The sequence below is a fragment of the Mycobacterium hippophais genome (assembly GCF_027529605.1).
GTDB lineage: Bacteria > Actinomycetota > Actinomycetes > Mycobacteriales > Mycobacteriaceae > Mycobacterium > Mycobacterium arseniciresistens.
This window is the reverse complement of sequence record NZ_JAPZPY010000002.1, coordinates 1-230,686: the sequence shown is the minus strand read 5'-3', so window position 1 is coordinate 230,686 and position 230,686 is coordinate 1. Positions and strand designations below refer to the sequence as shown.

Below are 230,686 nucleotides of genomic sequence, written 5' to 3'. Positions count from 1 at the left end.
GGGCTGCCGACGATGTTCGCGGCGATGACCCGGCATCACTTCATGGCCGGCGGCGGCGTCGAGGTCGCCCGGCGTGGGCAGGACATCGGGGCAGCCGCGCTGTGGGACCCACCGGGACGCTGGCAGCACTCGCGGCGCGAGGAGTTCCGGATGATGCCCTGGTTCCTCTGGGCGGCGCGCGGCCGCGTCGCGCGCGGGCAGCAGCTCACCGAGTTGATGAAGGAGCACCATCCCGAGGAACCGCACTGGTACCTGGGCGTCATCGGCAGCGATCCGACGGTGCGCGGCGGCGGTTTCGGGCAGGCGCTGATGCGGTCCCGGCTCGACCGGGTGGACGCCGAGCACGCGCCGGCCTACCTGGAGTCGAGCAACCCGGACAACGTCGCGTACTACCAGCGTTTCGGTTTCGACGTCACCGGCGAGATCAAGCTCCCGGACGGCGGCCCCAGCATGATCCCGATGTGGCGGGCGCCGCGCTAGTCAGCTCCAGGAGTACTCGGCGCGCAACCGGGTGGCGATGATCTCGAATCGGTCCCGGTCCAGCACCGCACCCTCGCGCCGGATGCCCTCCTCGGGCACGTCGAGCACCCGGTCGAGGCGCACCCAGCTGGGCCGGCCGTCGTCGTCCCAGCCGCCGCTGCCGATACCGATCCAGTCCGGGTCGTCGTGGTGGTGGTCCCGGCTGCTCAGCATGAGGCCGAGCAGCGTGCGCCGGTCACGGCCCACCACCAGCACCGGGCGGTCCTTGCCGCGCGTCGGGTCGTCCTCGTAGACCACCCAGGTCCAGACGATCTCGCCCGGGTCGGCGCGGCCGTCGAGATCGGGGGCGTAGACCAGCTTGCGGGCCCGGTGCGCGGTCGGGACGCTGTTGTCGGTGACCGGCCTGCCGCTGGTGATCGCCGCGGTCGGCTGACCCGCCGCGGCGCCGGCCAGGGCGGACAGGCCCGCCTCCAGGCCGACCTTGAGGCCCTGCTGGAGTCCCTGCTGCACGGTGCGCGGCTTGTTCTCGGACTGCTGGAGCTGGCGGATGAACTTCGGCGCCTCGTTGAACACGAAGTTCTTTGCGGCGGTCCCCGCGAACCGCTGGAACGACTTCCACTGCGGAGGCATGGAATCGAGCATAAGTGACCGGCGGGAGCTGCGATTGTGTCGCGACCGCCGGTGGTCGATACCCTTTAGGGGCGCACCACGCGCGTCCCACCCAGCCTCACCAGGAGATTCCCATCAGCAGCTTCGCCGACAAGACGTTCACTGCGCCGGCGCAGATTCGGAACTTCTGCATCATCGCCCACATCGATCACGGCAAGTCGACGCTGGCCGACCGGATGCTCGGGATCACCGGCGTCGTCGCCGACAGGGACATGCGCGCGCAGTACCTGGACCGGATGGACATCGAGCGCGAGCGCGGCATCACCATCAAGGCGCAGAACGTGCGGCTGCCGTGGTCGGTCACCAGCGAGGACGGATCAGACGAACAGTACGTATTGCACCTGATCGACACCCCGGGCCACGTCGACTTCACCTACGAGGTGTCCCGGGCGCTGGAGGCCTGCGAGGGCGCGGTGCTGCTGGTGGACGCCGCCCAGGGCATCGAGGCGCAGACCCTGGCGAACCTGTACCTGGCGCTCGACCGCGACCTGACGATCATCCCCGTGCTGAACAAGATCGACCTGCCCGCCGCGGACCCGGACCGCTATGCCGGGGAGATCGCCCACATCATCGGCTGCGAACCCGAGGACGTGCTGCGGGTGTCGGGCAAGACCGGCGTCGGTGTCCGCGAACTGCTCGACGCGGTGGTCCGGCTGATCCCGGCGCCGGTCGGCGATGCCGAGGCGCCCGCAAGGGCGATGATCTTCGACTCGGTCTACGACATCTACCGCGGCGTCGTCACCTACGTGCGCGTGGTGGACGGCAAGCTCAACCCCCGCGAGAAGATCAAGATGATGTCCACCGGCACCACCCACGAGCTGCTCGAGGTGGGCATCGTCTCGCCGGAGCCGAAGGCCACCGAGGGCCTCGGGGTCGGCGAGGTCGGCTACCTCATCACCGGTGTGAAGGACGTCCGCCAGTCGAAGGTCGGCGACACGGTGACCACCGCGCGCCACGGCGCCACCGACGCGCTCACCGGCTACCGCGAACCCAGGCCGATGGTGTACTCGGGGCTCTACCCGGTCGACGGCTCGGACTACCCGAACCTGCGCGACGCGCTGGAACGGTTGCAGCTCAACGACGCGGCTCTGGTGTGGGAGCCGGAGACGTCGGTGGCGCTGGGCTTCGGTTTCCGGTGCGGCTTCCTCGGCCTCCTGCACATGGAGATCACCCGGGAGCGGCTGGAACGCGAATTCGACCTGGACCTGATCTCCACCTCGCCCAACGTCGTGTACCGCGTCGTCAAGGACGACGGCACCGAACTCGTGGTGACGAATCCCTCCGACTGGCCGGACGGCAAGGTCGGCTCTGTCTACGAACCCGTCGTGAAAACGACGATCATCGCCCCCAGCGAGTTCATCGGGACCATCATGGAGCTGTGCCAGTCGCGGCGCGGCGAGCTCGGCGGAATGGATTACCTGTCGCCCGAGCGTGTCGAGCTGCGTTACACCATGCCGCTGGGGGAGATCATCTTCGACTTCTTCGACTCCTTGAAGTCGCGCACCCGTGGCTACGCCAGCCTGGACTACGAGGAGGCGGGCGAGCAGGAATCCGACCTGGTGAAGGTCGACATCCTGCTGCAGGGTGAGGCGGTGGACGCGTTCAGCGCGATCGTGCACAAGGACTCGGCGCCGGCATACGGCAACAAGATGACCACCAAGCTCAAGGAACTGATACCCCGCCAGCAGTTCGAGGTGCCGATCCAGGCGGCGATCGGCTCGAGGATCATCGCCCGCGAGAACATCCGGGCGATCCGCAAGGACGTGCTGAGCAAGTGCTACGGCGGCGACATCACCCGCAAGCGCAAGCTGCTGGAGAAGCAGAAGGAGGGCAAGAAGCGGATGAAGACCATCGGACGGGTCGAAGTTCCGCAGGAGGCCTTCGTGGCCGCCCTGTCCGCCGACGCGGCCAGCGACAAGCCGAAGAAGTAGCCGATGCGGGCGGCGGCGGTGCTGGCGGCGGTGACGCTGCTCGCCGGCTGCGCGTCGCCCCCGCAGCCGCCGGTGCCCCGATCCGCTGCGCCGCCACCACCCACCGCGGCGCGTCCGCTCGGCACGCTGTTGCCCACCCAGGACGAACTGGCTGCGGCACTGGGCATTCCGCCCGCGGGATTCATGGGTCAGCTGGTCGAGGGCGGCGCCGACACGTTGTTGCGGGGCGTCGACCGGACCGAGGCGACGCCGGTCGACTGCGTCAGCCCGACGTACCGCCTCCAGCAGATGGTCTACGCGGAGAGCCCGGTGCGGTCGGTGGCCACCCGGTCATGGGCCGGCGGAAGCGTGGCCGGGCCGTCCATTTCGGCGTATCTCGGTGTGGTGCAATTCGACACGGCCGACGAGGCACAGCGGTTCTTCGCCGCCTCGGCGCAGAAATGGCGGCACTGCGACGGCCAGACACTGCTACTGCAGCAGCCCGACCGCGGCACCCGCGAACAGAGCATGATCACCGACGTGGCGGTCGGGGACCGCGTGGTGTCCGCGGTGGTGCTGCACGACGCCGGCGACTCCGACTCGCTGACCCTGCAGCGCGCACTCGGGGTCGCGGGGGACTGCGTCGTCGACGTGGAGATCACCGATCTCGAGGACGCCAAGGCGGCAGGCGCCGACGGGGCGGTCGACGTCGCCGATCTGATGTTGGACAAGATCGCGCGCTGATCGGTCCGTCAGCCGCCGCGCGGCCGTCGGGTCGGCCACAATGTGTCGGTGACGAACGCCGGTGGGCTGCGGATGGTTGTTGTGGTCGCCGTCGTCGGCGCCGTGATGCTCCTCACCGGGTGTCAGGCCACCGTCGCCGGCACGGCCGTTCGGCCGGAGGGCGCCGCCGAACTGGAGGAGGCCGACCTCGACGCCGTGCTGCTGCCGATAGGCACCCTCAACGCGACGGTCGGCGCCACGGACATGGAGGTCACCAGCGACTCCGAGGAGATGGGTGACCACAGCGACGAGGTGTCCGATCCGGACTGCGTCGGTGCCATCTTCTCCGCCGAGGAATCCGTCTACGCCGGCTCCGAGTGGACCGCCATGCGCGACCAGGTGGCGGCCGAACCGGGTGACGACAACGAGCACTGGGTGCAGCAGACCGCCGTGCTGTTTCCCGGCGAGATGCAGGCACAGGATTTCGTCGACGAGTCGCGGTCGATGTGGGACAGCTGCGCAGGAGACGTCATCGCCATCGGCGCCGGCGCCACCACCTATCTGTGGGAACTACAGGACATCCGCGATGCGCAGGGAATCCTCGCGCAGACCTCCAGTCAGGAGGACTCCGGCGGCTGGTCGTGCCAGCATGCGATCTCGGCGGTGAGCAACGTCGTCGTCGAGGCGTGGGCCTGCGGGTACACGATCTCCGATCAGGCCGTCGACGTGGCCACCGCGCTGATCGTCAACGTCGAGAGCTGACCTCAGGCCGTCGACAGCGGCGTCAGCCGCGCGTTCGCGACGAGCTGGCCCCAGGCGTTGAACGCCTCGAGATGCGCTGAGGACTGGCCGGATTCCCCGACGGACAGGTCGACCAGTGCGCCGGCGATGCTGCCGATGCCGATCCCGGTGCGGTTCACCACGCTCACCAGTTCGTCGAACGCCGCGCGATCCCGGCAGCCTCGCAACCCGACCAGGACGCCGACCGCGACGTCGATGACCCGTCGCGATGAATCGGTGCGGATGTCGTATCCCATGTTCGCCTCCTGGTGTGTGGGCACCATGCTGTCCTGCGGTTGCGGTGCCGACAACCAATGGATACACGGTGATCCTGAACATCCGGTGTCAGTTGCACCCGGTCACGCCGCGCGTGTCGTGTCAGCCGCGTTCACCGGCTGTTCGACCGTGCCGGGTGGGGGGTTCTGACAGACTCGGCGACTTGCGCCGGTCGCACGTCGCCGTCGGGGAAGATCGGCCACATGAAGTACGTGCTCCTCATCTGTGACGACGAGACGGACGCGCCCACCAACGAGGAACTGGCCGCCGACCCCGTCTACCAAGCCTGGGAAGCGGACCTCGAGCGACGCGGCGCAGAGCTCGCTGGCGAGCGGCTGCGGCCGGTGGCCGACGCCACCACGGTCCGCGTCCGCGACGGCGAAACGCTGGTGTCGGACGGGCCGTTCGCCGAGACCAAGGACTTCGTGGGCGGCATCTCCATCATCGATTGCGCGGATCTCGACGAGGCGATCGAGATCGCCGCGGGCCACCCCTACGCGCGCCGCGGATGTGTCGAGATCCGCCCGGTCTGGGTCTGGGAGTGAGCGGACCCGACCACATCCGAACCGCCGTAGCCGATGCCTACCGCGACGAGTGGGGACAGGTGGTCGCCACGCTGATCGGATTCACCGGCGACTGGGACCTGGCGGAGGATTGCGCGCAGGACGCGTTCGCCGCCGCGATGACGACGTGGCCGCGCGACGGCGTGCCACACCGCCCGGGCGCCTGGCTCACCACGACCGCCCGTAATCGGGCGATCGATCGACTGCGCCGGGACGCGGCAGGCGCCGCCAAGCTCCGCACCCTCGCACTGACCGAGGAGCGGGACGAGCCGGCGGTCGACGAGATCCCCGACGAACGCCTGCGGCTCATCTTCACCTGTTGTCATCCGGCACTGCCGTTCCCGGCGCGGGTTGCGCTCACCCTGCGTACGTTGGCCGGCCTGAGCACCGCCGAGATAGCCCGCGCATTCCTGACCGCCGAGCCGGCCATGGCGAAACGACTGGTCCGTGCGAAGCGCAAGATCAGGGAGGCCGGCATCCCGTACCGGGTCCCACCCGCCGAGCTCCTGCCGCAGCGACTCGCCGCGGTGCTGGCGGTGCTGTACCTGATCTTCAACGAGGGCTACAGCGCCGTCGACGAGGGCGACGACCGAGACCGCCGGACGCTGACGGCCGAGGCCATCCGGTTGACCCGCGTCCTGGTCCGGCTGATGCCCCAGGAGCCCGAGCCGGTCGGGCTGCTCGCGCTGATGCTGCTGCACGAGGCCCGGCGTGCGACGCGGACGGACGACGGCGTCCTCGTCACGCTGGAATTCCAGGACCGTTCCCGGTGGGACCGGGCGCTGATCTCAGAGGGGGTGGCGACGCTCGATCAGGCACTGGCGAAGCAGCGGCCCGGGCCGTATCAGGTGCAGGCCGCGATCGCCGCCTGCCACGCGACCGCGGCCGACGCGGCGAGCACGGACTGGCCGCAGATCGCCGCGCTGTACTCCGAGCTCGCCCGGCTGGCGCCCTCACCGGTCGTCGACCTGAACCGGGCCGTCGCGGTCGCGATGGCCGACGGGATTCCCGCAGGTCTGGCCCTCGTCGACGAGCTCGCGGCATCCGGGCTGCTCGACGGCTACCACCTCCTGCACGCCACCCGGGCCGACCTGCTCCGCCGGGCCGGCCGTACCGCCGAGGCGCGGGCGGCCTACGAGGATTCCGTCGGTCTCGCGCCGTCGGACGCCGAACGCCGGTACCTGGCCGAGCGCCTCCGCGGCCTCTGACGGCAGCTCGTCGAAACTTCCGCCCGGCCGGTGTCCATCCCGGGCGGCTCCCTTCGTCGGTGAGGTAAAGCACCGAACAGAAGGGAAGATCCCGTGAACACCTCTCGACAGGCCAACCGCGTCCTGGCCCTGCTCTTTCTCGGCGCATTCGTCATGGGCAGTTCCGAACTGCTCATCGTGGGAGTGCTCAACCTCGTCGCAGGAGACCTCAGCATCTCCGTCTCCGCGGCCGGCACGTTGGTGACCGGCTACGCGCTGGGCCTGGCGCTCGGTGGTCCGATCTTGACCGCGTTGACGATCAAACTCGACAGGCGCACGGTCATGTGCGGGACGCTTCTGCTGGCCGTCGCCTGCAACCTCGTCGTGGCACTGAGCACGAGCTACGACCTCACCCTCGTGGCGCGAACCCTCACCGGCGCGTTCGCGGGACTGTTCGACGCCACAGCCTTCGCGGTGGGCATCGCGGTGGTTCCGCCGCACCGGGCAGGCCGGGCGCTCGCCGTCGTCATCTCCGGTGTGGCGGTGTCCGCCGCGGTCGGCGTGCCGCTGGGCACCGTCGGCGGTCAGGCGCTCGGCTGGCGCGGGTCCTACCTCGCGATCGTCGCGCTCATCGTGCTCACACTCATCGCCACGGTGGCGATGATCCCTTCGGTGCCGAGCACCGGCGCCGGGGTGGGCGGCCAGGCCAGGTACGCCTTCGCCCCGCGGGTGCTGGCCGTGCTCGTCCTGTGCGCCCTGGTGTTCGGGTCGACGTTCGCCGCACTGACCTACATCGTGCCGTTCCTGCAGGACGTCACCGGGGTGCCGGAAGCGCTGGTCGGCGTGTTCCTGCTGGCCTACGGCGTGGCCGCCGCGCTGGGCTCGTTCGGCGGCGGGCGGTTCGCCGACCGCAACGCCGCGGGCACGCTGATCGTGGGCGCCGCGGTCGCCGCGGCGGCACTGGCCGGGCTGCACCTCTTCGGCACGAACCCGTACCTGGTCGGCGTCCTGCTGCTGGCACTCGGCGCCTGCGCGATGGGCATGGGCCCGTCGCTGCAGTACCGCGTCGTCACGCTGGCCGGTCCCGGCGGCGAACTGGCGCAGTCGCTGCCCGCCTCGGCGATCAACCTCGGCATCGCGTTCGGCTCCTTCGCCGGTGGCGTCGCGCTCGGCATGTTCGGCGGCTCCGCGGCGATCCTCACCGGACTGGCGATCGCCGTCATCGCCGTACCGGTCGCCTGGGCCACCAGCCGTCTGCAGCCCCCGCCGGCGACGTCGCACAGCGAGAAGGTGTGCGCCGACCACGGGTGACGGCGGCGGGGGAGGTGCGACTACATCGGGGCGTTGGCCGGCACGAACACCCCGGAGCTGTCCGCCTCCTCCTCGGCGCGGATGACGTGCACCACCGCGTTGATCAGCGCCAGGTGGGTGAACGCCTGCGGGAAGTTGCCCAGGTGGCGGCCGGTCCGCGGCTCGATCTCCTCGGCGTACAGATGCAGCGGACTGGCGAAGGACAGCAGCCGCTCGCACAGGTGCTTGGCCCGGCTCACCTCGCCGATCTCGACCAGCGCGGACACCAGCCAGAACGAGCAGATGGTGAAGGTGCCCTCCTCGCCGGTGAGGCCGTCGTCGGTCTCCTCCACCCGGTACCGCAGCACCAGGCCCTCCTCGGTCAGCTCGTCGGCGATGGCGAGCACCGTCGCACGCACCCGCGGATCGTCCGGCGGAAGGAACCGCACCAGCGGCGCCAGCAAAAGCGACGCGTCCAGCGCGTTGTCGCCGTAGCGCTGGGTGAGCACGCCACGGTCGTCGACGCCGTGCTTGAGGATGTCGGCCTTGATCTCCTCGGCGATCGTCCGCCACTGCTGGGCGTAGCTCTTCTCGCCCTGCAGTTCGGCGAGTTTCGACCCGCGGTCGAGCGCCACCCAGCACATGATCTTGCTGGAGGTGAAGTGCTGCGGCTCGCCGCGCACCTCCCAGATGCCGCGGTCGGGTTCGCGCCAGTGCTTGATGGCCTCCTCGACCTGATTCTTCAGCACCGGCCACAACGTCGGCGGGATCTGCTCGCGCGACTTGGCGTGCAGGTACACCGAATCGAGCATCGTGCCCCAGATGTCGTGCTGCATCTGGTTGTACGCGCCGTTGCCGATGCGCACCGGCCGCGCGTTGTCATAGCCCGAGAGGTGGTTGAGCTCCTCCTCGACGAGGCTGCGCTCGCCGCCGACGGCGTACATCACCTGCAGCGGATGGCGCTCACCGTTGTTGGCCCCCGACACGTCGGCGATGAACGCGAAGAAGTCGTCGGCCTCGCGGTCCAGCCCCAGCGTGTAGAGCCCCCACAGGGCGAACGTCGAGTCGCGCACCCAGGCGTAGCGGTAATCCCAATTGCGTTCGCCCTGAGGCGTTTCCGGCAGCGACGTGGTGCTGGCCGCCAGCAGTGCGCCGGTCGGCGAATACGTCAGCCCCTTCAGGGTCAGCGCGCTGCGCTGCAGGTAGGCCCGCCACGGATGGTCGGGGAAGTCACCGATGTTGATCCACTGCCGCCAGGCCTCACTGGTCTGCCACATCTTGTCGGCGGCTTCCTCGTAGGTCTGCGGCGAGGGATGCTTCGACCAGCTCAGCGCCACGAAGACGTTGTCGCCCTCCTTCAGTCGCGTCCGTGCGCGGGCCTCGCGGCCCTCGAGGCCGATGCGCAGATTGGTGGTCAGCCGCAGCGTCGGGTGCGAGTCGGGGTTCTTGGTGGCGCGGGCGATCGCCTCGCCGTAGGCCTGCGCCGAGTACTCCCAGCTGGCGTTGTTGCGGTGGTAGTCGAACGACGGCTCGCAGTTCATCACCAACTCGACGGTGCCGCTGACGCACTTCACGGTGCGGAGCAGGATGTGCTCGGCGTCCCAGTCCATCGGCGTGCGGCGGTGGGTGCGTGACCGCGCATCGATGTCATGCCACGGGCCCATCACCAGCGTGTCGCGCACGATGACCCAGCCGGTGTGCGTCTGCCAGGTGGTCTCCAGGATCAGGCTGCCCGGCAGGTAGCGGCGCGCGGCGGGCACCGAGACGCCGTAGGGGCCGAGCCGGAAGTGGCCGGCGCCGCGGTCCAGGATCGAACCGAAGACACTGGGGGAGTCGGGACGGGGGACGCAGAGCCACTCCACCGAGCCCGCCGAGGAGATCAGGCAGGTGTTCTCGCAGTCCGACAGGAACGCGTAGTCGGCGATCGGCGGGAACGGGTTCCGCAGCGATCCGCCACCCGCATACGGCACCGGCGCCGTCACCGTCAGCGGCGACTGGGTGTCGTTTCGCGGCGGCGCCGGGGGCGCGTCGTCAGCCGGCGGGGTGTGCTGCAGAACCATTCGGACATCATCGACCGCCGGGGTGCCCCCCGTCTACTCGTGCCGATTGTTCGCCGGATTTGCTGTCACCGGCGTGCCCAGGTCGGTGCGTGTTCGGGCAGCGGGCCGATCGCCACCCCGTAGGCGACGGCCCGGCGCAGCGCCGGAAGTCGGTTGGCCACCTTGACCGCCCGCGGTGCGGGGCGGGTCGCGGCTCCCGCGGTGAACGCCGCCGCGATGGCACGGTCCTGCACCAGCCGCTGCACCCGCTGGATCAGCGCGGCGGGCAGCCAGCGGCGGGCCTGGACGGCGGCCAGGTGGCGGCGGCGCACGGTGCCGTCGCGGAGCGGGCCGGCCAGGATGCGGGCTGCGGCCACCGCGTCGGCGACCGCCAGGTTGATGCCGACCCCACCGATCGGCGACATCGCGTGCGCCGCGTCGCCGATCATCAGCAGCCCGTCGGTGTACCAGCGCCGCAACCGGTTCAGTTGTACGTCAAGCAGTTTCACGTCATCGAAGGACTCCACCGAGGTGAGCCGGTCGCCGAGCCAGGGCAGCAGGCCGGTCACCTCGCGACGGAACGCCTCGATGCCCTCGGCGCGCATCGGCTGATCGGCGCCCTTGGGGATGAGATAGGCGATCTGGAAGTAGTCGCCGCGGTCGATCAGCGCGCAGCCGTGGCCGGACCGGAAGATCCCGGTCAGGCCATGCGGGTCGGAGTCGTGGCGCGGCAGCCGGAACCACCACACGTCCATGGGTGCGCCGAAGCTGCGCCTTGGCAGTCCCGACGCGTCGCGCAGCGTCGACCCGCGGCCGTCGCAGGCGACGGTGAGCTCGGCCCGCAGCTCGCGCACCTCGCCGTCAGCACCGCGATAACGCACTCCGGTGACCCGGCCGCTGCCGTCCCGCAGCGGTCCCAGCACCTCGCTGCGGCGCAACAGCCGGAACGTCGGTTCGGCGTCCGCCGCCCGGGCCAGCAGCTCGAGGAAGTCCCACTGCGGGACGAGCGCGATGTGCTGGTGCGCCCCTGGCAGGCGGTCGAGGCCGACCTTCAGCGCCGTGTCCTGGATGGTGACGTTGACCTCGTCGATCAGGCGGTGCGGCACGCGGGCGAACTCGCCGGACAGACCGAGCTCGTCGAGCAACCGCAGCGTGCTGGCGTGCACCGTGTCGCCGCGGAAGTCGCGCAGGAAGTCGGCGTGCTTCTCCAGCACGGTCACCGCGACGCCGCCGCGGGCCAGCAGCAGGCCCAGCATCATGCCTGCGGGTCCGCCACCGGCGACGACGCACGTGGTGGACTCGACCGGGCCGGACATCGCCACATTGTCCGTCACCGACGGCCGGCCGCCTAGCGTCCGTCGCCTAGTGTTGTGTCCGTGGGCGCATTCCTGAGCTGGTGGGACGGCGTCGAGCTGTGGCTTTCCGGTCTGGGGTTCGTGTTCCAGACGGTGGTGGTGATGCCAGTGGTGCTGGTGCTGGCCTACGGCGCCGCCGTGGTGCTCGACGGCGGCCTGAACCACGGCACCCGGCTGCTTCGCCGGATCCGGCACGACGAAACGGACCACATGTGAGCGGATTGCCGCGGTCGCGGGTGACGTTGGTGCTGGTGGTCCTGGTGCTGCTGGTCGTCGTCACCTGGTTGTTGACCCGCTGACCGGGCGCACTCCCCGAGTGGCGGGTGCGCCCCACTCTGTTATTCTTCGCGCCATGCAAGCAGTGTCCGGCACCACCGAGGGTCACATCGTGGCCCTCATTGCCGTGGGTTGCGCTGTTGCAGATGTTTTCTGTTGTTGTCGCTGACTTCATTCCGTCCTGCGGTCTGGTGTCGGTAGTCGGCTGACGCCGTCTGGTGACAAGACAACGCCTTTCCGCTGTGGCGGGTACATCCCGTATCCCACCTGCGAAAGGCCATTCATCGTGAACACAGGCTCCCTCGTCAGACGCTGGCGGCAAGCGGCCGTCATCGGCGCCGCCGCGACGCTGCTGGCGGCCTGCGGTGGCGGCTCCAGCGACGTCGCCGGCGAGGGTGGCAGTGACGCCGACACGACGCTCACCCTGGTCGCCTTCGCCGTGCCGGAGCCGGGCTGGTCGAAGGTGGCGCCCGCCTTCGCCGCGACCGAACAGGGCAAGGGCGTCGCGGTCACCGGTTCCTACGGCGCGTCGGGTGACCAGTCCCGCGGCGTCGAGTCCGGCAAGCCCGCCGACGTGGTGAACTTCTCCGTCGAGCCGGACATCACCCGCCTGGTCAAGGCCGGCAAGGTGGCCGAGGACTGGAACAGCAATGCGCTGAAGGGGATTCCGTTCGGCTCCGTGGTGAGCCTCGCCGTTCGCGAGGGCAACCCGAAGAACATCCGCGACTGGAACGACCTGCTCAAGCCGGGCGTCGAGGTGATCACGCCCAGCCCGTTGAGCTCCGGTTCGGCGAAGTGGAACCTGTTGGCGCCGTATGCGTTCGCCAGCAACGGCGGGCAGAACCCGCAGGCAGGCATCGACTTCGTCGACAAACTGGTCACCGAGCACGTCAAGCTGCGCCCGGCGTCCGGTCGCGAGGCCACCGACGTGTTCAAGCAGGGCAGCGGTGACGTCCTGCTGGCCTACGAGAACGAGGCGATCAACTTCGGCCTCGAGTACGTCAACCCGTCCCAGACGTTCAAGATCGAGAACCCGGTCGCCGTGGTGAACACCAGCCAGCACCTCGACAAGGCACGGGACTTCGTGAACTTCCAGTTCACCCCCGAGGCGCAGAAGATCTGGGCCGAAGCCGGCTTCCGGCCCGCCGATCCGAAGGTGCTGGCCGAGTTCACCGACAAGTACCCCGCCCCGGCGAAGCTGTGGACGATCGACAACCTCGGCGGCTGGAAGAAGGTCGACGCCGAACTGTTCAACAAGGACAACGGCACCATCACGAAGATCTACCAGAAGGCCACTGGATGACCACCGGGCTCGATCGCAACCCTGAGGCGATCCGGCCCGAACTCTCCGGCGACGGGGACCCGGGCCCTCGCCGTCGCCCCCTGATCGGCGGCTACGGCAGCACCGGCCTGCGGGTGGGCGCCGCGACGCTGTGGTTGTCCCTGATCGTGCTGCTGCCGCTCGGCGCGATCCTGTGGCAGTCGGTGGGCGGCGGCTGGGAGGCGTTCTGGTCGGCGGTCACCTCGCCCGCCGCCATCGCGTCCTTCCGGGTGACGCTGACGATCTCGATCGGCGTCACCGTGGTCAACGCGGTGTTCGGGCTCCTGGTGGCCTGGGTGCTCACCCGTGACCAGTTCCCCGGCAAGCGGTTGGTCGATGCGCTGATCGACCTGCCGTTCGCGCTGCCGACCATCGTCGCGAGTCTGGTGATGCTGGCGCTCTACGGCCCGGCCAGCCCGGTGGACCTGCAGTTGCAGCACACCAAGTGGGGCGTCGGCATCGCGCTGCTGTTCGTCACGCTGCCATTCGTGGTCCGCTCCGTTCAGCCGGTGCTCCTCGAACTCGACCGCGAGGTCGAGGAGGCGGCGGCGTCGCTGGGCGCCAACAACTACACGATCCTGACCAAGATCATCCTGCCCGCGCTGCTGCCGTCGCTGCTCTCGGGTGCCGGGCTGGCGTTCTCCCGCGCCATCGGGGAGTTCGGGTCGGTGGTGCTGATCGGCGGGGCGGTTCCGGGTGAGACGGAAGTGTCGTCGCAGTGGATCCGGACGCTGATCGAGAACGACGACCGCGTCGGTGCGGCGGCCATCTCGATCGTGTTGCTCGCCATCTCGTTCGTGGTGCTGTTCGTCCTGCGGGCGATCGGGTCGCGCGCGGCCAAGCGGGAGGCGCTCGCACGATGACCCTGTCCCCGTTCGTGACCCGCCTGCTGCGCTTCGTCGCGCTGGGCTACCTCGCGGTGCTCGTCGTCGTTCCGGTCGGGCTGATCCTCTGGCGCACACTCGAACCGGGCATCGGCGAGTTCTTCAGCTCGATCAGCACACCCGCCGCGATCTCGGCGCTGCAGCTGTCGCTGCTGGTGGTGGCCATCGTGGTGCCGCTCAACGTGCTGTTCGGCGTGCCCACGGCACTGGTGCTGGCACGCAACAGGTTCCGCGGCAAGAGCATTCTGCAGGCGATCATCGACCTGCCGTTCGCCGTGTCGCCGGTCGTCGTCGGCGTGGCGCTGATCCTGCTGTGGGGATCGTCCGGGCTGTTCGGATTCGTGGAGAACGACTTCGGCCTGAAGATCATCTTCAGCTTCCCCGGCATCGTGCTGGCGAGCATCTTCGTCACCGTGCCGTTCGTGATCCGTGAGGTGGAACCGGTACTGCACGAGATCGGCACCGACCAGGAGGAGGCGTCGGCCACCCTCGGCGCCCAGTGGTGGCAGACGTTCTGGCGGATCACGCTGCCGTCGATCCGGTGGGGGCTCACCTACGGCATCGTGCTGACCATCGCGAGGACACTCGGCGAATACGGCGCGGTGATCATGGTGTCGTCCAACCTGCCCGGGCAGTCGCAGACCATGACCCTGCTCGTGTCCGACCGGTACTTCCGAAACAACGAGTACGGCGCCTACGCCATCTCGACCCTGTTGATGGGCGTGGCGGTGCTGGTGCTCGTCGCCCAGGTGATCCTCGACGCCCGGCGCGCGCGGGCCGCAAAATAGGTTCCAAGGAGAGCAGACACATGACCGATGCGATCACCATCAGCGGTGCGAACAAGCACTACGGAGATTTCGCCGCCCTGGACAACGTCGACTTCGTGGTGCCCGAGGGATCCCTGACCGCGCTGCTCGGGCCGTCGGGTTCGGGAAAGTCGACCCTACTGCGCGCGATCGCGGGCCTGGACCAGCCAGACACCGGGACCATCACCATCAAGGGCCGCGACGTGACCAACGTGCCGCCGCAGCGGCGCGGAATCGGCTTCGTGTTCCAGCACTACGCGGCGTTCAAGCACCTCACGGTGCGGGACAACGTGGCGTTCGGCCTTCGCATCCGCAAGCGCCCGAAGGCCGAGATCAAGGACAAGGTCGACAACCTGCTCGAGGTCGTCGGGCTCGCGGGCTTCCAGACCCGCTACCCGAGTCAGCTCTCCGGCGGCCAGCGCCAGCGCATGGCCCTGGCCCGCGCGCTGGCCGTCGACCCCGAGGTGCTGTTGCTCGACGAACCGTTCGGCGCCCTGGACGCCAAGGTCCGCGAAGACCTGCGGGCGTGGCTGCGCCGGCTGCACGACGAGGTGCACGTCACCACGGTGCTCGTGACGCACGACCAGGCCGAGGCGCTCGACGTCGCCGACCGCATCGCGGTGCTCAACAAGGGCCGCATCGAGCAGGTCGGGTCGCCGACCGAGGTCTACGACACCCCGGCCAACGCGTTCGTGATGTCGTTCCTGGGGGCGGTCTCCTCGCTCAACGGCACCCTGGTGCGGCCACACGACATCCGGGTGGGGCGCAACCCCGAGTTGCCGATCGCCGAGAGCGAGACGGTGAAGTCGACCGGGGTGGTGAAGGCCATCATCGACCGCGTCGTCGTCCTCGGCTTCGAGGTCCGCCTCGAGCTGACCAACGCCGCCACCAAGGCCCCGTTCACCGCGCAGATCACCCGCGGCGACGCCGAGGCACTCGGCCTGCGCGAGGGGGACACGGTGTACGTCCGCGCGACCCGCGTGCCGGAGATCCCGGGCGGCGCGGAACTACCCCAGACCGAAGAGGCGGAGCTCGGCGCGACGACGAGCGCCTAGGAGTCGCAGGTCGGTCCGGCTAGGCGGCCACCGCCGACGAGGTCACCTCGTCGAAGCGGTCCAGCACCGTGGCCGCCACCAGGTTGTGCGAGCCCAGCGGCTCGGCCATCGCCATCGATTCGCGCGCGGCGAAACCGGCCACCCGATCGGTGATCCTGCCGGGAGCCAGGAACCACGGCACGATCACCACGTGGTCGGCTCCGCGGTGACGCAGCGCCGCGGCGGCCTGCGCCGGCGTGTTGTGCGGCACGGTGGCGAACGCCACATCGGCTCCCGCCCAACGGGTTCCGATCGACAAGGCGTGCGCCACGGTGGCCGTGCGGGCATTGGCCGCGGCACTCGACGATCCCACCGCGGCCACCATCACCCCGAGCCGTTCATCGTCGGGTGACACGCCGGCCTCCGACAGGCGTTGTCGTGCCACGGCCAGCAGCGCGGGATCCTCGCCGAGGACGGCAGCCTGCCCGGCCCGGCAACCGGACTCGGCGATCAGCGCCGGGATGTCGGTCCTAGCGTGGAACGCGTCGGCGAGCAGGAACGGCACGACGACGCCGTCCGGTGTCTGCCGCAGCACCTCGCCCAGCCGCGGACCGGTGTGGTCGAGGAACGCCGCGCGCACGTCCAGCCACGGCCGCAGGCGCCGGATCCGGCCCGCCACGGCGTGGGTGACCTCCGCCGACCGCGGGTCGGCGGAGCCGTGGGCGGTCAGGATGAGGGTCGGCTCGGGCCGTGGGGGCTTGGGCCGCGTCACGACGCGTGCAGCCCGCATTCCGTCTTGGCCAGGCCCTGCCAGCGGCCGCTGCGCGGGTCGGCGCCCTCGATCGGTTTGGCCGTGCACGGCGCGCATCCGATCGACGGGTAGCCCTCGTAGACCAGCGGGTTGACCAGCACACCGTTGGTGTCGATGTACGCCTGCATGTCGTCGTCGCTCCAGGCGGCCAGCGGGTTGATCTTGACCAGTCCGAAGGCCTTGTCCCAGCTGATCAGCGGGGCGTTGGCGCGGGTCGGGGCCTCCACCCGGCGGATGCCGGTCACCCACGCCGAGTAGCCGCGCAGCGCCTTGCTCAGTGGTTCGACCTTGCGCATCCGGCAGCACTCGTTGGCCTCCCGCTCGAACAGGTTCCTGCCGAACAGCTCGTCCTGCCTGGCCACCGAGTTCTCGGGCGTGACGTTGACGACGTTGATGTCGTAGACCGCCTCGACCGCGTCGCGTGTCCCGATCGTCTCGACGAAGTGGTAGCCGGTGTCGAGGAACAGCACGTCGACGCCGGGGCGCACCTTGGCGGCCAGATCCACCAGCACCGCGTCCTGCATGTTCGACGCGACGATGTAGTTGCCGCCGAAGTTCTCGTCGGTCCAGCGCAGCAGGTCGCCGGCCCCCGCATCGGGTCCGAGTTCGGCCGCCCCGCGTTCGGCCAGCGCCTGCAGGTCGGTCTCCGTCATGAGATCGCTCATCGATTTCCTCCGCTCGTCACGCGGGCGCTCACCGCAGATCTGCGTCGTCGGCCCGCAACGCCCACGTAGCGAAACGCTCGCCGTCCTCGCGTTGTTTCACGAAATTGCGCACAACCCGCTCGATGTAGTCGCCGAGTTCGGTCGCGAGCACCTTGTGCTGACGCAACTTGCGGCCGAAGCCGCTGTCCAGGCCGAGGCTTCCGCCGAGATGCACCTGGAATCCCTCCTCGGGTCCGTTGCCGTCGTCGATCATCTGGCCCTTGAACCCGATGTCGGCGACCTGGATGCGGGCACACGAATTCGGGCAGCCGTTCAGGTTGATCGTCACCGGCACGTCGAGCTGGGCGTTGATGTCCTCCAGCCGCTTCTCCAGTTCGGGCACCAGCACCTGGGAGCGGCTGCGGGTCTCGGCGAAGCTCAGCTTGCAGTACTCGATGCCGGTGCAGGCCATCAGGTTGCGCCGCCAGTGCGACGGTGTGGACGGCAGACCGAGCGCGTCGAGGCCGGCGCGCAGCTCGTCGAGCTTGTCGTCGGGCACGTCGAGCACGATCAGCTTCTGGTAGGGCGTGAAGCGGATCCGGTCGCTGCCGACGGCCTCGGCCAGGTCGGCGACTTTGGTCAGGATGGTGCCGGACACGCGACCGGCGATCGGGGCGACGCCGACGGCGTTCAGCCCGTTCTTGAGTTTCTGCACGCCGACGTGGTCGATGGGGCGGGTCACCGGGTCCGGCGCCGGGCCGTCGATCAGCTTGCGGCCGAGGTACTCGTCCTCGAGCACCTGGCGGAATTTCTCGACGCCCCAGTCCTTGATCAGGAACTTGAGCCGCGCCTTCGCCCGCAGCCGGCGGTAGCCGTAGTCGCGGAAGACGCTGACCACTCCCTCCCACACGTCGGGCACCTCGTCGAGCGGCACCCACGCGCCGACCCGCTGGCCCAGCATCGGGTTGGTCGAGAGGCCGCCGCCCACCCAGAGGTCGAATCCGGGACCGTGCTCGGGGTGGTTCACGCCGATGAACGCGACGTCGTTGACCTCGTGCACCACGTCCTGGAGGCCGGAGATCGCGGTCTTGAACTTGCGCGGCAGATTCGAGTACTCCGGCTTGCCGATGTAGCGCTTGACGATCTCGTTGACCGCAGGCGTGCCGTCGATCACCTCGTCGAGGGACTCACCGGCCAGCGGGGAGCCCAGCACGACGCGGGGGCAGTCGCCGCACGCCTCGGTGGTCTGCAGGCCGACTGCGTCGAGTCGCTGCCAGATCTCCGGCATGTTCTTGACGTCGATCCAGTGGTACTGGATGTTCTGCCGGTCGGAGATGTCGGCGGTGTCGCGGGCGAATTCCGTCGAGATCGTCCCGAGGGTGCGCAGTGCCGCGGCGCTCAGCGCGCCGCCGTCGCTGCGGACCCGCAGCATGAAGTACTCGTCTTCGAGCATGTCGGTGTTCTCGTCACCGGTCCAGGTGCCGTCGTAGCCGGGCTTGCGCTGGGTGTAGAGGCCCCACCAGCGGAAGCGGCCGCGCAGGTCACCCTTGTCGATGCTGTCGAAGCCGCCCTGGGCGTAGATGTTCTCGATCCGCGCCCGCACGTTGAGCGGGTTGTCGTCCTTCTTGGCCTGCTCGTTGGCGTTGAGCGGTTCGCGGTAGCCCAGCTTCCACTGGCCCTCGCCGCGCGGACGCTTGGGGGCCCGGGCCTTGGGCGGGGTGGGGGTTTCGGTCACGGGGTGTGGCTCCTTCGGAGGAGCCGGCGTACGGAACGCGCTGTTCACCGGTGGCTGTCCGGCGGCGCAGATCCGGGGCCAGCTGGAAGTTCAGGTGGGCAGGTCTACGGCACTAGGGCAGACAACACGAGGTACATACGCGCTTGAAATCGACATGCCGACGCACCACCAGCGAGACGCGGGGGAACTGGGCGGCAGTCACGCACCTGATTGTGCCACGAATTGCGCCGACCTCCCTAACCGGGCCAGATTTGCGCTCACGGTGAGCGAAAGGGTGCACTGGCGGGATCAGGGAAAATGGCACCATGACCGTCAACGGCGCGCCGGCAGGCCGGCCGGTGCTGGCCGCGACACCGGGCCGCCCCTTCGGCATCTACATCCATGTGCCGTTCTGCGCGACCCGCTGCGGGTACTGCGACTTCAACACCTACACACCGTCCGAGCTGGGCGGCGCCAACCCGGACGGCTGGTTGGCGGCGCTGCGCGTCGAGCTCGACCTGGCGGCCGCGCAGCTGGGTGCGCCGCCCGCGGTGCAGACCGTGTTCGTCGGCGGCGGCACGCCCTCGCTGCTGGGCGGCGACGGCCTTGCGGCGGTGCTCGACGCGGTGCGCGACCGGTTCGAGCTCGCGCCCGGGGCCGAAGTCACCACCGAGGCCAACCCGGAGTCGACCTCGCCGCGCTTCTTCGACCGGCTGCGCGCCGCCGGCTTCACCCGGGTGTCGCTGGGCATGCAGTCCGCGGCCGGGCACGTGCTCGCGGTGCTGGACCGGGTGCATTCGGCCGGCCGGGCGCCCGCCGCGGCGGCCGAGGCGCGCGCGGCGGGCTTCGAGCACGTCAGCATCGACCTCATCTACGGCACGCCGGGGGAGCGCGACGACGATCTGCGCCGGTCGGTAGACACCGCACTGGAGGCGGGCATCGACCACCTGTCGGCCTACGCGCTGGTGGTTGAGGACGGCACCGCCCTGGCCCGGCGGGTGCGGCGCGGCGAGGTCGCCGCGCCCGACGACGACGTGCTGGCCGACCGCTACACGCTGCTGGACGCGAGGCTGTCGGCGTCGGGACTCACCTGGTACGAGGTGTCGAACTGGAGCAGGCCGGGCGCCGAGTGCAGGCACAACCTCGGCTACTGGAACGGCGGTGAGTGGTGGGGCGCCGGACCCGGCGCGCACGGCTACCTTGGCGCCACCCGATGGTGGAATGTCAAGCATCCGAACGCCTATGCCTCCACGCTCGCCGAGCGCACCCTGCCGGTCGCGGACTTCGAACTGCTCGACGACGTCGACCGGCACGTCGAGGACGTGATGCTGCGGCTGCGGCTGCGCACCGGCCTGCCGCTGGCCGTTCTCAGCGTGGTCGAACGGGAGCGGCTGGGCGGCGCGGAGGCCGACGGCCTCGTCGTGCGCGCGGCCGACCGGGTGGTGTTGACCGACCGCGGCAGGCTGCTGGCCGACGCGGTGGTGCGCCAGCTGCTCGACTGAGAGCGCGAACTGACGGCATCGGCGATGCGCCAGAACCGTCCCGAAGAAGGTTGTCGCTGCGGTACTTTCGGCCCGGTGTCCGACCTGACGAACCGCCAGATCCTGCTGCGCCGCCGTCCCACCGGCCTGATCGGGCCTGCCGACACCGAACTGGTCAGTACACCCGCGCCCGAACCGGCCGACGGTGAGGCCCTGCTGCGCAACACCTACATCGGCATCGACGCCGCCGCCAGGACGTGGCTCAACGACCAGCCTGGCTACCTGCCGCCGGTCGGCATCGGCGAGGTGATCCGTGCGGCCGGGATCGGCGAGGTGGTGGCGTCGCGGTGCCCGGCGTACGCGGTCGGCGACGTGGTCACCACGCTGTCGGGGTTCCAGGAGTACGTCATCATCCGCGACGACCTCTTCAGCACGCCGATGCCCGGAGAGAACGACCAGTTGGCGATCATGTCGATCTACGGCCCGACGGGAGCGACGGCGTATTTCGGCATGACCGACATCGGCCGCCCGCAACCCGGCGAGACGGTGGTGGTGTCGGCGGCGGCGGGCGCCACCGGCTCGGTCGCCGGACAGATCGCCAAGATCGCGGGCGCCCGCGTGGTCGGCATCGCCGGCGGGCCGCACAAGTGCCGGGCGGTGGTCGAGGAGTTCGGCTTCGACGCCTGCATCGACTACAAGAACGGCAACCTACCCGCCGCACTCAAGGAGCACTGCCCCCGCGGCGTCGACGTGTACTTCGACAACGTCGGCGGGCCGATCCTGGACGCCGTGCTCGGCCGGCTGGCGTCCAGGGCGCGCGTCGTGCTGTGCGGGGTCATCTCCAGTTACCTCAGTGGCGAACACCCCGGCCCGGCGAACTACGTCAGCCTGCTGTCGAAGACCGCGCTGATGCAGGGGTTCAACGCGCTCGACCAGTGGGGCCGCTTCGACGAGGCCTTCGCCGCACTGCGGCAGTGGGAGCGCGACGGGCTGCTGGTGCACCGGCAGACGATCTTCGACGGCGTCGAGTCGTGCGTCGACGCGCTCAACGGCCTCTTCACCGGCGCCAACATCGGCAAGACGCTGGTGAAGGTCAGTGAGCCGGCGGCGCCGTGACCTGACGTTGCGCGCGCGGCATCCGGCGCCGCGCCGGGGCGGCGACGTGATGTGCGCAACACCTGCCGCCCGGTGCGGCGCCGAAACGCCGGAGGGGCTGGTCAACGGCGGATGGGAGGCGTTCCGCCGGCCCTCAGGTAGGTGACTGCCGGAAATTTTCGTGTGCCAATATTGTGCGCATGTCAGTCGAGCACTTAGGCAAGGCTAAGCAGACCTCGTCCGTGTCGAGTGCTGAGTCGGGCCGGTACTGACGTGTCGACTGACGAACCGGTCGCCGTCATCGGTCTGGGCTGCCGCGTGGCTGGCGACGTCGGCACGCCCGCCGACTTCTGGAACTTCCTGCTCGAAGGCCGCAGCGACGTGCGCGAGGTGCCCGAGCAGCGCTGGGAGCCGTACCTGCGGCGGGATCCGCGCAACGCCGCGGTGCTGCGCGAGACCACCCGCTGGGGCACGTTCCTCGACGACCTCGCCGGATTCGACGCCGACTTCTTCGGCGTCTCGCCGCGGGAGGCCGAGTTGATGGACCCCCAGCAGCGCCTCGCCCTCGAGGTCAGCTGGGAGGCGCTGGAGCACGCCGGGGTGTCGCCGCGGTCACTCGCCGGCGGCGACACCGCCGTCCTGATGGGCGTCAACTCCGACGACTACGGCAAGCTGCTCATGGAGGACCTGCCGGGCATCGAGGCGTGGACCGGCATCGGCACGTCGCTGTGCGGGATCGCCAACCGGGTGTCGCACCTGCTCGACCTGCGCGGACCCAGCGTCGCACTGGACGCGGCGTGTGCGGCCTCGCTGGTCGCGGTGCACCAGGCGTGCCAGATGGTGCGTGCGGGCGAGACCTCGCTCGCCCTCGCCGGCGGCGTCAGCGCCCTGATCGGCCCTGGCCTCACCCGGGTGCTCGACGAGGCCGGCGCCACCGCACCCGACGGGCGCTGCAAGACCTTCGACGCCGCTGCCGACGGCTACGGCCGCGGTGAGGGCGCCGGCGTGGTGGTGCTCAAACGCCTCGCCGACGCCCAACGCGACGGTGACCGCGTGCTGGCGGTGATCCGCGGCGGTGCGGTCGCCCAGGACGGCCGCACGGTCGGCATCATGTCGCCCAACGGCGAGGCGCAGGCCGACATGTTCGCCCGCGCCTGCCGGACGTCGGGCATCGCGCCGTCCAGCGTCGGCTACGTCGAGGCACACGGAACAGGAACGCCGACAGGCGATCCCACCGAGGTCGGGGCACTGGCCGCGGTGTACGGCGCCGGCCGTCCCGCCGACGACCCCTGCCGCATCGGGTCGGTCAAACCCAACATCGGCCACCTCGAGGGCGGCGCGGGCGTGCTCGGGCTGATCAAGACGGTGCTCGCGCTGCATCACGAGGCGATCCCGCCGACCGCCGGGTTGCGCCGGCTCACCCCGGCGGTGGACTGGGCAACCAGCGGGCTGCGGGTGCCCACCGAGACCGAGCCGTGGCCGCGCGGCGAGACGCCGCGCCGGGCCGCGGTATGCAGCTACGGCTACGGCGGCACCATCGCCCACATCCTGCTCGAGGAGTCGCCGGTGGCGACGCGGGCGGACCGCGGCCGCGCCCACGCCGGACCGGTCGTCGTCCCGCTGTCGGCCCGCTCCGGTGTCCGGCTGGAGCGCCAGGCCGAGGCGCTGGCAGACCACCTCAGAAGTGTCGACCGACCGCTGCCCGAGGTGGCCGCCACGCTGTGGGCCCGCCGGGCCCACGAACCGGTCAGGGCCGCCGTGATCGCCGAGCAGCACCACGAACTGGTCGCCGGACTCGATGCGCTGGCCCGCGACGACGTCAGCCCGAACCTCGTCACCGGCGTCGTCCCGGCCGGCGAGCCAAGGGACGCGGTGTGGGTGTTCTCCGGTCACGGGTCGCACTGGGCGGGCATGGGCCGCGAGCTGATCGCGGCCGAGCCGGTGTTCGCCCGCGTCATCGACGAGGTCGACGAGGTGTTCGGCGCCGAGCTGGCCTTCTCGGCACGCGAGGCGCTCAGCACCGGCGAACTCGGCGGCACCGACCGCGTCCAGGCGCTGACGTTCGCCATACAGGTCGGCCTCGCCGCGGTGCTGCGTGAGCGCGGAGTCACGCCGGCGGCGGTGATCGGCCACTCGGTCGGTGAGGTCGCCGCGTGCGTCGTGGCCGGCGTGTTCGACCTTCGGCAGGGTGCCGCCGTCGCGTGCTACCGCGCCCGGGGCTTCCGATCGGTGATGGGACAGGGCGCGATGGCCCTGGTCCGGCTGCCGTTCGACGACGCCGCGCGGCGGCTCGCCGGGCGCACCGACGTGGTGGCCGCCATCAGCGCCTCCGCGGAGTCCACGGTCATCTCCGGTGTCGCCGACGCGGTGGACGCCGTGAGCCGGGCGTGGGACGACGACGGTGTCGTCGTGCGCCGCGTGAACACCGATGTGGCGTTCCACAGTCCGGCGATGGACGGGCTGACCGGGGAGCTCGCCCGGCTCGTGGCGACCCTGCCGCCCGCACGGCACGCGACGGTGCCGCTGTACACCACGGCGCTCGCCGACCCCCGGTCGACGGCCCCGCGCGACCCGGACTACTGGGTGGCCAATCTGCGCGGACGGGTCCGGTTCGCCGAGGCCGTTACGGTCGCGGCGCAGGACGGGCACCGGCTGTTCCTCGAGGTGTCCGCCCACCCGGTGGTGGCGCACTCGATCGTCGAGACGCTGCTGCACCTCGGCATCGACGAGCACGCCGTCGTCCCGGTACTGCGCAGGCAGACCGCCGAGGTGCGCGCCGTCGCCACCGCGGTGGCCGCCCTGCACTGCCACGGCGCGCGGGTGTCGCACGGCATCGGCGCCGACACCCCCTGGGCGGGCGACCTGCCCGGCACGCAGTGGCGGCACCGGCACTTCTGGCGGGTGCCCACCCCGCCGCCCGGCGGGCACGGCGTCCACGACCCCGCGACCCACACCCTGCTTGGCGGCCGGACCGACGTCGCCGGCGCCGTCGCGACGACGATGTGGCAGACCCGGCTCGACGTCGACAGCCGGCCCTACCCCGGAGACCATCCGGTGCAGGGCACCGAGATCGTCCCGGCCGCAGTGCTGCTCAACACGTTCCTGGCGGCGGCGAGCAACGGCGGGCGCGCCGGTGCGGGCGTGGCCGACGTGCGGTTGCGCACCCCCGTCGCGCCGGGGCGGGCCCGCGATCTGCAGGTGGTGCTGCAGGACCGGGCGCTGACCCTGTCCACCAGGCTGGTGGACGGCGACGGGGGTCGCGACGACACGCGGGACGGCGGCTGGCTCACCCACACCAGCGCGGTGCTGGCCGCGGACGAGATGCGTTCTCCGCAAACGGAACTGGACCTGGACGCCGCCCGGAACCGCTGCGCGGAGCTCCTGCCGCCGCGCCATGTCATCGACACCCTCGCGACGCTGGGCGTCGCCGCGATGGGCTTCGGCTGGGACGTCGAGGACCTGCGTCGTGGCGACGGCGAGCTGGTGGCGGTGGTGGCCGCCGAGGCCGACGGTTCGGCGCCCGCGTCATGGGCGTCGCTCCTGGACGCCGCGACCTCGGCCGCCTCGACGATCTTCGACGGGCTGCCGCGCCTGCGGATGCCCGCCCGCATCGAAGGGGTGCGGGTGTACGGCGACCCGCCGCCGGTCGCCGCGATGCTGGTGCGGCGGCGGCCCGGCACCACCGTCACCGACGTCTCGATCGCCGATCCCTCGGGGGCGGTGTTGCTGTCGATCACCGGGATGGGATTCGAGGAACTCGAGACCTCCGCGCGCGGCTGGTCTGGCGACGACGCAGGCCGGATGCTGCACCGAGTGGCATGGCACGAGATCGCCTGGCACGACGACGATCTACCCAGCGGCGTGGTTCTCGTCGGGGGAGACGTCGACGGCCTGGACGCCGCGGTGCGTGACCTCACCGCCGCAGGCGTGGCCTACCGCGCCTTCGAGGATCCGGCGGAGCTCGCCGCGCTGTCGGCGAGCGCCGAGATGCCGGAACTGTGGCGGGATCTGGGCCGCACCGCGGTGGTGCTGGTGCTGCCGCGGTCCGACGATGCGCCCGAGGCGTCGATCGACCTGGTGACCCGGACGCTGACCACCCTGCTGCACACCGGTGCGACGGCGCGGCTGTGGGTGCTGACCACCGGAGTGCACGAGGGCGGTGACCTCGCCCACGCACCGCTGTGGGGGCTGACCCGGGTGGCCGCGGCCGAACACCCGCAGCTGTGGGGCGGCGTGCTCGACGTCGTGGACGGCCCGCTGCCGCTCGGCGCGCTCTCGCTGCCCGGGCACGGTGTGGTGGTGGTGCGCGACGGCGCCGCCCTGGCCGCCCGGCTGGCGCCGGCAGGCGCGAGAATGGCTGCGCCGATGGAGTGTTCACCGGCGGGCAGCTACCTGATCACCGGCGGAACCGGCGCGCTGGGGTTGCGGATGGCGCAGCGGTTGGCCGACCTGGGCGCCCGGCGGTTGGTGCTGCTCTCCCGGTCGGGACTGCCCGAGCGGTCGGCATGGGGCGAGCACGCCGATTCGGAGGCGGTGCGCGGGGTGCGGGCGCTGGAGGACCGGGGTCTCGCGGTCACCGTCGCCGCGCTCGACATCGGCGCACCCGGTGCGGCCGACGATCTGCGCGCCGTGCTGTGCGACCTGCCCCCGGTGCGCGGGGTGGTTCATGCGGCCGGCGTGGAAGCCGGTGCGCTGCTGGCCAACACCACCGCCGAGGACTTCGCGGCGGCCATGCACCCGAAGGTGCACGGCACCCTCGCCCTGCACGAGTTGTTCCCGCCCGGAACGCTGGACTGGATGGTGCTGTTCTCGTCGTGCGGCTACCTGGCCGGCTTCCCGGGGCAGGGCGCGTATGCGTGCGCGAACTCGTTCCTCGACGTGATGGCGCGGCATCGCCGCGGTCTGGGCGACCGCACCACGAGCGTGGCGTGGACGGCATGGCGCGGCCTCGGCATGGGCTCGTCGTCGGAGTTCGTCGCGGCGCAGCTCGACGCGCTGGGCATGGGCACCGTCGGCGCCGACGATGCGATGCGGGCGCTCGATCTGGCGATGCGTGACGACGATCCGAACGTCGTTGTGCTGCCGCTGCTCCCGAGTGCCTCCGCGGTGCCGATGCTGGCCGACGTGGCGCCGTCGGACGACGCGGTCGACGACGGTCCTCCAGCGGAGGAGATGACCTCGGGCGAGACGGATCCCGCGGTGTTGGGGCAACGGGTGCTGGCCGCGGTCGCCGCGCAGCTTGGCCTCACCGAGGCCGACGTGAACCCAGACCTGCCGCTGGTCGAGCTCGGCGTCGATTCGATCATGACCGTGCGGCTGCGGCGCCAGCTGGAGAAGCAGACCGGGCTGGTGCTGCCGCCGACGCTGTTGTGGGAGCACCCGACGGCCGCGGCCGTCACGGCCAGGCTCGTCGAGATGCTCACTCCCGGCGAGAAGGTCGACGTCTAGCGATTTCGGCGCGGAAACGTTCGCTCAGCGATCGTGAGCGCGCCGAAATCACCCGGTGATGGCGGCGATAACCTTCTTCTTGTCCACCTTGCCGACCGGTGTGGCGGGTAGCGACGGCATCGCGACGAGCGTGTCGGGCCTGGCGTGCGCCGAGGCGCCGCGCTCGTCGAGGAAGGCGTTGAGTTCGGCCAGTGTCACCGGGGCGCCGCTGAAGACGACTGCGGCGCAGATCGTTTCGCCGAGATACTCGTCGGGCAGGGCGACGGCCGCCGCCGCGTAGATCGCCGGGTGGGCGAGCAGGTGGTCCTCGAGGTCGGTGGCCGACACCGTCTCGCCGCCGCGGTGGATGACGTCCTTGATGCGGCCGGTCACCTCGATGTTGCCCGCGAGCGGACCGTCGGCGAACAGGCGCACCCGGTCGCCGCTGCGGTAGAAGCCGTCCGGGCTGAAGGAGCGCGCGTTCGCCTCCTCGGCGCGGTAGTAGCCGTTGATCGTGTACGGCCCGCGCACCAGCAGTTCGCCCTCTTCGCCCGGCGCGACCTCGACGCCGTTGTCGTCGACCACCCGCAGCTCGTCGTGCGGTGACATCGGCCTGCCCTGGGTGTGCGTCACCACGTCGACGGGATCACCGGGCCGGGTGAACTGCAGCATGCCCTCGGCCATCCCGAAGATCTGCTGCAGGCCGTCGGTCAGGCCGTCGTAGATGAAGCGGGCCTCCTCCGGCGACAATCGCGACCCGCCGACCTGCACGAGGCGCAGTGACGTCGGCAGCACCGGTTCCCACTCGCAGGCCTGGGCCCACAGCCTGGCCAGCGCATTGACCAGACCGGTGACGGTGACCTGATAGCGGTCGATCAGGGCGAACGCCGATTCCGGGCTCGGGTCGGCGGTGAACACCGTGGTCGCGCCGACCGTCATCGCGCCGAGCAGTCCCGGGCAGCCGAGCGGGAAGTTGTGGCCGGCGGGCAACGCCACGAGATAGACGTCCTCGGAGGTCATCTGGCACTCGCGGGCCATGCCCACCGCGTTGTAGACGTAGTCGTCGTGGGTCCGGGCGATCAGCTTGGGCAGCCCGGTGGTGCCGCCCGAGACCAGCAGCAGCGCGGGTGCGTCCGGATCGAACGGCGCCGAAGATGCTGCGGCGCCGTCGAATCCGGTCAGTGTCGACCAGGGCGTGAACGGTCCCGCATCCCCGTCGACCACGATGTGGCGCAGCGCCGGGTGCTGGTCCTGCAGTCCGGCCGCGAGTTCGCGATAATCGAAACCCTTGACCTGATCGGCGATGACGAGCCCGACGGCGCCGCTGACCGAGGCGAAGTGTCCCATCTCGGCCGCCCGGTGCCCCGGCAGGCACAACACCGGCACGGCGCCGGCACGCAGCGCTCCGAACAGCGCGACGGCGAACTGGCAGGAGTTAGGGAGTTGCACGAGGATCCGGTCGCCGGGGGCGATGCCCAGCGCGCTCAGCCCTGCGGCCACCCGGTCGGCGACCCCGTCGAGTTCGGCGAAGGTGTAGGCGCGGTCGGCGTCGACGACGCCGAGCTTGTCCGGCCAGGCGGTGGCCGCGTTCCGGAGGATGGAGTCGAGCGGGCGCCCCGTCCACAGCCCGGCCTGCCGGTAGAGCTGCGCGCGTTCGGCCGGGAACGGTACGAAACCCTGCCGGGGGTCGTCGGCCGGGGCGTCGTCGCCGGTGCGGGTGTCACGCGAAAAACCCGTGCTCATAGGTGGAATCCGCCCCTCGGGGTTGGTGTGTTCGGTGCACCGAATATAAGGTAGCCTGCTGCGAGTTAGGGCAGCCTGTACTAAATCTCATAGCCACCTGGGAGGCATCACGTGGGTGACGCCGCGACGAGTTCCGCGACCGTTCGCGACGAAGTCGCCGAGCTCCTCGGCATCAGCCCGGACAGCCTCGACCCGCAGGCCGACCTGATCGCCTCCGGTCTGGACTCGATCCGGATGATGTCGCTGTCGGGCCGCTGGCGCAAACAGGGCATCGATGTCGGATTCGCCGCGCTGGCAGCCGATCCCACGGTTCAGGCCTGGTCGGAGCTGGTGGCCCGCTTCCGCCCGCAGGATCGGGCACCGCAGCCGACGCCGGCGGTCCAGCCCAGCGATCCCGACGAGCCGTTCCCGCTCGCCCCGATTCAGCACGCGATGTGGGTGGGCCGAAACGACGATCAGGTGCTCGGTGGTGTCGCCGGCCACCTCTACGTCGAGTTCGACGGGGCCGGAGTGGATCCCGGACGTCTGCAGGACGCGGCGAGCAGGCTGGCCCGGCGTCATCCCATGCTGCGCGTCGAGATCCTGCCCGACGGAACCCAGCGCATCAGCGACCGCGACCTCCCGGTCACCGTCCATGACCTGCGCGAGCTCGCCGTCGAGGCGGCCGAGGACAGGCTGGAGGAGATCCGCGACGCGAAATCCCACCAGCTGCTGTTCGGCGAGGTGCTCGAGATCGGCCTGTCGCTGCTGCCCGGCGGGCGCACCCGACTGCACGTCGACATGGACATGCAGGCCGCCGACGCGGTGAGCTACCGCAACTTCATGGCCGACCTCGCCTCGTTCTACCTGGGCCGCGACCTGCCCGAACTGCAGTACACCTACCGCGAGTACCGGGCCGCGCTGACGGCGGCGGCGCCCGGACCGACCGACGAGGACCGCGACTGGTGGGCCGAGCGCATCCCCGATCTGCCAGAACCGCCGACGCTGCCGCTGGTGCCGCGCGCCGAGCAGCGCAACCCGCGGCGCAGCATCCGCAAGTGGCGCACCCTCGACGTCGAGACCCGCGACGCGCTGTTCGCCGCCGCCCACCGGCGCGGCGTCACGCCGGCGATGGCGGTCGGCGCCTCCTACGCCGGGGCACTGGCGCGGTGGTCGGTCAACCAGCGGTTCCTGCTCAACCTGCCGATGTTCGGCCGCGAACCGTTCCACCCCGACGTCGACAAGCTGGTCGGCGACTTCACCTCGTCGCTGATGCTCGACCTCGACCTGTCCGACGCAGGCACCCCCGCCGCGCGCGCCCGGGTGGTGCAGGAGGCGCTGCACCGCGCCGCCGCGCACTCCAGCTACTCGGGGCTGTCGGTGATCCGCGACCTGACCCGCCACCGCGGCACCCAGACGCTGGTGCCGTTCGTCTACACCAGCGCGCTGGGCCTGGGCGACCTGTTCGCCGGCGACGTCACCGACCAGTTCGGCAGCCCGGTGTGGACCATCTCCCAGGGCCCGCAGGTCTACATCGACGCGCAGGCCACGCCGGTGGCCGAGGGTCTGATGATCAACTGGGATGTCCGGGCCGACGCGTTCCGGCCCGGCGTCGTCGACGCGATGTTCGACTACCACCTCGACGAACTGTGCCGGCTCGCCACCGACGACGCCGCCTGGGAGGCCGCCGACCCGCCGGCGGTCACCGCAGAGCAGCGTGCCGTGCGCGCCGCGGCCAACGCCGTCACGGCGCCGGTGAGCGGAGACGCCCTGCACGACGGCTTCTTCCGCACCGCCGCGACCACCCCGGATGCGCCCGCGGTGTTCAGCGGCGATGCCGACCTCACCTACGCGCAGCTGCGCGAGCAGGTGCTGGCGGTCACCGCGACCCTGCGCGAGCACGGCGTGGGCGCAGGCGACGTGGTGGCCGTGACGGGTCCCAAGACCTACGAGCAGATCCCGGCGCTGCTGGGCATCCACGCGGCGGGCGCGGCGTACCTGCCGGTCGGCGCCGACCAGCCCGCCGACCGGGCGGCCCGCATCCTCGGCACCGCAGGGGTGGCACTGGCGCTGGTCTGCGGCGCCGGGGCCCCGGAGCTGCCGGTGCCCGCCCTGACCGTCTCCGAGGCGGTGCGCAGGGGCTCGGCACGCGCCGCCGACACCGAACCGGCGCCGTCGGATCCCTCGGCGCTGGCCTACGTGCTGTTCACCTCGGGGTCCACCGGGGAGCCCAAGGGCGTCGAGGTGACCCACGACGCCTCGATGAACACCGTCGAATTCGTCACGCGGCACTTCGGGATCGGCCCGGCGGATCGCTGCCTGGCGCTGTCGACATTGGAGTGCGACATCTCGGTGCTCGACGTCTTCGCCACCCTGCGGACCGGTGGCGCCGTCGTGGTGGTCGACGAGCGGCACCGGCGCGACCCCGACACCTGGGTGCGGCTGATCGACGAACACGGCGTGACCGTGCTGCACTTCATGCCCGGGTGGCTGGAGATGCTGGTGGAGGTGGTCGCCGGACAGGGCGCGCGGCTGCCCACCGTGCGGGTGGTACCCACCGGCGGCGACTGGGTGCGCACCGAGATGGTGCGGGCGCTGCGTGCCGCCGCGCCGGGGGTGCGCGTCGCCGGTCTCGGCGGCGCCACGGAGACCGCCACCCACAACACCATCTGCGAGGTGACCGGCGAGGTGCCCGAGCACTGGTCGGCGGTGCCGTTCGGGACTCCGCTGCCCAACAACGCCGCCCGGGTGGTCGACGCGCGGGGCCGGGACTGCCCGGACTGGGTGCCCGGAGAATTCTGGGTCTCCGGTCGCGGTGTCGCCCGCGGCTACCGCGGCCGGGCCGACCTGACCGCCGAGAAATTCGTCGAACACGACGGCAGGATCTGGTACCGGACCGGGGACCTGGTGCGGTACCAGTCCGACGGCACGCTGGAGTTCGTCGGCCGCGCCGATCACCGGATCAAGATCAGCGGCTACCGGGTCGAGCTGGGCGAGGTGGAGGCGGCGCTGCGGCGGGTGCCGGGTGTGGACGTCGCCGTGGTCACTCCGGTCCCCGCGCCGGGCGGTCGCGACGTGCTTGCGGCGCTGGTGCGGGCCGATCGCACGGGGTTGACCGCCGAGGCCGTCACCGACGCGATGGCGGCGCTCGTCCCCGCCCACATGGTGCCGCAGGCGATCGTGATCGCCGACCGCATCCCGTTCACCGGCAACGGCAAGCTCGACCGGGCGGCGATCACCCGCATTCTCGAGAACGTCGACCTGTCGGCGGGGCGGGGGTACCGCGCGCCGGCCACCGTCGTGGAATCGGCGCTCGCGCACATCGTCGGGGTGCTGCTGGACCGCGCGCAGGTCGGCGCCGACGACGACTTCTTCGCGCTTGGCGGGGACTCGGTGCTGGCCACCCAGCTGGTCGCGCGGGTGCGGGACTGGCTGGACACGCCGACCGTGATGGTCGCCGACGTCTTCGCCAGCCGCACCGTCGCCGCGCTGGCGCGGGTGCTGGCGGCCCGCGAACCGGCCGGTGACCGGCTCGAGCAGGTGGCCGAGCTCTACCTCGAGGTGGCCGGGATGGACGGCACCGACGTCGCGACCGCACTGGACGCCGAGTCGGTGCGCTGACCGACCGGGCTCGACGCGCATCGCCGCAGGTCGGATGTGGTCATGCGGTGAACGAGAGCACCGGGGTACCTATTTTCGGGTGGCCGAACATAGGGTAGCCTCAGCAATTTAGGACAGCCTTTGCTAATCCATGGAGGCATTGTGGCTCACGGTATGACGATCACCCGTCCCGGCGACGTAACCGCCGCGGAGATGGCGTCGCTGCACGAACGCGTCCTCGCCGTCGCTGCCTCCGTGCCCGGCGCCGCCGCGGTGACCGGCCCGACCGGCCGGAGCACCTACGGGCAACTCTCCGGGGAGATCCGCGCGATCGCCGCCGCGCTGTCGGTCGCCGGCGTCGTACCCGGTGACGTGGTCGCCGTTGTCGGCACCGCCTGCGCGGAACAGATCCCCGCGGTACTCGGGACGCTCGCCGCGGGCGCGATCTACCTTCCGGTGCCCGCCGGACTGCCCGCCGACGCCGCACTGTCGGCCATGCGCCGCGGCGTGGCGCGGATGGCGCTGGTGTGCGGTGACCTTTCTCCTGCCTTCATGCCTGCACTGACCGTGCGCGAAGCCCTGCGGATCGGCGCCGCCGAGTCCCGCTTCGCCGTGGTGTCGCCGCGCCCGGCCGAACCCGCCGCGATCCTGCCGAACGCCACCTTCAGCCACGCCGCGCTGCTGCGCTCGATCGGCAGCACCTCGGCCGAGCCGCGCGGCCGCCGGGCGGTGTCGCCCGGACTGGACTGCGAGGAGTCGGTGCGCGAGGTGTTCGCCGCGCTGCTCGCCGGTGCCGGTGTGGTGGTCGCCGACCCGGCCGACTCCCGCGCCACGGTCGAATACCCGCTGACCTTCCTGCCGCCGATCGACGCCGCGGCTCCATGACCGGAGTGGGTCAGCAGCAGCAGTTGACGTTCCAGCCCTGGATCAAGGGCTTCCCGGCGGACGGTTCGCGGGGCGCGACAGTGGTCTTCCCGCACGCGGGCGGGGCGGCGGTCGCCTATCGGGGGCTGGCGAAAGCGTTGTCCGACAACGGGCTCGACACATATCTGGTGCAGTACCCGCAACGCGCCGACCGCCTCACCCATCCGGCGGCGGAGACGCTCACCGAGCTCGCCGACGACCTGTTCCGGGCGGGGGAGTGGCACCGGCTCGGTCCGCTGCGGCTGTTTGGTCACTGCATGGGCGCTGTGGTGGCCTTCGAGTTCGCGCGCATCGCCGAGCGGCACGGCGTCGACGTACGCCAGCTGTGGGTCTCGGCCGGGCAGGCGCCGTCCACCGTCGAGGTGTCCGGGCCGATGCCGACCACCGACGACGGCCTGCTGTCCGAGCTGGCGGACCTCGGCGGCACCGACCCGCGCCTGCTCGACGACGAGGACTTCGTCGCGCTGCTGCTGCAGGCGATCCGGGCGGATTACCTGGCCTGGAACCGCTACACCTGCGACGCGGGCGTCACGGTGCGCGCCGACATCATCGCCGTCGGTGGCCGCCGTGACCACCGGATCACCGAGGCGCAGTTGCGGGCCTGGGAGGGCCACACCGAGAAATCGTTCACCCTCTCGCTGCTCGACGGCGGCCACTTCTACCTCAACGAGCACACCGACCTGCTCGCCGAACTGATGGGCGCCGATGACCTCTGACGGCGTGGGCGGCGCGGACGATCCCGTCGTGATCGTCGGCATGGCGCTCGAGGCTCCCGGCGGGATCGATTCCGCCGACGCCTACTGGTCGCTGCTGTCCGAACAGCGCGAGGCGCTCGGCCCGTTCCCGACCGACCGCGGCTGGGACCTGCCCGAGCTCTTCGAACGGCGCGACGGCTACAAGGCCATTCACGACCTCGGCGGATTTCTCACCGACGCAACGTCTTTCGATCCGGAGTTCTTCGGTGTCTCGCCACGGGAGGCCGTGGCGATGGATCCCCAGCAGCGGGTGGCGCTGCGGCTGGCGTGGCGGGCACTGGAGAACAGCGGCGTCAATCCCGACGACCTCGCGGGCCACGACGCCGGCTGCTTCGTCGGCGCGTCGACACTGGACTACGGACCGGACATGGCCCGGTTCTCCGAGCACAGCGGCCATCTCATCACCGGCACCTCGCTGGGCGTGATCTCCGGCCGGATCGCCTACACCCTGGACCTCGCCGGACCGGCGCTCACCGTCGACACCTCGTGCTCGTCGGCGCTGGCGGCGTTCCACGTCGCCGTGCAGTCACTTCGCGCGGGCGACTGCGACCTGGCCCTGGCCGGCGGGGTGGCGGTGATGGGATCGCCGGGCTATTTCGTCGAATTCTCCAAGCAGCACGCACTCTCGGACGACGGGCACTGCCGCCCCTACAGCGCGCACGCCAGCGGCACCGTGTGGGCCGAGGGCGCGGCGATGTTCGTGCTGCAGCGCCGGTCGGCCGCCCGCCGGGACGGCAGGCCGATCCTGGCCGAGGTACTGGCCAGCTGCCTGAACCAGGACGGCCGCACCACCGGGCTGACGGCGCCGAGCGGTGCCGCGCAGGCCCGGTTGTTCAGCCGCGCGCTGGCGCAGGCGGGTGTCCGCGCCGAGGACATCGGGCTGGTGGAGGGGCACGGCACCGGAACCAGGCTCGGCGACCGCACCGAGCTGCGCGCGCTGGCCCGTACCTACGGCGCCACCGAGCCCGGCCGGGGACCGCTGCTCGGCTCGGTGAAGTCCAACATCGGCCACGCGCAGGCCGCGGCGGGCGGGCTGGGGCTGGCCAAGGTGCTGCTCGCCGCCGAGCGCGCCACCATCCCGCCCACGTTGCACGTCGACCAGCCCAGCCGTGAGATCGACTGGGACGCACAAGGTCTCCGGCTGGCCGACAAACTCGGCCCCTGGCGGGCCGTCGACGGGCGGCGGCTGGCCGCGGTGTCGGCGTTCGGGATGAGCGGCACCAACACCCACGTCGTCGTGGCCATGCCCGACGCCGGGGCCCGGGTGGCCTGATGTCCGTCAGCACCTGGCCGGACGGCCGTACCCCCGTGCTGCTCAGCGCACACGCGCCCGATCTCGTCGGCGCGGACGCCGCGGCCATCGCGCGCCACCTGCGAACCCGCCCGGACACCGGGGTGGCCGACGTGGCGGGCCAGTTGCTGCGCACCCGCCGGTTGCGCCGTCACCGCGCCGTGCTGCGGGCCGCCGACCGCGAGGAGCTCCTCGACGGGCTGCGCGCGCTCGCCGACGGCGAGGACCATCCGCTGGTGGCCCGCTCCGCGGAGCACACGACGCCCCGGCTCGCGTTCGTCTGCCCCGGCCAGGGCAGCCAGTGGCCGGCGATGGGCTCCGACGCCTACACGCAGGTGCCCGCCTACCGCGCCGAGGCCGACAAGTGCGCCGCCGCCTTCACCGCCGCCGGGCTGACCTCGCCGCTGCGCTATCTCACCACCGCCGGTGACCCGGATTCGTTCGCCGAGATCGAGATCCAGGGTGCACAGTTCGTCCACGCGGTCGCGCTCGCCGCGGTGTGGCGATCCTGCGGCGTGGCCGCCGACCTCACCGTCGGCCACAGCCTCGGCGAGATCGCCGCGGCCTACCTCGCCGGCGTCATCACGCTGCCCGACGCCGTGGCGGTGGTCGGCGCCCGCGCCGGTGTCACCGACCGGATGCGGGGCAGGTATGCGGTGGCCGCCGTCGGTCTCACGGCGGTGGCCGCCGAGCAGCTGATCGCGGAAACGCCCGGCTGGCTGGAACTCTCGGTGATCAACGCCGGCGCCTCGGTCGCGGTGTCGGGCGATCGCGACGCCGTCGCCGCCGCGGTGGCCACCGTCTCCGCGGGCGGCGGATTCGCCCGCCAGATCACCGTCAACTTCCCGGTGCACACCAGTGTGCTCGAACCGCTGCGCGGGGAATTCACGGCCGCGCTGCCACAGGCCCGGTTCGGCGACGGCCCGGTGCAGTTCATCGGCGGCGCCACCGGTGACGTGGTGGCGGCGGGCACGGAGTTCGGTGACTACTGGTACGGCAATCTGCGCAACATGGTGCGCTTCGATCGCGCAGTCGAAGCGGCGGTGCGATGCGGCGCACGGGCTTTCGTCGAATTGTCGGCGCATCCCGCACTGCTCTTCGCGATCGGCGACACGCTCGACACCCTCGACCTCGCCTCGGGCCCCGCCGTCCTCGTCGGATCCGGGCACCGCGACGCGGCGCTGGTCGACCGGCTGACGGCCAACATCGCCGCAGCCGCGGTGACCGACACCCGCTACCGCTGGGCTGATCTCGTCGGTGACACCCGGCCGCTGCGCGACTTCCCCAACGCGCCGATGCGCGCCACGCACATGTGGGTGGCGCCCGAACGCCCGGCCGCCCGCGAAGGCACGACATCCGCGCCGGTGACGATCGCGACCGAGCTGTGGCGCGAAACGGCCCGTCCCACAATGACGGCCAACGCCCCGCGGACCGTCGCGGTGCTGACACCCGAACCCCGGCACCCGCTGGCCGGCCTGGTCCGAGCCGCGATCGAGGGACACCCTGCGGTCACTGTGGCGCCCGCCGACCGCGCCGAGATGCTCGTCGTCGTCGCCCCTGCCGCCGAACAGACCGACGCCGCGCCGGCCGCCGCCGAGCTGACCGGACAGGTCGCCGGCGGCCTGCTGGAGTACGCGACCGCTGCCGGGCCGCAGTGCCGCGACGTCTGGCTGGTCACCGCAGGCGCCGAACGGGTCACCGCGGACGACCCGGCGCCGCTGCCCGCACCGGCGGCACTGGCGGCGATGCATCGCAGCGTCGGCTTCGAGCACCCCGACCAGACGTTCCGCCACCTCGACCTGCCCGCGGGGGGCCTCGACGCCGAGGCCGCCGCCGCTGTGGCCGAGACGCTGTTCACCGACGTGGCCGAGGCCGCACTCCGCGGCGCCGTCCCGGTGCTGTACCGCCGCGAACTTCCTGTTGTGACAACGGCTCCGAAGGCGTGGGCACTCGACTCCGGCCTGCTCGACGACGTCGTCATCACCGGTGGCGCCGGCGCAGTCGGCCTGCACTTCGCGCGGTACTTCGCCGAACACGGCGCCAAGCGGATCGTGCTGCTCGGCCGCCGCGGCGCGGACGCCGACGTGCTGGTGTCGGTGGCCGGCGACCACGGCACACAGGTGATCGCGCCGCCCTGCGACATCACCGACCGCGACCGGCTGGCGGTGACCGCCGCCGAGTTCGCAGGCAACGGGGCGTCGCTGCTGGTGCACGCCGCCGGGGCCGCCGGGTTCGCCACCCGCGACCACGTCGACCGGACCGTGCTGACCCAGGCCTTCACCGCGAAGGTCGGCGGCCTCGCCGCCGTCGTCGAGCTGTGGCCGCTACGGCCGGACGCGCCGATCCTGCTGTGCTCCTCGGTGTCCGGGGTATGGGGCGGGCAGGGGCACGCCGCCTACTCGGCGGCCAACCGGATGCTCGACGTGACGGCTGCCCGACTGCGGGCATCGGGGCGGGCCTGCCTGTCGGTGCGGTGGGGGCTGTGGGCCGCCGACGGGGAAAGTGTCGTCGACGCCGCCGAGACCGCCCGGATCGAGCGTTCCGGACTGCTGGCGATGGCGCCGCGTGCGGCGATCGAGGCGAGCCTGCGCCACCACTCCGGCGATCCGCTGGTCTTCTCCGCCGACGAGAGCCGGCTGCAGATGTTCTTCGCGAGCCAGCAAGCGGCTCGACATGATCAGGCTGCCGACATCGATGTCGGCGCCACCGACGTCCGGGCGGCGGTGCGCGTCGAACTCGCGTCGGTGCTCAGCGTGGCCGACGCGTCGGCGCTCGACCTCGACGCGTCGTTGTTCGACCTCGGCGTCGACTCGCTGCTGGCTCTCGATCTGCGCAAGCGGATCAAGCACGCCACCGGCCGGTCGGTTCCGCTGGCCCGGTTGCTGGGCGGCATCACCGGCACCGAGCTGATCGCAGACCTCGACCGGGCCGGCGAGCCGGCCGACAGAGCAGAGAAAGTGAACGCTTCGCGTGACTGACACCACTGAGCACACCCGCATCCCGACCGCGGCGGGTCTCGACGACAACCGACTGGAACTGTTGCGGCGCAAGCTCGCCGAACGCGGACTGCGCTCGGCGCCCGACGCGGGAGCAGGCCCGGCCGACGGACTGTCCGACGGGCAGCGACGGATGTGGTTCGTGCAGGAGATGGACCCGGGCGGCGCACTGCTCAACATCTGCCTGTCCTACCGGCTGCGCGGCGACGTCGACCCGGCGCGGCTGCACGATGCGGTCGATGAGGTCGCCCGCCGCCACAGCGTGCTGCGCACCACCTACCGCGCCGGCGAGAACGGCGAACCGGCGCTCGAGGTGCGCGACGACCTGCGCCCCGGCTGGGCCGAGCACGACCTGTCGCAGATGTCCGAGCAGGGCAGGCGGCTTCGGCTCGAGGTGCTCGCGCAGCGCGAGTTCGCCGCGCCGTTCGACCTGACTAAGGACGCACCGCTGCGGATCACCATGGCGCGCATGAGCGCCGACGAGCACGCGCTGCTGTTCGTGGCGCACCACATCGCCTGGGACGACGGCTGCTGGCGGGTCTTCTTCGCCGACCTGACCCGGGCGTACGACGGCGCGGAACTGGGGCCGGAGCCACGCCCCGCACGCCTCGCAGGACCCGACACCACCGAGGCCGACCTGGCGTACTGGCGCGCGGTGATGGCCGCGATGCCCGAACCGCTCGAGCTGCCGGGGCCGACCGGCTCCGTGGTGCCGACCAGCTGGCGCTCCCAGCGCAGCACGCGGCAGCTGTCCAGCGACGTCGCAGGACGGGTCTCGGCGTTGGCCCGCGAGACCGGCTGCACGCCGTACATGGTGCTGCTGGCGGTGTTCGGCGGCTTGATCCACCGCTACACCCACGCCGACGACTTCCTGGTCGCCGCCCCGGTGCTCAACCGTGACGGCGGCGCCGACGAGGTGATCGGCTACCACGGCAACACCGTGGTGATGCGGCAGCGGCCCACGCCGGGCATGACGTTCCGCGAGCTGCTGGCCCAGACCCGCGACACCGCGCTCGGCGCCTTCGCCCACCAGCGGGTGAACCTCGACCGCGTGGTTCGCGAGCTCAACCCCGACCGGCGCTACGGGGCGGAGCGGATGACCCGGGTCAGCTTCGGGTTCCGCGAGCCCGACGGCGGCGGCTTCGCCCCGGCCGGCGTCCGCTGCGAGCGTGCCGAACTGCGCAGCCAGGTGACGCAGCTGCCGCTCGGATTCATGGTCGAGTTCGGCGCCGACACCATCCTGGTGGAGGCCGAACATCTGGTGGAGGTGCTCGACCAGGAGCTGGCCCGCCAGCTGCTCGACCACTTCGCGACGCTGCTCGACAGCGCGCTGGCCGACCCGGACCGCCCGCTGTCCGACCTCGACCTGCTCGACGCCGCGGGCGCCGAGTGGCTGCGCGAGGTGAGCTACGGCGAGGAGTTCTCGACGCCGCCCGCCACACTGCCCGACCTGGTCTCCGCCCGGGTGCGAAGCGCACCGGACGCGGTCGCGGTGGTCTACGAGGGCCGCACCTACAGCTACGGCGAGGTCAACGCGGCGGCGAACCAGGTGGCGCACTGGCTGATCGAGCAGGGCATCGGCGCCGAGGACCGCGTCGCCGTGCTGCTGGACAAGTCGCCCGAACTGGTGATCACCGCGCTGGGCATCGTGAAGGCGGGCGCGGTGTACCTGCCCGTCGACCCGACCTACCCGCAGGACCGGCTCGACTTCATCCTCGAGGACTCCGACCCGAAACTCGTGCTGCGCGAACCGGTCACCGGACTCGAGCGCTACCGCGGCGACGACCCCACCGACGCCGACCGTGTCCGGCCGCTGCACCCGGACAACACCGCGTACCTGATCTACACGTCGGGCACCACCGGGCTGCCCAAGGGCGTGCCGGTGCCGCATCGGCCGGTCGGCGAGTTCTTCGTCTGGTTCGGTGACGACTACGAGATCGACAACTCCGAGCGGCTGCTGCAGGTCGCCTCGCCGAGCTTCGACGTGTCGATCGGCGAGATCTTCGGCATGCTGATCTGCGGTGCGGGCCTGGTGATCCCACGCCCGGACGGCCTGCGCGACATCGGCTACCTGACCGACCTGTTGCGCGACGAGGGCATCACGTCCATGCACTTCGTGCCGTCGCTGCTCGGGCTGTTCCTGTCGCTGCCCGGCGTCAACCAGTGGCGCACACTGCGCCGGGTGCCGATCGGCGGCGAGGCGCTGCCCGGCGAGGTGGCCGACAAGTTCCACGCCACGTTCGACGCGCTGCTGCACAACTTCTACGGGCCCACCGAGACGGTGATCAATGCCACCCGCTACAAGGTGGAGGGCAAGCAGGGCACCCGCATCGTGCCGATCGGCAGGCCCAAGATCAACACGCAGATCCACCTGCTCGACGACAACCTCAAACCCGTGCCGGTCGGGGTGATCGGTGAGATCTACATCGGCGGAACGCATGTGGCACACGGTTACCACCGCCGCCCCGGCCTGACCGCCGAGCGGTTCGTCGCCGATCCGTTCACTCCCGGCGCGCGGCTGTACCGGTCGGGCGACCTGGCCCGCCGCAACGCCGACGGTGACGTCGAGTTCGTCGGCCGCGCCGACGAGCAGGTCAAGATCCGCGGGTTCCGCATCGAACTCGGCGACGTGGCCGCCGCGATCTCGGTGGACCCGAGCGTCGGACAGGCCGTCGTGGTGGTCAGCGACCTGCCCCAGCTCGGCAAGAGCCTGGTGGCCTACCTGACGCCCGCCGCGGAGGCCGACGGCGTCGACGTGGACCGGGTGCGCGCCCGGGTCGCCGCCGCGCTGCCGGACTACATGACACCCGCCGGATACGTTGTGCTCGAGGAGATCCCGATCACCGCGCACGGCAAGATCGACCGCGCCGCGCTGCCCGAGCCGGAGATCACCTCCGAGACCGACTACCGGGAGCCCGGCACCCCGACCGAGCGGCTGCTGGCCGGCCTGTTCGGCGAGCTGCTCGGCCGCGACCGCGTCGGCGCCGACGACTCCTTCTTCGACCTCGGCGGGCACTCGCTGCTGGCCACCAAGCTGGTCGCGTCGGTGCGCTCGCAGTTGGGCGTGGAACTCGGGGTGCGCGAGGTCTTCGAACTCGGCAGCGTCGCCGGCCTGGCCGAGCACATCGACGGCATGTCCGGCGCCGCGCCCGACGACGACAGGCCACGCCTGGTGGCCACCGGGCACGACGGCCCGGCGCCGCTGTCGGCGTCACAGCTGCGGACCTGGTTCACCTACCGGGTCGACGGGCCCAACCCGGTCAACAACATCCCGTTCGCGGCGCGGCTGTCCGGACCGGTCGACGTCGACGCTCTGGTCACTGCCGTGCGCGACGTCGTCGACCGCCACGACATCCTGCGCACCACCTACCGCGAGATCGACGGCGTGCCGCACCAGGTCGTCAACGCACCGGGCGAACTGCGGGTCCGCCGCGCCCGCGGTGACGACGACGCCTGGGTGCAGTCCGAACTGGACCGCGAACGCCGCCACGTCTTCGACCTCGAGCACGAGTGGCCGTTGCGCGCCGCGGTGCTCAGCGCGCCCGGCGGGCATGTGCTGTCGCTGATGATCCACCACATCGCCGGCGACCACTGGTCGGCAGGGGTGTTGTTCGGTGACGTGGTGGCCGCCTATCTGGCGCGGCGCGGCGGGCAGGCGCCGGACTGGGCGCCGCTGCCGGTGCAGTACGCCGACTACGCGGCCTGGCAGGGCCGGATGCTGGCCGACGAGAACGGGTCGATGGCCGCGCAGCGCGAGTACTGGGTGCGTCAGCTGGCCGGTACGCCCGCCGAATCCGGTCTGCGCCCTGACTTCCCGCGGCCGCGGGTGCTCGGCGGAGACGCAGGCGCGGTGGAATTCGGCTTCGACGGCGCCACCCGCGACAAGCTGACCGCGCTGGCCCGCGACCTCGGTGTCACCGAGTTCATGCTGTTGCAGGCGGCGGTCGCCGTGGCGCTGCACAAGGCAGGCGGCGGCGAGGACATCCCGATCGGCACCCCGGTGGCCGGCCGGTCGGAACCCGAACTCGACCGGCTGGTCGGGTTCTTCATCAACATCCTGGTGCTCCGCAACGACCTGCGCGGCAACCCGACGCTGCGTGACCTGCTGGTGCGCACGCGGGAGATGGCGCTGTCCGCTTACGCCCACCAGGATCTGCCGTTCGACCAGGTGGTCAACGCGGTCAGCCCGGTGCGGTCGGTGTCGCGCAACCCGCTGTTCGGGGTGGTGGTGCACGTTCGCGAGCAGCTCCCCGACGGGCAGGTCATCGACAGCGGGCCGGACGGGGACACGGCGTTCTCCGCCATCGAGCCGACGTTCGACGTGGCCCATGCCGACCTGTCGCTGAACTTCTTCGTGTCCGAGAAGGGGTGCCGGGGCCACGTCATCTACCGCACCGAGTTGTACGACCCGGCCACCGCCCGGCGGTTCGCGTTGTGGCTCGGCCATGTCGTCGACGCGTTCGCCGACCGGCCCGACGAGCGACTGCGCAGCCTGCAGATCACCGACGAGCAGGAGCGGCAGCAACTCTCGCAGTGGGGTGGCGGGCAGCTGGTGGTGCTCGACGACGCGCTGAACCCCGTGCCGGTCGGCGTGATCGGCGACGTGTACCACCGCGGCGGTCCGGTCGCGGTGGGCGAGTGCGACGGCGTCGCGCTCACCGCCGCCCGGTTCGTGGCGGATCACACCGGCGGAGAGCCCGGTTCGCGGCTGTACCGGTCCGGCGACCGTGGCCGCTGGACCGGTGACGGGCGGCTGGAACTCGTCGGCCGCGCCGGCGGCGTCGACGACGCGGTCGCGGCGCAACCCGCCGCGGTGGCCGCCGAACCGCCCCGCACCGACACCGAGAAGGCGCTCGCGTCGATCATGGCCGAGGTGCTGGGCGCCGACGAGATCGATCGGGGCGACGACTATTTCACCCTCGGCGGCGACAGCATCCTCGCCGTGCAACTGGCGGCGCGGGCGCGCGACGCCGGTCTGGGGCTCACCGCGCGGATGGTGTTCGAGTTCCCGACCGTGCACGAGCTCGCCGCCGCAGTCGACGCGGCGGGGGAGAGCGTCGAGGGCGGCGACGTCCACCACGAGGCGATGAGCGCGTCGGGGCTGTCGGCCGACGAACTGGCCGACCTGACGCTCTCGTGGTCGGCCGGGGACGACGCTCGGTGACCGCGACCCTCGAGGACGTCCTCGCGCTCAGCCCGCTGCAGCAGGGGCTCTACTCGCTGACGACGCTGAGCGACAGCGAGGACGGCGACCTCGGGTCCGCCGACCCCTACCTGATCGCGATGGCCGCCGACATCACCGGCGACCTGGACGCGGCGCTGCTGCGCGACTGTGCCGCGGCGATGTTCGAACGCCATCCCAACCTGCGGGCCAGCTTCGTCCGCGCCGGCAGCAAGTCCCGCGTGGTGCAGGTGATCCCGACGCGGGTCGACGTGCCGTGGCGGCACGTCACCGCGTCTGCCGACGAGGTGGAGGCGTTGGAGGCCGACGCCCGCAGGCGCCGGTTCGACCTCGGCCACGGTCCGGCGATGCGCTTCCTTCTCGTCGAGATGCCAGGGCCGCGTTGGCGTCTGGTGATCGTCGCGCACCACATCGTGATCGACGGCTGGTCGCTGCCGCTGTTCGTGGGCGAACTCATCACGCTCTACCGCTCGGGCGGGGACACCTCGGCGCTGCCTGCGCCGCCGCGGCCGTACCGCGACTACATCGGCTGGCTCGCCGGCCGCGACCAGGACGGCAGCCGCCGGCTGTGGCGCGACCACCTCGCCGGGCTGCCCGGTCCGACGCTGCTCACTCCGGCGCTCACCGACGGCGAACCGCCCAGTGGGATGCCGCGGCGCACCGAACTCCGGCTGGACGCCCCGGCCACCGCCGCGCTGGCCGAGGCCGCCCGCTCCCGCGGCGTCACCCTCAACACGCTGGTCCAGATGGCCTGGGCGAACATCGTCTCCACCTTCACCGACCGCAGCGACGTGGTGTTCGGCGTGACGGTGTCCGGCAGGCCGGGCGAACTGGCCGGCGTCGAGTCGATGGTCGGGCTGTTCATCAACACCGTCCCGCTGCGGGTGCGGCTCGATCCGGCGCAGCGCGTCGGCGCGCAGTGCGTCGCGCTGCAGCGGGAGGCCGCCGCGCTGCGCGACCACAGCTACCTGGCGCACGCCGAGCTGCGGTCGATCGGCGGCATCGGCGAGATGTTCGACACCCTGCTGGTCTACGAGAACTTCCCGCCGGGCGGACTGGTCGGCAGCGGCGAGTTCGAGGCCGCCGGCGCGCGGTTCCGGCCCGCGGCGCTGGAGAGCCTCGCGCACTTCCCGGTCACCGTCGCCGCCCACCTCACCGACGGGGAACTCACCGTGCTCGTCGAGGTGATCGACGGGGCGCTGGGCGCGATGACACCGGAGAGCCTCGGCGCGCGGGTGCTGGCCACCGCGCAGCGGCTCATCGCCTGCTGGGAGCGGCCGCTGCGCGACGTCGGGGTGCTGCTCGACGGCGAGGAGGCCGCCACCACGGCGACCCTCCTCGCGCCCACCGCGGCCGGTGGCGTGCACGCCCGTTTCGCCGAAGTCGCTCGGTCGCGGCCGGATTCGGTCGCGCTGACGTGGGACGGCGGCCGGTCGACCTACCGCGAGCTCGACGAGGCCGCCGACCGGCTGGCCGCCGCGCTCGCCGCCAGGGGAGTGCGCACCGAGACGCCGGTGGCGATCCTGCTGTCGCGGGGACCGGACTACGTGATCGCGATGCTCGGCGTGCTCAAGGCGGGCGGGGTCATCGTGCCGCTCGACCCGGCGATGCCCGCGGCCCGCGTCGACGACATCGTCACCCAGAGCGGCGTCGTGCTCGTCCTTGACGCCGCGCTGCTCGCCGAGTGCAGCACCGACGCACCGGCCGCCGGCTTCCGGCCGGTGACCGCCCACCGCGGCCAGGCCGCGTACGTCGTCTTCACCTCCGGGACCACCGGGCGGCCCAAGGGCGTGGTCGGCACCCACGACGCGGTGCTCGCCTACACCGAGGACCACGCCCGCAGCGTGCTTCGCCCTGCGGCGGAAAGGTTGGGCCGCACCCTGTCGGTGGCGCACGCGTGGTCGTTCACCTTCGACGCGGCCTGGCAGCCGCTGGCGGCCCTGCTCGACGGGCACAGCGTGCACATCGTCGACGACGACGTGCAGCGCGACGCCGAGGCGCTGGTCGCGACGATCGCCCGCTTCGGCGTCGACCTGATCGACACCACGCCGTCGATGTTCGCCCAGCTGAGGGCGTTCGGCCTGTTGTCCACGGTGCCGCTGGGCGTGCTCGCCCTCGGCGGCGAGGCGGTCGGCATCCCGGCGTGGAACGCGATCCGCGACGAGTGCGCCCGCACCGGCATGACGGCCTTCAACTGCTACGGCCCCACCGAGACCACGGTCGAGGCCGTCGTCGCCGCGATCGCCGACCACGAGTCGCCCACGATCGGTCTGCCCACCGGGCCCACCCGCGCCTACGTGCTGGACTCCTGGCTGCGCCCGCTGCCCGACGGCGTCACCGGCGAGCTGTACCTCGCGGGCGGCCAGCTCACCCGCGGCTACCTCGGCCGGATGGGTGAGACGTCGGGCCGGTTCATCGCCGACCCGTTCGTCGCCGGTGAACGGATGTACCGCACCGGTGACGTGGTGCGCCGCTCGACCGACGGGTCGCTGCAGTTCCTCGGCCGCTCCGATGCCCAGGTCAAGATCCGCGGGTTCCGCGTCGAACCCGCCGAGATCGCGGCGGTGCTGCACGGACACCCCGCGGTGCGGCACGCCCACGTGGCGGTGCGGCACCACCGCAGCGGGCCGCGGCTGACCGCCTACGTGTCCGCCGACCCGCCGCCGCCCGTCCCCGAACTGCGGGCGATGCTGACCAAACGGCTACCGCGCTACATGGTTCCGCACCGCATCGTGCTGATCGACGAGCTGCCGCTGACGCCGCACGGCAAGGTCGACGAGCCCGCGCTGGCCGCTCTCGCACAGGAACCCGACGACGAGGTCGCCACGCCGGAGACCGCGACGGAGATCGCGCTGGCCGAGGTGCTCGCCGAGATCCTGCACACCGGACGGCAGGTGGACGTCACCGCCGACCTGCTGCAGCTGGGACTCGACAGCATCGTCGCGCTGTCGGTCGTGCAGGCCGCGCGGCGGCGCGGTGTCGCGCTGCGGGCGCGGCTGATGCTCGAATGCGGCACCATCCGCGAGCTCGCCGCCGCCGTGGACGGCGAATCGGCCGGTGCGACTGCCGGTGACGAGGGCGGCGACGGCCCGATCCCCGCGCTGGCCAACGTGCACTGGCTCTACGAGTACGGCGACCCGCGGCGGCTGGCGCAGACCGAGGCGATCCGGCTGCCCGACGGCATCACCGTCGACCAACTGCACACCCTGCTGCGCACCGTCGTCGACGGCCACGAGATGCTGCGCTGCCGGCTCGACCGCGACACCATGACCTTCGTGCCGGGCGCGGTCGAGGACTTCCTCACCGAGGTGTCGGTGAGCGGCCCGCTGGCCGACGCCGTCGCCGAACACACCCGCACGTCGGTCGAGCGGCTCGATCCCTCGCGCGGTGCGCTGCTGTCCGCGGTGTGGTTGCGCGACAGCGCATCTCCGGCCAGCGTGCTGGTGCTGTCGGCGCACGTGCTGGCGATGGACCCGGCGTCGTGGCGCATCGTCGTCGGCGAATTGGACGCGGGCTGGCACGCGCTGTCCGCGGGCAGGCAGCCGACGCCCGCGGTCGAGCGCACCGGGTACCGGCGGTGGTCGGGGCTGCTGCACGAGCGCGCGCACCGGCTCGACACCTGCGGTTTCTGGGAGGCTCAGCTCGCCGGCGCCGACCCCGATCTCGGTGTGCGGCGGGTGGATCCGCGAACCGACCGTGCCCGCGACGTCACGGTGAGCGTCTGCGTCACCGACGCCACCGACACCGCACGGCTGCTCGCCGCCGACCGGCCGATGGCCCACATGCTGGCGGCCGCGGCGGCGGACACGGTGACCCGGTGGCGCCGTCATCGCGGGCAGGACACGCCGCCGCCGCTGCTGGCGCTGGAGTCCTTCGGCCGCGTCGATGCGGTCGTCGACGGCGGCTCGGGCGACGTGGACACCGGCGAGACGGTCGGGCTGATGTCGGCCATCTACCCGCTGCGGATCGGCGCCGACGTCGCCACGGATCTGGCGGCCGTCCCCGGTGACGGCATCGACTACGCGCTGCTGCGTTACCTGCGGGCCGACACCGCGCCGCGGCTGCGGGCCCACCGCGAACCCCAGCTGCTGCTGAACTACCTCGGCCGCGCGGAGCTCGGAGCGGTGACCGGCGACATGCAACCCGACCGCGCACTCACCGCGGGGGCGTCGCAGCTGCCGGAGCCCGACCTCGCGGTCCGGTATGAGCTGACGCTCAACGCGGTGGTGTTCTCCGACGGCGCGTCGCCCGTGCTGGCGACGCAGTGGCGCACCCTGCCGGACATCCTGGCTCCCGGCGATGTCGAAGTGCTGCAGGGGTTGTGGCGAGAAGCGTTGAAAGAGGTATGCGAGAGATGACCGCATGAGCCGCACACTGGCGGTGATCGGCGCCGGCGCCAAGGGTGTCGCGGTGGCCGCCAAGGCCGCCGAACTGCGCGACATGGGCGTCGACGTGCCCGACGTGGTGGCGATCGAGCGCACCGCGGTGGCCGCCAACTGGCAGGCCAGCGGGGGATGGACCGACGGCCAGCACCGACTCGGCACCAGCCCGGAGAAGGACGTCGGTTTCCCCTACCGGTCCTCACTGGTGCCGCGCCGCAACGCCGAACTCGACACCAGGATGATGCGGCACAGCTGGCAGTCCTACCTGGTGTCGACCGGTCAGTTCGCCGAGTGGATCGATCGCGGCAGGCCCGCGCCGACCCACCGCCGCTGGAGCCAGTACCTGCGCTGGGTCGCCGACAACGTCGGGATGAGCGTGATCAACGGCGAGGTCACCGGCATCACCGTCGACGCGGGCGCCGACGCCGCACGGTGGGTGCTGCAGACCCACGAGACGTCGGTGGAGGCCGACGCGCTGATGATCACCGGTCCCGGGCAGGCCGAACGCTCGATCCTGCCGGGCAACCCGCGAGTGCTCTCGATCGCCCAGTTCTGGCACCGCGCCGCCGCGCACGAGCTGATCGCCGCCGAACGTGTCGCCGTCATCGGTGGTGGGGAGACCGCCGCGACGATGCTCAACGAGCTGTTCCGGCACCGGGTTTCGACGATCACGGTGATCTCGCCGCAGGTCACGCTGTTCACCCGGGGCGAGGGCTTCTTCGAGAACACGCTGTACTCGGACCCCACCCACTGGGCAGGCCTGACGCTGGGTGAGCGCCGCGACGCGATGCTGCGCACCGACCGCGGGGTGTTCTCGGCGCGGGTGCAGGAGGCGCTGCTGGCCGACGACAGGATCCGCCATCTGCGCGGCCGGGTGGCCCATGCGGTGGCCCGCGACGACCGGATCCGGCTGACACTGCAGACCGACCGGGTCGGGGAGCGACTCGAGACGGTGCACGGTTTCGACCTGGTGATCGACGGGTCGGGGGCCGACGCGCTGTGGTTCGTGCCGCTCTTCCGCCAGGAGGCCCTCGATCTGCTCGAACTGGGTCTGGGCGGTCCGCTCACCGGCGATGCGCTGCAGGAGTCGATCGGCGACGACCTCTCGGTCGACCACCTCGCGCCCAAGTTGTTCCTGCCCGGCCTGGCGGGGCTGACCCAGGGACCGGGGTTCCCCAACCTCAGCTGTCTCGGACTGTTGTCCGACCGCGTGCTCGGCGCCGGGTTCGAGCCGTCCACACAGCGATCGATCAGGAGAAGCGATGAGCACCAACCCCTTCGATGACGACAGCGGCCAGTTCTTCGTGCTGGTCAACGACGAGGACCAGCACAGCCTGTGGCCGGCCTTCGCCGGGGTTCCCGCGGGGTGGCGCGTGGTGTTCGGCGAGAGCACCCGCGCCGACTGCCTCGCCTACGTCGAGGAGAACTGGGCGGACCTGCGGCCGAGGAGCCTGCGCGAGGCGATGGCGGCCGCGGGCGGCTAGCCCGGCCTGCCGTCCCGCTGCACCCGGCGGGCGTATTCGGTTGGTGTGCAACCGGTGTGCCGGGAGAAGGCGGTGCTGAACGCGGTGGGGGACTGGTAGCCGACGCGCTGTGCGATCTGCGCGGTGGACAGCCGCCCGGACCGCAGCAGTTCCCGTGCCGTGGCCAGCCGCCACTGCAGCAGGTACTGCATCGGCGGCATTCCCACGACCTCGGCGAATCGCTGCGCGAACACCGCGCGGGACACCGATGCGGCGCGCGCGAGATGCTGCACCGTCCAGCCACGTGCGAGGTCGGCGTGCAGCTGCGTCAGGGCGGGCGCCAGTACGGCGTCCGAGAGTCCCGCGATCAGCCCGCGCTGCTCCTGGTCGACGGGCGCCGGGGCGACCCGGATCGCCTCCATCAGCAGCACCTCGACGAGCCGCTGCAGAATCGCGTCGCGGCACGGACTCTCGCCGTCGGCCTCCTCGGCGATCAGCTCGACGATCCGGCTGAGCCGCGCCGAGCCCGGTTCGTCGCGGCGCACCAGCACGGCGGGCGGCAACAGCGGCACCAACAGCGGCGCGTTGGCGGGATCGACTCGGAAGTATCCGCCGAGCATGCGCATCGTGACCGGCTCCGATGCGCCGCCGTGGCGGGTGCGGCGGCCGTGGTCGATCGGGGTGGGGATGGGTTCGACGCCGCGGCTCGCGCTCAGGGTGAAGCCCGGTGTCTCAGGAAGCAGCAGGAAGTCGCCGTCGCGCAGGTCGATGGCGTCGAGCCCGTCGGCTTCCAGGACGCACGACCCCTGCAGCATCACGCAGAACGCGGGGTCGCCGTAGCGGGGCTTGCGGACACCCCAGCTGCCTGCGCCGTCGATGACCTTCGACAGCACCGCCTCCGGTCGCAGCAGGCCGAGCAGTTCCTCCACCGGTCCCGGGGCGGTGCCCGCGGTGTCGGGTGTGCCCACCCCCAGACGCTAAACCCCCGCGGTCGATTCGGCGAGCGCCACCGCGTCGGCCCCCGCCGGGAACCTGAGCCGGTCGGAGGTGTCGGTGGCTGCGGACAGCACCACCTCGGCGACGTCCTCCGGGGTGGTGACGGCGCCGGCGGAGCCGAACGACGCCATGATCGGCGCGGCGAACGGCTCGTAGGCGGGCGGGATGACCCCGGCCATCCGGTGGATGCCGTTGGCGGTGAAGCTGGTCGACGGGCCGTAACCCGGCTCGACCAGCTTGGCCCGCACGCCGAAGAAGGCGAGTTCGAGAGCCAGCGACGCCGTGAACCCCTCGACGGCCATCTTGCTGGCGGTGTAGACCGCGGCCAGCGGCATCGCGGCCAGTGTCACGCTGGAGGTGACGTTCACGATCACGCCCGACCCCCGGGTGCGCATCTGTGGCACGACGGCCTGTGTCATCGCCATCACGCCGAACGTGTTGGTGTCGAACAACTCCCGGGTGGTCTGCATCGGCGTGGCCTCGAACGCGCCGACGGCGCCGATGCCCGCGTTGTTGACCAGGACATCGATCGGCCCGCTGTCGGTCACGGCGGCGGCGATGCTCTCTGCCGACGTCACGTCGAGCGGGATGACCCGCAGCCGGTCCGAAGGGGGCAGCGCGTCGGTCCGCGGGGTGCGCATGGTGGCGATGACGTCGAAACCCTCGTCGAGGAACCGGCGGGCGGTCGCCAGACCGTAGCCGGAGGAGCAGCCGGTGATCAACACTGTGGTCATGCACCGAAACGTATGGTCGGCCGCGGCGCCGGACAAGGCGTCAGCGTCCGGGATCGCTTCGCGATCGTCTGGCCGGTGCGGCCGCGGCTAACCCTGCTGCGCGGCCAGCGGGACGTCCATGTCGAACAGGCGCGCATGCAGCACGATCCGGTTCCGCAGCGCGGCGCGCACCGCGCGGTGCAGACCGTCCTCGAGGTAGACGACGCCGCGCCAGCGCACCGCGTGCGGGAAGAGGTCGCCGTAGAACGTCGAGTCCTCCGACAGCAGCCGGTCGAGCGCCAGCACGGTGGTGGTGGTCACCAACTCGTCGAGGCGGAGTTGTCGCGGCGGGATGCGCGACCAGTCGCGGTAGCTCAGCCCGTGGTCGGGATACGGCTTGCCCTCGCGGACACCCTTGAAGATCATCGGCGCGCCTTCGGCACTCGGTCCCCCGTGCTTTTCAACCCCGGTTCGCCAGGTTAGCCGAGCCTGACGCGGCCCGTCGCGGGGCCGATCGGCCGCTCGCGCGGAGGTCGCGGCGCCCGTGACCGTAAAATGGTGTCAAACTCACGGGCAGGGGCAGGTGAACACATGGGAAGTGCCGACGATCGTCGGTTCGAGGTACTGCAGGCCATCGTCGCCGACTTCGTGACCACCAAGGAGCCGATCGGCTCCAAGACGCTCGTCGAACGGCACAACCTCGGCGTGTCCAGCGCCACCGTGCGCAACGACATGGCCGTGCTCGAGGCCGAGGGCTACATCACCCAGCCGCACACCAGCTCGGGGCGGGTGCCCACCGAGAAGGGCTACCGCGAGTTCGTCGATCGCCTCGACGAGGTCAAGCCGCTGTCGTCCTCGGAACGGCGGGCCATCCTGACGTTCCTGGAGAACGGCGTCGACCTCGACGACGTGCTGCGCCGCGCGGTGCGGCTGCTGGCGCAGCTCACCCGGCAGGTCGCGGTGGTGCAGTATCCGACCCTCACCACGTCCACGGTGCGCCATCTCGAGGTGGTGGCGCTGACCCCGGCGCGGCTGCTGCTGGTGGTCATCACCGACACCGGCCGGGTCGACCAGCGCATCGTCGAACTCGGTGACGCGATCGACGACCACCAGCTGTCGAAGCTGCGGGAACTGCTCGGTCAGGCGCTCGAGGGCAAGCCGCTCTCGGCGGCGACCGTGGCGGTCTCGGATCTCGCCGCACACCTCGACGGGTCCGGCGGGCTGTCCGACGCGGTCGGCCGGTCGGCCACCGTGCTGGTGGAGACGCTGGTGGAGCACCGAGAGGAACGGCTGCTGCTCGGCGGCACGGCCAACCTCACCCGCAACACCGCCGACTTCGGCGGTTCGTTGCGCTCGGTGCTCGAGGCACTCGAGGAGCAGGTGGTGGTGCTGAAGTTGCTGGCCGTGCAGCAGGAGGCCGGCAAGGTGACCGTGCGCATCGGCCACGAGACCGAGGCCGAGCAGATGGCGGGCACGTCGGTGGTCAGCACGGCGTACGGCAGTTCGGGCAAGGTGTACGGCGGCATGGGTGTGCTGGGGCCCACACGAATGGACTATCCGGGAACTATCGCTAATGTCGCTGCGGTTGCTCTCTACATCGGCGAAGTCTTAGGCAGCCGCTGAGCCCGGACGGGCCGGCGACAGGACAGAACAGGCGAAGCGTGGCACGCGATTATTACGGCTTGCTCGGAGTCAGCAAGGGCGCGAGTGAATCGGAGATCAAGCGCGCCTACCGCAGGCTCGCGCGCGAACTGCACCCCGACGTCAACCCCGACGAGGCCGCCCAGGCGAGGTTCAAGGAGATCAGCGTCGCCTACGAGGTGCTCTCGGATCCCGAGAAGCGGCGCATCGTCGACCTCGGCGGTGACCCGCTGGAGACCGCGGGCGGCGGCGCCAACGGCGGATTCGGCGGCGGGTTCGGCGGCCTCGGCGACGTGTTCGAGGCGTTCTTCGGCGGCGGCGCCGGATCGCGCGGCCCGGTCGGGCGGGTGCGCCCCGGCTCGGACTCGCTGCTGCGGATGCGGCTCGACCTGACCGAGTGCGCCACCGGCGTGACCAAGCAGGTCACGGTCGACACGGCGGTGCTCTGTGACCTCTGCAAGGGCAAGGGCACCCACGGCAACTCCACACCGGTGGCCTGTGACACCTGCGGCGGCCGCGGCGAGGTGCAGACCGTGCAGCGCTCTCTGCTCGGCCAGGTGATGACGTCCCGGCCATGCCCGGTGTGCGGCGGCGTGGGCGAGGTCATCCCCGACCCGTGTCACCGCTGCGGCGGCGACGGCCGGGTGCGCGCCCGCCGCGACATCAGCGTGAAGATCCCCGCGGGCGTCGGCGACGGCATGCGGGTGAGGCTGGCCGCCCAGGGCGAGGTCGGGCCCGGCGGCGGGCCGGCAGGCGACCTCTACGTCGAGGTGCACGAGAAGCCGCACGACGTGTTCGTCCGCGACGGCGACGACCTGCGCTGCTTCGTCTCGGTGCCGATGATCGACGCCGCCCTCGGCACCGCCGTGACCGTCGACGCCATCCTCGACGGCCCGACCGAGATCACGATCCCGGCAGGCACCCAGCCGGGTGCGGTCGTCACGCTGCGCGGCCACGGCATGCCCCATCTGCGGTCGGGGGTGCGGGGCGATCTGCACGCCCACATCGACGTGGTGGTGCCGACCCGGCTGGACAGTCAGGACAGCGAGCTGCTCCGCCAGCTCAAGGAGCGCCGCGTCCGCGACGCCGCCGAGGTCCGCTCGACCCAGTCGTCTGCCGCATCGGGCGGGTTGTTCAGCCGCCTGCGCGAGACGTTCAGCGGCCGCTGAGCGGCCCATTCGTCCTCGATGACCGACGCGCTCTTCTACGTCGACGCGATCCCCGCCGAGGGCCTGCCGGTGGTGGTGGACGGCGACGAGGGCTTCCACGCGGCCAACGTTCGGCGCATCAGGGTCGGCGAGCGGCTGGACCTGGGTGACGGCGCCGGCGTCGTCGCGCACTGCGAGGTCACCGAGACCGGCAAGGGCCGCCTGACCGCGCGGGTGCTGCACCGCCGCACCGTGGCGCCCGCTGCGCCGCCGGTCACCGTGGTGCAGGCGATCCCGAAGTCCGAGCGCTCCGAGCTGGCCGTCGAACTGGCCACCGAGGCCGGGGCGGACGCGGTGGTGGCCTGGCAGGCGGCGCGGTGCGTCGCACGCTGGGAGTCCGCGGCCAAGGTCGACAAGGGTCTGCGGCGGTGGAGTGCGGTGGCGCGGGCGGCCTCTCGGCAGTCCCGCCGCCCGTTCATCCCGGCCGTCACCGGGGTGCTGTCGACGGCAGACCTGGTGAGCCGGGTGCGCGCCGACGCCGCGGTCACCGCACTGATACTGCACGAGTCGTCGAGCCGGCCGATCACTGAAATAGATGTCGCGCAGGCACATTCGCTGATGCTGATCATCGGCCCTGAGGGCGGCATCACCGGCGACGAGGTGACCGCGCTGACCGGCGCAGGCGCGCAGGCAGTGCGGTTGGGCCCGTCGGTGCTGCGGACGTCAACCGCCGCCGCCGTCGCGCTCGGTGCGCTGGGCGCGCTCACGCCACGCTGGCAGTAGCGCGGCCGCCGCAAGCACCTGCCAGCAGACGATGGTGTACACGCTCACCCGCTCCAGCACCGGGCCCGGCAGCCGGTCGGTGATCACCCACATCGCCGCGCAGGCCAATCCTGTGGCGCCGAGTGCGGCCGACGCCCACCGGACGGCGGCGGGGCGCAGCATCGGGGCGGCGGCCAGCGCGGTCAGGTTGCCGCCGGCGATCGCCAGCACCGCGCCGACGACGTGCCAGGGTCCCGCGCCGCTGTGCACCGTCGCGACGAGCACGTTCCCGGCCGCGTTCGCCGCCGCGCACACCAGCACCGGCGCGGGCCGTGACGGTCGAACGGCGCGCACCGCCAGCACGGCGCCGAGCAGGAACATCGCCCCCTGCAGGCAGAACCCGGCGTTCATCAGGACCGCCGACGGCGACTGCGGGGTGCCCAGGTCGCTGATCGCGTCGTGCGCGTAGCTGTAGCCCGGGTGGTGCGCGGCGGCGACGGCCTCGGCGAGCAGATAGCCGCCCGCGCCCGCCGTCCAGCAGGCGGCCGCGGCGATACCCGTCCTTCGGTTATGCATTGGGGTCCGTCGGTACCCGGCGGTAGACTGGGCTGTCAAGAGCGCCCGTTGAGCAACCAGGAAGCAGGCAGAAAAACCCACGTGACGCCACGCGAGACGAACGCTGGCCCGGCACCGGCCGCACCGGTGCGCAGCAGCATCGATGTTCCGCACGACCTCGTCATGGGACTGCTCGGTTCCGCCGACGAGAATCTGCGCGCACTCGAAGAACTCCTCACCGCCGACATCCACGTCCGCGGAAACGCCCTCACCATGTCCGGAGAGCCCGCCGACGTGGCCCTCGCCGAGCGGGTGATCTCCGAACTGCTGGCGATCGCGGGCAGCGGCCAGCGGCTCACGCCCGACGCGATCCGGCACAGCGTGTCGATGCTCACCGGCACCGGCAACGAGTCACCCGCCGAGGTGCTGACGCTGGACATCTTGTCGCGGCGCGGCAAGACCATCCGGCCCAAGACGCTGAACCAGAAGCGCTATGTCGATGCGATCGACGCGCACACCATCGTGTTCGGGATCGGGCCCGCGGGCACCGGCAAGACCTACCTGGCGATGGCCAAGGCGGTCAACGCGCTGCAGTCCAAACAGGTCAGTCGGATCATCCTGACCCGCCCGGCGGTCGAAGCCGGTGAGCGCCTCGGGTTCCTGCCCGGCACGCTCTACGAGAAGATCGACCCGTACCTGCGGCCGCTGTACGACGCGCTGCACGACATGATGGATCCCGAGCTGATCCCGAAGCTCATGAGTGCCGGCGTGATCGAGGTGGCGCCGCTGGCTTTTATGCGTGGGAGAACGCTGAATGATGCATTCATCATCCTCGACGAGGCGCAGAACACCACGGCCGAGCAGATGAAGATGTTCCTGACCCGGCTGGGCTTCGGCGCCAAGATGGTGGTCACCGGCGACATCACCCAGATGGACCTGCCCGGCGGCGCCACCTCGGGTCTGCAGGCGGCCGCCCGGATCCTGAACAACATCGACGACATCCACTTCGCCGAACTCACCAGCGCCGACGTCGTGCGGCACCGATTGGTCTCCGACATCGTCGACGCCTACGCCAGATCCGAGGAGTCCGCGTTGATGAACCGGGCGGAGCGGCGCGCGTCCAGCGGCCGCTCCAGGCGGTAGCCGCCGTGAGTATCGAGGTGTCCAATGAGTCGGGGATCGACATCGCCGAAGAGGAACTGATCAGCGTCGCGAAGTTCGTCATCGGGGAGATGAAGGTGCACCCGGCGGCCGAGCTGTCGATGGTGCTGCTCGACACCTCGGCGATGGCCGACCTGCACATGCGCTGGATGGACCTGCCGGGCCCGACCGACGTGATGAGCTTCCCGATGGACGAGCTCGAACCGGGCGGCAGGCCCGACGCGCCCGATCCGGGACCGGCCATGCTCGGCGACATCGTGTTGTGTCCGGAGTTCGCCGCCAAACAGGCTGAGGCTGCAGGGCATTCGCTCGGTCACGAGCTGGCGCTGCTGACCGTGCACGGCGTCCTGCACCTACTCGGGTACGACCATGCAGAACCGGACGAGGAGAAAGAGATGTTCGCCCTGCAGGGCCGACTGCTCGAGGGGTGGGTGGCCGACCAGGTCGAGGCATACCACCAGGACCGGCAGACCCAGAAGGACCGTCGGTTGATCGACGAGTCGCGATATTTCGACCATCCCTGACGGCGGCGGACACCCATGACCGGCCTACCCCAGCTGATCGGTGCCATCGTCCTGGTCGTCCTCGGCGGCGCCTTCGCCGCCATCGACGCCGCATTGAGCACGGTGTCGATGGCGCGTGTCGAAGAACTGATGCGCGACGAGCGCCCCGGCTCGGTGCGACTGGCCAAGGTGATGACGGAGCGGCCGCGCTACATCAACCTGATCGTGCTGCTACGCATCGCCTGCGAGATCAGCGCGACCGTGCTGCTGGTCGCCTTCCTCGACGGCCATCTCGGGGTGAGCTGGGGCCTGTTCGCCGCAGCGGCCATCATGGTCGTCGTCAGCTTCGTCGCCGTTGGCGTCGGCCCGCGCACCCTCGGCAGGCAGCACGCCTACCAGATCGCCCTGTTCAGCGCGATACCGCTGCAGGCACTGTCGATCCTGCTCACCCCGATCAGCCGGCTGCTGGTGCTGATCGGCAACGCACTGACCCCGGGCCGCGGCTTCCGCAACGGCCCGTTCGCCTCGGAGATCGAGTTGCGTGAGGTCGTCGACCTGGCCCAGCAGAGCGGCGTCGTCGCCGACGACGAACGCCGGATGATCCAGTCGGTGTTCGAGCTCGGCGACACCGCGGCGCGCGAGGTGATGGTGCCGCGCACCGAGATGGTGTGGATCGAGCGGGACAAGTCGGCCGGCCAGGCGACGTCGCTCGCGGTGCGCAGCGGGCATTCGCGGATCCCGGTGATCGGTGAGAACGTCGACGACATCATCGGTGTCGTCTACCTCAAAGACCTTGTGCAACAGACCTACACCTCCGTCACCGGGGGCCGCGACACATCGGTGACCGAGGTGATGCGCCCGGCGGTGTTCGTCCCGGACTCCAAGCCGCTCGACGAGCTGCTGCGCGAGATGCAGCGCGACCGCAACCACATGGCGCTGCTGGTCGACGAGTACGGCGCCATCGCCGGACTGGTGACGATCGAGGACGTGCTCGAGGAGATCGTCGGCGAGATCGCCGACGAGTACGACACCGACGAGGTCGCACCCGTCGAAGAGCTGGGGGAGCGGCACTTCCGGGTATCGGCACGGCTGCCGATCGAGGACCTCGGCGAGCTCTACGACATGCAGTTCGACGACGATCTCGACGTCGACACGGTCGGCGGTCTGGTGGCGTTCGAGCTCGGCCGGGTGCCGCTGCCCGGCGCCGAGGTCACCTGGGACGGCCTGCGGCTGCGGGCCGAGGGCGGGCCGGACCACCGCGGCCGGGTGCGGGTCGGCACCGTGCTGGTCAGCCCCGAGCCCACCGCCGACGAGAACGACGAGGAGAGCCAATGACCGATCTCGATGCCGAGGACGCCAAGCTGGTGGTGCTCGCACGCGGCGCGATGGGCCGCGCCGAGGCGGCGAGCGGAGCGGCGGTGCGCGACGCCGACGGCCGGACCTACGCCGGCGCGCCGGTGGGCCTGGCCGCCCTGCAGCTGACGGCCCTGCAGGCCGCGGTGGCCGCCGCCGTGTCGAGCGGGGCCACCGGCCTCGAGGCGGCCGTGCTCGTCGGCGGGGCGGGCGACGACGCCGGTGTCGCCGCGGTGCGCGAGCTGTCACCGGGCGCTGCCGTCATCGTCACCGATCGGGCGGGAACGGTCACCGCGTGAGTGAATTCCGTTCGGGGTTCGTGTGTTTCGTCGGGAGGCCGAACACCGGCAAGTCGACGCTGACGAACGCGCTGGTGGGCACCAAGGTGGCGATCACCTCGAACCGGCCGCAGACCACGCGGCACACCATCCGCGGCATCGTGCACCGCACCGACTTCCAGATCATCCTCGTCGACACCCCTGGCCTGCACCGGCCGCGCACGCTGCTGGGGCAGCGGCTCAACGAGCTGGTGAAGAACACCTACTCCGAGGTCGACGTGATCGGGTTGTGCATCCCCGCCGACGAGGCGATCGGCCCCGGCGACCGGTGGATCCTCGAGCAGATCAGGGCGGTGGCGCCGAGGACCACGCTGGTCGCGATCGTCACCAAGATCGACAAGGTCTCCAAGGAGAAGGTCGCCGCGCAGCTGATGGCGGTCAGCGAGCTGGTGGGGCCGGACACCGAGATCGTGCCGGTGTCGGCCACGGCCGACGAACAACTCGACGTGCTCATCGACGTGTTCGCCGCCCAGTTGCCGCCGGGTCCGGCCTTCTACCCCGACGGCGAGCTGACCGACGAGCCCGAGGAGACGCTGATGGCCGAGCTGATCCGCGAGGCCGCCCTCGAAGGTGTGCGCGACGAACTACCGCACTCCCTGGCCGTGGTGATCGAGGAGATCAACCCGCGCGAAGACCGGGACGACCTGATCGATGTGCACGCCATCCTCTACGTCGAACGCGACAGCCAGAAGGGCATCGTGATCGGCAAGGGCGGTGCCAGACTCCGGGATGTCGGCACCGCCGCCCGCACCCAGATCGAGAAGCTGCTCGGCACCAAGGTGTACCTGGAACTGCGGGTGAAGATCGCCAAGAACTGGCAGCGCGACCCGAAACAGTTGGGCCGCTTGGGTTTCTAGCGGGTCCAGATGCAGTGCGCGTTGCCGCCGATCGGCTGTTCGGCGACCACGTCGCCGTCGAGGACGATGCGGCAGCCCGGTCCCGGAACGTCGCGACCGGTGGCGACCACCTGCAGCATGTCCTCGTTCGGGTCGACGGTCGTCTCACGCACCCACGGCAACACCGTGTGATCGGCCACCTGCGACGTCGGCGGATCGGTGACGATGTTGAACACCTCGCCCGGCCCGGTGACCTCGTAGCGCACAGTGGAATTCCCCACCGGAGCCGCGGGCGCTTCCTGGGGTGCGTCGGCGACCTTCCTGGATGCCGCCTGGGCATTGTCGGCCTTCGTGGCGGCCCGCACATCCGGGGTCACGCACACGACGTCGCCGTCGAACGCCTCACGCCACACGAATCCCTGCTTGCAGCTGTTGGATCCGAACGCGCCGTTGGGATCCCGATTGGCGACGGCCTGTGCGTTCTGTGCCGCGGTGGCGTCGCGGGTGGCCGGCGTCACGCAGACGTTGTCACCCGGCGCCGCCTCCCGCCAGACGAATCCGCTGATACAGGTGTCGGGTCCGAAAGGTTGGGCCGACACCGGCGCCGGTGTGAGGGCGGCGGCCGCCATCAGTGCCGCGGACAGCGGAATGAGCTTCGTGCTGTTCATCGATCGTCCTCCAGTTGCGGTGCGGCAGCGCTTCCCTGGCTGCCGGCGAAAGTGACGCTATTGCCGCGCGCGGGGGGATGAATCGGGTCTTTCCCTATCCCTGACCCTCTGTCGGACCCGGGATCACCGGGGGTACGTCCCACCACCGTGGCGGCTGCCTGGTCACCCAGCCGTTGATGGCCTCCAGTTCGGCGGCCAGCGACACCAGCAGCGGTTCGCTGGCCTCCGGGCCCATGAGCTGGACACCGATCGGCAGCCCGTCGGCGGTGAAACCGGCGGGCACGTTGATCGACGGCCACCCCAGCAGATTCCACGGCCACGTCACCGGGCACGCCTTGATCATCGTGCGGTCGGTGGACAGCCCGCCGCGCCGGTCGAAGTCGTGCACCGGTGGCGCAGGCAGGGCGGTGGTCGGCGCCAGCACCACGTCGGCGATGTTGAAGACCCACCCGATGCGCCGCTGCGCCGCGGCCTCCCGGCGCCGCGCCTTGCGCAGCACGTGCTCCGACAACAACCGGCCCGTGCGCAGATTGGCTTTCGTGCGCTTGTCCAGTTCGACCCCGGGACCGAGCCGCTCGGCCCAGTCCAGCAGTCCGGAGGTGCTGCGCGACAGGAAGTTCCACGACATGCCGACGGTGTAGTCGGGATCGGCGGCGATCACGGTGTGACCCAGCTGTTCGAGCTGTCCCGCGACGCGCTGCATCGCGGTGCGGATCTCCGGGTGGAGTTTCGCCCTGAAGACCGTGAACGGGAACTTCGTCGACATCGCGATCCGCAGCGGGCCCGGAGCCCGGCCGACGAAGTCCGCCACCCGAACCGGGTCCGGCCGGTGCATGTCGCCCGCCGCGTTACCCGACGCCGCGTCGAGGACCAGCGCGGCGTCGATGACGGTGCGCGCGAGCACGCCGTTGACCGTGATGCCGTTGAACGCCTCGGGCAGCGGCCAGGTGGAGATGCGGCCGCGCTGCGGTTTGATGCCGACGAGGTGACACCACGCCGCCGGGATCCGCACACTGCCTGCGCCGTCGGAGCCGATCGCCGCGGTGACCAGTCCGGCGGCCACGGCCGCGGCGCTGCCGCCCGACGAGCCGCCGGGGGTGTGCTCGCGCGACCACGGGTTGCGGGTGTGGCCGAACGCCGGCCCGCTGGTGAAGGGCCACTGGCCCAGCTCGCAGGTGTTGGTCTTGCCGACGATGACCGCACCGGCGGCCCGCAGCCTGCGCACCACCTCGGAATCCTCACGCGCCGGGCGCACCGTCCCGTCGGCGCCGAAGCGGGTGGGCACCCCGGCGATGTCCACGTCGTCCTTGACCGCGATCGGGATGCCGAGCAGCGGTTGCTGCGCGCCCGCGGCGCGCTGGCGGTCGGCCCGGACGGCGTCGGCGCGGGCCTGGTCGGCCAGCACCACCCGGAAGGCGTTGAGGGTCGGCTGGCTGGCCTCGATGGCGGCCAGGGAGCGGGCGACCAGCTCGACCGAGGTGACCGCACCGCTGGCCAGTTGATAGAGCTGGTCGGTGAGGGTGGGGAAGGCGGTGCGGGGCGGGCGGGAGGATGGCGAGTCGAGCATCACCGCCGAGCGTAACGGCGTGCTTACCGGCTCATGTCGGGGCGTGGTGGAAGACTGTGACGATGCGGCTGTACCGGGACCGCGCCGTCGTGCTGCGCCAACACAAACTCGGCGAGGCCGACCGCATCGTCACCTTGCTCACCCGCGACCACGGGCTGGTCCGCGCGGTGGCGAAGGGTGTGCGGCGCACCAGGAGCAAGTTCGGTGCCCGGCTCGAGCCGTTCGCGTACATCGACGTTCAACTGCACCCGGGCCGCAACCTCGACATCGTCACCCAGGTGCAGGCGATCGACGCATTCGCCGGCGACATCGTCAGCGATTACGGCCGCTACACCTGCGCCTGCGCGGTGCTCGAGACCGCGCAACGGCTGGCGGGCGAGGAACACGCACCGGTACCCGCGCTGCACCGGCTGACCGTCGGGGCGTTGCGGGCGGTCGCCGAGGGCAGCCGCCCCCGGGAGCTGGTGCTCGATGCTTACCTGCTGCGCGCCATGGGGATCGCCGGGTGGGCGCCTGCGCTCACCGAATGTGCCCGGTGCGCCACCCCCGGTCCGCACCGGGCGTTCCACGTGGCCGCGGGCGGCAGCGTGTGCGTGCACTGCAGGCCGTCGGGGTCGGTGACGCCGCCGCAGGGCGTGGTGGACCTGATGGCCGCGCTGCACGACGGCGACTGGGAAGCGGCCGAGGCGTCGTCCTCGTCGCACCGCAGTCAGGCCAGCGGACTGGTCGCGGCGCATCTGCAGTGGCACCTGGAGCGACAGTTGCAGACGTTGCCGCTGGTCGAACGTTTCTATCGGATGGATCGCACGGTCGCCGACCACCGCATCGCGCGGTTGGGGCAGGATGTCCACCGTGGCGACGAACCAGGCGAACAGCTTGCCGCAGGCGGCTGAGCGCAAGAAGAGGGCGCGGAAAGGCGAATTCCCGCAACTCGACCCGGCGCCCGACGACTACCCCACCTTCCCCGACAAGTCGACGTGGCCGGTGGTGTTCCCCGAGTTGCCGCCGAAGACCAACGGCCCGTTCTGCCGCCCGCCGCAGCACACCAGCAAGGCGGCCGCACCGAAGATCCCAGCCGACCAGGTGCCCCAGCACGTCGCCGTGGTGATGGACGGCAACGGCCGCTGGGCCACTCAGCGCGGGCTGCACCGCACCGAGGGCCACAAGATGGGCGAGGCGGTGCTCATCGACATCACCTGCGGGGCGATCGAGATCGGTGTCAAGCACCTGACGGTGTACGCCTTCTCCACCGAGAACTGGAAGCGCAGCACCGAGGAGGTGCGCTTCCTGATGGGCTTCAACCGTGAGGTGGTGCGCCGGCGCCGGGAGAACCTCAACGACATGGGCGTGCGGATGCGCTGGGTCGGATCCCGCCCGCGCATGTGGCGCAGCGTGAGCAAGGAGTTCGACATCGCTGAGGAGATGACGGTCGACAACGACGTCATCACGATCAACTACTGCGTGAACTACGGCGGCCGCACCGAGATCGTCGAGGCCGCGCGTGTGCTGGCGCAGGAGGCCGCCGACGGCAAGGTCAAGCCGGGCCGCATCACCGAGGCCGCGTTCGCCAGGCATCTGCACCGGCCGGACATCCCCGACGTCGACCTGTTCATCCGCACGTCGGGGGAGCAGCGGGCCAGCAACTTCCTGCTGTGGCAATCCGCCTACGCCGAATACGTCTTCCAGGACAAGCTCTGGCCGGACTACGACCGGCGCGACCTGTGGGCGGCGTGCGAGGAGTACGTCAGCCGCAACCGTCGCTTCGGCAGGGCCTGAGCGGCGCACCGTGACCACACCCGACCTGCCGCAGCGGCTGGCGTCGGCGCTCACGGAGGCACTGCCGGTGGTGCAGGAATCCGACGGCGCGATCACCGTGCACTACGACGAGACGTTCGCCTCGCTGCGGGTGGTGCCCGTCGCGGAGGGTCTGGACCTGGTGGCGCTGACCCAGATGCTGGTGTGGGACCAGCCGCTGGACGCGAAACTACGGGCGAAGGTCGCCGAGCACGCGCACGCCACGCTGCTGGGCACGGTGTCGCTGGCGGCCAAGAGCGGCGAGGCCGCGGTGGCCGCGTCGGCGAAGCGCAACTCCAAGAAGACCGCGGATGTGTTGCTGCGCTACAACTTCCCGGGCAACGGGCTGTCCGACGAGGCACTGCGCACGCTGATCATGATGGTGCTCGCGGCCGGCGCCGACGTGCGCCGGTCGCTACTCGGCTGACGAGGCGCAGGCGCCACACACCCCGAAAATCTCGATGGTGTGGCTGACGTCGGAGAAGCCGTGCCTGCGGGCGATGTCCGCGGCCCACGTCTCCACCGACCGGCCCTGAATCTCGACGGTAGCCCCGCACGTCCGGCACACCAGGTGGTGGTGGTGGTGCTCCGAGCAGCGCCGGTAGACCGACTCGCCGGTGTCGGTGCGCAGGGTGTCGACCACGCCTGCCGCGGACATCGCCTGCAGGGTGCGGTAGACCGTCGTCAGGCCGATGCCCTCGCCGCGTCGTCGCAGCTCGTCGTGCAACTCCTGGGCGGACCTGAAGTCGTCGAGTTCCCCGAGCAGTTCGGTGATCGCCGCGCGCTGCCGGGTGGCCCGGACGCCGGTGCCTGCGCCCGTCATCGCGGGTCCTCGGCGGCGTGCGCGACGGCGTCGACCACGATGTGGGCGAGGTGATGGTCGACGAGGCGGTAGAGCACCTCGCGTCCGGACCGCTCACTGGCCACCACGCCGGACTGCTTGAGGATGCGCAGGTGCTGGCTGACCAGCGGCTGCGGCACGCCGAGCGCGTCGACCAGCTCGTGCACGCACCGCTGGGACTGCTGCAGCTGCAGGACGATCGCGATGCGGACCGGTGCGGCCAGCGCGCGCAGCAGCTCACCCGCGGTCTCGAGCACCTCACGTGCGGGCAGGTCGGGCATCGGCGCGGCGCCGTGCTGGTGGCCGTGCTCGACCGGCCCGCCGCCGTCCTCTGCGCCCTCGTCGGCAATAGTGGGAATGGTTTTCATTATGCCAGCCACAATACATGCAGGCATACGCATGTCAATCGGTCCCTCAGGTGTCGCTACGCTGATGCACCGTGGCATCCATCATCGACACCGTTGCGAACCTCGCGAAACGCCGTGGCCTGGTCTACCAGTCGGGTGAGATCTACGGCGGCACGAAGTCGGCGTGGGACTACGGGCCGCTGGGCGTCGAGCTCAAGGAGAACATCAAGCGGCAGTGGTGGCGGTCGGTGGTCACCGGCCGCGACGACGTCGTCGGCCTGGACAGCGCGATCATCCTGCCCCGTGAGGTGTGGGTGGCCTCGGGCCACGTCGAGGTGTTCAACGACCCGCTCGTGGAATCGTTGATCACCCACAAGCGGTACCGCGCCGACCATCTGATCGAGGCTTACGAGGCCAAGCACGGCCGTCCGCCGGCCAACGGGCTGGCCGACATCCGCGACCCGGAGACCGGCGACCCCGGTCAGTGGACCGAGCCGCGCGACTTCAACATGATGCTCAAGACCTACCTCGGCCCGATCGAGACCGAGGAGGGCATGCACTATCTGCGGCCCGAGACCGCACAGGGCATCTTCGTGAACTTCGCGAACGTGGTGACCACGTCGCGGCGCAAGCCGCCGTTCGGCATCGGCCAGATCGGCAAGAGCTTCCGCAACGAGATCACCCCGGGCAACTTCATCTTCCGCACCCGCGAGTTCGAGCAGATGGAGATGGAGTTCTTCGTCGAGCCGTCGACGGCGCCCGAGTGGCACCAGTACTGGATCGACACCCGGCTGCAGTGGTACGTCGACCTCGGCATCGACCGCGACAACCTACGGCTCTACGAGCATCCGAAGGACAAGCTGTCGCACTACTCGGACCGCACGGTCGACATCGAGTACAAGTTCGGCTTCGCGGGCAACCCGTGGGGTGAGCTCGAGGGCGTGGCCAACCGCACCGACTTCGACCTGTCCACGCACGCCAAGCATTCCGGCGTCGACCTGTCGTACTACGACCAGGCCACCGAGACGCGCTACACGCCGTATGTAATCGAGCCGGCGGCCGGCCTGACCCGGTCGCTGATGGCGTTCCTGGTCGACGCGTACACCGAGGACGAGGCGCCCAACGCCAAGGGCGGCGTCGACAAGCGCACCGTGCTCAAGCTTGATCCGCGGCTGGCGCCGGTGAAGGCCGCGGTGCTGCCGCTGTCGCGGCACGCCGATCTGTCGCCGAAGGCCCGCGACCTGGCGGCCGAACTGCGCAAGTCGTGGAACGTCGAGTTCGACGACGCCGGGGCGATCGGGCGCCGCTACCGCCGCCAGGACGAGATCGGCACGCCGTTCTGCGTGACCGTCGACTTCGACTCGCTCGAGGACCAGTCGGCGACCATCCGCGAGCGCGACGCGATGACCCAGGACCGGGTCGCGCTGTCGGAGGTCTCCGACTACCTGGCCGTCCGCCTCAAGGGCGCCTAGCTCTCTTCCCGCGAGCAGACGCAAAATCCCCCCGACACGCCGGTGTCGACGGGATTTTGCGTCTGCTCGCCGGGAAAGCGGAGCCTAGAACCGGCCGCCGCCACCGCTGTAGCTGCGGCCCGACGACCGCGACGAGCCGCCGAACGACGTCGACCGCCCCATCCCGCGGCCGCCGCTGTACCCGCCGCTCCAGCCACTCGTGCCGACGCCGCCGCTGAACCCGCCGCGCAGCACGTTGCCGATGATGATGCCGCCGATCACCGCCCCCAGGTCCGAGCCGCCGCCGGGATAATGCGAGGTGAAGGTCTGCTGGGCGGCTTGGACGTCGTCGTTGGCCAGCGACTGCGCCTGCGCGGCGAGCATGGACGCGCCGTTGGCGTGCGCGACGGCCTCGCTCACATCGGTGCTGCGCTTGGCCTGCGCCGCCTCGAGCTGGCGGCCCGCTTCGGCGAGCCGGGTGCGCGCCTCCGGGCCGATGCTGCCGCGGCGGGTGTCGATGAAGTCCGACACCGCCCGGATCCGCGACTGGGCGGTGACCACCGCCTGGTCCAGTGCGCGGACCAGCCGCTCGGCGGCTTCGCGCTGCTCGTGCACGCTGGCCAGCAGCCGGTCCAGATCCGCGTCGGCCTTGGTCAGAGCCGTGAAGGTGCCCAGCGGATCGGTCGGCCCGCCGGCCTCGGCGGCGCGCACCGCGTCGTTGGCCTTCTTCAGCGCGGCGGTGAGTTCGGCGGCCTGCGGTGTGTCCGGCTTCTGCAGCAGGCTTCCGGCGTGCGCGATACCGGCGCGCAGGTCGGCGATCGCCGCGGGCAGGCTCGCCACCGCCCGGTTGATGTCGCCCGCGGCACTGTCGAGCGCCTCGAACAGCTGACGGGCCTGCGCCAGCGCCGACTCGGCCGCACGCACGGCGTCCACCAGGCCGATCTGATCGCCGGCGGGCCGCGCCACCAGCGCACGCGCCGAGGTGATGTGGCGATCGGCGAACGCGAGCCGCTCCTTGGCCGCGTCGATGTTCCCTGCCACCGAAGACAGTGCGGCGGCGTCGAACTGCGCACGCAGGCCGGCCAGCGTCTGCTCGGCGGGCGCTATCCGGGCCGTCAGGTCGACCATCTGCTGGGTCAGCGTGTCCAGCCGGTCGGGCGCGTTGATCACCAGGTCGCGCAGTTGCTCGAACGCCTCGCTCTGTGCGTCGAGTTCGCGGTCGGCGGTTGCGGCGGACACGATCACCCGGGTCAGCAGGTCGCGTCGCTGTAGTGGCGCCTCGGGGATCGCGTCGTCGAGCGTCTGACGCACGGAGAATGCTTGCGCCAGTGCCGCTTTGGCCGTCGCCACGGCCCGCACGAACGGTTCGGTGCGCTGCGGGCCGAATTCTCCGACCGCCATCGCCAGTTCGCCGTCGCTGGTGCGCACCGCGTTGTCGACGTCCACCACGATCGCCTTCGACAGGTCGTCGAGCGCGTCGATGGGAACGGCGGCCAATGCGTTGGGATCGGTGGGGTCCACCCGCTTGGCGGCCTCGAACTCGGCGGCGCGGCGCTTACGGCGGCGCCGGCGCTGCCACCACCACAGCACCAGTCCGATCGCGACGATGAGCACCAGCACGACCGCGATGGCCAGCGGCGACACGTGCAGCGGTTGCGGCGGGGCGACGTCGAGGCCCTGCGCGGCGGTGATCGCCGCGCCGGCCCAGTCCTGGCGGCGGAGCATCGGCTCGATCTCGTTGCGCTGCAGACGGTCGGCCTCGGACTGGCCGATGACGGCGGTCGGCACCCGGAACGCGTAGGACCGTTCGACGACCGCGATGGCCAGCAGCGCGTCGTGGTCACCGAAGTCACTGAGCTCGGTGGCCGTGTCGGCCCACGCGACCGGATCCTGGCCGAAGCGGTCGACGTACACCACCCACAACCGGGTGCCGCGGGTGTCGTAGAGCCGGTCGACGGCCGCTTGCACCTCGGCGCGCTGGGTCCTGTCGAGCGCGCCGGCGTTGTCGGTGACGTAGTCAGGCACCCGGAACGGTGGTTCGGCGGCGGCGTTCGGGGCGATGAGGACGCCGACCGTGAGGACGGCGCACACCACGCTGAGCAGGCGGGCGAAACGCATGGTGGTCAATGTAGTGCCGGTCGGCCACCAGGCGTGACGGCACGGCCCGCATGGGCACCCTGGCAGACTGAGCGTCGGTGGCTGCATATCGGGATACCTATGACGAGTTCGACCGCGCGCGGTTGGTGGTCGAGGACCCCAAGGGCGCCGGGCTGCCGGGCGCCGACACCGAGCACCGCACCGACTTCGCCCGTGATCGCGCGCGGGTGCTGCACTGCGCGGCGCTGCGCCGGCTGGCCGACAAGACCCAAGTGGTCGGACCGCGTGAGGGGGAGACCCCGCGCACCCGCCTGACCCACTCACTGGAGGTGGCGCAGATCGGCCGCGGGATGGCCGTCGGGCTGGGCTGCGACCCGGACCTGGTCGACCTGGCCGGCCTGGCCCACGACATCGGCCATCCGCCGTACGGACACAACGGCGAACGGGCGCTCGACGAGATCGTCACGGTGTTCGGCGGCTTCGAGGGCAACGCGCAGAACTTCAGGATCTTGACCCGGCTCGAACCCAAAGTGCTTGACCCGCAAGGGCGCGGCGCGGGCCTGAACCTGACCAGGGCGGCGCTCGACGCGGTGACGAAGTACCCGTGGCAGCGCACCGCCGAGCGCCGCAAGTTCGGGTTCTACGACGACGACATGACCGCGGCGCAGTGGGTGCGCAGCGGCGCGCCCGCCGACCGGCCATGCCTGGAGGCGCAGTTGATGGACTGGGCCGACGACGTCGCCTACTCGGTGCACGACGTCGAGGACGGCGTGATCTCCGGACGCATCGACCTGCGGGTGCTCGCCGACGCCGACGAGGCCGCGTCGCTGGCCCGGCTGGGCGCCGAGTCCTTCCCGACGCTGGCGACCGACGACCTGCTGGCCGCCGCCGAGCGGCTGTCGAAGGTCCCCGTGGTGGCCGACGTCGGCAAGTACGACGGCACCCTGGCCGCCTCGGTCGCGCTCAAGCGGATGACCAGCGAACTCGTCGGCCGATTCGCCAACGCCGCGATCACCGAGACCCGCGGCGTTGCCGGACCCGGCCCGCTGCGGCGCTTCGACACCGAGCTGACGGTGCCGGTGCTGGTGCGCGCCGAGGTGGCGGTGCTCAAGATGCTGGCATTGCACTTCATCATGTCCGACCACGGGCATCTGCGGATCCAGGCCGACCAGCGGACCCGCATCCGGGAGGTGGCGCTCGCGCTGTGGGCGCAGGCACCCGGCAGCCTCGACCCGCAGTTCGCCGCCGAATTCGACGCGGCATCCGACGACGGCTCCCGGCTGCGGGTGGTGGTCGACCAGATCGCCTCCTACACCGAGGGCCGGCTGGAACGAGTGCACGAAGCGCGCTCGCCCAGGCCGTTGTGACCGACCTCTAGACTGGATCGGTGGCCGGGCGGATACCAGATCGCGACATCGCGGCCATCCGTGAACGTGTGAGCATCGAGGACGTCGTCGGCGACTACGTGCAGTTGCGCCGCGCCGGCGCCGACTCACTCAAGGGCCTGTGTCCCTTCCACGACGAGAAGTCGCCGTCGTTCCACGTCCGGCCCAACCACGGCCACTTCCACTGCTTCGGCTGCGGCGAGGGCGGCGACGTCTTCACCTTCCTGCAGAAGATCGAGCACGTCAGCTTCGTCGAGTCGGTCGAACTGCTGGCCGACCGCGTGGGCTACACCGTCACCTACACCGGCGGGTCCACCACGAACGTGCAGCGCGACCGCGGCAGCCGGAGCCGGCTTCTGGCCGCCAACGCCGCCGCCGCCGAGTTCTACGCCGAGGCACTGCAGTCCGACGAGGCCGCACCGGCGCGGCAGTACCTGATCGAACGCAACTTCGACGCCGCGGCGGCGGCGCACTTCGGCTGCGGTTTCGCCCCGTCGGGCTGGGACAAGCTGACCAAACACCTGCTGCGCAAGGGATTCGAGTTCAAAGAGCTCGAGGCGGCCGGGCTGTCGCGGGAGGGCAAGCGCGGGCCGATGGACCGGTTCCACCGCAGGCTGCTCTGGCCGATCCGGGCCCCCGGTGGGGAGGTGATCGGGTTCGGCGCCCGCCGCATCTTCGCCGACGACCCGATGGAGGCCAAGTACGTCAACACCCCCGAGACGGTGCTGTACAAGAAGTCGTCGGTGCTGTTCGGGCTCGATCTCGCCAAGCGCGACATCGCCAAGTCCCACCGCGCGGTGGTGGTCGAGGGCTACACCGACGTGATGGCGATGCACCTGTCGCACGAGACCACGGCCGTGGCGTCGTGCGGCACCGCCTTCGGTGACGGGCACCTCGCCCTGCTGCGCCGGCTGATGATGGACGACAACTGGTACCGCGGTGAGCTGATCTTCGTGTTCGACGGCGACGCGGCGGGCCAGGCGGCGGCGCTCAAGGCGTTCGACGGTGATCAGCAGGTGGCCGGAAAGTCGTTCGTCGCCATCGCTTCCGACGGGATGGACCCCTGCGACCTGCGGCTGAAATACGGCGACAACGCGCTGCGCGACCTGGTGGCGCGGCGCATCCCGATGTTCGAGTTCGCGGTCCGAAGCCTCATCCCCGACGGGGAGACCCTCGACAACGACCCGCAGGCCCAGGTGGACGCGCTGCGCCGGTGTGTGCCGCTGGTGGCCCGGATCCGCGACTACGCCCTGCGCGACGAGTACGCGCGCCGGCTGGCCGGCTGGACCGGGTGGAGCGACGAGGCGCAGGTGCTCAGCCGGGTCCGCGAGGAGGCCCAGAAGCGGGGCCTGCCCGACAAGGGCAGGCGGCGCACCGCGGAGTCGGCGTCGGCCAGGGCCACCCGGCCCGCGGCCGACGCGCCTGCCCGGCCGGACCCGGCCGATCCGACGCTGTGGCCGCAGCGCGAGGCGCTCAAGTCGGCGATGCAGTATCCGGCGCTGGCCGGGCCGGTGTTCGACACGTTGACCGTCGACAGCTTCACCCATCCCGGTTACGCGGCGGTCCGCGCGGCCATCGCGGCGGCCGGCGGCACGTCGGCCGGGCTGTCCGGGGCGCAGTGGATCGAGGCGGTGCGCGAGCAGACGGCGTCGCCGGCTGCGGCCAACCTCGTCAACGAGCTGGGCGCCGACGCATTCCAGGTGGAGGACGAGGAGAAGCTGCCCCGCTACATCGGTGGAGTGCTGGCCCGCCTGCAGGAGGTGTGGGTCGGCAGGCAGATCGCCGAGGTGAAGTCGAAGCTGCAGCGGATGTCACCGGTCGACCACAGCGATGACTACCACGCGCTGTTCGGGGATCTGGTGGCGATGGAGGCCTACCGCCGCAGCCTGCTGGAACAGGCCAGCGGTGACGACCTCACTGCGTGAACGCCGTCGGCACGCTATGGTGAATCCGCTGTACGACCATGTCCGAGGAAGGCAAGCCGTGACCAGGATCTCCAAGCAGGCTCGACGTTCCATCGCCGCCGGTGCCTTCGCCGTGGCCGCCATCGCCGCACCGTTCGCCGCGTCGGCGCTGAGCGCCGCTCCGGCCCAGGACCTCGCCGGCCCTGCCTGCCTGGCCTGGTTCGGTAACAAGGAGGACGGCAACTGCCTGTCCTACGCCAACGGCAACGGCATCAACGTCGGCACGCCCGAGGTCGCGTTCGGCGAGAACGGCCTGGGAATCTCCACCGGTCCGCTGCTGCCCGGCCGGACGATCTCTCAGGGCGTCAACTAGCGCGTTCTGCGCTGCTGCTCCGCCGGTTGCGGCGTGAGCACATCGGTCTCCGAGTCGATCGGGGTCAATGTCACCATCTGCGGGTCGGGAGACACCCGGTCGGCCACCTTGCGCCGTCCGGCGTCGATCACGGCCTTGGCGGCCGGGCTGCTCGTCACCGCACGATAGGTCCCGGAGATCTGCTCGTAGCGGCGACGGCCGGCCTTCGAACCCAACACGTAGCCCACCGCCAGCACGGCGACATACCCGATCACAAAGCCCCTCCCGCAAGACGGTTCGTTGGTTCCATCCTGCCTCAAGTGGCCCACCTCGCGCTGACCCGGGAGCGCATTGGCGGGGTGCTCGGTGCGTACGCTAGAGTCATCCCTCGATCCGCGGACAACGATCGCGGACAGGCAGTCCCCTGTAGCTCAATTGGCAGAGCATTCGGCTGTTAACCGAAGGGTTGCTGGTTCGAGTCCAGCCGGGGGAGCCACCTTTTTCACCGTCGCACCGCTCACTCACCCGCGTCGGGTGCTGCCCAGACCACGTTGAAGGTCCCTGTGGCTCTGCTGGCAGACCCCTGTCATGGCGGGGCCCCCGACCCCTGGCGTGGTTAGGCTTTTTCCACACAGTCGATGGGGCGGACAGAACGAGGTTCTGCAACGGCGCCGACCCTGCGTCCATCGGTGAACCGATCGGGGAAAGGACGCGACATGCAGTTCAAAGCCAGGATGGTGGCCGCGCTGATAGGGGCGGCGGCGTTGTTGGGCGCCGTCGGTGTGGACGTGGCGCAGGCGGGCACGTACCCGAAGGACGGCACGTATCACGTCGGCGGCGAGGGGGCGACAGCCGAACCGAAGCCGGACCCCACATCGCTGGAGACCGCATCGTTCTCACCGAATATGGACAACATGCCGCAGTTCTGCACCATCCCGTGGAGCACCGGCGGCTGCGGGTGACACCGCCGGCCACCCCGGCGGCCGCCACACCTCAGGTACGGGCGGCCAGCAGCTTGTCGAGCTTGCCGAGCTGGGCCTTGTAGCCCCACTTCATGCCGAAGGCCGCCATCTTGGCCTTGGCGCCGATCTGGGTGATCGTGACGTGCAGTCGCACGGTGGTCGTCCCGTCGCGCTCCTCGAGGGTGATGTCGTTGGTGTGGTGGATGGTCGAGGTGTCCTCCTCGCCCTCGGTCCAGGACCGGGCGTCGTAGGACAGCGCCGAGGGCTCCTCGATGCGGGTGAAGGTGCCCGTCATGGGCCACCGGGTGCCCTGGTACTTGCCCATCTCCTCGCCGGCCTCCATCACCACGTGGATGCGGCCGCCGACGCGCAGATCCATCTCGCACTCGGGCACGAAGGTCTTCTCGGGACCCCACCACTGCCGCAGCATCTCCGGACGCGTCCAGGCGTCCCACACGACACCGACAGGGGCGCGGTAGTCGCGTTCGAGGTCGAGTTCCTTCGTCTTCTTCAACAGGCCGAACATGGTGATCCTTTCGTCAGTGCTCGTGAGAGTCGTCGGTGATGGCTTCGAGGAACCTGCCCAACGAGTCGAGCCGGATGTTCCACAGGCGTTCGAACGACTCGACCCAGCGGCCGATCTCGGCGAACGGCTCCGCCTCGAGGTGGTAGATGCGTTGCCGGGCAAGCGCTTCCCCTGCGACGATCCCCGCTTCACCGAGCACCCGGAGGTGCTTGCTGGCCTGCGGCTGGCGGATGTCGAGCGTCTCGGCGATCTCGCCGACCGACAGGGGGCCGGCGCGCAACAACTCGACGATCCGTAGCCGGCTCGGCTCGGCAAGTGCCCCGAAGATCGTCGCCTGCACGAACTCAACGTAGAGCGAAGGAGATATTCCTGTCAAGGAATACGTCTATGCACGCCAATGTGATCGGCGTGTGTGGACGAAATCGGTCCGGTGGCTACGGCACTCCCGGGTCTGTCGGCTTCTTGCCCTGCTGCTGGCGCGCGGCTTGGGCCAGCGCGTTGACGAGCGGGTTCGCCGCGAGCATCTGGCGACGTTCCTCGTCGGACATCTCGTAGAACGCCCACACGCCCCACGCCGCCGGACGCACGTACAGCGTCACGGGCCTGCGCTGGCTCTGGAACACCGCCGGCACCGGGACGACGCGATCCAGGACGGCGGCGCTGGCCATCTCCTCGGCGAGCTTGTCCCGGTCGGCCGACTCGTCGAGTTCGTAGAGCAACGACTGGCCGCCGGCCTTGGGCGGGCCTTGCAGCGCGAGGAACCACGCCATCGGGTACTCCTTCTCTGTCGAGATGTTTCGTCACGACGCAGCGTAGGAGATCGGGCCCGCTGATCGTGAACTCCGTAAGCTCGCGGCATGCGGGTGACCGGAGCGACCACTGCCGTGCTGGGCGGATGTCTGCTCGCCGCCGGCTGCGGGTGGAGCCCGCCGAGCGCCCCGCCGCCCGAGCCCGACACCTGTGCGCCGACCGACGGCCCGGGCGCTGCCACCGTCCAGCGCGAGATCGTCACCCTCGCCCCACCGGGGCCGGGCGCGACGTGGACCGAGACGGGCAGCGGTCACGCGACGAACTGCCGGCTGTACTGGGTGCAACTGAAGGGGCCCGGCAGCGCGCCCGACGTCGCGGCGCAGGTGTTGTTCTTCGACCGGCAGACCCCGCTGGGGCCCGCCACCCCCGAACCCCGGCCCTACGTTGCCGTCGTGAACTCGGGCGACGAGTTCGTCACGGTGCAGTACCAGTGGCGGCAGGGCGCGGATGCACCGTGCTGCCCGACCGGAATCGGCACCGTACGGTTCCGGGTGAGCGACGACGGCAGGCTCGAGGCGGTCGACCCGATCCCGAACTCCTAGGCGGGTCCGGCGGTCATCAGCTCCTCGGGATCCATCATCGCCGCATAACGGAGCTGCTCGGGGATCCCGAAGCCGTCCACCAGCGTCTCGGCGTAGGGCCGCAGCGTGCGGCACCGTTCGTTGATCCCGCGGGTGACCGCCTTGGCGCGTTCGGTCGACAGGAAGCGGTGCTCGATGAACCAGGCCTTGTCGTCCTCGATCACCGACAACGCGTAGAGGTCGCAGACCATGGCGAGGATGCGGCGCGCCTCCTCGTCCTCGCACGCGTCGATGCCTGCGACGAACGCCTCGAGCACGATGCGGTCGATGTGGGCCTGCGCGGTGTGCAGCACGTGGTCCTGCACCGAGTTGAACGCGTCGAACGCGGACATCTCCTTGGACTTCGACTGCAGCCGGCGGGCCACCGACGACAGCAGGTACTCCTCGCGGTCCTCGAACATCTGCACCTGGGTGCCGCGGTTGAACAGGCTGCCCTCTTCCTCGTTGTCCTGACGCGTGTCGAGGATGGTCTGCATGATCGTCTCGGCCGCTGTGCGCTTCATCACCCGGGTGCCGACGGTGTTGGCGGCGAAGCGCACCCACCCGACCGGGCTCATGCTCTTGACGTCGTCGGCGTAGGCGGTGAGCAGCTCCTTGGCCACCAGTTGTGTCAGCACGTGGTTGTCACCCTCGAACGTGGTGAACACGTCGATGTCGCCGCGCAACCCGATGAGCCGGTTCTCCGCCAGATACCCTGCGCCGCCGCAGGCTTCACGGGCTTCCTGGATGGCCCGGCTGGCATGCCAGGTGTTGGACGCCTTCAGACCCGCGGCCCTGGCCTCGAGCTCACGCTGCTCCTCGGCGTCGGGGTTGTCCGAGCTCTGCAGTTCGTGGCACTTGGCCACCAGCTCGTTCTGCGCGAACTGCAGCGCGTACGACCTCGCGATCAGCGGGAACAACCGGCGCTGGTGCACCAGGTAGTCCATGATGAGCACCTCGTTGTCGTCGCCGGGCGCCTCGAACTGCCTGCGCTGCAACGCGTACCGGGTGGCGATGTCGAGTGCCACCCGCGCGGCCGCGGCACCGCTGCCACCCACCGTGACCCGCCCGCGGATCAAGGTGCCGAGCATCGTGAAGAAGCGGCGGTTGGGGTTGTCGATCGGCGACGAGTACGTGCCGTTCTCACTGACGTCGCCGTACTGGTTGAGTAGGTTCACCCGCGGTACGCGAACGTTGTCGAACACGATCCGGCCGTTGTCGACGCCGGGCAGGCCGCCCTTGTAGTCGCAGTCGGAGGTGGTCACCCCGGGCAGGTCGTTGCCGTCCTCGTCGCGGATCGGGACCAGCACGCAGTGCACGCCGTGGTGGACCGGCTCGCCGTTCTCGTGGGTGATCAGCTGGGCGAAAACCGCTGCCATCCGGGCGGTCTGAGCCGCACCGCCGATGTAGTCCTTGCGCGCCGTCGGGGTGGGGGAGTTGACCACGAACTCCTGGGTGGCGGGGTCGTAGGTGGCGGTCGTCTCGAGCGACTGGACGTCGCTGCCGTGCCCGGTCTCGGTCATCGCGAAACAGCCGAGCAGTTCGCAGGAGATGATCTTGGGCACGTACTCCTCGTGGTGCCGTTCGGTGCCGAGGTTCTCCACGGCGCCGCCGAACAGGCCCCACTGCACACCGGCCTTCACCATGAGTGACAGGTCCGACATCGCCAGCATCTCGATCTGGGTGATCGCGGCGCCTACGTCACCGTTGCCGCCGTGCTCCTTCTTGAACCCGTCCTCGGCCGCACCCTTCGCGGCCATGATCCGCAGCTGCTCGGCCACCTTGGTGCGGGCGATCACGGTGTTGGGCGTGTAGTGCGGTTTGAAGATCTCCGTGGAGAGCTCCTCGCGCATTTGGTTCTTGACGTCGCGCCAGCGGCCGTCGAGCGAGTTGCGTAGATGCTCCGCAGTGGTGGTCATACCTGACGGTAACCCGTGGTCCGCGCGGGGAAACTGTGATGTGCGAAACCCAGGCTTACCTTGCTGGATACCGGGCACGGGCCGGGGTTGAATCGTGGCATGACCCAGCCTCAGTCGGCGTCACCCGGACCCGCACCATGGCGGCCGCACGACTTTGACCACCGGCACGGCGACGTCAGTGGCGGCTGGCTGCGGGCCGCCACGTTCGGCGCGATGGACGGCCTGGTGAGCAACACCGCGCTGATCGCAGGCGTCGGTGCTGCCGCGCATGCCCCGGCCGTGGTGCTCAGCGGGATGGCGGGCCTGGTCGCCGGCGCGTTCTCGATGGCGCTCGGTGAGTACACCTCGGTGCGGACGGCCAACGAGCAGATCGAGGCCGAGGTGCGGGTCGAGAAGCGGGCGTTCCGCAGGCACCCGCAGGCCGAGCGCGCCGAGCTGACCGACCTGCTGCAAAGCATGGGGATGACGCCACAGACGGCCGCCGCCGCGTCCGCGGAGATCCACCGCGACGAGAACCGGGCGATCAACTTCCACCTGGTGCAGGAGCTCGGCGTCGACCCCAGGGAGAAGCCGTCACCCTACGTGGCGGCCCTCTCGTCGTTCTTCATGTTCGCGATCGGCGCGGTGGTACCGCTGATCCCGTTCCTGTTGGGCTTCGAATCGCTCTGGGCCGGACTGGCTCTGGGCGGGCTGGGGCTGTTCCTGGCCGGCGGCGCCGCCGCCCGGTTCACCGGCAAGCCGGTCTGGTTCGCCTCGTCGCGGCAGTTCGTGCTCGGCGCGGTGGCGATCGCGGCCACCTATGCCGTCGGTTCGCTCATCGGCACGGTGGTCTGACCGTCGATGCTGCACCGGATCGCCGTCGCCGGCGTGCTGCTGCTCGGTGGGTGCAGCGCGGCCCCGGCGCCCGACGCACCGTCGGCATGGACCTACCTCGGCGGGTCGGAGGTGCACTCCGGCTTCTCGTTCGCGGGAACCGTCGTGGGTGGCCTCTCGGGCATCACCTACGACCCCGGCCGGGGGGTCTACTACGTCATCAGCGACGACCGCTCGGCGAAGAACCCGGCCCGGTTCTACACGGTGCGTATCCCGCTCTCGGCCAACGGTTCCGACGAGGTGCAGTGGGTGTCGTCCACCGTTCTCAGGGATGCCGGCGGCGAACCGTTCGCCCCACTCGACGCCGCAGCGCGGCCCCCGGTGATCCCTCCCGACCCCGAGGGCATCGCCTTCGACGCACGGCGCCAGCAGCTGTTCTGGACCAGCGAGGGTGCCCGCGACGTCGAGAACGCTTCGCGCCCAATGCTGTTGGATCCTTGGGTGCGGCTGGCCGGCCTCGACGGCGGCTACCGCGGGCACTACCCGTTACCGCCCGGGCTGGCGATGTCGGCGCAGCCGTCGGGCCCGCGTGCGAACGCGACGCTGGAAGGGCTCACGCTCACCCCCGACGGCACAACTCTGTTCGCCGGCATGGAGGGGCCGGTCTTCGCCGACGGTGAACCGCCGACCGCGTCGCACGGGGCGCTCACACGAATCACCCGGTACGACACGGTAACCGGCGAGCCGACCGCGCAGTACGCCTACCCGGTCGACCCGGTCACCGCGGGCGGTGACGGCGACAACGGGCTGTCCGACCTCGTCGCCCTCGACGCCGACACGTTCCTGGTGGTGGAACGCGGCTACGGCGACAGGGTTTCCGCGCGCATCTACCGGGCGAGCACGGCGGGCGCCGACGACATCCTCGGGAAATCCTCGCTGGGCGCCGAGCCTCCGGTCACGGCGATGACGAAGGAACTCGTCGTCGACGTGACAGCGGTACCGGGCATCGGGCGCCTCGACAATGTCGAGGGAATCACGCTCGGCCCCAAGCTCTCCGACGGCCGCCAGAGCGTGGTGCTGGTCACAGACGACAACTTCTCGCCGCGTCAGGTGACGCAGTTCCACGTCTTCGCGATGTGAGCCTTCGGTCAGTCGGTGGTCTTGCGGGTGGGGGCGGCCGCGTCGGCGAGCAGGCGGCGCAACACCACGACGGCGTCGGCCAGCGTCTCCCGCTCCGACTCGTCGAGCCGTTCGAGATACGGGTCGAAGGCGGCCCCGCGGTCGGCACGCACCTGCTTGAGGGTCTGCACGCCCGCCGGGGTGATGCGGATCAGCACCGCGCGCGCGTCGCCGGGATCGACGGTGCGCGTCACGAGGCCGGCGTCCTCGAGGCGGCGCACCTGCGTCGTCATCGTGGGTTGTGAGCAGTGGTCGAGTGCGGCCAGATCGGAGATGCGGGCCTCGCCCTGGTCTTCGATCATGGACAGCAGCCGCCCCTGCGCGACGGGCAGCGGCAGCCGCACCCGCTGGGTGGCGAGCCGGTTGATCCGGGCGACGACGGACAGCAGATCGGAGCCCAGCGTCGGCCCGGTCGACTCGTGAGCGGAGCCGGTCTGCTCACGGGGGGCGCCGACGTCCTCGGTGGCGGGAGGCGGAGTCATGCGTCCATAATACATAGGGTCGCTATGTAGGTGGCGGAATGCGCTGTCGCACACGCCGCCACCTGCCGGGGCAGGACCGCCCGAGCCCGACTGGCAGAATCGTGAGATGACCGCGACCCAGCCGCCGAGGCAGCCTCGACGCGCCGGATCGCTGCAACCCGGAGATCTCGCCCAGGCCGCCGTGATGGCGGCGCTGTGCGCGGCCACCGCCATCATCGCCGTCGTGGTGCCCTTCGCCGCGGCACTGTCGTTGCTCGGCAGCGTGCCGATGGGCATTCTCGCCTACCGTTACCGGCTCCGGGTGCTGGTCACGGCCACCGTCGCGGGTGGGCTGATCGCCTTCCTGATCGCCGGGATGGGCGGGATGATGACCGTCATCGACTGCGCCTACATCGGCGGGCTGACCGGGATCATCAAGCGTCGCGGCCGCGGCACCCCCACGGTGATCGTCGCCGGACTCGCCGCAGGCGCCGTGTTCGGCGCGGCGTCCGTCCTGGCGCTGACCGTGCTGTCGCGGCTGCGGAACCTGATCTTCGACACAATGACCGCCAACATCAACGGGCTGGCCGCGATCATCGCGCGCATTCCCGACTTCTGGGGTCTGGTGCCCGAGACCCAGCCGGCCGCCGACGCGCTCAAGCGCGGATTCGCCACGGCGCTGCAGTACTGGCAGTTCCTGATCGGCGGCTTCGGCGTGCTCAGCATCCTGTTCGTCACGCTGGTCGGCTGGTGGGCGCTGTCCAAGGTGATCGACCGCCTGATGGGTGTGCCCGACGTGCACAAGCTCGAGGCCGGCGGCGAGGGTGGCCCGGTCGCGCCGGTGCCGGCCCGGCTGACCGACGTGCGCTTCCGGTACCCGGGCGCCGATCACGACGCCCTCGGCCCGGTGTCTCTGACGGTCGAGCCCGGCGAGCACCTCGCCATCACCGGGGCCAACGGATCGGGCAAGACCACGCTGATGCTGGTCCTCGCGGGCCGTGAGCCCACCGGCGGCACCGTGGACCGGCCGGGCGCGGTGGGGCTGGGCCGGCCGGGCGGGACCGCGGTGATCATGCAGCATCCGGAGAGCCAGATCCTGGGCACCAGGGTGGCCGACGACGTGGTGTTCGGCCTGCCGCCCGGAACGACCACCGACGTCGAGCGGCTGCTGGCCGAGGTAGGCCTCGACGGCCTCGCCGAACGCGACACCGGCGGCCTGTCCGGCGGCGAACTGCAGCGACTGGCCGTCGCGGCGGCGCTGGCCCGCGAGCCGCGGCTGCTCATCGCCGACGAGGTCACCAGCATGGTCGACCAGCAGGGCCGGGAGTCGCTGCTGGCGGTGCTGTCCGGGCTGACCGGTCGCCACGAGATGTCGCTGGTGCACATCACGCACTACAACGACGAAGCGGATTCGGCCGATCGCGTCGTCAACCTGACCGGCAACGGCGGCGATGCGGACAACATGCCCATGGTGGAGACGGCCGAGGCGCCACCGCCTTCCGCGGACATCGGCCACCGCGACGGCGCCCCCGTGCTGGAGCTGATCGACGTCGGTCACGAGTACGGCAGCGGAACGCCATGGGCGTCCACGGCGCTGCGCGACGTCAACGTGGCCGTGCACGAGGGCGACGGCATGCTCATCCACGGGCTGAACGGCTCGGGCAAGTCCACCCTGGCCTGGATCATGGCCGGGCTTACTGTCCCGACCACCGGGCAGGCGTTGCTCGACGGTGAACCGGTGTCCGAGCACGTCGGGGCGGTGGCGTTCTCGTTCCAGTCCGCACGGCTGCAACTGCTGCGCAGTCAGGTCGACGCCGAGATCGCCACGGCGGCAGGATTTTCCCCGCGCGATCACGATCGTGTGCACAGTGCACTTGCCGCCGTCGGGCTCGATCCCGCGCTGGCCGCCCGGCGTATCGACCAGCTCAGCGGCGGCCAGGCCCGCCGGGTCGTGCTCGCCGGGCTGCTCGCCCGGTCGCCCCGTGCACTCATCCTCGACGAGCCGCTGGCCGGGCTGGACGCCGCCAGTGCCCGGGGACTGCTGAGGTTGCTCGTCGACCTGCGCCGCAACAACGGCCTGACCGTGGTGGTGATCTCGCACGACTTCTCGGGACTCGAGGAGCTGTGCCCGCGCACACTCAACCTGCAGGACGGCGCGCTCGCGCCGGCGCCGACGACCGCGGGCGGTGTGTCGTGACCGCACCCAGTCGCAAACAGCGCAGACCGGTCGTCCTGCTCCGTCCGGTGCCGGGGAATTCGGTCATCCACGACCTGTGGGCGGGCACCAAGCTGCTCGTGGTCGCCGCCATCGGGTTGCTGCTCACCTTCTATCCGGGCTGGGCGCCGATCGCGGCGGTCGGCGTACTCGTCGTCGCGGGCGCGAAACTGGCCCGGGTGCCGCGCGGGGCGCTGCCGTCGATTCCGTACTGGCTGTGGATCCTGCTGTTCTTCGGGGGCCTGACCGCCACCTTCGCCGGCGGCAGCCCGGTGATCGACCTGGGCTCGGTGGACGTCGGCCTCGGCGGGCTTTTCAACTTCCTGCGGATCACCGCGCTGTCGATCGTGCTGCTCGGCCTCGGGGCGATGGTGTCGTGGACCACCAACGTCGCCGACATCGCGCCCGCGGTCGCGACGCTCGGACGGCCGCTTCGGGTGCTGCGTGTGCCGGTCGACGACTGGGCGGTCGCGATCGCGATGTCACTGCGGGCGTTCCCGATGCTGATCGACGAGTTCCGCATCCTGTACGCGGCGCGCCGCCTGCGGCCCCGCCAGCAGCTGCCCACCCGGCGGGCACGCCGGAGACGCTGGCTCATCGAGGTGATCGACCTGCTGGCGGCCACCATCACCGTCGCGCTGCGGCGTGCCGACGAGATGGGCGACGCGATCACCGCCCGCGGCGGGGCGGGACAGATCTCGGCCGCGCCGTCGCGGCCCGCCCGTCGCGACGCGATCGCGTTCGCGGTGGTGCTCGTCGTGTGCGGGGCGGCGCTGGCACTTGAACTCACGGTGCTCGGCAGCAGCAGCTACAAGGCGTCCTGACCCGGCTCAGCGACGGGCTGCGGCGTTGGCCGCGGCCTGGGCCTCGGCCAGGCTGTGCGCGACATCGGCGCGGCCCAGGAACATCTCGTCGAAGTACGGCTTGGTCGCCTGGTAGCCCGCGGCGAAGCCGTCGCCGCCGGGCGCCGGGATCCGCGGGCCGCGCAGCACCCGGAAGAACGGCGAGACGTCGACCCCGCGTGAGCGCCAGTGGTTGAAGTACACCGGTTGCGCGGCCAGCACGGCGGGTATCGCCGCGCCTCGCGCGCCGAGGAACTCGTTACCCCGCTTGCTGCCCATCCAGGCCAGCACCTGCCGCACCGCCTCCGGATGCTCGGTCGCCGAATTGCCCGCAGCCGCAATCCCGTTGGTCACACTGACGCGGCCCTTCGGTCCCTCGGGCAGCATCACCACACCCCAGGGGAAGCGGGCCTGCTCGGCGATGGCGGCCAGGTTGTAGGTGCCGGACTGGAACATCGCCATCCGGCCCTGCAGGAACTGGTTGCGGGAGAAATCGCCGTTGTCGTTGGTGTCCGACGCGGGCGGCGCCACGTAGTCGTCGTTGATCAAGCCGACCAGGTACTCGAATGCCTCCACCGACTGCGGGTTGTAGAAGGCGAAGCGGTCACCGACGGTGAACACGCCGCCGGCCGAGCCGATGTAGTTCAGGTAGATGCCCTGCAGGTCGTTGGCGGCGTTGTAACCCCACTGCCGGATGCGGCCCGGGTCGAAACCGGGTGTGCCCGCGCGACGGCCACGCTCATCGACGGTCAGGCGGCTCAGCAGCGCGCGCAGCGTGTCGTCCGGCCCGGGGGACCAGCGCATGGTCACCAGATCGGTCAGCTCGACGCCTGCCGCGGCGACGAGGTCGGCGTTGAAGAACACCGCGATCCCGCCGTCGGTCAGCTGCGGCACCCCCCACAGGGTGTCACCGCGGGTGAACTGGTTGACCACCGACGGCTCCCAGGTCCGCACCGCGCGCGGGCCGAGCGCTTCGGCGACGTCGAGGAGCCGACCGCTGTCGGCGTACTCGGCGAAGTAGGCGTTGGACAGCCAGAAGATGTCGGCCGCGCCGCCGCCGGCCACGTCGGTGCGCAACGTGTCGAAGTACGTCGAGTACGCGACCACGTCCACCCGTACGTCGATGTCCGGATGTTCGCGACCGAACTCGGCGAACGACTCGCGATAGGCCGCGGCCACCCGGTCGTCCCAGACCCGCACGGTGATCACGGTGCGGCCGTCGGCCCCGGTGGTGCGGCCGAGCAGCATCGCGGCCGCCAGCAGCAGCGCCATCACCGCCGCTAGCCCGGCGACGGCGAGAGTCGAGATGCGCGGCCTCACTTGATCCCCGTCACCACGAGCGAGCGGGTGATGTGCCGCGACAGCGCCACGAAGAGCACGATCAGTGGAACGATCGCGACCGTCGTCGCCGCCATCACCAGCGTCCACTGCGCGTCGTAGCGCGTCTGCAGCGCAGCCGTCGCGACGGTGATCACCCGCCACTTCTCGCCGCTGGTGATCACCAGCGGCCACAGGAAGTTGTTCCACTGAGACACCACCGTGATCAGGCCGAGCGTCACCAGGATCGGCCGGCTGGCGGGCACCACCACGTGCACGATGATGTCGAGGGTGTGGGCGCCGTCCAGTCGTGCGGCGTTGATCAGGTCGGCCGGGATGGCGCGGAAGTGCTCGCGCAGCAGGAAGATGGCATAGGGCGAACCGAACATGAACGGCAGCACCAGCGCCCAGAAGGTGTTGCGCAGCCCGGCCTCGGCCATCATCAGGTAGAGCGGCACCACCGTGACCGTCGCAGGCACCATCAGCGTGGCGACGTACACCCAGAACAGCGCGTCACGGCCCGGGAAGTCCAGTCGCGCGAAGGCATATGCGGCCAGCACCGAGAAGCTGAGCTGACCGAGCAGGATCACCGCCGTGGACAGCGCGGTCACCACGATGGCGCGACCGAATCCGGCGTCGCCCAGGCTCAGATAGTTCTGCAGCGTCGGCGGCGTGGGCAGTGACAGCGGCGCCTCGGTGTTGAACTGCTCCGCCGAGGTGAACGACGTCATCAGGCCGAGCACGAACGGCGTCAGGGTGATCAGGGCGCCGAGGACCAGTGCGGGATAGACGACCGCCCCCGAGGCGGCGCGACTACGCGAGGTCATAGGTGATCCGCCGGCGGAAGTACTGCTGCTGGACCAGCGTGACGCCGATCAGCACCACGAAGAGCACCACGGCCATCACGGCGGCGCGGCCGACCGCTGCGGCGCCGAACGCCTCGGCGTAGATACGGTGGGCCACCAGGTCGGTGCGGCCCTGCGGGCCACCCCCGGTGAGCGCATACACCGTGTCGAAAACCTGTGCAGCGCTGATGATCCCGGTGACGAGCACGAAGAACGTGGTCGGCCGCAGCATCGGCAGGGTGATGTGGCGGAAGCGCTGAAAGCCGCCGGCGCCGTCGGTGCGGGCGGCGTTGTGCACGTCGGTCGGGATGTTCGAGATGCCGGCGAGGAAGAACAACGTCACGTAGCCGACGTTCGTCCAGACCGTCACCGCCGACACCACGGGCAGCGCCAGGCCGGGATCGGTGAGCCACTCGATGTTGCGGTCCAACGCAGTGCTGACCGCGCCGTCGGTCGGCGCCAGGATCCAGCGCCAGAGCACGGCGATCGCCAGCGGCGAACAGATCCACGGCAGCACGTAGAGCGTCCGGAAGAAGCCGGTGCCGGGCAGGCCGCGGGACAGCACCGCGGCGGCCAGCAGGCCGAGCAGGGTCTGCGCGGGCACCACTATCGCGATGAACAGCGCGGTGACCACCAGCGATGTGGCGAACGAGGCATCGGTCAGCACCGCGCCCCAATTGCTCAGTCCGACAAACTCGATCGGGCCCAGCAGATCCCACCGGTACAGGCTGAGCCACAGCACCACCAGCATGGGCAGCAGCAGGAAGGCGAGCACGCCGAACAGGCTGGGTGCGAGCAGGGTGTAGCCCAGCGCCGCCGACCGCACCCGCCGGCTCTGGACCCCGGGTCGCTCCGCTCCTGCCCGCCGGTACGCCACCGAGCCATTAAAGCGGGCCGACGACACCGCCACTACGGTAGATGCCGTGACAGCGCCCCGACACGTCGACGCCGACTTCCTGTCGCTGCCCCGCCATCAGCTCGCCGATGCCGCACTGTCGGCCGCGGTGGCGGCCGGAGCCGACCACGCCGACCTGCGGATACACCGCATCACCACCGAGCTGGTGCAACTGCGCGACGGCGAACTGGAGTCCGCCGTCGTGGACCGGGAGATCGGCCTGGCCGTGCGGGTGATCGTCGACGGCACGTGGGGCTTCGCCTCCCACGCCGAACTCTATCCCGCGGTCGCTGCCGACACCGCGCGCCGGGCCGTCGCGGTCGCGCGCACGCTCGCGCCGCTCAACGCCGACCGCGTCGAGCTGGCCGCCGAACCCGTCTACCGCGATGTGAGCTGGGTGTCGGACTACCGGATCGATCCCTTCGCGGTGCCGCTGGCCGACAAGATCGGTGTGCTCGACGAGTATTCCGGCCGCTTGCTGGCCGCGGACGGCGTCGACCACGCGTCGGCCCACCTGTACGCCGCCAAGGAGCAGACCTTCTACGCCGACACCTACGGATCGTCGATCACCCAGCAGCGGGTCCGGGTGCAGTCGTCGCTCGACGCGGTCACCGTCGACGCGTCGGCCGGCGGGTTCGACACGATGCGCACCCTGGCCCCGCCGACCGGCCGTGGCTGGGAGGCGGTCGCCGGGGACGAGATCTGGGACTGGACCGGTGAGCTCGCGCAGCTGCCGTCGCTGCTGGCGGAGAAGGCGAAGGCGCCGAGCGTCACGGCCGGGCGGACCGATCTGGTGATCGACCCGAGCAACCTGTGGCTGACGATCCACGAGTCGATCGGCCACGCCACCGAGTACGACCGGGCGATCGGCTACGAAGCGGCCTACGCGGGCACGTCCTTCGCGACGCCCGACAAGCTCGGCGTCATGCGGTACGGGTCGCCGGTGATGAACGTGACCGCCGACCGCACCGTCGCCCACGGGCTGGCCACCATCGGTTATGACGACGAGGGTGTGCAGGCGCAGAGCTGGGACCTGGTGCGCGACGGCGTCTTCGTCGGATACCAGCTCGACCGCGTGTTCGCCCCGCGGTTGGGCGTGGACCGGTCGAACGGCTGCTCGTACGCGGATTCGCCGCACCATGTGCCGATCCAGCGGATGGCCAACGTCTCGCTGGCGCCCGCGGCCGAGGACGTCGGCACCGAGGACCTCATCGGCCGGGTCGCCGACGGCATCTACATCGTCGGTGACAAGAGCTGGTCGATCGACATGCAGCGGTACAACTTCCAGTTCACCGGGCAGCGGTTCTTCCGCATCCGCGACGGCCGCCTCGACGGCCAATTGCGCGACGTCGCCTACCAGTCGACGACCACCGACTTCTGGGGCTCGCTGGAAGCCGTGGGCGGGCCGTCCACGTGGCGGCTCGGCGGGGCGTTCAACTGCGGCAAGGCACAGCCCGGGCAGGTCGCCGCGGTCAGTCACGGCTGCCCGTCGGCGCTGTTCCGGGGTGTCAATGTGCTGAACACCCGGGATGAGGCCTCTCGATGATCAGTCCGCAGCAGGTGGTCGACACGGTGCTCGCCGCCGCGGCGCAGCGCGGACGGGCCGACGAGACGATGGTGCTGGTGACCGACCGCTCCGACACGGCACTGCGGTGGGCGGGCAACTCGATGACCACCAACGGGGACAGCACCAGCCGTCGCATCACCGTCATTTCGATTGTCCGACAGGGTAACTGGGCCCATGTCGGCTCGGTGAGTTCCAGCGAGGTGGACCCGGCGGCGATCCCGGCGCTGGTCGCCGCCTCCCAGGACGCCGCGGCGTCGGCGCCCGAGGCGCGAGACAGCGCCCCACCGCTGCCGGGGGGCGAACAGCCGGGGGACTGGGACACCCCGGTGCCGGCGACCGGCGCAGAGGTGTTCGCCAGGGTGGCGGGCACGCTGGCGCGCGGGTTTCGGGGCGCCGACCAGTTGTACGGCTATGCCCGCCACATCGTCGAGACGACGTTCGTCGCGACGTCGACGGGGCTGCGCAGGCGCTACACGCAGCCGACGGGATCGGTGGAGATCAACGCCAAGCGGGGGAATGCCAGCGCCTGGGCGGGGACGGGTACGCACGACTTCGTCAACGTGACAACCGATTCCCTGCTCGAAGAGGTGGATCTCCGGTTGGGGTGGGCCGATCGCACCGTCGAGCTGCCCGCCGGGCGGTACGAGACGATCATGCCGCCGTCGACCGTGGCCGACATGATGATCTACCTGGGCTGGACGATGGACGGACGCGGCGCACAGGAGGGCCGCACCGCGCTGTCCGCGCCAGGCGGCGGCACCCGGCTGGGGGAGAAGCTCACCGATCTGCCGCTCACGCTGTACTCGGACCCGTCGGCGCCGGGACTGGCGTGCACACCGTTCGTGGCGGTCGGCAGTTCCTCGGAGCGGATGTCGGTCTTCGACAACGGGATGGACATCGACCGGGTGGACTGGATCCGCGACGGCACGGTCAGCGCGCTCGCCTACCCGCGGGCGGCGGCGGCCGAGTTCGGGGCACCGGTCGCCGTGCCGGCGGGCAATCTGCTGATGACCGGTGGCGACACCGACCTGGCCGACATGATCGCCGGCACCGAACGAGGGCTGCTGCTCACCACGCTGTGGTACATGCGTGAGGTGGATCCGACGGTGCTGCTGCTGACGGGCCTCACCCGCGACGGCGTGTACCTGATCGAGGACGGCGAGGTGACCGCGGCCGTCAACAACTTCCGATTCAACGAGAGCCCGCTGGACCTGTTACGGCGGGCCACTGAGGCCGGGGTCAGCGAGGTGACGCTGCCGCGCGAATGGGGTGACTGGGCGACGAGGGCGGCGATGCCGACCCTGCGAATTCCCGACTTCCACATGTCGTCGGTCAGTCAGGCGCAATAATTCGACGATGCAGGACGGTGAGCTCTTCGGGCTGTTGGGTCGTCTGGTCGGTCTGTCGTCGGGGGATCTGCGTCTCGACGCCGTGATCCGCCTGACGTGCGGCCGGGCGCTGAAGCTCAAACCGCTGCCATGCCAGGTCGATCTGTTCGACGGCAAATCCGAGTGCGAGTCGGTGGTGGCGGCGTTCGCGGAGCAGTTCGCGACCGACGTGTCGGGGATCGGCGACGGTCAGCGCAAGATGCTGCTGTCGGCAGCGGGGGACCGCGCCCTGCGCATCGTGACGGCGACCTTCATCGCGGACTTCCTGCCCAGAGTGTGGGCGGGGTTCGAGGCGCTGGGCATGGGCAGACCCGGCAACGGACCCGAGGTGGCGTGGGACCCCGACACCGACCCGGCGCAGGTGCTGCTCGCGGAGTTCGTGCCCGCGGTGGCGCGGCTGCGCAAGCTCGATCCGGTGACGACGGAGGTGGTGCGGCTGCGCGGGGCGATGCAGCACAACTGCCGGCTGTGCAAGTCGTTGCGCGAGGAGAAGGCGCTCGACGCCGGCGGGTCGGAGGAGCTGTACGGCGACATCGAGCGCTACGAGTCCTCGTCGCGGCTCACCAATCGGCACAAGGCGGCGCTGCGCTATGTCGACGCGCTGCTGTGGACACCGTCGGACATCGATGCACAGGTGGCCCGTGGGGTGCGCAAGAACTTCTCCGAGTCCGAGGCGGCCGAGCTCACCCTCGATGTGATGCGCAATGCGGCCAACAAGATCGCCGTCGCACTGGGCGCCGATGCGGCGCGCGTCGAATCGGGCACGGAGCGGTACCTGGTCGACGAAGATGGTCAGACGGTGTTCGCCTGAAGGCCGGCACGGGAAGGTGGTCACATGAGCTCCGAACACGCAACAGAGCAGGTGGCGCTGGAGCAGATCCAGGAGGGCGACACGATCCTGGACACCGGCTCCGGCAACTGGATCACCATCGTCAGCACGGACAGTGGCACGACGACTGTCCCGCATCCGGGCGCTCCGGACACCGCCGAGGACTACCGCATCTACCACGGCGACCACGGCGAGGTGATCGATTCCCGGACGTTGGAGGGTCTGGTCAGTCGCCAGGTGAGGGAGTGATCGGCCGGTAGGCGAGCGGGATACCACCGCGTCGCCCGGGTTGGGTGCAGGCGCTACTGTCGAGGTCGCCATCACAGGGGGCGGTAGCTCAGTCGGTTAGAGCCGCGGACTCATAATCCGTAGGTCGCGGGTTCGAGCCCCGCCCGCCCCACCACATCCTTTGTATTAGGTCGGGTGATGGCTGACATTTCGATGCCGGGTGTTGCTTGACGGTGTTTCGGCTGATGCTTGTCAGTTGCTTCGGTTGATCCTTGACACTCCCTAGATGAGGGAGTTGAGCGTGGCCGAGCAGCGGTATCAGGCCGTGTTGGCGGTGATCAGTGATGGTTTGTCCATTTCGCAGGTCGCTCAGAAGGTAGGGGTGTCACGCCAGACGTTGCACTCCTGGTTGGCCCGCTACGAAGGCGAGGGCCTCGAGGGGTTGGCGGATCGGTCGCATCGACCGGCGTCGTGTCCGCATCAGATGCCTGCCGAGGTGGAGGCGCGATTGTTGGAGTTGCGGCGTTCACGTCCGTACTGGGGGCCGCGGCGACTGGTGTTCGAGTTGTCCAAACGTGGCGTGAGTCCGGTTCCGTCGGAGTCGGCGGCGTATCGGGCTTTGGTGCGGGCGCAGATGATTGATCCGCATCGTCGGGATCGGCGCTCGCGCAAGTGGAAGCGCTGGGAACGGGCCGCGGCGATGGAGTTGTGGCAGATGGACGTGGTTGGTGGGTTTGCGTTGGCCGATGGCACTTCGGCCGCACACCAGCGCCGAGCCCTGAAACACAACAACGAGTGTCAAGGATCAACCGACACCAATCCGTCAAGCATCAACCGAAGCTCAACAGCCCCACCACATCCTTTATTCGTCACTTCCCGGCAGGCACGGCATGGCCCTGCTTGGAGATTCGGGTGTACGTCGCGCTGGACCGGATGAGGATCCGGTTCTCGGCGTCGAACACCGCGCACTCCGCGCTGAGAAGGGTGCGACCGTTGTGGACCATCTCGGCTTCCGCGCGCAGCGGACCGCCGTGCGGCTGCCGGTAGTAACGGACATGCATGTCCGTCGTCACGGTGATCTCGGACGAATATTCGTAGCACCCGACCAGGCATGTCGCGCAGGCAACGTCTGCGAGTGTGGCCAGCATCCCTCCGTGCACACTGCCTTCGAAGAATCCCCGTACGTCCTCGGTCAGCGGCATGGAGATGATGGCGAGGCCCGGTTTGTGCTCGACGACGGTCATCTGCAGCTGCTTGTGCACAGGCGAACGGTGCAGTTGCTCGTCATCGAAAGCGATCATGCGGTCACTGCCTCACTACACCGGAGTGAATTCGAGGTGCACTTCCTTGAGGCGCCGGAACAGGAAGGTGCGGTCCCACTCGAGCCGACGATCACCCGGCGGGCCGTGGTGGGCTTCGGAGAGCCGGATGTCGGCCATCCTGTCGAGCATGCGTGCCAGGCTCACCCGTACTTCGGCGCGTGCGATCGGGGCGCCGGGGCAGGTGTGGACACCGCGGCCGAAGGCGATGTGGTGCAGGATGTTCGGGCGGTCGAGCCGGAACTCGTCGGGATTGTCGAATCGTTGTGGATCGCGATTGGCCGCACCGTTCATCACGAGGACGCTGGTGCCGGCCGGCACATCGACGTCGCCGATTCTGGTGGGGCGCCGCGCCATGCGGAAGTTCGACTTGATCGGGCTCTCGAACCGCAGCATCTCCTCGATGAAGGGGGAGATCTTCGAGTGGTCCGCACGCAGCTGCTCTTGGAGGTCCGGTCGTTCCGCCAGCATCAGGACCGCGAGACTCAGCAGGTCGATCGTCGTGCCGTGACCGGCGGCGTACATGAACGTGGCAACGCGGGCCACGTCTATCGCGTCCGGCGTCGAACCGTCCGGATACTTTGCCGTAGCGAGCTCGGTGAGGACGTCGTCGCGCGGTTCTCGCCGTCGAGCCTCGACGTACTCGACGAACCACTCCTCCTTCACGCCGACGAAGCCGCTGCGTTCCCCTTCGAGTCTGCTGGCTGTGGCTGCGCGGCGGAAGCGCTCACGATCGGCCTCGGGGACACCGAGCAGGTCGGTGATCGCGTCGAGGGTGAACGGGAAGTTGTAGTCGAGGACGATCTCGCACCTGCCGTTCGCGGCGAAGCGGTCGATCTGCTCGTCGGCGAGACGCCACAGGAAGTCCTCGTTGTTCTTGAGCCGCTTCGGCGTGAACAACCGGCTCAACAACGAGCGGTGGGCAGTGTGCCGGGGCGGATCGAAGGTGATGAAGTAATCGCCGAATGTGATCCGCCCGCGGTGCTTCTCGATCACGTCGGAGATGTCGTCACTGTGTGGTTCGACCGGAATCCCCGACCACGGGCCGCTGACGATGTTGCAGACGGACAGGGCCTTCTCGGTGTCGCGTTGCACCGCGACGGCCTCGTCGTAGCCCGACACCATCACCACACCGTGGGCCGGTTCGCGCCACACCGGGCAACGCCGGATCGCGTCGTAGTACTCGTAGGGATCATCGACGAGCGACTTGTCCGTGAAGAAGTCGCGGTTCTCGGGTCCGCTCACTTCGCCTCCATCGCGTTGCAAGACGCCCTGTGTTCGCTGGGGTTACAGACGGCTGGCGTTCCGCGGTTCCGCCAGAGCGGCCTCGTTCACCTCGGCGTACAGGTCATTGGTGCGCTCCTGTTCTGCCGCAAGCTTTTCGAGGGCTGTCACTGCGCGCCTTAGCAGTTCGTAGGATTCCTCGACCGAAACCTTCCAGTCGTTGATGCTCGGTATCAACCCCATCCGGATTCCCTCCATTGCGACGCGAGACATCCCGGCGCCGTCTGACCAGCGTTTGCTGATAGCGTACGCCCGCAACTGGCGAATGACCCCGGCTTGCGACGAGCACATGCACCGCTCTTCGCCAATTCAAATGTTGAGTCCGGAGCGCGTCGATGCCGTCGCGGTGTCCCGGTATCACGTCGTCACATCGCGCTCGACGTACCCGTAGACGCCACACGCAGCCAGCAGCGCGCCGGTGAGCAGGAGGACGGCGCCACTCGCCCACTCGGGCGGTGCCGCGGGTACAGCGCCGAGGTGGGCCCACGGCGACAGGTCGGCAAGCCACTCCGGTGCGTTCAGTGCCGGCGCGATCGCATTGATCAGGAATCCGCCCACGATCGGCAGTGCGCCGATCGCGCCGGTGGCCGACGGGAGCCAGCCGATGCCCACGGCTCCGGCTCCCGCCGCGAGCAAGGCCACGGGGAGGGAATTCGTTGCACCCGCAAGGGAATCGGCGAACCGCAACGGGGCGCCGGTGATCTTCGCGCCGCCCCACATCGCGACCGCGGCCGAGCAGTGCAGGTACACCACCCCACCGGCCGTGACCGCGAGTTCGGCGGACACCGGCCGACCGCGCGAGACCGGCTGGGCGAGGAGCAGGGTCCACCGACCGGCCTTCTCGTCGGTGACCATCGTCGCCAGGCGCAGGGCGGCGTAGAGGCCGGTGGGGACAGGGAGCAGGCTGAACAGCGGCGCACTGAAGGCGTTCACCGAGTCGAGGCCGGTCACTCCCGCAGCGGCGGCGAGCTCTTCGAACCGTGGGTTCGTCTGGAAGTACTGCAGGACCGAGGTGAGCATCGCGCCTGCCATGAGGAATCCTGCGGCGACGCCCGCCGCCCACCCGAGCGTCGTTCGCGCGGTGCGGCGGAGCGCGAATCCGTGGATGCTGTGCAACATCCGGGTTCGCGGGGGGCGGTCGTCCGATACCGGCACGATGCCCGCGCCCAGATCGCGGTGGCGCGCCGCGATGACGGCCGCGCCGCCCAGCACGATTGGGAACAATCCCAACACGGCCAGCGGGACCATGCGGTTCTCGGCGTACGGCGCCGAGCGTGCCGCCAAGCCGAACGGTGTCGCCCAGGCCAACCACGCCAGTCGAGGTGAGCTGTCGGCGATCATCCGCAGCGCAAGGCCGGCGCCCAGCGCCCCGACCGTCAGTCCCGTGGCGGCGGATCGATTCGGCATCACCTGTGCGGCGAGCAGACCGGTGGTCGCAGAGGTCAGAGCGACGCCCGTGATCCCGGCGGCGTGGATCACCGCCCCGACCGGGGCGGTACGGCCCGCGAGGAGGCCCGCTGCGACGGCGCCGCCGATCATCGTCGAGGATCCGGCGAGGGCGATCAGGTGACGGATGACCACGTCGGCCACCCCCAGCCGTCCACCGAGGAGGAGATTCCACCGACCCGCATCCTCTTCGCCGCGGGTTTCACGGGTGGCGGCGAGTCCGCTCCAGATGCTCGCCAGAGCCAGGGCAGCGGTGCCGGTGCGCCACACGGTGAAGCCGCCGGGGTCGTCTAGTGCGACCGGAGGCCCGAGCAGGACCCGTTCGATGGGGTTCCCGGCGAGGTCCTGGAAACCCGCCTCGTCCAGTGACCGGCGGATCGCCTCGTACTGGCCGGCAAACAGGGCCGACACAGCTCCGCAGGTCATGGCGGCCGCGGCGGCGCCGCGGCGAAGCCGGCGCATCGCGAGCCGGCGCACGGCGCGCCCCGGCGCTGGATGTGGCACCACGGCCGCCGGTGCGCCGGCCGGTGCGACCACCGTCATCGCCGCGCCTCTCCGTAGTACTCGAGGAAGATCTCCTCGAGTGTCGGTTCGTGCATCTCGAGCCCGGTGACGTCGGTTTCGGCGAGTGCCCGGAGCGCGGCGACCGGCGGCCCGGTCAGGCTGAAACGCATTCGATCGCCGTCGAGCGCTTCGACATTCGACACACCCCCGATCTCCTCGAGGAACGGTGGTAGGCCGCGGTAGGACACCTCGACCACCGTCCTGCGCATCTGGCGTAGCTCCGCGATGCTGTCGATCTCGACGAGTCGCCCGGCGCGGAGAATCGCCACCCGATCGCACAGGATCTCCACCTCGGCCAACTGGTGCGAGCTGAGGAACACCGTCTGGCCGCGGTCCCGGGCTGCTGCGACACATTCGCGAAATTCCCGCTCCATCAACGGATCCAGGCCGCTCGTGGGTTCGTCGAGCACCAGCAGCGGAGCCCGCGTCGCGAAGGCGGCGACGAGAGCCACCTTCTGTCGGTTGCCGGTCGAGTAGGTCCTTGCCGGCTTGTCGAGTCGAAGATCGAAACGGTCGACCAGCTCGTCGCGGTAGGCGGTGTCGACGCCGGGGCCAACGCTGCCGAGCAGCTCGAGGGTCTCGGCGCCCGTCAGTTGCGGCCACAACGCGACATCAGCGGGCACATAGGCGAGATGGCGGTGGGTCCGGCGGACGTCGTCCGCAGCGCAGCCGAATATCGTCGCGCTTCCTGCAGTCGGGCGGATCAACCCGAGCAGCAGACGGATCGTCGTCGACTTACCTGCTCCGTTGGGGCCGAGGAATCCGAAGACCTCACCCGGCGCGACGGACATGGTCAGATCGGCGACTGCCACCGTTCGGCCGAAGCGTTTGGTGAGACCGTCGGCGTGGATGGCAGTGCTGCCAACGGTGTGCGCCGGAGAGACCACGCCGCAAGGGTAAGTCACCGTGCGCCGCGCACCCGGCGGATTCCGCATCCCTGCGATGCTGTCGGCACCATCGGGCAGTCATTCGCTGGTATAAGTAATCTCAGCGTCAATATTCGTGGTCGTACAATCGTGCGCAGCGTCGGTCACCAACGCCACAAGCTCATATTTACTTGCTATTTCATGCAAAGCGCCGCCGGCTCTACGGTGCCCACACCATTTACTGAACTAGGTCAGAAGTCCCGTCGAGAACTTTGCCAAAAACCTGGATCGGCGCGTCGGCGGCAGTACGGTTCCCGGCAGACATGTTCGACTCGAGTCGGCGCGAGAGGCCGGGTGAGAGCCGGGCTGTTTATCGGTAGACCCGATTGGGTTGGGGGCCGCATGGAACTCGATGCTGGGCAATTCCCGCTGACGCGGGGCCAGCTGGACATCTGGCTAGCGCAGAGGACGGGCCGCTTCGGTGCGAAGTGGCAACTAGGCGAGCTCCTGCGCATCGAAGGGACCATCGATCCCGGCCTCCTCCATCAGGCGATCGTTCAGGCGGTGCGTGAGGCGGAGCCGCTTCGGGCCGCCTTCTTCGAGGTGGACGGCAGGGTCTTCCAGAGAGCTGTCGACTACCCGGACGTCGACCTCGCCCGCTACGACCTCATGGGCTCGCCGGACCCTGAGCAGGAGGTGCACCGGACGATCTCGTCGATCCAAGCGACGTTGATGCCGCTCGACGGCCCGCTGTTCAAATGGGCACTGCTGCAGACCCGGGTGGACGAGTTCTATCTCTTCGTGTGCTGCCACCACATCGTGATCGACGGGGTCGGCATCCCCCTCGTGTGTCATCGGATGGCGGAGATCTATTCCGCCATCGCTACGGACGCGCCGGTCCCGCCTGCCTTTTTCGGATCGCTGCGGGATCTCATCGAATGCGAATTGACCTACGAATCCTCGACCGAATATCTCGACGATTCGGCGTACTGGACGCAGAACCTCCCGCCGGAGAGCGAACCGCGTTACCGGTTGGCGGATGCCGTCGCGGGCCACCACGACGAGGAGTCTCGCGCACCGGTTCGGCTCGCCCCCGCCGCCGTGGCCGGGCTCCGACACCTGTACCGGAGCCTCGGGGTGCGTCGGTCGTCGGTGATCACCGCGGCGTGCGCGCTCGTGGTGCGTGCGTTCGACACGGAGAGCCCGGAGGTCGTGCTCGACTTCCCGGTGAGCAGACGGGTGCGACCGGAGATTCAACTGGTGCCCGGCATGGTGTCGGGATTCGTGCCGCTGGTGCTCAAGGCCTCACCGGAACTATCCGCCTCGGAATTCTGTGTGCGCGTGGACACCCAGATGCAGGATGCGCTGGAACACCAGCGATTTCCCGTGCACTCGATCGACTACAAGGCGACTCTTCGCGGCTCGGGACAGGCTTCGAACCGGGTGGTCATCAATTTCATCCCGGCCACACATACCGGGTTCTTCGCCGACGCCGCGGCGACGGGGACGCTGACCCACGCGGGGCCCGTCGAATTCGCGCTGGTCTTCTTCAGGGACGGCGACGATCTCTTCCTCAGCACGGCCGGTCCCGGACAGTTCTTTGCGAACAGCGACGTCCGCGATCTGGCAGCGCGGTTGGAGCGGGTGTTGCTGGCGATGGCGGCCGATCCGGGGCGGCCGTTGTCGTCGCTGGATCTGCTCGACGAGGCCCAGCATGCCCGGCTGGATGCGATCGGTCACCGCCCGGTGCTGGCCCAGCCGGTGACCCCGCCGGTGTCGATTCCGGAGTTGTTCGCTGAGTGGGTGAACCGCACGCCCGATGCGGTGGCGGTCACCTTCGAGGGCCGGTCAACGTCGTACCGCGAGCTCGATGAGGCGGCGAATCGGTTGGCGCACAGAATATCCGGCCACAGCATCGGCCCGGGTGACTGTGTCGCGCTCCTGATGGAGCGTTCGGCCGACGCGGTCACCGCGATCCTGGCCGTGCTCAAGACGGGGGCGGCCTATCTACCGATCGACCCCGCAGTGCCGACGTCCCGGATCAAGTTCATGATCGCCGATGCCGCGCCGAAGGCGGCGATCACCACCACCGGGTTGGCGGGCAGGCTGAGCGGCTGCGACCTCCCGGTGATCGACGATGTCGATGATCCCCGCAGCCACGCTCGACCCGGTGCCGCGTTGCCGACGCCGCGCGGCCCGGCCTCCGATGACATCGCCTACCTGATCTACACCTCGGGCACCACCGGCACCCCGAAGGGCGTGGCGGTCACCCATCAGGGTGTCACCCGGTTGCTGGCATCGTTGACCGCCGGCTTGCCGGAGGCGGGGGTGTGGTCGCTGTGCCATTCGTTGGCCTTCGACGTGTCGGTGTGGGAGATCTTCGGTGCGCTGCTGCGGGGCGGGCGCCTGGTGGTGGTGACCGAAGCGGTGGTGATCTCGCCGCCGGACTTCCACGAGGTACTCGTTGCCGAGGGCGTCAGCGTGTTGACCCAGACGCCGTCGGCGCTGGCATTGCTGCCCGATCAGGGCCTGGAGTCGACGGCGTTGGTGATGGCCGGTGAGGCATGCCCGGCCGAGGTGGTGGACCGGTGGGCACCTGGGCGGGTGATGATCAACGCCTACGGTCCCACCGAGACCACGATGTGCGTGGCGATCAGTGCGCCGTTGACCGCGGGCGCGGATGTGGTGCCCATCGGCTCGCCCGTGCCCGGTGCGGCGCTGTTCGTGCTGGATGGCTGGTTGCGCCCGGTGCCCGCGGGTGTGGTCGGCGAGCTGTACGTGGCCGGCGGTGGGTTGGCGTGTGGATATGTGCGGCGCGCCGGATTGACCGCGTCGCGTTTCGTGGCGTGTCCCTTCGGCCGGCCCGGGGCCCGGATGTACCGCACAGGGGATCTGGTGCGGTGGGGCGGCGACGGGCAGTTGCAGTATCTCGGGCGCGCCGACGAACAGGTGAAGATCCGCGGCTATCGCATCGAACTGGGTGAGATTCAGGCGGCACTGGCGGGCCTGGACGGGGTGGATCGCGCGGTGGTCATCGCCCGCGAGGACCGCCCCGGTGACAAGCGCCTGGTCGGCTACATCACGGGGACCGCGGAACCCGCCGAGATCCGCGCGCAGCTGGGCGAGCGGCTGCCGGCCTACCTGGTGCCTGCCGCCGTGGTGGTCCTGCCTGCGCTGCCGCTGACCGCCAACGGCAAAATGGACACCCGCGCCCTGCCGGCACCGGAGTCCCAGGAGGTCGACGGCTACCGCGCCCCTGGCACCGCGGTCGAGGAGATTCTGGCCGGGATCTATGCCGACGTACTGGGTCTGATTCGCGTCGGCGTCGACGAATCGTTCTTCGATCTCGGTGGGGATTCGCTGCTGGCGATGCGGCTGTCCGCGGCGATCAACACCTCACTCGATGCCGATGTCTCTGTGCCCACCGTGTTCGACGCACCCACGGTCGCCGAGCTGGCCTGCCGCATCGACACGGGTTCGCGTCGGCTCGCGCCGCTGGTGCCGGTCGCGCGGCCGCCGGTGGTTCCGCTGTCGTATGCCCAGCAGCGGCTGTGGTTCATCGACCAGCTGCAGGGACCGTCCCCGGTGTACAACCTATCAGCGGCACTGCGGTTGGGCGGTCTGCTCGAAACCGAGGAGTTGCGTGCGGCGCTGGCCGATGTGGTGGACCGTCATGAGAGTCTACGCACCCTGCTCGCCGCGCCCGGGGGAGTACCCCAGCAACTGGTGGTGCCCTCCGAGTGCGCCGACTTCGGCTGGGATGTCGTCGACGCCACCGGCTGGTCGGCAACCCGGCTGGATGACGCCATCGGCGCGGCAGTGCGGCACAGTTTCGACCTGGCATCTGAGATTCCGCTGCGCGCAACGCTTTTCCGACTGGCCTACGACGAGTACGTGCTGGTGGCGGTGGTGCATCACATCGCCGCCGACGGCTGGTCGATCGCCCCCCTGATCAGGGACCTCGGGATTGCCTATGCCGGCCGGTACGCCAGGCGCGCACCCGCGTGGGAGCCGCTACCGGTGCAGTACGTCGACTACACACTTTGGCAGCGCGCACAACTGGGCGATCTCGACGACAGCGACAGCCCCATCGCCGCACAGCTGGCCTACTGGGAGCAGGAGTTGGCCGGGCTGCCCGAACGCCTGCAGCTGCCCACCGATCGGCCGTACCCGGCGGTGGCCGGACAGCGCGGTGCCAGCGTGGTCGTGGATTGGCCGGCCGAGTTGCAGCAACAGGTCGCGCGGGCGGCGCGTGAGCACAAGGCGACCAGCTTCATGATGGTCCAGGCCGCCCTGGCGGTGCTGTTGTCGAAGCTGAGCGCCAGCCCGGACGTGGCCATCGGATTCCCGATCGCCGGACGGCGCGATCCCGCACTCGATGATCTGGTCGGATTCTTCATCAACACCCTGGTGCTACGCGTCGACGTGTCGGGGGATCCCACCACCGCCGAGCTGCTGGGCCAGGTGCGCCGACGCAGCGTGTCCGCCTACGAGCACCAGGACGTGCCCTTCGAAGTGCTCGTGGAGCGGCTCAACCCCTCGAGGTCGATGGCGCATCACCCGCTGATCCAGGTGCTGGTGGGCTGGCAGTTCGCCGGGGACAGCGATCCGGCGGCGAACCTGGAACTGGAGGGCCTGCAGGTCACGTCGCTGCCGGTGAACACCCAGACCGCCCGCATGGATCTCGGCTTCTCGCTGGCCGAACGCTTCGACGGGGCCGGTGAGCCCGCCGGGATCGGCGGGACGGTGGAGTTCCGCACCGATGTCTTCGACCCGGACAGCATCCGCAGGCTGATCGATCGGTTGCGGCGGGTCCTGGAGGCGATGACCACCGACTCGGCACGGCGGGTTTCGTCGATCGACGTGCTCGACGAGTGCGAGCATGCCGAACTCGATGAACTCGGCAACCGCGCGGTGCTGACCCAGCCGACCGCCGCGGTGTCGATTCCGGAGCTGTTCGCCGAGCAGGTGGTCCGCGCACCCGAGGCGTTCGCGGTGACCTTCGAGGGCCGGTCGATGACCTACCTCGAACTGGACGAGGCGGCGAATCGGCTGGCGCACCTGTTGGCCCAGCACGGAGCCGGGCCCGGACAGGCTGTGGCACTGCTGTTTCCGCGGTCAGCCGAAGCGATCGTGGCGATCCTGGCGGTCCTCAAGGCCGGCGCCGCCTATCTGCCGATCGACCCGGCGCTGCCGGCGGCGCGCATCGAGTTCATGATCGCCGACACCGCTCCGATCGCCGCGATGACCACCACTGGGCTGGCCGCCCGCTTGGCGGGCTGCGACGTGATGGTGCTCGACATCGAAGACCCCCGCATCGACAGCGAACCCGGTACCGCCCTGCCTGCACCGGCGCCGGATGACCTGGCGCACGTCATCTACACCTCGGGCACCACCGGTGTGCCCAAGGGCGTCACGGTCACCCACCACAACGTCATTCAGCTCTTCGACGGGCTGGACATCGGAGTGGAGCTGGCGCCCGGACAGGTGTGGACGCAATTCCATTCCTACGCATTCGATTTCTCGGTGTGGGAGATCTGGGGTGCGCTGCTGTTCGGTGGGCGGCTGGTGGTGGTGTCCGACGCGGTCGCGCGCTCCCCGGAGGACTTCCACGCGATGCTGGTCGCCGAGGGCGTCACCGTGCTGACCCAGACGCCCTCGGCGGTCGGGGTGCTCTCCCCGCAGGGTCTGGAGTCGGCCGCGCTGGTGATCGGTGCGGAGCCCTGTCCGGCCGAGTTGGTGGACCGCTGGGCCCCCGGGCGGCTGATGGTCAACGTGTACGGCCCGACCGAGACGACGATGTGGGCTTCCGCGAGTGCGCCGTTGGCGGCGGGATCGGGTGCGCCGCCGATCGGCTCGCCGATCGCCTGGGCGGCGTTCTTCGTGCTCGACGAGTGGTTGCGGCCGGTTCCGGCCGGAGTGGTCGGTGAGCTGTACCTGGCAGGTCGCGGCGTGGGTGTCGGCTATGTGCGCCGGGCCGCTCTGACCTCGTCGCGGTTCGTGGCGTGCCCGTTCGGCGCGGCCGGAACACGGATGTATCGCACCGGTGACCTCGTCTCCTGGGGCGCCGACGGCCAGCTGCGGTACCTGGGCCGCGCCGACGAGCAGGTCAAGGTCCGCGGCTACCGCATCGAACTCGGCGAGATCCAGGCCGCGCTGACCGCCCTGGACGGCGTGGATCAGGCGGCGGTGATCGCCCGCGAGGACCGCCCCGGCGACAAGCGCCTGGTCGGCTACATCACCGAAACCGCGACCGGCACGGTCGATCCCGTTCAAGCCCGCAGCGCGCTGGCCGAGCGGCTGCCGGCCTACATGGTGCCGGCAGCGGTGATGGTCGTGGATGCGTTCCCCATGACGGTCAACGGCAAGCTCGACAGCCGAGCCCTGCCCGCACCCGAATACGCCGCGGTCGATCACTACCGGGCGCCGGCGAACGCGGTCGAGGAGATCCTGGCCGGCATCTACGCCCAGATCTTGGGCATCGAGCGGGTGGGGGTCGACGAGTCGTTCTTCGACCTGGGCGGCGACAGCATCCTGTCGATGCAGGTGGTGCTGCACGCCCGGGCAGCCGGCCTGGAGTGCAGGCCCCGCGACGTCTTCGTCGAGCAGACGGTGGCCCGGCTGGCCCGGGTGGCGATGGTGGCCGACGGAGAAGCCGGTGTGGTCGACGAAGGCACCGGGGCGGTCGTCGCCACACCGATCATGCGGTGGCTGGCGGGTGTGGACGGCCCGGTCGGCGAGTTCAACCAGACGGTCGTGGTGTCGGCCCCCGCCGCGGTGTCCAAGGCCGACGTGGTGTCGGTGTTGCAGGCGCTGCTGGATCGCCATGCGATGCTGCGGCTTCGTGTCGACGACGACGGTGCCGGTGGCTGGTCGTTGACGGTGCCCGAGGTGGGCGCGGTGGACGCACGTGACTGCCTTCGGACCGTCGAGGTGCTCGACGATGAGGCGCTGTTGGGGGCGCGGTCACGGTTGAACCCGGCCGCCGGGGTGATGCTGAGCGCGGTGTGGGTGGCCCCGACGGGTCAGCTGGCGTTGATCATCCACCACCTGGCCGTCGACGGGGTGTCGTGGCGAATCCTGCTGGAGGACATCAACATCGCTTGGGCGCAGCATCGCAGCGGCCAACCGGTCGCGCTGCCGGCACCCCGGACGTCCTTCGTGCGGTGGTCGTCGCTGCTGGCCGAGCACGCCCACGACGCAGAGGTCGTGGCCCTGGGGGAGGCCTGGCGGCAGGTGGCGGCGGTCCCGGCGGCGCTTCCCGCGCCCCGACCCGAGCGGGACACCTACGCCAGTGCTGGGCAGATGTCGGCGTCTCTCGGCGTCGACACCACGCGGTCACTGCTGGGTGAGGTGCCTGCGGCGTTCCATGCCGGAGTCCAGGACATCCTGTTGATCGCGTTCGGGCTGGCGGTGGCGGAGTTCGTCGGCATCGGGGGTGCGCCGGTCGGCATCGACGTGGAGGGCCACGGGCGGCACGAGGAACTCGCCGCGGATGTGGACCTGTCGCGCACGGTGGGCTGGTTCACCGCCAAGTACCCGGTGGCGCTCGACGTCGGCGGGCTGTCCTGGGCGCGAGTGGTTGCCGGTGATGCGGCGTTGGGTGCGGCGGTCAAGGCCGCCAAGGAACAGCTTCGCGCCCTGCCCGATCCGTTGACCTACGGTCTGCTGCGCTATCTGAATCCTGACGTGGACCTGCCGGAGTCCGACCCGTCGATCGGCTTCAACTACCTCGGCCGACTCGGCGCGCCTGCGCAGGCGGCCGATTCCGGCGAGGCGTGGCGGATCGGCCCTGACGGCGTCTCGCTGACCGGAGCCACGGCGGCGGTGCCGATCCCGCTGATGCACTCCGTCGAGCTGAACGCAGGCACCATCGACACCGATGCCGGCCCGCACCTGCATGCCAACTGGACGTGGGCGCCCTCGGCGCTGGATCGCGATCAGGTCGGCCGGCTGAGCCGGTTGTGGTTCGACGCCCTGGCCGGCATCTGCGCGCACGTGCGCCGCGGCGGCGGCGGACTGACCCCGTCGGACATCGTCCCGGCCCGGCTGGATCAGCACCAGATCGACGTGCTCGACCAGCAATACGACCTCGTCGATGTCCTGCCGTTGACCCCGCTGCAGCAGGGGCTGCTCTTCCACGCCAGCACCGAGCAGGCGAGCGCCGATGTGTACGCGGTGCAGCTGGCGATCGCGTTCAGCGGTGCCCTCGACGCCCAACGGCTCCGCGCAGCGGTGGACACCGTAGTGCAGCGTCATCCGAATCTGGCAGCCCGTTTTCACGTGCAGTTCGACCAGCCGGTTCAGATCATCCCCGCCGATCCCGTCGCGGCCTGGCGATATGACGACCTCGTCTCCGCTGAGCAGATCGACCGGGTGTCCGTCGACGAGCGTATCGCGGTCTGTGACCTGTTCGGCCAGTCCGCTTTCCGCGCCGCGCTGATCCGCACGGGACACGACGAACACCGGTTCGTCCTGACCTTCCATCACATCGTGATGGACGGCTGGTCGCTGCCGATCCTGCTGAGCGAGATCTTCGCCGGCTACTACGGGCAGCCGTTGCCCGCGCCTGCGCCGTACCGCAGCTTCGTCTCCTGGTTGGCCGACCGGGACGGCCGGGCCGCAGAGGACGCGTGGCGTGCGGTGCTGGCCGGCTTCGACACCCCCACACTGGTCGGCCGGCCGAACAGGTCCGGCCGCCAGGGCGTGATGTCGTCGGTGTTGCCCGAGGGGATCACGCGAACGCTGAACGAGCTGGCGCGCTCACACCACACCACCGTCAACACCGTGCTGCAGGCCGGGTGGGCACAGCTGCTGACATGGCTGACGGGCGCGCATGACGTGGCCTTCGGAGCCGTGGTCTCGGGCAGGTCGGCCGAGGTCCCCGGTGCGGAATCCATGGTGGGACTGTTGATCAACACGGTGCCGGTGCGGGCCACCATCACGGCGGCCACCACCACCACCGACCTGCTCGACCAGTTGCAGCGCGTCAACAACGCCACCCTGGAGCACCAGCACCTGGCGCTCAGCGAGATCCACCGCATCACCGGTCAGGACCAACTGTTCGACACCGTCTTCGTCTTCGAGAACTACCCGGTCGACACCGCCTCGCTGTCCGGCATCGACGGGCTGACCATCACCGAGGTCATCGGCCACGAGTCGACCCACTACCCCCTGACGATGGCGGCCCGGCCCGGCGACGAGATGGGACTTCGCGTCGAGTACGACCAAGACCTGTTCGACGCGGACGCGATCCGTACCTTGATCGCGCGGCTGCAGCGGGTGTTGGTGGCGATGGCAGCCGACCCCGGCCGGTCGCTGTCGGCGGTGGATGTGCTCGACGAGGGTGAGCACGCACGGCTGGACGCGATCGGCAATCGCGCGGCGTTGACCCGGCCGGCCATCGCGCCGGTGTCGATTCCGGCGGCGTTCACCGAATGGGTGGCCCGCACCCCGGATGCCGTGGCGGTGACCTTCGAGGGCAGGCCGACGTCGTACCGCGAGCTCGACGAGGCGGCGAATCGGTTGGCGCACAGGCTGGCCGGTCACGGCGCTCGCCCGGGGGCGTGTGTGGCGCTGCTGTTCACCCGTTCGACGCAGGCCGTGGTGGCGATGCTGGCGGTGCTGAAAACCGGCGCGGCGTACCTGCCGATCGACCCGGCGTCGCCGGCGGATCGCATCGACTTCATGATGCGCGATGCCGCACCTGCGGTCGCGGTCACCACCGCGGCTCTGCGCTCGCGGTTGGGCGGGTGCGACGTTCCGGTCGTCGACGTCGACGCCACGGACACCGATGGCGGCCAACCCGCCGAGGCGCCTTCGGCGCCGGCCCCCGATGACATCGCTTACCTCATCTACACCTCGGGCACCACCGGTGTGCCCAAGGGTGTGGCCGTCACTCACCACAACCTGACTCAGCTGCTGAGGTCACTGGACGCCGGTGCGCCGGCCGAACGAGTGTGGGCGCAGTGGCATTCGCTGGCCTTCGACGCCTCGGTGGAGGAGATCTGGGGTGCGCTGCTGAGTGGCGGCCGGCTGGTGGTGGTGCCCGAGTCGGTGGCCGGTTCCCCGGAGGACGTCCACTCCCTGCTCGTCGCCGAGCAGGTCAGCTTCTTGAGCCAAACCCCCTCTGCGGTGCAGACCCTGGCGCCGGAGGGGCTGAAATCGGTGGCGTTGCTGGTCGCGGGCGAAGCGTGCCCGGCGGAGGTGGTGGATCGGTGGGCGCCCGGGCGGGTGATGGTCAATGCCTACGGCCCGACAGAGACCACGGTGTGCGCGTCGAGGACTGCGCCGCTGGCGGCGGGGTCGGGCGTGCCGCCGATCGGTGCGCCGGTGCCTTCCGCGGCGTTGTTCGTGCTGGACGGCTGGCTGCGGCCGGTGCCGGCGGGGCTGGTCGGCGAGCTGTATGTGGCCGGCGCCGGGGTCGGCGTCGGGTACTGGCGCCGCGCCGGACTGACCGCGTCGCGGTTCCTTGCGTGCCCCTTCGGCGAGCCCGGGTCGCGGATGTATCGCACCGGGGACCTTGTGCGGTGGGGCGCCGCCGGGCAGCTGCAGTATCTCGGGCGCGCCGACGAACAGGTGAAGATCCGCGGCTACCGCATCGAACTCGGCGAGGTGCGCGCGGCGCTGGCACGGCTCGACGGGGTCGCCCAGGCGGCGGTGATCGCCCGCGAGGACCGCCCCGGCGACAAGCGCCTGATCGGCTACATCACCGAGACATCGAGCGGCGCAATCGACTCCGCTCGAGCACGGACCGCGTTGGCCGACCGGTTGCCGCCGTACATGATCCCCGCCGCCGTGGTGGTCATGGATGCCCTGCCGCTGACCCCCAACGGCAAGCTGGACACCCGGGCGCTGCCCGCGCCCGAATACAGCGGAGGCGATCACTACCGGGCCCCGGCCAACGCGGTCGAGGAGATCCTGGCAGGCGTCTACGCCCAGGTGCTGGGTGTCGAGCGGGTCGGGGTCGACGACTCGTTCTTCGACCTCGGCGGTGATTCGTTGTCGGCGATGCGGGTGGTCGCGGCGATCAACACGCTGCTGGACGCCGGCCTCGCGGTGCGGGCGGTGTTCGACGCGCCGACCGTCGCCCAGTTGGCGCCACGTGTCGGTGAGAACGCCGGGAAGCGTGAGCCGTTGGTGGTGGCGGAGCGGCCGTCGGTGGTGCCGTTGTCGTTCGCCCAGCAGCGGTTGTGGTTCCTCGACCAGTTGCACGGGCCCTCCCCGGTGTACAACATGGCGGCGGCATTGCGGCTGAGCGGGCCGCTGGATGCCCTGGCGCTGGGAGCGGCGCTGGCCGATGTGGTGGCGCGCCAGGAGAGCCTGCGCACGCGGTTCGCCGCGCCCGGCGGGGTACCCCAGCAGCTCGTGATACCGCCCGAGCGGGCCGACTTCGGCTGGCGTGTCGTCGATGCCACCGGCTGGCCGGCGGCCCGGCTCGACGACGCCGTCAGCGCCGCGGTGCGTCACAGCTTCGACCTGGCGTCTCAGATTCCCCTGCGGGCAACGCTTTTCCGCGTCACCGAGGACGAGCACGTACTGGTCACCGTGGTGCACCACATCGCCGCCGACGGCTGGTCGATGTCCCCGCTGATGGCTGATCTCGGGACGGCCTATGCCGGCCGGTGCGCCGGACACGCCCCCGACTGGGCGCCGTTGCCGGTGCAGTACGTCGACTACACGTTGTGGCAGCGTGTGCAACTGGGCGAGCTGACCGACCCGGAGAGCCGCATCGCCGCGCAGGTGGGGTACTGGGAGCAGGAGCTGGCCGGGCTGCCCGAGCGGCTGGAACTGCCGACCGATCGGCCGTACCCGGCGGTGCCCGATCAGCGCGGCGCCACGGTGGCGATCGACTGGCCGGCACAGCTGCAGCAGCAGGTGCGCGATGTCGCCCGCGAGCACAACGCCACCAGTTTCATGGTCATCCAGGCCGCGCTGGCGACGCTGCTGGCCAAGGTCGGCGCCAGCAGCGACGTGGCGGTGGGCTTCGCGGTCGCCGGGCGCGGCGACCCCGCGCTGGACGACGTGGTCGGGTTCTTCGCCAACACCCTGGTGCTGAGAACAGATCTGGCCGGCGATCCCACCGTCGCCGAGCTGCTGGCCCAGGTGCGCCGGCGCGGCCTGGCCGCCTACGAGCACCAGGACGTGCCCTTCGAAGTGCTGGTCGACCGGCTGCACCCCACCCGGAGCCTGACCCACCACCCGCTGTTCCAGGTGGCGCTGGCCTGGCAGAACAACGAACCCGCCAGTCCCGCGTTGGGTGACCTGCACGCCACGCCTCTGCTGGTGGACACTCGCACCGCCCGAATGGATCTGACGTTCTCCCTGGCCGAACGTTTCACCGGCGCCGGCCAGGCCGCCGGCCTCGGTGGGGTGGTCGAGTTCCGCACCGACGTGTTCGACGAGAACAGCATTCACTCGCTGATCGAGCGTCTGCAGCGGGTGGTGGCGGCGATGACCGCCGACCCGCAACGGCGGCTCTCGTCGATCGACCTGCTCGGTGAGCCGGAGCGTGCCCGCCTCGCCGAGATCGGCAATCACGCGGCGCTGGCCCACCCGGTAGGCGCATCGGTGTCGATTCCGGCCTTGTTCGCCGAGCACGTCGCCCGCACCCCCGAGGCGGTGGCGGTGACCTTCGAGGGCCGGTCGATGACCTACCTCGACGTCGACGAGGCGGCGAACCGGCTGGCGCAGCTGTTGATCGGCCATGGCGCCGGGCCGGGCCGCAACGTGGCGCTGCTGATGGAACGTTCGGCAGACGCGGTCATCGCGATCATGGCGGTGCTCAAGACGGGCGCAGCCTATCTGCCGATCGACCCGATGGTGCCTGCGGCCCGGATGCATTTCGTGATCGCCGATGCCGCGCCGGTGGCGGTGCTCACCACCGCGGGGTTGCGTCCGCGGCTCGACGGGATCGCCGTCGCCGTGCTCGATGTCGCGGAACCGGCTGTCGCCGCGCAACCCGGTACGGCGCCGGCGGGGCCCCACCCCGACGATGTCGCGTACCTGATCTACACCTCGGGCACCACCGGGGCCCCCAAGGGCGTGGCGGTCACCCATCGGAATGTGACCCGGTTGCTCGCGTCGTTGGATGCGGGGCTGCCGAGTCCCGGGGTGTGGCCGCTGTGTCATTCGTTGGCCTTCGACGTGTCGGTGTGGGAGATCTTCGGGGCGCTGCTGCGCGGGGGGCGGCTGGTGGTGATCCCCGAAACGCTGGCGGGTTCGCCGGAGGACTTCCACGAGGTACTGGTCGCCGAGGGTGTGAGCGTGTTGACGCAGACGCCGTCGGCGGTGGCGATGCTGCCGCAGCACGGTCTGGAGTCGGCGGCGTTGGTGGTCGTCGGCGAGGCCTGTCCGGCCGAGGTGGTGGACCGGTGGGCACCGGGGCGGGTGATGGTCAACGCCTACGGCCCCACCGAGACCACGATGTGCGTGGCGATCAGCGCCCCACTCACCACGGAATCCACCGTGGTGCCGATCGGTTCACCCGTTCCCGGCGCCGCGCTTCTCGTGCTGGACCAATGGTTGCGGCCGGTGCCCGAAGGCGTGATCGGTGAGCTCTACGTCGCCGGCGCGGGTCTGGCCCACGGTTACGTGGGTCGGGCCGGGTTGACCGGATCACGGTTCGTGGCGTGCCCGTTCGGCGGGCTCGGAACGAGGATGTATCGCACCGGAGACCTGGTGCGGTGGGGCGCCGACGGACAGCTGCAGTATCTCGGACGCGCCGACGAGCAGGTCAAGATCCGCGGCTACCGCATCGAACTCGGCGAGATCCAGGCCGCACTGACCGCGCTGGACGGGATCGCCCAGGCGGCGGTGATCGCGCGCGAAGACCGCCCCGGCGACAAGCGCCTGGTCGGCTACGTCACCGAAGCATTCTCGGGCACTGTCGATCCCGCGCAGGCGCGCGGTGCACTGGCTGATCGGCTGCCGCCGTACATGATCCCGGCGGGGATCGTGGTCGTGGACGCCCTGCCGTTGACGGTCAACGGCAAGCTCGACATCCGCGCCCTACCCGCACCCCAGTACACCGCCGGCGAATATCAGGCTCCGGCCGGGGCCGTCGAGGAGATCCTCTCCGACATCTACGCGGAGGTGCTGGGGCTGGAGCGGGTCGGTGTCGATGACTCGTTCTTCGATCTGGGCGGGGACAGCATCTTCTCGATGCAGGTGGTGGCCCGGGCCCGCGCCGCCGGGCTGGTGTGCAGGCCGCGCGATGTCTTCGTCGAGCAGACGGTGGCCCGGCTGGCGCGGGTGGCGGTGGTGGCCGACGGCGCCGCCGGTGTTGTCGACGAAGGCATCGGACCGGTCCTGGCGACCCCGATCATCCGGTGGCTGGCCGCTGTGCAGGGCCCCATCGACGAGTTCAACCAAACTGTGCTGCTGCAGGTTCCGTCAAGGGTCACCGAGTCCGACATGGTGATGGTGCTGCAGGCGCTGCTGGATCGCCATGCGATGCTGCGGTTGCGCGTCGACGACGACGGCGCCGGCGGCTGGTCGTTGGCGGTGCCCGAGGTCGGCGCGGTGGACGCACGCAAATGCCTGCGGACCGCCGAGGTGCTCGACGAGGTGGCGCTCGTCGAGGGGCGATCGCGGCTCAACCCGGCCGCCGGGGTGATGCTGAGCGCGGTGTGGGCGGCCTCGACGGGTCAGCTGGCGTTGATCATCCACCACCTGGCCATCGACGCGGTGTCGTGGGGAATCCTGCTGCAGGACATCAACATCGCCTGGGCGCAACAGCACAGCGGCCAGCCGACAGCCCTGCCCGAAACCGGGACGTCGTTCGCACGGTGGTCGTCGCTGCTGGCCGAGCACGCCCATTCCCCCGAGGTGGTGGAACAGGCCGCCGCCTGGCAGCGGGTGTCGGCGGTGCCGCCGGCGCTTCCCGCCCCCCGACCCGAGCGGGACACCTACGCCAGTGCCGGGCAGATGTCGGCGTCCTTGGACGCCGACACCACCCGCGTGCTGCTGGGAGAGGTACCGGATGCATTTCATTCCGGGCTGCACGAGGTTCTGTTGATCGCATTCGGGCTGGCGGTGGCGGAGTTCGTGGGCGCCGGTGGTGCGCCGATCGGCATCGACGTGGAGGGCCACGGCCGCCGCGAGGAACTCGCCGCAGACGTGGACCTGTCACGCACGGTGGGCTGGTTCACCGCCAAATACCCGGTGGCAATGACCGCCGGCGGGCTGTCCTGGGCGCAGGTGACCGCCGGTGATGCGGCGTTGGGTGCGGCGGTCAAGGCCGCCAAGGAACAGCTTCGCGCCCTGCCCGATCCGCTGACCTACGGCCTGCTGCGCTACCTCAATCCCGACGTGGACCTGCCGGAGACCGATCCGTCGATCGGCTTCAACTACCTCGGCCGACTCGGAGCGCCTGCGCAGTCCGCGGCAGCTGACGGGCTGTGGCAGATCAGTCGGGACGGCGTGTCGCTGAGTGCCGCCGCGACCGCGGTACCGATGCCCCTGGCACACACCGTTGCCCTCAACGCCGGCACCATCGACACCGACGCCGGCCCGCACCTGCACGCCAACTGGACGTGGGCGCCCTCGGCGCTCGACCACGATCAGGTCAGCCGGCTGAGCCGGTTGTGGTTCGAAGCCCTGACCGGCATCTGCGCTCACGTGCGCGGCGGCGGCGGCGGACTGACGCCCTCCGACATCGCGGTCGGTCTCACCCAACAGCAGATCGACGAACTTCAGGGGCAATATGCGGATCGCTGACATTCTGCCGCTGACCCCGCTGCAACGGGGGCTGCTCTTCCACGCCGGCACCACGCGCGATCGCGACGACGACGTATACGCGGTGCAGCTGGCCTTCACTGTGACCGGGCCACTCGACCCGCACGGGCTGTGCGATGCGGTGCACACGGTGGTGAACCGCCATCCCCACCTCGTGGCCCGGTTCTCCGAGAAGTTCGGCCAGCCGGTGCAGATCATCCCGGCCGATCCCGCGCCCGGGTGGCAGTACCTCGAGCTGCACGCCGGCGCCGATGTCGATGAGCAGGTCGAGCGGATCTGCGCCGAGGAGCGCGCCGCTGTCTGCGATCTCGCCGACGGGCCGGCCTTCCGGGTGGCGCTGATCCGCATCGCAGAAGACCGGCACCGGTGTGTGCTGACCAATCACCACATCGTGATGGACGGCTGGTCGCTGCCGATCCTGATGAGTGAGATCTTCGCCAGCTATTACGGTCAGCGCCTCCCGGCGCCCGCGCCGTACCGCAACTTCGTGTCCTGGCTGGCGACTCGCGACCGCCACGCCGCCGAAGCGGCCTGGCGTGCCTTACTGGCCGATTTCGACACACCCACTCTGGTCGGACCGGCGAAGAGGCTGGGGCTGGGCGCCCGTGGCGTTGAATCGTTCCGGGTGCCGGAGCAGACCACACGGGCGCTCGGCGATCTGGCACGCTCCTGCCACACCACCGTGAACATCGTGCTGCAGGGCGCCTTCGCGCAACTGCTCATGTGGCTGACCGGTCAGCAGGACGTCGCCTTCGGCACCACTGTCTCGGGCAGGACCGAGGTGGCCGGCGCCGAATCGATGGTCGGTCTGCTGATCAACACGGTGCCGGTGCGCGCGACCATCACGGCGGCCACCACCACCGCCGAACTGCTGGACCAGCTGCAGCGCGCCCACAACGACACCCTGGACCATCAGCATCTGGCGCTCAACGACATTCACCGGATCACCGGTCATGACCAACTGTTCGACACCATCTTCGGATACGAGAACTACCCGATCGACACCGCCGCCCTGTCCGACAGCAATGGGCTTTCGATCACCGATTCCACCGGTCGCGAGTACAACCACTACCCGCTGACCGTGCAGGCTCAGCCGGGACCCGAACTGGGCCTTCGCGTGGAATTCGACGCCGACGTGTTCGACGCCGACAGTGTTCGCGTGTTGATCGGGCGGTTGCAGCGCGTGTTGGTGGCGATGACGGCCGACCCGGCCCGGCGGCTGTCGTCGATCGACGTCCTCGACGAGGACGAACACGCCCGGCTGGATGCGTTCGGCAACCGTGCGCTGTTGACCCGGCCGGCGACGCCGGTGTCGGTTCCGGCGTCGTTCGCCGCACAGGTGGCCCGCACCCCGGACGCGGTCGCGGTGACCTTCGAGGGTCGCTCGCTGACCTACCTCGAGTTGGACGAGGCGGCGAATCGGCTGGCGCACCTGCTCATCGACGAAGGGGCACGCCCGGGCGAGCATGTCGCGCTGATGTTGGAGCGGTCAGCCAAGGCCATCGTGGCGATGCTGGCGGTGCTCAAGACCGGCGCGGCGTACCTCGCGATCGACCCCGCGCTGCCGGCAGCCCGCGTCGAGTTCATGCTCGTCGATGCCACGCCGATCGCCGCGATCACCACAATGGGACTGGCCGACCGACTCCGCGGATTCGACGTGGTTGTCATCGATGTCGACGACCCCGCGATCGACTCGCGGCCGAGCACCGTTCTGCCGGCGCCGAGCCCGGATGACGTCGCTTACCTCATCTACACCTCGGGCACCACCGGAGTGCCCAAGGGAGTGGCGATTTCGCACCGCAATCTGACCCATCTGGCGGAGTCGACACCCAATGGGCTTCCCGGCGAACAGGTGTGGACGCAGTGCCACTCCTATGCCTTCGACTTCTCGGTATGGGAGATCTGGGCCGCGCTGCTCGGCGGGGCGCGGTTGGTGGTGGTGCCCGAATCGGTGACGGCCGCGCCGCAGGACTTCCACGACGTTCTCGTCAGCGAGCAGGTCAGCGTGCTCACCCAGACCCCGTCGGCAGTGGCGGCGCTCTCCCCGGAAGGTCTCGAGTCGGTGGCCTTGCTGCTCGGCGGCGAGCCCTGCCCGGGCGAGGTGGTGGACCGGTGGGCGCCGGGGCGGGTGGTGGTCAATGCCTACGGCCCGACCGAGATCACGGTGTACGCGGCGATCAGTGCGCCGCTGACGCCGGGGTCCGGGGCGCCGCCGATCGGTGCGCCGGTGTCCACCGCGGCGCTGTTCGTGCTGGACGGCTGGTTGCGTCCGGTGCCGGTGGGTGTGGTCGGTGAGTTGTATGTGGCCGGTCATGGTGTGGGGGTCGGCTATCTGGGCCGTTCCGGGTTGACCGCGGCGCGGTTCGTGGCGTGTCCGTTCGGCGGGGTGGGCTCCGGGACGCGGATGTACCGCACCGGAGACCTGGTTCGCTGGCGTGCCGACGGGCAACTCGACTATCTGGGCCGCGTCGACGAGCAGGTCAAGATCCGCGGCTACCGGATCGAACTCGGCGAGATCCAAGCCGCCATGGCCCGGGTGGACGGGGTGGAGCAGGCCGCGGTGATCGCCCGTGGGGACGGCCCCGGTGGCAAGCGCCTGGTGGGTTACGTGACCGGGGAAGCCGACCCGGCCGAGATCCGCACGGCGCTGGCCGAGCGGCTCCCGGCGTACATGGTGCCGGCCGCGGTGGTTCGGTTGCCCGCCTTGCCCTTGACGGTCAATGGGAAGCTCGACATCCGGGCGCTGCCGGCACCCGAATACAGCGGAGGCGATCACTACCGCGCCCCGGCCAACGCGGTCGAGGAGATCCTGGCAGGGGTCTACGCCCAGGTGCTGGGTGTCGAGCGGGTCGGGGTCGACGACTCGTTCTTCGACCTCGGCGGTGACTCGTTGTCGGCGATGCGGGTCGTTGCCGCGATCAACAACGGCCTAGATGCGGATCTCTCGGTACGCGCCGTGTTCGAGGCGCCCACCGTCGCCCAGTTGGCATTGCGTATCGGCGCAGGAGGGGCGCGGCGCGAGCCGTTGGTGGCGGTGGAGCGGCCGTCGGTGGTGCCGTTGTCGTTCGCCCAGCAGCGGTTGTGGTTCCTCGACCAGTTGCACGGGCCGTCCCCGGTGTACAACATGGCGACCGCACTGCGGCTGAGCGGGCCGCTGGACACCGGCGCGTTGTGGGCGGCGCTGGCCGATGTGGTGGCGCGCCAGGAGAGCCTGCGCACGCTGTTCGCCGCGCCCGACGGAATACCCCAGCAGCTGGTGATGCCGCCCGAACGGGCCGACTTCGGGTGGCACGTCGTCGATGCCACCGACTGGCCGCAGGCCCGACTGCAGGAGGAGATCGACGCCGCGATTCGCCACCCGTTCGATCTGGCAAACGAGATCCCGCTGCGGGCAACGCTTTTCCGCCTTGCCGAGGACACACACGTGCTTGCGGCCGTGGTGCACCACATCGCGGCCGACGGCTGGTCGATCACCCCGCTGATCGGGGACCTGGGCGCGGCGTATGTCAGCAGGTCTGCCGGGCACGCGCCCGGCTGGGCGCCGTTGCCGGTGCAGTACGTCGATTACACGTTGTGGCAACGCGCGCGGCTGGGTGAGCTGACCGACTCGGAAAGCCGCATCGCCGCGCAGGTGGGGTACTGGGAGAAGGAGCTGGCCGGGCTACCGGAGCGGCTGCAGTTGCCGACCGATCGGCCGTACCCGGCGGTGACCGATCAGCGCGGCGCCACGGTGACGATCGACTGGTCCGCCGAACTGCAGCAGCAGGTTTCGCGGGTTGCCCGCGAGCACAACGCCACCACGTTCATGGTGATCCAGGCCGCCCTGGCGGTACTGCTGGCCAAGGTGAGCGCCAGCACCGACGTGGCGGTGGGCTTCGCGGTCGCCGGGCGCACCGACCCCGCGCTGGACGAGGTGGTGGGGTTCTTCGTCAACACCCTGGTGCTGAGAACGGACCTGACGGGTGATCCCACCGTCGCCGAGCTGCTGGCCCAGGTGCGCCGCCGCGGCCTGGCCGCCTACGAGCACCAGGACGTGCCCTTCGAAGTGCTGGTCGACCGGCTGCAGCCGACCCGGAACCTCACCCACCACCCGCTCGTTCAGGCGGCGTTGACGTGGCAGAACAACGAGGCGGCGACGCTCGCGCTGGGTGACCTGCAGGTCACGCCGATGCCGGTGGACACCCGCACCGCCCGGATGGACCTGATGTTCTCCCTCGGTGAACGCTGGACCGAGAGCGGCCAGGCCGCCGGGATCGGCGGGGCGGTGGAGTTCCGCACCGACGTGTTCGACCCGGACAGCATCGAGGCGTTGATCGGCCGGTTGCAGCGGGTGTTGGTCGCAATGACCGACGACCCGAAACGGCGGTTGTCGGCGGTGGATGTGCTCGACGGGGGTGAGCATGCCCGCCTGGACGAGCTCGGCAACCGCGCGGCGCTGACTCAGCCGGGAGCCCCGGCCGTGTCGATTCCGGCGCTGTTCGCCCAGCATGTGGCACGGACACCGGACGCGGTGGCGCTGGTATGCCAGGGCCTGTCGATGACGTACCTGCAGCTCGACGAGGCCGCAGGCAGGTTGACGCACCTGCTGGCCGCCGACGGTGTGGGACCGGGACAGTGCGTGGCACTGCTGTTGGAGCGGTCGGCCGAGGCGGTCGTGGCGATCCTCGCGGTGCTCAAGACCGGAGCGGCGTATCTGTCGCTCGACGCGACGGTGCCGTCTGAGCGCCTGCGGTTCATCGTGGAGGATGCCGCGCCGGTGGCAGTGATCACCAGCGCGGAATTGCGTTCACGGCTCGACGGAATCGCGGTACCCGTGGTCGATGTCGCGGATCTGGCCGGCGCCGCCCAACCCGGTACGGCGCCAACGGGGCCCGATCCCGGCGACGTCGCGTACGTCATCTACACCTCCGGCACCACCGGCACACCCAAGGGCGTGGGGATCACCCATCACAGCGTCACCCGATTGCTGACGTCGTTGGATGCGGGGCTGCCGAATCCCGGTGTGTGGCCGCTGTGTCATTCGTTGGCGTTCGACGTGTCGGTGTGGGAGATCTTCGGGGCGCTGCTGCGCGGGGGACGGGTGGTGGTGGTCCCCGAAGCGGTGGCGGGTTCGCCGGAGGACTTCCACGAGGTGTTGGTCAGCGAACAGGTCAGCGTGTTGACGCAGACGCCGTCGGCGGTGGCGCTGCTGCCGCAGCAGGGTCTGGAGTCGACGGCGTTGGTGGTCGTCGGCGAGGCCTGTCCGGCCGAGGTGGTGGACCGGTGGGCGCCGGGGCGGATGATGGTCAACGCCTACGGTCCCACCGAGACCACGATGTGCGTGGCGATCAGCGCGCCGCTGACTGCGGGGACGGGTGCGCCGCCGGTCGGCTTCCCCGTTCCCGGGGCGGCATTGTTCGTGCTCGACCAGTGGTTGCACCCCGTTGCGGCCGGGGTGGTGGGCGAGCTGTATGTCGCCGGCGACGGCGTGGGCGTCGGCTACCTGGGCCGTCCGGGATTGACCGGATCGCGGTTCGTGGCGTGCCCGTTCGGCGCGGCCGGAATGAGGATGTATCGCACCGGGGATCTGGTGTCCTGGGGCGCCGATGGGCAGCTGCGGTATCTCGGGCGTGCCGATGAACAGGTCAAGATCCGCGGCTACCGCATCGAACTCGGTGAAATCCAGTCCGCCCTGATCGGGCTGGACGGGGTGGATCAGGCGGCGGTGATCGCGCGCGAGGACCGCCCCGGCGACAAGCGTCTGGTCGGATACGTCACCGCGTCGGTGGCCGGCGCGGTCGATCCCGCCGCGGTCCGTCGCGCGTTGGCGCAGCGGCTGCCGGTCTACATGGTCCCGGCGGCGGTGGTACTCCTCGACGTGTTGCCCCTCACGGCCAACGGCAAGCTCGACAGCCGCGCCCTGCCCGTACCCGAATACACCGCCGGCGAGTACCGGCCCCCCGGCAACGCGGTCGAGGAGATCCTGACCGACATCTACGCGGAAGTACTGGGGCTGGAGCGGGTGGGGGTCGACGAGTCGTTCTTCGACCTGGGCGGCGACAGCATCCTGTCGATGCAGGTGGTGGCCCGCGCCCGCGCCGCCGGGGTGGTGTGCAGGCCGCGCGATGTCTTCGTCGAGCAGACGGTGGCGGGCGTGGCACGGGTGGCGGTGGTGGCCGACAGCGGCTCCGATGTGGTGGACGAAGGCATCGGGCCGGTCATCGCCACGCCGATCATGCGGTGGCTGAGCGCTGTGGACGGCCCCGTCGACGAGTTCAATCAGACTGTGCTGCTGGCTGTTCCGTCACCGGTCACCGAGGCCGACGTGGTAGTGGTGCTGCAGGCGCTGCTGGATCGCCATGCGATGCTGCGGTTGCGCGTCGACGACGACGGTGATTGGTCGTTGACGGTGCCCGAGGTGGGCGCGGTGGACGCACGCGATTGCCTGCGGACCGTCGAGGCGCTCGACGACGAGGTGCTCGTCGAGGCGCGGTCGCGGCTCGACCCGGGCGCCGGGGTGATGCTCAGTGCGGTGTGGGCGCCCCCGACGAGTCAGCTGGCGATCATCATCCACCACCTGGCCGTCGACGCGGTGTCGTGGGGAATTCTGCTGCAGGACATCAACATCGCCTGGGTCCAGCATCACGGCGGCCAACCGGTGGCCCTGCCCGGAGGCGGGACGTCGTTCGTGCGATGGTCGTCGTTGCTGGCCGAGCACGCCCACGCTCCCGAGGTCGCGGCCCTGGGGGAGGAGTGGAGGCAGGTGGCGGCGACTCCGGCCGCGCTTCCCGCGCCCCGACCCGAGCGGGACACCTACGCCGGCGCCGGGCAGATGTCGGCGTCCCTGGGCGTCGACACCACGCGGTCACTGCTGGGTGAGGTGCCTGCGGCGTTCCATGCCGGAATCCAGGACATCCTGCTGATCGCGTTCGGGCTGGCGTGGACCGAATTCCTCGGCCACGGCGCGATGCCGGTCGGCATCGACGTGGAGGGCCACGGCCGCCATGAGGAACTCGCCGCGGATGTGGACCTCTCGCGCACGGTCGGCTGGTTCACCGCCAAATACCCGGTGACACTGGACGTCGGTGGATTGTCCTGGGCGCAGGTGACCGCCGGTGATGCGGCGCTGGGTGCGGTGATCAAGGCCGCCAAGGAACAGCTTCGCGCACTGCCCGACCCGTTGACCTACGGTCTGCTGCGCTACCTCAATCCCGACGTGGACCTGCCGGAGTCCGACCCGTCGATCGGCTTCAATTACTTCGGTCGACTGGGTGGTTCGCCGCACGCCGCCGGTGTCGATGAGCTGTGGCGGATCAGTCGGGACGGCGTGTCGCTGAGTGCCGCCGCGACCGCGGTGCCGATGCCCCTGGCGCACACGGTCGCGCTGAACGCCGGCACCATCGACACTGACGCCGGCCCGCATCTGCACGCCAACTGGACATGGGCGCGTTCGGCGCTGGATCACGATCAGGTCAGCCGGTTGAGCCGGTTGTGGTTCGACGCCCTGGCCGGCATCTGCGCTCACGTGCGCGGCGGCGGCGGCGGGCTGACCCCGTCGGACATTTTCCCGGCCCGCCTGGATCAGCACCAGATCGATGAGCTGGACGAGCGACACGACATCGCTGATGTCCTGCCGTTGACCCCGTTGCAACAGGGGCTGCTCTATCTCGCCAGCACCATGCGCGGTGGCGGCGACGATGTGTACGCGGTGCAGCTGGCCTTCACCGTGACCGGTCCGCTCGGTCCGCACGGGCTGCGCGATGCGGTGCACACCGTGGTGAAGCGCCACCCGCATCTGGCGGCCCGATTCTGTGCCCAATTCGACGAGCCGGTGCAGATCATCCCGGCCGATCCCACGCCGGGATGGCGGTACGTCGAGCTGGACGTCGACGGCGTCGACGAGCAGATCGAGCAGGTCTGCGCCGAGGAGCGCGCCGCGGTCTGCGATCTCGCCGACGGACCGGCCTTCCGCGTGGCGCTGATCCGCATCGCGCAGGATCGCCACCGGTTGGTGCTCACCAACCATCACATCGTGATGGACGGCTGGTCGCTGCCGATCCTGCTGGGCGAGATCTTCGCCGGCTATTACGGTCAGCGCCTCCCCGCGGCGGTCCCGTACCGCAGATATGTCGCGTGGCTGGCCACCCGGGATCGCGCCGCCGCCGAGGCCGCATGGCGTGCGGTGCTGGCCGGCTTCGAGACCCCGACACTGGTCGGTCCGGCGCAACGGTCGGGGCCGAACACCAAGGGCGTGGAGGCATTCCGCGTGCCCGAGGCGACCACGCGGGCGCTCGGGGAGCTGGCGCGCTCGCACCACACCACCGTCAACACCGTGCTGCAGGCCGCGTGGGCGCAGCTCCTGGTGTGGCTGACCGGTCAGCAGGACGTCGCCTTCGGCACCGCAGTGTCGGGCAGGACCGAGGTGGCAGGCGCCGAGGCGATGGTGGGCCTGCTGATCAACACGGTGCCGGTGCGCGCGACCATCACGGCGGCCACCACCACCGCCGAACTGCTGGACCAGCTGCAGCGCGCATACAACGACACCCTGGACCACCAGCACCTGGCGCTCAACGAGATCCACCGGATCACCGGCCAAGATCAACTGTTCGACACGCTGTTCGTCTACGAGAACTACCCGATCGACACCGCCGCGATGTCCGGCGACCACGAGTTGGCCGTCACCGACCTGGCCATCGGCGAGTACAACCACTACCCGCTGACGGTGCAGGCCACGCCAGGTCCGGAACTCGGCCTCCGTGTCGAGTTCGACGCCGATGCGTTCGACGCGGCCGGCATCGGGGCGCTCGTCACGCGGTTGCAGCGGGTGCTGGAGGCGATGACCGCCGACCCGACCCGGCGAGTCTCGGCGATCGATGTGCTCGACGCGTCCGAGCATGTCCGGTTGGACGAGATCGGCCACCGCGCCGCGCTGACCCGGCCGGCGCCGCCCGCGATGTCGGTTCCGGCCATGTTCGCCGCACAGGTGGCCCGCACCCCGGACGCGGTGGCCGTGACCTTCGACGGTCGCTCACTGACCTACCGGGAACTGGACGACGCCGCCAACCGGCTGGCGCACCTGCTCACCGGTCACGGCGCCCGTTCGGGTGAGTATGTGGCGCTGCTGCTCGAGCGTTCGGCCGAGGCGGTTGTGGCGATCTTGGCGGTGCTGAAGACCGGAGCGGCGTATCTGCCGATCGACCCGGCGTTGCCATCGGCGCGCATCGGGTTCATGCTCGCCGACGCCACGCCGGTCGCCGCGATCACCACCACCGAATTGGCCGGCCGACTCGATGGATTCGACACGGTGGTCATCGAAGCAGACGATCCCCGCATCAGGAATTGTCCGGCCACCGCGTTGCCGGTGCCGAGCCCGGACAACGTCGTCTTCCTCATCTACACGTCCGGCACCACCGGTGTCCCGAAGGGTGTGGCCCTCACCCACCACAACCTGACCCAGCTGCTGGCATCGATCGACACATGGCTGGAACCGGATCAGGTCTGGGCGCAGTGGCATTCGCTGGCCTTCGACGTCTCGGTGTGGGAGATGTGGGGTGCGTTGTTGCGCGGTGGGCGGCTGGCGGTGGTGCCCGAATCCGTCGGCCGCTCACCGGAAGACCTCCGCGCTCTGCTGATCAGCGAACACGTCACCATGCTCATCCAGACCCCGTCGGCGGTGGGAATGCTGTCATCCGAGGGGCTGGACGGCGTGACGCTGGTGGCGGCGAGTGAGGTGTGCCCCGCCGAGGTGGTGGATCGGTGGGCGCCCGGGCGAATGATGTGGCATGCGTACGGCCCCACCGAGACCACGGTGTACACATCTATGAGCGGGCCGCTGACCGTGGGGTCGGGGGTGCCGCCGGTCGGCATTCCGGCAGCGGGGAACGCCTTCTTCGTGCTGGATGGATGGTTGCGGGCGGTGCCCGCAGGAGTGGTCGGTGAGTTGTACATCGCCGGTGCCGGGGTGGGCGTCGGATACTGGCGCCGGGCGGGGTTGACCGGATCACGGTTCGTCGCGTGTCCGTTCGGGGTGCCCGGGGCGAGGATGTACCGCACCGGGGATCTGGTGCGCTGGCGCGCCGACGGGCAGCTGCAGTTCATCGGCCGCGCCGACGAGCAGGTCAAGATCCGCGGCTACCGCATCGAACTCGGCGAGATACAGGCCGCCCTGATGCGGCTGGACGGTGTTGAGCAGGCCGTGGTCGTCGCCCGTGAGGACCGCCCCGGCGACAAACGCCTGGTCGGTTACGTCACCGGCACGGCAGACCCTGCGGGGCTACGCGCCGCGTTGGCCGAGCGGCTCCCGCAGTACATGGTGCCTGCCGCGGTGGTGGTGCTGGAGCGGCTGCCGCTGGCGGTCAACGGCAAGCTCGACGCGCGCGCCCTGCCGGCGCCCGACTACCAGGATGCCCACCCCTACCGCGCTCCGACCGGCCCGACCGAGGAGGTCGTGGCCGACATCTACGCCGAGGTGCTCGGCGTCGACCGTGTGGGAGTCGACACCTCGTTCTTCGACCTCGGTGGGGATTCGCTGTCGGCGATGCGGGTGATCGGCAAGATCAACATGACCCTGGACATCGACCTGTCGGTGCGCGCCATCTTCGACGCGCCGTCGGTGAGCGGACTGAGCCTGCGGGTGGACACTCACGATGACGAGGAGGAGGCCGGCCACGGGCCCCGCTTCGCGTCCGTGCACGGCCGCGACAGCACCGAGGTGCACGCCCGCGACCTCACGCTGGACAAGTTCATCGATGCTGCGACGCTGACCGCCGCCCCGACCCTGCCGCGCCCGGGCGCCGAAGTGCGGACCGTTCTGCTCACCGGAGCGACCGGCTACCTCGGGCGATACCTGGCCCTCGAATGGCTGAAGCGGATGGACCTGGTCGACGGCACACTGATCTGCCTGGTGCGAGCCGAGTCCGACGAGGAGGCGCGGCTCCGCCTGCACAAGACCTTCGACAGCGGCGACCCGGGACTGCTGCGGCACTTCCAGGAACTCGCCGCCGATCATCTGGAGGTCATCGCGGGCGACAAGAGCGAGGCGAACCTGGGGCTGGACGAGGAACTCTGGCAGGCGCTGGCAGAGAGCGTCGATCTGATCGTCGATCCCGCGGCGATGGTCAACGGTGTCTTCCCCTACAGCGAGCTGTTCGGTCCCAACGTCGTGGGCACGGCCGAGCTGCTCCGGTTCGCGCTCACCTCGAAACTCAAGCCCTACGGCTACGTGTCGAGTGGCGACGTGAGGAACCAGATCGACCCGTCCGAGTTCACCGAGGAGGCCGACATCCGGGTCATCAGCCCCACCCGTATCAACGACGGCGGCTTCGGCAACGGATACGCGAACAGCAAGTGGGCCGGCGAAGTGCTGCTGCGCGAGGCCCACGACCTGTGCGGGCTGCCCGTCGCGGTGTTCCGCTGCGACGTGATCCTGGCCGAGCCGACCTACGCAGGCCAGCTCAACGTGTCGGACATCGTCAGCCGGATGGTGCTGAGCATGGTGGCCACCGGCCTGGCGCCCGGCTCGTTCTTCGCGCGCGACGCCGCAGGCAACCGGCAGCGCGCCCATTTCGACGGGCTGCCCGTCGATTTCGTCGCCGAGTCGATCGCCACGCTGAGTGCCCGGATGGGCGACGGGTTCGCGACCTATCACGTGATGAACCCGCACGACGACGGCATCGGGCCCGACGAGTACGTCGACTGGCTGGTGGATTCCGGTCTGCCGATCAAGCGCATCGACGACTTCGGCGATTGGTTGCACCGGTTCGAGACGGCCCTCGGCGCTCTGCCGGAGAAGCAGCGTGAGCACTCGGTGCTGCAGATGCTGCAGCTGCGTCCTTCCGGACACTTCGACCTTCCCGAGCCGATGCAGGGATCCTGGGCGCCGACCGACAGGTTCCGGTCCGCGTTCAAGGAAGCGAAGTTCGAACTGGACCGGGACATCTCGGACATCCCGCACGTCACGGCGCCCGTCATCATGAAGTACGTCACCGACCTGCGACGGTTCGGTCTGCTCTAGCCCACGACGATCCCCGGAGGAACAAAATGCGCCGAATCGCCCTCTCGATCTACTGGGGGTTCCTGACGGTTGTCCGCTCCTTCGCCCTGGTGCGACAGAAGGATGCGGCGGCCTACTACACCACCCTCGGAGACGATGTCATCGACTTCCTGGACGAGGGCTTCGTCGACGACGACAAGCCGTTGTGGCTCAACCTCGGCTATTGGAAAGAGGCGCGCACCTACCCCGACGCCTGCGTCGCGATGGTGGAACTGCTGGGAACGCGGGCCGGACTGCAACCAGGCGACGAAGTCCTCGACGTCGGCGTGGGTTTCGCCGAGCAGGACTTCGTTCTCCTCGACCGCTTCAAGCTGTCCCGCGTCACGGGCATCGACATCACCCCCGTCCACATCGAGAAGGGCAGGGAGCGGGTCGCCAACCGCGGGCTGCAGGATCGCATCGACCTGAGGCTCGGCTCGGCGACCGCGATGGAATTCCCCGACGCGACGTTCGACACAGTCCTGGCCCTGGAGTGCGCGTTCCACTTCGACACACGTGAACAGTTCCTGCGCGAGGCATTTCGAGTCCTCAAACCCGGAGGGTCCATCGCGATCGCCGACATGCTCCCGGTTCCGGGCAAGAAGACGAGCCGGGCCACCGCCTTCGCACGCAAGTACGGCCACGTTCCGGAGGCCAACCTCTACGACCGCGAGGAATACCCACGGCGGCTGTCTGCCGCCGGATTCGGCGATGTCCGCGTGGAGTCGATCCGGCAGGACGTGTTCCCCGGCATGGCCAAGTACAGCCGCCAGCGTGTCGAGGGGAAGAAGATGGACGAAGTGGTCGTGGAGGTGTCGGAAGACGACCGCGCCCAGTGCCGCGGCGTGGAGATCTGGGAACGCGGAGTGGGCTTGACCGACTATGTGATCGCCTCGGCGCGTAAGCCATCGGACGCCTGAATCTCCGGCGTTCAGTGAGCCGTTGTCGCACCGACCACTGCTCTGGCCATCGTGACGTCCCCGCACTTGCGTGACGCGGCGAAGCCGAGTTCCAGATCGGCCAGGATGTCGTCGATGCCCTCGATGCCGACGGACAATCGCACCAGCCCCGGGCTGACGCCGCAGGACAGTTGCTCCTCGGGGCTCAACTGGCCGTGGGTCGTCGATGCCGGGTGGATCACCAGTGAGCGCACGTCGCCGATGTTGGCGACATGGCTGTGCAGTCTCAGCGCGTTGACGAACGCCTTGCCTGCCTCGATGCCACCGGCGAGTTCGAACGCGAGAACGGCTCCGGTTCCTCTGGGCGCCAGCCTCTTCGCCCGCTCGTGCCACGGTGAACTCGGCAGCCCCGCATAGTTGACGGACAGCACGCCGTCGTGGCCGGCCAGGAACTCGGCGACCCGTTGCGCATTGGCGACGTGGCGTTCGATTCGTAGACTCAGCGTCTCGAGACCCTGGGCCACCAGGAACGCGTTGAACGGCGAAGCCGCCGAACCCATGTCGCGCAACAGTTGCAGCCGGGCCTTGGTCACGAACGGCGCAGGCATGTCGGCGTACACGATGCCGTGGTAGCTGGGGTCGGGAGCCGTGAAGCCGGGGAAGCGGCCCTGCGTCCAGTCGAAGGTGCCGCCGTCGACGATCACACCGGCGATCGCGGTGCCGTGCCCGCCCAGGTACTTGGTGGCCGAGTGCACCACGATGTCGGCACCCTGGGTGATCGGCTGGATCAGGTACGGCGTGGCGATGGTGTTGTCCACGACCAACGGCACGCCGTTCTCGTGTGCGACGCCGGCGACGCGTGGCGTGTCCAGCACATCGCTCTTCGGGTTCGAGATGGTCTCGGCGAACAACGCCTTGGTGTTCGGCCGTATCGCCGCCTGCCACGATTCAGGATCGTCGGGATCGACGAAGGTGACCGAGATGCCGAGCCTGGCAAGCGTGTAATGAAACAGGTTGTAGGTGCTGCCGAACAGCCGCGGGCTCGACACGATGTGGTCACCGGTTCCGGCGAGATTCAGTATGGCGAAGGTGCCGGCGGCCTGTCCGGAGGCCAGGAACAGTGCGGCCACTCCACCCTCGAGCGCGGCGATGCGCTGCTCGACGACGTCGGTCGTCGGATTGCCGATGCGGGTGTAGATGTTCCCCGGCACCTCGAGGCCGAACAGGGCGGCGGCGTGTGCGGTGTCGTCGAATGTGTAGGAGGTGGTCTGGTAGATCGGAAGCGCACGGGCATGGGTGGTCGCGTCCGGCCGCTGACCGGCGTGGACCTGTTTGGTTTCGAAAGACCAATGTGCGGTCGGATCGGGCTGGATGTCGGCGTCGTCGGTCATGGCTGCCTCTGGTGGACGGGACTGGTCTGGTGTCGGGATGCTCGCGGCGCCCCCGGCTTCAGCAACTGATGACGTCGACCGTCAGTCGTCGGCGGGAAACGACACGCGCGGTGCGTGAGCGTGCTCGATGTACGCCCATGATGTTTGCCATGTCTGGTCGGGGTCTCGTGACCTCGAACCGGCGCGCGTCGAGCCGCCGGCCACTCCCACCAGCGGTGGGAAGGTTGCCGGCCGGCGGGCCGGTGCGTGACGCTGGCGCCCATGAACCATCCGACCACTTCTTCGAAGTGTTCGCTAGGATTTCGACACCGGAGTTGAGAGTTTTTCCGTCCGTCAGCGTCGTTTCACGCTTGCTGACGCTTCACACCCCGCGTTGGCTACTCGTCAGGACCGGCGTCGAAGTCGCTCGGCTGCACTTCGATCGGCTGGCCATGCGGTGTGCGGTGCGCCGCACGCTGCCACGCGTCATGCCAGCGTGTGGTCTCGTCCGGTTCGACGCCCTTGCGCGCCAAGAGGTCTTCGAGTGCGCAGAGCCAGTGGTGGTAGTAGGTGTCGCCCATGTCGGCGTCACCCGCCGCCTGTGCCGCCGTGATGCGGGCGGCGAGCGCATCGGCCCACTCGGCCCAGCTGTACAGCCCGCGCTCGTGCAGACAGACCGCGATCGCAAAAACCCGTGCCTGCCATGGACTCTCGAACGTCACATCGTCGCCGCCCGCGATCGAGGGAGGCCAGTCAGGCTGATTCATGCTGGTTCCAGGTACGGTTCCCATGCGTCGATCGACACAGTCAGGCCCGGATCTGCGTCCGGCCACAACTCGGTGCCGCGGAACGCCACCCCATAGAGCCACTGCGGCTGTTCTCCCAGGCCGTGGGCGTTCGAGTCTGCGAAGACATGTGTCCCGTGCACGAATTCGATCACCGCCGGCTTGCCCTGGGCATACCGCGGAAGCCGCGTGTGATGCGCGAAGGGCCCGGTGATCGTGCGCACGCGCTGACCGACGGTGAACCGCGGCTCCGTGGTCGCGGGCCGCTCGGTGGGCGCTCCGCGTGCATACATCTTCGGCACATCGCGTGCGTGCAGGACACCGCGCACCGGTCGCGGTGGGTGTAACGACCGGCCGGCGGTCAGTTCGTCGGCGGTGACCAATCCGCACTCCTCGAGCAGCTTGAGCAGTCCGGCGAACCAGATCTCGTAGTAGCTCCGCCGGTCGTAGTCCGGCAGGGTCTCGCGCGCGGAACGTGCCATGTCGATGTTCCACACCCCGGCGGCGCCCATCGCCAGGTGCAGCGCGAACAGCCGCGGCTCCCAAGCCGCGTGCCACAGTGCGTGATCGGAACCGGGTTCAACCGGTTCGTGATGCGGTTGGCCGCCCAGATCGGCGTAGGTGACGTACTCCCCGCCGCTCATGCGCCGACGCTCTCCGGCTCACGGGGGAGGCCGGCGCCGATCATCGAATCGCGGGTCACCAACGCGGCGAGATCGTCCTCGTCGAGGTGTTCGGTGCCCACCGGCCGCAACGGGAGGACGAGGTAACGGATTTCGGCGGTCGAATCCCATACCCGGATCTCCGTGTCCGGTGGTAGCCGCACACCGAAATCGGCCAGCACACCCCGCGGGTCACGTACCGCACGCGACCGGTACGGCGCGCTCTTGTACCACGTGGGTGGCAGGCCCAACACCGTCCACGGGTAGCAGCTGCACAGCGTGCAGACCACCAGATTGTGTCGCGTGGGAGTGTTCTCGACGGCGACCATGTGCTCGCCCTGCCTGCCGGTGTAGCCCAGTGACGCGATCGCGGCGGTGGCGTCGGTCAGCAACCAGTCGCGGTAGCCCGGATCAACCCACGCCCGAGCCACCACACGCGCACCGTTGCGAGGTCCGACGCGAGTCTCGTAGGTGTCGATGACCTCGTCCAGTGCCGCCGGGTCGACATATCCCTTTTCGACGAGCACGCTTTCCAGCGCCCGCACCCGCAGGTCCATCTCACCGATCGCGCCGGGATGACCCCCGTCGATGCCGGAACCGTCGCCGGGTCTGCTCATCATTCGAGATTACGGCGACGAGACGACCATGCTCCGGAGCGACGCACGGTGAGCGCCTATGCCGTCGAGACGGCAGAACCGTTGAGCCGACTCAGCGTCACGGACCTGGCCGCGGCGGCCTTGTGGTACTCCCACTGCTCGCGATCACGGATGTAGAGCGGCGAAACGGCCTTCAATCCTTCGAGCTCGAACCCCCCGTTGCGCAGGGTGAACCTGACGGTCCCACTGACGCGGTGAGCACTGACTTCGAGGAAGGACTGCAATGCCGTGCGGAGACCGCGGAACCACCGCCCCTCCACGGCCTCCATGATCAGGGCGTCGCCGAGCGTTCGCATCCAACGCAGGGTCTCCACGTCCAGTGTCGCCGATGCCAACTGACCGAAGGCTTCGAGGATGAGTGCCGCGGCGGGTGCTTCGCGCACCTCGAGCACCTTCTCGCCACCTTCCAGATGCTCCAGGCTGGAGAACCGTCCGATGCCGTAGCGACCGACTTTGGCGTTGATGTTGGAGATCAGTTCGACGAGGTCGGTGACGGGCTCGGCGTCCACCGACACCAGACGCCCCGCGTCGAACCGCAGCTCGATCACCCGACTGGCCGTCTCGGATGCGACAGACCACTCATAGAGATTCTCGTCGATCTGGAATGCTTCGGGGTCGTCGAGTGTCCCGCTCTCGAACTCCCTGCACCACAGGTTGGTGTCGGTGCTGAGGTACCGATTCGCGAAACCGGAGATCCCGAAATTCTCCTGCAGCTCCAGGCGCTTGAAGTCGCGGGAGAGGGCGTCGAACTCGTAGGGCGATCCGTAGTAGCCGTCGAAACTCAGGTCGCTGATGGCCCCGTTGAGCCTTCGCAGGCTGTTCTGGGACTGATTGGCGGTGTGGAGCAGACACTTCGCCCCGACCGATCGCGCGAGCTCCACACCGACTCGTGCAATCAACGGTCGTGACAGGGATGCACTGATCGGATGCTGTCCGAGATACCTGCCGCCGGCGAGGATCGACGCGTGCACGAATTCCTCGGCGAATTCTCTTCTGCAGTCCACCCGCGTGATGTGTACGTCGAAGTTGTCGGCGATGTTCGAGAATTGGCCGATGTCGAAGTCGTCTCCGACGTCGACGGACAGTGCAACCACGTGCACGTCGAGTTTCGCCAGCTGCGCCAGGAGATACGCGCTGTCCAGTCCGCCGCCGCACAACGTCACGATCGTGTCGTCGGGGCAACACAATTCCTCGATGTCCCTGAAGGAGCGGATCTTCCTGTTGTTCGTCAAGTCAGATCCCATGTGTCAACGCCCTATCTGGCTGGGTCCGGGGTTACTGCTGAAGACCTCACCGTTGCCTGTGAAGTGCCCGATCTTTCGCCCGACGCGTCCGAGAGAAAGCGCGCACCGGCGACACGGGGAAGGCCCGAATGCGACCATGGATTCGCATCTTCCCGACCGGGTCAGGCTAACACCCAGGGCCCCGGTCAGCAAAGAAATTGGCGATCATTCTTCCCCATGAGGCATAGAGCCCGCGAGGCGCGGCGGCGCGCACCTTTGGACACGTCACCGGCCCGGCGAACCATTGTCCCGATGACCGAGGCTGCGGGAGGTGGTCATTGTCAATTCAAGGACCGTGGTCGGCTGCGTGTCCGACCCGATCCGAAGTGTGCGGAGAAATCGGCCTTTTCAAGTATCCCAGCGGCATTCGCGGGCTTCGGTCGGGTGGCGGACGCGCGCTCACGGTTGGCGAGCGAATCTCGAATTCGGCCCCGGAATGGCCGTCGGGATGGGGCCTGAAAACGATGTGGCAAGCCGCGGCCGCGTCGCTGCAATGGTCGGATCCGCGGCATCGGACAATGCCGGGCACGTGTCGGCGAAGGTGGCGAACACGAGGTTCCGGCAAACATCAACAGATTGGCCGCGAACGCCGAAACCGGGCCGGACGGCGCAAAGTCGAGCGCATTTGCCTTCGACTTCGTCTTTCGCGCCGGAGCATGGCTGCCGTCATTCATGATGGTCCACATGGGGACGACACACGACGACATTGTGAGCATGCCCCGAGGCGGGCCGGATGCCTCGTGGCTGGACCGGCGGTTGCAGACCGACCGGCTCGAGTACCTGGACCGCGACGACGTCGACGACCGGAAGCGCAAGGTCATCGAATCGCTCGACCGCACCGGACGGCGGCGGTTCATGGGCAACTACGAGATGTGCGCCCGGGCCGTGCTGGCCGAGGTGACCGACATCGCCTCGCCGAAGATCCTCGAACTCGGGTGCGGTCTGGGTGGGCTGTCGCGAAAGCTCCTGGAGCTCCACCCCTCTGCTCAGGTGACGGCCACCGACGTCGATCCCGCGTTCGTGACCGCCGTCGCCGCCGGCGACCTCGGCAGCCATCCACGCGCCACGGTGCGGGAGATGGACGCCACCGCGATCGATGCCGCCGACGGGTACTACGACCTCGCGGTGTTCGCGTTGTCCTTACACCACCTGCCACCCGAGCAGGCCGCCAAGGTGTTCGCAGAGGGAACCCGGGCGGCGGACAAGTTGTTGGTCATCGACCTACGCAGGTGGCGGGCGCCGCTCCAGCTGGGGTTGTTGGCATTCACGCTGCCGCTCACCGGGCTGGTCCCGCCGCTCCACGACGCGGTCATCAGCTCGCTGCGCGCCTACAGCCCATCCGCACTGCGTGCGATCGCCCAGTATGCCGACCCTGCGGTCACCGTCGAATTCCGAACTCAACCCCGGGGCGCGACGGCGGTGGTCGCCGCTCGACCCCGGTAGCCGGACGCACAGACCGGCCGCTGATCTCAGTCGTCCAATGCGGTGTGCAACACCGAGCTGGTGACGCGAGCGCACTCGAAACGAAATTCCTGCGCCGGGCGGCGCACCGGCTCGATGGTGGCGTCAGGATGAACGATCACCCCACCGCCGGAGGGGATTCCGAGTCCCGCAGCCCTTCCCCCGAGCGAACCGATCGCACGGGATAGCCGCCTCCACCCGGCCTCCTCATCGTGTGTGTCGACGACGGCGGGCACGAGATCGAACACCTCGAGCAGATCGCTCGCGGAGGAGTCCGGCGTTTCTGCGATCCCATAGCGGCCGAGTTGAACTGCTCCCGCTGAAATGCCAAGCAGCACAGCCCCTCGCGCGTACCGGCTGAGGATCGCGTCCTTCATGCCGGTCTCCTCGAACGTTCTCCAGCCGCGACGCACGTCGCCGCCGGCCAGGACGACCAGCCGGGCACGCTCCAGAAACGCTCGGTCGTCCGCGGGGAACGACGATTCGATCATGCGTCGATCGGTCACTCCAACCGCATCGACCGCCGCCTCGAAGATGTCGTAGAACTCCGGACGGTCCCCGTTGGATGCCCCGATGTACGCGGCGCAGATCGGTGTGTCGCGAATCAACCCGGCGAGGGCGGTGTCGAGGAATGGTCGCCCCTGCCGCTTCCAGAACAGCAACTGGCTGTCCGCCAGCAGGTAGAGCGGTTGCCGTTGCGCGGCGGAATCGGAGCAGTCCACCGCTATGCGCCGGGCACCACCAGCACGGGCCGATGCGAGAATTGCAGCGTCGCCCGCGCGACACTGCCGAGCAGCACCTGACGCAGTGCCGATCGCCCGCGCGACCCCACGACCAGTACCGCCGCGCGACGGCGCGCCGCGACGTCGACGAGGACCTCCGCCGTCGCCCGTGCCGAGCCGCCGCCCGGCTCGATCACCACACCCTCGGCCGCGGCGTTCTCTGCGTCGCCGTCGCCGACCGCGACCGCGACGATCTCGCGGCCGGCGAAGATTCGTTGGGCCGCCGCCAGCGCGCTCTGCGCGCCGGTCGAACCGTCCGTACCGACCACCACCGGTCCTTCGGCCAGCGCATCGTACTCGTCGGCCAGCATCGGCGCCTGCGCCACCAGGGTGGGCCGCGATGCGTACTGCACCGCGATGTCCGACACCGACCCCAGGAGTGCCTGTGCGCCGCCGAGCCCACGGGAACCGACCAGCACCACGTCGGCGGCCATCTGCTCGGCGAGTTGCGCCAGCACCAGACCCTCTCCGCCCCAGGACCGTTTCACCAGCGGCTCGGCGTCGAGGCCCGCGGCTCTGGCCAGCGTGGTGCCTGTGGCGGCCACCCGCTGCGCTTCGCGCTCGCCCTCGACCTCGGTGAGCTCGACCAGTTCGCTGGCACTGCGTGCGCTGGCCCGCAGCCGCCGCCGGAGCGCATCGCTGGTGAACGGGGGAGTCCACAGGTGCGCCACCCAGGCGTGCGCACCGGGGAACAGCAGCCTCCCCACGTCGATCGCCGCCGTCGCAGCGGGTGAGCCGTCGAATCCGATGATCACGCCAAGCGGCATGCCAACACCTTCCTCTTCGTCAGTCTTCTGAGTCGCGGACGATCGCTGAAAGCTGCTCCCGCACAAGCGGGATCGGGCATCCGTTCAACGGTCGCCGGCCGGTGTTACCGTGCGCCAAGGCATTCGGGAGCGCGGGGACCCCGCCCGCGGACGTGGTCGCGACCTCGAGTGCCGGAAGGCGAACAGTGTTCGCGGCCCATCCTCGAATCCGACCCTAATCCGTCGAACGGTGTGTGTCGTCGAATTGACGGGATCGCCGAGGTGGCGTGCGGGTCACTCGCCGAGCAGTATCCGGCGGTATCGGCGGCGTCCGTCGGCGTATTCGGGGCGGTCGCGGTAGATGATGGTCAGGGTGCCGGGATTCTCCCGGTTGGGCTCCGGGTAGACCGCGAACGTGTCCTCGGGTTGCAGCCCGACGATGCCGATGTAATCAGCCACGAACCCGTCGAGGTCGGCCTTCCATGCCTTGGGGGGCACGACCTCGACATAGGGCTTGACCGCGTTCGGGGCGTAGTCGCCGTGGTGGGTCCGCCGCTTGTCGTTCTCGAGCATCTGCTGGAGCTCTTGCCGGGACAGCTGCGGATTCTCCTGCTGGAGTTGCTTCAACCGGCGCACATCGTCGAGGAAGCCCATGATCGGACCCTAGCAGCGTCCGCCCGACCTGCATCCCGCGATGACGCAAGAGGAGCCGGTGAGGATGGTTTACTTGTTTATCTTGCTCCGCGTACACTGGACGTATGGCCGTCAGAACCACTTCCACCGATGCCGCGGCGGCGAAAGCCAGTCGCAGGCGGGAATCGTCGGCAACTGTGAAGGTGCGCAAGCGCGCGGCGCCGTCCGTGGAGGACATCGCCTCGGCGGTGCACACCGCGCTGCAGTCGGCGCCCGCCTCGGTGCGCACCGACTTCGTCGAGACCGTCGCCGATCGCGATGAGGCCGGCCTCGACGACGCACTCTGGGGCGCCGCCCCGTCGACTGACGAGGTGCGGGCAGCCGCGCTGCGGGGCCTGAAGAACGACTTCCTCGCCCGGCGGGAACTCCTGGGTGCGTCGCTGTCGCGGCCCCAGGTCGCCGAACTGCTCGGAGTGACGCCGCAGGCCGTCCTCGACCGGTTGGCCGAGGGCGATCTGATCGGGCTCAGGGACGGCCGGGAGTGGCGGATTCCGATGTGGCAGATCAACGCCGGTGCCGAGCGGGGTTTCCTGCCCGGGATCGCGGCGGTTCGCGAGGTGTTCCCGGGCGGACTCGTCGCGCTGAGCAGATGGGTCACCACCCCGAACGCCGACCTCGGCGGCGCGACTCCGGTCAACGCCCTGGCGGCCGGCCGCGTGCCGCAGGTCATCGCCGCGGCGGCGGCGATCACCGCCGCGGCGTGGTAGCCGACCTCGGCGAACCGCATCGGCCGCTGCGCGGTGGCCGGATCTGGACATGGCGCTGGCCCACCACGCTGCCAAGGGCCGGCTGGGGCTGGTGCCGGGTATACCACCGGTCCGCGCACACCCCCGACGGCATCACTCACCGCGGATACGGGCCACTCGCGCGTCTCGACCATCACACGCCTCCGCCGGACGCGCCGGCGATGTGCCCCGACGGCCGTACCGTTCTCTACGTCGCGGGCAATCTGTCCACCGCACTCGGCGAGGTCTTCGGTGACCTCGGAGAGGCGGCGATCTGCCCGGGATACCGTGTGGCGCTGGTCCGCCCCCGCGCCGAGGTCATCACACTCGACCTGCGCTCCGAAGGCGCCGCCATGCGCATCGGCGCCCTGCCGTCACTGGCCACCGGCGCCTATCCGCGGCCCCACACTCAGCGCTGGGCGCGGGCGATCTATGAGGACCAGCCGGCGCGACGACCGGTGGATGGGGTCTACTACCACGCCGCCCACAGCAACGGCCGCGCCCTGGCGCTGTGGAACACCGATGCCGACGTCGAGACGGTCGCCTCGCCGTCCGGCGAGGATCAGGACTTCGCTCTCGGCGACCCGCGCATGTGGCGCCGCGTCGTGGTCGCGGCGGGCGATCTCGGCATGACCGCAGCCCGGATCGACGCGTGCCCGCGTTGCGGCAGCTGACCGCTCCGGCGTCAGCGCCCTACCGGTGACGGCCATTTCACGGGCACCGGCCTGGGCCGGACCCTCTGCGGCCACCAGAACCAGCGACCCATCAGCGCGGCGATCGACGGTGTCATGAACGCCCGGATCACCAGGGTGTCGAACAGCAGGCCCATGCCGATGGTCGACCCGATCTGGGCGACCACCGTCATCTCACTGACCGCCATGCCCATCATCGTGAACGCGAAGACCAGCCCCGCGGCGGTCACCACCGACCCGGTGCCGCCCATCGCCCGGATGATGCCCGTGTTGATGCCGGCGTGGACCTCCTCCTTCAGGCGGGCCACCAGCAACAGGTTGTAGTCAGCGCCGACGGCGAGCAGCACGATCACCACCATGGCCATCACCATGAAATGCAGTTCGATGCCCAGGATGTGCTGCCACACCAGCACCGAGAGGCCGAACGACGCGCCGAGCGAGAGCACCACCGTGCCGACGATGACGGCCGACGCGACGACGCTGCGGGTGATCAGCAGCATGATCGTGAAGATCAGCGTCAGCGCCGCGATGCCGGCGATCAGCAGGTCGTAGTCGTTGCCCTCCTGCATGTCCTTGAACGCCGCGGCGGTGCCCGCCACGTAGATCCGGGAGCCCTCGAGCGGAGTGCCCTTGATCGCCTCCTTGGCGGCCTGCTTGATGTCGTCGATGCGGTGGATGCCCTCGGCGCTGAGCGGGTCGCCCTCGTGGTTGATCATGAACCGCACGGACTTGCCGTCCGGCGAGATGAAGTTCTCCATGCCCCGCTTGAAGTCCTCGTTCTCGAAGATCTCCGGCGGCACGTAGAAGGTGTCGTCGTTCATCGCGTCGTTGAACGCATCACCCATGGCGGACTGGTTGGCCTCCATCGCCGCCTGCTGGTCCAGCTGACCCGCCTGGGTGGCGTGCATGGTCAGCATCATCGTCTTCATGTTCTTCATGGTCTGGACGGTCTGCGGCATCAGGGTGAGCATCTGCGGCATCAGCGAGTTCAGCCGCTGCAGATCAGGCACCAGGCCCTGGAACTGATCGGTCATCGTGTTGATGCCGTCGAGGGCGTTGAACAGCGACCGCAGTGTGTGACAGACCGGGATGTTGTAGCAGTGCGGTTCCCAGTGGAAGTAATTGCGGATCGGCCGGAAGAAGTCGTCGAAATTGGCGATGCCGTCCCGCAGTTCCGCGAGGTGCTCCGCCGTGATGACGGTCTTCCCGACCATGCTGTCGGTGGTGGCGCTCATCTCCTCCATCAGCGCGATCATCCGGTTCATCGTGGCGATCTGCCTGTCCATCGCGTCGGCCTGCAGCAGCATGTCGTCCATGCGGGCCTCGAGGTAGCCGCGGTTCATCGCGTTGAACGTGCTGCTCATGCTGAGCTGCGCCGGGATGGTGCTGTTCTCGATGGGTTTGCCGTCGGGCCGGGTGATCGCCTGGACCCGGCCGATCCCCGGCACCCGGTAGATGCCCTTGGCGATCTTGTCGATCACCAGGAAGTCCGCCGGGTTGCGCAGGTCGCGGTCGGTCTCGACCAGCAGCAGTTCGGGATTCATCCGCGCCGCGTCGAAATGCCGCTCCGCGGCGGCGAATCCCTCGTTGGCGGGCAGGTCGGCCGGCAGGTAGTTGCGGTCGTTGTAGTTGCTCTTGTAGCCCGGCAGGGTGAGCAGGCCGATCAGCGACAGTGCGATGGTGGCGAGCAGCACCGGTCCAGGCCACCGCACGATCACCGCACCGAGCCGGCGCCAGCTGCGGATGCGCATGGCGCGCTTCGGTTCCAGCAGTCCGAACCGACTGGCCACCGTGACGATCGCCGGCCCCAGCGTCAGGGCCACCAGCACGGCGATGGTCATTCCGACGAAGAGCGGCACACCGAGCGTCTGGAAGTACGGCAGCCGGGTGAACGACAGGCACAAGGTGGCGCCCGCGATCGTCATGCCCGAGCCGAGCACCACGTGGGCGGTGCCGTGGAACATCGTGTAGTAGGCGGACTCTTGGTCCTCGCCGTTGGTGCGGGCCTCCTGATAACGGCCGATCAGGAAGATCGCATAGTCCGTTGCCGCGGCGATCGCGAGGGCGACGAGCAGCTGGGTGGCGAACGTCGAGAGTCCGATGACGTCGTGATAACCGAGGAAGGCCACCACACCTCGGGCCGCCGTCAGGCCGAGCATCACCATCACCAGCGTCAGCAGCACCGTGGCGATGGACCGGTAGACCAGCACCAGCATCGAGATGATGATCGCGAAGGTGACCAGCTCGATGGTCCGGACGCTACGGTCCCCGGCGATCTGCTGATCGGCCGCGAGCGCCGAGCCGCCGGTGACGTAGACCTCGACCCCCGGCGGCGGGGACAGGTCGCCGACGATGTTCTTGACGGCCAGCACCGATTCGTTGGCCAGCGACTCGCCCATGTTGCCTGCGAGGTACACCTGAACGTAGGCGGCCCGGCCGTCGGTGCTCTGCGCACCGGCCTCGGTCAGCGGGTCGCCCCAGAAGTCCTGCACGTGTTCGACGTGGGTGGTGTCGGCCTCGAGCCGGTCGACCATCTCGTTGTAGAACCGGTGCGCGTCGTCGCCGAGGCGGTCGTCGCCCTCGAGCACGATCATCGCCGAACTGTCGGACTTGAACTCTTCGAACACCTCGCCGATGCGGGTCGTGGCGATCACCGACGGTGCGTCGTCGGGGCTCATGGACACCGACCGCATCTGGCCGACGACCTCGAGCTGCGGCACCGTGGCGTTGAGCACCGCCACCAGCAGGATCCAGCCGATGATGATCGGGATCGCCAGCCGGCGGATGAGCCTGGGCAGCGTGCCCCGCCGCTGTTGCTCTGGAGTGTGGATCGGCTGGGTTGTCGGTGTGCTCACCGGGACGTCATCCGGGCGGCGGAGGAACCGCAGCAGCGCCCGGCCTCAACGTGCGAGTTGGGCACCAAGGCCTTCGCTCCTTCACAGACGGCGTTCTGTCCGCCCGTTCTTACCAGATTCGGCTGCCGGGCGGGGGTGCCCCTGCCACCGGCTGAGAGCGTTCACAGCGGCGGTTGTGCACGGTCGGAGAGCGAGTCGAGAAGTTGTACGGCGACGGTGTGCAGCCGCACGTTGGCGCGCTGTGAGCGGGCCTTCAGCACCTCGAACGCCTCCTCTGCCGAACAACCCTGCAACGCCCTGATCACACCTTTCGCCTGGTCGATCTCGGAGCGCGAGGTCAGTGCCCGCTCCAGCTGGCTGACCGTCTCGCGGCAACCCTGCCACCGGCGCGCGTTGGCGATGGCGGCGCCCGCGGCCACCGTGAACAACTGCATGATCTTCTCGTCGAGCGGGTCGAACGCCGATGCCGTGCGGCTGTAGATGTTCAGCGATCCGACCAGTTCCCCTTCGCCGTGCTCCTCGGTCGGCGCGATGATCAGCGGCACCGAGAGGGTGGCACGCACGCCCTCCTGACGCGCGGCGTCGGCGAACTCCGGCCACGACTCCTGATCCACGTCCAGCGTGGTGCGGACCGCCGTGCGGGCGTGGGCCGCCGCCAGGCACGGCCCGCGATTCGACCAGTACTGCGCGAGGTCGAGCTGCATCACCCGGTCCTCGCTGCACGCGGCGGTGCGGGCCTTGTTGTCCGCCAGCACAGTGATCGAGATCGCATCGGCGTCCGGGATCGCCCTCGCCGCGGTCTGCGCCACCCGCAGCAGCGCGTCGTCGAGCGGTTCCTCCGCCGCGAACAGGGAAAACAACGACTCCACCGCTTCGGTGGTCGACGCGATTCGATCCAATTGGTCAGGACGGTCACTACCCATCGAGAAAGCCCCTTGACTGCAAACCTTTAAGCTGAGACCACAAACGGTAATTCGGTGTCTGCGGACATTTTGCGCGTCCTCGCCATCGGTCACCGAATCGCCACAGACTGGACTGAAGCAGCCGTTGCGGCCCAGACGCGTCACGGGCGCGTTAAATCTCCGTGCAACCCGGGAACACAGCTCGGGACCGCTCGTTGAGTTGGACGGTGGTGGGCTCTCGATCCAGATCAACGAAAGGACTGTGGAATGGCATCCCCGCACGGCGGCGCGCGTCTCGGAACCCGGTTCGGGCCCTACGAGCTGCGATCGCTGATCGGGGTGGGGGGTATGGGCGAGGTGTACCGCGCCTTCGACACCCACCGCGAGCGCATGGTGGCCGTCAAGCTACTGCGCCCCGAGGTGGCGGCCGACCCGAACTTCCAGGAGCGTTTCCGCCGTGAGTCGCGGGTCGCCGCCCGCCTGCAGGAACCCCATGTGATCCCCGTGCACGACTTCGGAGCCATCGACGGCGTGCTGTACATCGACATGCGGCTGGTGGACGGCGCGAGCCTCAAGGAGGTGCTGCGCGCCGAGGGACCGCTCGAGCCCGGCCGGGCGGCGTCGATCATCGCCCAGGTCGGGGCGGCGCTCGACGCGGCGCACGCGGGCGGGCTGGTGCACCGCGACATCAAACCCGAGAACGTCCTGCTCACCCCCGACGACTTCGCCTACCTCGTCGACTTCGGCATCGCCCACGCCGACGAGGACGCGAGCGTGACGAGGACCGGGATGGTGATCGGGTCATGTGCGTACATGGCCGCCGAACGCTTCAGTGGCGGACCGGTCGGCCCGCCGTCGGACGTCTACGCGCTGACGTGCCTGCTCTACGAGTGTCTGACCGGCCGGCCGCCGTTCGAGGCCGGTGACCTGCGGCAGCTCATGAGCGCCCATATGTTCGCCCCGCCGCCACGGCCCAGCGCGGCGCGCCGCGGCGTGTCGCGCGCCTTCGACGACGTCATCGCCCGCGGCATGGCCAAGCAGCCCGCGTCGCGATTCCCCTCGGCCGGCGAGCTGGCAAGGGCCGCCACGGCGGCCGTGACGTCGTCGCAGGTGGCGACCGCCGCCGATGTCCGGCCACCCACCGACACCCGCCAGTTCTCGGCGATGTTCCCGAATCCGGCCGCCACCGGCTACACGCCGTACCCGCCGCCGCCACCCGTGCAGCGTGCAGCGCCGCAGACCGCCGCGCGGTCGCGGTTCGGCCGGACGCAGGTGGCGCTGATCGCGGCGACCGTCGTGCTGCTCGGGGTCGCCGCGGTGCTGGGCGCGCTGCTGGTGTCGGGCGGCGACGCGGGCAGCCCGGCGCGCACACCGCTGGCGGTGCCGCCGCAGGCGACGACCACCACCGAGGCCACGGAGCCGTCGAGCACCGAGGCCTCCTCGAGCGCCCCGAGCTCGACGAGCACCACCTCGACGACCCCGTCCACCACGACGAGCACCACAGCGGGCGCCGTCGCCATGGCCGGCGCCGACACACAGGGCTTCATCGGTCATTCGGCGCGTTGCGACAACGGCGACAAGGCCGCGGCGATGGTCCGTACGGCGAACTCGCTCGCGGTCGTGTGCGGCACCGGGTCGAGCGGCGGCTACTACTACCGCGGGGAACGGCTGAGCGACGGCGCCGACCTCGAACTCGCGAACGCGGTGCCGGCGGGCGGTGGATTCGACGCCGTCAATCCCGCCGACGGCGCCCGCTACGAGGTGCGGCCCGACCGGCTCACCATCTACGGCAGCGGCGGCGTCGACTCCACCGAACCGGCGCTGCAGTACGCCACGCAGTAGTCTTCGTACTTGTAACGGTTCGCGCGGGCGCGCGATAAGCCGGTTGAGATCGATTGATCACCACGTCGTGGCGGCTGCTGGTACCAGGCCAGCGTCGGGGGAGACGGCTGCGCCCTGACGTCAGAGGAGTCGACCCGTAATGGGTGGTGCACCGGTGAACCCGAGAATTGCTGCGGCGGCGTTGGCATCGGGGGTGGTGATCTCGCTGACCGCGCTCTCCGGCGGCGCCGCCCCTGCGCTGGCCAAACCCGACAAGGACCCGGTCGCGCCGACCGAGACGGTCCTGCCGTCCCCGCCTCAGGGCGGATCCGGCTCCGAGGTGGAGGTCCGGGAACGGCCCGCCGAGCGGAAAGCCTCTGCGCCGGAGGCGCTCCCGCCCGTTCAGGCGCCAGTGGTCGTGGAGCCGGAGCCGGTCGTCGAGGCGCCGCCGGCGGTCCGGGAGCCGGTGGCACCTGAGCCGGTCATCCAGGCGCCGGTGGCTCCCGAGCCGGCCGTGGAGGCGCCGCCGGTCGTCGAAGAGCCTGCCGTCGCCGACCCGCCCCGCGCCGAGAAGCCGCTGCCTGCAGCAACTCCGACGCCCGTCGAGCGGCCGGCGCCCGTGGAGAAGCCCGCGCAGGTCGCGAAGCCTTCGCCTGCCGAAGCGCCCGCGCCCGCCGCAAAGCCGGCACCGGTGGAGGAGCCCGCCCCCGCCGTGAAGCCGGCGCCGGTGGAGGAGCCCGCTGCCGGTGCGCCGCCGGTCGTGCCTGCCCCAGCGGCACCAGGCGAGGTCACTCCGGAATCGCCGGCAGACCGCGCGGAGTCCCGGGAGCCGAAGTCCCCGGAGGCCCCCGACTCTCCGCCCGGGCAGTCACCGGAGGCTCCCGAGTCTCCGGCCGGAAAGGCCCCGGAGGACCCGGCCGCGAAGTCCCCGGAAAAGGAGTCGCCCGCTGCCGACGCGCCGGAGGCCGCGCAGGCCATCCGCGAGGTCCGGCCGGAGACCCTGCTCGCCCCCGAAGAGGACGTGCAGGTGGCCCGGCGCGCGGAACCCGTCGTCCAGAAGGTGGTGGAGGCGCCGAGGCAGGAGCTGGACACCCTGTCGAGGGCCGTCTTCTCCTCCGAGCGGCGGGACCGTGACCGCGACGACTGGGACAGGGACCGCTGGGACTGGGACAAGGACCGCTGGGACAAGGACCGCTGGGAGAAGGACCGCTGGGACCGCGACCGGGACCGGCACTGGGACCGCAAGGTGCGGCAGTGGAACCGCGACTGGGTGGAGTACGACCGCTTCTACCGGCCCACGTTCTTCAACCCGTACCGCAACCCGGTGCGCATCGTCTACGTGTACCTGAACCGGCCCCGCATCGTGTACATCCCGCCGCTGGCGCGAATCGTGCTGGAGGCGGCCGAGTTCGCCGCGTACAGCTTCACCGCCGTGGTGCTCGGCGCCGCCGACACCGCGGTCGACGTCGCGGTCGGCACGTTCTTCGGCGGCGGCTACGTCCCGCGGCCCGGGTTGCCGTTCCCGCAGCCCCCGCGACTGGTGCGCTACGACAACGTGCCCGTGCAGGTGCGCTATCCGCAGGCGGTCTATCAGCCGTTCCGCGTCAACCGCATCGTGGACATGGGCGAGGACGCCCGCTTCGGCGAACGCAAGGTGCTGCTCGACGGCGCGACGCCGGCCTGGGGGGTGTGGACCCAGAATCCCAGCGGTGAGCGGCAGTTCGAGGTGCACCGCACCCAGCAGTTCCCCGGCCTGGACGAACCGCAGGCCGCACCGCTGCCCGGCGACTATCCGCTGCGCCTGGCCGCCGACGAGTCATCGCCGGTCGACCGCACGCAGGTGGCGCTCTACGCTGCGGCCGGCGCGGTGGGGGCGCTGGGCTTCGCCGCCCTCGGTATGGCCGTGTACCTGGGCCGCCGCAGGCCTCAACCCTGACGCAGTGGGTGAGATCGACACCACGCGACTGAAGCGCGAGTGCGCCGCTGCGTGGTGTCGATCTCACGCTCGCCCGCAGCCGGCGGTCGATCTTGAAGCCGTTGACGGTCGCGACCATTCGCGATGACGAGGCCGCCGCCGTCGGGCATCATGGCGGAGTGCCCGAGGTTCGAGTAGGTCCACTCCTGCGACATGTGGGCCAGACCGATGCCACGGTGTGGGTCGAGACCGACCAGGCCTGCCGGGTCGAGGTTCTCGGCAGCACCGCCGACACCTTCGAGGTCGAGGGCCACCACTTCGCCATCGTGTGCGTCACCGGACTGGACCCGGAAGTCGAGCATCCGTACGAGGTCCACCTCGACGGCGTGCAGGCCTGGCCGCCGTTCGGCTACGAGCTCCCGCAGCCGCGGATCAGGCTGATGCCGCCCGAGGGCAGTCTGCGGCTGCTGTTCGGGTCGTGCCGGGCCTCGGCGCCGCACCACCCGCCCTACACCCGCCAGCACATGTGGCACTCCAAAGGCCAGGGCATCGACGTGCTGCGCGCCTACGGGATGCGGATGCTGCGTCAACCGTCGGCGCTGTGGCCGGACGCGCTGATGATGCTGGGCGACCAGCTCTACGCCGACCAGGTCAACGACACCATCAGGGACATGCTCGCCGAACGCGAGGTGCACGCCAACGGGCCGGTCGAGGTGCTCGAGGACTTCGAGGAGTACTGCCTCGGCTACTGGGACGCCTGGAGCGATCCCATCGTCCGGTGGATGCTGTCGACGATCCCGACGTCGATGATGTTCGACGACCACGAGATCAACGACAAATGGAACACCTCGCTGGAATGGCTGCGGGAGAAGCGCCAGACCGACTGGTACGAGACGCGCATCATCGGCGGCCTGATGGCCTACTGGATCTATCAGCATCTGGGCAACATGTCGCCGGACGAGCTGGCCAAGGACCACACCTTCCAGCAGGTGCTGGAGACCAGGCAGGGCGCCGAGCCGATCAAGGAACTCGCCCAGATGGCGGAGAGCGACGACGGCGTCTCGCATTTCAGCATGTGCCGCGACCTGGGGCCGGCCCGGCTGATCGTGGTCGACGCCCGCACCGGACGCCAGCTCGGCGCCGGCCGCCGCCAGATCACCACCGACGAGGAGTGGGACTGGATCACCTCGAAGGTGGACGGCGACTACCGGCATCTGCTGTTCGCCAGTTCGCTGCCCATCCTGCTGCCGTACGGCATGCACCACATCGAGGCGTGGTCGGAGGCCGTCAGCGACGGCGCCTGGGGCAGGCGGATGCGGGGATTGGGGGAGAAGGTCCGCATCACCGCCAACCTCGACCACTGGGCCTGCTTCCAGGACAGCTACCGCAAGTTCGAGGACCTCGTGATCGACGTCGCCGCGGGCAGGCGGGGTCGTACGCCGGACACCATGGTGATGTTCGGCGGCGACGTGCACCACTGCTGGGTGTCCGAGGTCGAGGTGCCCGAAGAGGAGGCGCCGGCGCCGGCCACCCGGTTCTGGCAGGTGGTGTGTTCCGGACTGCGCAAGGAGCCGTCGGCGAGCGAGCGGGTGGTGCTGCGGCTGGGGCACACGAAATTGGCCGAAGCCGTGGGCAGGGCGTTGGTGAGGACGACCAAGGTCGGCATGCCGCGGCTGCGCTGGCGGCCGGTCACCATGCCGCACTTCCGCAACCAGATCGGCACCCTCGAGATCGCGGGCGGTGAGATGGGCGTGCGCATCGAACGCGTGGAGGGGCGCTGGCGAAAGCCACGGCTGGCCACCGTGATCGAGCACAAACTGCTCTGACACCCGGCAAGATGTCGGCCCGGTCTCTGAGCTAGACGTGCACGTTGCGCTGACCGCGGGCGTTGCGTAGGCCCGAGCAGTTGTAGCAACCCACGCAGCCAACGCAGTCGGAACACAGCGCGCAACCCAAACAGCCCAGGCAGCCTCGGCATCCGAGGCAGGCCAGGCAACCGAGGCAGCCACCGATCGCGAAAGAAAGTGCCGTGAAGGCACTTCCGGCGACCGCAGCGCTGCTGGCCGTAGCGATCGAACCGGCCACGCCGGCGCTGGTCACGGTGGCCACCGAACCCGCCACCCCGGCGCTCACCGCGGTCGCGACCGACCCGGCGACCCCGGCGCTCACCGAGGTCGCGACCGATCCGGCGATTCCGGCGCTGCTGTTGGTAGCGGTCGACCGCATCACTGCGGGCATCCGGCTCAACCCGCCGTTTTTCCGTTGTCGACGATGTAGACCGCGCCGTGCACGGCGGCCGCGTCGTCACTGGACAGGAACGCGATCGTCTTCGCGACGTCGGTGACGTCCATGAAGCCGCGCGGCGAGGCGATCCGCATGATGAGGTTCCAGTCCGCGTTCTCCGGCGCGGCGAACTCGGTGACCTGGGCGGTGCGCATACCGCCGGGGCAGATGGCGTTGACCCGCAACCGGTTCGAGGTGAATTCGATCGCCAGCGACCGGGTCAGCCCGACCAGGCCGTGCTTGGCCGCGCAGTAGCCCGCCGAGTACACCTCACCCTCGATGCCGGCGATCGAGGCGACGTTGACGATGCTGCCGCCGGCCTCCAACAGGTGCGGCAGCGCGGCCCGGCACAGGAAGAACGGCCCGTTGAGGTTCACGGCAAGGTCGCGTTCCCAGTCCTCGTCGGTGACGTCGAGGGTGTGCCGCATCTGGTGGAACCCGGCGACGTTGACCAGTGCGTCGAGCCGGCCGAACTCGGCGACGCACTGCGACACCGCATCCCGGCACGCGGCTGCGGTGGTGATGTCCACCGGGGCGAACCGGCCGCCGGGCACGCCCTCGAACACGGCCGCCAGCCGGTCGGCGTCGCGGGCGATACCGAAGACCGACGCGCCGCGCTCGGCGAACAGCTTCGCGGTCGCAGCACCCAGACCCGCCGAGGCGCCGGTCACCAGCGCCACCTTCCCGTTCAGTTGGCTCATGGGCTAGACCTTCTCACGCCGAGGCCCGTGGCCGTTCCGGCGGCACCGCGGCCAGCAGCGCGCGGGTGTACTCGTGCTCCGGGTCGGCGAACAACTCCGCGGCCGGCCGGTACTCGACCGCCTCGCCGTCACGCAGCACCAGCACCTCGTGGCTCATCTTCTGGATCACCGCGAGGTCGTGGCCGATGAACAGATACGTCAGCCCCAGTTCCCGTTGCAGACCGCCGAGCAGATCGAGCACCAGGGCCTGCACCGACACGTCGAGGGCCGCCGTCGACTCGTCGAGGATCAGCAGGTCCGGCTCGCCGGCCAGTGCCCGGGCGATGCTGATCCGCTGACGCTGCCCCCCCGACAGTTCGTGCGGATACCTCGATGCGAAAGACGCAGGGAGGTCGACCAGTTCGAGCAGTTCGGCGACGCGGTCGCGGCGCCCCTGCCGCCCGTCGGCGAGCTTGTGCACCCGCAGCGGTTCCTCGATCGCGGTGCCCACCCGGTTGCGCGCGTTCAGCGACGAGAAGGGGTCCTGGAACACCAGCCCGATCCGGCGCCGCAGCGCCTTCACGCCGGCGCCCCTGACGGAGAACACATCGGTCTCGCCCAGCGTCGCGGTGCCGGCATCGGGCGTGACGAGCCCGGTCAGCGCCGCGGCGACAGTCGACTTGCCGGAGCCGGATTCACCGACGAGCCCCAGTGTGGTGCCGCGCCGGACGGTGAACGACAGGTTCTTGACGGCGTGCACCGTCGAACGGCCCGTCGGCGTCGTCACGGGGAATCTCACGTCGAGCGCCTCGACGGTGAGCAGCGCGGCGGACTCCGCCGGTGCGGGGGCGGGTGCGCCACCCCCGAGCAGCGGCCGCGACGCCAGCAGCGTACGGGTGTATTCGTGTTGCGGACGGGCGAACACGTCGGCCACCCGCGCCTGCTCGACGGCCTCGCCCTGCCGCAGCACCGTGACGTCGTCGGCGACCTGACCGATGACCCCGAGGTCGTGGCTGATCCACACCACCGCGGCGCCGAAGTCGCGCTGCAGGTCGCGGACGAGTTCGACGATCTGCGCCTGGGTGGTGACATCGAGTGAGGTGGTGGGTTCGTCGGCGATCAGCAGTTCGGGGTCGCATGCCAGCGCGATCGCGATCATCACCCGCTGGCGCTGGCCACCCGAGAGCTGGTGCGGATAGGAGTGCAGCCGTGACTCCGGATCGGGCAGCCCGACGGCGGTCAGCAGTTCCAGCGCGCGGCCGCGGGCCTGCCTGCGCGTCATGTTGCGGTGCGTCTCCAGCGACTCGGTGATCTGCCGCTCGAGCGTCAGCAGGGGATTCAGCGACGTGCCCGGGTCCTGGAACACGAAGCCGATGCGGCCGCCGTGCACGGCGCGCAGCGCCCGCGCCGATGCCCCGATCAGCTGGACGGGGCGTTCTCCGGCAAGGGAACTCGACCCGGTCACCGTGGCGCCGGGCGCATCCAGCAGGCCGGTGGCCGCCAGCACCGTCATCGACTTGCCCGAGCCGGACTCGCCGACGATCCCCACGGTCTGCTCGCGCGCCACGTCGAAGGAGATGCCGCGCACGATCTCCCGCCCGCCGATGCGCACGTGCAGGTCGCGCACGTCCAGGACGGGCCCGCTCATTGCTTCCTCCTGGCCTCGATCATGGTGCGCTGCTTCGGGTCCAGCACGTCGCGCAACCCGTCGCCCAGCAGATTGAACGCAAGCACGATCACGAAGATCGCCGCGCCGGGGAACACCGCCATCCACCACGCCAGCGTCACGAAACCCTGGGAGTCGAAGATCATCCGGCCCAGCGAGGGCTGCGGCGGCTGGATGCCCAGCCCCAGGAACGACAGCGCCGCCTCCGACAGGATCGCGAACGCCAGCGACAGCGACGTCTGCACGATCAGCGGTCCGGCGATGTTGGGCAGGATGTGGCGGCCGAGGATGTACAGGTGGCCGGTGCCCATGGTCTTGGACACCGCCACGAACGGTTCGACCCGCACGCTGAGGGTGCTGGCGCGCGAGACGCGGGCGAAGATCGGGGTGTAGACGATGCCGATCGCCAGGATCGTCGTCGTCACGCCGGGTCCGAGCACGGCGACCACGGCCAGTGCCAGCAGCAGCACCGGGAACGCGAACATCACGTCGACGACGCGCATGAACACCGTGTCGACCCAGCCGCCGAGATAGCCGGCAAGCACGCCGACCGTCACGCCGACCACGACGGCGAACACCACGCTGACCACCGCGACCCGCATCGACGCCTGAACGGCCGCCAGCACCCGGGACAGCACGTCGCGGCCGAGTTCATCGGTGCCGAACCAGTGTGCGCCGCTGGGGGACTGCAGCGCACTGGGCACGTCGATGTCGTTCACGCCGTAGGGTGCCAGCCATCCGGCGAACACCGCGACCACGACGACGGCCGCCAGCACCGCCGCGGAGAACAGGGTGACGGGATTGCCCAGCAGCAGCCGCCAGGACGCCACCGTGCCGCTGTCGCCGGCCGTCTGCGCGGGATCGGTCATGACAGCCGGATCCTCGGGTCGGCCACCGCGTAGAGCGCGTCCACGATCAGGTTGATCAGCAGGAACAGCGCCGCGATCAGCAGCACCGCGCCCTGGATGACGGGATAGTCGCGCGCGGCAACGGCATTGAACACCAGCCGCCCCAGTCCGGGCCATGCGAACACCACTTCGACGACGATGACGCCGCCGAGGATCGTGGCGAGCTGGATGCCGGTGATCGTCAGGATGGGGATCATGGCGTTGCGCACGGTGTGGCGGAACGTGACGACTCGGGGCGGCAGCCCCTTGGAGCGGGCGGTGCGGACGTATCCCGCCGAGGCCACCTCGAGCACCGCCGAGCGGATGTAGCGCGTCATGATCGCCGCCGCGACCAGACCGACGGTGAGACCGGGCAGCACGATGTGGCGCAGCCAGCCCGCCGGGTCGTCGAACAGCGGGCGGTATCCCGACGTGGGCAGCCAGCCCAGTGTGGTGGCGAACAGGGCGATGAGCAGGATGCCCAGCCAGAAGTCCGGCACCGACACCCCGAACTGGCTGGTGATCCGGACGACGGTGTCGCTGACCCGTCCCTCGCGCAGCGCGGAGTAGATGCCGGCGGGCACCGCGATCACCAGCGCGATCACGACGCCGACCAGACCGAGTGACAGCGTCGCGGGCAGCCGGTCCAGCAGCGTCACCGTCACCGGGTCACCGTTGCGGAAGCTCACGCCGAGGTCACCGGTGAACGCGTTGCCCAGGTAGCTGAAGAACTGCACGATTATCGGGCGGTCCAGCCCGCTCGCCGAGCGCAACGCCTCGTAGGCCTGCGGGGTGTAGCGGGTGCCCAGCGCTATGCGCACCGGGTCGCCGGGCACCAGGTGCACCAGGGCGAACACCACCACCAGCACCCCGAGCAGGACCACCAGGGAGTACAGCACGCGCCGCACCAGGAAGCGCAGCACGGGATGAGACATGAACGCGCTCAAGCCGATTCACCTCCGGCCAGCTGGGCCGCACGGAAGCGGACCGCGCCGTCGCGGCGGGCCTCGACCCCCGACAGGTCGTTCGACCAGGCCTGGATCACCGACGGGTTGTACAGGTAGAGGTAGCTGACCTGGTCGGCGATGATGGTCGCGGCGCGGGCGTAGACGTCGCGGCGCGCGGCGCGGTCGGTCTCGACGCGGCCCCGGTCGAGCAGGCGGTCCACCTCGGGGTTCGAGAACTTCTGCGCATTGCTCGTCCCGTCGGTGTGGTGCTGGGCGTAATAGAAGTCGTCCGGGTCGATGTTGCCCAGCCAGCCCATCATCAGCATGTCGAAGTTGCCGTTGTTCTGCTCGTCGAGCCACGTCGCGAAGTCGACGGTGCGGATGTCGACGGTGATGCCGAGCGGGGCGAGGTTGTCGGCGATGATCTGCGCGGCGGTGACGGTCTCCGGGTATTCACTGGTGACCAGCATGTCCATCCGCTGTGGCGCGGCATTCGCCTGCGCCAGCAGGTCTTTGGCCTTGTCGATGTCGTAGCGGTAGGTGTCGAAGGGTGTGTACCAAGGGTTGCCCTCGGGGATCGCGAGCTGGTTCTTCGCGGCGGTGCCGTAGCTCGTCGCCTGCACGATCGCGTCACGGTCGATGCCGTAGGCGATGGCCTGACGCACCCGCGGGTCGCGCCACGGGTCACGGGCCTCGTTCAGCGCGAGGTACCAGTAGTCGTTGCTCGGCGTGACCGCCAGCCGCTGGGAGCCGTCGTCGCGCAATTGGGCGACCCGCTGGGGCGGGATCGAATCGGTCCAGTCCACCTCGCCGGCCTGCAGCGCCGCCAGCGCCGTGGACGGTTCGGAGATGAAGCGGAACGTCACGCCCGACACCTTCGGCGGTCCCGCCCAGTACGCCGGGTTGGCCTTCAGCGTGATCGAGTCGCCGCTGCGCTGACCCGCGAAGGAGAACGGTCCGGTGCCGACCGGGTCGGTGGCGATGCGCCCGCTCTCGACGTTCGCCCGCGACACGATCGCCATGCCCTTGAAGCCGCCGATGTTGGTCAGCAGGTTCGGGGTGGGCGTCTCGACCGTGATCCGCACGGTTGCGGGGTCAAGCGCGCGGATGTCGGTCACCGCGCTGAACTTGTCGGCGTTGGTGAGCTGTTCGTCGATGATGCGCCGGTAGGAATACACCACGTCGTCGGCCGTGAACGGGCTGCCGTCGTGGAATGTCACGCCGCGACGCAGGCGGAACGTCCACACCCGGGAATCGGGGCTGACGTCCCACGACTCTGCCAGCGCCGGGCGCATCTCGAGATCGGCGTCGGGTTCGACGAGCGTGTCGAAGACGTTCTCCAGCACCTCGAACGAGAAGTAGGCGCTGGTCTTGTGCGGGTCGAGCTGGTCGGGTTCCCCGGCGATCGCCGCGATCAGGTTCCCGGACGCCTCGTCGCCGAGGTCGACCCGCTCGCCCGTCGAACAGGACGTCGTGCCGAGCACCAGGGCGACGACGGCGGCGATAAGACCGCCGAGCACGATCGGTCTACGGGTCACGCCATCTCCAGGGCTCATGCGGATGATCCAAGATCACTTACCCGCTGATCATCCGCCCCGAAACGCCCGGCTCCCGAATGCGGCGACCGGCAAACCGGTGACGAGCCACCGCACTGCTGCGATACTCAACGCTCATGAGACTCCGTCGCGCGCTCGCCGCCGCCGTCATGCTCGCCGGTTCGGCGGTCGGCTGGGCCCCCATCGCGCAGGCGCAGCCGCCCGACGCCCCGCCGGAGATCCTGCAGGGCGTCTACACGTACAACGAGGGCGGCCAGGCGGGTTCCGACTGGACCATCTTCCCGTCCTGTGTGCCGACGGTCGGCGACCTCCGCGAACCGCTGTGGTTGCCGGTCGCATGCCGGCTGCACGTGACACCCGAAGGCCAGACCGGCTCCGACGCCCTGATGACCAACGGGCTGTGGACGACGACCCGCAAGGTCAGCGACGGGCTCAAGTGCCCCGACGGGTCCACCGCAGCGGTCGAGCAGATCTTCTCGTGGAGCGGGGTCACGCTGGCGGGCACCCGCAAGTCCATCCACGGCGCGGTGTGCGGACTGCAACCCGCCATGACGTCGACGCCGTTCACGCTGGCCTTCAAGCAGCCGCTGCCGATCCCGGTGGACCGCTACCCGCTGGTCTGCGAGCCGGGCGGCCTCCGCCGCTGCTTCTAGGGAGTGCTCAGGCGGTGAACCCGCCGTCGACGTTCCAGTTCGCTCCGGTCACGTAGCCGGCGTCGGGTCCGGCCAGGTACGCCACCACTCCGGCGACGTCGCGGGTGTGCCCGTAGTGTCCGACGGCGATCGTCTGTCGCGCCAGGTCGGCGAACTCGCCCTCCTCGGGGTTCATGTCGGTGGCGATCGGGCCCGGCTGCACGTTGTTGACGGTGATGCCGCGAGGCCCGAGGTCGCGGGCCAGCCCACGGGTGAGGCCGGCCACCGCCGCCTTGGTCATCGAGTACACGGCCAGACCCGGGCCCGGCACCCGGTCGGCGTTGATGCTGCCGATGTTGATGATCCGCCCGCCCTCGCCGAGATGGGGCACCGTCTGCTGGATGGCGGCGAACACCCCGCGCACGTTGACCGCGACGAGTCGGTCGAACTCATCGAGCGGGAAGGTCTCGATGTCGCCGAAGGCGGCCACGCCTGCGTTGTTGACCAGGATGTCGAGCCCGCCCAGGCGGGTCACTGTCTCCTGCACGGCCGAGGCGATCTGGCCGACGTCGGTGCTGTCGGCGCGGATCGGCAGCACCCTGGCGCCCGCTCTCGACATCTCCACGACGACGTTGTCCGCGTCGCGCGCTGATGCGCCATAGGTGAACGCCACCGCCGCGCCGTCGAGGGCCAGTCGCCGAACGATCTCCGCGCCGATTCCCCGCGATCCGCCGGTCACCAGCGCGCGCCGTCCGCTCAGCGGACCTTCGATTGCTGCGGTCATCGGATGAACCTCTCGCTCGGGTGTGTCATCGACAAGCGCCGACACGGATGAATCATTCCCGCCTAGGGTGAGGACGGCTAGCCGGCGAGAAAGAAGAGGTGATCGATGGCCAAGCGGATCGTGGTCTGGGGCACGGGGTTCGTCGGCAGGATGGTGATCGCCGAGATCGTCCGGCACCCGCTGTTCGACCTGGTGGGGGTCGGGGTGAGCAGTCCGGAGAAGGTCGGCCGCGATGTCGGCGAGATCTGCGGGCTCGGCGAGCCGGTCGGCGTCGCCGCCACCGACGACGTCGACGCGCTGATCGCGCTCGCCCCCGACGCACTGGTGCACTACGGCCCGACCGCCGCCCATGCGGGCGACAACATCGCGTTGATCGCCCGCTTCCTGCGCGCGGGGATCGACGTGTGCTCCACGGCGATGACGCCGTGGGTGTGGCCGACGATGCACCTCAATCCGCCGGACTGGATCGTGCCGGTGACCGAGGCCTGCGAACTGGGCGAGTCATCGTGCCTGACCACGGGGATCGATCCGGGCTTCGCCAACGACCTGTTCCCGTTGACCCTGATGGGGCTGTGTTCGGAGGTCCGCACGGTGCGTGCGTCGGAGCTGCTGGACTACACCAACTACACCGGCGACTACGAATTCGAGATGGGCATCGGCCGCCCACCGGAGAAGCGCGCACTGCTCGAGACCTCCGACATCCTGGTGATGGCTTGGGGCGCAACGGTTCCGATGATCGCTCATGCCGCGGGCATCATGCTCGACGAGATCACCACCACCTACGACAAGTGGGTCACGCCCACCGACCGCACCACCGCCAAGGGCGTCATCGCGGCGGGCAACGTCGCCGCCGTGCGCTTCACGATCAACGGGGTGTACCGGGGCGAGACCCGGATCCAGCTGGAACACGTCAACCGCATCGGTGGCGACGCCGCCCCGGACTGGCCGACGGGCAGCCGGGACGACGTCTACCGGGTCGACATCGAGGGCACGCCCAGCATCTCCCAGGAGACGGCGTTCCGCTTCACCGACGGGTCCGGGCGCGACGCCGCGGCCGCGGGTTGCCTGGCCACCGGCATGCGCGCGCTCAATGCGGTGCCCGCGGTCAACGACCTCTCGCCGGGCTGGGTGACCGCCCTGGATTTACCACTCATCCCCGGTGCGGGCACAATTCGCTGAGTAACGCCGACCCCGCCGCGCGAGATGGACAACTGAACGGGGTCCATCTCGAGGGAGTGACATGGCAGACGGGCTGGGGTTGTCGGTCGGGGCGACCAGGCTGACCGCGGTCGTCGTCGGACGCACCGCGCTGACGCGGTCGCCGGTGCTGACGCAGTACCCGCACCGGCCCGCCGAGGTCGGCGTGCCCAGCGAGAACCCCGAACTGACCGAACGCGGGCTGATCCTCACCGACTTCGTCGACCGGGTCGGCGACCCGGTGGGGATCGTCGCCGCCGACGGCACATCGCACCGCGGGGAGGTGGTGCTCGCCGACGCACTGCGGGCCCTGCTGCGCGCACTCACCCGCGGGCAGGCGCCCGCGGACCCGGTCGCGGTCAGCCACCCCGCGCACTGGCGTCCGGCTACCGTCGACGCGCTGCGTGGCGCACTGGCGGCGGTGCCCGACTTCGGCGCCGCACCGGTCGTGGTGTCGGACGCCGCCACCGCGCTCACCGCCCTTCAGGACGATCCCGGCCTGCCCACCAGCGGCGTCGTCGCGCTGTGCGACTTCGGCGGCACCGGCACCAGCGTCACGCTGGCCGACGCGGGCAACGGCTTCACACCCATCGGCCCCACAGTCCGGCATCCCGACTTCTCCGGCGCGGCCATCGACCAGGCCCTGCTGACCCGTGTCATCAACGACCTGTCGGCGGCCGGTGACGTCGACCTGACCGGCACCTCGGCGATCGGATCGCTGACCCGGCTCAGGGGGCAGTGCCGCGCCGCGAAGGAACGGCTGTCCTCGGCGGCCGTCACGTCGCTCGCGGCCGATGTGCCCGGCCGCAGCAGCGAGGTCCGGCTCACCCGCGCCGAGCTCGACGACGCCGTCCGCCAGCCGCTCGCCGACTTCGTCGCGGTGGTGCACCAGACCCTCGAACGGGCGGGCGTGCGCACCGCCGACCTCGCCGCCGTGGCGTCGACCGGGGGAGGCGCCAGGATCCCGGTCATCACCGCCACCCTGTCGGAGAGCTTCCGGGTGCCGGTCGTCACCAATCCGCAGCCCGAACTGGCCGCGGCGATCGGCGCCGGGCTGGCCGCGGTGCGCGGCGGCGCCGACAACACGATGACGGCGATGGCCGCGGCGCCCGCCGCGGCGGCGCTGGCCGGTGCGGCGCAGTCCGACGACATGTCGCAGTCGAGCACCTTCCGGGCGCTGGCGTGGTCGGACGCCGAGGACATCCCCGACGTCGCCGCCACCGACCACTACGAGTACGACGCCCCGGCCGACTCGCCTGCCGACGACGACAGGCCCGCCGGATCGACCACCGCCCGCCCCGTCGTGGCGTTCGGGGCCCGCGACGACGACGACACCGCGGTGCCGCCGGTCCCGTGGTACCGCCGCCCGCCCGTCATCGTCGCTGTGGGCGCGCTGATCGTCCTGCTCCTCGTCGCACTCGCGGCGGCCTATGCGCTGCGCGGCGACGACGAGCCGGCCACCACGCCGACGACCACCCCGACGACCACCACGGCACCCGCGCCGCCCCCTGCCGGGCCAGGGGAGACGCCTGCGCCGCAGACCCAGGCCCCGCCACCGGAGACCGTCTACGAGACGGCGCCGCCGCCGGCGGCCCCCGAGTCGCCCGCTCCGCCGCCACCCTCCGAGGCGCCGCCACCACCCCCGCCGGCGACCACCGCACCGCCTCCGCCACCGGAGACGACGCAACCACCGGCTTCGACGACCCGTCCGCCGATCATCCCGACGCTGCCCTACACCACCATCCCGGGGCTCCCGTTCGTCCCGGCGCCGCCGCCCATCGGTGGCAACTAGCCGTACCGGGCGTCACTGACTCTTGGGCCGCTTGAACAACACCAGGTGCGCCAGCGGGATCTGCATCTGCTCCGGTGCGGCCGCCAGCCGCACCGCCACCTCGCGCTCCAGCCGGTCGGCGAACGCGGTCACATCGCGATGTCCGTCGAGCGCGGTGGCCATGGTCGGGAACACCGACGCCCGCAGGAACTCCGCCCACCGTGCGCCGAACGCCGCCGCATCCTTGTCGACGCGGTACTGATCCCAGTACCGGTCCTCGGCGTCGAAGACCTCGAGGTGCTCGATCTCCAGCCGTTCGAACCTTCCCGAGGGCGCGAACGGCGCCATGAAGTCCGCCGCCTGCCTGCCGACCGTGGGAATCACCATGCGCGCCAATTCATCTGCGCCGACAACCCCACCGGCGACGAGTTCGGCCAGCCCGTCGGTCAACGCCGCCAGCAGCGGCCGGTACCCGAACTCGCCGTGCTCGTCGACGGCCATCGTCATGACGACGAGCCGACCGCCCGGACTCAGCTCGCGACCGCGGAACGCGATGAACTCATGCCAGTCGTTGGCGGCCTGCCTGGCGTACGCGCTGCGCACGGCGTCATCGGCGCTGTAGGCGACCTGGATGTGGTCGGGGATCGCCGACGGCACCCGGCTCAACCACTGCACCGCCCAGGCCGACCAGCCCAGGTGCACGCTGTTCGACGGCAGGATCTGGGTGTAGAACGACCGGCCGACCGCCGATGCATACGTCGCGGCGTCACTGCTCAGGTATGAGTCGGGATCTTCGGCCAGCGTGCGGAACATCGCGGTGAAGTCGTTGTCCGGCAGGTCGGTGTGGGCGACCAGTATCGAGTGCTCGGGCCTGGTACGCCCACGCAACGCCGCGATCGCGGCGCGGATCGGCAGCAGCGAGTTGTGCCCCGTCGACGCACCGTAGTCGGCCAGCACGATGGGATACGGGGCGGCCGGTAGCGGCACCGTTCGCGCGGTCTGCTCGAAAAGCGCGATGGCGCCCCGCAATCCGGCGGCCTGCAGGCGCGAATTGGCGGAGTAGGACCCGCTGCCCATGGGCTCGGGCCGCACGACGACACTCGACTCGGGCACGGCCAACTCCGGCCCCCTCTCGACGTGTGCGGGCTCGGTTCCAACGGTAACCGCCGGAGCCGGATGGCACCGCGGATCAGCAGGCGCCGTGACACACTTCGGCCCATGCAGAACGGTCGGCTGGCTGCCCGCGTCGTCATCGGCGTCGCAGTCGTGACGATGGTGTCGGCGATCATCGGATTCGTCGTGACGATCGTGATGAACGCTTTCGTGTTCGACGATTTCGACGCCTACGGCGAGGTGCCGGTTCCCGGCCGCGGCAGCGTCCAGCTTCCTGCCGGTGAGGTGACCATCAGCTTCCACACCTTCACCGGCGGAACCGACGGCGGGTTCCCGGTGCCGCCGCTGCAGTTGCGGATCGACCCACCCGAGGGCGTCGCCGAACCGGACATCGCCGAGACCGGAGGCAGCATCACCACCGTCAACGGCGACACGCGGCTGCCCGTCTGGGTTGCCCAGATCCCCGCCGAAGGCCGCTATGGCGTCCAGACCGACGGTGAGGTGAACGGTTACATCAACCCGCAGCTGTCCTTCGGGCACGGCAGCGAGTACGGCTGGCTGCCGTGGGTGTTCGCGGGGCTGTTCGTGATCAGTGTCGTCGAATTGGCGGCGGGGCTCATGTGGTCACACCGCGCCGGCAAGCGGGCCAGGCCGGTGACGCCGCTCTACGACTTCGGGGCGACGGCGGCGGGCCCCGGTGGCGCAGTGGCGCACGGCTACGCGCCCACTGAACAGGGAATCCGGCTCGAGCAGCTCAACACCCTTGCCGCGCTTCGCGATTCGGGTGCGCTGACCGAAGCCGAATTCGAGGCGGAGAAGCGGCGCATCCTCGACGGCTAATGCCCGCGGGCGACCCACTCGTCGTAGTTCACGATCTCGTCGCCGACGGTGGTGGTGTCGCCGTGCCCGGTGTAGACCACGGTGTCGGCGGGCAGGCCGCCGAGCCGGCCCGAGATCGACGACAGGATGGTCGGGAAGTCGGAGAAGGACCGGCCCGTCGCACCCGGACCACCCTGGAACAGGGTGTCGCCGGAGAACACCGCGCCGAGTTCGGGTGCGTACCAGCACACCGAACCGGGGGAGTGCCCCGGCGTGTGCAGCGCCCGCAGTTCCACGCCGCCCGCCCGGATCGTGTCCCCGTCGGACACGGTGCGGAACTCCTTGTCGGGGTGCGTCATCCGCCACAGCATGTCGTCTGCCGGGTGCAGCAGCACCGGTGCGTCGAGCGCATCGCCGAGCTCGGGGGCGACGGTGATGTGATCGTTGTGGCCGTGGGTGCAGACCACCGCGACCACGTTGCGGCCTCCGACGGCCATCACGATCGGCGCGGCGTCGTGCGCGGCGTCGAACACCACCACGTCGGAGTCGTCGCCGACCACCCAGACGTTGTTGTCGACATCCCAGCTGCCGCCGTCGAGTTCGAATTTACCGCTGGTGACGATCCGCTCGATGTTGCCCATCAGAGCATCACCACCGACCGCAGGACCTCACCGGCGTGCATCTTTCCGAACGCGTCCTCGATGCCGTCCAGGCCGATGCGTTCGGACACGAACTTCTCCAGCGGCAACCGGCCCTGCAGGTAGAGGCTGATGAGCGTGGGGAAGTCCCGCTCGGGGAGGCAGTCGCCGTACCAGGAGGACTTCAGTGACCCACCGCGGGAGAAGAAGTCGACCAGCGGCATCTCCAGCGTCATGTCGGGCGTGGGTACGCCGACGAGCACCACCGTGCCGGCCAGGTCACGGGCGTAGAAGGCCTGTTTCCAGGTCTCCGGCCGGCCGACCGCGTCGATGACCACGTCGGCGCCGAATCCGTCGGTGAGGTCCTGAATGGTCTCGACGACGTCGAGGTCGCGGGCGTTGATGGTGTGGGTGGCGCCGAACTCGCGCGCCCAGTGCAGTTTCTTGTCGTCGGTGTCGACGGCGATGATCCGCCTGGCGCCCACCAGCGCCGCGCCGGCGATCGCCGCGTCACCCACACCGCCGCAACCGATCACGGCCACGGTGTCGTCCCGGTTGACCGCGCCGGTGTTGATCGCCGCTCCGATGCCGGCCATCACGCCGCAGCCGAGCAGGCCGGCCACCGCGGGATCGGCGCTGGGATCGACCTTGGTGCACTGCCCTTCGTGCACCAGCGTCTTGTCGGCGAACGCGCCGATGCCCAGTGCCGGGGTGAGTTCGGTGCCGTCGGTGAGCGTCATCTTCTGGGCGGCGTTGTGGGTGTCGAAGCACAGGTGCGGCCGGCCCCGCTTGCAGGCGCGGCACTGACCGCACACCGCGCGCCAGTTGAGGATGACGAAATCGCCGGGCTCCACGTTGGTGACGCCGTCGCCGACCGACTCCACCGAGCCCGCCGCCTCGTGCCCGAGCAGGAACGGGTATTCGTCGTTGATGCCGCCCTCGCGGTAGGTCAGGTCGGTGTGGCAGACGCCGCACGCCACGATGTCGACCACCACTTCGCCGGGACCCGGGTCGGGGACGACGATGTCCACCACCTCGACCGGCTCACCCTTCCGTCGGGACACCACACCTCGCACCGTCTGGCTCATGGCGTACAACCTAACAACTGCTTGGTTCTGCCCGCAGGCTCGATGGGCCTCGCGACCGCAGTGTTCCTCGGGGAAGTGGCCGATGCCGCCTGAACGGAGGTCGTCAGGGCTACCGTTCAAGCTGGCGCCCGAGTTCTTCGCGCCGCCCGGTGAGACGGCGGAATGAACCCGACGCCGGCATCGGCCGTCGTCAATGACAGAGACACACGAACCGACCGCGCGGGAGAGAGCCATGACCACTGTCGACCATCAGACACCCACCGAGGCCACCGAGGACTTCGCCGCACGCATGGCGGGCGCGATCGACGCGGCAAGCCTGGCGCTGCTGCTCAGCATCGGACACCAGACCCGGTTGTTCGACACGATGGCCGGCCTGCCGCCCGCCACCAGTGCGCAGATCGCCAACGCCGCCGGACTCGACGAGCGGTACGTGCGCGAATGGCTGGGCGGAGTGGTCACCGGTCGCGTCGTGGACTTCGACGCGACAGCAGGCACGTATTCGCTTCCAGGAGAACGCGCCGCGGTGCTCACCCGTACTGCCGGACCGGACAACCTCTCCCGGGTGGCGCAGTTCATCCCACTGCTCGGCGAGGTCGAGCAGAAGATCGTCGGATGCTTCCACACCGGTGGCGGGCTGTCCTACGGCGACTATCCGCGCTTCCACACGCTGATGGCCGAGCAGAGCGGCGAGGTGTTCGACGCCGCGCTGGTCGATTCGGTGCTGCCGTTGGTGACCGGGCTGCCCGAGCGGCTCGCCGCAGGCATCGACGTCGCCGACATCGGTTGCGGCAGCGGACACGCGATCAACGTGATGGCGAAGGCGTATCCCGCAAGCCGGTTCACCGGCATCGACTTCTCCGACGAGGGGCTCGGGGTCGGCCGCGCCGAGGCGGCCCGGTCCGGGCTGGACAACGCCCAATTCGTCGCCGCCGACGTAGCCGAGCTCGACGCAGCCCAGACCTATGACCTCATCACGGTTTTCGACGCGATCCACGACCAGGCCCGGCCGTCGCGGGTGCTGGAGAACATCCACCGCGCGTTGCGGCCCGGCGGGGTGCTGTTGATGGTCGACATCAAGGCGTCGAGCCACGTCGAGGACAACGTCGGCGCGCCACTGGCGACCTACCTCTACACCGTGTCGACCATGCACTGCATGAGCGTGTCGCTGGGGCTCGGCGGGGCGGGACTCGGCACCTGCTGGGGTCGCCAGCTGGCCACCTCGATGCTCGCGGACGCCGGATTCGACGACGTCGAGGTCCGCGAGATCGAGTCGGACATCCTGAACAACTACTACGTCGCCTGGAGATGACCCCATGACGAGCGTCGAGGCGCAGCCGTCGGGCACCGGCCGGCCACTCCCGCAGGCCGGTGGCAACGGGTTGTTCATCACCGACGGCGGTCTGGAGACCGAACTGGTCTTCCTCGACGGGATGGACCTGCCGAGCTTCGCCGCGTTCCCCCTCCTCGACGTTCCCGAGCACCGGGCCCGCCTGCGGCGCTACTACGACGGCTACGTCGACATCGCCCGCCGGCTGGGCGCCGGATTCGTGATGGAGACGCCGACCTGGCGCGCGAACCCGGACTGGGCCTCGCTGCTGGGCTACTCGCCGGAGCAACTCGACGCGGTCAACCGCTCGGCCGTCGCGCTGGCGGAGGAGATCAGGACGGCGGCCACGGCCGACGGCATCACCGTCGTCGTGAGTGGATGCGTTGGCCCGCGCGGTGACGGCTACGACCCTGGCACCGCCATGACGCCCGATGACGCCGAGCGCTACCACGCGGTGCAAATCGGCACGTTCGCCGACACCTCGGCCGACCAGGTGACGGCGATCACGATGACCAACGCCGAAGAGGCGATCGGCATCGTGCGCGCCGCGGCGGCGGCCGGTATCCCATCGGCGATCTCGTTCACCGTCGAGACCGACGGCCGGCTGCCGACCGGCCAGCCGCTGGCCGAGGCGATCGAACAGGTGGACGCGGCGACGTCTGCAGGGGCCGCGTACTTCATGGTGAACTGCGCGCACCCGACCCACTTCGCCGGCGTGCTGCGGCAGGACGGCCCGTGGGAGCGCCTGCTCGGCCTGCGGGCCAACGCCTCCACCAAGAGCCACGCCGAGCTGGACGAGGCCACCGAACTCGACGACGGTGATCCCGCCGACCTCGCGGCCCAGCACCTGCTGCTGCGCGACCGGTTGCCCGCGGTGGCCGTGCTGGGCGGATGCTGCGGCACGGACGCCCGCCATGTGTCGGCGATCGGCACCGCGTGGAGCACCACTTAGGCTGCAGGCGTGGCAGCACTCGACGCGATCGCCGACTGGCCGGTCGACCACGTCGCCGCGGCGGTCGTCGGGCCCGCGGGCCCGCTCGCCTGTCACGGTGACCAGCAGCGCCGCTTCGCGCTGGCATCGGTGACCAAACTGCTCGTCGCCCGCGCCGCGCATGTCGCCGTGGAGGAGGGCGCCGTCGAGCTGGACACACCGGCGGGACCACCGGGATCGACGGTGCGCCACCTGCTGGCGCACACCGCCGGCTACAACATGCGGTCCGACGAGGTGATGGCCGAGCCCGGAGCGCGGCGGATCTACTCGAATCACGGGTTCGCGGTGCTGGCGCAGACCCTCGAGTCGGCCACCGAGATCGAGTTCGGCCGGTACCTGTCCGAGGCGGTGTTCGAGCCGCTCGGCATGACCGACTCGTCACTCGAGGGTGGCGCGGGGGCCGCGGGCTACGGCGCGACGTCCACGGTGTCCGACCTGGTGGCCTTCGCGCAGGACCTCCTGCGGCCCGCAACGGTGTCGGCGCAACTGCACGAGCAGGCCACCACCGTGCAGTTCCCCGGACTCGATGGCGTGTTGCCCGGCTACGGCCGGCAGCGTCCCAACGACTGGGGGCTGGGTTTCGAGATCCGCGACGGCAAGTCGCCGCACTGGACCGGCTCGGCGAACAGCGAGGCGACGTACGGGCATTTCGGCCAGACCGGCACGTTCCTGTGGGTCGATCCGGACGCGGACCTGGCGCTGGTGGTGCTGGGTGACCGGGATTTCGGCGACTGGGCCCATGAGCCGTGGCCGGCGATCTCTGACGGTGTCCTGAGAGAATTCGGCGCAGACTAGCGCAACAGGTGTCTCAGGAGGCACAATAGACACGCACGACACAGCTACAACTCGGAATCACCAGGTCGTTGGGGAAGACGTCCCTCGTGGAGCCGAAGGAGCAGCTATGCGTGCGTTGAACCAGTTCGCCGACGCGTCGACTGGCGTGGTGTACGTCCATGCCTCTCCCGCGGCGGTATGCCCGCATGTCGAGTGGGCGTTGTCGTCGACCCTCCAGGCGAGGGCGAATCTGAAGTGGACGCCGCAGCCCGCCATGCCCGGACAGCTGCGCGCGGTCACCAACTGGGTCGGACCGGTGGGCACCGGCGGCCAGTTGGCCAACGCCCTGCGCTCGTGGTCGGTGCTGCGTTTCGAGGTCACCGAGGACCCGAGCCCCGGCGTGGACGGGCACCGCTGGTGCCATACCCCGCAGCTGGGATTGTGGAGTGGGGCGATGAGCGCCAACGGCGACGTGATGGTCGGCGAGATGCGGTTGCGGACGCTGATGGCCTCCGGCGCCGACATGCTGGCCGCCGAACTGGACTCCGTGCTCGGCACCGCCTGGGACGAAGCGCTGGAGCCCTACCGGGACGGCGGCGCCGGCGCCGAGGTCAGCTGGCTGAGCCGCGGAGTCGGTTAGGCGGCGGCCCGCAGCACGCGAAGCGCCCGCGGCACCGCCGACACGGTGACCGGCAGCGGGCACGCGTAGTCGCCGTCGGCGTAGGCGTTGATGCCCGGTGAGTCGACGTGGACTCGGCGGGCGCGTGCCGTGGTCACCTCGGCGAGGCCGACATGGGTGCCCTTGAACACCGTGGGGAACAACCGGATCAGCTTGCTGCGTGACGCCGAGTGCACCATCGTGATGTCCAGCAGGCCGTCGGTGTGGTCGGCGTCGGGGCAGATCAGCATGCCGCCGCCGTAGCTGCGGGTGTTGCCGAAGGCGGCGAGCGTCAGGTCGGTGATCGTCTCCTCGCCGTCGTCGAAAGTCAGCCGGAACGGCAGCAGCCGCAGCCGGGACAGCTCGGCCACCATCGCGACGTTGTACCGCATCCGGCCGTGCGGCCAGCGCATGCGGTTGGTCCGGTCACTGACCAGTGAGTCGAATCCCGCGGCCATCACGGTCCCGAACCACTTGGCCGCGCCGCCTGCGTCGTCGATCCGGCCGAGGTCGATCGTCTCGGTCCGGCCGTCGACGACGATGTCCGCCGCGGCCTCGGGGTCGCCGGTGGGCACGCCGAAGGCGCGGGCGTGGTCGTTGCCGGTGCCCGCGGGGACGATGCCCAACGGCACGTCGCCCAGCGCGAGCGCCTGCAGCGCCAGCGAGATCACCCCGTCGCCGCCCGCCACCACCAGCGCGTCGGTCCCCGCGGCGAGGGCCTCGTCGACGAGTCGGCGCGCATGCGCGGCATCGGTGCCGACGATCTCGCACACGTCGACCCCGCGCTGCTGGAAGCGGGCGACGGCGCGCTGCGCGGCATGGGGTGCGTTGCCGTGGCCCGACATCGGGTTGGTCAGCAGCGTGATGCGGCCGATCTGCCCTGTCACGGAATCAGCTTGCCCGGGTTGAGGATCCCGGTGGGGTCGAGCGTCGCCTTGACGGCGCGCAGCACCGCGACACCGAGGTCGCCGATCTCGTCGGTCATCCACGGCCGGTGGTCGGCGCCGACGGCGTGGTGATGGGTGATCGTCCCGCCGGTGCGGACCATCGCGTCCGACGCCGCCGCCTTGGCCGTGCGCCACTGTTCGATCGGGTTCCCGCGCTGTCCTGCCACCACGGTGAAGTACAGCGATGCGCCGGTCGGGTACACGTGCGAAATGTGGCACAGCACCAGCGCCGGCGTGCCGGAATCCGCCAACGCATCGGTCAACGCCTGAGTGACCGCGTCCTTGAGTGCCGGCACATTCGACCAGTTGGTGGCGGTCTCCAGCGTCTCGCACAGCGCCCCGGCCGAGAGCAGCGCGTCACGCAGGTACGGCGCGTTGAACCGCCCGTGCTCCCAGGCGCGGGCGGGCTCCTCGCCCAGCGACGTGCCGCCGTGGGCCTCGAGCACCGCCCTGGTCTCGTCGTGGCGGCTCTGCGCGTGTGCGGCGGTGCCCTCGAAGGTGGTGATCGCCAGGCAGCCGCCGGTGATCGACTGCTCACCGATGCTCTCGGACGTCGCCAGGTTGACGCCCGTCTCGGCCTCGTCGGACAACCGCATCACCGTCGGGCCTGCGCCGGTCTGCACGACGGCGCGCAATGCCGCTGCGCCGGTGGGGAAGTCGGGGAACGACCAGGCCTCGTAGCGGGTCACCTCCGGGACGGGATGCACCCGCACCCGCACCCGGGTGATCACGCCAAACACCCCCTCGGAGCCGATCAGGAGCTGGCGGAGGTCCGGTCCCGCCGCCGACGCCGGCGCGCGGCCCAGGTCGAGCACACCGGCCGGGGTCACGGCGCGCACACCGCGCACCATGTCGTCGAATCGGCCGTAGCCGGCCGAGCCCTGACCGGAAGACCGGGTGGCCGCGAACCCGCCGATGGTGGCGAACTGGAAGCTCTGCGGGAAGTGGCCGAGTGAGAACCCCTGCGCGGCAAGCAGAGCCTCGGCCTGCGGGCCGGTGACGCCCGCGCCGAGTTCGGCCTCACCGGAGGTCGGGTCGAGGTGGTGCAGCTGGTCGAGCCGGCGCAGGTCCAGGGACACCACGGCGGAGAAGTCGGCGCGCAGCGGATCGACGCCGCCCACGACACTCGTGCCGCCGCCGAACGGCACCACCGCGATGCGCTGCCGGGCGCAGTGCGCCAGCACGCCCGCCACCTCGGCCTCGTCGCCGGGCAACACCACCGCGTCGGGGGCGTCCTGCTCGCCGCGGTCCCGCCGGCGGAGCAGGTCGAGCGTCGACTTGCCGCCCGCCCGCAGCAGTCGGCCCCTGTCGTCGGTGATCACGTGCGGGTCGCCGACGATGGCGGACAACGCGTCACGGTCGCCGTCCGGCAGCGCCGACGGACGCAGGCGCACCTCGTCGATCTCCAGCTCGGCGCGGGGCTGCGCGTCCACCCCGAGCGCCTGCTCGAGCAGCGAGCGAATGCCGTCCGAGAGCGGTTTCGCAGCGTCCGGGTCACCCCAGGCGTTCCACTTCATCGGCGGCGGTGCATCGGGTCGACTCATGCGTTACAGTGTTACACATGCTGTCAAGCAGTAAAGCCATGGAGGCGTCCGTCGAAGAACGCATCCTCGACGCGGCGGCCGAATGCGTGCTCGCCTTCGGAGTGGCCCGGGTGACCCTCGCCGAGATCGCCCGCCGCGCCGGGGTGAGCAGGCCGACGGTGTACCGGCGTTTTCCCGACACCCGGTCGATCCTGGCGGCGGTGCTGACCCTGCGGATCACCCACGCCCTGGACGACGTGCCCAGCGGCGGCGTGGGCCGCAGGTGGGTGGTCGAACGCATCGTCGCGGTGGCAGGGCGGCTCCGCCGCGACGACGTCATCATGGCGGTCCTGCACGAGGCGCCGGAGCTGGCGATGCTCTATCTCTCCGAGCGTCTCGGAACCAGCCAGCAGATCCTGCTCGACACCGTCACCGGCGAATTGAAAGCGGCCCAGGACGAGGGCAGCGTCCGGCCGGGCGACGCGCGTCAGCTCGCGGCGATGTGCCTGCTGATCACCCAGTCGACCATTCTCTCGGCGCAGACCATCGCGCCCATCCTCGACGCCGCCGCGCTGGCGACCGAACTCGAACACTCGCTGAACGGATACCTCGCACCATGACCGGTACGACGACCGCGCTGAACGCCGCCCGCCGCAGGACCGAGCTCACCGCCCTGGGCGACGGCGCAAGGGTCGATGTCGTCGTCATCGGTGGCGGCATCACCGGTGCCGGAATCGCGCTCGACGCGGTCACCCGCGGGCTGTCCGTGGTGCTGGTCGAGAAGCACGACCTAGCCTTCGGCACCAGCCGATGGAGCTCGAAACTGGTGCACGGCGGGCTGCGTTACCTCGCGTCGGGCCACGTCGGCATCGCCCGGCGAAGCGCCGTCGAGCGCGGAATACTGATGTCGCGCAACGCGCCTCACCTGGTGACCGCGATGCCGCAGCTGGTGCCGCTGCTGCCGTCGATGAACCGCGCGTCCCGGGCGCTGGTGCGGACCGGCTTCCTGGCCGGCGACGGGTTGCGCAGGCTGGCGGGCACGCCGGCCTCGACGCTGCCGCGGTCACGCCGTGTCGACGCCGGTCGCGCCGTCGCGCTGGCGCCGACGGTGCGGCGTGCCGGACTCGACGGCGGATTGCTCGCCTACGACGGCCAGCTCGTCGACGACGCTCGGCTAGTCACCGCCGTCGCCCGCACCGCCGCCCAGCACGGCGCGCGGATCCTGACCCGGGTGGCGGCGTCGCAGGCCACCGGGACGTCGGTCACCCTCACCGACCAGCTCACGAAGGAGTCCACGGTGGTCGCGGCCGGTGCGGTGATCAACGCCGCCGGCGTGTGGGCCGGTGACGTGGACACGTCCATCCGGCTGCGGCCCAGCCGCGGCACCCATCTGGTGTTCGACGCCGCGGCCTTCGGCAATCCCACTGCGGCGCTGACCATCCCGATTCCGGGCGAACTGAACCGGTTCGTCTTCGCCATGCCCGAGCAGCTGGGCCGGGTGTATCTCGGGCTCACCGACGAAGACGCGCCCGGCCCGGTGCCCGACGTCCCGCAGCCGACCACGAAGGAGATCGACTTCCTGCTCGACACAGTCAACACCGCGCTCGACGTTGCGCTCGGGCATGGCGACGTGATCGGTTCCTACGCCGGCCTGCGGCCGCTGATCGACACCGGAGACGGCGACACCGCGGACCTCTCGCGGGAGCACGCGGTCGTGGAATCCGGTGACGGTGTGCTCAGTGTCGTCGGCGGCAAGCTCACCGAGTACCGATACATGGCGCAAGACGTGCTCGACCGCGCCGTGGTGCTGCGCAAGCTGGCAGCCATACCCTGCCGCACCCGCAACCTGCCACTGGTCGGTGCGCCGGCGAACCCGGTGGCGACCCTGCGCTCGCCGGTCGACCTGCCGTCCTCACTCGTCGCCCGCTACGGCGCCGAGGCGCCCAACGTCGTCGCCCGCGCCGCCCGCGATCGGCCGACCGACCCGGTCGCCGACGGAATCGACGTCACCAGGGCCGAATTCGAGTACGCAGTGACCCACGAAGGGGCGTTGACCGTCGACGACATCCTGGACCGGCGGACCCGCATCGGCCTGGTCGAGTCCGATCGGGCGCGCGCGATGACGGCCGCGCAGGAGTTCATCGCCGACTGAAACACCACTCGGCCGGAGTCGAGAACTTACAGCGGGATGTTCTTGTGGCGGCCGCGGCGGGCGGGCGCCTCGGCCAGCGCCTGGGTCACCTTGCTGCGGGTGTGCGACGGGTCGATCTTCTCGTCGACCACGCCGATCTCGATGGCGGAGTCCACGCCACCGGCGATCCGCTCGTGCTCGGCGGCCAGCTCCTCGTGCAGCGCCTCGCGATCCTCGGGCGCCGCGGCGGCCAGCTTCTTCTTGTGCAGGATGCCGACCGCGGCCTTGGCGCCCATCACGGCGACCTCGGCGTCGGGCCAGGCGAACACCTTGGTGGCGCCCAGTGAGCGGGAGTTCATCGCGATGTAGGCGCCGCCGTAGATCTTGCGGGTGACCAGCGTGACCCGGGGAACGGTGGCCTCGCCGAAGGCGTGCAGCAGCTTGGCGCCGCGGCGAACCACGCCACCCCACTCCTGGTCGACACCGGGCAGGTAGCCGGGCACGTCGACGACAACCACGATCGGAACACCGAACGCGTCACAGAGGCGCACGAAACGGGCGGCCTTCTCCGCGCTCTCGGAGTTCAGGCAGCCGCCGAGGCGCAGCGGGTTGTTGGCCAGCACACCGACGGTGCGCCCCGCGAGCCGGCCGAGGCCGACCACCATCGAGGGCGCCCACTTGCCCTGGAACTCCTCGAACGGCGTGCCCTCGTCGAGCAGCGCGTTCACCAGGGGGTGCACGTCGTAGGCGCGCCGGGCGGAGTCGGGGAGCAGCGCGGTCAGGTCGGTGTCGCCGGCCTCGGCCTTGCTGCGGTCGAAATGACCCTGCTGGCAGAACAATCCGACGAGCCGGCGGCCACGCTCATAGGCGTCGAGTTCGTCGTCCGCGACGATGTGGCACACGCCGGACTTCTTGTGGTGGGCCTCGGGGCCGCCGAGGGACACCATGTCGACGTCCTCACCGGTCACACTGCGCACCACGTCGGGCCCGGTGACGAAGACCTTGCTGTCGGGCGCCATGACGATCACGTCGGTCAGTGCCGGACCGTAGGCGGCGCCACCGGCCGCGAAGCCGACGACCACCGAGATCTGCGGGACGTAGCCCGAGGCCCGGATCATGGCCTCGAAGACCAGGCCGACGGCGTGCAGCGCCTTGACGCCCTCGGCCAGCCGCGCGCCGCCGGAGTGCCAGATGCCGACGATCGGGCTCTGCTCCTCGATCGCGGTGTCATAGGCGTTGACGATGTGACGGCAGCCCTCGACGCCCATCGCGCCACCCATGACGGTGCCGTCGGTGCAGAACGCGATGGTCCGCACACCGTTGACGGCGCCTGCGGCGGCGAGCACACCCGAGCGGTCCCGCTCGTGCAGCAGTTCGACCGTGCCGTCATCGAAGAACGAGCCCAGACGCAGCAGCGGGTCGCGGGGGTCGAGTGATTCGCCGACAGTCTCCGGTGCCATTATCGTCATGTATCCTCCTGTGCCCGTTCCGATGTCGGCTTGCGCCCCCGGAAGTCGTGTGTGTCAGTACTTCCCGAAGGCGACCGCGACGTTGTGCCCGCCGAATCCGAACGAATTGTTGATCGCGTATTGGTAATTGCCTGGTCGTGGTGAGCCGGCGACGACATCGAGGTCGATGTCCGGGTCCAGGTTCTTCAAGTTCAGTGTCGGCGGGATGACACCATTGCGCAGTGCGAGCACCGTCAGGATCGACTCGACGGCACCGACGGCGCCGACGGAGTGCCCCAGCGCCGCCTTGGGTGCGTAGACGGCCGGCTTGTGGCCGCCCATCGCGTTGTTGATGGCCTTGCCCTCGGCGACGTCGCCGACGCTGGTGCCGGTGGCGTGGGCATTGACATGGTCGATGTCACCCGGCTGCAGGCCCGCGAGCTGGATCGCCCGCGTCATCGCGTGCCCGGCCTGCTCACCGTTCGGGTCGGGCGCCACGATGTGGTACCCGTCCGACGTGACGCTCGCACCCATGATGCGCGCCAGGATGGTGGCGCCACGGGCCTTCGCGTGCTCCTCGGTCTCGATCACCATCAACGCGCCGCCCTCGCCGAACACGAACCCGTTGCGGTCCTTGTCGAACGGGCGGCAGGCGCCCGCGGGATCGTCGTTGGTGGTCGACAGCACGATGCGCATCTGGGCGAAGCCGGCGATCGGCACCGCCTCGATCTTGGTCTCGACGCCGCCGCAGATGGCGACGTCCGCCTCGCCGAGCACGATGTTGCGCCAGGCCTGGGCGATGCCCTCCGAGCCGGAGGCGCAGGCCGAGACCGGGGTGATCACCCCGGCCCGGGCCTTGCGCTCCAGGCCGACCGCCGCGGCAGCCGCGTTCGGCATGTACATCTGCACGGCGAGCGGGGACACGGCGCGCAGGCCCTTGGCCCGCATGCCGTCGTAGGCGAAGAGCAGTTCCTCGGTGGAACCCATGCCGGTGCCGATAGAGACCATCAGCCGCTTGGGATCCACCTCGGGCGAACCCGCGTTCTCCCACACCCGCCGGCTCAGCACCGTCGACATCTTCTGCAGATACGACAACCTGCGCAGCTCCACACGCGTGAGCTCGCTGTCGAAGTCCTCCAGCAGATGACCGCCGATGCGGACCGGCAGGTCGTACTCCTCGACGAACGGATCCTCGAGCTTGCGGATCCCACTTTGTCCGTCCAGCAGCCGCTGCCAGGTGGTTTCGGCGTCCGTTGCCAGGGCGGTGGTCATCGCCATACCGGTGACGACCACGTTGGGGAAGCCGTTCCCCGTTGCTAACCCTGCCATTACTGCTCCGTTGATCCCTTCTTACGCGCGAGCGCTACTCAGTAGCGGCCGAACGCCAGAGCCACATTGTGGCCACCGAACCCGAACGAGTTGTTGATGGCGTACTTGTAGTCGCCATAACGAGGCTCACCTGCAACGACATCGAGATCGATCTCGGGATCGGGGGTTTCGTAGTTCAGGGTCGGCGGGATGACGCCGTCACGCAGTGCGAGCACCGTGAGGATCGACTCCAGGGCACCCACCGCACCGATGGAGTGGCCCAGCGCCGACTTCGGCGCGTAGACGGCGGCGTGCTCCACACCGGCGACCCGGATGGCGCTTGCCTCGGCCGTGTCACCGATCGGCGTGGCGGTGGCGTGTGCGTTGACGTGCTCGATGTCCTTGGGCGAAAGGCCCGCGGTCTCCATCGCACGCTTCATCGCCTGCCCGGCCCGAAGGCCGTTCGGATCCGGCGCGACCATGTGGTACGCGTCCGACGTGATGCCGGCACCCATCAGCCTGGCCAACGGCTTGGCGCCGCGGGCCTTGGCATGCTCCTCAGTCTCGATGATCATCATCGCGCCGGCCTCACCGAAGACGAACCCGTCGCGGTTCTTGTCGAACGGCCGTGACGCGCCCGCCGGGTTGTCGTTGTTCGTCGACATCGCGCGCATCATCGAGAACGCCGCGATCGGCAGCGCCTCGATGCCGCCTTCGACACCGCCCACGACGGCGAAGTCGGCATCTCCCATGACGATCTGACGCCAGCCGTGGGCGATGGCCTCAGACCCGGAGGAGCACGCCGACACCGGGGTGATGACCCCGGCGCGGGCGCCCAACTCCAGGCCGGCGACGGCCGCCGCGCCGTTCGGCATGATCATCTGAACGGCGAGCGGGGACACCTTGCGGGGCCCGCCCTCGTTCATCGCGTCGTAGGTCTCGACGATCTTCTCGCCGCCACCCAGACCGGTGCCGATGATCACCGCGAACCGGTCCGGATCGACCTCGGGGATGCCCGCGTTCTCCCACAGACGACGGCTCAGCAGCTTCGACATGCGCTGCACGTAGGACATGCGACGCATGTCGATCCGGGTCATGTGGTCGTCGACGTTGTCGACCAGGTGACCGCCGATGCGGACCTGGAGGTCCCACTTGTCGACGAACTCGTCTTCGAGGACGCGGATACCGCTCTCGCCGGCCAGCAGGCCCTTCCACGTGCTCTCGACGTCTGCCGCGAGCGACGTGGTGGCCTCGACTGCGGTCACGACGACGTTCGGGAAACCGCCGTTAGCAGTGGAAGGCCTGGTCACGATTCCGCCGAGAACTTCTCGCGCAGCGCGGCGGCGGCTTCGGGGTTTTCTTCCTCGAGCTTCTGGATGTAGGCGACGACGTCACCGACGGTGCGCAGGCCCGCGAGGTCCTCGTCGGGGATCTTCACGCCGTACTTGTCCTCGGTCTGCACCGCGATCTCCACCATCGACAGCGAGTCGATGTCGAGGTCGTCGACGAAGCTCTTCTCGGGGGTGACCTCGGAGGGCTCGATACCGGTGACCTCTTCGATGATCTCGGCGAGACCGGCGATGATTTCTGTCTGGCTGGCAGCCACTGTGGCTCCTTCTATCGGGGTTGTTACTTGGTGGACGTTCTCTTTGGTTGGACGTTTTTCACTTGGCTGTCCCGGACGGCGCTGGCCGGGGCAGACGGTCAGAGCTCGTTCAGCCCGTCCAGATCGGCCGGAGTCTTGACGGCACGCGCCGGCACTCCCTTGAGCTCACGTTTTGCGATGCCCGCCAGCGCGCCTGCGGGCGGGAACTCGACGATGGCGACCGGTGCGAGCTCGCGGATCGTCGCGGTGCACAGGTCCCAGCGCACCGGCCGGGTCAGCTGGGCGACCAGCTTGCCCATGGCATCGGCAGCCGAGGCTACCGGTTGCCCGTCGGCGTTGGACAGCAGCCGGGTGGTGGGCTCGGCGGGGGTGACGGCGTCGGCCGCGGCCGAGTAGCCGTCGGTGGCGGGCGCCATGAAGTGGGTGTGGAAGGCGCCGGCGGTGGCCAGTGGCCGCACCCGGGCCTTCTCCGGCGGATCCTCGGCGAGCTTGTCCAGCGCCGAGCGCGCCCCGGCGGCCACGATCTGGCCTGCGGCGTTGCGGTTGGCGGGGACCAGGTCGAGCGCCTCGAGGCGGGCCAGCACCTCGGCTTCGTCGCCACCGAGCACCGCGGACATCCCGGTCGGCTCCAGCGCGCAGGCCTTGGCCATCTCGGCGCCGCGGGTGGCGGCCAGCCGCACCGCGTCGTCGGCGGAGATGACCCCGGCGATCGCGTACGCCGCGATCTCGCCGACCGAATGTCCCGCGACGACCGTCTCCGTGCCGGCGAGCAGCCCGCGGCGGTTCAGTTCCTCGTGCGCGAGCAGGGTGGCGGCGACCACCAGCGGTTGCGTGACCGCGGTGTCGGTGATTTCCTCGGCGGTGGCGGTGGTGCCCAGCCGGGCCAGGTCGAGCCCGGCGATCTCGGACCATGCGGCGATGCGCTCCCCGGCGCCGGGCAGTTCGAGCCACGGCGCCAGCATTCCGGGGGTCTGCGAGCCCTGTCCGGGAGCGAGCAGCGCGATAGGTCCTTGGGGCACGTCTCTAAGAGAACACTGTGAAGAGCACTTCGCGCCGTGTAAGAGATTATGAACCTTGTCTTATGTTTTTGTGGACAGTCCACAAAACTGCATGTGAAGCGACATCATCGACACCTCGCCGCAACGTGTTACCTGCGCCGCTGTGATGTCTCACCGGCCGGACGGACCGCCGGAACCTGCACAGATCCCTTGTTGGGCGCAGTCGGCTGATATGCCTTGTTGTTCAGCCGGCCCACCGTCACGGCCACCCGCAGCACGTAGGCGTCGCGGGGCAGCGTGGGATCCCGACCGGTGAAGTCGGCGATCCGTTTGAGCCGGTAACGGACGGTGTTTGGATGAACGAACAATTTGCGTGCGCATGCTTCGATCGCACCGCCCGAGTCGAGATAGGCGTCCAGGGTCTCGGTCAGCGCGGGCCCGGCGTCGGCCAGCGGCCTCATCACCTCCGAGGCGAGCGCGGCCATCGCGGTCGCGTCACCGAGCAGTGCCCGCTCGGGCAGCAGCTCCCTGGCCGACACGGGTCGCGGCGCCAGCGTCCAGCCGGCCACCGCGTTCATCCCGGAGATGGCCTCGGTGGCACTGCGGTGCGCACCCGCCAGCGTCGGCGCCGTCGGCCCGACTACCACCGGGCCGTCGGCGAACGCCCTCATCAGGTCGGTGACGAACCGGTCGGTCACCGACAGCGGTCCGGAGACGATCGCGACCAGCCAGTTGCCGTGCACATCGGTCAGGGCCGCCCGGTCGTTGCGGCTCACCACGTCGCGGACGTCGTCGGAGGCGAGATCCTTGCGATCGGGATGCGGCAGTCCCACGATGACGGTCGCGGGCGCGGTGGCGTCCCAGTTCAGCGCCGCCGCCTGGGACTGCAGTTCCGGTCCGATGTCGCCGCGCACCACCGCGTCGACCAGGTTGGCCTCCATCCGGGTGTCCCAGGCGCCGCGCGCCTCGGCCTGGTCGGCGTACGCGGTGGCCGCGGCGAACGCCAGGTCGCGGGAGTAGCGCAGGATGCCCGCGGTCAGCGCCGTCAGCTGCTCCTCGTTGCGGGCCAGCAGCGGCACCACCTCTTCGAAGAACTCCATCGTGATCCGGACCATCTCGACGGACTGGCGCAGCGCGATGCGCCGCCGGAGATCCTGGGGCACCACCTCGAAGGCCTGCGCGGTGTAGCTCACGTCGCTCTGCGGATCCCGCATCCACTCGACGAAGTTCACCACCGCGGCCTGCACGACGAGCTGCACGCTGGCCCGCTGCGAGGCCTCCAGGCCGGCGAAGAACGGCAGCCGCTCCTCCATGACGTGCACCGCCTGGGTCGCCAGCTGACCGGAGAACTGCTTCAACCGGCGCAGCACCGCGTCCGGCACCGTCTGCAACACCTCGAGGGTCGACGCCGGCGGAACGTACCGATTGTCGGGCATCCCTAAAATCTACGCCGCTATTTGGCGGCTTCCTCCAACCGTCACGCGACGCCGGGATCGGAGGTCTGCTCGGGGGCGGCCATCACGTCGTCGATCTCGTAGCGCCGGGCCGCCTCGACGGCCACCGAGGAGTCGATGTTGCCGTCGCGGGCGAGTCCCTCCAGCACCGCCACCGCGACCGATTCACCGTCGGTGTTGAAGTAGCGCCGTGCCGCGGGCCGGGTGTCGGAGAAGCCGAACCCGTCGGTGCCCAGCGTGATGTACGTGCCGGGCACCCACGGACGGATCAGCTCGGGCACGCCGCGCATCCAGTCCGACACCGCAACGACCGGTCCGGCCGCGTCCTCGAGCACCTTGGTGATGTACGGGGTGCCCGCTGGCCGCTCCGGGTGGCGCAGCAGATCCTTCTCGACCTGGACACCGTCGCGGTTGAGCTCGCCCCAGCTGGTGACCGACCAGACGTCGGCCGAGACGTCCCAGTCCTCGGCCAGCAGTTCGGCCGCCCGCAGCGCCGAGGGCATGCCGACGCCCGACACCAGGATCTGGGCGGTGTTCGACTTGCCCTGCGGTCCGCGCTTGTAGCGGTAGATGCCGCGCAGCAGGCCCTCGACGTCGAGGTCCTCGGGCTCGGCTGGCTGCTGGTAGGGCTCGTTGTAGATGGTGAGGTGGAAGAACACGTTCTCCGGGTTCTCCCCGTACATCCGTTCCAGACCGCTCTCGACGATGTAGGCGATCTCGTAGGCGAAGGCCGGGTCGTAGGCCACCACAGCCGGATTCGTCGAGGCCAGCAGGAGCGAGTGGCCGTCGGCGTGCTGCAGCCCCTCGCCGACCAGCGTGGTGCGCCCGGCTGTGGCGCCCAGCACGAAGCCGCGGGCCATCTGGTCGGCCGCGGCCCAGAAGCTGTCACCGGTGCGCTGGAAACCGAACATCGAGTAGAAGATGTAGAGCGGGATCATCGGCTCGTTGTGGGTGGCGTAGGCGCTGCCCGCGGCGATGAACGTGCCGACCGAGCCGGCCTCGTTGATCCCCTCGTGCAGGATCTGGCCGACTTCGCTCTCCTTATACGCCAGCATCAACTCCGCGTCCACCGACGTGTACAGCTGGCCGTTGCGGTTGTAGATCTTCAGATTCGGGAACCACGAATCCATCCCGAACGTGCGCGCCTCGTCGGGAATGATCGGCACGATGCGGTGCCCGATGTTCTTGTCCCGCAACAGTTCCTTGAACGTGCGCACGGTCGCCATGGTGGTGGCGACCTCCTGCTTGCCCGAGCCCTTCTTCAGCGCCTTGTAGGCGTCGCGGCCGGGCAGCGTCAGCGCCTTGGACTTCGTCCGCCGCTCGGGCACGAACCCGCCGAGCGCACGGCGCCGGTCGAGCAGGTAGCGGATCTCGGCCGCCTCCGGTCCGGGGTGGTAGTACGGCGGCAGGTAGGGATTGTCCTCGAGCTGCTCGTCGGTGATCGGGATGCGCTGCGCGTCGCGGAAGTCCTTGAGGTCCTGCAGCGCAAGCTTCTTCATCTGGTGGGTGGCGTTGCGGCCCTCGAAGTGCTTGCCGAGGGTGTAGCCCTTGATGGTCTTGGCCAGGATCACCGTCGGCTGGCCCTTGTGCTCCGTCGCGGCCCGGTAGGCGGCGTAGACCTTGCGGTAGTCGTGCCCGCCGCGCTTGAGATTCCAGATGTCGGTGTCGGACAGGTTCTCCACCAACTGCTTGGTGCGCGGGTCGCGGCCGAAGAAGTGGTCACGGACGTAACTGCCGTCGTTGGCCTTGTAGGTCTGGTAGTCGCCGTCGGGGGTGGTGTTCATCAGGTTCACCAGCGCACCGTCGCGGTCGGCGTGCAGCAGCGCGTCCCACTCGCGGCCCCACACCACCTTGATGACGTTCCAGCCGGCGCCACGGAAGAACGACTCGAGTTCCTGGATGATCTTGCCGTTGCCGCGCACCGGTCCGTCGAGGCGCTGCAGGTTGCAGTTGATGACGAACGTCAGGTTGTCGAGCGCCTCCAGCGCGGCGACGTGAGCCAGGCCGCGGCTCTCCGGCTCGTCCATCTCACCGTCGCCGAGGAACGCCCACACGTGCTGATCGGAGGTGTCCTTGATGCCGCGGTCGTTCAGGTAGTGGTTGAACCGCGCCTGGTAGATCGCGTTCATCGGGCCCAGCCCCATCGAGACCGTGGGGAACTCCCAGAAGTCCGGCATCAGCCGCGGATGCGGGTAGGACGGCAGCCCGCCGCCGGGGTGGCTGTGCTCCTGCCGGAAACCGTCGAGCTGGTCGGCGGTCAGCCGGCCCTCGAGGAACGCGCGGGCGTAGATGCCGGGGGAGGCGTGGCCCTGGATGAACACCTGGTCGCCGCCGCCGGGATGGCTCTTGCCGCGGAAGAAGTGGTTGAAGCCGACCTCGTACAGCGCCGCCGACGACGCATACGTCGAGATGTGGCCGCCCACACCGACTCCCGGCCGTTGCGCACGGTGCACCATGATGGCGGCGTTCCACCGGATCCACGCCCGGTACCGGCGCTCGACGTCCTCGTCGCCGGGGAACCACGGCTCCAGTTCGGTGGGGATGGTGTTGACATAGTCGGTGGAGGTCAACGCCGGGATGGCGACGCGCTGCTCACCGGAGCGCTCGAGCAGGCGCAGCATCAGGTAGCGCGCCCGCGAGGGGCCGGACCGCTCCAGCAGTGCGTCGAACGATTCCAGCCATTCTGAGGTCTCTTCGGGGTCGATGTCGGGCAGGTACGACGCGACACCGTCACGGATCACCCGGACCCGGTCGGGCTCGGGTGAATTCGATGAGTTTTGAGCCAGGTCCTGGCGCGCGAACTCGGTGGTCAACTTCCGCTCCTTGGTAGTGCGGTACGGGGGTGCGGGCGCGATCGGCGCCAACGACCTCCATCGTCCTCCCATCGTGCCCGAACCGCACCGCTGGGGGTGAGGAGCCGAACTATCCGACGGTGGGGGGTGCCACGCGGTAACGTCTGCAGACCGTGCCGACCGGTGTGGTGCCTCATATTGACAAACCGGGCCGCCAGTCATCCGCTTCAGCAGGGCGGCGTGCGACGATAGGGCCGGTGCACTCACAGACACAAGGAGGACCGACGGTGGTCGCGGCGGCGGACGCCCCGAACTTCGCCCAGGGGCTGGGCATTGAAAAGGGTCAGGTTGTCCAGGAGTTGGGCTGGGACGAGGACGTCGACGACGACATCCGGGCCGACATCGAGGACGCGTGCGGCGGCGAGCTGCTCGACGAGGATGCCGACGAGGTCGTCGACGTGGTGCTGCTCTGGTGGCGCAACGACGACGGCGATCTCGTCGACCGGTTGATGGACGCCATCACCCCGCTGGCCGAGGACGGTGTCATCTGGGTGGTCACCCCGAAGACGGGCAAGCCGGGTCACGTGCAGCCGGCGGAGATCGCCGAGTCTGCGCCGACCGCCGGGCTGATGCCCACGTCGTCGGCCAACCTCGGCGACTGGATCGCCAGCCGGCTGGTGCAGCCGAAGTCCAAGGCCGCGGGAAGGCGTTAGTGCTGGGGCCGGGGGCGCAGGCACCCGACTTCACACTGAAGAACCAGCACGGCGCGCCGGTGGCCCTCGCGGACTTCCGTGGTGCGCGCAACGTCGTGCTGGTCTTCTTCCCGCTGGCGTTCACCCCGACCTGTCAGCGCGAGCTCGACGAGATCCGCGACAACCTGTCCCGCTACGACAACGCCGACACGGCGACGCTGACCATCTCGGTCGGGCCGCCACCCACCCACAAGGCGTGGGCCGGCCGCCACGGTTATTCGTTCCCCGTGCTGGCCGACTTCTGGCCGCACGGCGCCGTCGCGAAGGCCTACGGGGTGTTCAACGACGACACCGGATATGCCAACCGCGGGACGTTCGTGGTGGACCGCTCCGGGACCATCCGGTTCGCCGAGATGAAGCAGCCGGGGGAGCCGCGCGACCAGGCCGTGTGGACCGCCGCGCTGGCGTCGTTGGCATCCGCCGACTGATTTCCGATCGCAGGTCACCGCCGTGTAGCCTGCCCCGCACGGGCGTGTAGCTCAGTGGTAGAGCTCTGGTTTTACACACCAGCGGTCGGGGGTTCGAAACCCTCCGCGCCCACTCATGATCAGCCGTGAGACGCTTCCCTCCGTGTCGATCTCAGCGGGCGTCGCGGCCGGGTGTGCGGCCGATCTCGCGTTCGGCGATCCGCGGCGCGGCCACCCGGTGGCGTTGTTCGGCGGCGGTGCCGCCGCGTTGGAGCGGCTGACCTACGCCGACTGCCGCGGCGCCGGTGTCGCGCACACCGGTGTGCTGCTCGGTGTGCTGGCCGCGCTCGGTGTCTCGGCGCAGCGGAGGTCGCGGCGCGGTGGCGGGCTGGCGATCGCCTCGGTGACGGGTCTGGCGACGTTCGTCGCGCTCGGTGGTACGTCGCTCGCACGGGTGGGAGCCGACATGTCCGCACTGCTGGACGACGGCGATCTCGACGGCGCCCGCCGGCTGCTGCCGTCGCTGTGCGGCCGTGACCCGTCGGTGCTCGACACCGCGGGCCTGACGCGAGCGACGGTCGAGTCGATCGCCGAGAACACTTCCGACGCGCAGGTGGCGCCGCTGTGGTGGGCGTCGGTGGCCGCCGTGCCCGGCGTGCTGGTCTACCGCGGCGCGAACACCCTCGACGCGATGATCGGCCACCGCTCGCCGCGCTATGCGAACTTCGGTTGGGCCGCCGCGCGTCTGGACGACCTGCTGAACTACCTGCCGGCCCGGATCGCCGGTCTCCTGGTGGTACTGTGCGCCCCGGTGGTCGGCGGCTCGCCCGCGGCCGCGGTGCGGGCCTGGCGGCGCGACGCCGCGCGCCATCCCAGCCCGAATGCCGGCGTGGTGGAGGCGGCGTTCGCCGGTGCGCTCGGAGTGCGCCTGGGCGGGCCGACGCAGTACGCCCACGAGCTGGAGATCCGCCCGACCCTCGGCGACGGCCGCATCCCGGAGGTCGCGGACGTCGGCAGGGCCGTGCGCCTGTCGCGGGCGGTGCAGCTGGCCGCCGCGGCGCTGGCGATCCTGCTCAGCGCCGCCGGCCGTAGCGGTCGGCGATCTTCTGTTCGGCGGTGAGTGGCGCAGGCGGTGCCGCTGCCGCAGCGGCCGCCGCGGCCTTCTCCAGTCGGCGCTGCCGGATCTCGGAGTACACGAAGTAGCCGAGCCCGATGGGGGCGATGATGCCGAACGCGATCCACTGGATGCCGTACGACAGGAACGGCCCCGCGTCGAGGTGCGGCAGCGGGATCGCCCCGAGGCCGCCGGGCTGATCCTCGACGAGTTGCAGGTAGGAACTGGTGAGCGGGACACCCGTCAGCGCCGAGACCTGCGCGGTGTTGATCGAGTACACCTGGTCGAAGCCCTCGGCACGCATCGGCTTCTTGTCGGGCGCAACCTGTTCGGAGTCGCGCAGCCGCGCGGTGATGGTGACCGTGCCGCCCGGCGCGGGGTCGATCGGCGGCACCTGGGAGCCCTGCTCCGGTTTGGCGTACCCGCGGTTCACGAGCACGGTGGGCCCGCCGTCGACGGCGAACGGCACCAGCACTTCGTAGGCGGGGTCGCCGTCGACCACCCGCAGCCGGGCCAGCACCTGCGCGTCGGGCAGATAGCGGCCGGTCGCCGTCACCCGCCGCCACTGGTCGTCGGCCGCCGACGAATCCTGTTGCGGCAGCAGGGTTGTCACCGGAACCGGATCCGCGGTCAGCGAGTAGGCGATCTGGTCGTTCTCGCGAGAGGTCTTGGTGTTCTTGCCGAGCTGCCACGGCGCCAGCACGGTGAAACACAGATAGGCGAACGCCATCACCACGACGAACAGGGCGAGCCAGCCCGGTCGCAGGAAGAACGCCCACCGTCGCATCAGCTGGCCAGCCCGCGTTCGGCGAGGCGTTCGTCCACCCAGTCGTGCAGGCCGGGCAGCGCCGCCTCGATCACACCGAAGACGTCCTCGAAGTCGTCCTGGGTGCCGTAGTAGGGGTCGTCGACGTCCAGTGCGTGCGCGCCCGAGCGCGGGTCGAACGAGCGCAGCATCCGCAGCCGGGTCGACGGCACGCCCTGTTCACCGAGCATGCGCAGGTGGTTGCGGCCCAGCGCCACCACCAGGTCGGCGCTGCGGTGGTCGTCGTCGACCTGCGCCGCGCAGTGGGCCGAGGGGTAGCCGTGGGCACGCAGCACGCGACCGGCGCGGCTGTCGGCCGGGTCGCCCGCGTGCCAGCCGCCGGTGCCCGCGCTGCTCACCCGCACCACCTCGGCCAGGCCGCGCTCGGCGATCTGATGGGCGAACATCTTCTCCGCCATCGGCGAGCGGCAGATGTTGCCCGAGCAGATGAACGTGACATGCAGTGGCTCAGACACCGAGCACCTCGCGCAGATCGGCCACGGTGGCGACGTGCGCCCGCCCGCGCACGGCGCCGGGCCCGGTGAAATCGGTGCGGCCGTAGCCCCAGTCGACCACCACCGTGTCGATGCCGTGCGCGGCGGCGCCTTCCACGTCGTGGCTGCGGTCGCCGACCATCAGCACCCGCTCTGGCAGCGGCGTCAGCTTCGCCAGCGCATGGGCCACCACGTCGGCCTTCGCGGCGCGCGTTCCGTCGACGCTGGCGCCGGCGATCACCTCGAAGTGGTCGGCCAGACCGAAGTGCTCGAGGATCCGGTGCGCCGTGGGCTCGGCCTTGGACGTGGCCACCGCCAGCCGCACGCCGGCCGCCCGCAGATCCGCCAGCAGGTCGGGGATGCCGTCGAACAGGCTGTTCATCGACCAGCCGCGCGTCGTGTAGTCGGCCCGGTAGGCGGCGACGGCGGCGGCGGTGCGGTCCCCGAGCCCCATCGCGCCGAGCGTGTGGTGCATCGGCGGCCCGATGATCCGGCCGGCCAGGTCGCCGTCGGGCACCGTGGCGCCGACCTCGGCGAGCGCGTGCTTGAAGCTCGACACGATCCCGCGGGCGGAGTCGGTCAGGGTTCCGTCGAGGTCGAAGAGGATCAGCTGCGGTCGCGTCCCGGCGAGCGTGCTGTCCAGCGTGTCCGTCACACCGCCATTGTCCCCGACGCGGTGCGTCGTCCCGAAATCCCACCGGACGGACCGCCCATTACTGTCGTGATGTGGGGAGTGTCCGTCTGGCCGAGATCATCGACGTCCTCGACGACGCGTATCCGCCCGGGCTTGCCGAGGGCTGGGATTCGGTGGGTCTGGTGTGCGGTGACCCCGACGAGGCCGTCACGTCCGTGACGGTCGCGGTGGACGCCACCGCCGACGTGATCGACGAGGTGCCCGACGGCGGGCTGCTGCTGGCGCACCACCCGCTACTGCTGCGCGGTGTGGACACCGTGGCGGCGAGCACCCCCAAGGGCGCGCTGGTGCACCGGTTGCTGCGCTCAGGGCGCGCCCTGTTCACCGCGCACACCAACGCCGACATCGCCCGACCCGGCGTCTCCGACGCGCTCGCCGAGGCGATCGGGCTCGAGGTGGGCGACGCGCTGTCCCCGTCCGGCCCGGGTACGAACCTGGACAAGTGGGTCGTCTACGTGCCGACCGAGGATTCCGACGCGCTGCGCGAGGCGCTCTTCGCTGCAGGCGCCGGCCACATCGGCGATTACTCGCACTGCAGCTGGACCGTTGCCGGGACCGGTCAGTTCCTGCCGCACGACGGCGCGAACCCGGCGATCGGCAGCGTCGGCGCCGTCGAGCGGGTGCCGGAGGACCGCGTCGAGGTGATCGCACCGGCCAAGCTGCGGGCACACATCCTGGCTGCCGTGCGCTCCGCGCATCCCTACGAGGAACCCGCCTTCGACGTGTTCGCGCTGGCGCCGCTGCCGGGCGACACCGGCCTCGGCCGGATCGGCGAGCTGCCCGCACCAGAACCGCTCTCGGCGTTCGTCGCGCGGGTCCGCGCCGCACTGCCCCAGACGACGTGGGGGGTGCGCGCCGCGGGCGATCCGCGTGCGACGGTGTCCAGAGTGGCGGTGTGCGGCGGCGCGGGAGACTCCCTGCTGGACGCCGTGACGGCCGCGGACGTGCACGCCTACGTCACCGCCGACCTGCGCCATCATCCCGCCGACGAGCACCGGCGGGGCTCGCCGGTGGCGCTGGTCGACGTCGCGCACTGGGCGAGTGAATTCCCCTGGTGCCACCAGGCCGCCGAGCTCCTGCGTGGCCGGTTCGGCGCCGCACTGCCGGTGCAGGTCTGCCCGGTGCGCACCGACCCGTGGAACGTCGAGGACGACCGTACGGAAAAGAGGACATGAAAGCCGAAGTAGTGCACCAGCGTTCGTTGCTCGAGCTGGCCCAGGTCGACGCCGAGCTGAGCCGGATCGACCACCGGACCAAGAACCTCGCCGAGCAGCAACGGTTCGACGCCGTGCAGGCCGAGCACAGCGCGGCCAACGACAGGCTGGCCGTCCTGCGGATCGCGCTGGACGATCTCGAGGGCCAGGCGACCAAGCTCGAAGGTGAGATCGACTCGGTGCGCAAGCGGGAGGACCGGGACCGCGCGCTGCTCGACAACGCCACCAACGCCAAGCAGATCACCGAACTGCAGCACGAACTCGAGACGCTGCAGCGCAGGCAGGCCAGCCTGGAGGACTCGCTGCTGGAGGTGATGGAGCGGCGCGAGGAACTGCAGGAGCAGCAGGCGGCGGCGCTCACCGACATCGACGACCTGCAGACCGGTCTGAGTGCCGCCCGGGCGGCGCGGGACGCGGCGGTCAACGAACTCGGCCAGACCCGGCGCCAACGTGCCGAGCGCCGTGACGAACTCGTCGAAGCACTCGACGCCGAGCTGGTGAAGCTCTACGAGCGTCAGCGGTCCGGTGGCGGTCCCGGGGCGGGCGCGCTGCAGGGCCGGCGGTGCGGTGCCTGCCGGATCGAGATCGACCGCGGCGAGCTGGCGAGGATCTCCGCCGCACCCGAGGACGAGGTGCTCCGATGCCCGGAGTGCGGCGCGATCCTGTTGCGGGTCAAGGACAACGGCTGATGAAGGTGATCGTCGAGGCCGACGGCGGGTCGCGCGGCAACCCGGGTCCCGCCGGCTTCGGTGCGGTGGTGTTCTCGGCGGACCGTGCCACCGTTCTGGCCGAGAGCAAGCAGGCGATCGGGCGTGCTACCAACAACGTCGCCGAGTATCGCGGGCTGATCGCGGGACTCGAGGAGGCTGCCGCGGTGGGCGCCACCGAGGTGGCGGTCGCCATGGATTCCAAGCTGGTGGTCGAGCAGATGAGCGGCCGCTGGAAGGTCAAGCATCCCGACCTGATCGAACTGCACGGCGAGGCACAGGGTGTGGCGGGCGGATTCGAGCGGGTGGACTACCGCTGGATTCCGCGCGCACAGAACTCGCACGCCGACCGGCTGGCCAACGAAGCCATGGACGCCGCGGCGGGAATCGGTGACGGCCCGTCCGAGCCGGCGGAGAATTCAGCGTCGACACAAGTGGTGTCGAACCCGGCGGGATGGACCGGTGCGCGAGGCGCACCCACCCGGCTGATGCTGCTGCGGCACGGGCAGACCGAATTGTCCGTGCAGCGGCGTTATTCCGGCCGAGGCAATCCGGCGTTGACCGAACTGGGCCGCAGGCAGGCCGACGCTGCGGCGGCATACCTCGGTGAGCACGGCGGGATCGCGGCCGTCGTGACGTCGCCGCTGCAACGCGCGTACGACACCGCCGCGGCGGCGGCCAAAGCCCTCGGGCTCGACCTCAGCGTCGACGAAGACCTCATCGAGACGGACTTCGGTGACTGGGAGGGCCTGACGTTCTCCGAGGCCTCCGAGCGCGATCCCGAACTGCACTCGCGGTGGCTGCGCGACACCGCCATCGACCCGCCCGGCGGCGAGAGCTTCGACACCGTGGCGCACCGGGTCCAGCGGGCACGCGACCGCATCATCGCCGAGCACGGCGACGCGACCGTCCTGGTGGTGTCCCATGTGACGCCGATCAAGACCATGCTGCGGTTGGCGCTCGACGCCGGGCCCACGATCCTCTACCGGCTGCACCTAGACCTGGCCTCCCTGAGCATCGCCGAGTTCTACCCCGACGGCGTTGCGTCGGTGCGGCTGGTGAACCAGACGTCCTATCTCTGACCGGACGCGCCGATCAGGACGTGTGCAGGTGCAGGCGCTCGCCGTGCGGCCCGAAGATCGCAAGCGCCTCGACCGCTTCCTCCACGGCGCCGAACCAGTGTGGCGTCCATGTCGAGAACTCCACCGCCTCACCGGGTTTGACGGTGAAATCCTGGTCGCCCAGGATCAACCGAAGTCGGCCCGAGAGCACGTACATCCAGTCCTGCCCCTCGTGCACCGGCAGCGACTCCGGCGGCTTGCGGCGCCGGGCGCTGACCCGGATCTTGAACGCGTGCAGGCCGCTTGCCGGGCCCTGCCGGGTCAGCGGCCAGTAGGTGACCCCGTGATGGGTGTGTGAGCTGCTCTTCACCCGTGGGTCCTCGGCGTCGGGCGCACGCAGCAGGTCGTCGGTGCTCACCGACAGTGCGGCGGCGAGGCGCGGCAGGTGGTCCAGAGCCAGGCGACGCTTGCCCGATTCCAGCCTGCTGAGCGTCGACACGTCGATGCTCGACCGGTTCGCCACCTCCTCGAGCGTGAGCCCGCGCTGTGTCCGCAACTCCCGTAACCGCCGCCGGACCCGCTGGTCGACGCTGTCTTCCTCCGCCGTCTTTGCCTGCATGGCAAAACAGCTTGGCACCTGACCGGTGTGCGCGGCAACCTCGGGACATGGACGAGATCTGGGACTGTGTGGTGGTGGGCGGCGGCGCCGCGGGTTTGAGTGCGGCGCTGGTGCTGGGACGTGCGCGGCGACGGACCCTGGTGGTCGACGCCGGCACGCAGAGCAACCTCTCCGCGCACGGCATCGGTGGGCTGCTCGGGTTCGACGGCCGGGCGCCCGCGGAGCTGTACGCGGCGGGCAGGGCAGAATTGGCGGCGTATCCGTCCGTGGAGCTGCGCACCGGTGAAGTGGTCGACGCCCAGCGTGCCGACGGCGGGTTCACCCTGCTGCTGCAGGACGATCGACGAGTCACGGCGCGGCGAATCGTGTTGGCGGGCGGGATGTCCTACGACATCCCGGCGCTGACAGGGGTGGACCGGCTGTGGGGCAGGTCGGTGTTCCACTGCCCGTTCTGCCACGGCTGGGAGGTCAGGGATCAACCCGTCGCGGTGCTCGCCCGCGGACCACGTGCCGTGCACGCGTCGCTGCTGTTGCGGGGATGGAGCGACGACGTCGTGGTGCTCACCGACGGACCGGCGGACCTCGACAGCGAGGACCGCGCGCGACTGACCGCGGCCGGGGTCCACATCGATGAGCGGCCCGTGGCGGGGCTGCGGATCGTCGACGATGGGCTCGAGGCAATCGAATTCACCGAGGGGGCAAGCATCGACCGGCGCGCCCTGATGGTGACCCCGAGGCTGCGTCAGCGTTCACCGCTCGCGGCGCAGCTGGGCGTGCGGTTCCAGGAATCACACCCCCTCGCCGACGACGCGGTGGCCGTCGATGCCCTGCAACGCACGTCGGTGCCCGGCGTGTTCGCCGCGGGTGACGTGTGCGTACAGGTGCCGCAGGTCGCGGCGGCGGTGGCCGCCGGATCGCTGGCCGGCGCGTCGGTGATGCAGACCCTGATGGCCGACGACCACGGATTGCCGGTCTCCGAATGGAAGGAACACGTGAATGTCTGAGGCCCAGGAATTTTGGGACGAGCTGTACGGCGCGCGCGAGCGGGTGTGGAGCGGCCGGGTGAATCCCTGGCTCGCCGAGACGGCCGAGCCGCTCTCGCCGGGGCGTGCTCTCGATCTCGGCTGTGGCGAGGGCGGGGACACCGTGTGGCTGGCCGAACATGGATGGCATGTGACGGCGGTAGACATCTCGCCGACCGCGTTGGACCGGGCGGCGGCCGCCGCGGAGGCGGCCGGGATGACGGCGCGCATCGACTTCCAGCGTCACGATCTGCTGGAGAGCTTCCCCGACGGTGAGTTCGACCTGGTGTCAGCGCAGTTCCTGCAGTCGCCGCTGGACTTCGACCGCGACACGGTGCTGCGCCGCGCCGTCGCCGCGGTCGCGCCGGGTGGAGTGCTGATCGTCGTCGACCATGGTGCGGTGCCGCCGTGGGCACATGAGATGGCGCGCAAGCATCGCTTCCTGTCGGTGGACGAGGTGATCGACCCCATCGGACTCGATCCCGCCGAGTGGCAACGGGTTCGCGCCGAGCCGGTCGAGCGTTCCGCCACCGGCCCGGACGGTGAGGCGGGGACCCTGCTCGACAACGTCATCGTGCTGCGTCGGGTGGCGCACTAGGCGGCGGCTCAGGTGGCGTCGTGGAACACCAGGCCGAGGGTGAACCGCTCGCCGGACCGGACCGTCGACACGCCGTGGCGAACCGGCGCGGCACTCCAGCCGCGGGCGGAGCGCACCGGCCGTTCGCGCGTGGTGAACGCGAACCCGTGGCAGAACGGCACCGTCGTCGAGGTGCCGCGGGACTGTGCACGGGGCCGCTGTTCGAGCAGCAGGAACTCACCGCCCGTGTGGTCGATGCCGGGCTCGTTGAGACCGATCACCACCTGCAGGGGAAAGATCATGTCTCCGTACAGGTCCCGATGCAGGGCGTTCCAGTCGCCGGGGCCGTATCGGAGCAGGATCGCCGTCGACCGGGTCTGGCCGGCGGTGTGGCATGCGGCAAGCCACTCGTCGAGGGTGTCTGGCCAGGGGGCCTCGCGCCCGAGCCGGGACCACCAGTCGCGCGCGATCGGCAGAAGGCGGGGGTAGAGCGCGTGCTTGAGCTGCTCGACGGGCTCGGGTAGCGGGCGGTCGAAGTACCGGTACTCGCCGCGGCCGAAGCGGTATCTGCTCATGTCGATCGTCGAGCGGAACTGTGCGTCGTCGTCGTACCGGCCGCGTAGCTCCGCCGCCTCGGCGGAGGAGAGCAGCGCGGGCAGCGGGGCGCCGCCGAACTCGTTGAGTTCGGCGGCGACCCCCGCCCAGTCGGCGGAGTCGACGCGTCGCTGCCAATCACGGTCGTGCACCGCACTGCTCATCAGAAGAGCCTCGCCGCCCTGAGCTCCGCAGGCTCCTCCAGATCGAGCAGCTGCTTCTTGCGTGCGACGCCGCCGGCGTAGCCAGTCAGCCGTCCGGCCTTGCCCACCACCCGGTGGCACGGGATCACGATGCTCAGCGGGTTGCGGCCGACGATCTGACCGACCTCGCGGGCCGTCAAGCCGCCGGCTGTATCCGCCAGCTCGCCGTACGTCACCGTGGCGCCGTAGGGAATCGCGGTGAGCTGTTCCCAGATGCGTCGCTGCACGGTGTCACCGCGCGGATCGATCGGGAGATCGAGCGTGGTGCGGGTGCCGGCCAGGTAGTCGTCCAACCGGGTCTGCGCCTCGGCCAGCAGCGGGTCGGTGTACGCGTCGACGCGTGGGCCGAAGCCGTTCCTCGCCGGTCGCGGCCAGTGCCCCAGGAAGTACAGGCCGGTCAGCGTGTCGCCGTCGGCCACCAGGGTCAAGTCGTCGAGCGGGCTGTCGATCACGGTGTGCCGGATGCTCATGGCGTCCTCCTCTCACCGTGTAGACGGCGGGGGAGTCGGATGTGTGAGGTGACCGAGGTGATGTCACATCGCACATTCGCGTGTCGTACCCCTCTGCCATAATCGAATGTATGTTCGATCCGATGCAGGCAAGCTTCGACCAGGTGCTGGCCGTTGCGCGTCCGGAGTCGGTCCACGCGCGCGAACTGATCTCCGCGGTGTTGGCGGCCGCGCGTCGCGAGAACCAGCAGGCCGCGGCGCGGTTGACCGCGATCGGTGAGTTGTACGCACTGCGGATGTCCGAGCGGAATGAGCTCAGCGACCAGTGGGCCGTGGACACCGAATCGGCCGTGGCCGTCGAGATCGGCGCCGCACTCAACATCGCTTACGAGCGGGCCAAGGATCAGGTCAGCCTCGCTCGCGGACTGCGTGAACGCCTGCCGTTGGTCGCGGCGATGTTCCGCGCCGGTGAGCTGACCCTCGACATCGTCACCACCCTGCTGCAGCGCACGACCCTGATCACCGATCCCGCCGTTTTGACCCACGTCGACGCCACCCTGGCCGGTGCGGCGGCCCGGTTGATGCGGCTGAGCTATGGCCAGGTCTGCGGGTATGTCGACCGCGTCATCGCTAACCATGATCGAGATGCGGTGCGGCGCCGCCAGAAAGCGGCCGACGATCGCGAAATCTACTTTTGCGACGGCCTCGACGGCATGAGCAACTTCGGTGGCACCATGCCGATCACCGACGCCGAGATCTTCGAGCGACGCCTCGACGCGCTCGCCGACACCGTCTGCCCGGCCGACCCCCGCACCAAGAGGCAACGCCGCGTCGACGCCATCGCTGCGATATCCAGCGGTGCCGAGCGCCTGGGATGCCAATGCGGCAATCCCGACTGCCCCAGCAAGGACGCGGTCGCCGCCCCGTTCGTCATCCATGTCGTGACCGGCCCCGACGACCGCGCCGATTCAGGGTCTGACGCCGAAGAGGCCGCTACCGATGCAGAGGTCGATACGGAGGACGCCCAGGATCCGGCCGAGCACGCTTCCAACAGTGATTCGGTGGCGAGCTTGGTGCGCAACGACGGCATCTTGCCACCCGAACAGATCGCCGACTTGGCCGAGCAGGCCACGATCCGCCCACTGATCCATCCTGGTGACGCCGCACCCGAACCCCGCTACACCCCCTCGCGCAAGCTGGCGGAGTTCGTGCGGTGCCGCGACATGGGCTGCCGGTTCCCCGGCTGCGACGTGGCGGCCTTCAGCACCGACATCGACCACACCATCCCCTACAGCCAGGGTGGGCCGACTCAGGCGTCGAACCTGAAATGCCTGTGCCGCCTGCATCATTTGATCAAGACGTTCTGGGGTTGGCGCGACCGACAACAGTGCGACGGGACGGTCATCTGGACCAGCCCGGCGGGCCAGACGTATGTCACCAGGCCGGGTTCGGCGCTGTTGTTCCCCAGCCTGTGCACCCCGACGGCCGCCGCGGTCATCACACCGCGACCCGACGACGAAAGCGGTGAACGCACCGCGATGATGCCGAAACGGCAACGCACCCGAGCCCAGAACAAAGCCGCCCGTATCGCCGCGGAACGCCAACAGAACCGCGAACACCGCGAAGCCCGCAGCCGCGCCCGCCGGGAAGCGCTCGACAAACTCATCGGCCCCGCACCGCCACCACGACCCGGCGACGAACCACCACCCTTCTGATACGAGGCGATGGTTCGTCGTACCTTCTAGGCGAGTTGCGTGACCCGCACGCTGTTGCCGGACGGGTCGCGGAAACCAGAGTCGATGCCGTATGGCATCGGGTGGGGCTCCTCGGTGAATTCCACGCCACGCGCGCTCAGCCGCTCGAATGATCCCTGGCAGTCGTCGGTGGTGAGGAACACCGTTCCCGCGAACCCCTTCGCCGTCAGGTCGAGCACCTGCGCCCGGGTGGCGTCGTCCATCACCGGCGCGCCGGGCACCGCCATCAGGACGATCGACACGTCGTCTTGTCCCGGCGGACCGACCGTCAGCCAGCGGAACGGCGTGTCGATGTCGGGCAGTGAAACATCTTCGCGCACTTCCATTCCGACCTTCTCGGTCCAGAACTTCAATGCGACTTCCTGATCGTGGACCCACAGGTGGGCACTGGCGATTCTCATCATGGGCACGACGCTACGACTGAGCCGCGCCGCCCGTCTTCTCCCCGTGTGCTGTCTTGACCCGGCTGTCCGCCTGCGGCCGGGTGTCGCGCCGCAGGATGCAACTGGGCACCCTCGCGCGCAGTGCTGCGGGCGGCAGCGAGGCCCGGTATGCGGCCGGCGGCCTGCCGTACACCCGGGCGAAGCTGGTGGTGAACGACCCGACGCTGTGCAGGCCGACCATCACGCAGATGTCGGCCACCGAGCGGTCGGTGTAGCGCAGCAGCGCTGCGGCGCGTTCGAGTCGCCGGGTCTGCAGGTAGCTTCGGGGCGACTCGCCGAACGTCCTGGTGAACATGCGGCTGAAGTGCGCGCGGGACAGGCCCGCGGCCGCCGCGAGGTCGTCCACCGTGATCGCCTCGGCGTACCGCGCGTCGACGAGGTCCTTCGCGCGCATCAGGTAGCGGGCCGGCGGCACCTGCGGCATAGCGGTAGAGGTTACTCCCGGGGGAGTATCTTGTTGAGGCGGACGAGTTGGCCGGGCGGCCGCGTGCCGTAGCGATACGGCCCGAGGAAAGTCCGGACTTCACAGAGCAGGGTGATTGCTAACGGCAATCCGAGGTGACTCGCGGGAAAGTGCCACAGAAAACAGACCGCCACCCTCGCGGTGGTAAGGGTGAAACGGTGCGGTAAGAGCGCACCAGCATCCCGGGTGACCGGGGTGGCTAGGCAAACCCCACCCGAAGCAAGGCCAAGAAGGCCGCACCTGGTGCGGTCGCGCAGGCGCCCGAGGGCTGCTCGCCCGAGCCTGCGGGTAGGCCGCTCGAGGCACCCGGCAACGGTGTGTCCAGATGGATGGTCGCCGCCCGGTCTCACCGACCGGGAACAGAATCCGGCTTACAGGCCAGCTCGTCCGCCCCCGCCGCAGCACGGCTGCGAATCAGTCGGCTTTGCGGACCGCCTTGTGCAGTTTGTCGAGCGCGTCGCCGAGCTGTTCCTCGGCCTCCTTCGCGACGGCGTCCTCGTGGGCGAAGAGCAGGCCGTAGGTGAAGGTGTCCTCGCCCGCGGCGTGCGCGGCATCGGCCTGCTGGTGCAGGTGCACCCGGCTGACCACGCTGTCCTGATGGTCGCCCAGCAGAGACTGAACCGCCTTGGCGCGTTCGGCCACCTTGCTCTCACCGGTCGCCGCGGCCGTGTAGCGCAGCCGTTTCGCGCGTTTGCGGATCTTGTGCAGCGCCTCGTCCTGTTCGGCCTGCTCCAGATCGTCGTCCTCGGCGGCGGCCCTGGCCGCCTTGGTGGCCTTTTTGACCTTCTTGTAGGCCGAGTCGATGGAGACCGGCGCGAGTTCCTCACCGGGCCGGGGCGCCGGCGGTTCCGCGGCGACCAGCCCGTCGAGCGCGTCGAGCAAACGGAAGTAGCGCTGCGAGCGCATCGCGATCAGCGACCGCCGCAGCCCGGCGTCATAGCGCTTCTTGGCGCCCTCCACCAGCCGCTCGCGGACAGGTCCGCGCACCAGCTCGGCCGGCAGTCCGGCCAGCGCCTCCTCGTACTTCTCCGCGAGCACCTCGGCATCGCGGGCGACGCCCAGGACTGCGGCGAGCTGCTTGAGCTCCTCGAGGACCCACGCGTCGTCGGAGATGCCGAACGCGCCTTCCGCCGATTGCAGCAGGCTGCGGATCTTGCGGGTCACCACCCGCATCTGGTGGACCGAGTCGTACACGTCGGCGCGTACGGCGCGGTCCCACACCACGAGCTCGTCCACCTGCTCGGCCACCGCGGCGTGGATGGGATCGACCGCACGCCCGTCGCCGTCACCGTCGGTGTCCGCCGGCTCGTCGCCCGACGTGTCGAGCACGCGAGCCAGCTTCGATCCGTGCCCGGCGGGCGTCGCGCCGGCGTCGAACAGCCGGTTGGCCAACCGGTCCAACAGCTCCGCGCCCGCGCGCCCGTCGTCGACGGCGCCCTCGGCGAGTTCGAGTTCCCATTCCCGCCAACGTTGTTCGTCGCCGTCCTCGCCGGCGGTCGCCGTCACCTGGTCGTCGCAGAACTCGGCGAGTGGTGAGTCGTCGGGGCCGAAGAGCAGGTCGACCGTCCGCTGCGTGGAGATGCGCGCGACCGGCGCCAGCGGCCTGTCCCGCACGATGGCCAGCACCACGTCGCGCAATGACTCCGGCACGGTGTCGGCGTCGTCGAGCGGCTGCCTGACCTCGGTCCTGGCGTCCGGCCCGGCGGGCAGCTTGAGGTGCCAACCCGCGTCCTCGCCCCCGGTGCGCCGGCGCAGCGTCACGCGATGGGCCGCGAGATCGCGGCCCGGGGTGTCGAAGTAGACGGCGTCGAGGTGCTGGATCGGCAACCGCTCCACGCGCGACACCGCGGACAACCCCGCGAACGACGGCGACACCGTCGACTCGGTCACCTCGAACTTGCGCTCGACCTCGGTGTGACGCGACGTCTTCTTCGAACCCTTCTGAGCCCCGGCGGAGCTGTCGGCCATAGGTGCATTGTCCTTTCGGGGGCGAAGGCAGGTCTGAACGGCAGGTGGCCACAATGCCACACGAAGGTGAACCAATCGCTCCAAGCGACCGGCGGCCACGCGGGGCGGGCGCCGCGGATACAGTCCCGGGTGTGACCGAATACGACGCCATCACCTTCAGCCAGGACGGCGCCGTCGCGCGCATCACCCTGAACCGGCCCGACGCCGCGAACGGCATGAACGACACGATGACTCGCGAATTGGCCGACGCCGCCAAGCGCTGCGACACCACAGCGGTCAAGGTGGTGGTGCTCACCGGCTCGGGACGGTTCTTCTGCGCCGGTGGCGATCTCAAGTCGTTCGCCTCGGCGCCCAGCCGAGGGGCCTACATCAAGGGCGTCGCCGATGACTTGCACCGGGCCATCTCCACGTTCGCGCGCACTGACGCCGTGCTCATCACCGCCGTCAACGGCACCGCCGCGGGCGCCGGGTTCAGCCTGGCGATCACCGGTGATCTCGTGCTGGCCGCTGAGTCGGCGACCTTCACCATGGCCTACACGAAGGTGGGGCTGAGCCCCGACGGAAGTTCGTCGTACTACCTGCCCCGCCTGGTGGGGCTGCGCAAGGCCCAGGAGCTGATGCTGACCAACCGCACCCTGACCGCGGCGGAGGCAGTGCATTGGGGCCTGGCCACCGACGTGGTGCCCGACGCCGAACTCGGCGAGCGCGCCGCCGGTCTGGCCGAGAAGGTGGCGGCGGGCGCGCGCGGGTCGGGCGGCGCCGTCAAATCGCTGCTGTTGAACTCGTTGAAGAGCAGCCTCGAGGAGCAGATGGAACTCGAGGGCCGGCTGATCGCCGACCGCGCCGACTCGCCCGACGGGCGCGAGGGAGTGGACGCCTTCCTGGCCAAGCGCCGCCCGGAGTTCGCCTAGAAGCTGTGCTCCTCGGCGGGGAACGTCCCGGACGCCACCTCGTCGGCGTACTGGGTTGCCGCGCGGCGCAATTCGTCGCCGACACCGCCGAACTGCTTGACGAACTTGGCGGTCCGGCCGCTGGTGAGGCCGGCCATGTCCTGCCACACCAGGACCTGTGCGTCGCAGCTGGGTCCGGCGCCGATCCCGACGGTGGGGATGGTCAGCTTGCCGGTGATCTGGGTGGCGAGCTCGGCGGGCACCATCTCCATGACGACGGCGAACGCGCCGGCCTCCTGCACGGCGATCGCGTCGTTGATCGTCTGATCGCCCGCGTCGCCGCGACCCTGCACCCGGAAGCCGCCGAGGCCGTTGACGCTCTGCGGGGTGAAGCCGATGTGCGCCATCACCGGGATGCCTGCGGCCGAGAGCGTGGCGATCTGCTCGGCGACGCGTTCGCCGCCCTCGAGTTTGACCGCGTGCGCACCCGTCTCCTTGAGGAAGCGGGTCGCCGTCGCGAGCGCCTGCGTCGGGCCGCCTTCATAGCTACCGAACGGCAGGTCGGCCACGACCAGTGCGTGCGGTGCGCCCCGCACCACGCCGCGAACCAGGGGGATCAGCTCGTCGACGGAGACCGGCACCGTCGTGTCGTAGCCGTAGACGACGTTGGCGGCCGAGTCGCCGACCAGGAGCACCGGGATGCCGGCGTCGTCGAAGACCCGGGCGGTGGAGTAGTCGTAGGCCGTCAGCATGGCCCACTTGTGGCCCTCGGCCTTCCATTTGTGCAGTTGGTGCGTGCGGACCTTGGTCCGGGGCTTGGGCTGTGAGTCGCCGTCGGCTGTTCCCGCGGCAGCACCGTAGACAGTCTGCTCAGACATCGTTGTCCCTTGTGGTGGTCGGTTCGATCCTCGAGGCCCATCAGGGTCCCCGGGTTCGGTTGACCAGTTCAGTGTGCCACCAGGGGCCCGCCAGGTGAACCCCGGCTCAAGTGGACTTTCTCACAACGGCGGCATCTGGGGCCCCTACGCTGGCCACATGCAACGCCTAAGCGGACTCGACGCCAGCTTCCTGTACCTCGAAACCGCACAGCAGCTGCTGCACGTCTGCTCGATCCTGGAACTCGACACGACGACCATGCCGGGCGGTTACACCTTCGACAAGCTGCGTGACGCGCTGTCCAAACGGATCGAGTCGATGCCGCAGTTCCGGGAGAAGCTCGCCGACAGCCGGTTCAACCTCGACCACCCGGTATGGGTGGAGGACGAGGACTTCGACGTCGACCGGCACCTGCACCGGATCGGGTTGCCGCCGCCGGGCGGCCGTTTCGAGCTGTCGGAGATCCTCGGCCACATCGCCTCCCTGCCGCTGGACCGCGCCCGGCCGCTGTGGGAGAAGTGGGTGATCGAGGGCATCGACGGCGCCGACGCCCGCGAGGGCGGCAAGCTCGTGGTGCTGACCAAGGTGCACCACGCCGCTGTCGACGGTGTCACCGGCGCCAGCCTGATGTCTCAGCTGTGCAGCACCGAACCCGACGCGGCCGACCCCGAGCCCGTGCAGGGCGTCGGCGGCGGGAACCAACTGGAGATCTCCGTCAACGGCGCGATCAAGTTCGCCACCCGGCCGCTCAAGTTCGTCAACGCGCTGCCGAGCACCGTCAACACGGTGCTCGACACCGTCAAGCGCGCCCGGGCCGGGCAGTCGATGGCCGCGCCGTTCGCCGCGCCGCAGACGCCCTTCAACGCCAACGTCACCGGCCACCGCAACATCGCGTTCGCCCAGCTCGACCTCGACGACGTCAAGAAGGTCAAGAACCACTTCGGGGTGAAGCTCAACGACGTGGTGATGGCGCTGGTGTCGGGGGTGCTGCGCAAGTTCCTGCTCGACCGGGGACAGCTACCGGAGAGCACGCTGATCGCGATGGTGCCGGTGTCGGTGCACGACAAGTCCGACCGGCCGGGCCGCAATCAGGTGTCGGGCATGTTCTCCCGGCTCGAGACGAACGTGGAGAACCCGCTGGAGCGGATCAAGGCCATCTCCGAGGCCAACTCCGTTGCCAAGCAGCACAGTTCGGCGATCGGCGCGACGCTGCTGCAGGACTGGACCCAGTTCGCCGCCCCCGCGGTGTTCGGCGCGGCGATGCGGGTCTACGCCGCGAGCCGGCTGTCCGGGGCCCGTCCGGTCCTCAACCTGGTGGTGTCCAACGTCCCGGGGCCCCAGGTGCCGCTCTACTACCTGGGGTGCGAGGTCGGCGCGATGTACCCGATCGGTCCGGTCTTCCACGGCGCCGCGCTGAACATCACGGTGATGTCGCTCAACGGCAAGCTCGACGTCGGCCTGGTGTCCTGCCCCGAACTGCTGCCCGACCTGTGGGACATGGCCGACGACTTCGCGCCTGCCCTCGACGAGCTCCTCGACGCCACGCGCTGAACTCGCCCGGCAGCCGCCTCGCCAGCACCGATGGGCGGTCATGGCAGCATGTGGAGCCATGAGACTTCGGATGGGGGTCGTTGCGGCCGCCGCGGCCCTGCTCCTGGTGGCGGGCTGCAGCAACGTCGTCGACGGACGTGCGGTCCTCGCCGTGCCACGGCCGGGCACACCGGTGCAGTGGGTGCTGTGCCAGGGCTCCGCGCCGGCGGGCGATTCCCGGATTCCGCCGGGCGCCGAGTGCGGTCTGCTGTCGGTGCCGGTGGACTACTCCAAGCCCGACGGTGACGTCGCGCGGCTGGCGATGATCCGGTTCAAGGCCACCGGCCCGAACCGGATCGGCTCCCTGGTGATCAACCCGGGCGGGCCGGGGGAGTCGGGCGTCGAGGCCGCGGTGTCGACGCTGCCGTCGATCCCGGACTCGGTCCGCGAACGGTTCGACCTGGTCGGTTTCGATCCGCGCGGCGTCGCCTCGTCCACGCCCGCGGTGTGGTGCAACTCCGACGCCGACAACGACCGGCTCAGGGCCGACCCGCAGGTCGACTACACCCCCGAAGGCGTCGAGCACATCGAGAACGAGACCCGTGCGTTCATCCAGCGGTGCGTCGACAAGTCGGGTGAGAACTTCCTGGCCAACATCGGAACGGCCAACGTCGCACGCGATCTCGATGCGATCAGGGAGTCGCTCGGCGACGAGAAGCTGACCTATCTCGGGTATTCGTATGGCACCCGCATCGGGTCGGCGTATGCCGAGGCGTTCCCGGAGAAGGTGCGGGCGATGATCCTCGACGGCGCGGTGGATCCGAACGCCGACCCCATCGAGGCCGACATCCGCCAGGCGGCGGCGTTCCAGCAGGCGTTCGACAACTACGCCGCCGACTGCGCCAAGGCGCCGGACTGTCCGCTCGGCACCGACCCGGCCAAGGCCGTCGAGGTGTACAAGAGCTTGGTCGACCCGCTCGTCGAAACGCCCGCCAAGACCGACGATCCGCGCGGCCTCTCCTACAGCGACGCGATCGTCGGCACCATCATGACGCTGTACTCGCCGAATCTCTGGCGGCATCTGACCTCCGGGCTCACCGAGCTCGAGCAGGGCCGTGGCGACACGATGCTGATCCTCGCCGACCTGTACATGCGCCGCGACGCGACGGGGCACTACAACAACTCGACCGACGTCCGGGTGGCAGTGAACTGCGTCGACCAGCCGGCGGTGAAGGACCGCGACAAGATCGTCGAGCAGGACCGCAGGCTGCGCGAGGTGGCGCCGTTCATGAGCTACGGCGACTTCACCGGTAACGCACCGCTGGGCACCTGCGCGATGTGGCCGGTGCCGCCGACCAGCAAGCCGCACGAGATCTCGGTGAGCGGGCTGCCGCCGGTCCTGGTGGTGTCGACGACGAACGATCCGGCGACGCCGTATCAGGCCGGGGTGGACCTGGCCCGCCAGCTGGGCGGCACGCTGGTGACGTTCGAGGGCACCCAGCACACCGTGGTGTTCCAGGGCAACAGCTGCGTCGACGACATCGCGGCGACCTACCTGGTGGACGTCACGGTGCCACCGGCCGACACCCGTTGCAGCTGAGCGGGTCACAGCCAGGTCACCGTTTCGTACCGGCGGCAGACCTGCCGCGGCCGGCCGTGCGACCATGAGCGCCATGTGGCGGGTCGGGCGGCGGTCGTTGGCGGCTGCGCTCGTGCTCGTCATGCTTCCCGCTCCCGGTGCGGCGCCCGCGTCCGCCAGCCCCGAGGGCCAGGCCACCCAGGCCTACGGGCAGCCGCCGGTGTGGGGTGGCTGCGCCGACATGCTCGGCGACGTCAGCCGCATTCCGACCGCTCAGTGCGGCCGGGTGGCGGTACCCGTCGACTGGAACGACGCGGCGAATCCGCAAGCGGCGCAAGCACAATTGGCGGTCATCCGCGTCCCGGCCCGTGGTGAGCGCATCGGTGTGCTGATGGTCAATCCGGGCGGCCCCGGCGGCTCGGCCGTCGACACCGTCGCCGGCATGGGCGCCGCACTGGCCGACACCGAGATCGGCCGGCGGTTCGACCTGGTCGGTTTCGACCCGCGCGGCGTCGGCCATTCGACACCGGAACTGCGGTGCCGGACCGACGCGGAGTTCGACGCCTACCGCCGCGAGCCGATGGCCGACTACAGCCCGGCAGGCGTCGCGCACATCGAGGGGCTCTACCGCCGGCTCGCTCAGCAGTGCCTCGACCGGATGGGTGCGCAGTTCCTGGCCGGCGTGGGCACCGCCTCCGCGGTGCGAGACATGGACGCCGTCCGCGGCGCGCTCGGCGAGCAGCAACTGAACTATCTCGGGTTCTCCTACGGCACCGAGATCGGCGCCGGCTACGCCGAACAGTTCCCCGAGCGGGTGCGGGCCATGGTGCTCGACGGGGCGGTCGACCCGAGCCTCGATCCGACCACCCGCAACCTGCGCCAGCTCGCCGGATTCCAGCGGGCGTTCGACGCCTACGCCGCCGACTGCGCGAAGTCGGCCGGGTGTCCGCTGGGCACCGATCCGGCCCAGTTCGTCAACCGCTACCACCAACTCGTCGACCCACTGGCGCAGCGCCCCGCCCCGACCTCGGACCCGCGGGGGCTGAGCTACCAGGACGCCATCACCGGCACCGGCAGCGCCCTGTACTCGAAGCGCTTCTGGCCCTACCTGACCAGCGGGCTGCTCGGTCTGGCCCGCGGCACCGATCCGGGTGACCTTCTGGTGCTGGCCGACGAGTACCAGAAGCGTGACCGCGCGGGTCACTATGCCAATCAGCAGGACGCGTTCACGGCGATCCGCTGCGTGAACGCCGCATACCCGACCGACCCTGCGGTGTGGGCCGACGTGGACCGGCAGGCCCGCCAGGCCGCGCCGTTCCTGGCCTACGGGTCGTTCACCGGGTTCGCTCCCCGCGACATCTGCGCGATGTGGCCGGTGCCGCCGACGTCGACGCCGCATCCGGCCGTGAGCCCCGGTCCCGGCAAGGTCGTCGTGGTGTCGACGACCCGTGATCCGGCGACGCCGTACGAGGCGGGCGTCGAGCTCGCACGGCAGCTGCAGGCGTCGCTGATCACCTTCGACGGGACCCAACACACCGTGGTGTTCAACGGCGACGCGTGCGTCGACACGGCCACCCTCCGGTTCCTCGTCGATCAGCAGGCCCCGCCGGCCGGTCTGACTTGCTAGATCTAGCAGCGGCGTAACACAGATTTAACAGCCGGAACCTACGCTGCGACCATGGATCGCCAGAAGGAATTCGTGCTGCGCACGCTGGAGGAACGCGACATCCGCTTCGTCCGGCTGTGGTTCACGGACGTGCTGGGATACCTGAAGTCCGTCGCCATCGCGCCTGCCGAACTCGAGGGCGCGTTCGAGGAGGGCATCGGCTTCGACGGATCGTCGATCGAGGGCTTCGCCCGGGTGTCGGAAGCCGACATGGTGGCCCGGCCCGATCCGTCCACCTTCCAGATCCTGCCGTGGGCCGACAGCTCCGAGAAACACCACTCGGCGCGGATGTTCTGCGACATCACGATGCCCGACGGGTCGCCGTCGTGGGCCGACTCGCGCCACGTGCTGCGCCGCCAGCTGGCCAAGGCCAGTGACCTCGGGTTCTCCTGCTACGTCCATCCGGAGATCGAGTTCTTCCTGCTCAAGCCCGGCCCCGACGACGGCACGCCGCCCGTGCCCGCGGACAACGGCGGCTACTTCGACCAGGCGGTGCACGACTCGGCGCCGAACTTCCGCAGGCACGCCATCGACGCGCTCGAACAGATGGGCATCTCCGTCGAGTTCAGCCACCACGAGGGCGCGCCCGGACAGCAGGAGATCGACCTGCGCTACGCCGACGCACTGTCGATGGCCGACAACGTGATGACGTTCCGCTACGTCGTCAAAGAGGTGGCGCTCGGTGACGGCGTGCGTGCGTCGTTCATGCCCAAGCCGTTCGCCGAGTACCCGGGGTCGGCCATGCACACCCACATGAGCCTGTTCGAGGGCGACACCAACGCCTTCCACAGCCCTGACGACGCGCTGCAACTCTCCGACGTGGCCAAGTCGTTCATCGCGGGCATCCTCGAACACGCCACCGAGATCAGCGCCGTCACCAACCAGTGGGTGAACTCCTACAAGCGGCTGGTGCACGGCGGCGAGGCGCCGACCGCCGCGTCCTGGGGCGCGGCGAACCGGTCCGCACTGGTCCGGGTGCCGATGTACACGCCGCGCAAGGCGTCGTCGCGGCGCATCGAGGTGCGCAGCCCCGACTCGGCGTGCAACCCGTACCTCACCTTCGCGGTGCTACTGGCCGCGGGGCTGCGCGGAGTCGAGAAGGGCTACGTGCTGGGGCCGCAGGCCGAGGACAACGTCTGGAGTCTGACGCCGGAGGAACGCCGCGCCATGGGCTACCGCGAGCTGCCGTCCAGCCTCGGCGTCGCGCTCGCCGAGATGGAGAATTCCGAGCTGGTCGCGGAAGCGTTGGGAGAGCACGTCTTCGACTACTTCCTACGCAACAAGCGCTCGGAGTGGGAGACCTACCGCAGCAACGTCACGCCGTATGAGCTGAGGACCTACCTGTCGCTCTAGCGGCCTCCGGCCGCCGGCGGCGGTGCGATACCGTCGACAGCGTGCCCAAACCCGTGACCGACCGACCGAAGCTGCCCAGCCCGGGCCGCCTCGGTCTGGTGCAGGAACAGGCGGCGGCGAATCTCGACCGGCTGGGATGGACCACCGACGCCCACGTCGAACTCCTGTGGTCGCTGTCGCGGGCCCCCGATGCGGACAACGCGCTGCTGGCGATGGTCCGGCTGGCCGACGCGCTGGGTGACCGGTGGGCCGAACTCAACAGCGCGCTGCTCAAGGACAAGGGTCTGCGCGGACGACTGTTCGGCGTGCTCGGCGCCTCGCTCGCCCTCGGTGACCACCTGATCGCCCACCCGCAGACCTGGCATCTGCTGGCGGGTGCGGTCGCGCTGCCCTCGGTGTCGGAGCTGCGCGACCAGTTCGCCGCGGCTGCCGAGAACACCAGCGACACAACAAGTGCCGCCGCCCCGCTGCGCGAGCTCTACCGCGACAAGATGCTGGTGCTGGCGGCGCTCGATCTGGCGTCGACGGTGGAGAACGAACCCGTGCTGCCGTTCGTCGCGGTGGGGGAGCACCTGTCCGACATGGCCGACGCCGCACTCGGTGCGGCGCTCATCGTGGCGACGCGGTCGGCCTGCGGATCCGGGCCCGCGCCGCGGCTGGCGGTGATCGCCATGGGCAAATGCGGTGCACGGGAACTCAATTACGTCAGCGACGTCGACGTCATCTTCGTCGCCGACGAGGCCTCGGCCCTGGCCATCCGGGTGGCCGGGGAGATGATGCGGCTCGCCGCGGACGCCTTCTTCGAGGTGGACGCCGCGCTGCGGCCCGAAGGCAAGCACGGCCAGCTGGTGCGCACCCTCGAGTCGCACGTCACCTACTACCAGCGCTGGGCCAAGACCTGGGAGTTCCAGGCGCTGATGAAGGCCAGGCCCGCCGCGGGCGACGCCGAGCTCGGCCGTGAGTACATCGAGGCGCTGACGCCGATGGTGTGGACCGCGTGTGAGCGGGAGGACTTCGTCCCCGAGGTGCAGGCGATGCGCCGACGAGTGGAGGAACTGGTGCCCGCCGGGGTGCGGGCCCGCGAACTCAAGCTCGGCACCGGCGGCCTGCGCGACGTCGAGTTCGCGGTGCAGCTGCTGCAACTGGTGCACGGCCGCAACGACGACTCCCTGCACGTGGCGTCGACGGTGGATGCGCTCGCGGCGCTGGGCTCAGGCGGCTACGTCGGGCGCGACGACGCCGCCAACCTCACCGCGTCCTACGAATTCCTGAGGCTGCTCGAGCACCGGCTCCAGCTGCAACGGCTCAAGCGCACCCACATGCTGCCCGAGTCCGGCGACGACGAGGCGATGCGCTGGCTGGCGCGGGCGGCCCACATCCGGCCCGACGGCCAGCACGACGCTCTCGGAGTGCTGCGCGAGGAACTCAAGCGACAGAGCCTGCGGGTGTCGCGGTTGCACGCGAAGCTGTTCTACCAGCCGCTGCTGGAGTCGGTCGGCCAAGACGCACTGGGCATTTCGGCCGGACTCAGCACGAAGTCCGCCGAACGCCGGCTGGCCGCCCTGGGATACGAGGGGCCGCAGAGCGCGCTGACCCATCTGGCGGCCCTCACCGGTGGCGGCGCCAGGCGCGCCCGGGTGCAGCAGGTGCTGCTGCCGACGCTGCTGGACTGGCTGTCCGACACCCCCGATCCGGATGCCGGGCTGCTGTCCTACCGGCGGATCAGCGAGTCGCTCGCCGAGGAGCGGTGGTACCTGTCGACGCTGCGCGACGAGGGGGCGGTCGCGAAACGGCTGATGCGGGTGCTCGGCGTCTCGGCCTACGTTCCCGAACTGCTCATGCGGGCGCCCGAGGTGATCCGGCTGTACGCGGACGGCCCGAACGGTCCCAAGCTGTGCGACGTCGAACCCGATGGAATGGCCAAGGCGCTCATCGCCTCGGCGGGCCGGCATCAGGACCCGGTGCGCGCTATCGCCGCCGCGCGCACACTGCGCCGGCGCGAACTGGCGCGGATCGCGTCGGCCGACCTGCTGGGCATGCTCGAGGTGACCGAGGTGTGCAAGGCGCTGACGGCGCTGTGGGTGGCGGTGCTGCAGGCGGCGCTGGAGGCGGTGATCCGGGCGAACACACCGGACGGCGGAGCGCCCGCGCGGCTCGCGGTGATCGGGATGGGCCGGCTCGGCGGTCACGAGCTGGGCTACGGGTCGGACGCGGACGTGATGTTCGTCTGCGAGCCGCACGCCGGGGTGGAGGAATCCGTCGCGGTGAAGTGGTCGGTGAACATCGCCGAGCAGGTCCGGACGCTGCTCGGGACACCGAGTGCCGACCCGCCGCTCGAGGTCGACCTGGGGCTGCGGCCCGAGGGCCGCAACGGGCCGCTGGTGCGCACACTGGCCTCCTACACCGCGTATTACACGAAATACGCGCAGCCGTGGGAGGTTCAGGCGCTGCTGCGTGCGCATCGGGTGGCCGGTGACCTCGAACTCGGCGAACAATTCCTGTTGATGATCGACGCGATCCGCTATCCCGCCGACGGCGTATCGGCCGCGACGGTGCAGGAGATCCGGCGGATCAAGGCGCGGGTGGACGCCGAGCGGTTGCCGCGCGGCGCCGATCCCAACACCCACACCAAGCTCGGCCGCGGCGGGCTCGCCGACATCGAGTGGACGGTGCAGCTGCTGCAGCTGCGGTACGCCCACCGCATCCCGGCGCTGCACAACACCTCGACGCTGGACTCGCTGAACGCGATCGGCGCCGCGGAGCTGATCGCCGAAGGGGACATCGACCTGCTCCGGCAGGCGTGGTTGACCGCGACGCGGGCCCGCAACGCGCTGGTGCTGGTGCGCGGCAAGGCCACCGACCAGCTGCCGGGGCCGGGCAGGCAGCTCAACGCGGTGGCGCTGGCCGCCGGCTGGGACAACGACGACGGCGGCGAGTTCCTCGACAACTATCTGCGCGTGACACGTCGCGCGAAGACCGTGGTGCGCAACGTGTTCGGAGGTTGACGTGGATTTCTTCTTCGAGTCGATGAGTGCGGAGGAGCACGACCGGCTGCGTGCACTGCACGAGCCGCTGACACAGTCGGTGCGCCGACTCATCGAGGCGAGCATCCGCACCGGGGTGGACGACGACACCGTCGTCGAGGCACGCCGGGCGATCGACGCGGTGAGTGCGATGCTCGAAGAGCGGGAACGCGACCAGACGCCGAGGATGCGGCACGCCGACACGGGACGCCCGGTGGTGTGGGCGAATCCGGTGGTCGGCATCCGCAATGCGATGGCGCCGCCACTGATGATCGAGCAGGACGCGGACGGACGCTGCTGGAGCGAGTTCTCGTTGGGCGCGCCGTACGAGGGGCCGCCGGGGTGGGTGCACGGCGGCGTCTGCGCGCTGGTGCTGGACCAGATCCTCGGCGAGGTGGCCAGCGACGGCCTGACCAAACCCTTGTTCACCGGGACGATCACGTTGAAGTATTTGCGTGGCACACCGCTGGGGGCACTGCGTGCCGAGGCGTGGGTCGACCGGGTGGACGGGTTCAAGACCTATGCCCGCGGCGAACTGCGTGACGCCGAGGGCGTGACCGTCGAGGCCGAAGGGGTGTTCATCATGCCGGCCTGGGCGCGGGAAGCCGGGTGAGGTTCTACGTCAGCTCGGCGTTCCTGGAGTCTCGCGAGATCATCGAGATCGCCCGGGCTGCCGATGATCTGGGCTATGACGGCATGGGGATCCCCGACCACGTCGTGAACCTGGAGACGCTGAAGACGCCGTACCCCTACACCCACGACGGCAGCAGGCGGTGGAAGCCGTTCACCCACTGGCCGGACCCGTGGGTGCTGGTGGGCGCGCTGGCGTCGGTCACCGAACGACTGCGCTTCGTCACGACGGTCTACATCCCGGCGATGCGGGATCCGTATTCGGCGGCCAAGGCGATCGGTACGGCGGCCTATCTGGCCGACGGGCGGGTGGAACTCGGTGTCGGGGTGGGCTGGTGCGAAGAAGAGTTCACGCTGATGGGGCAGCGGTTCGACCGGCGCGGCAGGCGCACCGACGAGATGCTCGAGCTGTTTCGGACTTTGTGGCAGCCGGGGTGGAACGAATTCACCGGTGAGTTCTATTCGGCGCCACGGCTGGAGATGGAACCGACACCGCCTCACATCCCGATCTATGTCGGGGGACTGAGTGACATCGCGCTGCGGCGGGCGGCCCGGCACGACGGCTGGATCGGTGACCTCATCTCGACCGATCGCGCCATCGCCTCGGTGGACAAGCTACGTGCGCTGCGCGCGGACAACGGGTTGTCGATGGACGGCTTCACCGTCCTGACCCCGCTCACCGACGCGTTCACCCCCGAGCACTACGCGCGGGCCGAGGCCGCGGGCATCACCGGGATCGTCACGATGCCGTGGATGTTCTACGCCGGCCCGCAGGCGTCACTCGCCGAGAAGGTCGACGGAATGAAGCGGTTCCGCAAGGACCTCGGGCTGGACTGCTAGCTAGTCCTTCGCCATCGATCGCGCCAGCAACGGTGCAACGCTGTCACCGAATATCTCGGCATGGTCCGCGCGGCGCGCGAACCGGATGTTGCTCGCGCGATCTCCAGCTGGCGGAAGAACGATCTTGACCTCGGCTTTCTGCCCGTGAATCGAATAGTTGGCGGTTCACCATCAGTCAGGTCGACGCCGCGATAGTCCTCAGCAGGACTTTCGCCGGGCGTGTCGCTCGTCGATGGCGGCAAAGTCATTGACAACACGAAGACACGGTCCGGGAGCTGCCCGTAAGGGCTAGGTGCGGCGGCGTCGACGCCGTACGCTCCGTCTGATCCTGAGAGCAAGCTGAGAACACCAACCGGTGCGTCCGCAAAGCCCGAAGGCGACTGAGGGGAGCACCGTGGACGCCGAAAAGCGACGCACTACCGGGTACACCGCATCACCGACGATGTACGCCAGGTACGTCGGCCGGGTCGGTGCGCTCGCCGTTGCGCTCGGCGTCGGGGCCGCGGTGGCCAGCACTCCCGGTGTCGCGTGGGCGGATGAGACGTCGACGTCGACCGACTCGGGACCCGCGGCCTCGTCGAAGAGCGAGACCGACACGTCGGACGAGAGCCAGGATGACACGCCGACCTCGGCGAAGGAGAAGCGCGACGCGATCGAGAAGCGCATCGAGAAGCGCATCGAGCGTGCAACGGACGCAGTGCGAAAGATCGTCACGGACGCGGCGAAGAGTTCCGGTGAGGCGATCACCTCGACGCAGCGCCTCGGGGTGCGGCCGACCCGCACCAAGCCGGTGGCGCCCGACCCGTCCGAGCCGGTCGATGGATCAGGTGCTCCGCAGAGTTCGGCGGCGAACGGCTCGGCGACGACTCCTTCCGAAGCGGCGCTGCCCGCCTCCGCGGCGACGCAATCTGTGACCAGAACACCGGGGCCACAGGTGTTCTCCCGCCGCGTGAGCGCCGCGATCACCGAGAACCGGCCAACGGCGACGGCCCTGGACGGCGCGATACAGCGCGTGCCCGAATCAGTCACCGCCGGCCTCGAATCCGCTGCGGGGCCGCAGCAGCAGGCTTCGATCGTCAGCGAGATCACCTTCGTTGAGCAGCAGCGGATCTCCGCACCGGTCCGAGCGCCACTGAGTGTGGTGACGCGCGTGCTGTCAGCCGCGTTGGCCCCGTTCCTCGGCGCCGGTGTACCGGGCCAACCGGCGCCGCAGAATCCGGTCCTGTGGGGCGTGCTCGCGTGGGTGCGCCGGCAAGTGCAGGAGACACCGTTCGGAAAGGCGGTGTTCAACCGGACACCCGAGATCACCACCAGTGACGTCGGCGTCGTCGACAACGGAGACGGCACCTTCACGATCACACCTGCCGGTTCGGATCCCGACGGCGACGACCTGGCGTACACCCTCACCGGAAGCGGTGCGGGAGAAGGCACTGTGCTCGACAACCAGGACGGCACTTTCACGTATGCCGTCGGCAACCCCGCCGGCTGGGACGGCAGCGATACGGTCACGGTCACCGTCAGCGACGCCACGAGCCCGCATGTTCACGGTCTCCTCGGCTTGTTCAGTCCACGTAGCGGCCACACCGATTCCGTGGTGATCACCATTGCCGCTAGCGACGGCGCACTGCCTCCGCCACCCGACGTCGTGATTCCGCCGACGAAGCGCCCCGATGACAGCGGCATCTACGACACCGTGCTGCAGTACGACGCGGACACGGTCGCCGACGTCAGAGCCGCGCCCGGCTTCGAGCCGAAATATTGGCGAGTCGTCAACGAGTCGTACGATCCGGTGACGGGTGAGTACAAGGCCGAGCTCATGCCCACGCAGGCCGGTCAACTGCGTGCTGGCCTCGGATTGGACACCACAGACGATCTCAAACTTCAGGTGACCAACCAGCCGACGACGCAGACGTTCGCGATGCGGTCGGCCAGCTTTGCGGCGATCGAAGCCGAGGATCCGCCGGACCAGGCGCTGCAGCTGCCGACACCTCCGGCGGGACAGTTCGTGATCAACGAACAAGCGATACCCGTCGGCAGTAAGCCGGCAGGAGTGATCGTGACCGAGAAATACGCCTACATCCTGAATTCCAAATTGGATCCACAGGGTGGCGCGAGCAATTCGATACCCAGCACGGTGACGGTCATCGGCGCGGACCCCACCAACGCCGCTGAATTCAACAAGGTGGTCGAGACCATCCCGGTCGGCATCAATCCGGCCTTCGCCGGCCTCATCGACGACCGTCTCTACGTGGTCAACTCGTCGATCACGGCAGCCTCCACGCCGAGCACGATCACCATCATCGACACCGATGACAACACGATCGTCGACGCGGATCCGGACGACAACGAAAACGATGTCGATGCGATCAATCTGCCGAACGGCGCCTTCTTCACGGTGGTGAGCCCGGACGAGAAGCGCATCTACGTGATCAACCAACAACGCGATGGGAACGTCTACGTCATCGACACCGACGAGACCAGCCCCACGTACAACGAAACGCTCGACCTGAATCCAGACATCGATGAGGTGCAGGGGATTCCGCTGCTCGTGCAATCGAGGGACAGCGAGACGGGAGTGGGCACCTACGCGTTCCCGATCAGCGGGGCGCTCAATGCCGATGGCAGTCGCCTCTACATCGTGCGAGACGTCAGCACGCAGACTCCGACCGACGAGGGCATCGAACTCGGCTATGACGGCGAGCTGATCGTCATCGACACCGCGACCAACACAGTGGTGGGTGACCCGATCCCGCTGGGTCAGTTCGGTGGCTACGCGTCCAGCGACGGCAGCACCCTGTATGTGCCGACGTTGGATCTCGAGGGCTACGACCCCCGGGTCCCGAATTCGCCGCCGCCTCCCGGCTTTGTGACGGTCGTCGACATCGAGAGCGACCCCGATAATCCGACAATCGTCGATCTCGACCCCAACACTCCGGAACTGGATCGTCTCGCTGTGGGGAAGCTGCCTTACAACATCGTCTACAGCCCGGACCGCAGCTTGGCTTACGTGATCAGCACCGGCGACGGCACCGTGAAGGTGATCGACACAGCGACCAATTCGTTGATCGACCTCGACCCGACGACACCCGACGTCCAGGGCATCGTGTACAACCCGAGTCCTTCAGGGTCGTTACAGGATCAAGATGCGAGCTTCATCGGCATCAGTCCTGACGGCAACCAGCTGTACGTCACGAACAACAAGGGAAACACGGTGACCGCATTCTCGTTCGTGACGGTGACTTAGCCGACGCGCCGACCAACCTATTAGTCAGTACCGGTTACGGCGGAAGCGGCTCAGCAGGCCGCCGCGCCGCACGGGCGCTGCCGCCGGGGTGCCTGCGGGTGCGGCGGTGCCGGTCACCACGCGCCCACGTCGCACACCGGAGCCGCCGCCGACGCGCCTGCGCGCATCGACCGACCAGGCGCCGGCACCGAGCCCGGCGATCGCCAGGAAGCCGAAGCAGTACAGCAGGGCCGGCTCGCCGCCGTTGCCGCCGATCTGCGCGTCGAAGGGCCAGAAGCTCTTCGCCGGGCCGTCGAGCGGCGGCCAATGCGCCCAGAAGTAGGCGACCGCCATCTCACCCGCGGCGATGAACGCGGCGATGCGGGTGAAGAACCCGACGAGGATCAGCAGACCGGTCACCAGCTCGATGAGCCCGGCCCACCATCCGGGCCAGGTGCCGACCGGTATCGCCGTGCCCAGCGGCCAGCCGAACAGCTTGATCGCGCCGTGCAACGTGAACATGAGACCGAAGACGATGCGGAAGACGCTCAGTAGAGGGGAGGAGTAGCTCGCAAGTCGTGAATCGAGATTGGTCGTCATGGGAGAACCCTACGCCGAGGCGGTCAGCTTTCTCACAGCTCCAACATGACTGTTACCGGGCCGTCGTTCACCAGTTGCACTTTCATGTCCGCACCGAAAACTCCGGTCGCCACCTCGGCCCCGAGCGCCTGCAGCTCGGCGGCCAAAACCGAGACCAGCGGTTCGGCGACCGGCCTCGGGGCCGCCAGGTTCCAGCTCGGCCGCCTGCCCTTGACCGTGTTGGCGTACAGCGTGAACTGACTGACCACCAGGATCGGGGCACCGACGTCCGACGCCGACCGCTCCTCGTCGAGTATCCGCAGCTGCCAGAGCTTCTCGGCCATCCGGCGCGCCTTGTCCTCGTCGTCGTCGTGCGTCACGCCGACCAGTGCCAACAGCCCCTGCCCGGCCGGCGCGATCTCACCGACCACCTCGCCGTCGACCTCGACGCTCGCCGACGACACACGCTGCACCAGTACTCGCATGCCCCCATCCTTCCGCGTCCATGCGAAAGGGCCGGGTGGCCCCCACACTGGGGAACCACCCGGCCCTTCCTGACGCGAGGATCTACACGTCGTAGTACAGCGCGAACTCGTACGGGTGCGGACGGATCTGCACCGGCATGATCTCGTTCTCCCGCTTGTAGGAGATCCAGGTCTCGATCAGGTCCTCGGTGAACACGCCACCCTCGGTGAGGTATTCGTGATCCTCCTCGAGCCGGTCGATCACCGCCGACAGCGACGTCGGCGCCTGCGGGATGCTGGCGGCCTCGTCCGGCGGCAGCTCGTAGAGGTCCTTGTCGATCGGGGCCTGCGGCTCCAGCTTGCGCTTGATGCCGTCGATGCCGGCCATCAGCATCGCCGCGAACGCCAGGTACGGGTTGCCCGAGCTGTCCGGGCAACGGAACTCGAGGCGCTTGGCCTTCGGGTTGTTGCCGGTGATCGGGATACGCACACACGCCGAGCGGTTGCGCTGGCTGTACACCAGGTTGATCGGCGCCTCGTAGCCCGGCACCAGGCGCTTGTAGGAGTTCACCGTCGGGTTGGTGAACGCCAGCAGCGACGGCGCGTGGTGCAGGATGCCGCCGATGTAGTGGCGGGCCAGGTCCGACAGGCCGGCGTAGCCCGACTCGTCGTGGAACAGCGGCTGGCCGTCCTTCCACAGCGACTGGTGGGCGTGCATACCGGAGCCGTTGTCACCGAACAGCGGCTTGGGCATGAACGTCACGGTCTTGCCGCCCTGCCACGCGGTGTTCTTGATGATGTACTTGAACAGCAGCACGTCATCGGCCGCGTGCAGCAGCGTGTTGAACTTGTAGTTGATCTCGGCCTGGCCGGCGGTGCCCACCTCGTGGTGACCGCGCTCCAGCACGAATCCGGCGTTCTGCAGGTTGGTGGCCATCTGGTCGCGCAGGTCGACGTAGTGGTCGTACGGCGCCACGGGGAAGTAGCCGCCCTTGGGCCGCACCTTGTATCCGCGGTTGGGGCTGCCGTCCGCCTCGAGGGGCTCACCGGTGTTCCACCAGCCCGACTCGGAGTCGACCTCGTAGAAGGTGCCGTTGATCCGCGAATCGAAGCTGACCGAGTCGAAGATGTAGAACTCCGCCTCGGCGCCGAAGAAGCAGGTGTCGGCGATGCCGGTGCTGGCCAGGTAGTTCTCCGCCTTGCGGGCCACGTTGCGCGGATCGCGGGAGTAGGCCTCACGGGTGAACGGATCGTGCACGAAGAAGTTCATGTTCAGCGTCTTGGCGGCGCGGAACGGGTCGATGCGCGCGGTCTCGGGATCGGGCAGCAGCATCATGTCCGATTCGTGAATGGACTGGAAGCCACGCACCGAGGAACCGTCGAACGCCAGCCCGTCTTCGAAAACGCTTCCGTCGAATGCCGACGCCGGGATCGAGAAGTGCTGGACGACGCCGGGAAGATCGCAGAACCGGATGTCGACGTACTCGACACCCTCGTCCTTGATGGTCTTGAAGATGTCGTCGGGCGTAGTTTCTGCCACTAGGTTCTCTCCTTCACTGGTAACCCGCGCGTTGACGCTAGGGACACGATGTTGCACGGTCATCAACCGCATGTTGCGCCGAAGTTACGCAATCACACCGCGCACTCGCGACGGCCGGCGGCCTCGCGGCGCGTGTCAGGGGCGAGCCTATGCTGACATCATGGCCCGCGACCCCGGTTCCCGCCTCGGATCGTGGCTGTCCGGCCCGGACCGCTCGCAGGGCAGCGCCCCCGGTGAGAGGCCCAATGACTATCCCGGCCACCGGCTGGGCATGCCCGAACGCGGCCCCGGATCACTCGCCCGCTTCGGCCGCCGGATCGCCGCACTGATCGTCGACTGGCTGATCGCCTACGGGCTGGCCGGGCTGGCCATGGCGTTCGGCTGGGTGTCGCTCGCCATGCTGTCCACCGCCGTGCTGCTGGTCTGGTTCGTGCTCGGTGTGTTGTCCGTGCGCCTGTTCGGCTTCACGCCCGGCCAGTACGCCCTCGGCCTGCAGGTGGTGCCCGTCGACGGCCGCCTGCACGTCGGTGCGGGCCGAGCCGCGGTGCGCGGGCTGCTGATCACGCTGATCATCCCGGCCCTGTTCACCGACAGCGACCTGCGCGGTCTGCAGGACCTCGCGACGAAGACCGCGGTGGTCAGACGCTGAGTGTGAGCTTGTGTTCGAGATTCTCGTCGGATCGCGATCACAAGCTCACGTTCGGCACACGGCGGCGCCCGCGTCCCGTAGCGCCGCCTCGGTCCGGCCGATGATGACCGCTGGCCGGTACCGCAGCATCTCTGCATTGACATGGATCATGCGCCAGCCCAGTGACGAGAGTCTGGCCCGCCGCTCGAGGTCGCGGTCGCGGATGGACGGGTCCGTCCAGTGTTGCGGCCCGTCGTACTCGACGCCGACCTTCCACCTGAGGTAGCCCATGTCGACACGACCCACGAACTCGTAGTGGTCGAAGACCTCGATCTGTGTGTGGGTCGGCCGAAGCCCGGCGGCAGCGAGCACCAGGCGCGTGCGTGTCTCCTGCGGTGACTCGGCTCCGGCGTCCGATAGAGCCAGTGCCTCGCGCAACTGCACGACGCCGCGGGCACCACGATGACGTTCGGCGAGTGCTCCGACGTCGCGGGCGGTGAGCCGGGTCGCCTGCCTCAGCGCATCGATGCGGACGACAGCGGTCGTCAAGCCCTTCCGGCGGCCGAGGTCGAAGGCCGTCCGGGCGGGCGTGGTCGCCGGAACGCCGCGGGCCTGGCAGATCTCATCGTCGGCCAGGGCGTCGCTGTGCAGGCGGATGCCTGTGGTCTTGTGCCGACTGGATTGATTGAGCTCGGCGGGCAGTGTCGCGTCGATCCACTTGGCACCGTGCAGCGCGGCGGCCGACAGGCCCGCAGCAGTGCCACGTCTGCCCGACCAGAGCCACGCGCCGACCGCCTTGTCGGCGGCCGTGACCGCCTGTCCTCTCGGCACGTATACGTTGCGAAACAGCGCGTCGTATCGAGTGGCCAACTGATACCTGTTGACCGTGCCGGCCGCGAGGGCCTCGGTGCCGAGGAAGGGCCACTCCACTCACCTACGACGGCAGCAGCACCCGGTCGGTTCCATTCCCGAGCGTGAACTTGTGCTCGAAAATCCGGCCGGAATTCGAACGAAAGCTCACGTTCGGCGCGAACCCGCTAGCTAGCGCCTGCGGACGGTGCGCTGCACGCCGCGCATCTTCGCCTGTGCGGGCAACGGACCCTTCGGCATGGCCGCCGGTCCGATCTTGGTGCCCAGAGCCGCCAGCTTGGATTCCAGCGAGTCCATCTGCTTGACGGTGATGTTGGCGGGCAGCTTGGTCAAGTGGCGTTCCAGCTTGGACAGCGGCACTTCGCCCTCGCCGTTGCCGACGATGATGTCGTAGATTGGGGTGTCGCCGATCAGGCGGGCGGTGCGTTTCTTCTCCTGGGCCAGCAGCGGCTTGAGCCTGCCCGGCGAGCCCTCGGCGACGAAGATCACGCCCGGCCGGCCGATCACCCGGTGCACGGCGTCGAAGTTGCCCGTCGCCGCGACGCCCGGCGTCACCCGCCACTTGCCGCGCAGGTTGTCCAGCGCCCACGCGGCCGCGCCCGTCTGACCCTCGGCCTTGCGGTACACCGACTTCTGCGCGCGACGGCCGAAGATGATGAACGCCACCAGGGCGCCCAGCAGCACACCGAGCGGGATCAGCGTGTAGGTGGTGAACCCGCCGACGAGCACGCCGACCGTCACCGACGCCGCCACGATCAGCACGAATGCACCGATCATGTACGGCAGCAGCCGCTTGTCCTCTTTGCGCTGGATCTGGAACGCCTGCCACAGCTGGCTGCGGCGCTGCTTGGACGCGGCCTTGCGGGCTGCCTTCGCCTCCGCCTTGGCGGCCTTGGTAGCGGCTGTGTCGCGCGATTTCGCCATCACATCAGGATACGGGTGGGCATTCGGCCGTCCGCAGGCTCTTCGCCTGTGTGTAGAGCCGACCGGCGCGATACGACGACCGCACCAGCGGGCCGGCCAGCACCCCGGCGAAGCCGACACCCTCGGCGAACTGCTGATGCTCGACGAACTCCTCGGGCCTGACCCAGCGCTCGACCGGATGGTGGCGCAGCGACGGCCGCAGGTACTGGGTGATCGTGACGATGTCGCAGCCCGCCTCGTGCAGGTCGACCAGTGCGGTGCGTACCTCCTCGGGCGTCTCGCCCATGCCGAGGATCAGGTTGCTCTTGGTGACCAGGCCGGCCGCCCGGGCCGACGTCAGGACAGCGAGGCTGCGGTCGTAGCGGAACGCCGGACGGATCCGCTTGAAGATGCGCGGCACCGTCTCGACGTTGTGCGCCAACACCTCCGGTCGCGACTCGAAGACCTCGCGGAGCTGTTCGGGGTCGCCGTTGAAGTCGGGGATCAGCAGTTCGACGCCGGTGTTGGGGTTGAGCTGCTTGATCTGGCGGACCGTCTCGGCGTAGAGCCAGGCGCCGCCGTCGGGCAGGTCGTCGCGGGCCACACCGGTGACGGTCGAGTACCGCAGGCCCATCGCCTGCACGCTCTCGGCGACGCGGCGGGGTTCGTCGCGGTCGAGATCGGCGGGCTTACCCGTGTCGATCTGGCAGAAGTCGCAGCGCCGCGTGCACTGCTCGCCGCCGATCAGGAAGGTGGCCTCGCGGTCCTCCCAGCATTCGAAGATGTTGGGGCAGCCGGCCTCTTCGCAGACGGTGTGCAGGCCCTCGCGGCGGACGAGGCTCTTGAGCTCCTTGTACTCCGGGCCCATCTTCGCGCGCGTCTTGATCCACGGGGGCTTGCGTTCGATCGGCGTCTGGGCGTTGCGGACTTCCAGACGCAGGAGCTTGCGGCCGTCGGGAGCGATCGTCACTGCATCGATGCTACGCCCGGTGCGCTTGCCGCACCGACCGCGAGCCTGCCGTCCAGCGCGTCGCACACCGCAGCGGTCACCGGCCCGATCACGTCGTCGACCCCGACGTGTCGGCCCAGCTCGGCGGTCAGTGACGTCACCCCGGCGTCGGCGATCCCGCAGGGCACGATGCTGCGGTAGGCGGTCAGATCGCAGTCGCAGTTCAGCGCGAAACCGTGCAGGGTGGTCGCGCGTGCCACCCGGATCCCGATCGCGCCGATCTTGCGGGCGGGCCGCATGCCGGCGTCGTCGGCCGGCAGCCAGACCCCGGACCGCCCCGGCACCCGGGTGGTGGCCAGGCCGAGGTCGGCGCAGACGGCGATCAACGCCTCCTCGAGGCGGCGGACGAAGTTCACCACGTCCAACGGCTCGGCCAGCCCGACGATCGGATACCCGACCAACTGTCCGGGACCGTGCCAGGTGATCTTGCCGCCGCGGTCGGTGTCGATGACCGGGGTGCCGTCCATCGGCCGTTCGTGCGGTTCGGTGCGCCTGCCCGCGGTGTAGACCGGCGGATGCTCGAGCAGCAACAGCGTGTCGGGCCCGCCGGCGATGCGCGCTTCGGCAGCATCGCGCTGCAGCTGCCAGGCGTCGAGGTAGTCGACGGTGCCGAGCCGGCGTACGTCGATCGGCGCGGCTCCCGAGCGGATGGAGGCCTCCATGTGCACCAAGGTACTCGGCGGCGGCTACTCGTCCCGGCTGTGCGTCGCGTAGGCCAGCGCCTCACCGACGGTGTTGTGGTGGAACACGAATCCGGCCCGCTCGAGGGCGGCCGGGATCGCCCGTTGGCCGGCGAGCAGACCCTCGTCGGCGAACTCGCCGAACACGGTCCGCAACGCGAATCCCGGCACCATCAGCGGCGTCGGCCGGTTGACCGCCCGGCCCATCGCCGCGGTGAACTCGGCGTTGGTGACCGGCGCCGGCCCCGCCATGTTCACCGGGCCGGACAGCTGACCGTCGAAGATCGCGAACAGCAGCGCTCGCACCTCGTCCTCGAGGCTGATCCACGCCATGTACTGGCGCCCGTTGCCCAGCCGCGCGCCGACCCCGAGTGAGAACAGCGGGCGCAACCGGCCGAACAGGCCGCCCGAGGGCGCCAGCACCAGGCCGGTGCGGGCCAGCACGACGCGCGCACCGTCCTGTGCCGCCGGCGCGGTCGCCGCCTCCCAGTCTCGGCACAGCTGCGCCAGGAACCCCTCACCCGAGGGCGCGGACTCGTCGGCGACGCGGTCGCGGGTGTCGCCGTAGTAGCCGACCGCGCTGGCGTTGACCAATACCGGCACCCCGGCCTCGACGACCGCACCCGCCAGCACATCGGTGGGGGCGATGCGGCTGTCGCGCAGGCTCTGCTTGAACGCGCCCGACCACCGCTTGTCGCCGACGCCGACACCGCACAGGTTCACCACGGCGTCCACGCCGCGCAGCGCACCGGCGTCGAATTCGCCGGCGTCGGGATTCCAGAACAACTCGTCGGCGTTCGACGGCGCACGCCGCACGATCCGGATCACCCGGTGGTCGGCGGCCCGCAGCGCCGAGACCAGCGCCGAGCCGATCAGACCTGAGGATCCCGCAATTGCGATGACAGAGTCCGACACTGGGGGTTGGCTGCCCTTCTAGAGGCCGAGGTCAGCCTCGAACGCACCGTCCTCGAGGCGACGCTTGACGGTGGTCAGGAACCGGCCGGCGTCCGCACCGTCGATCAACCGGTGGTCGTAGGTCAGCGGAAGGTAGCTCACCGAGCGCACACCGATCGACTCGTTGCCGAACTCGTCGACGATCACCCGCGGCCGCTTGACGATAGCCCCGGTGCCCAGCATCGCCGCCTGCGGCGGCACCAGGATCGGGGTGTCGAACAACGCGCCCTGGCTGCCGATGTTGGTGATCGTGAACGTGCCGCCGGACAGATCCCCGGGCTTGAGGTCACCGGAGCGAGCGCGTGCGGCGATGTCGTGGATCGCCCGGGCCAGCCCGGCCAGCGACAGATCGCCGGCGTTCTTGACCACCGGGGACAGCAGGCCCTGCTCGGTGTCCACCGCGAAGCCGAGGTGCTCGGCGTCGTAGTAGGTGATCTCCTTGGTGTCCTCGTTATAGCTGGCGTTGACGTTCGGATGCTGCTTGAGCGCGTCGATCACCGCGCGGGCGATGAACGGCAGGTACGTGAGGTTGACGCCCTCACGCTCGGCGAAGTCCTTCTTCGCCCGCGCCCGCAGCGCCACGATCCTGGTCATGTCGACCTCGTGGGTCTGCGTCAATTGCGCTGTCGCCTGCAGGGATTCGCGCGTCTTCTTGGCCGTCAGCTGACGGATCCGGGTGGCCTTCTGCGTGGTGCCGCGCAGGTGGGCCAGCGGCGCGTCGGCGGCGTTGGCGTCGGCGCCTGCCATCGCCGCGGCCGGTGCCTTGGACGGCGCCTCGGCGGCCTCCTCGGTGCCGGACTTCGGCGCCTTCTTGGCCTCCGCGGCGGCGAGCACGTCCTGCTTGCGGATCCGGCCGCCCACCCCGGTGCCCTTGACCGACGACAGGTCGACGTCGTTCTCCGAGGCAAGCTTGCGCACCAGCGGGGTGACGTACGGCGCGCCGTCCGACGACGCCTCGCCGTCCTGCTCGGGCTCGGACTTCTTCTCCTGCTTGGGCTCGGGCTTGGACTCCTGCTTGGAGTCCTGCTTGGGCTCCGGCTTCTTCTCCTGCTTGGGCTCGGGCTTCTCTTCCGGCTCAGGCTCGGGTTCCGGCTTCTTCTCCTGCTTGGGCTCCGGCTTCTCTTCGGGCTCAGGCTCAGGCTCGGGTTCTGGCTCCGGTTCGGGCTCGTCGGACGCCTCGGCATCGGCGTCGCCGATCTTCGCCAGCTCACCACCCACCTCGACGGTGTCGTCCTCCTCGGCGGTGATGGACACCAGCGTGCCCGCCACGGGCGACGGGATCTCGGTGTCGACCTTGTCGGTGGAGACCTCGAGCAGCGGCTCGTCGACCTCGACGCTGTCGCCGACCTTCTTGAGCCACCGGGTGACGGTGCCCTCGGTGACGGACTCACCGAGTTCGGGCATGACGACCGGCGTCGCCGAACCGGACGACTTCGACGACTTGGCGGCCGGCTTCGACTCGGGTTCCGGCTCGTCCTCCTCTGACTCTTCCGAGTCGCCGGAATCCTCATCCTCGGATTCCTCGGCCGACTCCTCGGGTTGCTCCTCAGGCTCCTCGGCCGGCTCTTCCTCTTCGGCCGGCTCATCGTCGCCGGAGTCGGCGGAATCCTCGTCGCCGGAATCCGATGACCCGCCCTCGTCGTCACCGTCATCGGCGTCGCCGATCACCGCGAGCTCGCCGCCGACCTCGACCGTGTCGTCCTCCTGCGCGACGATCTTCTTCAGCACACCCGCGGCAGGCGACGGGATCTCCGTGTCCACCTTGTCGGTGGAGACCTCGAGTAACGGCTCGTCCTGTTCGACGGTGTCACCCTCTTGTTTGAGCCAGCGGGTGACGGTCCCCTCGGTGACGCTCTCACCGAGTGCGGGCATCTCAACAGTGACGGCCATGGGTGTTGGCTCCTTCGCACGAGCAGTCGCAGGGGGTAGGCGAATGTCGTTCCCCATCCTTCCACGTTCACTCCTGTCGTTCGGCGCAGACTCGGGTACTCGTTGCTCTGGCACTATCGAAAGGGAACGAAAGCCCGGTGTGGGCGCGGACAACGGGGGAGGAAAGGAGGATCGGGGTGGGACTTTTCAGCAGACTGCGCGGCCGCCGCTCGGCGCGCGGCGACGGCCGTGACCCGGCCGCCGACCTCAGGTACCTCCGGCAGTGGGTCGCCGAACACACCGGCGTTGAGGCGTTCGTCGAACCGAAGACCACGGTCACCGAGGTGACCGTGGTGCTGGTGGCCGCCGACGGCGAGTGGACGCGTCGCCGTGCCGGCGGCGACGCGGGCGCCCGCCGGCTGAGCGAGCGGCTGAACATCCCGGTCTACGACGTCCAGAAGGTCGGCTATCCGCAACGGATGCGTGACTACGACGCGCGCCGGCGCATCGAACGCAAGCGGGCGGCCCGCCAGGAGCTCGACGACCGCTGACGCCGTGGCAGGGTGGGGCCGGTGAGCGCCCAACGTGACCCGGCCGCGCGGTTCGTCGACGCGCGGTTCGTCGACAGCACTGACGACGTCCGCCTGGCCGTCTTCGAAGAAGGCAATCCCGACGGTCCGACCGTCGTACTGGTCCACGGCTGGCCGGACACCCACGTGCTGTGGGACGGCGTGGCAGAGCAGCTGGGCGACGACTTCCGGATCATCCGCTACGACAGCCGCGGCGCCGGGGCATCGTCGGCCCCGAAGTCGGCGAAGGCGTACACCATGGCGCACTTCGCCGAGGACTTCGCGGCCGTCGTCGACGCGCTGGCACCCGGCGAGACCGTGCACGTGCTCGCGCACGACTGGGGATCGACGAGTGTCTGGGAGTACCTCCTGCGGCCCGAGGCGAGCGATCGCGTCGCCTCCTTCACGTCGGTGTCCGGGCCCGCGCTCGACCACCTGCTGCGCTACTTCCGCGACGCGCTCGTCCGCCCCTACCGGCCCGGGATGTTCGCCGGCGCCGTCGACCAGGCGCTGCGGCTGACATACATGGCGGTGTTCTCCGTGCCGCTGCTGACGCCGATTGCGATGCGGCTGTTCCTGGCCGCCGCGATCCGCAGGCTGGCCATCGCCTCGCACGTCGGCGGCGACCGGCTGCATCATGCCGACAGCTTCACCACTGACGCGGCGAACGGGCTGAAGGTGTACCGCGCCAACTTCTTTCCCTCCGTCCGGCGCGGCAGACACGACTTCCACGTCGACGTGCCGGTGCAGCTGATCGTCAACACCCGCGACCGCTGGGTGCGCCCGCACTCCTACCGGTACACCTCGCGATGGGTGCCCCGGCTGTGGCGCCGTGACCTGCAGGCCGGCCACTGGTCGCCGATGTCGCACCCGCAGTTCCTGGCCCGTGCCGTGCGCCAGCTGGCCAGCCACGTCCAGGGCGCGCCCGCCGACCGCGAGCTGCTGCGCGCAGCCGTCGGCAGGCAGCGCGAACCGTTCGGCGACACGTTGGTCTCGGTCACCGGCGCCGGTAGCGGTATCGGACGGGAGACCGCCCTGGCGTTCGCACGGCAGGGCGCCGAGGTCATCGTCAGCGACATCGATGCCGCCGGCGCCGAGGACACCGCGGCGAAGGTGGCCGCACTCGGTGGGGTGGCGCACGCCTACGTGCTCGACGTCGCCGACGCCGCGGCCGTCGAACGTTTCGCCGACGAGGTGACCGCAGCCCACGGCGTGCCCGACGTCGTGGTCAACAACGCCGGGATCGGCCAGGCCGGCCGCTTCCTCGACACGCCCGCCGAGGAGTGGGGCCGCGTGCTGGACGTCAATCTCGGCGGAGTCGTCAACTGCTGCAGGGCCTTCGCGCCCCGGCTCGTCGAGCGCGGCGCCGGCGGCCACATTGTCAACGTCTCGTCGATGGCGGCCTACGCGCCGCTGCAGTCGCTCAACGCCTACTGCACCAGCAAGGCGGCGGTGTACATGTTCTCCGACTGCCTGCGCGCCGAGCTCGCCGACGCCGGCGTCGGGCTGACCACGATCTTCCCCGGCGTCATCGACACCAACATCGTGCACACCACGAGATTTGCTGCGCCGCAAGGCAAGTCGACGCAGGTCGCGGGCCGCCGAGCCCAGCTCGAGCGGGCGTTCCAGCTACGGCGCTACGGTCCGGACAAGGTCGCCAAGGCGATCGTCTCCGCCGTGCGCAAGGACAAGGCGCTGCGGCCCGTCGCGCCGGAAGCCCATCTGCTCTACGGGGTGTCGCGGGTGGCGCCGCAGGTGCTGCGCAGCACCGCCCGCGGCCGGGTGCTCTAGCCGTTGGCCGCGATGTCCTCCAGGACCGCGAACAGCGTGCGCGTCGGCACGCCGGTGCCGCCCTTGCCCGTGTAGCCCCACGGCCCGCCGGTGTTGTACGCCGGGCCTGCGATGTCGATGTGCGCCCACTCGACGCCGTCGGCCACGAACTCGCGCAGATAGGTGCCGGCGACGAGCATGCCCGCATAGCGCGACCCGCTGACGTTGGCCAGGTCGGCCACCGCCGACTTCAGGTCGTCCTTGAGCTCCTCGGGCAGCGGCATCGCCCAGCCGTTCTCGCCGACGCCCTGCGACAGCCGCGCCACCCGGTCACGGAACTCGTCGCTGCCCATCACACCCGGCGTGCGCGCGCCGAGCGCGACGGTCTGCGCACCGGTCAGCGTCGACGTCTCGATCAGGTAGTCCGGCCCGTCCTCGCAGGCCCGCACGATCGCGTCGGCGAGGATCAGCCGGCCCTCGGCATCGGTGTTGAGCACCTCGACGGTGATACCGCCGTACTGGGTCAGCACGTCACCGGGCCGCTGCGCCGTCGACGACGGCATGTTCTCGGCCATCGGCACCGTCGCGATCACGTCGATGGGCAGCTTCTGCTGCGCGGCCAGCACGACGGTCGCGATGACCGCGGCCGCGCCGCCCATGTCCGAGGTCATGTGGTGCATGTTGGCGGCAGGCTTGATCGAGATGCCGCCGGTGTCGAATGTGATGCCCTTGCCGACCAGCGCAACCTTCTTGCGATTTCGGCCGCTGCCCTTATGGCTCAACCGCACCAGCCGCGGGGGGCGCGATGAACCCTTGCCGACGCCGACGATGCCGCCGTAGCCCGCCTTGGTCAGCGCCTTGTCGTCGAGCACCTCCACGGTCAGGCCGGCCGCCTCGCCCAGCGCCTTCGACCGCTTGGCGAATTCGTCGGGGAACAGGTGGCTGGGCGGGGTGTTGACGAAGTCGCGCGCGGTGGCCACCGCGGTGGCGATCGCCGCCGCCCGCTCGGCGGCGGCCTTGGTCGCGGCCTTGGTGTCGGCGGCCAGCACCGTGATCGCGCGCAGGCCACCGTCCTTGGGCGCGGTCTTCTCGCTGCGTATGCCCGCGAACCGGTAGGCGCCGAGGACCAGGCCCTCCACGGCGGCGTCCAGGTCGACCGCCGACAACGTGGTCGCGACGACCGCCACCTTGTCCAGCGACCTGGCCGCGACACCCGCGGCCCGCCGGATCGTGTCGGCCGGCCACTCGTCGCGTGGCTTGCCGAGTCCGACCGTCAGCACGCTGGCCACCGGCAGCGACGGGACGGCGAGGCGGTGGGTCTGACCTTCGGCACCGGTGCCGCCGACCGCACGCAGCGCCGCCTCGATCCCGGCGACGGCGTCGGCAGCCAGATGCGAGCCCACGTCGAGCACCGACGGTGCGTCATCGCCGCTGACGACGGGCACGATCAGCACCGTCTCGCCCACCCCCCGGCGGGGAAGCGAGGAGGCGACGGTCACGACGGGGGACTGGTATCCGGTGTTCGCGGGGCTCACGAGCGTCCACCCTAAGGTGTGAAGGGTGAGCGACACCCTGCATGGCCCACTCGAAGACCGTCACCGGCAGCTCGGCGCGAACTTCGCGGAGTTCGGCGGCTGGCTGATGCCGGTCTCCTACGCCGGCACCGTCGGCGAGCACACCGCGACACGCACCGCGGTCGGACTGTTCGACGTCAGCCACCTGGGCAAGGCCCTGGTGCGCGGCCAGGGCGCCGCCGCGTACGTCAACTCCGCACTCACCAACGACCTCAACCGGATCGGGCCGGGTAAGGCGCAGTACACGTTGTGCTGCAACGAATCCGGCGGGGTGATCGACGATCTGATCGCCTATTACGTCAGCGACGACGAGATCTTCCTGGTGCCCAACGCCGCCAACACCGCCGCGGTGGTGGCGGCGCTGCAGGCTTCTGCCCCGGACGGCCTCACCATCACCGACGAGCACCGGTCCTTCGGTGTGCTCGCGGTGCAGGGACCGAAGTCGGCGCAGGTGCTCGACGGGCTGGGCCTGCCGACCGGCATGGATTACATGGGATACGCCGACGCCGATTTCCACGGCGTCCCGGTGCGGGTGTGCCGGACCGGCTACACCGGCGAACAGGGATACGAGCTGCTACCGCCGTGGGACGGCGCGGCGACCGTGTTCGACGCGCTGGTCGACGCGGTGACCGAGGCGGACGGCCAGCTCGCCGGCCTCGGCGCCCGCGACACCCTGCGCACCGAGATGGGCTACCCGCTGCACGGCCACGAGCTGTCGCTCGACATCTCGCCCCTGCAGGCGCGCTGCAATTGGGCCGTCGGGTGGCGCAAAGAGGCGTTCTGGGGCCGCGACGCGCTGGTGGCGGAGAAAGAAGCCGGGCCGCGACGGTTGCTGCGCGGGCTGCGGGCGATCGGTCGCGGGGTGCTGCGCCAGGACCTCACGGTGCTCGACGGTGACACCCCGGTGGGCGTCACCACGTCCGGAACCTATTCTCCGACACTGAAAGCCGGCATCGCGCTGGCGCTCATCGACACGGCGCACGACGTCGCCGACGGGCAGCGCGTCGCGGTCGACGTGCGGGGCCGCCCGGTCGAGTGCGAGGTGGTCAAGCCGCCGTTCGTGGCGGCAAAAACCCGGTAGCGTCCGGTTATACAATCGGCTGATGACTGACGGCCCCCTCGAGTTCATCGTCGATCGCAACGCGGATCCGGCGAGCGACGAGGTACGCGCCGGCATTCTGGCCAACCCGGGGTTCGGCAAGTACCACACCGACCACATGGTCTCGATCGACTACGTCGAGGGCCAGGGCTGGCACAACGCGCGGGTGATGCCCTACGGGCCCATCGAACTCGACCCGTCGGCCGTGGTTCTGCACTACGCCCAGGAGATCTTCGAGGGCCTCAAGGCCTACCGGTGGGCCGACGGTTCCGTGGTGTCGTTCCGTCCGGACGCCAATGCGGCGCGGCTGCGGTCCTCGGCGCGCCGGCTGGCCATCCCGGAGCTGCCCGAGGAGGTCTTCCTCGAGTCGCTGCGGCAGCTGATCGCCGTCGACGAGCCGTGGGTGCCCCGCGCGGGTGGTGAGGAGTCGCTGTACCTGCGGCCGTTCGTCTTCGCCACCGAACCGGGTCTCGGGGTGCGACCGGCCACCGAATACCGCTACATGGTGATCGGATCTCCCGCCGGTGCGTACTTCCCCCGCGGTATCAGGCCGGTGAGCGTGTGGCTGTCCCACGAGTACGTGCGGGCGTCACCCGGTGGCACCGGAGCGGCCAAGTTCGGCGGCAACTACGCCGCCTCGCTGCTGGCGCAGGCCGAGGCCGCCGACCACGGCTGCGACCAGGTGGTGTGGCTGGACGCGATCGAACGCCGCTACGTCGAGGAGATGGGCGGCATGAACCTCTTCTTCGTGTTCGGCAGCGGCGGCTCCGCACGGCTGGTGACGCCCGAGCTGAGCGGCTCACTGCTGCCGGGCATCACCCGGAATTCGTTGCTGCAGTTGGCAACCGACGCCGGGTTCGCAGTCGAGGAACGCAAGATCGACGTCGACGAATGGCAGAAGAAGGCGGCCGCCGGTGAGATCACCGAGGTGTTCGCGTGCGGCACCGCGGCGGTGATCACCCCGGTCAGCCACGTCAAGCACGGAGACGGCGAGTTCGTCATCGCCGACGGCGAACCCGGCGAGGTCACGATGGCGCTGCGCGACACCCTGACCGGCATCCAGCGCGGCAAGTTCGCCGACACCCACGGCTGGATGACGCGCCTCGTCTAACCGACCGCCAGGCCGACCGCGACGACCGTAGTGGTGACTTCGACCACCGCGCCGAGCACGTCGCCGGTGACGCCGCCGAACCGTCGCACGCAGTGCCGCACCAGCACGGCGGCGACGGCGAATGCGACCAGCACCACCAGCGGACCCTGCCACGGCTGGGCGCCGGCGGGCACGGCCAGCGCCGCAACGGCGATCACCCAGGCCGCCACCACGGCCACCGGCTGGCTGCCCGCCACCGCAGCGCCCAGTGCGCTGCCCTCGGCGGCGGGCACGCCACGCCGGCAGGCCAACACCGCCGCCACCCGGCCGGCGGTCACCGCGGTCAGCACCGCCAGCCAGCCCGCGGCCGGCTCTGCGATGGCCAGCGCCTGCACGAGAACGGCGACCACCACCGCCGCGGCGCCGAACGGGCCCGCCGCACCGTCGCGCATCACCGCCAGCGCGCGTTCCGGCGGCCCGTAGCACCCCAGCGCGTCGACGGTGTCGGACAGCCCGTCGATGTGCATCCCCCGCGTCGCCAGCAGCAGCACCGCCACGGTCAGCGCCCCGGCCAGCGGGCTGTGGTCACCGAACGCCCATGACCCCGCCGCCAGCGTCGCGGCGGCCAGCGCCCCGAGCGCCAGACCGGCCACCGGAAGCGCGGTCAGCACACCGCGCCCGAGCGGCGCGGTCCACCGCGCCGGTGTCGGCAGCACGGTGCCGAATGCGAATGCGCCGGCGATCGCACGAATCATGGTGCGTCGCTGGATATCCCGGCCTCGCCGAACGTCGCCATGTCGGCCAGCGCGGCGACGGCCGCCCTGACCACCGGCAGTGCGACGGCGGCGCCGGTGCCCTCGCCGAGGCGCATCCGCAGGTCCAGTATCGGCTCGAGGTCGAGATCGGCCAGTGCCAGCGCATGCGCCGGTTCCGGAGACCGGTGCCCGGCCTGCCACCACAGCCGGGCGCCGGGCGCCATCCGGTCGGCGACCAGGGCGGCGGCGCTCACCACGACACCGTCGAGCAGCAGGGGAGTACGCCGGACCGCGGCCTGGGCGCAGAACGCCGCCATCGCCGCGATGTCGGCGCCGCCGCACACGCGAAGCAGCGCCGACGGATCCTTCGTGACGTCGCGCGCGCGGTACAGCGCGTCGCGGACGGCCGCGGTCTTGCGGGCCCAGCCCGCGTCGTCGATGCCGGTGCCCCGGCCGACGGCGGCGACCGGTTCGGTCCCGGTCAGTGCGGCCACCAGAACCGTTGCCGCCGTAGTGTTCCCGATGCCCATGTCGCCGGCGATCAGCAGGTCCGCCCCGGCGTCGACCTCCTCGTCGGCGATGCGACGGCCCGCCTCGAGCGCCGCGGTGACCTCCTCGGCGCTCAGCGCGTCCTCGACGGCGATGTTGCCGCTGCGCCTGCGGACCTTGTGGGCGCCGACCGCCTGCGACAGCGGGGTGTCCACGTCGACGGCGATGTCGACGACGCGCAGCCCGGCGCCGGCCACGTCGGCCAGTGCGTTGATCGCGGCGCCGCCGCCGTCGATGTTGGCCACCATCTGTGCGGTCACCTCTGCGGGGTAGGCAGACACCCCGGCGTCGGCCACACCGTGGTCGCCGGCGAACACCACGATGCGCGGCCGGACGAACTGACGCGGCGGGCACACCCCCTGGCAGGCGGCCACCCACACCGCCAGGTCCTCGAGGCGGCCCAGCGCGTTGCGCGGTTTGGTCAGCACGTCCTCGCGGTCGCGCGCCGCCGCGGCCGCCACCGCATCCGGCGGGTCGATGGTGCCGAACATCGTCACGACGGGTCCTTCACCGGCACGGGCTGACCCGCGACCACCAGCACCACGCGGTCGCACTCGTCGGCCAGCCGCTGGTTCAGCTCACCCAGTTCGTCCGCGAATCGGCGGCCGGCCTCGGTGGCGGGCACCACGGTCAGCCCGACCTCCGGACTGACCAGCACCAGCGGCGAGTCGACGGCCGCGACCGCGGCCAGCAGATCACTGACGTCGGCGCCGACCTCGCCGCCCGTCCAGGCGGCCCGGCGGTCCATCACGGCGGTCAGCCAGCCACCGATGTCGTCGACCAGGGTCGCGGTCGTCGCATCGGCCCGCAGCGCGGCTGCGACATCGGTGGTCTCGACGGTGGACCAGTGCGCGGGCCGCCGGTCGCGGTGTGCGGCGACGCGACGCGTCCAGCCGGCGTCGTCGGGTCCGGTCGGCAGGGCGCCGGTGGCGACGTACCGGACCGGTGCGGTCCCGGCGGCCGCGGCGACGGCGCGTTCGGCCCAGCGCGACTTGCCCGACCGGATACCGCCGAGCACCAGGATGCGCACCGCGTCCAGGTCAGGCGACGTCGGCGCCGCGGGCGACCTGCGGCCGGGGCGCGCGCATGCGGCGCAGCTGGGAGGCGCGGCTGGCCGCGTAGAACCCGAGCTTCCAGCCCGTCTCGGTGTTGCCTGCGAACTTCTCGTCGGCCAGCCGGTTGACCTTGCGACCCAGCAGAACGCCGTCGAGCACCATCACCAGCACCAGCCCCATCATCACGTAGGAGACGACCTGCTGGACCGAGGGAGCAGGTATCGAGAGCATGACGAAGATGAGCGCGAGCGCCGCGGGCATGAACAACCCGAGCACGTTGCGGCGGGCGTCGACGACGTCGCGCACGTAGCGGCGGACCGGCCCCTTGTCGCGGGGCAGCAGGTAGGCGTCCTCGCCGGCCATCATCCGCTCGCGCCGCTCGGACATCTGCGAGCGCCGCTGCACCTTCTCCACCTTGCGTTCCTCGCGGCTGAGCTTGGGGCCGCGCATCTCCTTGCGGCGGCGCCGAGCCTCAGCCGCGGTCAGCGGGGCAGGGGCCACCGGGCCGCGGCGCCTGCCGGCGTCGCGCTTCGGTGTCGGCCTGCCCTTGGGCGCGGTGGTCCTGGGCTGGGTGTCAGAGAGGCCGCCGTCGGCGGGCGGGGTGCCGGCGTCCTCGGAGACCGCAGGGGTGACGTCGGTGTCTTTCTTCCGGCCGAGCAGCTTCACGCCTGCCAGGGTACTTCCTGTCAAAGGTGACCCGACGACCTGGGGATAAGTCGGGAATAGCGGCGGAACAAGGTACCGTTGACTGTGTGGACCTCCGTCAGACGGGGCACACCACCACAGACCACGCTCAGGGATGCAAAGGGAGAGCAATGACTGTTCAGGACGAGTCGGCGACCGCCACCGCAACCCACGGTGCGGTACTGACGGATGCCGCGGCCGCCAAGGCGAAGGCGCTGCTCGACCAGGAGGGCCGCGACGATCTGGCACTGCGCATCGCGGTGCAGCCGGGTGGCTGCGCGGGCCTGCGTTACAACCTGTTCTTCGACGACCGGACCCTCGACGGAGACCTGACCACCGACTTCGGCGGCGTGTCGCTGACGGTGGACCGGATGAGCGCCCCGTACATCCAGGGCGCCAAGATCGACTTCGTCGACACCATCGAGAAGCAGGGCTTCACGATCGACAATCCGAACGCCACGGGTTCGTGCGCGTGCGGTGACTCCTTCAACTGACCGGTCTCGACCGGGGTCAGTACTGCCCGCCACTGCGTAACAGGTAGGAGCAGACGAACACGTCGTCGCCGCGTTCGAGCACCTGCGCGACGGCCTGTTCGTCCTCCTCCTGCTGCGATCCGCCGCGCCGCGGCCCGCCCGCGGGCGTCACCCGCATCGTGAACAGCACCTGCGCCTGGTAGTTCGACAGCGGCACGATGGTGTCGATCGAACTCACCTCGGCGCGGTCGAACTGCTTGCGGAACGCGTCGCCGGCCAGGCCGGCCAGCGCCAGGTCACTCCGTTTTTGCTTGATGCCGTCGAACAGCCCGCACAGGGTGTGGCGCGCGACCGTTTCGTCGTCACCGTCGGCGAGCGCATCGAGGTAGTCCTGGATGGCGGCCTGCGCGGTCGCCGGGGTCAGCGCGCCCTGGTCGGCGTCGTCGCCACCGCGGGTGGCCAGCACGACACCGATCACCACCGCGATCACGACCAGCAGGCCGACCGCCGCGGCGAGCACCGCCCGCCACGGCCGCCGCCGCTTCGGGTACTGCACCGGCGGGGGCAGCATGCCGGGATAGGCCGACGGCACATTCTCCGGATACGGCAGTGCGGGCGCCTCCTGCTGCGGCTCCGGCCGATACGGATGCTGGTGCTGCTGCGGGTGTGGACCCTGGTGGTGCTGGGGAAAGGATTCCGGGTACTGGTGGGGACCAGCCATGAAAAGAGACGCTCCGGGGTGTGGAATGGGCTTGCCTGTCTACAGTGACCGGGCGGGCACCTGGTACGCAGGTTAGCGCACCTCGGTGCGTGCCAGCCGGGCCGAGCGGCTCGCTAGACTTAGATAGCCAAGTTAACGAATGAAGGGTGACGCTTCGTGACCATTGCGGTGACGGGATCGATCGCGACCGACCATCTGATGCGCTTCCCGGGGAAGTTCGCCGAGCAACTGCTCGCCGAACACCTGCAGAAGGTCTCGCTGAGCTTCCTGGTCGACGACCTGGTCATCCACCGGGGAGGCGTCGCGGGCAACATGGCGTACGCGATGGGCCTGCTCGGCGGTTCGCCGACCCTGGTCGGGGCCGTGGGCAAGGACTTCGACGACTACCGCAACTGGCTGACCTCACACGGGGTGAACTGTGACAACGTGCTGGTGTCGGAGACCGCGTACACCGCGCGGTTCGTCTGCACCACCGACGAGGACATGGCGCAGCTGGCGTCGTTCTACCCCGGCGCCATGTCGGAGTCGAGCAACATCAAGCTCGCCGACGTGGTGGCCCGGGCCGGCACGCCCGACCTGGTCATCATCGGCGCCAACGACCCGGCGGCGATGTTCCAGCTGACCGAGGAGTGCCGCACGCTGGGTCTGGCGTTCGCCGCGGACCCCAGCCAGCAGCTCGCCCGGCTGTCGGGCGACGAGATCCGTGCGCTGATCGACGGCGCGACCTACCTGTTCACCAACGACTACGAGTGGGACCTGCTGTTGCAGAAGTCCGGCTGGTCGGAGGCGGAGGTGATGCAGCAGATCCAACTGCGCATCACCACGCTGGGGGAGAAGGGCGTCGACATCGTCGGGCGCGACGGCACCTTCATCCACGTCGACGTGGTGCCCGAGACGCACCGGGACGACCCGACCGGCATCGGCGACGCGTTCCGCGCCGGCTTCCTCACCGGGCGGTCCGCCGGCCTGAGCCTGGAGCGGTCGGCGCAGCTGGCCTCGCTGGTGGCCACGCTGGTGCTCGAGGCGCCAGGGCCGCAGGAGTGGACGTGGGCCAAGGACGCCGGCATCGCTCGCCTCGCGGACGCATACGGCGCGGAGGCCGGTGCGGAGATCGCCGAGGCGCTCGGCGCCGACAGAGCCTGAAGAGGCGCTCGGCTGACCTCGGCTAGAGCTGCACCGGGTAGTGCGGCTCACTGATCCGTGGGGTGACGCTGCCCTCGACGAAGATCGCATGCCACAGCATGAAGATCAGCACCGTCCACAGTCGTCGGCTGTGATCCGTTGTGCCGTCGCGATGTTCGTCGAGCATCCGGCGAACGGCCGCCAGGTCGACGAGGCCGTCGGCCTGTGACGACGCCACCGTCGCGTACGCCCAGTCGAGCAGTTCCCCGGCGCGCAGCCAGTGCCGGATCGGCACCGGGAACCCGAGCTTCGGCCGGTTCAGCACGTGCGGGGGGATCACCGATTCCAATGCGCGGCGCAGTGCGAACTTCGTGGTCGCCCTGGTGATCTTCTGGTCGAGGGGCAGCCGCGCGGCGACGGCGAACACCTCGGGGTCGAGGAACGGCACCCGCAGTTCGAGCGAGTTGGCCATGGTCATCTTGTCGGCCTTGACCAGGATGTCGCCGCGCAGCCAGGTGAACAGGTCGATGTGCTGCATGCGGGCCACCGGATCCCAGCCGGCCGAGGAGGCGTAGATCGGCGCGGTCACATCGGTGTGGGTCCACTCCGGGCGGAAACCCGGCAGCACGGCGCGCAGTTGTGCGTCGGAGAAGCTGCGGGCGTTGCCGTAGTAGCGCTCCTCGAGGGTGAGGGAACCGCGGTGCAGCAGGCTCTTGCCGCGCATCCCGTCCGGCAGCGGCCGGGAAGCCCGGCCCAGCGACCGTCGCACGGGCCGGGGCAGATAATTGAAAGGCTTGAGTGACAACGGCTCCCGGTAGATGGTGTAACCGCCGAACAACTCGTCGGCACCCTCGCCGGACAGCACCACCTTGACGTGTTTGCGCGCCTCACGCGCGATGAAGAACAGCGGCACCAGCGCGGGATCGGCCACCGGTTCGTCGAGATACCAGACGATCTCGGGCAACGCCTCGACGAACTCCGCCTGGCTGACCACCTTGGTGACGTGCCGGGCGCCGATCGCCTCGGCCGACGCGACCGCCACGTCGACCTCGGAGAAGCCTTCGCGCTCGAACCCGGTGGTGAACGTGATCAGCCGGGGGTTGTGGCGCATGGCCAGCGCAGCGATGGCGGTGGAGTCGATACCGCCCGAGAGGAACGCCCCGACGGTCACGTCGGCGCGCATGTGCTTCGCCACCGAGTCCTCGAGCACCGCGGTGATCTCGTCGTAGCGGGCCTGCTCACCACCTGGCCCGGAACCGGCGGCGAACGGCACGGCGGCGAACCGCGGCGTGAAGTACCGCGACACCTCCGGTGTGCCGCCAGGCCGCAGGCGCAGGTAGCTGCCGGACTCCAGGCGGCGCACCCCGCGGTGCAGCGTCTCGGGCTCGGGCACGTACTGCAGCACGGTGTAGTGCTGGACGGCCCGTTCGTCGAGCGACATGTCGAAGCCCAGCGGCTCGGCGAGCTCGGTCAGGCACTTCTTCTCGCTGGCGACCGCGGTACCGCCGGGGCCGGTGGCGACGAACAGCGGCTTGATGCCGAACGGGTCGCGGGCGCAGAGCAACTCCCGCTCCACGGTGTCCCACAGCGCGAAGGCGAACATGCCGCGCAGCCGGGACAGCGCCGCCGTGCCCCAGTGGTGGTAGGCGGCGATGATGGCCTCGCCGTCCCCGTCGGTGTGGAACTGCGCGCCGTGCTCCGACCGCAGCGCCTCACGCAACTCCAGGTAGTTGTAGATCTCGCCGTTGAACACCAGCACGTAGCGGTCCGGCGACTCGGCGGGCCCCCAGCGCAGCGGCTGGTGGCTGTGCGCGATGTCGATGATGGACAGCCGGTTGAACCCCAGCACCACGTCGCGGTCGGACCATGTTCCCGGCTCGTCCGGTCCGCGGTGCCGCATGAGGTGCGATGCCCCCGACACCGCCTCGACCAGTGCGGGGGAGACCTCTTCAGACGGGTCACACAGCAGCGCCAGGAGTCCGCACACCGCGCCAGTATGCGTCATTGCCGAGTCGCTTCGCCTCCCCCGGTGGGCGTGGTCTACGCTGCGTAGTATTCGCCTGGCTTCATCGACTTCTAGGAGGCGCCGACGTGACACCTCGCAGGCCGAAGGTGGTGGCACGGACAGCGGCTTTGGCACTGATCCTGGGTGCGACATCGCTGATGCTGACCGGTTGCAGCTGGTCTGAGGTGCTCGGTCTGGGCTGGCCGAACGGCATCACTCCCGAAGCCCACGTCAACCGTGAGCTGTGGATCGGCTCGGTGATCGCCTCGCTGGTCGTCGGTGTCATCGTGTGGGCGCTGATCTTCTGGGCCAGCGCCTTCCACCGCAAGAAGGACACCGACACCGAACTGCCCCGTCAGTTCGGCTACAACATGCCGCTGGAACTGGTGCTGACCGTGGTGCCGTTCCTCATCATCTCGGTGCTGTTCTACTTCACCGTGGTCGTCCAGGAGCGGATGTTGCACGAGGAACCCAATCCCGAGGTCGTCATCGACGTCACGGCCTTCCAGTGGAACTGGAAGTTCGGCTATCAGAAGGTGGCCTTCACCGACGGCTCCTTCACCTACGACGGCGCGGACCCCGCACGCAAAGAGGCCATGGCGTCAGCGCCCGGCGCTGCCGGCGAGGTCGGGGAAGAGGGCTCGCACGGCCCCGAGCAAGGCGCGATCGCCGGCAAGAACCCCGAGGACCGCACCTACCTGAACTACGACAAGGTCGAGACGCTCGGCACCACCGAGGAGATCCCGATCCTGGTGCTGCCCAAGGGCAAGCGCATCGAGTTCCAGATCGCCTCGGCCGACGTCATCCACGGCTTCTGGGTGCCGGAGTTCCTGTTCAAGCGCGACGTGATGCCCAACCCGGAGGCCAACAACTCCGACAAGACGTTCCAGATCAGCGAGATCCTGCAGACGGGCGAGTTCGTCGGCCGCTGCACCGAGATGTGCGGCACCTACCACTCGATGATGAACTTCGAGGTGCGGGTCGTCGAGCCCAACGACTTCAAGGCCTACCTGCAGCAGCGCAGCGCGGGCCGGACGAACGCCGAGGCGCTCATGGCGATCAACCAGGCGCCCACCGCGGTCACCACCAAGCCGTTCGAGTCCCGGCGCGGCCAGATGGCGCCCCAGGCGACGAGGTAGGACAACCCATGCACATCGAAGCCAGGCTGTTCGAGTTCCTCACCGCGTTCTTCGCGCTGTCCGCGGTGGTGTACGGCGTGCTCACCGCCATGTTCGCCAACGGCGGCGTCGAGTGGGCGGGTACCACCGCGCTGGTGCTGACCACGGGCCTGACACTGATCACCGGCACCTTCTTCCGATTCGTGGCGCGTCGTCTCGACACCCGCCCCGAGGACTACGAAGACGCCGAGATCAGCGACGGCGCCGGCGAGCTCGGCTTCTACGCTCCGCACAGCTGGTGGCCGATCCTGATCGCCCTGTCGTTCTCGACGGCCGCCGTAGGCACCGCGCTGTGGCTGCCCTGGCTGCTCGTCGCCGGCGTGATCTTCGTGCTGGTGTCGGCCGCCGGACTCGTCTTCGAGTACCACTGGGGCCCCGAGAAGCACTGACCGGCCGCAGGTGCGGAGCCACCGCCCGGGATCAAGGTCACAATCCGGGCGTCACTTCATCCCCGACCCGCGCCGCGCCATCCGTCCTCTCCACGGGGTTGCGTTAGTGTTGCCGAGGCGAAGACAGCCGCGTGAGGCAAGACGAGGCTGCGCCGGTGATGCAGTCGAGAAGGATAGGCGTAGATGAGCGGGCCGAATCCCCCAGGGCCGGACTCTCCGGGATCGGAAGAACCGGAGCAGGAGCGCGGCAGGCACTCCGCACCCGAGGAGAACACCGAAGAGGTCGCCAAGGCCGATCCCGGCATCGATTCCGGGGCGGCGGCCGACGTGCCCATTCCGACCGGTGCGACCGAGGTCTACTCACAGGCGTACTCCGCGCCGGAGTCAGAACAGTTCACCAGTGGCCCCTATGTGCCCGCTGACGCCGCGCTCTACGACTACGACAGCTACGACCCCGCCGTCGATCAGGCCGTCGCGACCTCGCCGCCGCGCTGGCCGTGGGTGGTGGGCGTCACCGCCATCATCGCGGCCATCGCGCTCGTGGTCTCGGTATCGGTACTGGTCGCCAGCGACGACCCGGACGACCTCGCCTCGCCCGACACCAGCACCACCACATCGGCTCCAGCCGTGCAGGACGAGATCACCACCACGACACCGCCGCCGCCCCCGCCGCCGAGCAGCACCCCGCCGCCGCCTCCGCCGCCGGAGACCGTCACCGTCACCGAGCCGCCGCCGCCCCCGCCGCCCGCCAGCGAGGCGCCGCCGCCTCCGCCGCCGCCACCGGCCCCCAGCGGGGCGCCGCCGCCTCCGCCCACCACCACGACGCCCCCGGGCCCCCGACAGGGCACCTACTCGGTCACCGGCACC

At 70.0% G+C, this 230,686-nt stretch carries 181 protein-coding genes, 3 tRNA genes, 1 other RNA gene and 1 pseudogene (1 of these 186 cut by a window edge); 101 read left to right on the top strand and 85 right to left on the bottom strand.

Annotated elements, in window-relative coordinates:
• A protein-coding gene (locus O6P37_RS06720; protein WP_269893332.1) for a GNAT family N-acetyltransferase crosses the window boundary here: on the top strand, window positions 1-480 show its 3' portion. The gene continues 141 nt to the left of window position 1, outside the view; only the last 480 of its 621 coding nucleotides appear in the window; its start codon lies beyond the left edge, outside the window; it ends in the stop codon at window positions 478-480.
• Here O6P37_RS06720 and O6P37_RS06715 read toward each other — a convergent pair whose 3' ends face one another.
• Window positions 481-1,110 (bottom strand): type II toxin-antitoxin system PemK/MazF family toxin, encoded by a 630-nt coding sequence (locus O6P37_RS06715; protein ID WP_269893331.1) that lies wholly within the window; start codon window positions 1,108-1,110, stop codon window positions 481-483.
• 107 nt (window positions 1,111-1,217) lie between these two features.
• Here O6P37_RS06715 and lepA point away from each other — a divergent pair, with 107 nt between their 5' ends.
• The 3 genes from lepA to O6P37_RS06700 are packed head-to-tail and all read left to right on the top strand — an operon-like array spanning window position 1,218 to window position 4,544.
• Complete coding sequence (gene lepA / locus O6P37_RS06710) at window positions 1,218-3,080, top strand: translation elongation factor 4 (RefSeq protein WP_408633128.1); 1,863 nt, start codon at window positions 1,218-1,220, stop codon at window positions 3,078-3,080.
• Between the two features lie 3 nt (window positions 3,081-3,083).
• Window positions 3,084-3,803 (top strand): sensor domain-containing protein, encoded by a 720-nt coding sequence (locus O6P37_RS06705; protein WP_269893330.1) that lies wholly within the window; start codon window positions 3,084-3,086, stop codon window positions 3,801-3,803.
• 48 nt (window positions 3,804-3,851) lie between these two features.
• A complete protein-coding gene (locus tag O6P37_RS06700; RefSeq protein ID WP_332909781.1) occupies window positions 3,852-4,544 on the top strand; it encodes a sensor domain-containing protein in 693 nt (230 codons plus the stop codon).
• A 2-nt stretch (window positions 4,545-4,546) separates the two neighbouring features.
• On the opposite strand, the gene O6P37_RS06695 is transcribed toward O6P37_RS06700, so the two are convergent.
• A complete protein-coding gene (locus O6P37_RS06695) occupies window positions 4,547-4,819 on the bottom strand; it encodes an ANTAR domain-containing protein (RefSeq protein WP_269893329.1) in 273 nt (90 codons plus the stop codon).
• A gap of 222 nt (window positions 4,820-5,041) precedes the next feature.
• Between O6P37_RS06695 and O6P37_RS06690 the strand changes: the two genes are divergently transcribed.
• The 3 genes from O6P37_RS06690 (at window position 5,042) to O6P37_RS06680 (ending at window position 7,899) form a co-directional block, all read left to right on the top strand.
• Window positions 5,042-5,383 (top strand): YciI family protein, encoded by a 342-nt coding sequence (locus O6P37_RS06690; protein ID WP_269893328.1) that lies wholly within the window; start codon window positions 5,042-5,044, stop codon window positions 5,381-5,383.
• Window positions 5,347-6,609, top strand: coding sequence for an RNA polymerase sigma factor (locus O6P37_RS06685; protein ID WP_408633122.1), 1,263 nt, complete (start codon window positions 5,347-5,349; stop codon window positions 6,607-6,609). The genes O6P37_RS06690 and O6P37_RS06685 overlap by 37 nt, the downstream gene beginning before the upstream one ends.
• Window positions 6,610-6,702: 93 nt before the next feature.
• Window positions 6,703-7,899 carry an MFS transporter gene (locus tag O6P37_RS06680; protein ID WP_269893326.1) on the top strand — a complete coding sequence of 399 codons (1,197 nt, stop codon included), beginning with the start codon at window positions 6,703-6,705 and terminating at the stop codon, window positions 7,897-7,899.
• 20 nt (window positions 7,900-7,919) lie between these two features.
• Here the strand turns inward: O6P37_RS06680 and O6P37_RS06675 are convergent, their stop codons facing one another.
• Together O6P37_RS06675 and O6P37_RS06670 are read right to left on the bottom strand one after the other, a co-directional pair.
• Window positions 7,920-9,938: a glycoside hydrolase family 15 protein gene (locus O6P37_RS06675; protein WP_269893325.1), complete on the bottom strand. Its 2,019-nt coding sequence runs from the start codon at window positions 9,936-9,938 to the stop codon at window positions 7,920-7,922.
• A gap of 65 nt (window positions 9,939-10,003) precedes the next feature.
• Window positions 10,004-11,233, bottom strand: coding sequence for an FAD-dependent oxidoreductase (locus tag O6P37_RS06670; protein WP_269893324.1), 1,230 nt, complete (start codon window positions 11,231-11,233; stop codon window positions 10,004-10,006).
• A gap of 60 nt (window positions 11,234-11,293) precedes the next feature.
• Between O6P37_RS06670 and O6P37_RS06665 the strand changes: the two genes are divergently transcribed.
• The 5 genes from O6P37_RS06665 (at window position 11,294) to O6P37_RS06645 (ending at window position 15,614) form a co-directional block, all read left to right on the top strand.
• Window positions 11,294-11,488: a hypothetical protein gene (locus O6P37_RS06665; RefSeq protein ID WP_264014431.1), complete on the top strand. Its 195-nt coding sequence runs from the start codon at window positions 11,294-11,296 to the stop codon at window positions 11,486-11,488.
• A 346-nt stretch (window positions 11,489-11,834) separates the two neighbouring features.
• Window positions 11,835-12,851, top strand: a complete 1,017-nt coding sequence (locus tag O6P37_RS06660; protein WP_269893323.1) for a sulfate ABC transporter substrate-binding protein — start codon at window positions 11,835-11,837, stop codon at window positions 12,849-12,851.
• Window positions 12,848-13,732, top strand: coding sequence for a sulfate ABC transporter permease subunit CysT (gene cysT, locus O6P37_RS06655; RefSeq protein ID WP_269893322.1), 885 nt, complete (start codon window positions 12,848-12,850; stop codon window positions 13,730-13,732). Before O6P37_RS06660 ends, cysT begins: the two co-directional genes overlap by 4 nt.
• Complete coding sequence (gene cysW / locus O6P37_RS06650; protein ID WP_269893321.1) at window positions 13,729-14,541, top strand: sulfate ABC transporter permease subunit CysW; 813 nt, start codon at window positions 13,729-13,731, stop codon at window positions 14,539-14,541. The genes cysT and cysW overlap by 4 nt, the downstream gene beginning before the upstream one ends.
• A gap of 20 nt (window positions 14,542-14,561) precedes the next feature.
• Window positions 14,562-15,614 carry a sulfate/molybdate ABC transporter ATP-binding protein gene (locus O6P37_RS06645; RefSeq protein WP_269893320.1) on the top strand — a complete coding sequence of 351 codons (1,053 nt, stop codon included), beginning with the start codon at window positions 14,562-14,564 and terminating at the stop codon, window positions 15,612-15,614.
• 19 nt (window positions 15,615-15,633) lie between these two features.
• Here O6P37_RS06645 and O6P37_RS06640 read toward each other — a convergent pair whose 3' ends face one another.
• The 3 genes from O6P37_RS06640 to O6P37_RS06630 are packed head-to-tail and all read right to left on the bottom strand — an operon-like array spanning window position 15,634 to window position 18,783.
• Entirely contained in the window at window positions 15,634-16,383 is a 750-nt protein-coding gene (locus O6P37_RS06640; RefSeq protein ID WP_269893319.1) for a sirohydrochlorin chelatase, read from the bottom strand.
• Complete coding sequence (locus O6P37_RS06635) at window positions 16,362-17,069, bottom strand: phosphoadenylyl-sulfate reductase (protein WP_269893318.1); 708 nt, start codon at window positions 17,067-17,069, stop codon at window positions 16,362-16,364. Before O6P37_RS06635 ends, O6P37_RS06640 begins: the two co-directional genes overlap by 22 nt.
• 28 nt (window positions 17,070-17,097) lie before the next feature.
• Window positions 17,098-18,783, bottom strand: a complete 1,686-nt coding sequence (locus O6P37_RS06630) for a nitrite/sulfite reductase (RefSeq protein WP_269893317.1) — start codon at window positions 18,781-18,783, stop codon at window positions 17,098-17,100.
• A gap of 305 nt (window positions 18,784-19,088) precedes the next feature.
• Between O6P37_RS06630 and hemW the strand changes: the two genes are divergently transcribed.
• The 3 genes from hemW to O6P37_RS06615 all read left to right on the top strand — a co-directional run bounded on the left by hemW (window position 19,089) and on the right by O6P37_RS06615 (window position 26,786).
• On the top strand, window positions 19,089-20,264 hold the full coding sequence (hemW, locus tag O6P37_RS06625) for a radical SAM family heme chaperone HemW (RefSeq protein ID WP_269893316.1): 1,176 nt from the start codon (window positions 19,089-19,091) through the stop codon (window positions 20,262-20,264).
• Window positions 20,265-20,339: 75 nt separating this feature from the next.
• Window positions 20,340-21,359, top strand: coding sequence for an NADP-dependent oxidoreductase (locus O6P37_RS06620; RefSeq protein ID WP_269893315.1), 1,020 nt, complete (start codon window positions 20,340-20,342; stop codon window positions 21,357-21,359).
• Between the two features lie 252 nt (window positions 21,360-21,611).
• Window positions 21,612-26,786, top strand: a complete 5,175-nt coding sequence (locus O6P37_RS06615) for a type I polyketide synthase (RefSeq protein WP_269893314.1) — start codon at window positions 21,612-21,614, stop codon at window positions 26,784-26,786.
• A 48-nt stretch (window positions 26,787-26,834) separates the two neighbouring features.
• Here the strand turns inward: O6P37_RS06615 and O6P37_RS06610 are convergent, their stop codons facing one another.
• Entirely contained in the window at window positions 26,835-28,508 is a 1,674-nt protein-coding gene (locus tag O6P37_RS06610; RefSeq protein WP_269893313.1) for a (2,3-dihydroxybenzoyl)adenylate synthase, read from the bottom strand.
• Between the two features lie 111 nt (window positions 28,509-28,619).
• On the opposite strand from O6P37_RS06610, the gene O6P37_RS06605 reads away from it, so the two are divergent.
• The 9 genes from O6P37_RS06605 to O6P37_RS06565 all read left to right on the top strand — a co-directional run bounded on the left by O6P37_RS06605 (window position 28,620) and on the right by O6P37_RS06565 (window position 49,101).
• The gene (locus O6P37_RS06605) at window positions 28,620-32,108 is read left to right on the top strand and encodes a non-ribosomal peptide synthetase (protein ID WP_269893312.1); all 3,489 of its coding nucleotides are present in this window, start codon (window positions 28,620-28,622) and stop codon (window positions 32,106-32,108) included.
• A gap of 153 nt (window positions 32,109-32,261) precedes the next feature.
• On the top strand, window positions 32,262-32,972 hold the full coding sequence (locus O6P37_RS06600; protein WP_269893311.1) for an AMP-binding protein: 711 nt from the start codon (window positions 32,262-32,264) through the stop codon (window positions 32,970-32,972).
• Entirely contained in the window at window positions 32,969-33,727 is a 759-nt protein-coding gene (locus O6P37_RS06595; RefSeq protein WP_269893310.1) for a thioesterase II family protein, read from the top strand. The genes O6P37_RS06600 and O6P37_RS06595 overlap by 4 nt, the downstream gene beginning before the upstream one ends.
• Window positions 33,717-35,039, top strand: coding sequence for a beta-ketoacyl [acyl carrier protein] synthase domain-containing protein (locus O6P37_RS06590; RefSeq protein WP_269893309.1), 1,323 nt, complete (start codon window positions 33,717-33,719; stop codon window positions 35,037-35,039). Before O6P37_RS06595 ends, O6P37_RS06590 begins: the two co-directional genes overlap by 11 nt.
• Window positions 35,039-38,035, top strand: coding sequence for a mycobactin polyketide synthase MbtD (mbtD, locus tag O6P37_RS06585; protein ID WP_269893308.1), 2,997 nt, complete (start codon window positions 35,039-35,041; stop codon window positions 38,033-38,035). Before O6P37_RS06590 ends, mbtD begins: the two co-directional genes overlap by 1 nt.
• Window positions 38,028-43,217 (top strand): non-ribosomal peptide synthetase, encoded by a 5,190-nt coding sequence (locus O6P37_RS06580; protein ID WP_269893307.1) that lies wholly within the window; start codon window positions 38,028-38,030, stop codon window positions 43,215-43,217. Before mbtD ends, O6P37_RS06580 begins: the two co-directional genes overlap by 8 nt.
• Window positions 43,214-47,593 carry an amino acid adenylation domain-containing protein gene (locus O6P37_RS06575; RefSeq protein ID WP_269893306.1) on the top strand — a complete coding sequence of 1,460 codons (4,380 nt, stop codon included), beginning with the start codon at window positions 43,214-43,216 and terminating at the stop codon, window positions 47,591-47,593. Before O6P37_RS06580 ends, O6P37_RS06575 begins: the two co-directional genes overlap by 4 nt.
• Window positions 47,594-47,597: 4 nt before the next feature.
• Entirely contained in the window at window positions 47,598-48,902 is a 1,305-nt protein-coding gene (gene mbtG / locus O6P37_RS06570) for an NADPH-dependent L-lysine N(6)-monooxygenase MbtG (RefSeq protein ID WP_269893305.1), read from the top strand.
• Entirely contained in the window at window positions 48,880-49,101 is a 222-nt protein-coding gene (locus O6P37_RS06565) for an MbtH family protein (RefSeq protein ID WP_269893304.1), read from the top strand. The genes mbtG and O6P37_RS06565 overlap by 23 nt, the downstream gene beginning before the upstream one ends.
• Here the strand turns inward: O6P37_RS06565 and O6P37_RS06560 are convergent.
• The 3 genes from O6P37_RS06560 to O6P37_RS06550 form a co-directional block, all read right to left on the bottom strand.
• Window positions 49,098-50,048 (bottom strand): AraC family transcriptional regulator, encoded by a 951-nt coding sequence (locus tag O6P37_RS06560; protein WP_332909780.1) that lies wholly within the window; start codon window positions 50,046-50,048, stop codon window positions 49,098-49,100. The two genes, O6P37_RS06565 and O6P37_RS06560, sit on opposite strands and share 4 nt — an antisense overlap.
• Window positions 50,049-50,057: 9 nt before the next feature.
• Window positions 50,058-50,810 (bottom strand): SDR family oxidoreductase, encoded by a 753-nt coding sequence (locus O6P37_RS06555; protein ID WP_269893303.1) that lies wholly within the window; start codon window positions 50,808-50,810, stop codon window positions 50,058-50,060.
• Window positions 50,811-50,897: 87 nt separating this feature from the next.
• Window positions 50,898-51,215, bottom strand: a complete 318-nt coding sequence (locus O6P37_RS06550) for a type II toxin-antitoxin system VapB family antitoxin (protein WP_264011527.1) — start codon at window positions 51,213-51,215, stop codon at window positions 50,898-50,900.
• Between the two features lie 165 nt (window positions 51,216-51,380).
• Here O6P37_RS06550 and hrcA point away from each other — a divergent pair, with 165 nt between their 5' ends.
• Genes hrcA through O6P37_RS06535 form a run of 3 tightly spaced genes read left to right on the top strand, consistent with a single transcriptional unit; the run spans window position 51,381 to window position 54,361 of the window.
• Window positions 51,381-52,412: a heat-inducible transcriptional repressor HrcA gene (gene hrcA, locus O6P37_RS06545; RefSeq protein ID WP_269893302.1), complete on the top strand. Its 1,032-nt coding sequence runs from the start codon at window positions 51,381-51,383 to the stop codon at window positions 52,410-52,412.
• Window positions 52,413-52,450: 38 nt separating this feature from the next.
• On the top strand, window positions 52,451-53,599 hold the full coding sequence (gene dnaJ, locus O6P37_RS06540; RefSeq protein WP_269893301.1) for a molecular chaperone DnaJ: 1,149 nt from the start codon (window positions 52,451-52,453) through the stop codon (window positions 53,597-53,599).
• An 18-nt stretch (window positions 53,600-53,617) separates the two neighbouring features.
• Window positions 53,618-54,361 carry a 16S rRNA (uracil(1498)-N(3))-methyltransferase gene (locus O6P37_RS06535; RefSeq protein ID WP_269893300.1) on the top strand — a complete coding sequence of 248 codons (744 nt, stop codon included), beginning with the start codon at window positions 53,618-53,620 and terminating at the stop codon, window positions 54,359-54,361.
• On the opposite strand, the gene O6P37_RS06530 is transcribed toward O6P37_RS06535, so the two are convergent.
• Window positions 54,302-54,916 carry a DUF998 domain-containing protein gene (locus O6P37_RS06530; protein WP_269893299.1) on the bottom strand — a complete coding sequence of 205 codons (615 nt, stop codon included), beginning with the start codon at window positions 54,914-54,916 and terminating at the stop codon, window positions 54,302-54,304. The two genes, O6P37_RS06535 and O6P37_RS06530, sit on opposite strands and share 60 nt — an antisense overlap.
• 81 nt (window positions 54,917-54,997) lie before the next feature.
• On the opposite strand from O6P37_RS06530, the gene O6P37_RS06525 reads away from it, so the two are divergent.
• From O6P37_RS06525 to era, 5 genes are read left to right on the top strand one after another with little or no spacing between them, the layout of a single operon-like run.
• Window positions 54,998-56,038: a PhoH family protein gene (locus O6P37_RS06525; RefSeq protein WP_269893298.1), complete on the top strand. Its 1,041-nt coding sequence runs from the start codon at window positions 54,998-55,000 to the stop codon at window positions 56,036-56,038.
• A gap of 5 nt (window positions 56,039-56,043) precedes the next feature.
• On the top strand, window positions 56,044-56,580 hold the full coding sequence (gene ybeY / locus O6P37_RS06520) for an rRNA maturation RNase YbeY (RefSeq protein ID WP_264011533.1): 537 nt from the start codon (window positions 56,044-56,046) through the stop codon (window positions 56,578-56,580).
• Window positions 56,581-56,595: 15 nt separating this feature from the next.
• Window positions 56,596-57,894 carry a hemolysin family protein gene (locus tag O6P37_RS06515; RefSeq protein ID WP_269893297.1) on the top strand — a complete coding sequence of 433 codons (1,299 nt, stop codon included), beginning with the start codon at window positions 56,596-56,598 and terminating at the stop codon, window positions 57,892-57,894.
• Window positions 57,891-58,211, top strand: coding sequence for a cytidine deaminase (locus O6P37_RS06510; RefSeq protein WP_269893296.1), 321 nt, complete (start codon window positions 57,891-57,893; stop codon window positions 58,209-58,211). Before O6P37_RS06515 ends, O6P37_RS06510 begins: the two co-directional genes overlap by 4 nt.
• Window positions 58,208-59,107: a GTPase Era gene (gene era, locus O6P37_RS06505; RefSeq protein ID WP_269893295.1), complete on the top strand. Its 900-nt coding sequence runs from the start codon at window positions 58,208-58,210 to the stop codon at window positions 59,105-59,107. Before O6P37_RS06510 ends, era begins: the two co-directional genes overlap by 4 nt.
• Here the strand turns inward: era and O6P37_RS06500 are convergent.
• Together O6P37_RS06500 and O6P37_RS06495 are read right to left on the bottom strand one after the other, a co-directional pair.
• Window positions 59,104-59,754, bottom strand: coding sequence for an MmpS family transport accessory protein (locus O6P37_RS06500; RefSeq protein WP_269893294.1), 651 nt, complete (start codon window positions 59,752-59,754; stop codon window positions 59,104-59,106). The two genes, era and O6P37_RS06500, sit on opposite strands and share 4 nt — an antisense overlap.
• Before the next feature lie 94 nt (window positions 59,755-59,848).
• A complete protein-coding gene (locus tag O6P37_RS06495) occupies window positions 59,849-61,321 on the bottom strand; it encodes an amidase (RefSeq protein WP_269893293.1) in 1,473 nt (490 codons plus the stop codon).
• A gap of 62 nt (window positions 61,322-61,383) precedes the next feature.
• Here O6P37_RS06495 and recO point away from each other — a divergent pair, with 62 nt between their 5' ends.
• From recO to O6P37_RS06480, 3 genes are read left to right on the top strand one after another with little or no spacing between them, the layout of a single operon-like run.
• Window positions 61,384-62,214, top strand: a complete 831-nt coding sequence (gene recO / locus O6P37_RS06490; RefSeq protein WP_269893646.1) for a DNA repair protein RecO — start codon at window positions 61,384-61,386, stop codon at window positions 62,212-62,214.
• The gene (locus tag O6P37_RS06485) at window positions 62,198-63,097 is read left to right on the top strand and encodes a decaprenyl diphosphate synthase (protein ID WP_269893645.1); all 900 of its coding nucleotides are present in this window, start codon (window positions 62,198-62,200) and stop codon (window positions 63,095-63,097) included. The genes recO and O6P37_RS06485 overlap by 17 nt, the downstream gene beginning before the upstream one ends.
• A gap of 10 nt (window positions 63,098-63,107) precedes the next feature.
• Window positions 63,108-63,542, top strand: a complete 435-nt coding sequence (locus O6P37_RS06480; RefSeq protein WP_269893292.1) for a hypothetical protein — start codon at window positions 63,108-63,110, stop codon at window positions 63,540-63,542.
• On the opposite strand, the gene O6P37_RS06475 is transcribed toward O6P37_RS06480, so the two are convergent.
• Together O6P37_RS06475 and O6P37_RS06470 are read right to left on the bottom strand one after the other, a co-directional pair.
• Window positions 63,531-63,938: a Fur family transcriptional regulator gene (locus O6P37_RS06475; protein WP_264012694.1), complete on the bottom strand. Its 408-nt coding sequence runs from the start codon at window positions 63,936-63,938 to the stop codon at window positions 63,531-63,533. The two genes, O6P37_RS06480 and O6P37_RS06475, sit on opposite strands and share 12 nt — an antisense overlap.
• Complete coding sequence (locus tag O6P37_RS06470; protein WP_408633121.1) at window positions 63,935-64,324, bottom strand: ArsR/SmtB family transcription factor; 390 nt, start codon at window positions 64,322-64,324, stop codon at window positions 63,935-63,937. Before O6P37_RS06470 ends, O6P37_RS06475 begins: the two co-directional genes overlap by 4 nt.
• 71 nt (window positions 64,325-64,395) lie before the next feature.
• On the opposite strand from O6P37_RS06470, the gene O6P37_RS06465 reads away from it, so the two are divergent.
• A complete protein-coding gene (locus O6P37_RS06465) occupies window positions 64,396-65,775 on the top strand; it encodes a glycine--tRNA ligase (RefSeq protein ID WP_269893291.1) in 1,380 nt (459 codons plus the stop codon).
• Between the two features lie 84 nt (window positions 65,776-65,859).
• On the opposite strand, the gene O6P37_RS06460 is transcribed toward O6P37_RS06465, so the two are convergent.
• A complete protein-coding gene (locus O6P37_RS06460; RefSeq protein WP_269893290.1) occupies window positions 65,860-67,872 on the bottom strand; it encodes a TPM domain-containing protein in 2,013 nt (670 codons plus the stop codon).
• A 77-nt stretch (window positions 67,873-67,949) separates the two neighbouring features.
• Between O6P37_RS06460 and O6P37_RS06455 the strand changes: the two genes are divergently transcribed.
• From O6P37_RS06455 to O6P37_RS06445, 3 genes are read left to right on the top strand one after another with little or no spacing between them, the layout of a single operon-like run.
• Window positions 67,950-69,218: a deoxyguanosinetriphosphate triphosphohydrolase gene (locus tag O6P37_RS06455; RefSeq protein WP_269893289.1), complete on the top strand. Its 1,269-nt coding sequence runs from the start codon at window positions 67,950-67,952 to the stop codon at window positions 69,216-69,218.
• 20 nt (window positions 69,219-69,238) lie between these two features.
• Complete coding sequence (gene dnaG / locus O6P37_RS06450) at window positions 69,239-71,161, top strand: DNA primase (RefSeq protein WP_264012700.1); 1,923 nt, start codon at window positions 69,239-69,241, stop codon at window positions 71,159-71,161.
• A 58-nt stretch (window positions 71,162-71,219) separates the two neighbouring features.
• The gene (locus O6P37_RS06445) at window positions 71,220-71,513 is read left to right on the top strand and encodes a DUF7155 family protein (RefSeq protein WP_269893288.1); all 294 of its coding nucleotides are present in this window, start codon (window positions 71,220-71,222) and stop codon (window positions 71,511-71,513) included.
• Here the strand turns inward: O6P37_RS06445 and O6P37_RS06440 are convergent.
• Window positions 71,510-71,767 carry a hypothetical protein gene (locus O6P37_RS06440; RefSeq protein ID WP_264012702.1) on the bottom strand — a complete coding sequence of 86 codons (258 nt, stop codon included), beginning with the start codon at window positions 71,765-71,767 and terminating at the stop codon, window positions 71,510-71,512. The genes O6P37_RS06445 and O6P37_RS06440 overlap by 4 nt on opposite strands.
• 145 nt (window positions 71,768-71,912) lie before the next feature.
• On the opposite strand from O6P37_RS06440, the gene O6P37_RS06435 reads away from it, so the two are divergent.
• A tRNA-Asn gene (locus O6P37_RS06435) sits at window positions 71,913-71,988 on the top strand.
• Window positions 71,989-72,208: 220 nt separating this feature from the next.
• On the top strand, window positions 72,209-72,454 hold the full coding sequence (locus O6P37_RS06430) for a hypothetical protein (RefSeq protein ID WP_269893287.1): 246 nt from the start codon (window positions 72,209-72,211) through the stop codon (window positions 72,452-72,454).
• 31 nt (window positions 72,455-72,485) lie between these two features.
• Here O6P37_RS06430 and O6P37_RS06425 read toward each other — a convergent pair whose 3' ends face one another.
• The 3 genes from O6P37_RS06425 to O6P37_RS06415 all read right to left on the bottom strand — a co-directional run bounded on the left by O6P37_RS06425 (window position 72,486) and on the right by O6P37_RS06415 (window position 73,750).
• Window positions 72,486-72,980: an SRPBCC family protein gene (locus tag O6P37_RS06425; RefSeq protein WP_264012704.1), complete on the bottom strand. Its 495-nt coding sequence runs from the start codon at window positions 72,978-72,980 to the stop codon at window positions 72,486-72,488.
• Between the two features lie 13 nt (window positions 72,981-72,993).
• Window positions 72,994-73,320, bottom strand: a complete 327-nt coding sequence (locus O6P37_RS06420; protein ID WP_269893286.1) for an ArsR/SmtB family transcription factor — start codon at window positions 73,318-73,320, stop codon at window positions 72,994-72,996.
• A gap of 94 nt (window positions 73,321-73,414) precedes the next feature.
• The gene (locus tag O6P37_RS06415; protein ID WP_269893285.1) at window positions 73,415-73,750 is read right to left on the bottom strand and encodes a hypothetical protein; all 336 of its coding nucleotides are present in this window, start codon (window positions 73,748-73,750) and stop codon (window positions 73,415-73,417) included.
• Between the two features lie 87 nt (window positions 73,751-73,837).
• Here O6P37_RS06415 and O6P37_RS06410 point away from each other — a divergent pair, with 87 nt between their 5' ends.
• Entirely contained in the window at window positions 73,838-74,332 is a 495-nt protein-coding gene (locus O6P37_RS06410) for an LppP/LprE family lipoprotein (protein WP_269893284.1), read from the top strand.
• On the opposite strand, the gene O6P37_RS06405 is transcribed toward O6P37_RS06410, so the two are convergent.
• Window positions 74,329-76,269, bottom strand: coding sequence for an acyl-CoA dehydrogenase family protein (locus O6P37_RS06405; RefSeq protein ID WP_269893283.1), 1,941 nt, complete (start codon window positions 76,267-76,269; stop codon window positions 74,329-74,331). The genes O6P37_RS06410 and O6P37_RS06405 overlap by 4 nt on opposite strands.
• 99 nt (window positions 76,270-76,368) lie before the next feature.
• Between O6P37_RS06405 and O6P37_RS06400 the strand changes: the two genes are divergently transcribed.
• Window positions 76,369-77,103 (top strand): VIT1/CCC1 transporter family protein, encoded by a 735-nt coding sequence (locus O6P37_RS06400; protein WP_269893282.1) that lies wholly within the window; start codon window positions 76,369-76,371, stop codon window positions 77,101-77,103.
• A gap of 6 nt (window positions 77,104-77,109) precedes the next feature.
• On the top strand, window positions 77,110-78,222 hold the full coding sequence (locus tag O6P37_RS06395; RefSeq protein ID WP_269893281.1) for an esterase-like activity of phytase family protein: 1,113 nt from the start codon (window positions 77,110-77,112) through the stop codon (window positions 78,220-78,222).
• An 8-nt stretch (window positions 78,223-78,230) separates the two neighbouring features.
• Here the strand turns inward: O6P37_RS06395 and O6P37_RS06390 are convergent, their stop codons facing one another.
• Window positions 78,231-78,743, bottom strand: a complete 513-nt coding sequence (locus tag O6P37_RS06390; RefSeq protein WP_269893280.1) for a MarR family winged helix-turn-helix transcriptional regulator — start codon at window positions 78,741-78,743, stop codon at window positions 78,231-78,233.
• Between the two features lie 106 nt (window positions 78,744-78,849).
• On the opposite strand from O6P37_RS06390, the gene O6P37_RS06385 reads away from it, so the two are divergent.
• Both O6P37_RS06385 and O6P37_RS06380 read left to right on the top strand, forming a co-directional pair.
• Window positions 78,850-80,919, top strand: a complete 2,070-nt coding sequence (locus O6P37_RS06385) for an ABC transporter ATP-binding protein (protein ID WP_269893279.1) — start codon at window positions 78,850-78,852, stop codon at window positions 80,917-80,919.
• Window positions 80,916-81,761 (top strand): energy-coupling factor transporter transmembrane protein EcfT, encoded by an 846-nt coding sequence (locus O6P37_RS06380; RefSeq protein WP_269893278.1) that lies wholly within the window; start codon window positions 80,916-80,918, stop codon window positions 81,759-81,761. Before O6P37_RS06385 ends, O6P37_RS06380 begins: the two co-directional genes overlap by 4 nt.
• A 6-nt stretch (window positions 81,762-81,767) precedes the next feature.
• On the opposite strand, the gene O6P37_RS06375 is transcribed toward O6P37_RS06380, so the two are convergent.
• From O6P37_RS06375 to O6P37_RS06365, 3 genes are read right to left on the bottom strand one after another with little or no spacing between them, the layout of a single operon-like run.
• Entirely contained in the window at window positions 81,768-83,051 is a 1,284-nt protein-coding gene (locus O6P37_RS06375) for an ABC transporter substrate-binding protein (protein WP_269893643.1), read from the bottom strand.
• 44 nt (window positions 83,052-83,095) lie between these two features.
• Window positions 83,096-83,923: a carbohydrate ABC transporter permease gene (locus O6P37_RS06370; protein ID WP_269893277.1), complete on the bottom strand. Its 828-nt coding sequence runs from the start codon at window positions 83,921-83,923 to the stop codon at window positions 83,096-83,098.
• Window positions 83,910-84,767 carry a carbohydrate ABC transporter permease gene (locus O6P37_RS06365; protein WP_269893642.1) on the bottom strand — a complete coding sequence of 286 codons (858 nt, stop codon included), beginning with the start codon at window positions 84,765-84,767 and terminating at the stop codon, window positions 83,910-83,912. The genes O6P37_RS06370 and O6P37_RS06365 overlap by 14 nt, the downstream gene beginning before the upstream one ends.
• 97 nt (window positions 84,768-84,864) lie before the next feature.
• Here O6P37_RS06365 and O6P37_RS06360 point away from each other — a divergent pair, with 97 nt between their 5' ends.
• The 6 genes and pseudogenes from O6P37_RS06360 to O6P37_RS06335 form a co-directional block, all read left to right on the top strand.
• The gene (locus tag O6P37_RS06360) at window positions 84,865-86,382 is read left to right on the top strand and encodes a TldD/PmbA family protein (protein WP_269893276.1); all 1,518 of its coding nucleotides are present in this window, start codon (window positions 84,865-84,867) and stop codon (window positions 86,380-86,382) included.
• Window positions 86,379-87,752 carry a metallopeptidase TldD-related protein gene (locus O6P37_RS06355; protein WP_269893275.1) on the top strand — a complete coding sequence of 458 codons (1,374 nt, stop codon included), beginning with the start codon at window positions 86,379-86,381 and terminating at the stop codon, window positions 87,750-87,752. The genes O6P37_RS06360 and O6P37_RS06355 overlap by 4 nt, the downstream gene beginning before the upstream one ends.
• A gap of 7 nt (window positions 87,753-87,759) precedes the next feature.
• The gene (locus O6P37_RS06350; RefSeq protein ID WP_269893274.1) at window positions 87,760-88,602 is read left to right on the top strand and encodes a carboxymuconolactone decarboxylase family protein; all 843 of its coding nucleotides are present in this window, start codon (window positions 87,760-87,762) and stop codon (window positions 88,600-88,602) included.
• Between the two features lie 24 nt (window positions 88,603-88,626).
• Window positions 88,627-88,869 (top strand): hypothetical protein, encoded by a 243-nt coding sequence (locus O6P37_RS06345; RefSeq protein WP_269893273.1) that lies wholly within the window; start codon window positions 88,627-88,629, stop codon window positions 88,867-88,869.
• 77 nt (window positions 88,870-88,946) lie between these two features.
• Window positions 88,947-89,023, top strand: a tRNA-Ile gene (locus tag O6P37_RS06340).
• 111 nt (window positions 89,024-89,134) lie between these two features.
• Window positions 89,135-89,647 (top strand): annotated as a pseudogene (locus O6P37_RS06335) (helix-turn-helix domain-containing protein); the annotation flags it as partial.
• A gap of 70 nt (window positions 89,648-89,717) precedes the next feature.
• Here the strand turns inward: O6P37_RS06335 and O6P37_RS06330 are convergent.
• The 5 genes from O6P37_RS06330 to O6P37_RS06310 all read right to left on the bottom strand — a co-directional run bounded on the left by O6P37_RS06330 (window position 89,718) and on the right by O6P37_RS06310 (window position 94,348).
• Window positions 89,718-90,149, bottom strand: a complete 432-nt coding sequence (locus O6P37_RS06330; RefSeq protein ID WP_269893272.1) for a PaaI family thioesterase — start codon at window positions 90,147-90,149, stop codon at window positions 89,718-89,720.
• A gap of 15 nt (window positions 90,150-90,164) precedes the next feature.
• Window positions 90,165-91,412: a cytochrome P450 gene (locus O6P37_RS06325; RefSeq protein ID WP_269893271.1), complete on the bottom strand. Its 1,248-nt coding sequence runs from the start codon at window positions 91,410-91,412 to the stop codon at window positions 90,165-90,167.
• A 42-nt stretch (window positions 91,413-91,454) separates the two neighbouring features.
• Window positions 91,455-91,742, bottom strand: a complete 288-nt coding sequence (locus O6P37_RS06320) for a hypothetical protein (protein WP_269893270.1) — start codon at window positions 91,740-91,742, stop codon at window positions 91,455-91,457.
• A 66-nt stretch (window positions 91,743-91,808) separates the two neighbouring features.
• Window positions 91,809-93,440, bottom strand: coding sequence for an ABC transporter permease (locus O6P37_RS06315; RefSeq protein WP_269893269.1), 1,632 nt, complete (start codon window positions 93,438-93,440; stop codon window positions 91,809-91,811).
• Window positions 93,437-94,348, bottom strand: a complete 912-nt coding sequence (locus tag O6P37_RS06310) for an ABC transporter ATP-binding protein (RefSeq protein ID WP_408633120.1) — start codon at window positions 94,346-94,348, stop codon at window positions 93,437-93,439. Before O6P37_RS06310 ends, O6P37_RS06315 begins: the two co-directional genes overlap by 4 nt.
• 381 nt (window positions 94,349-94,729) lie before the next feature.
• Here O6P37_RS06310 and O6P37_RS06305 point away from each other — a divergent pair, with 381 nt between their 5' ends.
• Genes O6P37_RS06305 through O6P37_RS06295 form a run of 3 tightly spaced genes read left to right on the top strand, consistent with a single transcriptional unit; the run spans window position 94,730 to window position 122,995 of the window.
• Window positions 94,730-110,047 (top strand): non-ribosomal peptide synthetase, encoded by a 15,318-nt coding sequence (locus O6P37_RS06305; RefSeq protein ID WP_269893268.1) that lies wholly within the window; start codon window positions 94,730-94,732, stop codon window positions 110,045-110,047.
• On the top strand, window positions 110,034-122,057 hold the full coding sequence (locus O6P37_RS06300; protein WP_408633119.1) for a non-ribosomal peptide synthetase: 12,024 nt from the start codon (window positions 110,034-110,036) through the stop codon (window positions 122,055-122,057). Before O6P37_RS06305 ends, O6P37_RS06300 begins: the two co-directional genes overlap by 14 nt.
• 26 nt (window positions 122,058-122,083) lie before the next feature.
• Window positions 122,084-122,995: a class I SAM-dependent methyltransferase gene (locus O6P37_RS06295; RefSeq protein ID WP_269893267.1), complete on the top strand. Its 912-nt coding sequence runs from the start codon at window positions 122,084-122,086 to the stop codon at window positions 122,993-122,995.
• A gap of 11 nt (window positions 122,996-123,006) precedes the next feature.
• Here the strand turns inward: O6P37_RS06295 and O6P37_RS06290 are convergent, their stop codons facing one another.
• The 5 genes from O6P37_RS06290 to O6P37_RS06270 form a co-directional block, all read right to left on the bottom strand.
• Window positions 123,007-124,365: a bifunctional o-acetylhomoserine/o-acetylserine sulfhydrylase gene (locus tag O6P37_RS06290; protein WP_269893266.1), complete on the bottom strand. Its 1,359-nt coding sequence runs from the start codon at window positions 124,363-124,365 to the stop codon at window positions 123,007-123,009.
• 377 nt (window positions 124,366-124,742) lie between these two features.
• Window positions 124,743-125,111, bottom strand: a complete 369-nt coding sequence (locus O6P37_RS06285) for a nitrile hydratase accessory protein (protein ID WP_269893265.1) — start codon at window positions 125,109-125,111, stop codon at window positions 124,743-124,745.
• Window positions 125,108-125,773 carry a nitrile hydratase subunit beta gene (nthB, locus tag O6P37_RS06280; protein WP_269893264.1) on the bottom strand — a complete coding sequence of 222 codons (666 nt, stop codon included), beginning with the start codon at window positions 125,771-125,773 and terminating at the stop codon, window positions 125,108-125,110. Before nthB ends, O6P37_RS06285 begins: the two co-directional genes overlap by 4 nt.
• Complete coding sequence (gene nthA / locus O6P37_RS06275; RefSeq protein WP_269893263.1) at window positions 125,770-126,408, bottom strand: nitrile hydratase subunit alpha; 639 nt, start codon at window positions 126,406-126,408, stop codon at window positions 125,770-125,772. The genes nthB and nthA overlap by 4 nt, the downstream gene beginning before the upstream one ends.
• A 56-nt stretch (window positions 126,409-126,464) precedes the next feature.
• Window positions 126,465-127,691, bottom strand: coding sequence for an argininosuccinate synthase-related protein (locus tag O6P37_RS06270; protein WP_269893262.1), 1,227 nt, complete (start codon window positions 127,689-127,691; stop codon window positions 126,465-126,467).
• 714 nt (window positions 127,692-128,405) lie between these two features.
• On the opposite strand from O6P37_RS06270, the gene O6P37_RS06265 reads away from it, so the two are divergent.
• Window positions 128,406-129,173, top strand: a complete 768-nt coding sequence (locus tag O6P37_RS06265) for a class I SAM-dependent methyltransferase (protein ID WP_269893639.1) — start codon at window positions 128,406-128,408, stop codon at window positions 129,171-129,173.
• Window positions 129,174-129,199: 26 nt separating this feature from the next.
• Here O6P37_RS06265 and O6P37_RS06260 read toward each other — a convergent pair whose 3' ends face one another.
• The 3 genes from O6P37_RS06260 to O6P37_RS06250 all read right to left on the bottom strand — a co-directional run bounded on the left by O6P37_RS06260 (window position 129,200) and on the right by O6P37_RS06250 (window position 131,373).
• Window positions 129,200-129,913, bottom strand: coding sequence for a Type 1 glutamine amidotransferase-like domain-containing protein (locus O6P37_RS06260; protein ID WP_269893261.1), 714 nt, complete (start codon window positions 129,911-129,913; stop codon window positions 129,200-129,202).
• 2 nt (window positions 129,914-129,915) lie between these two features.
• Window positions 129,916-130,740 (bottom strand): universal stress protein, encoded by an 825-nt coding sequence (locus O6P37_RS06255; RefSeq protein WP_269893260.1) that lies wholly within the window; start codon window positions 130,738-130,740, stop codon window positions 129,916-129,918.
• 273 nt (window positions 130,741-131,013) lie between these two features.
• Complete coding sequence (locus O6P37_RS06250) at window positions 131,014-131,373, bottom strand: hypothetical protein (protein ID WP_269893259.1); 360 nt, start codon at window positions 131,371-131,373, stop codon at window positions 131,014-131,016.
• Between the two features lie 104 nt (window positions 131,374-131,477).
• On the opposite strand from O6P37_RS06250, the gene O6P37_RS06245 reads away from it, so the two are divergent.
• Together O6P37_RS06245 and O6P37_RS06240 are read left to right on the top strand one after the other, a co-directional pair.
• A complete protein-coding gene (locus tag O6P37_RS06245) occupies window positions 131,478-132,119 on the top strand; it encodes a helix-turn-helix domain-containing protein (RefSeq protein WP_269893258.1) in 642 nt (213 codons plus the stop codon).
• Window positions 132,113-132,811, top strand: coding sequence for an RES family NAD+ phosphorylase (locus O6P37_RS06240; RefSeq protein ID WP_269893257.1), 699 nt, complete (start codon window positions 132,113-132,115; stop codon window positions 132,809-132,811). Before O6P37_RS06245 ends, O6P37_RS06240 begins: the two co-directional genes overlap by 7 nt.
• Window positions 132,812-132,822: 11 nt before the next feature.
• Here the strand turns inward: O6P37_RS06240 and O6P37_RS06235 are convergent, their stop codons facing one another.
• Entirely contained in the window at window positions 132,823-135,684 is a 2,862-nt protein-coding gene (locus O6P37_RS06235; protein ID WP_408633118.1) for an MMPL/RND family transporter, read from the bottom strand.
• 161 nt (window positions 135,685-135,845) lie between these two features.
• On the bottom strand, window positions 135,846-136,607 hold the full coding sequence (locus O6P37_RS06230) for a GAF and ANTAR domain-containing protein (protein ID WP_269893256.1): 762 nt from the start codon (window positions 136,605-136,607) through the stop codon (window positions 135,846-135,848).
• Between the two features lie 246 nt (window positions 136,608-136,853).
• Between O6P37_RS06230 and O6P37_RS06225 the strand changes: the two genes are divergently transcribed.
• The 3 genes from O6P37_RS06225 (at window position 136,854) to O6P37_RS06215 (ending at window position 142,148) form a co-directional block, all read left to right on the top strand.
• Entirely contained in the window at window positions 136,854-138,428 is a 1,575-nt protein-coding gene (locus O6P37_RS06225; RefSeq protein ID WP_269893255.1) for a serine/threonine-protein kinase, read from the top strand.
• A 154-nt stretch (window positions 138,429-138,582) separates the two neighbouring features.
• Window positions 138,583-140,343 (top strand): hypothetical protein, encoded by a 1,761-nt coding sequence (locus O6P37_RS06220; RefSeq protein ID WP_269893254.1) that lies wholly within the window; start codon window positions 138,583-138,585, stop codon window positions 140,341-140,343.
• Between the two features lie 158 nt (window positions 140,344-140,501).
• On the top strand, window positions 140,502-142,148 hold the full coding sequence (locus O6P37_RS06215) for a DUF7800 domain-containing protein (RefSeq protein WP_456299327.1): 1,647 nt from the start codon (window positions 140,502-140,504) through the stop codon (window positions 142,146-142,148).
• A gap of 417 nt (window positions 142,149-142,565) precedes the next feature.
• Here the strand turns inward: O6P37_RS06215 and O6P37_RS06205 are convergent, their stop codons facing one another.
• Genes O6P37_RS06205 through O6P37_RS06185 form a run of 5 tightly spaced genes read right to left on the bottom strand, consistent with a single transcriptional unit; the run spans window position 142,566 to window position 148,305 of the window.
• A complete protein-coding gene (locus tag O6P37_RS06205) occupies window positions 142,566-143,306 on the bottom strand; it encodes an SDR family NAD(P)-dependent oxidoreductase (RefSeq protein WP_269893251.1) in 741 nt (246 codons plus the stop codon).
• Window positions 143,307-143,319: 13 nt separating this feature from the next.
• Complete coding sequence (locus O6P37_RS06200; protein ID WP_269893250.1) at window positions 143,320-144,933, bottom strand: dipeptide ABC transporter ATP-binding protein; 1,614 nt, start codon at window positions 144,931-144,933, stop codon at window positions 143,320-143,322.
• Window positions 144,930-145,820, bottom strand: a complete 891-nt coding sequence (locus O6P37_RS06195) for an ABC transporter permease (protein WP_269893249.1) — start codon at window positions 145,818-145,820, stop codon at window positions 144,930-144,932. Before O6P37_RS06195 ends, O6P37_RS06200 begins: the two co-directional genes overlap by 4 nt.
• Window positions 145,817-146,773 (bottom strand): ABC transporter permease, encoded by a 957-nt coding sequence (locus O6P37_RS06190; protein ID WP_269893637.1) that lies wholly within the window; start codon window positions 146,771-146,773, stop codon window positions 145,817-145,819. Before O6P37_RS06190 ends, O6P37_RS06195 begins: the two co-directional genes overlap by 4 nt.
• An 8-nt stretch (window positions 146,774-146,781) precedes the next feature.
• A complete protein-coding gene (locus O6P37_RS06185) occupies window positions 146,782-148,305 on the bottom strand; it encodes an ABC transporter substrate-binding protein (RefSeq protein ID WP_269893636.1) in 1,524 nt (507 codons plus the stop codon).
• Between the two features lie 152 nt (window positions 148,306-148,457).
• Between O6P37_RS06185 and O6P37_RS06180 the strand changes: the two genes are divergently transcribed.
• Window positions 148,458-148,994 carry a hypothetical protein gene (locus tag O6P37_RS06180; RefSeq protein ID WP_269893248.1) on the top strand — a complete coding sequence of 179 codons (537 nt, stop codon included), beginning with the start codon at window positions 148,458-148,460 and terminating at the stop codon, window positions 148,992-148,994.
• Window positions 148,995-149,001: 7 nt separating this feature from the next.
• On the opposite strand, the gene O6P37_RS06175 is transcribed toward O6P37_RS06180, so the two are convergent.
• Window positions 149,002-149,757: a 3-oxoacyl-ACP reductase family protein gene (locus O6P37_RS06175; protein ID WP_269893247.1), complete on the bottom strand. Its 756-nt coding sequence runs from the start codon at window positions 149,755-149,757 to the stop codon at window positions 149,002-149,004.
• 105 nt (window positions 149,758-149,862) lie between these two features.
• Between O6P37_RS06175 and O6P37_RS06170 the strand changes: the two genes are divergently transcribed.
• Window positions 149,863-150,936, top strand: a complete 1,074-nt coding sequence (locus tag O6P37_RS06170; RefSeq protein ID WP_269893246.1) for an NAD(P)H-dependent amine dehydrogenase family protein — start codon at window positions 149,863-149,865, stop codon at window positions 150,934-150,936.
• 61 nt (window positions 150,937-150,997) lie between these two features.
• Window positions 150,998-152,746 (top strand): Hsp70 family protein, encoded by a 1,749-nt coding sequence (locus tag O6P37_RS06165; RefSeq protein WP_269893245.1) that lies wholly within the window; start codon window positions 150,998-151,000, stop codon window positions 152,744-152,746.
• 12 nt (window positions 152,747-152,758) lie between these two features.
• On the opposite strand, the gene O6P37_RS06160 is transcribed toward O6P37_RS06165, so the two are convergent.
• The gene (locus O6P37_RS06160; RefSeq protein ID WP_269893244.1) at window positions 152,759-153,838 is read right to left on the bottom strand and encodes a class I SAM-dependent methyltransferase; all 1,080 of its coding nucleotides are present in this window, start codon (window positions 153,836-153,838) and stop codon (window positions 152,759-152,761) included.
• Window positions 153,839-153,943: 105 nt separating this feature from the next.
• Here O6P37_RS06160 and O6P37_RS06155 point away from each other — a divergent pair, with 105 nt between their 5' ends.
• The gene (locus tag O6P37_RS06155; RefSeq protein WP_269893243.1) at window positions 153,944-154,678 is read left to right on the top strand and encodes an SHOCT domain-containing protein; all 735 of its coding nucleotides are present in this window, start codon (window positions 153,944-153,946) and stop codon (window positions 154,676-154,678) included.
• Here the strand turns inward: O6P37_RS06155 and O6P37_RS06150 are convergent.
• Both O6P37_RS06150 and O6P37_RS06145 read right to left on the bottom strand, forming a co-directional pair.
• Window positions 154,675-155,298, bottom strand: a complete 624-nt coding sequence (locus O6P37_RS06150; protein ID WP_269893242.1) for an MBL fold metallo-hydrolase — start codon at window positions 155,296-155,298, stop codon at window positions 154,675-154,677. The two genes, O6P37_RS06155 and O6P37_RS06150, sit on opposite strands and share 4 nt — an antisense overlap.
• Window positions 155,298-156,383 carry an S-(hydroxymethyl)mycothiol dehydrogenase gene (locus tag O6P37_RS06145; RefSeq protein ID WP_269893241.1) on the bottom strand — a complete coding sequence of 362 codons (1,086 nt, stop codon included), beginning with the start codon at window positions 156,381-156,383 and terminating at the stop codon, window positions 155,298-155,300. Before O6P37_RS06145 ends, O6P37_RS06150 begins: the two co-directional genes overlap by 1 nt.
• Window positions 156,384-156,615: 232 nt before the next feature.
• Here O6P37_RS06145 and O6P37_RS06140 point away from each other — a divergent pair, with 232 nt between their 5' ends.
• From O6P37_RS06140 to O6P37_RS06125, 4 genes are all read left to right on the top strand, one after another.
• Window positions 156,616-157,692, top strand: coding sequence for a class I SAM-dependent methyltransferase (locus O6P37_RS06140; RefSeq protein WP_269893240.1), 1,077 nt, complete (start codon window positions 156,616-156,618; stop codon window positions 157,690-157,692).
• A 4-nt stretch (window positions 157,693-157,696) separates the two neighbouring features.
• Complete coding sequence (locus O6P37_RS06135) at window positions 157,697-158,662, top strand: homocysteine S-methyltransferase family protein (protein WP_269893239.1); 966 nt, start codon at window positions 157,697-157,699, stop codon at window positions 158,660-158,662.
• Window positions 158,663-158,671: 9 nt separating this feature from the next.
• Window positions 158,672-159,496, top strand: coding sequence for a serine hydrolase domain-containing protein (locus O6P37_RS06130; RefSeq protein ID WP_269893238.1), 825 nt, complete (start codon window positions 158,672-158,674; stop codon window positions 159,494-159,496).
• A gap of 106 nt (window positions 159,497-159,602) precedes the next feature.
• The gene (locus O6P37_RS06125; protein ID WP_264010535.1) at window positions 159,603-160,115 is read left to right on the top strand and encodes a DUF3145 domain-containing protein; all 513 of its coding nucleotides are present in this window, start codon (window positions 159,603-159,605) and stop codon (window positions 160,113-160,115) included.
• Here the strand turns inward: O6P37_RS06125 and O6P37_RS06120 are convergent.
• Together O6P37_RS06120 and O6P37_RS06115 are read right to left on the bottom strand one after the other, a co-directional pair.
• Window positions 160,112-160,978, bottom strand: a complete 867-nt coding sequence (locus O6P37_RS06120) for a diacylglycerol kinase (RefSeq protein ID WP_408633127.1) — start codon at window positions 160,976-160,978, stop codon at window positions 160,112-160,114. The genes O6P37_RS06125 and O6P37_RS06120 overlap by 4 nt on opposite strands.
• Window positions 160,979-161,016: 38 nt before the next feature.
• A complete protein-coding gene (locus O6P37_RS06115) occupies window positions 161,017-162,597 on the bottom strand; it encodes an FAD-binding oxidoreductase (RefSeq protein ID WP_269893635.1) in 1,581 nt (526 codons plus the stop codon).
• Between the two features lie 44 nt (window positions 162,598-162,641).
• Between O6P37_RS06115 and O6P37_RS06110 the strand changes: the two genes are divergently transcribed.
• Together O6P37_RS06110 and O6P37_RS06105 are read left to right on the top strand one after the other, a co-directional pair.
• Window positions 162,642-163,223 (top strand): TetR/AcrR family transcriptional regulator, encoded by a 582-nt coding sequence (locus tag O6P37_RS06110; RefSeq protein ID WP_269893236.1) that lies wholly within the window; start codon window positions 162,642-162,644, stop codon window positions 163,221-163,223.
• Complete coding sequence (locus O6P37_RS06105) at window positions 163,220-164,755, top strand: glycerol-3-phosphate dehydrogenase/oxidase (RefSeq protein WP_269893235.1); 1,536 nt, start codon at window positions 163,220-163,222, stop codon at window positions 164,753-164,755. Before O6P37_RS06110 ends, O6P37_RS06105 begins: the two co-directional genes overlap by 4 nt.
• A gap of 26 nt (window positions 164,756-164,781) precedes the next feature.
• Here O6P37_RS06105 and O6P37_RS06100 read toward each other — a convergent pair whose 3' ends face one another.
• The 7 genes from O6P37_RS06100 to aceE all read right to left on the bottom strand — a co-directional run bounded on the left by O6P37_RS06100 (window position 164,782) and on the right by aceE (window position 174,361).
• The gene (locus O6P37_RS06100) at window positions 164,782-166,203 is read right to left on the bottom strand and encodes an acyl-CoA carboxylase subunit beta (RefSeq protein WP_264010539.1); all 1,422 of its coding nucleotides are present in this window, start codon (window positions 166,201-166,203) and stop codon (window positions 164,782-164,784) included.
• A 54-nt stretch (window positions 166,204-166,257) separates the two neighbouring features.
• A complete protein-coding gene (gene kasB / locus O6P37_RS06095; RefSeq protein ID WP_269893234.1) occupies window positions 166,258-167,511 on the bottom strand; it encodes a 3-oxoacyl-ACP synthase KasB in 1,254 nt (417 codons plus the stop codon).
• 38 nt (window positions 167,512-167,549) lie between these two features.
• Window positions 167,550-168,800 carry a 3-oxoacyl-ACP synthase KasA gene (gene kasA, locus O6P37_RS06090; protein WP_269893233.1) on the bottom strand — a complete coding sequence of 417 codons (1,251 nt, stop codon included), beginning with the start codon at window positions 168,798-168,800 and terminating at the stop codon, window positions 167,550-167,552.
• Entirely contained in the window at window positions 168,797-169,096 is a 300-nt protein-coding gene (acpM, locus tag O6P37_RS06085) for a meromycolate extension acyl carrier protein AcpM (protein ID WP_264010542.1), read from the bottom strand. The genes kasA and acpM overlap by 4 nt, the downstream gene beginning before the upstream one ends.
• 98 nt (window positions 169,097-169,194) lie before the next feature.
• Window positions 169,195-170,100 carry an ACP S-malonyltransferase gene (locus O6P37_RS06080; RefSeq protein WP_269893634.1) on the bottom strand — a complete coding sequence of 302 codons (906 nt, stop codon included), beginning with the start codon at window positions 170,098-170,100 and terminating at the stop codon, window positions 169,195-169,197.
• Between the two features lie 143 nt (window positions 170,101-170,243).
• Window positions 170,244-171,530 carry a PucR family transcriptional regulator gene (locus O6P37_RS06075; RefSeq protein WP_269893232.1) on the bottom strand — a complete coding sequence of 429 codons (1,287 nt, stop codon included), beginning with the start codon at window positions 171,528-171,530 and terminating at the stop codon, window positions 170,244-170,246.
• A gap of 41 nt (window positions 171,531-171,571) precedes the next feature.
• Window positions 171,572-174,361 (bottom strand): pyruvate dehydrogenase (acetyl-transferring), homodimeric type, encoded by a 2,790-nt coding sequence (gene aceE, locus O6P37_RS06070; protein WP_269893231.1) that lies wholly within the window; start codon window positions 174,359-174,361, stop codon window positions 171,572-171,574.
• Window positions 174,362-174,627: 266 nt separating this feature from the next.
• Between aceE and O6P37_RS06065 the strand changes: the two genes are divergently transcribed.
• The 4 genes from O6P37_RS06065 (at window position 174,628) to O6P37_RS06050 (ending at window position 176,619) form a co-directional block, all read left to right on the top strand.
• Window positions 174,628-175,053 (top strand): DUF3052 domain-containing protein, encoded by a 426-nt coding sequence (locus O6P37_RS06065; protein ID WP_264010563.1) that lies wholly within the window; start codon window positions 174,628-174,630, stop codon window positions 175,051-175,053.
• Window positions 175,053-175,520, top strand: coding sequence for a peroxiredoxin (locus tag O6P37_RS06060; RefSeq protein WP_269893230.1), 468 nt, complete (start codon window positions 175,053-175,055; stop codon window positions 175,518-175,520). Before O6P37_RS06065 ends, O6P37_RS06060 begins: the two co-directional genes overlap by 1 nt.
• Window positions 175,521-175,560: 40 nt before the next feature.
• Window positions 175,561-175,632 (top strand) — tRNA-Val (locus O6P37_RS06055).
• 30 nt (window positions 175,633-175,662) lie between these two features.
• Window positions 175,663-176,619 (top strand): cobalamin biosynthesis protein, encoded by a 957-nt coding sequence (locus O6P37_RS06050; protein WP_269893229.1) that lies wholly within the window; start codon window positions 175,663-175,665, stop codon window positions 176,617-176,619.
• On the opposite strand, the gene O6P37_RS06045 is transcribed toward O6P37_RS06050, so the two are convergent.
• The 3 genes from O6P37_RS06045 to O6P37_RS06035 are packed head-to-tail and all read right to left on the bottom strand — an operon-like array spanning window position 176,573 to window position 178,567.
• On the bottom strand, window positions 176,573-177,400 hold the full coding sequence (locus O6P37_RS06045) for an SURF1 family cytochrome oxidase biogenesis protein (protein WP_269893228.1): 828 nt from the start codon (window positions 177,398-177,400) through the stop codon (window positions 176,573-176,575). The genes O6P37_RS06050 and O6P37_RS06045 overlap by 47 nt on opposite strands.
• Window positions 177,400-177,894, bottom strand: a complete 495-nt coding sequence (locus O6P37_RS06040; protein ID WP_269893227.1) for a low molecular weight protein-tyrosine-phosphatase — start codon at window positions 177,892-177,894, stop codon at window positions 177,400-177,402. The genes O6P37_RS06045 and O6P37_RS06040 overlap by 1 nt, the downstream gene beginning before the upstream one ends.
• The gene (locus tag O6P37_RS06035; protein WP_269893226.1) at window positions 177,887-178,567 is read right to left on the bottom strand and encodes an HAD-IA family hydrolase; all 681 of its coding nucleotides are present in this window, start codon (window positions 178,565-178,567) and stop codon (window positions 177,887-177,889) included. Before O6P37_RS06035 ends, O6P37_RS06040 begins: the two co-directional genes overlap by 8 nt.
• Window positions 178,568-178,638: 71 nt before the next feature.
• On the opposite strand from O6P37_RS06035, the gene O6P37_RS06030 reads away from it, so the two are divergent.
• The 3 genes from O6P37_RS06030 to O6P37_RS06020 are packed head-to-tail and all read left to right on the top strand — an operon-like array spanning window position 178,639 to window position 181,609.
• On the top strand, window positions 178,639-179,781 hold the full coding sequence (locus tag O6P37_RS06030) for a Nif3-like dinuclear metal center hexameric protein (RefSeq protein WP_269893225.1): 1,143 nt from the start codon (window positions 178,639-178,641) through the stop codon (window positions 179,779-179,781).
• Window positions 179,778-180,509, top strand: a complete 732-nt coding sequence (locus tag O6P37_RS06025; protein ID WP_269893224.1) for a zinc ribbon domain-containing protein — start codon at window positions 179,778-179,780, stop codon at window positions 180,507-180,509. Before O6P37_RS06030 ends, O6P37_RS06025 begins: the two co-directional genes overlap by 4 nt.
• Window positions 180,509-181,609: a bifunctional RNase H/acid phosphatase gene (locus O6P37_RS06020; protein WP_269893223.1), complete on the top strand. Its 1,101-nt coding sequence runs from the start codon at window positions 180,509-180,511 to the stop codon at window positions 181,607-181,609. Before O6P37_RS06025 ends, O6P37_RS06020 begins: the two co-directional genes overlap by 1 nt.
• A 13-nt stretch (window positions 181,610-181,622) precedes the next feature.
• On the opposite strand, the gene O6P37_RS06015 is transcribed toward O6P37_RS06020, so the two are convergent.
• Complete coding sequence (locus tag O6P37_RS06015) at window positions 181,623-182,207, bottom strand: helix-turn-helix domain-containing protein (RefSeq protein ID WP_269893222.1); 585 nt, start codon at window positions 182,205-182,207, stop codon at window positions 181,623-181,625.
• A 47-nt stretch (window positions 182,208-182,254) separates the two neighbouring features.
• On the opposite strand from O6P37_RS06015, the gene O6P37_RS06010 reads away from it, so the two are divergent.
• Window positions 182,255-183,211, top strand: a complete 957-nt coding sequence (locus O6P37_RS06010; RefSeq protein WP_269893221.1) for an NAD(P)/FAD-dependent oxidoreductase — start codon at window positions 182,255-182,257, stop codon at window positions 183,209-183,211.
• Window positions 183,204-183,827, top strand: a complete 624-nt coding sequence (locus tag O6P37_RS06005) for a class I SAM-dependent methyltransferase (protein WP_269893220.1) — start codon at window positions 183,204-183,206, stop codon at window positions 183,825-183,827. The genes O6P37_RS06010 and O6P37_RS06005 overlap by 8 nt, the downstream gene beginning before the upstream one ends.
• A gap of 8 nt (window positions 183,828-183,835) precedes the next feature.
• On the opposite strand, the gene O6P37_RS06000 is transcribed toward O6P37_RS06005, so the two are convergent.
• Window positions 183,836-184,564 (bottom strand): 2OG-Fe(II) oxygenase, encoded by a 729-nt coding sequence (locus tag O6P37_RS06000; protein ID WP_269893219.1) that lies wholly within the window; start codon window positions 184,562-184,564, stop codon window positions 183,836-183,838.
• A complete protein-coding gene (locus O6P37_RS05995; RefSeq protein WP_269893218.1) occupies window positions 184,564-185,073 on the bottom strand; it encodes a methylated-DNA--[protein]-cysteine S-methyltransferase in 510 nt (169 codons plus the stop codon). Before O6P37_RS05995 ends, O6P37_RS06000 begins: the two co-directional genes overlap by 1 nt.
• A gap of 110 nt (window positions 185,074-185,183) precedes the next feature.
• On the opposite strand from O6P37_RS05995, the gene O6P37_RS05990 reads away from it, so the two are divergent.
• Complete coding sequence (locus O6P37_RS05990; RefSeq protein ID WP_269893217.1) at window positions 185,184-186,767, top strand: HNH endonuclease signature motif containing protein; 1,584 nt, start codon at window positions 185,184-185,186, stop codon at window positions 186,765-186,767.
• Between the two features lie 26 nt (window positions 186,768-186,793).
• On the opposite strand, the gene O6P37_RS05985 is transcribed toward O6P37_RS05990, so the two are convergent.
• Together O6P37_RS05985 and O6P37_RS05980 are read right to left on the bottom strand one after the other, a co-directional pair.
• A complete protein-coding gene (locus O6P37_RS05985) occupies window positions 186,794-187,210 on the bottom strand; it encodes a VOC family protein (RefSeq protein ID WP_269893216.1) in 417 nt (138 codons plus the stop codon).
• Window positions 187,211-187,220: 10 nt separating this feature from the next.
• Entirely contained in the window at window positions 187,221-187,673 is a 453-nt protein-coding gene (locus O6P37_RS05980; protein ID WP_269893215.1) for a helix-turn-helix transcriptional regulator, read from the bottom strand.
• 43 nt (window positions 187,674-187,716) lie between these two features.
• Here O6P37_RS05980 and rnpB point away from each other — a divergent pair.
• Window positions 187,717-188,102, top strand: an RNA gene (gene rnpB, locus O6P37_RS05975) — RNase P RNA component class A.
• Window positions 188,103-188,126: 24 nt separating this feature from the next.
• On the opposite strand, the gene O6P37_RS05970 is transcribed toward rnpB, so the two are convergent.
• Entirely contained in the window at window positions 188,127-189,680 is a 1,554-nt protein-coding gene (locus O6P37_RS05970; RefSeq protein ID WP_269893214.1) for a CYTH and CHAD domain-containing protein, read from the bottom strand.
• A gap of 131 nt (window positions 189,681-189,811) precedes the next feature.
• Between O6P37_RS05970 and O6P37_RS05965 the strand changes: the two genes are divergently transcribed.
• Window positions 189,812-190,591, top strand: coding sequence for an enoyl-CoA hydratase/isomerase family protein (locus O6P37_RS05965; protein ID WP_269893213.1), 780 nt, complete (start codon window positions 189,812-189,814; stop codon window positions 190,589-190,591).
• Here O6P37_RS05965 and panB read toward each other — a convergent pair.
• Complete coding sequence (gene panB / locus O6P37_RS05960; RefSeq protein ID WP_269893212.1) at window positions 190,588-191,448, bottom strand: 3-methyl-2-oxobutanoate hydroxymethyltransferase; 861 nt, start codon at window positions 191,446-191,448, stop codon at window positions 190,588-190,590. The two genes, O6P37_RS05965 and panB, sit on opposite strands and share 4 nt — an antisense overlap.
• A gap of 157 nt (window positions 191,449-191,605) precedes the next feature.
• Here panB and O6P37_RS05955 point away from each other — a divergent pair, with 157 nt between their 5' ends.
• The 8 genes from O6P37_RS05955 (at window position 191,606) to O6P37_RS05920 (ending at window position 205,311) form a co-directional block, all read left to right on the top strand.
• On the top strand, window positions 191,606-192,997 hold the full coding sequence (locus O6P37_RS05955) for a WS/DGAT/MGAT family O-acyltransferase (RefSeq protein ID WP_269893211.1): 1,392 nt from the start codon (window positions 191,606-191,608) through the stop codon (window positions 192,995-192,997).
• Window positions 192,998-193,055: 58 nt separating this feature from the next.
• The gene (locus tag O6P37_RS05950; RefSeq protein ID WP_269893210.1) at window positions 193,056-194,576 is read left to right on the top strand and encodes an alpha/beta hydrolase; all 1,521 of its coding nucleotides are present in this window, start codon (window positions 193,056-193,058) and stop codon (window positions 194,574-194,576) included.
• A 64-nt stretch (window positions 194,577-194,640) separates the two neighbouring features.
• Entirely contained in the window at window positions 194,641-196,182 is a 1,542-nt protein-coding gene (locus O6P37_RS05945) for an alpha/beta hydrolase (protein WP_269893209.1), read from the top strand.
• Between the two features lie 51 nt (window positions 196,183-196,233).
• Entirely contained in the window at window positions 196,234-197,574 is a 1,341-nt protein-coding gene (locus tag O6P37_RS05940; RefSeq protein WP_264015283.1) for a glutamine synthetase family protein, read from the top strand.
• A 41-nt stretch (window positions 197,575-197,615) separates the two neighbouring features.
• Window positions 197,616-200,579: a bifunctional [glutamine synthetase] adenylyltransferase/[glutamine synthetase]-adenylyl-L-tyrosine phosphorylase gene (locus tag O6P37_RS05935; RefSeq protein WP_269893208.1), complete on the top strand. Its 2,964-nt coding sequence runs from the start codon at window positions 197,616-197,618 to the stop codon at window positions 200,577-200,579.
• Between the two features lies 1 nt (window position 200,580).
• Window positions 200,581-201,210 carry a PaaI family thioesterase gene (locus O6P37_RS05930; RefSeq protein WP_269893207.1) on the top strand — a complete coding sequence of 210 codons (630 nt, stop codon included), beginning with the start codon at window positions 200,581-200,583 and terminating at the stop codon, window positions 201,208-201,210.
• On the top strand, window positions 201,207-202,067 hold the full coding sequence (locus O6P37_RS05925; RefSeq protein ID WP_269893206.1) for a TIGR03619 family F420-dependent LLM class oxidoreductase: 861 nt from the start codon (window positions 201,207-201,209) through the stop codon (window positions 202,065-202,067). The genes O6P37_RS05930 and O6P37_RS05925 overlap by 4 nt, the downstream gene beginning before the upstream one ends.
• A 394-nt stretch (window positions 202,068-202,461) precedes the next feature.
• On the top strand, window positions 202,462-205,311 hold the full coding sequence (locus O6P37_RS05920; protein ID WP_269893205.1) for an Ig-like domain-containing protein: 2,850 nt from the start codon (window positions 202,462-202,464) through the stop codon (window positions 205,309-205,311).
• A gap of 24 nt (window positions 205,312-205,335) precedes the next feature.
• Here the strand turns inward: O6P37_RS05920 and O6P37_RS05915 are convergent, their stop codons facing one another.
• The 3 genes from O6P37_RS05915 to glnA all read right to left on the bottom strand — a co-directional run bounded on the left by O6P37_RS05915 (window position 205,336) and on the right by glnA (window position 207,873).
• Complete coding sequence (locus tag O6P37_RS05915) at window positions 205,336-205,890, bottom strand: DoxX family protein (RefSeq protein ID WP_269893204.1); 555 nt, start codon at window positions 205,888-205,890, stop codon at window positions 205,336-205,338.
• A gap of 32 nt (window positions 205,891-205,922) precedes the next feature.
• Window positions 205,923-206,354: a D-aminoacyl-tRNA deacylase gene (dtd, locus tag O6P37_RS05910; RefSeq protein ID WP_269893203.1), complete on the bottom strand. Its 432-nt coding sequence runs from the start codon at window positions 206,352-206,354 to the stop codon at window positions 205,923-205,925.
• An 82-nt stretch (window positions 206,355-206,436) separates the two neighbouring features.
• A complete protein-coding gene (glnA, locus tag O6P37_RS05905) occupies window positions 206,437-207,873 on the bottom strand; it encodes a type I glutamate--ammonia ligase (protein ID WP_269893202.1) in 1,437 nt (478 codons plus the stop codon).
• Window positions 207,874-208,033: 160 nt separating this feature from the next.
• On the opposite strand from glnA, the gene O6P37_RS05900 reads away from it, so the two are divergent.
• Window positions 208,034-208,522, top strand: a complete 489-nt coding sequence (locus O6P37_RS05900; RefSeq protein ID WP_264015272.1) for an RDD family protein — start codon at window positions 208,034-208,036, stop codon at window positions 208,520-208,522.
• A 45-nt stretch (window positions 208,523-208,567) separates the two neighbouring features.
• Here the strand turns inward: O6P37_RS05900 and O6P37_RS05895 are convergent, their stop codons facing one another.
• The 6 genes from O6P37_RS05895 to sucB all read right to left on the bottom strand — a co-directional run bounded on the left by O6P37_RS05895 (window position 208,568) and on the right by sucB (window position 214,807).
• On the bottom strand, window positions 208,568-209,431 hold the full coding sequence (locus O6P37_RS05895) for an endonuclease domain-containing protein (protein WP_269893201.1): 864 nt from the start codon (window positions 209,429-209,431) through the stop codon (window positions 208,568-208,570).
• Window positions 209,432-209,542: 111 nt separating this feature from the next.
• Window positions 209,543-210,295, bottom strand: coding sequence for a DUF4191 domain-containing protein (locus O6P37_RS05890; protein WP_264015271.1), 753 nt, complete (start codon window positions 210,293-210,295; stop codon window positions 209,543-209,545).
• Between the two features lie 4 nt (window positions 210,296-210,299).
• A complete protein-coding gene (lipA, locus tag O6P37_RS05885; protein WP_269893200.1) occupies window positions 210,300-211,244 on the bottom strand; it encodes a lipoyl synthase in 945 nt (314 codons plus the stop codon).
• The gene (lipB, locus tag O6P37_RS05880) at window positions 211,241-211,945 is read right to left on the bottom strand and encodes a lipoyl(octanoyl) transferase LipB (protein WP_269893199.1); all 705 of its coding nucleotides are present in this window, start codon (window positions 211,943-211,945) and stop codon (window positions 211,241-211,243) included. The genes lipA and lipB overlap by 4 nt, the downstream gene beginning before the upstream one ends.
• A 24-nt stretch (window positions 211,946-211,969) precedes the next feature.
• On the bottom strand, window positions 211,970-212,878 hold the full coding sequence (locus O6P37_RS05875) for a TIGR01777 family oxidoreductase (RefSeq protein ID WP_269893198.1): 909 nt from the start codon (window positions 212,876-212,878) through the stop codon (window positions 211,970-211,972).
• An 18-nt stretch (window positions 212,879-212,896) separates the two neighbouring features.
• Window positions 212,897-214,807: a 2-oxoglutarate dehydrogenase, E2 component, dihydrolipoamide succinyltransferase gene (sucB, locus tag O6P37_RS05870; RefSeq protein ID WP_269893197.1), complete on the bottom strand. Its 1,911-nt coding sequence runs from the start codon at window positions 214,805-214,807 to the stop codon at window positions 212,897-212,899.
• Between the two features lie 176 nt (window positions 214,808-214,983).
• Here sucB and O6P37_RS05865 point away from each other — a divergent pair, with 176 nt between their 5' ends.
• Window positions 214,984-215,337 (top strand): oxidoreductase, encoded by a 354-nt coding sequence (locus O6P37_RS05865; protein ID WP_264015266.1) that lies wholly within the window; start codon window positions 214,984-214,986, stop codon window positions 215,335-215,337.
• Window positions 215,338-215,358: 21 nt separating this feature from the next.
• A complete protein-coding gene (locus O6P37_RS05860; protein ID WP_269893196.1) occupies window positions 215,359-217,146 on the top strand; it encodes an SDR family oxidoreductase in 1,788 nt (595 codons plus the stop codon).
• Here O6P37_RS05860 and O6P37_RS05855 read toward each other — a convergent pair.
• Window positions 217,143-218,660, bottom strand: a complete 1,518-nt coding sequence (locus O6P37_RS05855) for a leucyl aminopeptidase (protein WP_269893195.1) — start codon at window positions 218,658-218,660, stop codon at window positions 217,143-217,145. The two genes, O6P37_RS05860 and O6P37_RS05855, sit on opposite strands and share 4 nt — an antisense overlap.
• A 25-nt stretch (window positions 218,661-218,685) precedes the next feature.
• On the opposite strand from O6P37_RS05855, the gene gcvT reads away from it, so the two are divergent.
• Together gcvT and O6P37_RS05845 are read left to right on the top strand one after the other, a co-directional pair.
• Window positions 218,686-219,780 (top strand): glycine cleavage system aminomethyltransferase GcvT, encoded by a 1,095-nt coding sequence (gcvT, locus tag O6P37_RS05850; RefSeq protein ID WP_269893194.1) that lies wholly within the window; start codon window positions 218,686-218,688, stop codon window positions 219,778-219,780.
• 22 nt (window positions 219,781-219,802) lie between these two features.
• Window positions 219,803-220,909 carry a branched-chain amino acid aminotransferase gene (locus tag O6P37_RS05845; protein WP_269893193.1) on the top strand — a complete coding sequence of 369 codons (1,107 nt, stop codon included), beginning with the start codon at window positions 219,803-219,805 and terminating at the stop codon, window positions 220,907-220,909.
• Here O6P37_RS05845 and O6P37_RS05840 read toward each other — a convergent pair.
• The 4 genes from O6P37_RS05840 to O6P37_RS05825 are packed head-to-tail and all read right to left on the bottom strand — an operon-like array spanning window position 220,906 to window position 223,913.
• Window positions 220,906-221,643, bottom strand: coding sequence for an adenosylcobinamide-GDP ribazoletransferase (locus O6P37_RS05840; RefSeq protein WP_269893192.1), 738 nt, complete (start codon window positions 221,641-221,643; stop codon window positions 220,906-220,908). The two genes, O6P37_RS05845 and O6P37_RS05840, sit on opposite strands and share 4 nt — an antisense overlap.
• Window positions 221,640-222,683, bottom strand: coding sequence for a nicotinate-nucleotide--dimethylbenzimidazole phosphoribosyltransferase (gene cobT / locus O6P37_RS05835; protein ID WP_269893633.1), 1,044 nt, complete (start codon window positions 222,681-222,683; stop codon window positions 221,640-221,642). The genes O6P37_RS05840 and cobT overlap by 4 nt, the downstream gene beginning before the upstream one ends.
• Before the next feature lie 2 nt (window positions 222,684-222,685).
• A complete protein-coding gene (locus tag O6P37_RS05830; RefSeq protein ID WP_269893191.1) occupies window positions 222,686-223,222 on the bottom strand; it encodes a bifunctional adenosylcobinamide kinase/adenosylcobinamide-phosphate guanylyltransferase in 537 nt (178 codons plus the stop codon).
• Window positions 223,223-223,232: 10 nt separating this feature from the next.
• Window positions 223,233-223,913, bottom strand: coding sequence for a DUF3043 domain-containing protein (locus O6P37_RS05825; protein WP_269893190.1), 681 nt, complete (start codon window positions 223,911-223,913; stop codon window positions 223,233-223,235).
• A 149-nt stretch (window positions 223,914-224,062) separates the two neighbouring features.
• Between O6P37_RS05825 and O6P37_RS05820 the strand changes: the two genes are divergently transcribed.
• A complete protein-coding gene (locus tag O6P37_RS05820; RefSeq protein WP_269893189.1) occupies window positions 224,063-224,425 on the top strand; it encodes a HesB/IscA family protein in 363 nt (120 codons plus the stop codon).
• A gap of 16 nt (window positions 224,426-224,441) precedes the next feature.
• Here O6P37_RS05820 and O6P37_RS05815 read toward each other — a convergent pair whose 3' ends face one another.
• Entirely contained in the window at window positions 224,442-225,125 is a 684-nt protein-coding gene (locus O6P37_RS05815) for an Rv0361 family membrane protein (protein WP_269893188.1), read from the bottom strand.
• A gap of 156 nt (window positions 225,126-225,281) precedes the next feature.
• On the opposite strand from O6P37_RS05815, the gene O6P37_RS05810 reads away from it, so the two are divergent.
• Entirely contained in the window at window positions 225,282-226,268 is a 987-nt protein-coding gene (locus O6P37_RS05810; RefSeq protein WP_269893187.1) for a carbohydrate kinase family protein, read from the top strand.
• Window positions 226,269-226,290: 22 nt separating this feature from the next.
• On the opposite strand, the gene asnB is transcribed toward O6P37_RS05810, so the two are convergent.
• A complete protein-coding gene (gene asnB, locus O6P37_RS05805; RefSeq protein WP_269893186.1) occupies window positions 226,291-228,234 on the bottom strand; it encodes an asparagine synthase (glutamine-hydrolyzing) in 1,944 nt (647 codons plus the stop codon).
• 104 nt (window positions 228,235-228,338) lie between these two features.
• Here asnB and ctaC point away from each other — a divergent pair, with 104 nt between their 5' ends.
• From ctaC to O6P37_RS05790, 3 genes are all read left to right on the top strand, one after another.
• The gene (gene ctaC, locus O6P37_RS05800) at window positions 228,339-229,391 is read left to right on the top strand and encodes an aa3-type cytochrome oxidase subunit II (protein ID WP_456299325.1); all 1,053 of its coding nucleotides are present in this window, start codon (window positions 228,339-228,341) and stop codon (window positions 229,389-229,391) included.
• 8 nt (window positions 229,392-229,399) lie between these two features.
• Window positions 229,400-229,819 (top strand): cytochrome c oxidase subunit 4, encoded by a 420-nt coding sequence (locus O6P37_RS05795; protein WP_264010580.1) that lies wholly within the window; start codon window positions 229,400-229,402, stop codon window positions 229,817-229,819.
• 183 nt (window positions 229,820-230,002) lie between these two features.
• Window positions 230,003-230,686, top strand: a 684-nt coding sequence (locus O6P37_RS05790; protein ID WP_269893185.1) for a hypothetical protein, incomplete at its 3' end; no start/stop codon positions are given.

What these genes read in the sequence shown, in the direction of transcription:
- O6P37_RS06290 (WP_269893266.1), bottom strand. Translation starts at nt 124,365, where the DNA reads ATGACCGACGACGCCGACATCCAGCCCGATCCGACCGCACATTGGTCT.
- dtd (WP_269893203.1), bottom strand. Translation starts at nt 206,354, where the DNA reads ATGCGAGTACTGGTGCAGCGTGTGTCGTCGGCGAGCGTCGAGGTCGAC.
- O6P37_RS06635 (WP_269893318.1), bottom strand. Translation starts at nt 17,069, where the DNA reads ATGAGCGATCTCATGACGGAGACCGACCTGCAGGCGCTGGCCGAACGC.
- O6P37_RS06550 (WP_264011527.1), bottom strand. Translation starts at nt 51,215, where the DNA reads ATGATCTTCAAGGGTGTCCGCGAGGGCAAGCCGTATCCCGACCACGGG.
- O6P37_RS06390 (WP_269893280.1), bottom strand. Translation starts at nt 78,743, where the DNA reads ATGACTCCGCCTCCCGCCACCGAGGACGTCGGCGCCCCCCGTGAGCAG.
- O6P37_RS06600 (WP_269893311.1), top strand. Translation starts at nt 32,262, where the DNA reads ATGACGATCACCCGTCCCGGCGACGTAACCGCCGCGGAGATGGCGTCG.
- O6P37_RS05985 (WP_269893216.1), bottom strand. Translation starts at nt 187,210, where the DNA reads ATGATGAGAATCGCCAGTGCCCACCTGTGGGTCCACGATCAGGAAGTC.
- O6P37_RS06100 (WP_264010539.1), bottom strand. Translation starts at nt 166,203, where the DNA reads ATGACGATAATGGCACCGGAGACTGTCGGCGAATCACTCGACCCCCGC.
- O6P37_RS06595 (WP_269893310.1), top strand. Translation starts at nt 32,969, where the DNA reads ATGACCGGAGTGGGTCAGCAGCAGCAGTTGACGTTCCAGCCCTGGATC.
- panB (WP_269893212.1), bottom strand. Translation starts at nt 191,448, where the DNA reads ATGTCTGAGCAGACTGTCTACGGTGCTGCCGCGGGAACAGCCGACGGC.
- O6P37_RS06075 (WP_269893232.1), bottom strand. Translation starts at nt 171,530, where the DNA reads ATGCCCGACAATCGGTACGTTCCGCCGGCGTCGACCCTCGAGGTGTTG.
- O6P37_RS06195 (WP_269893249.1), bottom strand. Translation starts at nt 145,820, where the DNA reads ATGACCGATCCCGCGCAGACGGCCGGCGACAGCGGCACGGTGGCGTCC.
- O6P37_RS06230 (WP_269893256.1), bottom strand. Translation starts at nt 136,607, where the DNA reads ATGGGTAGTGACCGTCCTGACCAATTGGATCGAATCGCGTCGACCACC.
- O6P37_RS05995 (WP_269893218.1), bottom strand. Translation starts at nt 185,073, where the DNA reads ATGAGCATCCGGCACACCGTGATCGACAGCCCGCTCGACGACTTGACC.
- O6P37_RS05970 (WP_269893214.1), bottom strand. Translation starts at nt 189,680, where the DNA reads ATGGCCGACAGCTCCGCCGGGGCTCAGAAGGGTTCGAAGAAGACGTCG.
- O6P37_RS06495 (WP_269893293.1), bottom strand. Translation starts at nt 61,321, where the DNA reads ATGCTCGACTCGCCATCCTCCCGCCCGCCCCGCACCGCCTTCCCCACC.
- O6P37_RS06690 (WP_269893328.1), top strand. Translation starts at nt 5,042, where the DNA reads ATGAAGTACGTGCTCCTCATCTGTGACGACGAGACGGACGCGCCCACC.
- O6P37_RS06345 (WP_269893273.1), top strand. Translation starts at nt 88,627, where the DNA reads ATGAGCTCCGAACACGCAACAGAGCAGGTGGCGCTGGAGCAGATCCAG.
- O6P37_RS06320 (WP_269893270.1), bottom strand. Translation starts at nt 91,742, where the DNA reads ATGTGCTCGTCGCAAGCCGGGGTCATTCGCCAGTTGCGGGCGTACGCT.
- O6P37_RS06565 (WP_269893304.1), top strand. Translation starts at nt 48,880, where the DNA reads ATGAGCACCAACCCCTTCGATGACGACAGCGGCCAGTTCTTCGTGCTG.
- O6P37_RS05795 (WP_264010580.1), top strand. Translation starts at nt 229,400, where the DNA reads ATGCACATCGAAGCCAGGCTGTTCGAGTTCCTCACCGCGTTCTTCGCG.
- O6P37_RS06470 (WP_408633121.1), bottom strand. Translation starts at nt 64,324, where the DNA reads ATGAAAACCATTCCCACTATTGCCGACGAGGGCGCAGAGGACGGCGGC.
- O6P37_RS06270 (WP_269893262.1), bottom strand. Translation starts at nt 127,691, where the DNA reads ATGGGATCTGACTTGACGAACAACAGGAAGATCCGCTCCTTCAGGGAC.
- O6P37_RS06590 (WP_269893309.1), top strand. Translation starts at nt 33,717, where the DNA reads ATGACCTCTGACGGCGTGGGCGGCGCGGACGATCCCGTCGTGATCGTC.
- O6P37_RS06105 (WP_269893235.1), top strand. Translation starts at nt 163,220, where the DNA reads ATGACCGGTACGACGACCGCGCTGAACGCCGCCCGCCGCAGGACCGAG.
- O6P37_RS06295 (WP_269893267.1), top strand. Translation starts at nt 122,084, where the DNA reads ATGCGCCGAATCGCCCTCTCGATCTACTGGGGGTTCCTGACGGTTGTC.
- O6P37_RS06530 (WP_269893299.1), bottom strand. Translation starts at nt 54,916, where the DNA reads ATGCATAACCGAAGGACGGGTATCGCCGCGGCCGCCTGCTGGACGGCG.
- O6P37_RS06120 (WP_408633127.1), bottom strand. Translation starts at nt 160,978, where the DNA reads ATGTCGGGCCACGGCAACGCACCCCATGCCGCGCAGCGCGCCGTCGCC.
- O6P37_RS06610 (WP_269893313.1), bottom strand. Translation starts at nt 28,508, where the DNA reads ATGAGCACGGGTTTTTCGCGTGACACCCGCACCGGCGACGACGCCCCG.
- O6P37_RS06705 (WP_269893330.1), top strand. Translation starts at nt 3,084, where the DNA reads ATGCGGGCGGCGGCGGTGCTGGCGGCGGTGACGCTGCTCGCCGGCTGC.
- O6P37_RS05900 (WP_264015272.1), top strand. Translation starts at nt 208,034, where the DNA reads ATGGCCCGCGACCCCGGTTCCCGCCTCGGATCGTGGCTGTCCGGCCCG.
- O6P37_RS05940 (WP_264015283.1), top strand. Translation starts at nt 196,234, where the DNA reads ATGGATCGCCAGAAGGAATTCGTGCTGCGCACGCTGGAGGAACGCGAC.
- O6P37_RS06300 (WP_408633119.1), top strand. Translation starts at nt 110,034, where the DNA reads ATGCGGATCGCTGACATTCTGCCGCTGACCCCGCTGCAACGGGGGCTG.
- O6P37_RS06265 (WP_269893639.1), top strand. Translation starts at nt 128,406, where the DNA reads ATGGTCCACATGGGGACGACACACGACGACATTGTGAGCATGCCCCGA.
- O6P37_RS06385 (WP_269893279.1), top strand. Translation starts at nt 78,850, where the DNA reads ATGACCGCGACCCAGCCGCCGAGGCAGCCTCGACGCGCCGGATCGCTG.
- O6P37_RS06695 (WP_269893329.1), bottom strand. Translation starts at nt 4,819, where the DNA reads ATGGGATACGACATCCGCACCGATTCATCGCGACGGGTCATCGACGTC.
- O6P37_RS06305 (WP_269893268.1), top strand. Translation starts at nt 94,730, where the DNA reads ATGGAACTCGATGCTGGGCAATTCCCGCTGACGCGGGGCCAGCTGGAC.
- lipB (WP_269893199.1), bottom strand. Translation starts at nt 211,945, where the DNA reads ATGGAGGCCTCCATCCGCTCGGGAGCCGCGCCGATCGACGTACGCCGG.
- cobT (WP_269893633.1), bottom strand. Translation starts at nt 222,683, where the DNA reads ATGTTCGGCACCATCGACCCGCCGGATGCGGTGGCGGCCGCGGCGGCG.
- O6P37_RS06510 (WP_269893296.1), top strand. Translation starts at nt 57,891, where the DNA reads ATGACCGATCTCGATGCCGAGGACGCCAAGCTGGTGGTGCTCGCACGC.
- nthB (WP_269893264.1), bottom strand. Translation starts at nt 125,773, where the DNA reads ATGAGCGGCGGGGAGTACGTCACCTACGCCGATCTGGGCGGCCAACCG.
- O6P37_RS06005 (WP_269893220.1), top strand. Translation starts at nt 183,204, where the DNA reads ATGTCTGAGGCCCAGGAATTTTGGGACGAGCTGTACGGCGCGCGCGAG.
- O6P37_RS06010 (WP_269893221.1), top strand. Translation starts at nt 182,255, where the DNA reads ATGGACGAGATCTGGGACTGTGTGGTGGTGGGCGGCGGCGCCGCGGGT.
- O6P37_RS06430 (WP_269893287.1), top strand. Translation starts at nt 72,209, where the DNA reads ATGCAGTTCAAAGCCAGGATGGTGGCCGCGCTGATAGGGGCGGCGGCG.
- O6P37_RS06135 (WP_269893239.1), top strand. Translation starts at nt 157,697, where the DNA reads ATGACGAGCGTCGAGGCGCAGCCGTCGGGCACCGGCCGGCCACTCCCG.
- O6P37_RS06015 (WP_269893222.1), bottom strand. Translation starts at nt 182,207, where the DNA reads ATGCAGGCAAAGACGGCGGAGGAAGACAGCGTCGACCAGCGGGTCCGG.
- hrcA (WP_269893302.1), top strand. Translation starts at nt 51,381, where the DNA reads ATGGGAAGTGCCGACGATCGTCGGTTCGAGGTACTGCAGGCCATCGTC.
- O6P37_RS06110 (WP_269893236.1), top strand. Translation starts at nt 162,642, where the DNA reads ATGCTGTCAAGCAGTAAAGCCATGGAGGCGTCCGTCGAAGAACGCATC.
- O6P37_RS06155 (WP_269893243.1), top strand. Translation starts at nt 153,944, where the DNA reads ATGCAGAACGGTCGGCTGGCTGCCCGCGTCGTCATCGGCGTCGCAGTC.
- O6P37_RS06500 (WP_269893294.1), bottom strand. Translation starts at nt 59,754, where the DNA reads ATGAACAGCACGAAGCTCATTCCGCTGTCCGCGGCACTGATGGCGGCC.
- O6P37_RS06685 (WP_408633122.1), top strand. Translation starts at nt 5,347, where the DNA reads ATGTGTCGAGATCCGCCCGGTCTGGGTCTGGGAGTGAGCGGACCCGAC.
- O6P37_RS06190 (WP_269893637.1), bottom strand. Translation starts at nt 146,773, where the DNA reads ATGTCTCATCCCGTGCTGCGCTTCCTGGTGCGGCGCGTGCTGTACTCC.
- O6P37_RS06670 (WP_269893324.1), bottom strand. Translation starts at nt 11,233, where the DNA reads ATGTCCGGCCCGGTCGAGTCCACCACGTGCGTCGTCGCCGGTGGCGGA.
- O6P37_RS06370 (WP_269893277.1), bottom strand. Translation starts at nt 83,923, where the DNA reads ATGACCTCGCGTAGTCGCGCCGCCTCGGGGGCGGTCGTCTATCCCGCA.
- O6P37_RS06165 (WP_269893245.1), top strand. Translation starts at nt 150,998, where the DNA reads ATGGCAGACGGGCTGGGGTTGTCGGTCGGGGCGACCAGGCTGACCGCG.
- O6P37_RS06475 (WP_264012694.1), bottom strand. Translation starts at nt 63,938, where the DNA reads ATGACGGGCGCAGGCACCGGCGTCCGGGCCACCCGGCAGCGCGCGGCG.
- O6P37_RS06410 (WP_269893284.1), top strand. Translation starts at nt 73,838, where the DNA reads ATGCGGGTGACCGGAGCGACCACTGCCGTGCTGGGCGGATGTCTGCTC.
- kasB (WP_269893234.1), bottom strand. Translation starts at nt 167,511, where the DNA reads ATGGCAGGGTTAGCAACGGGGAACGGCTTCCCCAACGTGGTCGTCACC.
- O6P37_RS06675 (WP_269893325.1), bottom strand. Translation starts at nt 9,938, where the DNA reads ATGGTTCTGCAGCACACCCCGCCGGCTGACGACGCGCCCCCGGCGCCG.
- O6P37_RS06285 (WP_269893265.1), bottom strand. Translation starts at nt 125,111, where the DNA reads ATGAATCAGCCTGACTGGCCTCCCTCGATCGCGGGCGGCGACGATGTG.
- O6P37_RS06645 (WP_269893320.1), top strand. Translation starts at nt 14,562, where the DNA reads ATGACCGATGCGATCACCATCAGCGGTGCGAACAAGCACTACGGAGAT.
- O6P37_RS05820 (WP_269893189.1), top strand. Translation starts at nt 224,063, where the DNA reads ATGACTGTTCAGGACGAGTCGGCGACCGCCACCGCAACCCACGGTGCG.
- O6P37_RS05915 (WP_269893204.1), bottom strand. Translation starts at nt 205,890, where the DNA reads ATGACGACCAATCTCGATTCACGACTTGCGAGCTACTCCTCCCCTCTA.
- O6P37_RS06020 (WP_269893223.1), top strand. Translation starts at nt 180,509, where the DNA reads ATGAAGGTGATCGTCGAGGCCGACGGCGGGTCGCGCGGCAACCCGGGT.
- O6P37_RS06460 (WP_269893290.1), bottom strand. Translation starts at nt 67,872, where the DNA reads ATGCGTTTCGCCCGCCTGCTCAGCGTGGTGTGCGCCGTCCTCACGGTC.
- O6P37_RS06405 (WP_269893283.1), bottom strand. Translation starts at nt 76,269, where the DNA reads ATGACCACCACTGCGGAGCATCTACGCAACTCGCTCGACGGCCGCTGG.
- O6P37_RS06025 (WP_269893224.1), top strand. Translation starts at nt 179,778, where the DNA reads ATGAAAGCCGAAGTAGTGCACCAGCGTTCGTTGCTCGAGCTGGCCCAG.
- O6P37_RS06515 (WP_269893297.1), top strand. Translation starts at nt 56,596, where the DNA reads ATGACCGGCCTACCCCAGCTGATCGGTGCCATCGTCCTGGTCGTCCTC.
- recO (WP_269893646.1), top strand. Translation starts at nt 61,384, where the DNA reads ATGCGGCTGTACCGGGACCGCGCCGTCGTGCTGCGCCAACACAAACTC.
- O6P37_RS06225 (WP_269893255.1), top strand. Translation starts at nt 136,854, where the DNA reads ATGGCATCCCCGCACGGCGGCGCGCGTCTCGGAACCCGGTTCGGGCCC.
- O6P37_RS06350 (WP_269893274.1), top strand. Translation starts at nt 87,760, where the DNA reads ATGCAGGACGGTGAGCTCTTCGGGCTGTTGGGTCGTCTGGTCGGTCTG.
- O6P37_RS06555 (WP_269893303.1), bottom strand. Translation starts at nt 50,810, where the DNA reads ATGACCACAGTGTTGATCACCGGCTGCTCCTCCGGCTACGGTCTGGCG.
- O6P37_RS06200 (WP_269893250.1), bottom strand. Translation starts at nt 144,933, where the DNA reads ATGAGCGGGCCCGTCCTGGACGTGCGCGACCTGCACGTGCGCATCGGC.
- O6P37_RS06255 (WP_269893260.1), bottom strand. Translation starts at nt 130,740, where the DNA reads ATGCCGCTTGGCGTGATCATCGGATTCGACGGCTCACCCGCTGCGACG.
- O6P37_RS05980 (WP_269893215.1), bottom strand. Translation starts at nt 187,673, where the DNA reads ATGCCGCAGGTGCCGCCGGCCCGCTACCTGATGCGCGCGAAGGACCTC.
- O6P37_RS06205 (WP_269893251.1), bottom strand. Translation starts at nt 143,306, where the DNA reads ATGAGCCAACTGAACGGGAAGGTGGCGCTGGTGACCGGCGCCTCGGCG.
- mbtG (WP_269893305.1), top strand. Translation starts at nt 47,598, where the DNA reads ATGAGCCGCACACTGGCGGTGATCGGCGCCGGCGCCAAGGGTGTCGCG.
- O6P37_RS06170 (WP_269893246.1), top strand. Translation starts at nt 149,863, where the DNA reads ATGGCCAAGCGGATCGTGGTCTGGGGCACGGGGTTCGTCGGCAGGATG.
- O6P37_RS05955 (WP_269893211.1), top strand. Translation starts at nt 191,606, where the DNA reads ATGCAACGCCTAAGCGGACTCGACGCCAGCTTCCTGTACCTCGAAACC.
- O6P37_RS06535 (WP_269893300.1), top strand. Translation starts at nt 53,618, where the DNA reads ATGACCGACGCGCTCTTCTACGTCGACGCGATCCCCGCCGAGGGCCTG.
- O6P37_RS05990 (WP_269893217.1), top strand. Translation starts at nt 185,184, where the DNA reads ATGTTCGATCCGATGCAGGCAAGCTTCGACCAGGTGCTGGCCGTTGCG.
- nthA (WP_269893263.1), bottom strand. Translation starts at nt 126,408, where the DNA reads ATGAGCAGACCCGGCGACGGTTCCGGCATCGACGGGGGTCATCCCGGC.
- O6P37_RS05845 (WP_269893193.1), top strand. Translation starts at nt 219,803, where the DNA reads ATGACTGACGGCCCCCTCGAGTTCATCGTCGATCGCAACGCGGATCCG.
- O6P37_RS05950 (WP_269893210.1), top strand. Translation starts at nt 193,056, where the DNA reads ATGAGACTTCGGATGGGGGTCGTTGCGGCCGCCGCGGCCCTGCTCCTG.
- O6P37_RS05890 (WP_264015271.1), bottom strand. Translation starts at nt 210,295, where the DNA reads ATGGCGAAATCGCGCGACACAGCCGCTACCAAGGCCGCCAAGGCGGAG.
- O6P37_RS06140 (WP_269893240.1), top strand. Translation starts at nt 156,616, where the DNA reads ATGACCACTGTCGACCATCAGACACCCACCGAGGCCACCGAGGACTTC.
- hemW (WP_269893316.1), top strand. Translation starts at nt 19,089, where the DNA reads ATGACCGTCAACGGCGCGCCGGCAGGCCGGCCGGTGCTGGCCGCGACA.
- O6P37_RS06355 (WP_269893275.1), top strand. Translation starts at nt 86,379, where the DNA reads ATGATCAGTCCGCAGCAGGTGGTCGACACGGTGCTCGCCGCCGCGGCG.
- O6P37_RS06245 (WP_269893258.1), top strand. Translation starts at nt 131,478, where the DNA reads ATGGCCGTCAGAACCACTTCCACCGATGCCGCGGCGGCGAAAGCCAGT.
- O6P37_RS06125 (WP_264010535.1), top strand. Translation starts at nt 159,603, where the DNA reads ATGCGTGCGTTGAACCAGTTCGCCGACGCGTCGACTGGCGTGGTGTAC.
- O6P37_RS06150 (WP_269893242.1), bottom strand. Translation starts at nt 155,298, where the DNA reads ATGGGCAACATCGAGCGGATCGTCACCAGCGGTAAATTCGAACTCGAC.
- cysT (WP_269893322.1), top strand. Translation starts at nt 12,848, where the DNA reads ATGACCACCGGGCTCGATCGCAACCCTGAGGCGATCCGGCCCGAACTC.
- mbtD (WP_269893308.1), top strand. Translation starts at nt 35,039, where the DNA reads ATGTCCGTCAGCACCTGGCCGGACGGCCGTACCCCCGTGCTGCTCAGC.
- O6P37_RS05945 (WP_269893209.1), top strand. Translation starts at nt 194,641, where the DNA reads ATGAGCGCCATGTGGCGGGTCGGGCGGCGGTCGTTGGCGGCTGCGCTC.
- O6P37_RS06000 (WP_269893219.1), bottom strand. Translation starts at nt 184,564, where the DNA reads ATGAGCAGTGCGGTGCACGACCGTGATTGGCAGCGACGCGTCGACTCC.
- O6P37_RS06115 (WP_269893635.1), bottom strand. Translation starts at nt 162,597, where the DNA reads ATGAAGTGGAACGCCTGGGGTGACCCGGACGCTGCGAAACCGCTCTCG.
- O6P37_RS06250 (WP_269893259.1), bottom strand. Translation starts at nt 131,373, where the DNA reads ATGGGCTTCCTCGACGATGTGCGCCGGTTGAAGCAACTCCAGCAGGAG.
- O6P37_RS06715 (WP_269893331.1), bottom strand. Translation starts at nt 1,110, where the DNA reads ATGCCTCCGCAGTGGAAGTCGTTCCAGCGGTTCGCGGGGACCGCCGCA.
- O6P37_RS06640 (WP_269893319.1), bottom strand. Translation starts at nt 16,383, where the DNA reads ATGCGGGCTGCACGCGTCGTGACGCGGCCCAAGCCCCCACGGCCCGAG.
- O6P37_RS06330 (WP_269893272.1), bottom strand. Translation starts at nt 90,149, where the DNA reads ATGATCGCTTTCGATGACGAGCAACTGCACCGTTCGCCTGTGCACAAG.
- O6P37_RS06175 (WP_269893247.1), bottom strand. Translation starts at nt 149,757, where the DNA reads ATGACCGCAGCAATCGAAGGTCCGCTGAGCGGACGGCGCGCGCTGGTG.
- O6P37_RS06315 (WP_269893269.1), bottom strand. Translation starts at nt 93,440, where the DNA reads ATGACGGTGGTCGCACCGGCCGGCGCACCGGCGGCCGTGGTGCCACAT.
- O6P37_RS05815 (WP_269893188.1), bottom strand. Translation starts at nt 225,125, where the DNA reads ATGGCTGGTCCCCACCAGTACCCGGAATCCTTTCCCCAGCACCACCAG.
- sucB (WP_269893197.1), bottom strand. Translation starts at nt 214,807, where the DNA reads ATGGCCGTCACTGTTGAGATGCCCGCACTCGGTGAGAGCGTCACCGAG.
- O6P37_RS06425 (WP_264012704.1), bottom strand. Translation starts at nt 72,980, where the DNA reads ATGTTCGGCCTGTTGAAGAAGACGAAGGAACTCGACCTCGAACGCGAC.
- O6P37_RS06375 (WP_269893643.1), bottom strand. Translation starts at nt 83,051, where the DNA reads ATGGCGCTGCTGCTGGCGGCCGCGATGCTGCTCGGCCGCACCACCGGG.
- O6P37_RS06045 (WP_269893228.1), bottom strand. Translation starts at nt 177,400, where the DNA reads ATGCGACGGTGGGCGTTCTTCCTGCGACCGGGCTGGCTCGCCCTGTTC.
- O6P37_RS06145 (WP_269893241.1), bottom strand. Translation starts at nt 156,383, where the DNA reads ATGAGCCAGACGGTGCGAGGTGTGGTGTCCCGACGGAAGGGTGAGCCG.
- O6P37_RS06395 (WP_269893281.1), top strand. Translation starts at nt 77,110, where the DNA reads ATGCTGCACCGGATCGCCGTCGCCGGCGTGCTGCTGCTCGGTGGGTGC.
- O6P37_RS06180 (WP_269893248.1), top strand. Translation starts at nt 148,458, where the DNA reads ATGAGACTCCGTCGCGCGCTCGCCGCCGCCGTCATGCTCGCCGGTTCG.
- O6P37_RS06400 (WP_269893282.1), top strand. Translation starts at nt 76,369, where the DNA reads ATGACCCAGCCTCAGTCGGCGTCACCCGGACCCGCACCATGGCGGCCG.
- O6P37_RS06415 (WP_269893285.1), bottom strand. Translation starts at nt 73,750, where the DNA reads ATGGCGTGGTTCCTCGCGCTGCAAGGCCCGCCCAAGGCCGGCGGCCAG.
- cysW (WP_269893321.1), top strand. Translation starts at nt 13,729, where the DNA reads ATGACCCTGTCCCCGTTCGTGACCCGCCTGCTGCGCTTCGTCGCGCTG.
- O6P37_RS05840 (WP_269893192.1), bottom strand. Translation starts at nt 221,643, where the DNA reads ATGATTCGTGCGATCGCCGGCGCATTCGCATTCGGCACCGTGCTGCCG.